Annotated in this window: 177 protein-coding genes, 5 tRNA genes and 4 pseudogenes (1 of these 186 cut by a window edge); 70 read left to right on the forward strand and 116 right to left on the reverse strand. The window is 72.0% G+C overall.

The genetic code is table 11. The features are described 5' to 3' along the window. A pseudogene (locus ACF08N_RS08970) lies at positions 1-434 on the reverse strand (2-isopropylmalate synthase); the annotation flags it as partial. A gap of 293 nt (positions 435-727) precedes the next feature. Between ACF08N_RS08970 and ACF08N_RS08975 the strand changes: the two are divergent. Both ACF08N_RS08975 and ACF08N_RS08980 read left to right on the forward strand, forming a co-directional pair. Further along, the gene (locus tag ACF08N_RS08975) at positions 728-1786 is read left to right on the forward strand and encodes a M4 family metallopeptidase (RefSeq protein ID WP_392323928.1); all 1059 of its coding nucleotides are present in this window, start codon (positions 728-730) and stop codon (positions 1784-1786) included. A gap of 78 nt (positions 1787-1864) precedes the next feature. Further along, complete coding sequence (locus tag ACF08N_RS08980; protein WP_392323929.1) at positions 1865-2131, forward strand: protealysin inhibitor emfourin; 267 nt, start codon at positions 1865-1867, stop codon at positions 2129-2131. Here the strand turns inward: ACF08N_RS08980 and ACF08N_RS08985 are convergent. Continuing rightward, positions 2115-2795 (reverse strand): TetR/AcrR family transcriptional regulator, encoded by a 681-nt coding sequence (locus ACF08N_RS08985; RefSeq protein WP_392323930.1) that lies wholly within the window; start codon positions 2793-2795, stop codon positions 2115-2117. The genes ACF08N_RS08980 and ACF08N_RS08985 overlap by 17 nt on opposite strands. Before the next feature lie 60 nt (positions 2796-2855). Here ACF08N_RS08985 and ACF08N_RS08990 point away from each other — a divergent pair, with 60 nt between their 5' ends. Beyond that, complete coding sequence (locus ACF08N_RS08990; protein WP_392323931.1) at positions 2856-3731, forward strand: SGNH/GDSL hydrolase family protein; 876 nt, start codon at positions 2856-2858, stop codon at positions 3729-3731. Here the strand turns inward: ACF08N_RS08990 and era are convergent. The 4 genes from era to ACF08N_RS09010 form a co-directional block, all read right to left on the reverse strand. Then, positions 3639-4580, reverse strand: coding sequence for a GTPase Era (gene era / locus ACF08N_RS08995; protein WP_392323932.1), 942 nt, complete (start codon positions 4578-4580; stop codon positions 3639-3641). The genes ACF08N_RS08990 and era overlap by 93 nt on opposite strands. A 116-nt stretch (positions 4581-4696) precedes the next feature. After that, the gene (locus ACF08N_RS09000; protein WP_392323933.1) at positions 4697-5050 is read right to left on the reverse strand and encodes a cytidine deaminase; all 354 of its coding nucleotides are present in this window, start codon (positions 5048-5050) and stop codon (positions 4697-4699) included. A gap of 64 nt (positions 5051-5114) precedes the next feature. Beyond that, on the reverse strand, positions 5115-5858 hold the full coding sequence (locus ACF08N_RS09005) for a hypothetical protein (RefSeq protein WP_392323934.1): 744 nt from the start codon (positions 5856-5858) through the stop codon (positions 5115-5117). A gap of 82 nt (positions 5859-5940) precedes the next feature. After that, complete coding sequence (locus ACF08N_RS09010) at positions 5941-6807, reverse strand: helix-turn-helix transcriptional regulator (protein ID WP_392324318.1); 867 nt, start codon at positions 6805-6807, stop codon at positions 5941-5943. 116 nt (positions 6808-6923) lie between these two features. Between ACF08N_RS09010 and ACF08N_RS09015 the strand changes: the two genes are divergently transcribed. Then, positions 6924-8336: an MFS transporter gene (locus ACF08N_RS09015; protein ID WP_392323935.1), complete on the forward strand. Its 1413-nt coding sequence runs from the start codon at positions 6924-6926 to the stop codon at positions 8334-8336. An 86-nt stretch (positions 8337-8422) separates the two neighbouring features. Here the strand turns inward: ACF08N_RS09015 and ACF08N_RS09020 are convergent, their stop codons facing one another. From ACF08N_RS09020 to ACF08N_RS09050, 7 genes and pseudogenes are all read right to left on the reverse strand, one after another. Further along, positions 8423-8776 (reverse strand): MmcQ/YjbR family DNA-binding protein, encoded by a 354-nt coding sequence (locus ACF08N_RS09020; protein WP_392323936.1) that lies wholly within the window; start codon positions 8774-8776, stop codon positions 8423-8425. Beyond that, on the reverse strand, positions 8773-10077 hold the full coding sequence (locus ACF08N_RS09025; RefSeq protein WP_392323937.1) for a hemolysin family protein: 1305 nt from the start codon (positions 10075-10077) through the stop codon (positions 8773-8775). Before ACF08N_RS09025 ends, ACF08N_RS09020 begins: the two co-directional genes overlap by 4 nt. Then, complete coding sequence (gene ybeY, locus ACF08N_RS09030) at positions 10074-10571, reverse strand: rRNA maturation RNase YbeY (protein ID WP_392323938.1); 498 nt, start codon at positions 10569-10571, stop codon at positions 10074-10076. The genes ACF08N_RS09025 and ybeY overlap by 4 nt, the downstream gene beginning before the upstream one ends. Positions 10572-10583: 12 nt before the next feature. Continuing rightward, on the reverse strand, positions 10584-11594 hold the full coding sequence (locus ACF08N_RS09035) for a PhoH family protein (RefSeq protein ID WP_392323939.1): 1011 nt from the start codon (positions 11592-11594) through the stop codon (positions 10584-10586). Positions 11595-11730: 136 nt separating this feature from the next. Next, complete coding sequence (locus ACF08N_RS09040) at positions 11731-12837, reverse strand: carbohydrate kinase family protein (protein ID WP_392323940.1); 1107 nt, start codon at positions 12835-12837, stop codon at positions 11731-11733. Between the two features lie 49 nt (positions 12838-12886). Next, a pseudogene (locus ACF08N_RS09045) lies at positions 12887-14158 on the reverse strand (glucarate dehydratase family protein); the annotation flags it as partial. Positions 14159-14272: 114 nt separating this feature from the next. Further along, entirely contained in the window at positions 14273-14923 is a 651-nt protein-coding gene (locus tag ACF08N_RS09050) for a TetR/AcrR family transcriptional regulator (RefSeq protein WP_392323941.1), read from the reverse strand. A 152-nt stretch (positions 14924-15075) separates the two neighbouring features. On the opposite strand from ACF08N_RS09050, the gene ACF08N_RS09055 reads away from it, so the two are divergent. After that, positions 15076-16344, forward strand: a complete 1269-nt coding sequence (locus tag ACF08N_RS09055) for a YncE family protein (protein ID WP_392323942.1) — start codon at positions 15076-15078, stop codon at positions 16342-16344. A gap of 9 nt (positions 16345-16353) precedes the next feature. Here ACF08N_RS09055 and ACF08N_RS09060 read toward each other — a convergent pair whose 3' ends face one another. The 9 genes from ACF08N_RS09060 to hrcA form a co-directional block, all read right to left on the reverse strand. Then, the gene (locus tag ACF08N_RS09060; protein WP_392323943.1) at positions 16354-17352 is read right to left on the reverse strand and encodes an adenosine deaminase; all 999 of its coding nucleotides are present in this window, start codon (positions 17350-17352) and stop codon (positions 16354-16356) included. Positions 17353-17377: 25 nt separating this feature from the next. Then, the gene (locus ACF08N_RS09065; protein WP_392323944.1) at positions 17378-18286 is read right to left on the reverse strand and encodes a ribonuclease Z; all 909 of its coding nucleotides are present in this window, start codon (positions 18284-18286) and stop codon (positions 17378-17380) included. Positions 18287-18295: 9 nt separating this feature from the next. Beyond that, positions 18296-18655 (reverse strand): histidine triad nucleotide-binding protein, encoded by a 360-nt coding sequence (locus tag ACF08N_RS09070; protein ID WP_392323945.1) that lies wholly within the window; start codon positions 18653-18655, stop codon positions 18296-18298. A gap of 361 nt (positions 18656-19016) precedes the next feature. Next, on the reverse strand, positions 19017-22244 hold the full coding sequence (locus ACF08N_RS09075) for a S41 family peptidase (RefSeq protein WP_392323946.1): 3228 nt from the start codon (positions 22242-22244) through the stop codon (positions 19017-19019). A gap of 45 nt (positions 22245-22289) precedes the next feature. Continuing rightward, positions 22290-22796, reverse strand: coding sequence for a hypothetical protein (locus tag ACF08N_RS09080; protein ID WP_392323947.1), 507 nt, complete (start codon positions 22794-22796; stop codon positions 22290-22292). Positions 22797-22939: 143 nt separating this feature from the next. Continuing rightward, complete coding sequence (locus tag ACF08N_RS09085; RefSeq protein WP_392323948.1) at positions 22940-23683, reverse strand: 16S rRNA (uracil(1498)-N(3))-methyltransferase; 744 nt, start codon at positions 23681-23683, stop codon at positions 22940-22942. Next, a complete protein-coding gene (locus ACF08N_RS09090; protein ID WP_392323949.1) occupies positions 23680-24753 on the reverse strand; it encodes a nitronate monooxygenase in 1074 nt (357 codons plus the stop codon). Before ACF08N_RS09090 ends, ACF08N_RS09085 begins: the two co-directional genes overlap by 4 nt. 288 nt (positions 24754-25041) lie before the next feature. Continuing rightward, entirely contained in the window at positions 25042-26178 is a 1137-nt protein-coding gene (gene dnaJ / locus ACF08N_RS09095) for a molecular chaperone DnaJ (RefSeq protein ID WP_392323950.1), read from the reverse strand. Further along, a complete protein-coding gene (hrcA, locus tag ACF08N_RS09100; RefSeq protein WP_392323951.1) occupies positions 26179-27195 on the reverse strand; it encodes a heat-inducible transcriptional repressor HrcA in 1017 nt (338 codons plus the stop codon). It abuts the gene before it with no gap. Between the two features lie 162 nt (positions 27196-27357). On the opposite strand from hrcA, the gene ACF08N_RS09105 reads away from it, so the two are divergent. After that, positions 27358-28080, forward strand: a complete 723-nt coding sequence (locus tag ACF08N_RS09105) for an MBL fold metallo-hydrolase (protein ID WP_392323952.1) — start codon at positions 27358-27360, stop codon at positions 28078-28080. A 26-nt stretch (positions 28081-28106) separates the two neighbouring features. Beyond that, complete coding sequence (locus ACF08N_RS09110; protein ID WP_392323953.1) at positions 28107-28916, forward strand: DUF3097 domain-containing protein; 810 nt, start codon at positions 28107-28109, stop codon at positions 28914-28916. A 299-nt stretch (positions 28917-29215) separates the two neighbouring features. Here the strand turns inward: ACF08N_RS09110 and hemW are convergent, their stop codons facing one another. The 4 genes from hemW to lepA all read right to left on the reverse strand — a co-directional run bounded on the left by hemW (position 29216) and on the right by lepA (position 36719). Continuing rightward, a complete protein-coding gene (hemW, locus tag ACF08N_RS09115; RefSeq protein WP_392323954.1) occupies positions 29216-30448 on the reverse strand; it encodes a radical SAM family heme chaperone HemW in 1233 nt (410 codons plus the stop codon). 27 nt (positions 30449-30475) lie between these two features. Continuing rightward, complete coding sequence (locus ACF08N_RS09120; RefSeq protein ID WP_392324319.1) at positions 30476-32479, reverse strand: SpoIIE family protein phosphatase; 2004 nt, start codon at positions 32477-32479, stop codon at positions 30476-30478. Between the two features lie 206 nt (positions 32480-32685). Then, positions 32686-34575 carry an AMP-dependent synthetase/ligase gene (locus tag ACF08N_RS09125; protein ID WP_392323955.1) on the reverse strand — a complete coding sequence of 630 codons (1890 nt, stop codon included), beginning with the start codon at positions 34573-34575 and terminating at the stop codon, positions 32686-32688. A gap of 278 nt (positions 34576-34853) precedes the next feature. Then, positions 34854-36719 (reverse strand): translation elongation factor 4, encoded by a 1866-nt coding sequence (gene lepA, locus ACF08N_RS09130; RefSeq protein WP_392323956.1) that lies wholly within the window; start codon positions 36717-36719, stop codon positions 34854-34856. Positions 36720-36957: 238 nt separating this feature from the next. Here lepA and rpsT point away from each other — a divergent pair, with 238 nt between their 5' ends. Next, the gene (rpsT, locus tag ACF08N_RS09135) at positions 36958-37224 is read left to right on the forward strand and encodes a 30S ribosomal protein S20 (RefSeq protein WP_392323957.1); all 267 of its coding nucleotides are present in this window, start codon (positions 36958-36960) and stop codon (positions 37222-37224) included. Between the two features lie 456 nt (positions 37225-37680). On the opposite strand, the gene holA is transcribed toward rpsT, so the two are convergent. Further along, positions 37681-38667, reverse strand: a complete 987-nt coding sequence (gene holA / locus ACF08N_RS09140; RefSeq protein ID WP_392323958.1) for a DNA polymerase III subunit delta — start codon at positions 38665-38667, stop codon at positions 37681-37683. A gap of 69 nt (positions 38668-38736) precedes the next feature. Between holA and ACF08N_RS09145 the strand changes: the two genes are divergently transcribed. Continuing rightward, positions 38737-38979 carry a hypothetical protein gene (locus ACF08N_RS09145; protein ID WP_392323959.1) on the forward strand — a complete coding sequence of 81 codons (243 nt, stop codon included), beginning with the start codon at positions 38737-38739 and terminating at the stop codon, positions 38977-38979. A gap of 37 nt (positions 38980-39016) precedes the next feature. On the opposite strand, the gene ACF08N_RS09150 is transcribed toward ACF08N_RS09145, so the two are convergent. The 6 genes from ACF08N_RS09150 to leuS all read right to left on the reverse strand — a co-directional run bounded on the left by ACF08N_RS09150 (position 39017) and on the right by leuS (position 49427). Next, a complete protein-coding gene (locus ACF08N_RS09150; protein ID WP_392323960.1) occupies positions 39017-39847 on the reverse strand; it encodes an arylamine N-acetyltransferase in 831 nt (276 codons plus the stop codon). Between the two features lie 275 nt (positions 39848-40122). Continuing rightward, positions 40123-42711 carry a ComEC/Rec2 family competence protein gene (locus tag ACF08N_RS09155; RefSeq protein WP_392323961.1) on the reverse strand — a complete coding sequence of 863 codons (2589 nt, stop codon included), beginning with the start codon at positions 42709-42711 and terminating at the stop codon, positions 40123-40125. Then, complete coding sequence (locus ACF08N_RS09160) at positions 42708-43370, reverse strand: helix-hairpin-helix domain-containing protein (RefSeq protein WP_392323962.1); 663 nt, start codon at positions 43368-43370, stop codon at positions 42708-42710. Before ACF08N_RS09160 ends, ACF08N_RS09155 begins: the two co-directional genes overlap by 4 nt. 1161 nt (positions 43371-44531) lie before the next feature. Further along, on the reverse strand, positions 44532-45377 hold the full coding sequence (locus ACF08N_RS09165; protein WP_392323963.1) for a DegV family protein: 846 nt from the start codon (positions 45375-45377) through the stop codon (positions 44532-44534). A gap of 271 nt (positions 45378-45648) precedes the next feature. Then, positions 45649-46440, reverse strand: a complete 792-nt coding sequence (locus ACF08N_RS09170) for a hypothetical protein (RefSeq protein ID WP_392323964.1) — start codon at positions 46438-46440, stop codon at positions 45649-45651. Between the two features lie 125 nt (positions 46441-46565). After that, positions 46566-49427 carry a leucine--tRNA ligase gene (leuS, locus tag ACF08N_RS09175; RefSeq protein ID WP_392323965.1) on the reverse strand — a complete coding sequence of 954 codons (2862 nt, stop codon included), beginning with the start codon at positions 49425-49427 and terminating at the stop codon, positions 46566-46568. 520 nt (positions 49428-49947) lie between these two features. On the opposite strand from leuS, the gene ACF08N_RS09180 reads away from it, so the two are divergent. Next, on the forward strand, positions 49948-51414 hold the full coding sequence (locus tag ACF08N_RS09180; protein WP_392323966.1) for a hypothetical protein: 1467 nt from the start codon (positions 49948-49950) through the stop codon (positions 51412-51414). Then, the gene (locus tag ACF08N_RS09185) at positions 51411-53000 is read left to right on the forward strand and encodes a ferredoxin (RefSeq protein ID WP_392323967.1); all 1590 of its coding nucleotides are present in this window, start codon (positions 51411-51413) and stop codon (positions 52998-53000) included. The genes ACF08N_RS09180 and ACF08N_RS09185 overlap by 4 nt, the downstream gene beginning before the upstream one ends. Positions 53001-53061: 61 nt before the next feature. On the opposite strand, the gene ACF08N_RS09190 is transcribed toward ACF08N_RS09185, so the two are convergent. From ACF08N_RS09190 to ACF08N_RS09200, 3 genes are all read right to left on the reverse strand, one after another. Continuing rightward, positions 53062-53134: transfer RNA gene (locus ACF08N_RS09190), tRNA-Ala, on the reverse strand. A gap of 142 nt (positions 53135-53276) precedes the next feature. Continuing rightward, entirely contained in the window at positions 53277-53450 is a 174-nt protein-coding gene (locus tag ACF08N_RS09195) for a hypothetical protein (RefSeq protein WP_018846673.1), read from the reverse strand. Between the two features lie 306 nt (positions 53451-53756). Next, positions 53757-55196 (reverse strand): MFS transporter, encoded by a 1440-nt coding sequence (locus tag ACF08N_RS09200; RefSeq protein WP_392323968.1) that lies wholly within the window; start codon positions 55194-55196, stop codon positions 53757-53759. Positions 55197-55290: 94 nt separating this feature from the next. Between ACF08N_RS09200 and ACF08N_RS09205 the strand changes: the two genes are divergently transcribed. Next, entirely contained in the window at positions 55291-56163 is an 873-nt protein-coding gene (locus ACF08N_RS09205; protein WP_392323969.1) for a helix-turn-helix transcriptional regulator, read from the forward strand. Between the two features lie 113 nt (positions 56164-56276). Here ACF08N_RS09205 and ACF08N_RS09210 read toward each other — a convergent pair. From ACF08N_RS09210 to ACF08N_RS09235, 6 genes are all read right to left on the reverse strand, one after another. Then, positions 56277-56349, reverse strand: a tRNA-Ala gene (locus ACF08N_RS09210). A gap of 172 nt (positions 56350-56521) precedes the next feature. Next, on the reverse strand, positions 56522-57199 hold the full coding sequence (locus tag ACF08N_RS09215) for a histidine phosphatase family protein (protein ID WP_392323970.1): 678 nt from the start codon (positions 57197-57199) through the stop codon (positions 56522-56524). A gap of 5 nt (positions 57200-57204) precedes the next feature. Beyond that, on the reverse strand, positions 57205-57639 hold the full coding sequence (gene rsfS, locus ACF08N_RS09220) for a ribosome silencing factor (protein WP_392323971.1): 435 nt from the start codon (positions 57637-57639) through the stop codon (positions 57205-57207). 118 nt (positions 57640-57757) lie between these two features. Further along, positions 57758-59527 (reverse strand): LCP family protein, encoded by a 1770-nt coding sequence (locus ACF08N_RS09225; protein WP_392323972.1) that lies wholly within the window; start codon positions 59525-59527, stop codon positions 57758-57760. Positions 59528-59546: 19 nt separating this feature from the next. After that, complete coding sequence (gene nadD, locus ACF08N_RS09230; protein ID WP_392323973.1) at positions 59547-60170, reverse strand: nicotinate-nucleotide adenylyltransferase; 624 nt, start codon at positions 60168-60170, stop codon at positions 59547-59549. A 38-nt stretch (positions 60171-60208) separates the two neighbouring features. After that, the gene (locus tag ACF08N_RS09235) at positions 60209-60373 is read right to left on the reverse strand and encodes a hypothetical protein (RefSeq protein ID WP_215184465.1); all 165 of its coding nucleotides are present in this window, start codon (positions 60371-60373) and stop codon (positions 60209-60211) included. A 215-nt stretch (positions 60374-60588) separates the two neighbouring features. Here ACF08N_RS09235 and ACF08N_RS09240 point away from each other — a divergent pair, with 215 nt between their 5' ends. Further along, positions 60589-61641 carry a M48 family metallopeptidase gene (locus tag ACF08N_RS09240; protein WP_392323974.1) on the forward strand — a complete coding sequence of 351 codons (1053 nt, stop codon included), beginning with the start codon at positions 60589-60591 and terminating at the stop codon, positions 61639-61641. Positions 61642-61954: 313 nt separating this feature from the next. Here the strand turns inward: ACF08N_RS09240 and ACF08N_RS09245 are convergent, their stop codons facing one another. The 5 genes from ACF08N_RS09245 to proB all read right to left on the reverse strand — a co-directional run bounded on the left by ACF08N_RS09245 (position 61955) and on the right by proB (position 67144). Beyond that, entirely contained in the window at positions 61955-63028 is a 1074-nt protein-coding gene (locus ACF08N_RS09245; protein ID WP_392323975.1) for a hypothetical protein, read from the reverse strand. 167 nt (positions 63029-63195) lie between these two features. Further along, complete coding sequence (locus ACF08N_RS09250; protein WP_392323976.1) at positions 63196-63816, reverse strand: hypothetical protein; 621 nt, start codon at positions 63814-63816, stop codon at positions 63196-63198. 90 nt (positions 63817-63906) lie between these two features. Next, positions 63907-65199 (reverse strand): glutamate-5-semialdehyde dehydrogenase, encoded by a 1293-nt coding sequence (locus ACF08N_RS09255; RefSeq protein WP_392323977.1) that lies wholly within the window; start codon positions 65197-65199, stop codon positions 63907-63909. A gap of 72 nt (positions 65200-65271) precedes the next feature. After that, a complete protein-coding gene (locus tag ACF08N_RS09260; RefSeq protein WP_392323978.1) occupies positions 65272-65877 on the reverse strand; it encodes a hypothetical protein in 606 nt (201 codons plus the stop codon). 139 nt (positions 65878-66016) lie between these two features. After that, positions 66017-67144 (reverse strand): glutamate 5-kinase, encoded by a 1128-nt coding sequence (proB, locus tag ACF08N_RS09265; protein ID WP_392323979.1) that lies wholly within the window; start codon positions 67142-67144, stop codon positions 66017-66019. A gap of 313 nt (positions 67145-67457) precedes the next feature. On the opposite strand from proB, the gene ACF08N_RS09270 reads away from it, so the two are divergent. Both ACF08N_RS09270 and rfbC read left to right on the forward strand, forming a co-directional pair. Next, a complete protein-coding gene (locus ACF08N_RS09270) occupies positions 67458-69515 on the forward strand; it encodes a glycosyltransferase family 2 protein (RefSeq protein ID WP_392323980.1) in 2058 nt (685 codons plus the stop codon). Positions 69516-69602: 87 nt separating this feature from the next. After that, positions 69603-70202: a dTDP-4-dehydrorhamnose 3,5-epimerase gene (gene rfbC / locus ACF08N_RS09275; RefSeq protein WP_392323981.1), complete on the forward strand. Its 600-nt coding sequence runs from the start codon at positions 69603-69605 to the stop codon at positions 70200-70202. Positions 70203-70291: 89 nt separating this feature from the next. Here rfbC and ACF08N_RS09280 read toward each other — a convergent pair whose 3' ends face one another. The 10 genes from ACF08N_RS09280 to ACF08N_RS09325 form a co-directional block, all read right to left on the reverse strand. Beyond that, positions 70292-71086, reverse strand: coding sequence for a class I SAM-dependent methyltransferase (locus ACF08N_RS09280; RefSeq protein ID WP_392323982.1), 795 nt, complete (start codon positions 71084-71086; stop codon positions 70292-70294). 77 nt (positions 71087-71163) lie between these two features. Further along, positions 71164-72030 (reverse strand): dTDP-4-dehydrorhamnose reductase, encoded by an 867-nt coding sequence (gene rfbD / locus ACF08N_RS09285; RefSeq protein ID WP_392324320.1) that lies wholly within the window; start codon positions 72028-72030, stop codon positions 71164-71166. Between the two features lie 29 nt (positions 72031-72059). Further along, positions 72060-73046 carry a dTDP-glucose 4,6-dehydratase gene (gene rfbB, locus ACF08N_RS09290; protein ID WP_392323983.1) on the reverse strand — a complete coding sequence of 329 codons (987 nt, stop codon included), beginning with the start codon at positions 73044-73046 and terminating at the stop codon, positions 72060-72062. Continuing rightward, positions 73043-74110 carry a glucose-1-phosphate thymidylyltransferase gene (locus tag ACF08N_RS09295; protein WP_392323984.1) on the reverse strand — a complete coding sequence of 356 codons (1068 nt, stop codon included), beginning with the start codon at positions 74108-74110 and terminating at the stop codon, positions 73043-73045. The genes rfbB and ACF08N_RS09295 overlap by 4 nt, the downstream gene beginning before the upstream one ends. A gap of 68 nt (positions 74111-74178) precedes the next feature. Next, positions 74179-75417, reverse strand: a complete 1239-nt coding sequence (locus ACF08N_RS09300; RefSeq protein ID WP_392323985.1) for a glycosyltransferase family 2 protein — start codon at positions 75415-75417, stop codon at positions 74179-74181. A 149-nt stretch (positions 75418-75566) separates the two neighbouring features. Continuing rightward, complete coding sequence (locus ACF08N_RS09305; RefSeq protein WP_392323986.1) at positions 75567-77618, reverse strand: hypothetical protein; 2052 nt, start codon at positions 77616-77618, stop codon at positions 75567-75569. Between the two features lie 151 nt (positions 77619-77769). Then, the gene (locus ACF08N_RS09310) at positions 77770-79257 is read right to left on the reverse strand and encodes an SDR family NAD(P)-dependent oxidoreductase (RefSeq protein WP_392323987.1); all 1488 of its coding nucleotides are present in this window, start codon (positions 79255-79257) and stop codon (positions 77770-77772) included. 230 nt (positions 79258-79487) lie between these two features. Further along, positions 79488-81503: a glycosyltransferase family 4 protein gene (locus ACF08N_RS09315; protein ID WP_392323988.1), complete on the reverse strand. Its 2016-nt coding sequence runs from the start codon at positions 81501-81503 to the stop codon at positions 79488-79490. 319 nt (positions 81504-81822) lie between these two features. After that, complete coding sequence (galE, locus tag ACF08N_RS09320; protein ID WP_392323989.1) at positions 81823-82803, reverse strand: UDP-glucose 4-epimerase GalE; 981 nt, start codon at positions 82801-82803, stop codon at positions 81823-81825. A 47-nt stretch (positions 82804-82850) separates the two neighbouring features. After that, entirely contained in the window at positions 82851-84965 is a 2115-nt protein-coding gene (locus ACF08N_RS09325) for a PIG-L family deacetylase (protein WP_392323990.1), read from the reverse strand. A gap of 240 nt (positions 84966-85205) precedes the next feature. Here ACF08N_RS09325 and ACF08N_RS09330 point away from each other — a divergent pair, with 240 nt between their 5' ends. Next, a complete protein-coding gene (locus ACF08N_RS09330) occupies positions 85206-86210 on the forward strand; it encodes a hypothetical protein (RefSeq protein WP_392323991.1) in 1005 nt (334 codons plus the stop codon). Beyond that, positions 86207-89017, forward strand: coding sequence for a stealth conserved region 3 domain-containing protein (locus tag ACF08N_RS09335; protein ID WP_392323992.1), 2811 nt, complete (start codon positions 86207-86209; stop codon positions 89015-89017). The genes ACF08N_RS09330 and ACF08N_RS09335 overlap by 4 nt, the downstream gene beginning before the upstream one ends. Before the next feature lie 82 nt (positions 89018-89099). Here ACF08N_RS09335 and ACF08N_RS09340 read toward each other — a convergent pair whose 3' ends face one another. The 18 genes from ACF08N_RS09340 to ACF08N_RS09425 all read right to left on the reverse strand — a co-directional run bounded on the left by ACF08N_RS09340 (position 89100) and on the right by ACF08N_RS09425 (position 115711). Further along, on the reverse strand, positions 89100-90839 hold the full coding sequence (locus ACF08N_RS09340) for a stealth family protein (RefSeq protein WP_392323993.1): 1740 nt from the start codon (positions 90837-90839) through the stop codon (positions 89100-89102). Positions 90840-91042: 203 nt separating this feature from the next. Beyond that, the gene (gene obgE / locus ACF08N_RS09345; protein WP_392323994.1) at positions 91043-92479 is read right to left on the reverse strand and encodes a GTPase ObgE; all 1437 of its coding nucleotides are present in this window, start codon (positions 92477-92479) and stop codon (positions 91043-91045) included. Between the two features lie 141 nt (positions 92480-92620). Continuing rightward, positions 92621-92875 (reverse strand): 50S ribosomal protein L27, encoded by a 255-nt coding sequence (gene rpmA / locus ACF08N_RS09350; protein WP_215184494.1) that lies wholly within the window; start codon positions 92873-92875, stop codon positions 92621-92623. 14 nt (positions 92876-92889) lie between these two features. Continuing rightward, positions 92890-93210 (reverse strand): 50S ribosomal protein L21, encoded by a 321-nt coding sequence (gene rplU / locus ACF08N_RS09355; RefSeq protein WP_114036861.1) that lies wholly within the window; start codon positions 93208-93210, stop codon positions 92890-92892. A 378-nt stretch (positions 93211-93588) separates the two neighbouring features. After that, the gene (locus ACF08N_RS09360) at positions 93589-97806 is read right to left on the reverse strand and encodes a ribonuclease E/G (RefSeq protein WP_392323995.1); all 4218 of its coding nucleotides are present in this window, start codon (positions 97804-97806) and stop codon (positions 93589-93591) included. Positions 97807-98039: 233 nt separating this feature from the next. Further along, positions 98040-98819 carry a TIGR03936 family radical SAM-associated protein gene (locus ACF08N_RS09365; protein ID WP_392323996.1) on the reverse strand — a complete coding sequence of 260 codons (780 nt, stop codon included), beginning with the start codon at positions 98817-98819 and terminating at the stop codon, positions 98040-98042. A gap of 124 nt (positions 98820-98943) precedes the next feature. Next, positions 98944-100137 carry a hypothetical protein gene (locus ACF08N_RS09370; protein ID WP_392323997.1) on the reverse strand — a complete coding sequence of 398 codons (1194 nt, stop codon included), beginning with the start codon at positions 100135-100137 and terminating at the stop codon, positions 98944-98946. Positions 100138-100260: 123 nt separating this feature from the next. After that, positions 100261-102186, reverse strand: coding sequence for a TIGR03960 family B12-binding radical SAM protein (locus ACF08N_RS09375; protein ID WP_392323998.1), 1926 nt, complete (start codon positions 102184-102186; stop codon positions 100261-100263). Between the two features lie 53 nt (positions 102187-102239). Then, positions 102240-103757: a CHAD domain-containing protein gene (locus ACF08N_RS09380; RefSeq protein ID WP_392323999.1), complete on the reverse strand. Its 1518-nt coding sequence runs from the start codon at positions 103755-103757 to the stop codon at positions 102240-102242. A 331-nt stretch (positions 103758-104088) separates the two neighbouring features. Next, on the reverse strand, positions 104089-105282 hold the full coding sequence (gene rodA, locus ACF08N_RS09385; RefSeq protein WP_392324000.1) for a rod shape-determining protein RodA: 1194 nt from the start codon (positions 105280-105282) through the stop codon (positions 104089-104091). A 1-nt stretch (position 105283) separates the two neighbouring features. Next, a complete protein-coding gene (gene mrdA, locus ACF08N_RS09390; protein WP_392324001.1) occupies positions 105284-107449 on the reverse strand; it encodes a penicillin-binding protein 2 in 2166 nt (721 codons plus the stop codon). A gap of 16 nt (positions 107450-107465) precedes the next feature. Next, positions 107466-108137 carry a rod shape-determining protein MreD gene (mreD, locus tag ACF08N_RS09395; RefSeq protein ID WP_392324002.1) on the reverse strand — a complete coding sequence of 224 codons (672 nt, stop codon included), beginning with the start codon at positions 108135-108137 and terminating at the stop codon, positions 107466-107468. Between the two features lie 18 nt (positions 108138-108155). Continuing rightward, complete coding sequence (gene mreC, locus ACF08N_RS09400) at positions 108156-109223, reverse strand: rod shape-determining protein MreC (RefSeq protein ID WP_392324003.1); 1068 nt, start codon at positions 109221-109223, stop codon at positions 108156-108158. 150 nt (positions 109224-109373) lie between these two features. Continuing rightward, the gene (locus ACF08N_RS09405; RefSeq protein WP_189883677.1) at positions 109374-110393 is read right to left on the reverse strand and encodes a rod shape-determining protein; all 1020 of its coding nucleotides are present in this window, start codon (positions 110391-110393) and stop codon (positions 109374-109376) included. A gap of 255 nt (positions 110394-110648) precedes the next feature. After that, a complete protein-coding gene (ndk, locus tag ACF08N_RS09410) occupies positions 110649-111062 on the reverse strand; it encodes a nucleoside-diphosphate kinase (RefSeq protein ID WP_392324004.1) in 414 nt (137 codons plus the stop codon). A 93-nt stretch (positions 111063-111155) separates the two neighbouring features. Next, a complete protein-coding gene (locus ACF08N_RS09415; RefSeq protein WP_392324005.1) occupies positions 111156-111509 on the reverse strand; it encodes a DUF4233 domain-containing protein in 354 nt (117 codons plus the stop codon). A gap of 6 nt (positions 111510-111515) precedes the next feature. After that, positions 111516-113006 carry a bifunctional folylpolyglutamate synthase/dihydrofolate synthase gene (locus ACF08N_RS09420; protein ID WP_392324006.1) on the reverse strand — a complete coding sequence of 497 codons (1491 nt, stop codon included), beginning with the start codon at positions 113004-113006 and terminating at the stop codon, positions 111516-111518. A gap of 83 nt (positions 113007-113089) precedes the next feature. Further along, positions 113090-115711 (reverse strand): valine--tRNA ligase, encoded by a 2622-nt coding sequence (locus ACF08N_RS09425; protein WP_392324007.1) that lies wholly within the window; start codon positions 115709-115711, stop codon positions 113090-113092. Positions 115712-115848: 137 nt separating this feature from the next. Here ACF08N_RS09425 and ACF08N_RS09430 point away from each other — a divergent pair, with 137 nt between their 5' ends. After that, entirely contained in the window at positions 115849-116826 is a 978-nt protein-coding gene (locus tag ACF08N_RS09430) for a hypothetical protein (protein ID WP_392324008.1), read from the forward strand. Positions 116827-117068: 242 nt separating this feature from the next. Then, positions 117069-117362, forward strand: coding sequence for a hypothetical protein (locus ACF08N_RS09435; protein WP_392324009.1), 294 nt, complete (start codon positions 117069-117071; stop codon positions 117360-117362). A gap of 140 nt (positions 117363-117502) precedes the next feature. On the opposite strand, the gene clpX is transcribed toward ACF08N_RS09435, so the two are convergent. From clpX to ACF08N_RS09460, 5 genes are all read right to left on the reverse strand, one after another. Next, positions 117503-118792, reverse strand: coding sequence for an ATP-dependent Clp protease ATP-binding subunit ClpX (gene clpX / locus ACF08N_RS09440; protein WP_177150824.1), 1290 nt, complete (start codon positions 118790-118792; stop codon positions 117503-117505). A 148-nt stretch (positions 118793-118940) separates the two neighbouring features. Further along, positions 118941-119615: an ATP-dependent Clp protease proteolytic subunit gene (locus ACF08N_RS09445; RefSeq protein WP_392324010.1), complete on the reverse strand. Its 675-nt coding sequence runs from the start codon at positions 119613-119615 to the stop codon at positions 118941-118943. 41 nt (positions 119616-119656) lie between these two features. Continuing rightward, a complete protein-coding gene (locus tag ACF08N_RS09450) occupies positions 119657-120262 on the reverse strand; it encodes an ATP-dependent Clp protease proteolytic subunit (protein WP_307717845.1) in 606 nt (201 codons plus the stop codon). 259 nt (positions 120263-120521) lie between these two features. Then, entirely contained in the window at positions 120522-121913 is a 1392-nt protein-coding gene (gene tig / locus ACF08N_RS09455; protein ID WP_392324011.1) for a trigger factor, read from the reverse strand. A gap of 147 nt (positions 121914-122060) precedes the next feature. Continuing rightward, positions 122061-122137, reverse strand: a tRNA-Pro gene (locus ACF08N_RS09460). Between the two features lie 153 nt (positions 122138-122290). Here ACF08N_RS09460 and ACF08N_RS09465 point away from each other — a divergent pair. Next, positions 122291-122361 (forward strand) — tRNA-Gly (locus tag ACF08N_RS09465). Positions 122362-122439: 78 nt separating this feature from the next. On the opposite strand, the gene ACF08N_RS09470 is transcribed toward ACF08N_RS09465, so the two are convergent. Further along, complete coding sequence (locus ACF08N_RS09470; protein WP_392324012.1) at positions 122440-122634, reverse strand: hypothetical protein; 195 nt, start codon at positions 122632-122634, stop codon at positions 122440-122442. 432 nt (positions 122635-123066) lie between these two features. Between ACF08N_RS09470 and ACF08N_RS09475 the strand changes: the two genes are divergently transcribed. Then, positions 123067-124242: an acyltransferase family protein gene (locus tag ACF08N_RS09475; RefSeq protein WP_392324013.1), complete on the forward strand. Its 1176-nt coding sequence runs from the start codon at positions 123067-123069 to the stop codon at positions 124240-124242. Positions 124243-124298: 56 nt separating this feature from the next. Here the strand turns inward: ACF08N_RS09475 and ACF08N_RS09480 are convergent, their stop codons facing one another. Next, positions 124299-124760, reverse strand: coding sequence for an HD domain-containing protein (locus tag ACF08N_RS09480; protein WP_392324014.1), 462 nt, complete (start codon positions 124758-124760; stop codon positions 124299-124301). Between the two features lie 154 nt (positions 124761-124914). After that, a complete protein-coding gene (locus ACF08N_RS09485) occupies positions 124915-126060 on the reverse strand; it encodes a PP2C family protein-serine/threonine phosphatase (RefSeq protein ID WP_392324015.1) in 1146 nt (381 codons plus the stop codon). 106 nt (positions 126061-126166) lie between these two features. Between ACF08N_RS09485 and ACF08N_RS09490 the strand changes: the two genes are divergently transcribed. Further along, positions 126167-127396 carry a GNAT family N-acetyltransferase gene (locus ACF08N_RS09490; protein WP_392324016.1) on the forward strand — a complete coding sequence of 410 codons (1230 nt, stop codon included), beginning with the start codon at positions 126167-126169 and terminating at the stop codon, positions 127394-127396. A gap of 40 nt (positions 127397-127436) precedes the next feature. Here the strand turns inward: ACF08N_RS09490 and ACF08N_RS09495 are convergent, their stop codons facing one another. Continuing rightward, complete coding sequence (locus ACF08N_RS09495) at positions 127437-128255, reverse strand: Fpg/Nei family DNA glycosylase (protein WP_392324017.1); 819 nt, start codon at positions 128253-128255, stop codon at positions 127437-127439. Beyond that, positions 128255-128749 carry a ribose-5-phosphate isomerase gene (locus tag ACF08N_RS09500; protein ID WP_392324018.1) on the reverse strand — a complete coding sequence of 165 codons (495 nt, stop codon included), beginning with the start codon at positions 128747-128749 and terminating at the stop codon, positions 128255-128257. The genes ACF08N_RS09495 and ACF08N_RS09500 overlap by 1 nt, the downstream gene beginning before the upstream one ends. 232 nt (positions 128750-128981) lie before the next feature. Between ACF08N_RS09500 and ACF08N_RS09505 the strand changes: the two genes are divergently transcribed. After that, positions 128982-130430, forward strand: coding sequence for an amino acid permease (locus ACF08N_RS09505; protein WP_392324019.1), 1449 nt, complete (start codon positions 128982-128984; stop codon positions 130428-130430). 77 nt (positions 130431-130507) lie between these two features. On the opposite strand, the gene ACF08N_RS09510 is transcribed toward ACF08N_RS09505, so the two are convergent. Next, positions 130508-131092 carry a biotin transporter BioY gene (locus tag ACF08N_RS09510; protein WP_392324020.1) on the reverse strand — a complete coding sequence of 195 codons (585 nt, stop codon included), beginning with the start codon at positions 131090-131092 and terminating at the stop codon, positions 130508-130510. Positions 131093-131354: 262 nt separating this feature from the next. Here ACF08N_RS09510 and ACF08N_RS09515 point away from each other — a divergent pair, with 262 nt between their 5' ends. Next, positions 131355-132740, forward strand: coding sequence for an amino acid permease (locus ACF08N_RS09515; RefSeq protein ID WP_392324021.1), 1386 nt, complete (start codon positions 131355-131357; stop codon positions 132738-132740). Positions 132741-132878: 138 nt separating this feature from the next. Then, positions 132879-134315, forward strand: coding sequence for an amino acid permease (locus tag ACF08N_RS09520; RefSeq protein WP_392324022.1), 1437 nt, complete (start codon positions 132879-132881; stop codon positions 134313-134315). Here the strand turns inward: ACF08N_RS09520 and ACF08N_RS09525 are convergent. Further along, entirely contained in the window at positions 134299-134910 is a 612-nt protein-coding gene (locus ACF08N_RS09525) for a histidine phosphatase family protein (protein ID WP_392324023.1), read from the reverse strand. The two genes, ACF08N_RS09520 and ACF08N_RS09525, sit on opposite strands and share 17 nt — an antisense overlap. Beyond that, a complete protein-coding gene (locus tag ACF08N_RS09530) occupies positions 134907-136280 on the reverse strand; it encodes an FGGY-family carbohydrate kinase (RefSeq protein WP_392324024.1) in 1374 nt (457 codons plus the stop codon). Before ACF08N_RS09530 ends, ACF08N_RS09525 begins: the two co-directional genes overlap by 4 nt. A 169-nt stretch (positions 136281-136449) precedes the next feature. On the opposite strand from ACF08N_RS09530, the gene ACF08N_RS09535 reads away from it, so the two are divergent. The 10 genes from ACF08N_RS09535 (at position 136450) to ACF08N_RS09580 (ending at position 147013) form a co-directional block, all read left to right on the forward strand. Then, positions 136450-137871 (forward strand): ABC transporter substrate-binding protein, encoded by a 1422-nt coding sequence (locus ACF08N_RS09535; protein ID WP_392324025.1) that lies wholly within the window; start codon positions 136450-136452, stop codon positions 137869-137871. A gap of 2 nt (positions 137872-137873) precedes the next feature. Then, entirely contained in the window at positions 137874-138830 is a 957-nt protein-coding gene (locus ACF08N_RS09540; protein WP_392324026.1) for a carbohydrate ABC transporter permease, read from the forward strand. Further along, positions 138827-139678 carry a carbohydrate ABC transporter permease gene (locus tag ACF08N_RS09545; protein WP_392324027.1) on the forward strand — a complete coding sequence of 284 codons (852 nt, stop codon included), beginning with the start codon at positions 138827-138829 and terminating at the stop codon, positions 139676-139678. The genes ACF08N_RS09540 and ACF08N_RS09545 overlap by 4 nt, the downstream gene beginning before the upstream one ends. After that, positions 139675-140778 carry an ABC transporter ATP-binding protein gene (locus ACF08N_RS09550; RefSeq protein WP_392324028.1) on the forward strand — a complete coding sequence of 368 codons (1104 nt, stop codon included), beginning with the start codon at positions 139675-139677 and terminating at the stop codon, positions 140776-140778. Before ACF08N_RS09545 ends, ACF08N_RS09550 begins: the two co-directional genes overlap by 4 nt. Next, on the forward strand, positions 140775-141566 hold the full coding sequence (locus tag ACF08N_RS09555) for a DeoR/GlpR family DNA-binding transcription regulator (protein WP_392324029.1): 792 nt from the start codon (positions 140775-140777) through the stop codon (positions 141564-141566). Before ACF08N_RS09550 ends, ACF08N_RS09555 begins: the two co-directional genes overlap by 4 nt. A 15-nt stretch (positions 141567-141581) precedes the next feature. Next, positions 141582-142658, forward strand: coding sequence for an ABC transporter ATP-binding protein (locus tag ACF08N_RS09560; protein WP_392324030.1), 1077 nt, complete (start codon positions 141582-141584; stop codon positions 142656-142658). Next, a complete protein-coding gene (locus ACF08N_RS09565; protein WP_392324031.1) occupies positions 142655-143668 on the forward strand; it encodes a 2-hydroxyacid dehydrogenase in 1014 nt (337 codons plus the stop codon). The genes ACF08N_RS09560 and ACF08N_RS09565 overlap by 4 nt, the downstream gene beginning before the upstream one ends. Before the next feature lie 31 nt (positions 143669-143699). Beyond that, positions 143700-145106: an FGGY family carbohydrate kinase gene (locus ACF08N_RS09570; protein WP_392324321.1), complete on the forward strand. Its 1407-nt coding sequence runs from the start codon at positions 143700-143702 to the stop codon at positions 145104-145106. A 107-nt stretch (positions 145107-145213) separates the two neighbouring features. After that, positions 145214-146284, forward strand: coding sequence for a glycerophosphodiester phosphodiesterase family protein (locus ACF08N_RS09575; protein ID WP_392324032.1), 1071 nt, complete (start codon positions 145214-145216; stop codon positions 146282-146284). 93 nt (positions 146285-146377) lie between these two features. Continuing rightward, a complete protein-coding gene (locus tag ACF08N_RS09580) occupies positions 146378-147013 on the forward strand; it encodes a superoxide dismutase (protein WP_392324033.1) in 636 nt (211 codons plus the stop codon). 203 nt (positions 147014-147216) lie between these two features. On the opposite strand, the gene ACF08N_RS09585 is transcribed toward ACF08N_RS09580, so the two are convergent. Then, the gene (locus ACF08N_RS09585; RefSeq protein ID WP_392324034.1) at positions 147217-147855 is read right to left on the reverse strand and encodes a DsbA family protein; all 639 of its coding nucleotides are present in this window, start codon (positions 147853-147855) and stop codon (positions 147217-147219) included. 137 nt (positions 147856-147992) lie between these two features. On the opposite strand from ACF08N_RS09585, the gene pepN (ACF08N_RS09590) reads away from it, so the two are divergent. Together pepN (ACF08N_RS09590) and ACF08N_RS09595 are read left to right on the forward strand one after the other, a co-directional pair. Beyond that, positions 147993-150554 carry an aminopeptidase N gene (gene pepN, locus ACF08N_RS09590; RefSeq protein WP_392324035.1) on the forward strand — a complete coding sequence of 854 codons (2562 nt, stop codon included), beginning with the start codon at positions 147993-147995 and terminating at the stop codon, positions 150552-150554. Between the two features lie 451 nt (positions 150555-151005). Next, positions 151006-152019 (forward strand): hypothetical protein, encoded by a 1014-nt coding sequence (locus tag ACF08N_RS09595; protein ID WP_392324036.1) that lies wholly within the window; start codon positions 151006-151008, stop codon positions 152017-152019. Here the strand turns inward: ACF08N_RS09595 and ACF08N_RS09600 are convergent. Both ACF08N_RS09600 and ACF08N_RS09605 read right to left on the reverse strand, forming a co-directional pair. Next, positions 151995-152465 (reverse strand): NUDIX hydrolase, encoded by a 471-nt coding sequence (locus ACF08N_RS09600; protein WP_392324037.1) that lies wholly within the window; start codon positions 152463-152465, stop codon positions 151995-151997. The two genes, ACF08N_RS09595 and ACF08N_RS09600, sit on opposite strands and share 25 nt — an antisense overlap. After that, positions 152416-152772, reverse strand: a pseudogene (locus ACF08N_RS09605) (pyridoxamine 5'-phosphate oxidase family protein); the annotation flags it as partial. The pseudogene ACF08N_RS09605 and the gene ACF08N_RS09600, both read right to left, overlap by 50 nt. On the opposite strand from ACF08N_RS09605, the pseudogene ACF08N_RS09610 reads away from it, so the two are divergent. The 10 genes and pseudogenes from ACF08N_RS09610 to ACF08N_RS09655 all read left to right on the forward strand — a co-directional run. Continuing rightward, positions 152764-152877: pseudogene (locus ACF08N_RS09610) on the forward strand (CGNR zinc finger domain-containing protein); the annotation flags it as partial. The pseudogenes ACF08N_RS09605 and ACF08N_RS09610 overlap by 9 nt on opposite strands. A gap of 170 nt (positions 152878-153047) precedes the next feature. Then, a complete protein-coding gene (locus ACF08N_RS09615) occupies positions 153048-156368 on the forward strand; it encodes a S8 family serine peptidase (RefSeq protein ID WP_392324038.1) in 3321 nt (1106 codons plus the stop codon). A 170-nt stretch (positions 156369-156538) separates the two neighbouring features. Then, positions 156539-157567, forward strand: a complete 1029-nt coding sequence (locus ACF08N_RS09620) for an aspartate-semialdehyde dehydrogenase (protein ID WP_392324039.1) — start codon at positions 156539-156541, stop codon at positions 157565-157567. 230 nt (positions 157568-157797) lie between these two features. Next, on the forward strand, positions 157798-160401 hold the full coding sequence (gene pepN / locus ACF08N_RS09625) for an aminopeptidase N (protein WP_392324040.1): 2604 nt from the start codon (positions 157798-157800) through the stop codon (positions 160399-160401). A 190-nt stretch (positions 160402-160591) separates the two neighbouring features. Further along, entirely contained in the window at positions 160592-162061 is a 1470-nt protein-coding gene (locus ACF08N_RS09630; RefSeq protein WP_392324041.1) for a sensor histidine kinase, read from the forward strand. Then, positions 162058-162474 (forward strand): roadblock/LC7 domain-containing protein, encoded by a 417-nt coding sequence (locus ACF08N_RS09635; protein ID WP_392324042.1) that lies wholly within the window; start codon positions 162058-162060, stop codon positions 162472-162474. Before ACF08N_RS09630 ends, ACF08N_RS09635 begins: the two co-directional genes overlap by 4 nt. Next, entirely contained in the window at positions 162471-162830 is a 360-nt protein-coding gene (locus tag ACF08N_RS09640) for a DUF742 domain-containing protein (RefSeq protein ID WP_392324043.1), read from the forward strand. The genes ACF08N_RS09635 and ACF08N_RS09640 overlap by 4 nt, the downstream gene beginning before the upstream one ends. Next, positions 162811-163431 (forward strand): ATP/GTP-binding protein, encoded by a 621-nt coding sequence (locus tag ACF08N_RS09645; RefSeq protein WP_392324044.1) that lies wholly within the window; start codon positions 162811-162813, stop codon positions 163429-163431. The genes ACF08N_RS09640 and ACF08N_RS09645 overlap by 20 nt, the downstream gene beginning before the upstream one ends. A 243-nt stretch (positions 163432-163674) precedes the next feature. Beyond that, positions 163675-164769: a selina-4(15),7(11)-diene synthase gene (locus tag ACF08N_RS09650; RefSeq protein ID WP_392324322.1), complete on the forward strand. Its 1095-nt coding sequence runs from the start codon at positions 163675-163677 to the stop codon at positions 164767-164769. A gap of 45 nt (positions 164770-164814) precedes the next feature. Further along, positions 164815-166173: a cytochrome P450 gene (locus tag ACF08N_RS09655; RefSeq protein ID WP_392324045.1), complete on the forward strand. Its 1359-nt coding sequence runs from the start codon at positions 164815-164817 to the stop codon at positions 166171-166173. A gap of 37 nt (positions 166174-166210) precedes the next feature. On the opposite strand, the gene ACF08N_RS09660 is transcribed toward ACF08N_RS09655, so the two are convergent. The 6 genes from ACF08N_RS09660 to ACF08N_RS09685 all read right to left on the reverse strand — a co-directional run bounded on the left by ACF08N_RS09660 (position 166211) and on the right by ACF08N_RS09685 (position 171754). After that, complete coding sequence (locus ACF08N_RS09660; protein ID WP_392324046.1) at positions 166211-167119, reverse strand: LysR family transcriptional regulator; 909 nt, start codon at positions 167117-167119, stop codon at positions 166211-166213. A gap of 28 nt (positions 167120-167147) precedes the next feature. Continuing rightward, entirely contained in the window at positions 167148-167780 is a 633-nt protein-coding gene (locus ACF08N_RS09665) for a dihydrofolate reductase family protein (RefSeq protein WP_392324047.1), read from the reverse strand. 54 nt (positions 167781-167834) lie between these two features. After that, complete coding sequence (locus tag ACF08N_RS09670) at positions 167835-168782, reverse strand: DMT family transporter (RefSeq protein ID WP_392324048.1); 948 nt, start codon at positions 168780-168782, stop codon at positions 167835-167837. A 179-nt stretch (positions 168783-168961) separates the two neighbouring features. After that, positions 168962-169192 (reverse strand): hypothetical protein, encoded by a 231-nt coding sequence (locus ACF08N_RS09675; RefSeq protein ID WP_392324049.1) that lies wholly within the window; start codon positions 169190-169192, stop codon positions 168962-168964. Positions 169193-169215: 23 nt separating this feature from the next. Next, positions 169216-171474 carry a 4-alpha-glucanotransferase gene (gene malQ / locus ACF08N_RS09680; RefSeq protein WP_392324050.1) on the reverse strand — a complete coding sequence of 753 codons (2259 nt, stop codon included), beginning with the start codon at positions 171472-171474 and terminating at the stop codon, positions 169216-169218. A gap of 10 nt (positions 171475-171484) precedes the next feature. Then, complete coding sequence (locus tag ACF08N_RS09685) at positions 171485-171754, reverse strand: hypothetical protein (RefSeq protein ID WP_392324051.1); 270 nt, start codon at positions 171752-171754, stop codon at positions 171485-171487. Positions 171755-172048: 294 nt separating this feature from the next. Here ACF08N_RS09685 and ACF08N_RS09690 point away from each other — a divergent pair, with 294 nt between their 5' ends. Beyond that, entirely contained in the window at positions 172049-174964 is a 2916-nt protein-coding gene (locus ACF08N_RS09690) for a beta-N-acetylglucosaminidase domain-containing protein (RefSeq protein WP_392324052.1), read from the forward strand. A gap of 126 nt (positions 174965-175090) precedes the next feature. Here ACF08N_RS09690 and ACF08N_RS09695 read toward each other — a convergent pair whose 3' ends face one another. Continuing rightward, a complete protein-coding gene (locus ACF08N_RS09695; protein WP_177150873.1) occupies positions 175091-175627 on the reverse strand; it encodes an HNH endonuclease in 537 nt (178 codons plus the stop codon). Between the two features lie 293 nt (positions 175628-175920). Between ACF08N_RS09695 and ACF08N_RS09700 the strand changes: the two genes are divergently transcribed. The 14 genes from ACF08N_RS09700 to ACF08N_RS09765 all read left to right on the forward strand — a co-directional run bounded on the left by ACF08N_RS09700 (position 175921) and on the right by ACF08N_RS09765 (position 195220). Beyond that, positions 175921-176994 (forward strand): mechanosensitive ion channel family protein, encoded by a 1074-nt coding sequence (locus tag ACF08N_RS09700; RefSeq protein WP_392324053.1) that lies wholly within the window; start codon positions 175921-175923, stop codon positions 176992-176994. 175 nt (positions 176995-177169) lie between these two features. Beyond that, positions 177170-178372: an ROK family protein gene (locus tag ACF08N_RS09705; protein ID WP_392324054.1), complete on the forward strand. Its 1203-nt coding sequence runs from the start codon at positions 177170-177172 to the stop codon at positions 178370-178372. Between the two features lie 70 nt (positions 178373-178442). Further along, the gene (locus ACF08N_RS09710; RefSeq protein ID WP_392324055.1) at positions 178443-179780 is read left to right on the forward strand and encodes an ABC transporter substrate-binding protein; all 1338 of its coding nucleotides are present in this window, start codon (positions 178443-178445) and stop codon (positions 179778-179780) included. Further along, positions 179780-180733: a carbohydrate ABC transporter permease gene (locus ACF08N_RS09715; protein ID WP_392324056.1), complete on the forward strand. Its 954-nt coding sequence runs from the start codon at positions 179780-179782 to the stop codon at positions 180731-180733. The genes ACF08N_RS09710 and ACF08N_RS09715 overlap by 1 nt, the downstream gene beginning before the upstream one ends. 3 nt (positions 180734-180736) lie before the next feature. After that, positions 180737-181648, forward strand: a complete 912-nt coding sequence (locus ACF08N_RS09720) for a carbohydrate ABC transporter permease (RefSeq protein WP_392324057.1) — start codon at positions 180737-180739, stop codon at positions 181646-181648. 3 nt (positions 181649-181651) lie between these two features. After that, positions 181652-182917 carry a 6-phospho-beta-glucosidase gene (locus ACF08N_RS09725; RefSeq protein ID WP_392324058.1) on the forward strand — a complete coding sequence of 422 codons (1266 nt, stop codon included), beginning with the start codon at positions 181652-181654 and terminating at the stop codon, positions 182915-182917. 101 nt (positions 182918-183018) lie between these two features. Beyond that, entirely contained in the window at positions 183019-183990 is a 972-nt protein-coding gene (locus tag ACF08N_RS09730; RefSeq protein WP_392324059.1) for an N-acetylglucosamine kinase, read from the forward strand. 320 nt (positions 183991-184310) lie between these two features. Then, entirely contained in the window at positions 184311-185705 is a 1395-nt protein-coding gene (locus ACF08N_RS09735) for a hypothetical protein (RefSeq protein ID WP_392324060.1), read from the forward strand. A gap of 11 nt (positions 185706-185716) precedes the next feature. Further along, positions 185717-186814, forward strand: coding sequence for a glutamate ABC transporter substrate-binding protein (locus ACF08N_RS09740; protein ID WP_392324061.1), 1098 nt, complete (start codon positions 185717-185719; stop codon positions 186812-186814). Between the two features lie 174 nt (positions 186815-186988). Beyond that, positions 186989-188326, forward strand: coding sequence for a hypothetical protein (locus ACF08N_RS09745; RefSeq protein ID WP_392324062.1), 1338 nt, complete (start codon positions 186989-186991; stop codon positions 188324-188326). After that, entirely contained in the window at positions 188323-190956 is a 2634-nt protein-coding gene (locus tag ACF08N_RS09750; protein ID WP_392324063.1) for a tetratricopeptide repeat protein, read from the forward strand. The genes ACF08N_RS09745 and ACF08N_RS09750 overlap by 4 nt, the downstream gene beginning before the upstream one ends. Before the next feature lie 3 nt (positions 190957-190959). Next, a complete protein-coding gene (locus tag ACF08N_RS09755; RefSeq protein ID WP_392324064.1) occupies positions 190960-192267 on the forward strand; it encodes a protein phosphatase 2C domain-containing protein in 1308 nt (435 codons plus the stop codon). 211 nt (positions 192268-192478) lie between these two features. Beyond that, entirely contained in the window at positions 192479-193843 is a 1365-nt protein-coding gene (locus tag ACF08N_RS09760) for a VWA domain-containing protein (protein ID WP_392324065.1), read from the forward strand. Between the two features lie 69 nt (positions 193844-193912). After that, a complete protein-coding gene (locus ACF08N_RS09765; RefSeq protein ID WP_392324066.1) occupies positions 193913-195220 on the forward strand; it encodes an FHA domain-containing protein in 1308 nt (435 codons plus the stop codon). 63 nt (positions 195221-195283) lie between these two features. Here the strand turns inward: ACF08N_RS09765 and ACF08N_RS09770 are convergent, their stop codons facing one another. Next, positions 195284-196267 (reverse strand): methyltransferase domain-containing protein, encoded by a 984-nt coding sequence (locus ACF08N_RS09770; protein WP_392324067.1) that lies wholly within the window; start codon positions 196265-196267, stop codon positions 195284-195286. A 225-nt stretch (positions 196268-196492) separates the two neighbouring features. On the opposite strand from ACF08N_RS09770, the gene ACF08N_RS09775 reads away from it, so the two are divergent. The 4 genes from ACF08N_RS09775 to ACF08N_RS09790 all read left to right on the forward strand — a co-directional run bounded on the left by ACF08N_RS09775 (position 196493) and on the right by ACF08N_RS09790 (position 204234). Continuing rightward, on the forward strand, positions 196493-196900 hold the full coding sequence (locus ACF08N_RS09775) for a globin (protein ID WP_392324068.1): 408 nt from the start codon (positions 196493-196495) through the stop codon (positions 196898-196900). Positions 196901-197124: 224 nt separating this feature from the next. Next, entirely contained in the window at positions 197125-200481 is a 3357-nt protein-coding gene (locus ACF08N_RS09780; protein WP_392324069.1) for an FtsX-like permease family protein, read from the forward strand. A gap of 1 nt (position 200482) precedes the next feature. Next, on the forward strand, positions 200483-203293 hold the full coding sequence (locus ACF08N_RS09785; protein ID WP_392324070.1) for an ABC transporter permease: 2811 nt from the start codon (positions 200483-200485) through the stop codon (positions 203291-203293). Further along, entirely contained in the window at positions 203290-204234 is a 945-nt protein-coding gene (locus ACF08N_RS09790; RefSeq protein ID WP_392324071.1) for an ABC transporter ATP-binding protein, read from the forward strand. Before ACF08N_RS09785 ends, ACF08N_RS09790 begins: the two co-directional genes overlap by 4 nt. Positions 204235-205011: 777 nt before the next feature. Here the strand turns inward: ACF08N_RS09790 and ACF08N_RS09795 are convergent. The 7 genes from ACF08N_RS09795 to ACF08N_RS09825 form a co-directional block, all read right to left on the reverse strand. Further along, positions 205012-205680: a hypothetical protein gene (locus tag ACF08N_RS09795; RefSeq protein ID WP_392324323.1), complete on the reverse strand. Its 669-nt coding sequence runs from the start codon at positions 205678-205680 to the stop codon at positions 205012-205014. A gap of 8 nt (positions 205681-205688) precedes the next feature. Further along, entirely contained in the window at positions 205689-206150 is a 462-nt protein-coding gene (locus tag ACF08N_RS09800) for an acyl-CoA thioesterase (protein ID WP_392324072.1), read from the reverse strand. An 8-nt stretch (positions 206151-206158) separates the two neighbouring features. Beyond that, positions 206159-207823, reverse strand: a complete 1665-nt coding sequence (gene ettA / locus ACF08N_RS09805; protein WP_392324073.1) for an energy-dependent translational throttle protein EttA — start codon at positions 207821-207823, stop codon at positions 206159-206161. A gap of 244 nt (positions 207824-208067) precedes the next feature. Beyond that, a complete protein-coding gene (locus tag ACF08N_RS09810; protein WP_392324074.1) occupies positions 208068-209480 on the reverse strand; it encodes a Cys-Gln thioester bond-forming surface protein in 1413 nt (470 codons plus the stop codon). 257 nt (positions 209481-209737) lie between these two features. After that, on the reverse strand, positions 209738-210193 hold the full coding sequence (locus ACF08N_RS09815) for a single-stranded DNA-binding protein (RefSeq protein ID WP_392324075.1): 456 nt from the start codon (positions 210191-210193) through the stop codon (positions 209738-209740). A 119-nt stretch (positions 210194-210312) separates the two neighbouring features. Beyond that, positions 210313-212235 carry a GTPase gene (locus ACF08N_RS09820; RefSeq protein ID WP_392324076.1) on the reverse strand — a complete coding sequence of 641 codons (1923 nt, stop codon included), beginning with the start codon at positions 212233-212235 and terminating at the stop codon, positions 210313-210315. Between the two features lie 6 nt (positions 212236-212241). Beyond that, positions 212242-213861 (reverse strand): dynamin family protein, encoded by a 1620-nt coding sequence (locus ACF08N_RS09825; RefSeq protein ID WP_392324077.1) that lies wholly within the window; start codon positions 213859-213861, stop codon positions 212242-212244. A gap of 312 nt (positions 213862-214173) precedes the next feature. Between ACF08N_RS09825 and ACF08N_RS09830 the strand changes: the two genes are divergently transcribed. Next, positions 214174-214246: transfer RNA gene (locus ACF08N_RS09830), tRNA-Arg, on the forward strand. 417 nt (positions 214247-214663) lie between these two features. After that, positions 214664-215944, forward strand: a complete 1281-nt coding sequence (locus ACF08N_RS09835; protein ID WP_392324078.1) for a Cmx/CmrA family chloramphenicol efflux MFS transporter — start codon at positions 214664-214666, stop codon at positions 215942-215944. Here the strand turns inward: ACF08N_RS09835 and ACF08N_RS09840 are convergent. The 4 genes from ACF08N_RS09840 to ACF08N_RS09855 form a co-directional block, all read right to left on the reverse strand. Further along, positions 215850-216380, reverse strand: coding sequence for a MarR family winged helix-turn-helix transcriptional regulator (locus ACF08N_RS09840; protein ID WP_392324079.1), 531 nt, complete (start codon positions 216378-216380; stop codon positions 215850-215852). The two genes, ACF08N_RS09835 and ACF08N_RS09840, sit on opposite strands and share 95 nt — an antisense overlap. Positions 216381-216603: 223 nt before the next feature. Next, complete coding sequence (locus ACF08N_RS09845) at positions 216604-218205, reverse strand: von Willebrand factor type A domain-containing protein (protein WP_392324080.1); 1602 nt, start codon at positions 218203-218205, stop codon at positions 216604-216606. Between the two features lie 197 nt (positions 218206-218402). Continuing rightward, the gene (locus tag ACF08N_RS09850; protein ID WP_392324081.1) at positions 218403-219278 is read right to left on the reverse strand and encodes an ABC transporter permease; all 876 of its coding nucleotides are present in this window, start codon (positions 219276-219278) and stop codon (positions 218403-218405) included. Then, positions 219275-222040 (reverse strand): alpha/beta fold hydrolase, encoded by a 2766-nt coding sequence (locus ACF08N_RS09855; protein ID WP_392324082.1) that lies wholly within the window; start codon positions 222038-222040, stop codon positions 219275-219277. Before ACF08N_RS09855 ends, ACF08N_RS09850 begins: the two co-directional genes overlap by 4 nt. Before the next feature lie 323 nt (positions 222041-222363). On the opposite strand from ACF08N_RS09855, the gene ACF08N_RS09860 reads away from it, so the two are divergent. Next, positions 222364-223545 (forward strand): S8 family peptidase, encoded by a 1182-nt coding sequence (locus ACF08N_RS09860; RefSeq protein ID WP_392324083.1) that lies wholly within the window; start codon positions 222364-222366, stop codon positions 223543-223545. A gap of 9 nt (positions 223546-223554) precedes the next feature. On the opposite strand, the gene ACF08N_RS09865 is transcribed toward ACF08N_RS09860, so the two are convergent. The 6 genes from ACF08N_RS09865 to iolC all read right to left on the reverse strand — a co-directional run bounded on the left by ACF08N_RS09865 (position 223555) and on the right by iolC (position 230537). Then, positions 223555-224166 (reverse strand): DUF4291 domain-containing protein, encoded by a 612-nt coding sequence (locus tag ACF08N_RS09865; RefSeq protein WP_392324084.1) that lies wholly within the window; start codon positions 224164-224166, stop codon positions 223555-223557. Between the two features lie 149 nt (positions 224167-224315). After that, positions 224316-225818, reverse strand: a complete 1503-nt coding sequence (gene mmsA, locus ACF08N_RS09870) for a CoA-acylating methylmalonate-semialdehyde dehydrogenase (protein WP_392324085.1) — start codon at positions 225816-225818, stop codon at positions 224316-224318. A gap of 14 nt (positions 225819-225832) precedes the next feature. Beyond that, positions 225833-227704, reverse strand: coding sequence for a 3D-(3,5/4)-trihydroxycyclohexane-1,2-dione acylhydrolase (decyclizing) (gene iolD, locus ACF08N_RS09875; protein ID WP_392324086.1), 1872 nt, complete (start codon positions 227702-227704; stop codon positions 225833-225835). After that, positions 227701-228615 (reverse strand): 5-deoxy-glucuronate isomerase, encoded by a 915-nt coding sequence (iolB, locus tag ACF08N_RS09880; RefSeq protein WP_392324087.1) that lies wholly within the window; start codon positions 228613-228615, stop codon positions 227701-227703. Before iolB ends, iolD begins: the two co-directional genes overlap by 4 nt. 15 nt (positions 228616-228630) lie before the next feature. Next, the gene (locus tag ACF08N_RS09885; protein WP_392324088.1) at positions 228631-229515 is read right to left on the reverse strand and encodes a deoxyribose-phosphate aldolase; all 885 of its coding nucleotides are present in this window, start codon (positions 229513-229515) and stop codon (positions 228631-228633) included. Beyond that, positions 229512-230537: a 5-dehydro-2-deoxygluconokinase gene (iolC, locus tag ACF08N_RS09890; protein ID WP_392324089.1), complete on the reverse strand. Its 1026-nt coding sequence runs from the start codon at positions 230535-230537 to the stop codon at positions 229512-229514. Before iolC ends, ACF08N_RS09885 begins: the two co-directional genes overlap by 4 nt. A gap of 125 nt (positions 230538-230662) precedes the next feature. Between iolC and ACF08N_RS09895 the strand changes: the two genes are divergently transcribed. Continuing rightward, positions 230663-230686 carry the start of a sugar phosphate isomerase/epimerase family protein gene (locus ACF08N_RS09895; protein ID WP_392324090.1) on the forward strand. It continues 888 nt past the right edge of the window, so the window shows 24 of its 912 coding nt (coding positions 1-24); the start codon lies at positions 230663-230665; the stop codon falls past the right edge of the window.

The raw sequence follows: 230686 nt of genomic DNA on the forward strand, positions 1-230686 counted from the left end.
GTGGCGCGGTGGGCGCCGACCAGGGACTCCACGGTCCGCTCGATCAGGTCCTCACGGGCCTGGGTCAGCACCGAGATGGTGACGTCGTCGGGGATAGCGCCCTCTTCGATGATGGAGCGCACGAAGGCGAAGTCCGTCTCGCCCGAGGAGGGGAAGCCGACCTCGATCTCCTTGTAGCCCATGCGTACCAGCAGGTCGAACATCTCGCGCTTGCGGGCGGGGCTCATGGGGTCGATCAGCGCCTGGTTGCCGTCGCGCAGATCGGTGGACAGCCAGCGCGGGGCCTTGGTGATCCGCTGCTCGGGCCAGGTGCGGTCGGGGATGTCGACGGCCTCGTAGCGGCCGTACTTGTGGATCGGCATCCCGGACGGCTTCTGCGTGTGCGTCGTGTTGGTGATCGGGGTGGGGCGGCCGATCCACTGCGACTGGGACATTGCGTAGGGCTCCTCGGGTCCAACGAAGGGACGGCCGACTGTGTCGAAGCAGCACCAGACTCCGCGGGGAGGGGGTCGGCCTACGACTACAGGCCCTCGCCGCGGCAGCTAAGAAGAAGCAGCCCGAAACGCATGATGCGTAGAAGACTAGCCGAGCCTCGACGGGAGCGTGCATTCCGTTTCAGTATGCGGGACGACTGATGAGTAACGGGCAAATGTGTCCTATCACTCCATTTCGCTAATCGGTGTCGCATCCCGTGACAGCCCTTTCACGCAGTGCCACATTGCCGGACATGGACATTCGCACCCCGGTCTTCTGCGGCATCGTGCCGCCGCACATCCTCGACAAGCTCGTCCGCTCGGGCGATCCCGCGCTGTCCGACCCCGCCCGCCGCACGCTCCAGGCGGACGCCGCCCAGCGCACCGGCCGGCGCCTGACCACCGTCCTCGGCCCGGCCGCCCGGCCCGCTCCGGGAACCGCCGACGGCCCCCGCCGCACGCTGTACGACGCGGAGAACGGCACCGCGCTGCCGGGCACCAGGGTCCGCGGCGAGGGCGACGAGCCGGTGACGGACTCCGCCGTCAACCGCGCCTACGCCGGTCTGGGCGCCACCTTCGAGCTGCTGCACACCGCCTACGGGCGCGACTCCGTCGACGGCGAGGGCCTGCCGCTGGACGCGACCGTCCACTACGACGAGAAGTACGGCAACGCCTTCTGGAACGGCGAGCAGATGGTGTTCGGCGACGGTGACGGCGAGATCTTCCTCGACTTCACCGTCGCCGTCGACGTCATCGCGCACGAGCTGGCCCACGGCCTCACCCAGTACACGGCGAACCTCAGCTACTTCGGCCAGCCGGGCGCCCTCAACGAGTCCGTGTCGGACGTGATCGGCTCGCTCGTCAAGCAGCACACCCTCGGGCAGACGGCCGACGAGGCGGACTGGCTGATCGGCGCCGGCCTGCTGGCTCCACGCGTCACCGGGACGGCGCTGCGCTCGCTGAAGGCGCCGGGAACCGCGTACGACGACGACGTGCTCGGCAAGGACCCCCAGCCGGCGAGGATGGCGGACTTCGTCCGCACCGGCCGGGACAACGGCGGTGTCCACATCAACTCGGGCATCCCCAACCACGCCTTCTACCTGCTCGCCACCCGCCTGGGCGGCCGGGCGTGGGAGCGGGCGGGGCAGATCTGGTTCGACGTGCTGACCGGCGGCGACCTGAGGGCGGACGCGGACTTCGCCAGTTTCGCCCGGTTGACGGCGGCGGCCGCCCGCGACCGGTTCGGCGAGGGCGCGGAGCTGGATGCGGTGCTGAAGGCCTGGTCGCAGGTCGGTGTCGAGACCGACAGCTGAGCCCGGCGGCGTCGTGCGCCCGGGCGGCCGCGGACCCTCCGCTGTCGCCCCGGCGCGATCCGTACTAGAACGGTTGCCATGCGTATCCAGGTAAGGCGTACGGGCGGGTTCGCGGGGATCGAGCGGCTCGCAGAGGTGGAGACCGACGGGCGCGCTGACGCGGGCGAGGTGCAGAGCCTGGCCGAGCGCGCGATGGCCGAGGGCCGGGAGACGCCCCCGGTCGGGGTGCCCGACGGGTTCACCTACCAGATCACGGTCGACGGGCGGACGGTGTACTGCGCGGATCCGCGGCTGTCCGAGGCACAGCGGGACCTGATCTCGCTGGTGCTCAAGGAAGGTTCGTGACGCCGGTCGCCCTCAGGCCCGCGGCCACCGAGCGGGCGGCGCGCTCCGGCTCGTCGCCCGCGGCGACGGCGAAGTCGACGAGCGCTCCGGTGAGGACGTCGTCGGGCGTGTAGCCGCCCATGATGTAGCCCGCTCGGGCGAGTTGGGCGATCCCGTGCATCTGCGCGAAGAGCTGGCGCACCAGCAGGTCGGCGTCGGCGTCCGCCCGGAAGCGGCCCTGGGCCGCGCTGCGGCGGATCGCGTCGCGCGGAAAGCGCAGGACGGACACGCCCATGCTGCGGTCGTCGTCGTCCAGCTCGAAACCAGCCAGGGTCGAGCCGCCGAACAGGACCGCGTAGACGTGCGGCTCGTCGCGCGCGAAGTCCTGGTAGCAGCGGCACAGCGCGGCGATCGCGGCGACCGGGTCCTCCCCCTGCGGCACGGCCAGCGCCCGGGTGCGGAAGCGCTCGAACCCCTCCCGCATCACCTCGCGGACCAGGTTCGGCATGGAGCCGAAGTGGGTGTAGACGGCCATGGTCGACGCGCCGACCGCCTTGACCAGGCGGCGGGCGCTGAGCGCGGCGGGTCCCTGCTCGGCCAGCACACGGGCGGCCTCGTCGAGGAGCCGGCGGCGGACGGAGTGGGCCGGGGAGGCGGGACCGGGGGCGGAATCTGCGGTTGACACGGCAGCAGGGTAACGCTGTTATGGGGGATAACAGCGTTATACCAAGGGGGTACGGGGATCATGCTGCTGACACAACGCGCGCTCAGGACCCATGTCCGCAGGCTGCCGGAGGCCGACGGCGACAGTGGCGTCACGGCGGGCGAGGGCCCATTGCTGCGCCTGTTGGTGCTGGGCGACTCCACGGCGGCCGGCGTGGGCGCGGCCGTCCAGCGCGAGGCGCTGGTGGGACAGCTCGCCGTGGCGGTGACCGCGCTGACGGGCCGGCCCGTCTCCTGGCGGGTCGCGGCCCGGGCGGGAGCGACCGTGCGCCGCATACGGACCCGGATGCCGAACAGGATCACGGAGCCGGCCGAGCGCTGGCAGCCGGACCTGGTGCTGATCGCGGGGACGAACGACGCCCTGCACGGCCGCCGGCCGCGCGCCTTCCGCCGGGACATGGACCGGCTGATCGGGGACGTCAGGCTCAGGCTCGGCCACGACGTGCCGGTCGTGCTCGCGGGGCTGCCGGAGACGGACCGGCTCGACGCGCTGCCACGCCGGCTGCGGGTGCCCCTCGCCTGGTACGTCGGCCTGCTCGACCGGCAGCTGAAGGTGCTGGCACGGCGGCTGCCCGCGGTCTTCCACATCCACTCGGGCGGTCCGCCGCGCAGCCCCGGCAACTGGTTCGCCACCGACCGCTTCCACCCGTCGGCCCAGGGCTACCGGGCCTGGGCGAGGACGCTGGCGGCGGGAGTGGCGACGCTGGTGGACCCGGTGCCGCGCCCGGACACGGAGCCGGCGCGCCCGACGGAGGACGCGGGGCGCCTCACGGGGGAGCCGGGTCGCCTTGCACGGGACCCGGGGTCAGAATCCGAGCTTGCGGAGCTGCTTCGGGTCGCGCTGCCAGTCCTTGGCGACCTTCACATGGAGGTCGAGAAAGACCGGCGTACCCAGTAGTGCCTCGATGTGCTTACGGGACTTGATGCCCACTTCCTTCAGGCGCTTGCCCTTCGGGCCGATGATGATGCCCTTCTGGCTGGGCCGCTCGATGTAGACGTTCGCGTGGATGTCCAGCAGCGGGCGGTCCGCCGGGCGGTCCTCGCGCGGCAGCATCTCCTCGACGACGACGGCGATCGAGTGCGGCAGCTCGTCCCGTACGCCCTCCAGCGCGGCCTCGCGGATCAGCTCCGCCACCATCACCTGCTCCGGCTCGTCGGTGAGGTCGCCCTCCGGGTAGAGCGCCGGGCTCTCGGGCAGCAGCGGGATCAGCAGATCGGCGACCAGCTGCACCTGCTTGTCTCCCACCGCGGAGACCGGCACGATCTCGGCCCACTCGATGCCGAGCTCCTTGCCGAGCCTGTCGATCGCGAGCAGCTGCTCGGCGAGCGTCTTGGAGTCGACGAGGTCGGTCTTGGTGACGACCGCGACCTTGGGGGTCTTCTTGATCCCGGCGAGCTCCTTGGCGATGAACCGGTCGCCGGGGCCGAGCTTCTCGTCGGCGGGCAGACAGAAGCCGATGACGTCGACCTCGGCCCAGGTGGTGCGCACCACGTCGTTGAGCCGCTCGCCGAGCAGGGTGCGCGGCTTGTGCAGTCCGGGGGTGTCCACCAGGATCAGCTGCGCCTCGGGGCGGTGCACGATGCCGCGCACCGTGTGCCGGGTCGTCTGCGGCCGGTTGGAGGTGATGGCCACCTTCTGGCCGACCAGAGCGTTCGTGAGAGTGGACTTGCCCGCGTTCGGGCGGCCGACGAAGCAGGCGAAGCCGGCCCGATGGGGGGCTTCGGAGGAGGGGGTACGAGCGCTCATGGCGCCCATTGTCCCTGATGCCGCGCGCTCCCGGGTACGCGCTCGCCGGTCCGGGACGCACGACGGCGCCACCCCGGACGGGGTGACGCCGTAGGAGCGGGCCGGGGCCGGGCCGTTCAGCCCGCCGTCACCGAGGACTTCAGCTCGCCGTCGGGGCCCGCCAGCAGCACGGGCGTCGCGGCACCGCCCAGGTCCCGTACGGCGGCGCGGTCCGCGTCGGACGCGGCGTCCGCCTCGGAGACGACGGCCGCCGCCTCCAGAGACTTCGCGCCCGACGCCACGGCCATGGCGACGGCGGTCTGCAGGGCGCTGAGGTTCAGCGAGTCCAGCGCCACGGTCCCGGCGACGTACGTCCGCCCGGTCTCGTCGCGCACGGCGGCACCCTCGGGCACACCGTTGCGGGCCCGGGCACTGCGGGCCAGCGTGATGATCTTGCGGTCCTCGGGGCCGAGGTCGGTGCTCTGCGTCATGCCCCTGAGCATAGATCGGCCGCCCGGAGGAGCTCCGGGCGGCCGGTCACGGGGCGTGCGCGGGTCAGCTGGTGGCGCCCTTGACGAGCTTGTCGCCGACGCGGGTGACGAGGTCGGCGAAGTTCTTCTGCGCCTCGGCACCGCCGTCGTTCTTGTACGCAACGCGGGTGGCACCCGTGCCCTGGTGCGCGATGAGCATGTTGGCCTTGACCTCGATGCCCGCCGCGAACTCCATGGTCATCGTGAAGGCGTGGGAGGCCTCCCCGGCCTTCGGGGCGTCGACCCGCGCGATCTTGACGGGGACCTTCGTGCCCGCCATGTCGAACGGGACGGTGGTGCAGGTGGCCAGGGCGGTGTCGATCGCCTTGACGTAGTCGGCGGCGCCGGTGCCGGGGAACGTGAAGACGTGCTGGCTCAGCTCGGTCTTTTCGCTCTTCTGCAGGAAGTCGACGTCGCCGCCCTTGGTCGCGCCCTTGATCTCGTCGCCGAATATGTCGGCGATCGGCTGGCACTCGGGCTTGTCGGCCTTGGGGGCCGGGTCGTCCCCAGCCGGAACCTTGTTGACGGTCCAGCCGGACGGCAGGTCGCCGAGCTCGAGAGTGGCGGCCTTCATCTGCGCGGCCGTCAGCGGCTCGGTGGACGCCTTCTCGTCCTCCGCGGGCTTCTCGCTCGCAGCGTCCTTGGCGCCGTCCTTCTCCGCGGAGGAACTCGGCTTCTTGTCGTCCTCGCTGCCGCAGGCGACGGCGGTGAGGCACAGAGCGGAAGCGGTCAGAACGGCGGCTGCGCCGCGGCGCATTCGGGTACGCATTGCGTCATCTCCCCTGGTGAAAACAGCTCGTGGGGAGCTTCCCCCCTCCCCGTGACGCACCGACAATACACAGAAGCGGAGGTCATCCCGCCACTGGATGGATGGCTCCACGGCGGCCTTCCGGGCTCGCCAGCCACTCCAGTTTCGCGGCCGTGTCGGCCTGCGCGTCGGGTACGGGCGTGTGCATCACGATCACGAGGTCGGGGCGGGCAGGGACACGGAGTTGCGTCGACTCCACCACCAGCCGGCCGACCAGCGGGTGCTCCATCGCCTTGCGGATCTGGCCGCCGGGGGCGATGTCGCGCCGCTCCCACAACTCGGTGAACTCGGGGCTGACCGCCTTCGCCTGCGCCAGCACCTCCTGGAAGCCCTCGTCGTCGGGGCGCTCCGAGCAGGCGGCGCGGAACTGGGCGACCAGCTGCGGCGCCACCTCCTCCCAGCCGCAGCTGCGAGCCCGGTAGACCGGGTCGGTGAAGAACGCGAGCAGGCAGTTCTGGACGACGCCGGGACGCATGCCGAGCACCGTCGCCGCCGCGTCGTTGTACAGCACGGTGTTCCAGTACACGTCCATGATGTGCGCGGGGTACGGCATCCACGCATCGATGAGCCGGCGCAGTCCGGCGCACATGTCCTTGTCGCCCGGATCCACCTCGGGCGGGGGCGGGTTGAGACCGGCCAGGACGTACAGGTGGCGGCGCTCGGTGCTGCTGAGCCGGAGCACCCGCCCCACCGAGTCGAGCACCTGCGGGGACACGGTGATGTCCCGCCCCTGCTCCAGCCACTGGTACCAGGAGGCGCCGACGCCCGCGAGGACCGCGACCTCCTCCCGGCGCAGCCCCGGGGTGCGGCGGCGGGCGCCGCCGTCCGGCAGACCGGCCTCGGCCGGGCTGATCCGCGCGCGCCTGCTCATCAGGAACTCGCGCAGCTCGGCCAGGCGGTGCGCCTTCATCGCATCCTGTTCGGCCGACGTGGCCACGTACTCCCCCTGTCCGCAAGCCTGGTGGTGCGACCAACAGCATAAGTTCCCGCTCCCCACGGGTGTTCCGGCCGCCCGAGGGTGGGGCCATGGCTACCGACACCTCCCTCCCCGCGGCCCGCGGCACCGCACCGCCGCCCGGACTCGACCGCCGTTCCCGGTTGATCCTCTTCGTACTGTGCGCCGCGCAGTTCATGGTCGCCCTGGACTTCTCCGTGCTGAACGTGGCGCTGCCCGACCTCGGCCGGGACCTCGGGCTGAGCCGGTCCGCCCTGCAGTGGGCGGTCACCGCCTTCGCGCTGCCGTCCGGCGGCTTCCTGCTGCTGTTCGGCCGGATCGCCGACCTGTACGGGCGGCGCAGGCTCTTCCTCGCGGGCCTCACCGTCTTCGGCGCCGCGTCGCTGCTCGCGACCTTCGCCTGGGACCCGGTGTCGTTCCTCGCCGGGCGGGCGTTGCAGGGCCTCGGCGCGGCCGTCATCGTGCCGACGGGCATGTCGCTGCTCACCACCACGTTCCCGGAGGGCCCCCTGCGCGACCGGGCGCTCGGGATCAGCGGCACGCTGCTGTCCCTGGGCTTCACCATCGGCATGGTGCTCGGCGGCGTCATGACCGACACGCTGGGCTGGCGCTCCACGATGGGGCTGCTCGCGCTGTTCACGCTGATCGTGCTGCCGCTCGCGCCGCGCCTGCTGCCGGAGTCGCAGGCGCCGGTGCGGCCCCGGCTCGACGTGCCCGGCGCGATGACGGTCACCGGCGGCCTGCTCGCCGTGATCTACGCCCTGTCCACGGCGGCGGACCGCGGTTTCGGGGGCACGGACGTCCTGGTGACGCTGGTCGCCGGCGTCGCGCTGCTGATCGTGTTCGGCGTCGTCGAGTCCCGCAGCGACGCGCCGCTGATGTCCCTGCCGATGCTGCGCCGCCGCACGGTCGCGTTCGGCAACCTGGGCGGGCTCGTCACCTTCTCGATGATGAGCACGGTGGTGTTCGTGCTCACTCTCTACCTCCAGGAGACGCTGGGGCTCTCCGCGTTCGGCACGGGCCTGGTCTTCGGTGTGCAGGGCGTGGTGTCGGTGTTCGCGGGCACGCTGGTGCCGAAGGTGATCGGCCGCATCGGAGCGCACCGGACGCTGGTGTTCTCGCTGCTGGGCCAGGGCGTGTTCGTCGCGACCCTGCTGGGTGTGGGCCCCGAGTCGGGCGCGCTGCTCGCCGGGGTCGGCGTCTCGCTGGCGAGCATGTGCCACCTGGGCGCGATCATCTCGTACGGCGTGACGGTGACGTCGGGGGTCCCGGACGGGGAACAGGGCCTGGCGACGGGCCTGGTGACGACGACCCAGCAGGTGGGCGTGACAGTGGGCATCCCACTGCTCGGCGTCCTCGCGACGACGGCGGGCCCGTCGCTGCTGGACGGCGTGCGGCTGGTGCTGGCGATCGACGCGGGCGTCGTGCTGGCGGCGGGCCTGCTGGTGGCCGCGGGCCTGAGGGCAGCGGCGCGCCGCGCGTGACTGCCTGCGGGGGCTGTTCCCCGTCCGGGGCAGCGCCCCCGGTTACGGGAAAGGGCGGGGAGGGGAAACAGTCCGCGCAGCGGCTCCTACGCCCGGTCCAGACGGAGGCGCTCCGCCTTCGGCAGGCCCGCCACCACCAGGTCGTACGAGTCCTCGATCAGCTCCCGGACCATCCGGTCCGGGAGCTCCCCCACCGTCACCGTGTTCCAGTGGCGCTTGTTCATGTGCCAGCCCGGCACGATCGCCGCGTGCTCCGCGCGCAGCTGGACCGCCAGCTCCGGCTCGCACTTGAGGTTCACCGTCAGCGGCTCGCCGTCCAGCGCGCTGAGGGCGAACATCTTGCCCAGCACCTTGAACACCGAGGTCTCGGGGCCGAACGGAAACTCCTCGACCGCCGCGTTGAAACCGAGGCAGAACGCCCGCAGTTCCTTCGGCTTCATCCCGCCGCCCCCTCTTGTGCCGGCTGCTCCACCGGCTCCGACAGCACAGTGACGATCTTGTTCCGGCGGCCCGCCGGGGACTCGGCCGTCAGCCGCAGGGCGCGCCCGTCCGGCAGGTCCACCACCGCCCGCGCGCCCGCGATCGGCACGCGGCCCAGTGCCTTGGCCAGCAGACCGCCGACCGTCTCCACGTCCTCGTCGTCGAGCTCGTCGGCCCCGAGGCCGTACAGCTCGCCGAGGTCGCCGATGTCGAGGCGCGCGGTGACCCGGAAGCGGCCGCCGCCGAGCTCCTCGACCGGCGGCAGCTCGCGGTCGTACTCGTCGGTGATCTCGCCGACGATCTCCTCCAGGATGTCCTCGATCGTGACGATGCCGGCCGTGCCGCCGTACTCGTCGATGACGACGGCGACGTGGTTGCGCTTCTGCTGCATCTCGCGCAGCAGGTCGCCCGCGTTCTTCGTGTCGGGGACGAACACCGCGGGCCGCATCGCCGTGGAGACCGGGTCGGCCTCCGCGTCGCGGTTGATGTGCGTCTTGCGGACCAGGTCCTTGAGGTAGACGACACCGACGATGTCGTCCTCGTTCTCCCCGGTGACAGGGATGCGGGAGAAACCGGAGCGCAGTGCCAGGGTCAGCGCCTGCCGCACGGTCTTGAACCGCTCGATGGACACGAGGTCGGTGCGCGGCACCATCACCTCACGGACCAGGGTGTCGCCGAGCTCGAAGACGGAGTGCACCATGCGGCGCTCGTCGTCCTCGATCAGCGACTCCCGCTCGGCGAGGTCGACCAGGGCCCGCAGCTCGGCCTCGGAGGCGAACGGGCCCTTGCGGAAGCCCTTTCCGGGGGTCAGCGCGTTGCCGATGAGGATCAGCAGCTGCGGGACGGGGCCCATGACGCGAGCCAGCGGCAGCAGGACGTACGCGGCGGCGGTCGCGGTGTTGAGCGGGTGCTGGCGGCCGATGGTGCGCGGGGAGACGCCGACGGCGACATAGCTGACGAGCACCATCACGGCGATGGCGACGAGCAGCGCCGACCAGGTCTCCTCGAACTCCTCCAGGCACACATAGGTGACGAGCACGCCCGCCGCCATCTCGCACGCGACCCGCACGAGCAGCGCGAGGTTGAGGTAGCGGGTGGGGTCGGCGGTGACCTGTTCCAGCTTGACGGCGCCGCGCCGCCCCGCCCGTAGGGCCTCGGCGGCGCGGAAGGCGGAGACCCGGGCGAGACCGGCCTCCGCGCAGGCGGCGAGCCAGGCGACGACCACCAGCGCGACGGCGCCCGCGAGCAGTTGGCCGGTCATGAGACGGTCGGCGCCGGGGACGGGCCGGTCAGGCCCTTCTCCGCCCGCCAGCCGTCGACGATCGCGGCCTGCAGCCCGAACATCTCCGCCTTCTCGTCCGGCTCCTCGTGGTCGTAACCGAGCAGGTGCAGCACTCCGTGGACGGTGAGGAGCTGGAGCTCCTCGTCCATGGAGTGCTGCGTCGGCGCGTCCTCGCCCTGCTTCCTGGCGACCTCGGGGCACAGCACGATGTCGCCGAGGAGCCCCTGCGGGGGCTCCTCCTCGTCCTTGGCCGGCGGACGCAGCTCGTCCATCGGGAAGGACATGACATCGGTCGGACCCGGCAGGTCCATCCACTGGATGTGCAGCTGCTCCATGGCTTCGGCGTCCACGACGATCACCGAGAGCTCGGAGAGCGGGTGGATACGCATCCGCGCCAGCGCGTAGCGGGCGACGTCGAGGATCGCCTGCTCGTCGACCTCGGTTCCGGACTCGTTGTTGACGTCGATCGACATGGTGCGGCTGTTCTACTTCCCGTTGCGGCTGTCGTACTGCTCGTACGCGTCGACGATACGGCCGACGAGCTTGTGCCGTACGACATCCTGCGAGGTGAGCAGTGAGAAGTGCACGTCGTCGACGCCGTCCAGGATGTCCCGGACCTGACGCAGACCGCTCTTGGTGCCGCCCGGCAGGTCGACCTGTGTCACGTCACCGGTGATCACGATCTTGGAGTCGAACCCGAGCCGCGTGAGGAACATCTTCATCTGCTCGGGGTTCGTGTTCTGCGCCTCGTCGAGGATGATGAACGCGTCGTTGAGCGTGCGGCCGCGCATGTACGCCAGCGGCGCGACCTCGATCGTGCCCGCGGCCATCAGGCGCGGGATCGAGTCGGGGTCGAGCATGTCGTGCAGCGCGTCGTAGAGCGGGCGCAGATACGGGTCGATCTTCTCGTACAGCGTGCCGGGCAGGAATCCGAGGCGCTCACCCGCCTCGACCGCGGGCCGGGTCAGGATGATGCGGTTGACCTGCTTGGACTGCAGCGCCTGCACGGCCTTGGCCATGGCGAGGTACGTCTTGCCGGTGCCCGCGGGGCCGATGCCGAACACGACCGTGTGCTTGTCGATCGCGTCGACGTACCGCTTCTGGTTGAGCGTCTTGGGGCGGATGGTGCGGCCACGGCTGGACAGGATGTTCTGGGTGAGAACTTCCGACGGGGTCTCGATGGCCTTGCCCCCGGTCTCCTCCTTGAGCATGGCGATGGAGCGTTCCACTGCGTCCTCCGTCATCGGTTGCCCGGTGCGGAGCACCAGCATCATCTCGTCGAACAGGCGCTGGATCAGCGCGACTTCCGTGGCGTCCCCGACCGCGCTGATCTCGTTGCCCCGGACATGGATGTCTGCCGCGGGGAAGGCATTCTCGATCACGCGCAGCAGCGCGTCACCAGAGCCGAGGACTGTCACCATCGGATGCTTCGCGGGGACGGTGAAGTGGGCTCGCGCCTGCCCCGGCGCGGTCTGGGCTGTGGGTGTCTGAGTCATGGGCCGGCTCTGTGGCCTGCACATACCTCCCGTTGCAGGGTTCTCGCTGCTCGACAACCTCTGGACCATCCAGGGTACGACCTGTCACTGACAGGACCGAAGGCTTTTCCCCGGGAAGCGCAGGCCCTCGGCGGGCTCAGCCGTTGCGTCCGAAGCCGATCGTCGGGACCGCCCGGCGCAGCGGCCACGGCCGGGTCGCGGCGGGGAGCAGGCCCTCCAGGAAGGCGTAGCGGCGCAGGGCCGCCGGGTCCTGGTCCGGGAGGCCCTGCACCGACTGCCACCAGGCCGCGATCTCGGACCAGCCCGGCGCGGAGAGCGACCCGCCGAACTCCTGCACCGACAGCGCCGCGGTCAGCCCGGCGAAGGCGAGGCGGTCGGCGAGCGGCCAGCCGGCGAGGGTGCCCGTGACGAAGCCCGCCACGAACACGTCGCCCGCGCCGGTCGGGTCCAGCGCCTCCACCTCGATGGCCGGGACCTGCGCACACTCGCCGGTTGCGCCGTCCACGGCGTACGCGCCCTCGGCACCGAGCGTGACGACCGCGAGCCGGACGCGTTCGGTCAGGGCGTGCGCGGCGGCGAGGGGGCACTCGGTGCGGGTGTAGCGCATCGCCTCCTCGGCGTTGGGCAGGAACGCCTCGCAGTGCTCCAGGTCGTCGAGGTCGGCCGGGTCCCAGCGGCCGCTCTCGTCCCAGCCGACGTCCGCGAAGATCCGGGTGCCCTTGCGGGCGGCCTGGGCGATCCACTCGGCGCCGCCCGGGGCCAGGGAGGCGATCGCGGCGCGCGCGGGCGGCGGGCACTCCGGGACGGGCTCGGGCGGCGGCGCCTCGTGCCCGTGGGACACCATGGTGCGCTCGCCCTCGTACGCCATGGAGACGGTGACGGGCGAGTGCCAGCCAGGGACGGTGCGGGAGAGCGTGAGGTCGATGCCCTCGCCCCGTTCGAGCGCGTCCCAGCAGTACTCGCCGTAGTGGTCGTCGCCGAAGGCCGCGGCCAGGGAGGTGCGCAGCCCGAGGCGGGCGAGCGCGGTGGCCATGTTGGCGACGCCGCCGGGGCTGGAGCCCATGCCGGTGGCCCAGGACTCGGTGCCGCGCACGGGCGCGGAGTCGAGGCCGGTGAAGATGATGTCGAGGAAGACGCTGCCGGTGAGGTAGACGTCGCACAGGGGATCCGCGGGCGTGCGCAGGGCCGCCAGGGGGTCCAGGCCGGCCGCCGTGGACAGGTGCTCTCCGTCGCGAATGGTCACCGTGCGCGCTCCGAGTACGTGGTGCGGGTATCAGGCAAGTCTGCCTTGACCAGTCCGGCTCGGCGGTCCGCATGGCGGCGGCGTCGTCGCGGTCGCGCATCGAGCCGTCGTCGTCCAGCCACCGCCGGTGCAGGCGGGCGAGACGGTCGCGGTCCAGCTCCACACCGAGGCCGGGCAGGTCGCTCACCGCGAGGCGGCCGTCCCGGAAGGCGAGGCGCTCGGTGATCACGTCCTCCGTCTGCCAGGGGTAGTGGCTGTCGCAGGCGTGGTCCAGGTTGGGGACGACGGCCGCGACGTGGGTCATCGCGGCGAGGCTGATGCCCAGGTGGGTGTTGGAGTGCATGGACAGGCCGATGCCGAAGGTGCGGCAGACGGCGGCCAGTTCACGGGTGGCGAGCAGTCCGCCCCAGTAGTGGTGGTCGGAGAGGACGACCTGCACCGCGCCCCGGAGGACGGCCTCGGGGATCTCGGCGAAGCGGGTGACGCACATGTTGGTGGCGAGCGGCAGGTCCGTGCCCGCGGCGACCTCGGCCATGCGCGCCGTCGAGCCGGTGGGGTCCTCCAGGTACTCCAGGACGCCGTCGAGCTCTCGGGCGACCTTCAGGGACGTCGCCACGGACCAGGCGCCGTTGGGGTCGAGCCGCAGCGGCCGGCCGGGGAAGGCGTCGGCGAGGGCCCGGATCGCGGCGACCTCCTGCTCGGGCGGGAAGACGCCGCCCTTGAGCTTGAAGGACGTGAAGCCGTGGTCGCGCACGAAGCGGCGCGCCTGGGCGACGATGCCGGCCGGATCGAGGGCGGCGCCCCAGTCGTCGGGCTCGCCGGCACCGCCCGGGTGTCCGGCCCAGCGGTAGAAGAGGTAGGCGCTGTAGTCGACTTCGTCGCGGACCTTGCCGCCGAGCAGGGCGTGCACGGGCAGTGCGAGCGTCTTGCCGAGGGCGTCGAGGCAGGCGACCTCGAAGGCGGAGACGACGGAGAGCCGGAGCTTGCCCGCGGTCTGGGCGCCGCGCAGTCCGCCGGCGTCGACGGCGTCCGCGCCGGTCGCCTCGGGCGAGTCCCCGCAGACGCGTGCGGCGAGGGCGGGCAGCGCGTTGACGTCGCAGACCCGGTGGCCGGCCAGGGCCGCGGCCAACGGCCGGGCCAGATCGAGGTACTTGGTGTCCCCGTAGGTCTCCCCGACCCCGGTCACGCCGTCCGCGGTGACGATCTCGACGATCAGCCGCGGGGTGTAGGGCTGGTGCACGCCCTGGGTGTTGAGCAGCGGCGGGTCGGCCACCAGGATCGGCGTGAGCCGCACCTCGGCGACGGTCAGATCCTGGCCCATGCTGTCTCCCCACAGAGATGGCGTACACGTATGAGAACCGAGATTAGATACGCGAACCATGACGGTCAATGGGGTCACTTCCCCGGCCCGCTGTCCAGATGAGTGAACGGCGCGTCAGAGCGGCGGCACGGGACGCAGGATGCCGAGCAGCATCCGCACCAGCTCGTCGACCAGTTCGTCGAGGGTCGCGTCCACCCAGCCGGCGGTCCAGTCGTGCAGCAGGCCGTTGACGCTGCCGATGAACGCCGCCGCCGCGATCCGGTAGTCACGCGGCTCGGCCTCGCCCCGCTGCACCGCCCGCGCTGCCTCGGCGCAGATGAAGTCCACCCAGCGGGCGCGCCGGGTCAGCCGCTGCCGCTCCATCGCCGGGCTCACCCCGACGATCTCGGTGAAGGTGATGCGGATGCGCCGCGGATCACCGGTCACGTTCGCCGCGTACGCACGGAAGACGGCCGTCGCCCGCTGCGCGAGCGGCAGGTCCTCCGCCTCGGCGAGCGCGGCCAGCGCCGCCTCCTCGGCCCAGTCGTTGACCTGGAGATGGAGCGCCGCCAGCACGTCCTCCAGCGTGCGGAACTCCTCGTAGAACTGCCGGGTCGACAGCCCCGCCGCCTCGCTCAGTGCCGCGACCGTCGTCGCCCGGTACCCGGGGCTGTCGCCGAACAGCCGCAGGCCCGCTTCGAGGAACCGCTGCCGCCGCTCGGCCTGCCGCTCCTCGGCCGACCTGCCCCCGTAACGGCCCTTCGCGGCCTTGATCCTGCCCGCCAATGGCCCTCCCTCGTCGACCCGGCCCATTTTGTCGTGTCCACAGTCTTGTGGAGTGTGCCCGGGGTCGTTACTTTCCAGTAGCCCAATCTGAACGCGCACGTATTCAGACTGCGCCCGGTGTCGGACCGGCCGCCTGCCCGGAAGGAACGACGATGTCTCTGTCCAGCACCAGGCGGGCCGCCGGCGCGATCGCCGCCGCCCTGGCCCTCGCGGCCGGCGCCGCCCTCCCGGCCCACGCGGAGAGCGCACAGAGCACGGCGGGCAGCGCCGCGCTGCGCGAGGTGATGTTCGTCGGCAACAACTGGGACGGCACTGCCGATGTCATCGAGGCCGAGGGCGACTTCGCGAGGATCGGCCGGGTGAATGTCGTCCCGGACAAGGAGGAGCGGCTGAGGGAGATCTACCTCAACCCCGTCAAGCTCGCCTTCTTCCTCGGCGTCCGGCAGGGTCCTGGTGAGGGGCACGACCAGTTCGTCGACGACATGTACGCGACGCCGGACGGCCGGGCCATGGTCGTCTCCCGGCCGAGCTTCGCCGACGTCGTCTCCATCGACCTCGCCACCGGGAAGCTCGACTGGCGTTTCCCGGTGTCCGGTTTCCGCGCCGACCACATGGCCGTCTCCCCCGACGGCACCCGCGTCGCGGTGTCCGCGTCGACGTCCAACACCGTGCACGTCCTCGACATCACCACCGGTGAACAGGTCGGCTCGTTCACGACCGGCGACAAGCCGCACGAGAACGTCTTCACCGACGGCGGCAAGTACCTGTGGAACATGTCGATCGGCGAGGTCACCACCGCGCTCGACGCACCCTGGCTGGACTGGACGAAGGGCGACCGCCGGATCACCGTCGTCGACGCGAGGACCTTCGAGCAGGTCAAGGTGATCGACATGCGTCAGCGCCTGGACGCCTTCGGCCGCGGGGACCTGTCCGACGCGATCCGTCCGGTCGCGTTCACGCCGGACGAGTCCCGGCTGTACTTCCAGGTGTCGTTCTTCAACGGCTTCGTCGAGTACGACGTCGCCGCCGACAAGGTCACCCGGGTGAAGGAGCTGCCGAAGAACCCGGCGACCAGTGAGGACCGCACCACCTGGGTCAACGACTCGCGCCACCACGGCATGTCGATGAGTCCCCGGGGCGACAAGCTCTGCGTCGCCGGGACGATGGACGACTACGCGACGATCGTCGACCGCGCCACGCTCCGGGAGAGCCCGCTGGTGACGGCCTCGAAGCCGTACTGGGCGACGGTGAGCGGCGACGGCAGGTCGTGCGTCATCTCGGAGAGCGGCGCCGACGCCGTGACCGCGATCGACTTCGCGACCGGCAGGAAGGTCGCGACCGTGGCCGTCGGCGACCACCCCCAGCGGGTCCGCGTCGCCCGTGTCCCGGCGGACTGGACGGGCCCGGCGGCAACCCGCTAGGGGGTGTCGTCAGCCGCGTCCGAAGTCGTAGGCGTCCACCTCGGCCAGGTACCGGGCCCGCAGCTCCTCCTCGTCGTCGAGGAACGACGCGAGGAAGGAGTTGCGGGCCAGCTCGCGCAGTTCCTCGTCATCGAGCGGCAACACCTCACGCACCGCACGGAAGTTGTCGCCCGCGTAGCCGCCGAAGTAGGCGGGGTCGTCGGAGTTGACCGTGCACATCAGACCGGCCGCCATCATCCGCGGCAGCGGATGGTCCGCGAGCGTGTCGACGGCCCGCAGCCGGACGTTCGACAGCGGGCACAGTGTCAGCGGCACCCGCTCACGCACCAGCCTCGCCACCAGGTCCGGGTCCTCCATGGAGCGCAGCCCGTGGTCGATCCGCTCGACGCCGAGGACGTCCAGCGCCTCGCGGACGTACGCCGCCGGTCCCTCCTCCCCCGCGTGCGCGACCCGGCGCAGCCCGAGGGCGGCCGCTGCCGCGTAGACCTCGCGGAACTTCGACGGCGGGTGCCCCACCTCCGCCGAGTCCAGACCGACCCCCGTGATCCGGTGCAGATACGGCTCCGCCTCCCGCAGCGTCGCCAGCGCGGACTCGGCCGATTCGTCCCGCAGGAAGCACATGATGAGGCGCGTGGAGACACCGTGCCGCTCCCGGGCGCCGTCCAGCGCCCGTCCCAGCCCCTCGATCACCGTGCCGATCGGGACACCGCGCGCGGTGTGCGCCTGCGGGTCGAAGAAGATCTCCGCGTGCCGTACGCCCTGCGCGGCGGCGCGCGCGAGATAGGCGTCCGCCAGCTCGGCGAAGTCGTCCTCGGTGCGCAGCACGGCCATCAGGCCGTAGTACAGGTCGAGGAACGACTGGAGGTCCTTGAAGTCGTAGGCGCTCCGCAGCTCCGCGGTGCCCGCGAAGGGGAGGTCGACGCCGTTGCGCGCGGCGAGGGCGAAGGCGAGCTCGGGCTCCAGGGTTCCTTCGATGTGAAGGTGCAGTTCGGCTTTGGGGAGGGGCATGACCCGATTCTAGGCCGAGGGCCCTTCAGGACCGCTTGGGGACGGGGATCCGCCACAGGTCCCGGGCAACGGTCACCTCGCCGTCGAACCCGGCGGCTCGGGCCTGGCGCTCGAAGGTGTCGGCGGCGTCCGTGTAGCGCTGCGAGAAGTGCGTGAGGACGAGGTGCCGCACGCCGGCCTCGTGGGCGACCCGACCGGCCTGACCCGCGGTCAGATGACCGTGCTCGGTGGCCAGCCGCACGTCCTCGTCGAGGAACGTGGACTCGATGACCAGCATGTCGCAGCCCTCGGCCAAGGCGTGAACGCCGTCGCAGAGCCGGGTGTCCATGACGAACGCGAACCGCTGCCCGCGGCGGACCTCGCTGACGTCGTCCAGCGTGACGCCGCCGAGCACCCCCTCGCGCTGGAGCCGGCCGACGTCCGGGCCCTTGATGCCGTGCGCGGCGAGCCGCTCGGGCAGTATCCGGCGGCCGTCCGGCTCGACGAGCCGGTAACCGTAGGACTCGACGGGGTGGGAGAGCCGGTACGCCTCCAGGCTGTACGCGCCGGCCTGCGCGAGGACGCCGTCGGCGGCGACGGGGGTCTCCACCAGCCGCACGGTCTCGCGGTAGGCCGTCGCGTACCGCAGCCGGTCGAAGAAACGCCGGCCGCTCGCGGGGTAGTGGGCGACGACCGGGTGCGGGACCTGGTCGAGGTTGATCCGCTGGATCACCCCGGCCAGGCCCAGCGAGTGGTCGCCGTGGAAGTGCGTGACGCAGATCCGGTTGATGTCGTGCGCGGACACGCCGGCGCGCAGCATCTGCCGCTGGGTGCCCTCGCCCGGGTCGAAGAGGATGCCCTCGCCGTCCCAGCGCAGCAGATAGCCGTTGTGGTTGCGGTGCCGGGTCGGGACCTGGCTGGCGGTGCCGAGCACCACCAGTTCACGTACGGACACTGCGTCGTCCTACCCGGGGGGCCACTCGAGACCGCGGCCGCCGAGCACGTGCGCGTGGGCGTGGAAGACGGTCTGTCCCGCGCCGGAGCCGGTGTTGAACACGACGCGGTAACCGGTCGCGTCGGCCTTCTCGTCGGCGGCGACCTCACCGGCCTCCCGCAGCACGTCGGCGGCGAGCTCCGGCGCGGCGGTGGCGAGGGCGGCGGCGTCGCGGTAGTGCGCCCGGGGGATGACCAGGACGTGGGTGGGCGCCTGCGGGTTTATGTCCCGGAAGGCGACGGTGGTCGCGGTCTCGCGCACGATGGTGGCGGGGACCTCCCCTGCGGCGATCTTGCAGAACAGGCAGTCCGCCTGCGGTTCTCCGGCCATGCGCGGGGCGCCTCCTCGCGGGTGGGATGTCACTGCTGACGGCATGCTATCGGCCACCCGGCCGCGGGCGCGCGGCGCCTCGGGGAGCCCTGGCCCGGCGCCCGAGGGGGGGCCGCTGCGCGGGCCGTTCCCCTACCCGCCCCTTCCCCGAAACCGGGGCTTCGCCCCAGACCCCGTACCGCGCTTCGCGCGGTGTCCTCAATCGCCGGACGGGCTGCAGATGCAGCCCCGCTGGGGGCACTCCCCCTACGCCTGGCGGCGTGGGAGGTACCCCCACCCACGGCCGCCAGGCCGTAGGGGGAGATTGAGGCGCGGGGGCCCCGGGGGCGGAGCCCCTGGTTCGCCACGCCCCCGCCCACGCTTACGGCAGCGCCGGCGGCGTCTTCGCCGGCGTCTCCCCCAGTGCCGACAGCGCGAGCCGGATCGCCTCGTCCAGTTGCGGATCCCTCCCCGCCGCATGGTCCTGAGGCGTCGTCACCACCTCCACGTCCGGGTCCACACCCCGGTTCTCCACGTCCCAGCCGTAACCCTCCAGCCAGAACGCGTACTTGGGCTGGGTGACCAGCGTGCCGTCGACCAGGGAGTAGCGGCTGTCGATGCCCACCACGCCGCCCCACGTCCGCGTGCCCACCACCGGACCGATGCCGAGCGCCTTGATCGCCGCGTTCACGATGTCGCCGTCCGAGCCGGAGAACTCGTTCGCCACGGCCACCACCGGTCCCCGCGGAGCGTCCAGCGGGTAGCTGAACGGCTGCATCCCGCGCGGCAGGTCCCAGCCCACGATGCGGCGGGCCAGCTTCTCGACCACGAGCTGCGACGTGTGGCCGCCGCGGTTCTCGCGTACGTCGACGACCAGGCCCTCGCGCGCCACCTCGACCCTCAGGTCGCGGTGGATCTGGGCCCAGCCGGGCGCCTGCATGTCCGGGACGTGGAGGTAGCCGAGGCGTCCGCCCGACTGCTCGTGGACGTACGCCCGGCGGTCCGCCACCCACGCGTGGTACCTCAGCGGCTCCTCGTCGTCGAGGGGGACCACGACGGCGTGGCGCGGGTCGCCGCCGCCCGCCGGCGACACGGTGAGTTCGACGGGCTTGCCCGCCGAGCCGACGAGCAGCGGCCCGGGGCCCCGGACGGGATCGACGGCCCGCCCGTCGACGGCGACGATCGCGTCGCCCGCGCGCAGCGCGACGCCCGGTGCCGCGAGCGGCGAGTGGGCGTTCGGGTCGGACGTCTCGGACGGCAGGATGCGGTCGATCCGCCAGGACCCGTCCTCCGCACGGGAGATGTCCGCGCCGAGCAGCCCCTGCCGCGTCGCACCGCTGCCGTATCCGCCGGACGGCATGACGTATGCGTGCGACGTGCCGAGCTCGCCGTGCACCTCCCACAGCAGGTCGACCAGGTCGTCGTGGGTGGCGACCCGGGCCAGCACCGGCCGGTACCGCTCCAGCACCCCGTCCCAGTCGACGCCTCCGAGGTCGGCGCGCCAGAACTGGTCGCGCATCAGCCGCCCGGCCTCGTCGTACATCTGGCGCCACTCGGCAGCCGGGTCGATGGTCCGGCGCACACGGCTGAGGTCGACGGTGATGTTGGTGTCGGAGTCCTCGTCGCGGGAGGCCCGCCGGCCGCTCGGGACGACCTTGAGCTTGTCGTCGGTGTGGAGCAGGACCCGCTTGCCGTCGCCGCTGACGCGGAAGTAGTCGGCGTCGCCGGAGAGTTCCTCGACGTGCTGCTGCGTCAGGTCGTAGCGCTCCAGCGCAGTCTTCGGTCCCGGGTCGTCGGGCGTGGCCCGGGCCGCGCCGAGGACTCCGCGCAGCGGGTGCCGCAGCCACAGCAGCCCGTCCTTCGCGGCACGCAGCGTCGAATAGCGCGCGGCCTCGACGGGGAACGGGACTATGCGGTCGGCGAGCCCGTCGAGGTCGATACGGGTGACGGGGGCGGCGCCCTCGTCCGCGGCGGAGTCGGAGGCACCGTCCCGGTCCGCGTCGAAGGCCCGACCGTGCCGCTGCGGCCCGAACGGCGAGGGCGTCGTCGCCGCGAGCGTGATCAGGTGCGGCCTGCAGCCGCCGATGAAGGCGAGGTCGAAGACGTGGGTGTCGTAGACGGGGTCGAAGGACCGCTCGGAGAGGAAGGCGAGGTGCTTGCCGTCGAGGGTGAAGGCGGGCTGGAAGTCCTTGAACCGCAGCGGCGTCGCCTCGGAGACCGTCAGATCACCGGTGTTGGCGAGTTTGATCTGGCGCAGCGGGCTGGGGCCCGGGTGCGACCAGGCGAGCCAGCCCGAGTCGGGTGAGAAGACGAGCCCCTGGGCGTCGCCGTGCTCGCTGCGGGCGACCTCGCGGACGTCACCGGACTCGCGCTCCACGAGGAGCACCCGGCCGTCGTGCGAGGCGACGGCCGCGCGGCTGCCGTCGGGGGCGACGGCAAGGCTCAGGACGCGGCCGAGCAGGCCGGCGGCGAGCCTGCGGGGCGTGGCGCCCGCCGCGGGCCCGGTGGCCGGCGCGAACTCGAGGGCGTCGTCCCCCTCGGCGTCGGTCACCCAGACGACGTGCTCCTCGCCGTCGACGCGGAACGTCCGCGGCAGTCTGGCCCGTACGCCGGGCTCCACGGCGAGCGCCCGCGCGGGCCCGCCGCGGTGGGTGACCCAGTGGATCCCGCCGCGGACCTCGACGGCGCTGCCGCGGCCGGTGTGGTCGGGGGCGGCGTCGCCGAGGTGGTGGTCGGCGTCGACGGGCCGGGTCCGCAGGTCGGTGCGCTGGCCGCCGAGCCTGATGTCGAGCCGGCGCGGCTCGGCGCCGTCCAGGTCGTCGAGGACCCACAGTTCGCCGGCGGAGGTGTAGGCGACCCGGGTGCCGTCGGTGGCGGCGTGGCGGGCGTAGAAGCCCTCGATGCCGGGGTTGCCCCCGGCGGAGCCAAGGGGGGTGTGCCGGCGCAGGTCGGAGCCGTCGGGCAGCGAGGAGTACAGCGCGCCGACGCCCTCGTGGTCGGACAGGAACGCGATCCTGCCGCCGACCCACAGCGGGTACTCGATGTTGCCGTCGATGCCCTCGTGGAGGCGTACGAAGCCTCCGTCACCGTCCGCGTCGATCCACAACTTGCCCGCGGTGCCGCCCCGGTAGCGCTTCCAGGCGGCGGCCTCGCGCCCCATCGTGGCCGACAGCAGCAGCGTCTGCGGACCGAAGGCGACATCGCCGACGGGGCCGTACGGCAGGGTCGTGGCGGGGCCGCCGTCGAGCGGCACGGCCTGCGCCCAGGTGCGGCGCAGCGACGCCTGCCCGTGGGTGGTGAGCGCGAGGACGTGGCCGTCGGGGGTCCAGCCGCGCACGGAGGTCTTGTAACTGCCCCAGTGGGTCAGGCGGTCCGACGGCCCGCCGTCGAGGGGTGCGACATGCACCTCGGGGGCGCCGTCGCGGTACGAGGTCCAGGCGATGCGCGTGCCGTCGGGCGAGATTCTCGGATGGTTCACAGGCACGTCGTCGGCGCTGACGCGCCACGCGCGGCCGCCGTCGAGCGGCGCCACCCAGACGTCGTCCTCGGCGGTGAAGGCGATCGACTCGCCGTGCAGATGGGGAAACCGGAGGTAGGCAGGGTGCGTCACACCGTCACCCTAGGCAGGCGGGGGCCCTGCGCGGGAGGCTTTGGATCACTTGGCCGGAACGGCGGTCACGGTGACGGTCTCGGTGACGGTGGGGCCCGGCCGGGGCGGCACGGTCGCGGTGGGCGCGGTCGTGCGGGGCGCGGTCGTGCGGGGCACGGCGGAGCAGTCGCCGAGCATGGTCGCCTGGAAGACGACCTTCCTGTCGATCCGGGCGGTCAGATCACCGCGTACGCAGCGTCCGGCGCGCTCGTCGGTCACCTTGCCCTTGATGGTGATGTTCTGGCCGGATTCGGTCTCCCCCTGGCAGTCGACGGCCGCGCTGCCCGGTGCCGCGGTGGCGCCGGACGGACTGGCGCCCCTGTTCACGGTGGCGGTGCAGCTGAGCCACGCCACGTCGAAGGTCAGCCGTTCCAGTGTGGCGGTCGCGGTCCGGTCGGTGGTGACGGCCACGGCGGCGGAGTCGAGCCCGCCGGCCGTCGGCTCGCAGGCGGCGAGACCCGCGACGGCGATCCCGCAGGCACCGGTGGCGGCCACGGTTCTGAGCACCTTCATGCGTGGCAGGGTGCCACCGGTGACGCCGCGGGAAAAGGACGGTTGTGGCCAGTGTGGCGCCCGTACGGCCGGTCCACGAGCCGGAAGCCGCCGGCCCTCGTCCGGCCCGCTCACGGGACCAGTGGCCCGTACGGCCGGCCCTGTCAGGACCAGCGGCCCGTGCGGCCCAACAGCAGGGCCGTCGCCGCCGTTCCGGCCGTCGACGTGCGCAGAACGCTGCGGCCCAGGCGGTACGGCTTCGCGCCCGCCTCGGCGAACGCCTCCAGCTCCTGCGGGGACACGCCCCCCTCCGGTCCGACGACCAGCACGATCGAGCCCTGCGCAGGGAGTTCGGCGGTGGCCAGCGGCTCCGCGCCCTCCTCGTGGAGCACGGCCGCGAAGTCCGCGGCCGCCAGAAGCGCCGCCACCTGCTTGGTCGTCGCCGCCTCCGCGACCTCCGGGAAACGCAGCCTGCGGGACTGCTTGCCCGCCTCCCTCGCCGTGGAACGCCATTTGGCCAGCGACTTGGCGCCGCGCTCGCCCTTCCACTGCGTGATGCAGCGGGCGGCCGCCCACGGCACGACCGCGTCGACGCCGGTCTCCGTCATCGTCTCCACGGCGAGTTCGCCGCGGTCGCCCTTGGGCAGCGCCTGGACGACGGTGATCCTCGGCACCGGTTCCGGTTCGGACGGGCACTCGCGCACCTCGATCGTCAGCCGGTCCTTGCCCTCGGTGGCCAGCACGGCGCCTGCCGCACCGCATCCCTGACCGTCCGTCAGGGTGATCTCCTCACCCGGCTGCAACCGCCGTACGGACACGGCGTGCCGCCCCTCGGGGCCGTCCAGGGTGACGACAGCGCCCGGCGCGATGCCTGCGAGCGACTCGACGACGAACACGGGCGCGGTCATCGGGCACCGCCCAGCGCCAACGCGGCCCGCGCGGAGTCCAGTTCGGCGGCGAGGACCTCCACCAGCCGCCCGGCGGGCAGTTCACGCGCCAGCCGGTGACCCTGCCCGGCCCACAGCGCCATGCCCTGCGGGTCCCCGGCCTTCGCCGCCGCCTTGCGCAGGCCGCTCGTCAGGTGGTGGATCTCGGGGTAGGCGGCGGGGGCGTACGGGCCGTGCTCGTGCATGAAACGGTTCACCAGCCCGCGCGCCGACCGCCCTGAGAAGGCGCGGGTCAACGCGGTGCGGACGAACAGGGGGTTGGTCATGGCCTGCTTGTGCAGCGGGTGGGCCCCGGACTCGGGACAGACCAGGAAGGCCGTGCCGAGCTGCGCGGCGCTCGCCCCCGCCGCCAGCACCGCGGCGATCTGCGCGCCCCTCATCAGGCCGCCGGCCGCGACGACCGGAAGCCGCACGGCCTCGCGGACGAGCGGGATCAACGAGAGCAGCCCGATCCCGGAGCCGTCGGCGGACGGGTCGTCGCGGTGCGTGCCCTGGTGCCCGCCCGCCTCGATGCCCTGGACGCACACGGCGTCGGCGCCCGCCCGCTGCGCGGCCTGCGCCTCCTCCGGCGTGGTGACGGTGACGACCGTGATCGTGCCGGCCGCGGACAGTGAGGCGAGCGCGTCGCGCGAGGGGCAGCCGAAGGTGAAGGAGACGACCGGGACGGGGTCCTCGATCAGGATCGCGAGCTTCGCCTCGTAGCCGTCGTCCCGCCCCGCGTCGGGGTCGCCCAGCGGGGTCTCGTACCAGGTCGCCTCACCGGCGAGCTGATGGCGGTAGACCTCGACGGCCGCCGGGTCGGCGGTGGCGGGCTGCGGCATGAACAGGTTGACGCCGAAGGGCCGCGCCGTGAGGCCGCGGATCTGTTTGATCTCGTGGTACATGCCGTCCGCCGTCTTGTACCCGGCGGCGAGGAATCCGAGCCCGCCCGCGTCCGACACGGCGGCGGCGAGCTCCGGGCAGGACGCACCGCCGGCCATGGGGGCCTGCACGATCGGATGACGGCAAAGATCGGTCAGCGCGGAGGACATGTAGGCATCGTGCCACGTCCCCGCGGCGGGGCCGAATCCCCCGTTCCGGGGGGTTGCGCTGCGCCTGCGGCGGGCGTTTCCCCTACCCGCCCCTTCCCGAAACCGGGGCAAGCCCCGGACCCCGTACCGCGCTTCGCACGGTGTCCTCAAACGCCGGACGGGCTGCAATGCAGCCCCGCCAGCGTTTGAGGCGGTACGGGGTTCGGGGGCGGAGCCCCCGGTTATGGGAAGGGGCGGGGTGGGGGAACACGCCCCGCGCAGCGGACCCCCGCCGCTAGCCCTCACGGGCTACCGCCCGTTGAACGCGTCCTTCAGGCGCGAGAACAGCCCCTGCTGCCCCGGCTGGAACTGACCCGTCGGCCGCTCCTCGCCGCGCAGCTTCGCCAGGTCCCGCAGCAGCCGCTCCTGCTCCGGGTCGAGCTTCGTCGGCGTCGTCACCTCGACGTGGACGATCAGGTCGCCCCGGCCGCCGCCTCGCAGGTGCGTGATGCCGCGCCCGTGCAGCGGGATCGACTGGCCGGACTGGGTACCGGGCCGGATGTCGACCTCCTCCATGCCGTCGAGCGTCTCCAGCGGGCACTTCGTGCCCAGCGCCGCCGCCGTCATGGGGATTGTCACCGTGCAGTGCAGGTCGTCGCCGCGCCGCTGGAAGACCGGGTGGGCGATCTCGTGGATCTCGACGTACAGGTCGCCGGCGGGGCCGCCGCCGGGGCCGACCTCGCCCTCGCCCGCGAGCTGGATACGCGTGCCGTTGTCGACACCGGCGGGGATCTTCACGGTCAGCGTGCGGCGCGAACGGATGCGGCCGTCGCCGGCGCACTCCGGGCACGGGGTCGGCACGACGGTGCCGAAGCCCTGGCACTGCGGGCACGGGCGGGACGTCATGACCTGGCCCAGGAAGGACCGCGTCACCTGCGAGACCTCGCCGCGGCCACGGCACATGTCACAGGTCTGCGCGGAGGTGCCGGGCGCCGCGCCCTCGCCGGAGCACGTCGTGCACACCACGGCCGTGTCGACCTGGATGTCCTTCGTCGTGCCGAAGGCCGCCTCGCTGAGCTCGACCTCCAGGCGGATCATCGCATCCTGGCCGCGCCGCGTCCGCGAACGGGGCCCGCGCTGCGACGCCGTGCCGAAGAAGGCGTCCATGATGTCGGAGAAGTTGCCGAAGCCGCCCGCACCGAAGCCGCCCGCGGCACCGGCGCCGGCCTGGGACAGCGGGTCGCCGCCGAGGTCGTAGACCTGCTTCTTCTGCGGGTCCGAGAGCACCTCGTACGCCGCGTTGATCTCCTTGAAGCGCTCCTGCGTCTTCGGGTCCGGATTCACATCCGGGTGGAGTTCGCGCGCGAGGCGGCGGAAGGCCTTCTTGATCTCGTCCTGCGATGCGTCGCGGCGCACGCCGAGTACGGCGTAGTAGTCCGTGGCCACTTACGACTCCGCCAGGATCTGTCCGACGTAACGTGCCACTGCGCGTACCGCTCCCATCGTTCCGGGGTAGTCCATGCGGGTCGGTCCGACCACGCCGAGTTTGGCGACTGCCTCGCCGCCCGAACCGTAGCCGACCGAGACGACGGACGTGGAGTTGAGTCCCTCGTGGGCATTCTCATGCCCGATCCGCACGGTCACGCCCGATTCCTTGGCCTCGCCGAGCAGCTTGAGCAGCACGACGTGCTCCTCCAGCGCCTCCAGCACCGGCCTGATCGTCAAGGGGAAGTCGTGTCCGAAGCGGGTGAGATTGGCGGTCCCGCCGATCATCAGCCGCTCCTCGGTCTCCTCGACCAGTGTCTCCAGAAGGGTCGCGAGCACCGTGGAGACCGTGCCGCGGTCCTCCGCCTCGAACGAGTCCGGCAGGTCCTGCACCAGCTGCGGCACGTCCGCGAAGCGGCGGCCGACGACGCGGCTGTTGAGCCGGGCCCGCAGGTCGGCCAGCGAGGTCTCGCCGAACGGCGCGGGGCAGTCGACCATCCGCTGCTCGACACGGCCGGTGTCCGTGATCAGCACGAGCATCAGCCGGGCGGGCGCGAGCGACAGCAGCTCCACGTGCCGGACCGTCGAGCGGGTCAGCGAGGGGTACTGGACGACGGCGACCTGCCGGGTCAGCTGTGCGAGCAGTCGGACGGTGCGGCCCACGACGTCGTCGAGGTCGACGGCTCCGTCCAGGAAGTTCTGGATGGCGCGGCGCTCGGGCGACGACAGCGGCTTGACGCCTGCCAGCTTGTCGACGAACAGCCGGTACCCCTTGTCCGTGGGGATACGGCCGGCGCTGGTGTGGGGCTGGGCGATGTAGCCCTCCTCCTCCAGCACGGCCATGTCGTTGCGGACGGTGGCCGGGGAGACGCCGAGCTTGTGGCGCTCGGTCAGCGCCTTGGAGCCGACGGGCTCCTCGGTGCCGACGTAGTCCTGGACGATGGCGCGCAGGACTTCGAGTCTGCGTTCGCTGAGCATCGCGCGCACCTCCAGCTGCCGGTCCTGGTGTGTCCTGGCACTCGATACGGCCGAGTGCCAGCTTCCCCCGGCCAGTGTACGGCGGCGGGGTACGCCCCTAGCAAGGGCGGCCGACCACGCTACCGCGAGACCTGTGCTGGTCGTTGCGGATAGCGTCGCCGTATGGACGTCGCTTGGGAAGACTTCGGGTGGGAACGGCTGGCGGACGGAGTCGGCCGGCGCAGGATGCCGGCCTGGGACGCGACCGTCGGCCTGGTGCTGGGCGAGGACCACGTCCTGCTGTACGACACGGGCGCGACGATCCGCGAGGGCGCCGAGATCCGGTCCCAGGCGCAGGCGCTGGCGGGCGGGCGCCGCGTGACGTACATCGCACTGAGTCACCCGCACTTCGATCATGTCCTGGGCACGGCGGCGTTCGCGGGTGCGGAGATCTACGGGGCGGTCGGCGTGGACGCCCTGCTGAAGAGGGAACGGGACGCGATCCGCGCCGACGCCGTACGGCACGGGGTGCCCGCTGCCTCGGCCGCGGAGGCAGCCGATCTGCTGGTGGTGCCGCACCACCTGGTGAGCGGGGAGTGCACGCTCGACCTGGGCGGCCGCCGGGTCCTGCTGGCCAACGTCGGCCCCGGCCACTCGGGCCACGACCTGGCGCTGTTCGTGCCCGGCGAGCCGGAGGTCGTCTTCTGCGGCGACCTGGTGGAGGAGTCGGGCGAACCGCAGGCGGGCCCGGACGCGATCGGTTCGCGCTGGCCGGCGGCGCTGGACCGCCTGCTCTCGCTCGGCGGCGAGGACGCGCTGTACGTGCCGGGCCACGGCGCGGCGGTGGACGCCGCGTTCGTGCGGACGCAGCGTGACGAGCTCGCGGCGCGCTTCGGCGTGTCGTAGACCGGCCGGTCGTATCGTCATCCGACATGCGCAGTTACAGCCCTGACCTGACCCCGCCCTGGAAGCGGCCGGCACCGGTCCCGGAGGTCCCCGCGGAGCCCGACCTGGTGGTGGAGGAGGTGGCGACCGGCTTCTGCGGTGCGGTGATCCGCTGCGAGGCGGGGACCGTGACGCTGGAGGACCGCTTCGGCAAGCACCGGGTCTTCCCGCTGGAGCCTCGCGGCTTCCTGCTGGAGGGCAAGGTGGTCACGCTGGTCCGCCCGTCCGCACCGCCCCCGGCCCGGCCCGCCCGCACCGCCTCGGGCTCGCTCGCGGTCCCCGGCGCACGCGCCCGGGTCGCCCGCGCCGGCCGCATCTACGTGGAGGGCCGCCACGACGCAGAGCTGGTGGAACGGGTGTGGGGGGACGACCTGCGCATCGAGGGCGTGGTCGTGGAGTACCTGGAGGGAATCGACGATCTCCCGTCGATCGTCGCCGAGTTCGCCCCCGGCCCGGACGCGCGGCTGGGCGTTCTGGTCGACCACCTGGTAGCCGGTTCCAAGGAGTCCCGCATCGCGGCCTCGGTGACGGACCCGCACGTGCTGGTCGTGGGCCATCCGTACATCGACGTGTGGGAGGCGGTGAAGCCGTCGTCGCTGGGCATCGCGGCGTGGCCGAGGATCCCGCACGGCCAGGACTGGAAGACGGGCGTGTGCCGGGCCCTGGGCTGGCCGGACAACACGGGAGCAGCCTGGCAGCACATCCTGTCGCGGGTCCGCTCCTACAAGGACCTGGAACCGGCGCTGCTGGGTCGGGTGGAGGAACTGATCGACTTCGTGACGGAGCCGGGGGCCTGAGCCGGAGGTTCTCCCCACCCCGCCCCTCCCCGAACCGGGGCAAGCCCCGGACCCCGTACCGCGCTCCGCGCGGTGTCCTCAAACGCCGGACAGGCTGGAAAATCCAGCCCCGCCGACCTTTCAGGCGCTGGGGGTCCCCCCACGCCCGCAGGGCGTAGGTGGGGGTACCTCCCACGGCCGCAGGGCGTAGGTGGGGGTACCTCCCACGGCCGCCAGGCCGTAGGGGGAGGGTCCGGGGGCGGAGCCCCCGGTTACGGGAAGGGGGCGGGGTGGGGAAACGGCCCCGCGCAGCGGCCCCCTCAGTCCACCAGGTCCCGCACCACCGCGTCCGCCAGCAGCCGCCCCCGCAGCGTCAGCGCCGCGCGGCCCTCCGCGTACGGGCCGGGCTGCAGGAGCCCCTCGTCGAGGGCCCGGCTCGCGGCGGCGAGGCCCGCCTCCCGCAGCAGCGCCAGAGGCACGCCCTCCCGCAGCCGCAGCTCCAGCAGGACCCGCTCCACCCGGCGGTCCTCGGACGTCAGCACCTCACGGCCCGCCCCCGGCGAGCGGCCCTCCGCCAGCGCCGCCGCGTACGCGCCGGGGTGCTTCACGTTCCACCAGCGCACGCCGCCCACGTGGCTGTGCGCCCCCGGACCCGCGCCCCACCAGTCCGCGCCGCGCCAGTACAGCTCATTGTGCAGGCAGCGGCCGGCCTCGGAGGTGGCCCAGTTGGAGACCTCGTACCACGCGTAGCCCGCGCCCGACAGCACGTCCTCCGCGATCAGGTAGCGGTCGGCGTGCACGTCGTCGTCGGTCATGGGGACCTCGCCGCGCCGGATGCGCCGGGCCAGCTGCGTGCCCTCCTCGACGATCAGCGCGTACGCCGACACATGGTCCGGTCCGGCGCCGACCGCCGCCTCCAGCGATGCCCGCCAGTCGTCGTCGCTCTCGCCCGGCGTGCCGTAGATCAGGTCCAGGTTGACGTGGTCGAAGCCCGCCGCCCGCGCCTCCGCGACGCATGCCTCCGGGCGGCCCGGCGTGTGGGTGCGGTCGAGCACCTTCAGCACGTGTTGTCGTGCGCTCTGCATGCCGAAGGAGATCCGGTTGAAGCCCCCGGCCCGCAGGGCCTCCAGATACTCGGGGCCGACCGACTCCGGGTTCGCCTCCGTGGTGATCTCCGCGTCGTCGGCGAGCCCGAACTCCTCCCGTACCGCGTCCAGCATCCGCACGAGGTCCCCTGCGGCGAGCAGGGTCGGTGTGCCGCCACCGACGAACACCGTCCGCACCGGCCGGGGGTCGTCGCCGAGGACCTTGCGGGCCAGGCGGATCTCGTCGGCCAGCGTGTCGGCGTAGTTGTCACGGGACGCCAGCACGCCGCCGGAGCCGCGCAGCTCGGTCGCCGTGTAGGTGTTGAAGTCGCAGTAGCCGCAGCGCGTCGCGCAGTACGGCACGTGGAGGTAGAAGGCGAGCGGCCGGTCACCCGCGCCGTCGAGGGCGGACGCGGGCAGCGAGCCGTCGTCGGGCACGGGCTCGCCGTCGGGCAGTACGGAAGGCATGCCCCCCATTGTCCGTCACCCGCGGCGTCATCCCGCCTGGAGGACCAGCAGCGCGAGATCGTCCCCGGGCGGCGTCTGCGCGAACGCGTGCACCGCGGCCCTGATCCGTTCCGCCACGCCCTTCGCCGACAGCCCCGCGCATCCGGCGAGGACCGCCGCGAGACCGTCCTCGTCGTCGAACATCCGCGGCCCGGAGCGCCGCTCGGTCACCCCGTCCGTGACGCACAGCAGCGTCTCGCCGGGGGCGAGGTCGAAGGTGCTGCTCTGGTACGCGACGTCGTCGACCACGCCGAGGAGCACCTGCGGCTCGGCGATGACGGTGACCGTGCCGTCGGGGCGCAGCAGCAGGGGCAGGGGGTGGCCGGCGCTCGCGAGGGTGCACCGGGCGCCGCCGCGGCCGTCCGGGGAGGGCACGACCTCGCCGTAGAGCAGGGACAGGAAGCGGGAGTGCTGCCCGTCCGGCAGGCCGGGGCCGTGGCCGCCGGTGACGAGCAGGGCGGCGGCCTCGGCGGCCTCCATGGCGTCGTCGAGGAGCAGGCCGTTGAGCCGGTCGAGCACCTGGCCGACCTGGTAGCCCTCGCGGGCGAGGAGCCGCAGCCAGGGGCGGGCGAGCCCGGTGACGACGGCGGCCTCGGGGCCGCTGCCCTGGACGTCGCCCAGCACGAAGCACCAGCGGCCGCTCGACCCGGCCGGGAAGACGTCGTAGAAGTCGCCGCCCGCGACGCCGTCCCCGCTCGGCTCGTACACCAGGCAGGTGTCGACGCCGGGGATCTGGCCGACCTTGCTGGGCAGCAGCCCGCGCTGGAGGACGCGGCTGATGGTGGCCTGCCGGGTGTACTCCCGGGCGGCGCTGATGGCGAGGGCGACCCGGCGGGTGAAGTCCTCGACGAGCGCGGTCACTTCGTCGGGCAGCCGGGCGGTGTCCTGCTGGGCGACGACGAGCACGCCGAGCCCGCGCCCGCCCGCGGCCAGCCGGTACGCGAGCGCCGCCCCGGTGTCCTCGGCACCGCCCCCGTCCGCGACCGGGTCGCCGTCCTGGCGCGTGCCCGGCCACGGGACGACGACGGGGCCGCCGAATCCGGGGTCGGGCGGCTTGGGCGCCTCCGTGCCGAGGGCCGCCCGCAGCTGCTCCACGGCGGACTCGTCGCGGTGCCAGACACCGGCGAGACGCGGCGCTGCCGCCGTGCGGCCCGCCTCGCGCCGGCCGTGCCAGCCCGTCTCGTCGTCGAGCCAGACGGCGCACCAGTCGGCGAGACGGGGCACGAGCAGCTGTCCGGCGAGGGCGGCGACCATGTTCTCGTCGAGCTGGCCGGCGAGCAGATCCGACGCCTCGGCCAGGAACGAGGCGGCTCCGCCGCGGGCGAGCCAGTCGTGGTCGTCCCGCCCGGGCGCGGGAGCCTCGGCGGCCGCGCCGTCGGCGGGCCGGGGACCGAGCAGCGGTACGGGTTCATCGCCCGGCCGCGGCCGGCTGCTGCGGCCGTCGAGCGGCAGCCGGGCCCATACGGTCTTGACCGCGGCGCGGTAGGTGATGCCCCAGCGTTCGGCGAGGGCGGCCACGAGGTGGAGGCCGCGCCCGTAGTCGGGGGTGCCGGACTGGTCGAAGCCGTGCGGATGGCTGTGGACCGGCCGGTCGGGGTGGTGGTCGGAGACCTCGATGATCAGGGCGGCGGGCTCGTCGGCGGCGTCGTCCGTATCGGGGGCGGGCTGTTCGTACCGGCACACGAGGTCGGCGGCCGTGCCCGCGTGGACGACGGCGTTGGTGACGAGCTCCCCGGCGACGAGCGCGGCGTCGTCCGCGAGCCGCTCGGGGCAGGGAGTGCCGGGCGGGCAGCCGCCGGCCGGGCCGTCGGCGCAGGAGCAGGCGTCGAGCAGCCCGCATCCGGTCCATTCGGCGACGGCCGCGCGGACGAGGCGCCGCGCGGTGCCGGGCGCCAGAAGGCTTCCGGGCAGGCTGACGCGCACCCCGGTGTCACCCGGGCCTGACCACCCGGCGGACATGGGTGCGGGCCGGTTGCCGGTGTCTCGCTGCAACGGAATGGACCCCACGTGCGGCTCCTGGTCGGTGCTGTGTGCGCCGCTCTGACACCGACAGGGTGACAGACCGAGCCCGCCCATAAGCACGGAGTCACCGAACTGGGTTGAGCCGTTTCGTGTATCCGCTGGTCGCGGACGGTGTTGCGAGGATCACGCCGCACGCCTGTGTCGCGGTCGTGCGGCGTATCCCCGCGTCGTCCGGGTCAGGACTCCCGTGACCCGGCGTACATGTCCTCGATCAGGTCCTTGTACTCCCGCTCGACGACCGGGCGCTTCAGCTTGAGGCTGGGTGTCAGCTCGCCGTGCTCGATGTCGAGGTCGCGCGGGAGCAGGCGGAACTTCTTGATGGTCTGCCAGCGCTGCAGGCCCTCGTTGAGCCGCCGCACGTAGCCCTCGATGAGCTGCTCGGCCTGCGGGGAGGCGACGACTTCTGCGTAGGACTTGCCGCCCAGCCCGTTCTCCGCCGCCCAGCCGAGGATGGTGGGCTCGTCGAGGGCGATCAGGGCGGTGCAGAAGTTCCGGTCCGCGCCGTGCACCAGGATGTTGGAGACGAACGGGCACACGGCCTTGAACTGGCCCTCGACCTCGGCCGGTGCGATGTACTTGCCGCCGGAGGTCTTGATCAGGTCCTTCTTGCGGTCGGTGATCCGCAGGTAGCCGTCCGCGGACAGCTCGCCGATGTCGCCGGTGTGGAACCAGCCGTCGGACTCCAGGACTTCGGCGGTCTTCTCGGGCAGCTTGTGGTAGCCCTCCATGATGCCGGGGCCGCGCAGCAGGATCTCGCCGTCGTCGGCGATGCGCACCTCGCAACCGGGCAGCGGCTTGCCGACCGTGCCCGTGCGGTACGCCTCGCCGGGGTTGACGAAGGATGCGGCGCTGGACTCGGTGAGGCCGTAGCCCTCCAGGATGTGGATGCCCGCGCCGGAGAAGAAGTAGCCGATGTCGGGGGCGAGGGCTGCGGAGCCGGAGACGGCGGCGCGCAGCCGGCCGCCGAACGCCTCGCGGAGCTTGGAGTAGACGAGCGCGTCGGCGACCTTGTGCTTGGCGCCGAGGCCGAAGGGCACCGAGGCGGTGCCGGTGCGGCGGAAGTTGTCCTGGGAGACCTTGGCGTACTCGCGGGCGACCCCGGCGGCCCACTGGAAGATCTTGTACTTGGCGCCGCCGCCCGCGCGGGCCTTGGCCGCGACTCCGTTGTAGACCTTCTCGAAGATGCGGGGCACGGCCGCCATGTAGGTCGGCTGGACGACCGGCAGGTTCTCGATGATCTTGTCGACGCGGCCGTCGACGGCCGTGACGTGCCCGACCTCGATCTGGCCCGAGGTCAGCACCTTGCCGAAGACGTGCGCGAGCGGCAGCCAGAGGTACTGGACGTCGTCCTTGGTGACCAGGCCGGTGGCCGCGATGGCCTTGGCCATGTACGACCAGTTGTCGTGCGGGAGGCGGACGCCCTTCGGGCGGCCGGTGGTGCCCGAGGTGTAGATGAGGGTGGCGAGCTGGTCGGCGGTGATGGCCGCGACCCGCTCCTTGACGGCCTCCGGGTGCTTCTCCAGGTACGCGGCCCCGCGCGTCTCCAGGTCGGCGAGGCTGAGGACCCAGCCCTCCGGATCGCCGGCGTCCGGCTCGACGCCGTCGGTGTCGATGACGACGACGTTTCGCAGCTCGGGCAGCTCGGCCCGGCGCTCACGGGCCTTCGCCAGCTGGGCGGCGTCCTCGGCGATGAGCACCCGGCTCTCGGAGTCGGCGAGGATGTACGCCGACTCCTCGGCGTTGGTCGACGGGTACACCGTGGTGGTGGCGCCGCCCGCACACATCACGCCGAGGTCGGCGAGGATCCACTCGACCCGGGTGGAGGAGGCGAGGGCGACCCGGTCCTCGGGCCTGACCCCGAGGTCGATCAGGCCGGCCGCGATGGCGTAGACCCGCTCGGCGGCCTGGCCCCAGCTCAGGGACTTCCAGTCGTCGGGCCCCGTTCCCGAGGCAGGGGGCACCGGGTAGCGGTAGGCCTCGCCGTTCGGCGTGGCCGCCACGCGCTCGGTGAAGAGGGTCGCCACCGATGGCGGTCGGTTCTCGATCTGGGTCTGGGTTTCGCTCACGACGTCCTCCGGGCCTGCGGCAACATGCACGACTGGCTGGTTGTTTAACTGGCGAGTAACCATCGAGCCGTGATCAGAGTAGAGGGCACATGGGCGGCGCGTAAGAGCCTGCGGGCTGCCGCTTCATAACGAACGGAGCGCAGGTCCGCTCTCCGGAGCAACAGGTCGATGCTCCCTACATGTAACGATTCGCACCTCTTCGAATGACCGAAAAGCGCCCGTCCTGAGCCGGACGGGCGCTTTTCGGTACGGGTACGAGCGGGGCAGAGCCGCCGCGACTACTTCTTGCTCTTGCCGCCCTCGTCGCTGGACAGCACCGCGATGAAGGCCTCCTGCGGGACCTCCACGGAGCCGACCATCTTCATGCGCTTCTTGCCTTCCTTCTGCTTCTCCAGCAGCTTCCGCTTACGGGAGATGTCACCGCCGTAGCACTTGGCGAGAACGTCCTTGCGGATGGCGCGGATGGTCTCGCGGGCGATGACGCGCGAGCCGATGGCCGCCTGGATCGGCACCTCGAACGCCTGCCGCGGAATGAGCTCGCGCAGCTTGGCGACCAGCCGCACACCGTAGGCGTAGGCCGCGTCCTTGTGGGTGATGGCGGAGAAGGCGTCGACCTTGTCGCCGTGCAGCAGGATGTCGACCTTGACCAGGCTGGAGGCCTGCTCGCCCGTGGGCTCGTAGTCGAGGGAGGCGTAACCGCGCGTCTTGGACTTCAGCTGGTCGAAGAAGTCGAAGACGATCTCGGCCAGGGGCAGGGTGTATCGGATCTCGACCCGGTCCTCGGAGAGGTAGTCCATGCCGAGCAGGGTGCCGCGGCGGGTCTGGCACAACTCCATGATCGAGCCGATGAACTCGCTGGGCGCGAGGATCGTGGCCCGCACGACCGGCTCGTGCACCTCGCTGATCTTGCCCTCGGGGAACTCGCTCGGGTTCGTCACCGTGTGCTCGGTGCCGTCCTCCATGGTCACGCGGTAGACCACGTTCGGAGCGGTGGCGATCAGGTCGAGACCGAACTCGCGCTCCAGCCGCTCCCGGATGACATCGAGGTGCAGCAGGCCGAGGAAGCCGACACGGAAGCCGAAGCCGAGGGCCGCGGAGGTCTCGGGCTCGTAGACCAGCGCCGCGTCGTTGAGCTGGAGCTTGTCGAGCGCGTCACGCAGCTCGGGGTAGTCCGAGCCGTCCAGCGGATACAGCCCGGAGAAGACCATGGGCTTGGGGTCCTTGTAGCCGCCGAGGGCCTCGGTGGCGCCCTTGTGCAGGGTCGTGATGGTGTCACCGACCTTGGACTGGCGGACGTCCTTCACACCGGTGATCAGGTAACCCACCTCGCCGACGCCGAGGCCGTCGGCGGGCAGCATCTCCGGGGAGTTGGTGCCGATCTCCAGCAGCTCGTGCGTCGCGCCGGTCGACATCATCCGGATGCGCTCGCGCTTGTTGAGCTGGCCGTCGATGACGCGGACGTACGTCACGACACCGCGGTACGAGTCGTAGACCGAGTCGAAGATCATCGCGCGGGCGGGGGCATCGGCGACACCGACCGGGGCCGGCACCTCGCGGACCACCCGGTCGAGCAGCGCCTCGACACCGAGACCGGTCTTGGCGGACACCCTGAGCACGTCGTCCGGGTCGCAGCCGACCAGGTTCGCCAGCTCCTCGGCGAACTTCTCCGGCTGCGCGGCCGGCAGGTCGATCTTGTTGAGGACCGGGACGATGGTGAGGTCGTTCTCCATCGCCAGGTAGAGGTTGGCGAGGGTCTGGGCCTCGATGCCCTGCGCGGCGTCGACCAGGAGGATCGTGCCCTCGCAGGCGGCCAGGGACCGGGAGACCTCGTAGGTGAAGTCGACGTGCCCAGGCGTGTCGATCATGTTGAGGATGTGGGTCCTGCCCTGGTCCTCGCCCTCGGTGGGCGCCCACGGCAGACGGACCGCCTGGGACTTGATCGTGATGCCGCGCTCGCGCTCGATGTCCATACGGTCGAGGTACTGAGCACGCATCTGCCGCTGCTCGACCACGCCGGTCAGCTGGAGCATCCGGTCGGCAAGCGTCGACTTGCCGTGGTCGATGTGCGCGATGATGCAGAAATTGCGGATCAGCGCCGGGTCGGTACGGCTCGGCTCGGGCACGTGGGTAGGAGTCGCGGGCACGCAGGGTCCTGATTCTTTGGCAGACGCCGGGTCGGTGAGCTCGGGTCCGTGTCGGATCGATACGTAGGCTCCATGGTCCCACGCGTGAGGGACTGTGCCCGGTTTGGGCCACCCGTGGGGCGACTGGTAGCCTGAGCAGCTGTGTCTCGTGCCCTCTCAGTTCGGGACACGAAGTGGAAGATCATCGAACTCCCCCTACGCCCCATGGGCGTGGGTGAACCCCAGAAAAGGGCTTTTCGTGGCGAACATCAAGTCCCAGATCAAGCGGAACAAGACGAACGAGAAGGCGCGCCTGCGCAACAAGGCCGTCAAGTCGTCGCTCAAGACCGCGATCCGCAAGGCCCGTGAGGCTGTCGCCGCCGGCGACGCCGAGAAGGCGACCGTGGCCGTCCGCGAGGCGTCCCGCAAGCTGGACAAGGCCGTCTCCAAGGGCGTCATCCACAAGAACGCCGCCGCCAACAAGAAGTCGGCGCTGGCTGCCAAGGTTGGCTCCCTCCAGGGCTGAGCATGTGACTGATCGCCGCTAGGGATCAAGCGGGCCCTCTCAACCGCTCCCGACCGGCACCCCTCGCGCCGCACGCGGCCTGCGTTCGCCACGCGGGTGCGGCGCACCAATCGTGAAGCCAAGGCCCCGCCCGGCCCTTCCCCAGGACCGGACGGGGCCTTTGCCATGCCCGGGGCGCGGGGGGTGGGGTGTGCTGGGGATGGGGTGGGTGGGCCAGCCCGGATGGGGGCGGGGCCCGGTGGTTGTTCGCCATGCCCGGGTTCAGGGGGCGGGGGTGCGGTGGGGTGGGCGGGGCCCGGTGGCGGGAGCACGCGGGCGGGGGGACTGCTCCGGAATGGGACCCGCCAGTGGTGCTGGGAGCACGCGGGCGGGGGGACTGCTCCGGGATGGGGCCCGCCAGTGGTGCTGGGACGCGCCGGCGGTACGGGCGGGGCCGTGGGGCACGGGCCCCGAGGGCTAGGCGCGGCGGAGGCGGGCCGCTCGGGCGATCGTGACGACCGCCTTCTCCAGGGCGTACTCCGCGTCGTCCCCGCCGCCCTTCACCCCCGCGTCCGCCTCGGCGATCGCCCGCAGGGCCATCGCGACGCCGTCCGGGGTCCAGCCGCGCATCTGCTGGCGGACCCTGTCGATCTTCCAGGGCGGCATGCCCAGCTCGCGCGCGAGGTCGGCCGGCCGGCCGCCCCGCGCGGAGGACAGCTTCCCGATCGCCCGCACGCCCTGCGCCAGCGCGCTCGTGATCAGCACGGGCGCGACACCGGTCGACAGCGACCAGCGCAGCGCCTCCAGTGCCTCTGCCGCCCGGCCCTCGACGGCCCGGTCGGCGACGTTGAAACTCGACGCCTCGGCGCGGCCGGTGTAGTAGCGCCCGACGATCGCCTCGTCGATCGTGCCCTCGACATCGGCGGTCAGCTGGGACACCGCGCTCGCCAGCTCCCGCAGGTCACTGCCGACGGCGTCGACCAGGGCCTGGCACGCCTCGGGCGTCGCGGACCGCCCCAGCGCCCGGAACTCCGAGCGCACGAAGGTGAGCCGCTCGGCCGGCTTGGTCGTCTTGGGGCAGGCGACCTCGCGCGCACCCGACTTCCGTGCCGCGTCGAGCAGTCCCTTGCCCTTCGCACCGCCTGGGTGCAGGAGCACGAGCGTGATCTCCTCCACGGGGGCGCCGAGGTACGCCTTGACGTCCTTGATCGTGTCCGCCGACAGATCCTGCGCGTTGCGCACGATCACGACCTTGCGCTCAGCGAACAGCGAGGGGCTCGTCAGCTCGGCGAGGGTGCCGGGCTGCAGCTGGTCGGCGGTGAGGTCGCGTACATCTGTGTCGGCGTCGGCGGCCCGCGCCGCGGCCACCACCTGCTGCACCGCGCGGTCGAGGAGCAGGTCCTCCTGGCCCACGGCGAGAGTGACGGGGGCGAGCGGGTCGTCGGTCGAATTCTTCCTGGCCATTGCGGTCAAGCATCCCACGGGCCACTGACACCCTGCGGCGCGTCCCGCGGCGTAGCGGAGAATGGGCCGGTGAGCGAACGACATGTACTGGTGCTGCCCGACCGCGATGCCGCCGAGGAAGCGGCCGAGGAGCTGGCCGAACGCTTCGGCGTCAGGGACGAACCGCAGCTGGTGCGGGACGCGCTGGCCGGCGAGGACGACGCCGAGGACGCCCAGTGGCTCGTCGTGGTGGAGGATCCCGAGGGGCGCCTGGACGCGAGCGCTCTCGACGAGTTCGCCGCCGCGTACGAGGGCTGGCTGGAGGCGCCGTAGTCCGCGTCCCGGTCGCAGCTGCGCCCGCGACGCCGCGTCAGCCGGTCGCCGGATCAGGCGGGAGCCGGTCGAGCACCAGCCCGAAGTGCTCCTCGTACGCGGCCAGTACCGCGGCGTCCCCGGAGAGCCTTCGCTCCTGCCGCTCACCGTGCTCGGTGACCACCAGCTTGCGTCCGCTCAGGGTGATCCGCCCTTCGGGGGTCAGCCGGGAGCAGACGAGGGAGCGAGTGAAGTGCGAGGCGGGCGATGTCCGGTGGTACCAGGCCCCCGCCTCGAAGTCGGTGAGGTCACGCGGCCGGGTGTCGATCCGGAACTGTCGCTTGCCGTCCCGCATCAGGTCGAGGTCCCCGTACTGCCCACCGGCCACGATCCGGAACACACCGGCCGGGTCCTTCTGGTCCTCCCTGTCGTCGAGCGCGAGCGGATGGTGGCTGTGGTCCCCGAAGCCGACGTCGGCCAGCCACGGCCCGGTGCCGTCCTCCGTCTCCACGCGCAGCGTGAGGTGGTCGTACGGAATGCCCAGCCGCCCGCCGTCCCCGAAGACCCTCGCCTGGTACAGCGTCACTGTGAAGCCGAGAGCCCGCAGCAACGCGGCGAACGCACCGTTCAGTTCGTAGCAGAAACCACCCCGCCGGGCGTCCACGATCTTGGCGACGAGCGGCTCGTCTTCCAGGACGATGTCCTCGCCTCGGTGAACCGACAGATTCTCGAACGGCACGGTGCGCAGATGCCTCAGCTGGAGCTCACGCAGTGCCGCCGCGTCGGCCCGCACCGGGCGACGGGCACCGATCCGGCGCAGGTACGCGTCGACCGTCTGCGGCGAGAGTACGTGCCGCGGCTGCTGCCGCTCCTGTCGTGGTGTTCCCATGCCAGGCAGTCTGGTCGTTCGCGCGCCTCCACGCCATGCACCGTTGGTCTGGGGTCCGGCGCGGCCAGTCCCCGGCCTTCCGGTGGAACGCATCGGTCCGGGGACCTATGTCCGCAGGAGGCCCGCGTGTCCCCCAAAGCCCCGGCGTGCCGGCCCAGGCCGAGGGCGGGCAGGGCCGGCGCGGACCGGTTCCCCGGCTAAGGCCCCGCAGGAGCAGCGCGGGCCTTCGGGGCCGTCCGAGGACCCCGCAGGACCGGCTGGGCCGGTTCCTCCGCCTAGGGCTGCGCAGGGCCCGCGCGGGTCGTGACCCGCAGCCGTGGTCCCGCTCCCGCCACCGCGATCGCGCCGTCCCGGTCCGTGCGCAGCACCATCGCCCCCTGAGCCCGCAGCAACCCGACGGTCCTCGGTGCCGGGTGGCCGTACGGGTTGTCGCGGCCGCAGCTGATGAGCGCCAGTCTCGGTCGGACCCCGGCGAGCAGTGCGGGGTGCTGGTACGCCGAGCCGTGATGAGCCACTTTGAGCACGTCCACCGGCGGCAGCCCGGGATGCGCCCGTCGCAGTGCCTGCTGGGCGGGCGGTTCGAGGTCGCCGAGGAGCAGGAGTGACAGACCTCCGGCCGCGCGGACCAGCAGGGCGACGCTGGCGTCGTTAGGTCCCTCCGGCCTCATGCCCGCCCGGGCGTCCGGCCACAGCACCTGCCAGTCGATGCCGCCGGTACGGCGACGCTCCCCCGGTGCCGCGCGCACGACCGGAATCCCGGCCGCCGCGGCGATGCGCCGCACGAACTCCGCCTGCCCGGCCGGTTCCTCGAGCGTGGTCGTCTGAATGACCCCGACGCTCCTTCCTCTGAGCGCGCCGGGCAGCCCGGCGACGTGGTCGGCATGGAAGTGGGTGATCAGGAGCAGCGGGATTCTCGTCACGCCGAGCTCCCGCAGGCAGCGGTCCGCCAGCTCCGGGTCGGGTCCGGCGTCCACGACCACGGCCGTTCCGCTCCCGGCCGCGAGGACGCCGGCGTCCCCCTGCCCCACGTCGCACATCACGTAGTCCCACTGCCCCGGCGGCCAGCCGCTGATGACCCCGGTGAGGGGCGGCGGGCGCAGCACGACGAGGAGCAGCAGGAGCGCGCACAACGCGCCGGCCAGCGGATGGCGTGGCAACCGCCGGACCAGGAGCACGACGACCACCGTGACCGCCGCCAGCAGCAGCCCGCCGGTCCAGCCGCCCGGCCACCCCGCGTCGGCGCCGGGCAGTGCCGCGCCGGTCCGCGCGACGGAGGCGATCCAGCCGGCCGGCCACCCCGCGCAGAGAGCAAGCACCTCCGCCACGGGTATGGCGACCGGTGCCGCCGCCAGAGCGGCGAAGCCGAGGATCGTGGCAGGCGCGACGGCGACTTCGGCAATGAGGTTGCAGGGGATCGCGACCAGGCTGACCCGTGCGGCGAAGACAGCCACCACGGGGCCGCACACGGCCTGTGCCGCGGCGGCCGCGGCCAGGGCCTCGGCAAGCCGCCGGGGCACGCGCCGCCGCTGGAGAGCCGCGCTCCACCCGGGCGCGACGGTGAGCAGCGCCCCCGTCGCGAGCACGGAGAGCAGAAAGCCGTAACTGCGCGCCAGCCATGGGTCGTACAGCACGAGCAGCAGCACGGCGGCGGCGAGTGCCGGGACCAGCGATCTCCGGCGGCCTGTCCCGATGGCGAGCAGGGTGACGAACCCGCAGGCAGCCGCCCGCAGCACGCTCGGCTCCGGCCGGCACACCACGACGAAGGCCAGGGTGAGCGCGCCGCCGAGCACGGCCGTGCCGCGCAGGGTGATGCCCAAGCGGGGTGCGAGGCCGCCCCGTTCGGCGAGCAGCGCCCTGCCCGGTGGACCGACCAGCAGGATGAGGACGATGGTGAGGTTGCTCCCCGACACGGCCAGCAGATGTGTCAGGTCCGTCGCCTCGAACGCCTCGTGAAGGTCTTCCGGCACGCGGGAGGTGTCGCCGACGACCAGGCCGGGCAGCAGCGCCCGGGCGTCCGGCGGAAGATCGTCGGTGGCTTCGCGCAGCCCGACGCGCAGGTCCCCCGCCATCCGCTGAAGGGCGGTCGGCGGTCCGGTGATGCGCGGTGGCCCGGAGCCTTCGGCGCGCAGCACGGCGGCGATGCGGTCATCCGGCCGGAGCGGCGGTGCGAGCCGGCCGGCGAGCCGCAGCCGGGTGGAGGGCAGCAGCCTTCGCCACTCCGCGACCGCGCCGCCGGCGGGCACCATCACCAGGACCGGCGTGCGCGTGCCGGTGGTGACGCCACCCGGCCCGGACACCCGCGTGGCCTCGGCGTGCAGCACGGTCGCTCCTGGTGCCACCCGGTTGCCGACGACCTTGGGGCGCACGGGTCTCGGGTCCGAGGTGACCGTCAACTCCACTGTCACGTGGGCATGCTGACGGGCGAGCCCGGGCAGTGGTCCCCTGCGCAGATCGGCGCTGTGCAGTCCCGCGGCGGCCGCCCCGGCGGCGGCGCACAGCAGCACGCCGACGACGGCGGTGGCATTGAGCCGCAAGCGCGATCCCTCCCCGTCGAGCCCCAGGCGCGAGCCGCCCGGGTCGAGCGCCAGGCGCGAGCCGCCTTCCCCGGAGCCGTACGACGACCAGCGCGCTCGGGCCCTCCGCCGCCGGTGTGCGACCAGCACGAGCGGGATCGTGCCGGCTGCCACGAGGCATGCGGCCACACCCGTCGCCGTCCACCGCCCCGGAGCGGCGACAGCGAGCGCCGCGGCTCCCCAGGCCGCCAGGGCGGGCGGGACGAGGCGGAGGTCGGCGGGTCCTTCCTGACGGGGGTCCGCCGCGCCCAGTCGGCTCCCCGATGCGGCGTGGACGGTCGCCCGAGTCATGGCCGCACCCTGTTCTGCAGGTCCCCGAAGCGCCGGTCGCCGATTCCATTGACCTCCCGCAGTTCGTCGACCGAGCGGAAGCCTCCGTTCCTGGTGCGGTGGTCGATGATGTGCTGGGCCAGGACCGGGCCGACGCCCGGCAGCGTCTCCAACTGCTCGACGGTGGCCGTGTTGAGGCTGATCGGTCCGGTGCCGGGCCCTGCGGCCCCCTGGACTGTCGCGCCGGACGGACCTGCCCCGGTGACGGACGGCGGCGCGCCGACCACCACCTGCTCGCCGTCCATCAACACCCGTGCCCGGTTGAGGCCCGTCAGGTCTGTCCCCGCCGTCACTCCCCCCGCCGCCTCCAACGCGTCGGCCACTCGTGACCCGGCGGGCAGACGCAGCACTCCCGGCTGCCGGACCTTGCCGCTCACGTCCACGACGATCCGGGCGGACTGCCGGGCGGCGGGCGGCAGCGCACCAGGCGTCGGCTCAGGTTCCGCCAGGGCGTCGGACGGCGGCGGCGCGGCGCCCTCCTGGACCACCTCGGGAGCCCGCACGGCCTGCGGCCGCCCTGCCCAGAAGTGCTGTCCGGCGAAGACCGCGGCGGCCACGAGGACGACGGCGAGTGCGGCGAGCGTCCTCGGTTCGAGCCCGCACCTGAGCTGCACCCACATGGGCAACCGCTCCCTCAGGGCGAGCCGCCGCCACTGCGCTGTGCGGGGCGGCCCCAGCGCTGGGCCGGCGACGTCGGCAATGTGTGCGGCCCGGCCTGCGTGCCCGCCCCCGTCCGCGGCGGCGTCCGCGCCCCGGCCGGGTCGTCCGCTGCCGCGGCCCGGAGCGCGCAGCTCCGCCGCGGCGGCCTGGGCCGCGCCGGAGCCCGGCCGATACGCCGGGGTGCCAGGGCTCTCGGACGGCTCATGCCTCGCCGGGGTGCGAGGACCGGCCTGGGTGTCAGCGACCGTCGGGACAGTACGCGCCCGTTCCGGCCCGGTGGCGGGCGGGACTCCCAGGAACAGTGCGTCGGCCCTGCGGCGGACGGCGTCGGCCGGTGCGGACGGCGCCCGGCCGCCCCGCAGACGTCCGGGTCGCAGACGACCGCGGTCAGCGGCAGCGGCCGCAGCCCCGGCCTGCGCGGCAACCCCTCGGGAGCCAAGTCCCCCGGCCGACCCGGAAGCTGCGACGGAACGGGCCCCCGCCCCCGTACGCACCCCGGCCAGCGGCCGCATGCCCCCACCCGCCCCCGCACCCGCACCCGCATCCGCACCCGCCATAGGACGATCCATGAGACGCGTCACCGCCGGAGGCGCTCCGGCAGCCGCCGCCGAACCCACCGCGGGCCCCGCCCCTCCAAGCCACCCGGGACCAGTCCCCGCCCCCTCCGGCAGCCCCGGACCAACGCCCGCCCCCGGTCGCGCCCCCGCAAGCCCACCGGCCGAGGGAGCGACCCCCGCCCCGCCCGGCGGACCCAAACCCGGCCCCCGGGCCACAGGTGGATCCACCCGTGGCCCCGCCCTGGTGACCGGACCGGGTCCGGAGGGTCGTGCGTCAGCGCGCCCTGTGGCGCGGTGGCGGCCCCTGGGGCCGAGGCGAAGGCGGCCATGGCGCCCGTGGTGCATGCGTCCGTCCGAGGCCGGGGCCCGGCCGGGTCCACTCGTTGCGGAACGTGATCGAAGAGTCATGCCACAGGACGGTAGGCACACGTGCCCGAATCCGCTGAGCAGGCTCAATTCCTGTGGACGGCATACCCGTTGTGGAAATCTCGGCCACTCTCACGAGTGACGGGCGGCTACAAATCACAGAGCAACCGCCGACAACTCCCTGACGGCGCCGCCCTCTCAGCGAGCCGAGACCACAACTCCCAGCAGACCCGGCCCGGTGTGCGCGCCGATCACCGCACCCACCTCGCTCACATGCAGGTCGGCCAGTCCGGGCACCCGGTCGCGCAGCCGGTCCGCGAGCGCCGCTGCCCGCTCGGGCGCCGAGAGGTGATGGACCGCGATGTCCACCGGAGCGGTACCGGCCCGCTCGGCGACGATCTCCTCCAGCCGGGCGATGGCCCGGGAGGCGGTCCGGACGCGCTCCAGCGGTTCGATCCGGCCGCCTGCGAGCTGGAGGAGCGGCTTCACCGCGAGCGCCGAGCCCAGCAGAGCCTGCGCGGCGCCGATCCGGCCGCCGCGGCGCAGATAGTCGAGGGTGTCGACATAGAAGTAGGCGGACGTGCCCTCGGCACGCTTCTCGGCCGCCGCGACGGCCTCGTCCAGGGAACCACCCGCCTCCGCCACCTCGGCGGCGGCGAGGGCGCAGAAGCCGAGCGCCATGGCCACCATGCCCGTGTCGACGACGCGCACCGGCACGGGAGCGTCCTTAGCCGCGAGCACCGCCGCGTCGTAGGTCCCGGACAACTCGGACGACAGGTGCAGCGACACGATCCCCGTCGCGCCGGACTCGGCGATCGCCCGGTACGTCCGCGTGAAGGTTTCGGGGCTGGGGCGGGACGTGGTCACCGGCCTGCGCTTCTGCAGCGCGAGGGCCAGCGAGCGTGCCGAGATCTCCGTGCCCTCCTCCAGCGCCTGATCACCGAGCACGACGGTCAGAGGCACCGCGGTGATGCTGTGCCGCTCCATCATCGGTGGCGGCAGGTAGGCCGTTGAATCGGTGACGATAGCGACATGGCGGGACATGAGCGGGAGGTTACCCGCAGGCGGTGCCGGGCGGCAGCCCGGCCCCGCACGGCACGCCTCCGAGGCACACGCCAGACACCGGAAGCACGCCTCCGAGGCACACGTCAGACACCTAAGACATGCCCCCCGAGCACGCATCACGCACTCAGGACACGCCTACAGGGCACACGTCTCGCATATCAAGACACGCGTCAGACGTCTCGAAGCGCCCAGGACAGCGGCCCGACGGCGCCGCCAACCGGCCGCCATCCAGCCAACCAACCGACGGTGGTCAGTTCGACGCCTCCGGGCGGCGGGCGGGCTTCTGCCACGGATAGGTGGTCTGCTGCCGCGGGTCCCGTGCCGTGATGGCTTGCGGCTGCCCCGGAGCCGACTGCTCCGATTCTGGGTCCGGCTCCGCCCAGGACCGGTCCGCCGACGCACCGGGGACGTCCGAACCGGGCACCGGTCCGGACCGCGACGTGGACCTCGTCCCGGACGCCGCCGGCGGCGCCGATGCCGTGCCCGGGTCCTCCGCGGCCCAGTGCCTCAGCGCACCGGCCTCCATGTCGATCTGCGCGCTCAGCGCGTCCAGGTCCTCGTCGGCGAACTTCTGTGCGCGGTCCCTCGCCGCCCAGCGAAGCGATTCCGCGGAGTGCGTGATCCGCTCCGTGCGCTCGCGCAGGCCCGGCAGGAGCGAGGCGACCGTCGCCCTGTCCGGCTCGCGCTCCAGCCGCTTGAGCTCCGCGTCCAGCTCCTGTCCGTGAGCGCTCAACCGCCGGAACAGGGCCAGCGACTCGGAGAGCGAGGCGTCCTCCGCCACGCCCGCGTGCAGGGCTTCCTGCGTCGCCCGCATCGATGTGCGCAGGGCCAGCCGCAGCTGTGCCAGCTCGCCGGTCACACCGACCTGTCCGTAGCTCTTCGCCCGCAAGGTGGTGTCCTCGACGGTGCGCCGGGCCTGGGTGACCGTGCGCTCGACCCCGCGCTTGGCGGCGCCCACGACTTTCACGGCGACATACACCCCCAATGCCACGAAGGCGAAGAAAAGCAACGCCAGGATCGTGATTACGGCTCCGGCATCCATGAACGCCCTCCGGCATCGGTTCTGGTTCTTCCCACGGTAAACGGAAAGGGCAGGTCGAGGGTTCCTGCGGAACCCTCGACCTGCCCTTAGGGGAAGTCCCTGTTGGAGAAACCCCCTATGTCCTGCTACGCGGGAACGATGTTGACCAGTTTCGGCGCCCGCACGATCACCTTGCGGATGCCTGCGCCGCCCAGCGCCGCCACGACAGCCTCGTCACCCAGCGCCAGCGCCTCCAGGTCCGCGTCCGTGATCGACGGGGACACCTCCAGCCGCGCCTTGACCTTGCCCTTGATCTGCACGACGCAGGTCACGGTCTCGTCCACGACGTACGCCGGGTCGGCGACCGGGAAGTCGGCGTGCACGACCGAGTCGGTGTGACCCAGCTTGCGCCACAGCTCCTCGGCGACGTGCGGGGCCAGCGGGGCGACCAGCAGCACCAGCCGCTCGGCGACCGAGCGCGCCAGCGGACCGGCCGTCTTGGTCAGGTGGTTGTTCAGCTCGGTGATCTTGGCGATCGCCGTGTTGAACCGCATCGCCGCCAGGTCCTGGCCGGCACCGTCGATCGCCTTGTGCAGGGCACGCAGCGTGTCCTCGTCGATGTCGGCGTCCTCGATGTCGACGACGGTGACCTCACCGGTCGATTCGTCGACAATGTTGCGCCACAGGCGCTGCAGCAGCCGGTACTGGCCGACGACGGCGCGGGTGTCCCACGGGCGAGAGACGTCCAGGGGGCCCATGGCCATCTCGTACAGCCGCAGGGTGTCCGCACCGTACTCGGCGCAGATCTCGTCGGGAGTGACCGCGTTCTTCAGGGACTTGCCCATCTTGCCCAGCTCGCGCTTGACGGGCTCGCCCTCGAAGAAGAACTTCCCGTCCCGCTCCTCGACCTCGGTGGCCGTCACCGGGAAGCCGCGGCTGTCGCGGTAGACGTACGCCTGGATCATGCCCTGGTTGTACAGCTTGTGGAACGGCTCGGCGGACGAGATGTGTCCCAGGTCGAACAGCACCTTGGACCAGAACCGGGCGTACAGCAGGTGCAGTACGGCGTGTTCGGCGCCGCCCACGTAGAGGTCGACACCGCCGTGCGGCTGCCCCTCGCGCGGGCCCATCCAGTACTGCTCGACCGCCGGGTCGACCAGCTTCTCGCTGTTGTGCGGGTCCAGGTAGCGCAGCTCGTACCAGCACGAACCCGCCCAGTTGGGCATGGTGTTGGTCTCGCGGCGGTACTTCTTCGGACCGTCGCCCAGGTCCAGCGTCACGTCGACCCAGTCCTCGTTGCGGGACAGGGGCGTCTCCGGCTGCGTGTCGGCGTCGTCCGGGTCGAAGGTGCGCGGCGAGTAGTCGTCGACCTCCGGCAGTTCCAGCGGCAGCATCGACTCGGGCAGCGCGTGGGCGACACCGTCCTCGTCGTAGACGATCGGGAAGGGCTCGCCCCAGTAGCGCTGGCGGCTGAACAGCCAGTCGCGCAGGCGGAAGTTGATGGTGCCCTCGCCGATGCCCTTGGCCACCAGCCATTCGATGATCCGGCTCTTGGCCTCGGCGACCGCCAGACCGTTCAGCGAGATCTCGTCGTTGGCGGAGTTGATCGCCGGCCCCTGGCCGGTGAACGCCTCGCCCTCCCAGCCTTCGGGCGGCTGGACGGTGCGGACGATCGGCAGCTCGAACGCCTCGGCGAACTCCCAGTCGCGCTCGTCCTGGCCGGGCACGGCCATGATCGCGCCGGTTCCGTAGCCCATCAGCACGTAGTCGGCGACGAACACGGGGATGCGGCTGCCCGTGACGGGGTTCAGCGCGTAGGCGCCGGTGAAGACACCGGTCTTGTCCTTGTGCTCGGTCTGGCGCTCGACGTCGCTCTTCGACTGGGCCTGCTTGCGGTACGCGGCGACGGCGTCGGCCGGGGTGGCGGCACCGCCCGTCCACGACTCCTTGGCGCCCTCGGGCCACTCGGCGGGCAGGATCGAGTCGATCAGGCCGTGCTCGGGGGCCAGCACCATGTAGGTCGCGCCGAACAGGGTGTCGGGGCGGGTGGTGAAGACGGTGATCTTCGCGTCCGCGTGGCCGTCGACGGAGAAGCCGACGCGGGCGCCCTCGGAACGTCCGATCCAGTTGCGCTGCTGCAGCTTGATGGCCTCGGGCCAGTCCAGCGCGTCCAGGTCGTCCAGCAGCCGGTCGGCGTAGGCGGTGATGCGCATGTTCCACTGGCGCAGCTTGGCCTTGAAGACGGGGAAGTTGCCCCGCTCGGAGCGGCCGTCGGCCGTCACCTCTTCGTTGGCCAGCACGGTGCCCAGGCCGGGGCACCAGTTGACGGGCGAGTCGGAGGCGTACGCCAGGCGGTACTCGCCCAGGACGTCCGCACGCTCCTTGGCGCTCAGCTCGCTCCACGCGCGCGTGCCGGGCACGGACCGCTCACCGCTCTCGAACTGGGCGACCAGTTCGTCGATCGGGCGGGCCTTCTTCGCCTCATCGTCGTACCAGGAGTTGAAGATCTGCAGGAAGATCCACTGGGTCCACTTGTAGTAGTCCGGGTCGATCGTGGCGAACGAGCGGCGCTTGTCGTGGCCCAGACCCAGCCGGCGCAGCTGGGCGGTCATGTTCTCGATGTTCGCCTCGGTCGACACCCGCGGGTGCGTGCCGGTCTGCACGGCGTACTGCTCCGCCGGCAGGCCGAAGGCGTCGAAACCCAGGGTGTGCAGGACGTTGTGCCCGGTCATGCGCTGGTGCCGGGCGAAGACGTCGGTGGCGATGTAGCCCAGCGGGTGACCGACGTGCAGACCCGCACCGGACGGGTACGGGAACATGTCCATGATGAACTTCTTGGGGCGGGCCGCCGCGGCCGGGTCGCCGGCCAGGTCACCGCTCGGGTTCGGCGCCTCGTAGGTGCCGTCGGCGTCCCAGAAGTCCTGCCAGCGTGCCTCGATGTCGGCCGCCATGGCAGCCGTATAACGATGCGGGGCTGCTGCCTCGGCAGCAGAAGTCATCTCGCTCATGATCCTTAAAAGCTCCATCGATCGTCTCTGCCAGCTGCCGCTGATTCATCCGGTGACGAAATGAAAAATCCCCTCGCACAGGAGGGGACGCCGCGCCGATTCCGACGGTGCTTTCATCCGTCGGGACTGATCAGCGCGGCTCGCTAAGCAGAAGGCGTACGGCACGCATGGCGTCAGGGTACCGCAGCGGGGGAAGTGGCCGCATTCGCCTTCCACGGCGCCCCGCGACGGGGCCGGTCGGCGGCTCGCGAGCGATCATGGATCCGCGTTACTCCGCGTATCGACCCTATACAGGGCAACCCCCGGGTCAGTTGCCGATGGTCACCCGCGAATAACGGTGAAACCTCGTACCGGGCGGTATGGGTCGACCTAGAGTGCGTCAACGGGACAGCTTTCCCGCACCATTCGGAGTCGCCCCATGAACCCTCGTCTCACACAGCGTTTGCCGTCGGGCCCCGGGTCCGGAATCGGCCGCCCCGTGCAAGGCGGCCTCTACGCGGCCGCGTTGATCCTCATTCCCGTGCTCGCCATCGGGGGCAGCGACAGCTTTCGCGCCGCGCTCGACTTCACCACCGGGGTCCTGTCCCTGGTGTCGCTGACGGCCTCCGTCGCATGGGGGCTGATCGCCACGGACCGGGTGCTCCTCTCCCCGCGCCACCGCCTGCTCGCCCAGGGCATCCACCGGACGACCGCGGTCGCCTCGCTCGGCTTCCTGCTGCTGCACGCCACCGTGAAGGTCTCGCTCGGGCACGTGGCCCTGATCGGCGCGCTGATCCCGTTCGGTCTCGGCGTCACGGGCACCTCCGCCCTCATCGGCTTCGGGTCGCTGGCCGGCTTCCTCATGGTGGTCGCCGCCACGACCGGGGCGCTCCGCAGCGCACTGGCGGGCAATGTCCGTGTCGCCGGCCGCTGGCGGCCGCTGCACATGCTGGCCTATCCGGCCTGGTGCTTCGCCCTCGTCCACGGACTCTACGCGGGTCGCCCGGCGGCGACCTGGGTCGTCACCCTGTACTGCCTGGCCCTGCTCGGGGTGGCGGCCGCGGTGTCGGTCCGGCTGCTGCCGCGGCCGGTGCAGCGGCGCGTCGCCGCGAGGATCATGTCCCTGACCGGTGCCGACGGCGGGCCCCCCGCCGTCGACGACCAGGCACAGCGGGATCCGGCCACGTCTCCGCTGCCCGGCGCGGGCGGACTGAACGGGACGGGCCGCTCGGCCGTATCCGCCGGCATGGACCGCATGGACCGTGTCGACAGGGCGAACGGCATTTCCTCGCAGCGCCCCTACGAGCAGGAGTTCCCGCCGCCGCTCGGACAGGCGCGCGCGCAGCCGCCCCGGCTGGCCGCACCCTCACCGCAGCTCTACGAGGCCCCTCCGCCGCCGGACGCCGAGCCGACGGTGGTCCCCGGCGGTTCCGGCGCCGGCCGCGGCCCCGGCATGGCCGCGGCCTACCGGGCCGTGTCCCTGGCGGCCGAGGCCGCTGCGCCGCTCGCCGAGCGGGTGCCGATGACGGAGGAGATACCCGTGGTGTCCGAGACGGGACCCCGTCCGGGCACCTGGCCCACCCCCTCGCCGCCCCCGCCCGCCCAGGCCGTGCGCCCGGAGCAGGCATCGCCGCTGTACGACACCCCGCCCCCGCCGCTGTTCGACACGGCCCCCTCCTACGACACCCCGCCCCCGCCGCTGTTCGACCCGGCGCCCTCCTACGACATCCCGCCCGTCTACGGCTCCACCACGCCGCCCTACGAACCCGCCTCCGCCCCCTACGGCGCCATGACGGCCCAGGACACCACCGGGGGCTACGGCTCCCCCGCCGCCTCCTACGGCGCCGCCGGCGCGAACGAGGCCGCGTCACCCTCCCCGTACGACGACCGCTCCGCGTACGGGACCGGCGGCCCCGGCGCGTACGACGAGACAGCGCCGATGCCAGGGCCCCTCTTCCAGCCGCCGGCCGGAGAGCCCTGGAACGCACCTGCAGGAGAACGACCGTGAACAGCCCGCTCCCCGACGTCCCCGAGGTCCGTGTCGTCGGCCTTCCCCAGCTCACGCAGGGTTTCGACCTGGTCGAACGTCTCGACCTGCAGATGCATCTGAAGGTCCACGGACCGCTGGAGCCGGTCAGCGGCGAACGGCTCGCCCAGTTGGCCGAGGAGATATCGCTGACCGGCCGCGGCGGCGCGGGCTTCCCCTTCGGCAGGAAACTGCGCGCCGTCGCCAAGTCGGCGATCCGACGCGGCGTACGGCCCGTCGTCGTCGTCAACGGCAGCGAGGGCGAACCGGCTTGCCGCAAGGACACGGTGCTGCTCAACCGCGCTCCGCACCTCATCCTCGACGGTGCGCTGCTGGCCGCCGAGGCGCTCGGCGCACGCACCTTGGTGGTCGCGGTCACCCGCAACTCCACGGAGGTATCGATGCGCGCCGCGCTCGCCGAACGCGGTCTGAGCGACCGCCGCGGTCAGCAGCTGCGCGCACGAGTCGTCCGCACGCCGGAGCGGATGGTCTCCGGGGAGGCGTCCTCCGTCATCCGCGCGGTCAACGGCGGCCCGGCACTGCCGCCCGGCCGCCGGGTGCGCGCCGCGGACTCGGGGGTCGGCGGCGCGCCGACGCTGCTGTCGAACGCGGAGACGTTCGCGCAGCTCGCCGTCGCCGCGCGCATCGGCTCACGCCGTTACGCGCACACCGGCCTGGACTCCGAGCCCGGCACGGTCATGCTGACGATCTCCGGGGCCGTCTCGCGCCCCATGGTCGTCGAGGTGCCCACGGGCGTCCCGCTGCGGTACGTGCTCCAGCTGGCCGGTGCGCCGCCACTGCCGCAGGGCGTGCTCACGGGCGGCTACCACGGCAACTGGATCGACTCGGTCGCCGTGCACGAGGCGGTCGTCTCCAAGGCGTCCCTGGCGTCCGTGGGGGGCGCCCTGGGCGCGGGGGCGATCCTGCCGATCGGCCCGGAGACGTGTGCGCTCGGCGAGTCGCTGCGGGTGGCCAACTGGCTCGCCGCGGAGACCGCGGGCCAGTGCGGACCGTGCAAGCTCGGCCTGCCGGCCGCGGCGGGCGGACTCGCCGACGTGATCAACGGCGGCGGTCCGGCGGCCCTGGAGGCGCTGCGGGAGGTGACGGGGGCGGTGAAGGGCCGCGGTGCGTGCAAGCACCCCGACGGTTCCGCGCGGTTCTTCGCCTCGACACTGTCCGCGTTCACCGACGATCTCGCCGCGCATGTGCTGGACGGCGGCTGCGGGCGCCCGGTGACCGGTGTGCTGCCCCTGCCGCTGCCCGGCTACGAGGAGGTGGAGGAGTCCATTCCCAGCGGCGAGAAGGTCTTCATCGACTGGACGCTCTGCCAGGGGCACGGGCTGTGCGCCGACATCATCCCGGAGCTGATCCGGATCAACTCCGACGGCTACCCCTCGGTGGCCGACGCGGTGGTCCCGATGCACATGCGCGGGCGCGCGCAGCGTGCCGTGCGCCGCTGCCCGGCGCTCGCGATGCGGATCGAGCAGGTGGCGGCCCCTGCGCCGGAGCCGTCGCGCCCCGCACTGCCGAGCAGCAATCGCAAGGCTCTTGGCAGCGGCCGGAGTTGACGGAAGGCGCAGAGGACAGAAAAGCGGGCCACCCGATCCGGGTGGCCCGCTTTCTCTTCTGTGGAGCTAAGGAGAATTGAACTCCTGACCTCCTGCATGCCATGCAGGCGCTCTACCAACTGAGCTATAGCCCCTTGCTGTGCACCACCGTCCGGGTTTCCCTCGCGGCGACGTAGAGAACATTAACGCCCCCGTCGGCGCATCTCCAAATCGTTTCCGCCCCGGACCGGCAAGGTCCGGAATGTCCGATTCAAGGGCGGGTGGCGGAGGGACGGCTCAGGCGGTTGCGAACGAGTAGAACCGCTTGAGGGTGCAGTGCTCGTCCAGCAGCCGTCCGTAGATCGGCTCCCCCTCCAGCTCCCGGTAGGTCTCGATGGGGTCGCCTTTTATGATCAGCGCCCGCGCGCACTCCTCGCACCAGTACTGGTACTCCGGATTGACCGGATCCATGTCCCTGACGATCGGCGTACCGCTGCCGCACCAGTCGCATTTCCGCCTGTGGGCACCCATCATTCAGCTCCAGCTGTGGCCGCAGGCCGTGCACACGTAGGAAACGCCTCCGTTGTCCCCGAGGACCTGGGCGACATGGGCGGAACCGCAGGAAGGACAGCTGAGGCGAGCACGTGCCTCCGCCGTGGCAAGCAGGTCATCGGCAGCCTCCTGGGCTTCCTCGCCGCTGGCGGACATCGTGCTCTCCCTCCCGTACCGCCGGTGTCCCCTCCGGCCGTCCGATTCTGCCATGGCCACGCAAGGAGGTCAGCGGCGTTTGCGAACGAGACCGGCCACGGCACCCAGTGCGCAGGCGGCCGCCAGCGCGAGCGTCGTCACCCACAGGGCGTCCGCGGACCCTTGGGGCCCCGGTGCGGTCAGCCGGCCGAGGAAGAGGGTGCCGAACGCCGCGACGCCGATGATCTGTCCCAGCTGGGTGACGGTGACCAACAGCCCGCTCGCGTCCGCGGCGTCCTCCTGCCGCACCGTCGCCAGCGCGCCGGTGAGAGTGGGGCTGTAGGCGGCCGCCATGCCGACTCCGCTGGCGACGCAGGCCGCGTACAGCAGCGGTCCGCCGTCCCCGCCGTCCCGCAGCAGCGCCCCCACGGCGGCGCCCGCGAGCCCGGTCACGACGAACCCGGCCGGAACCAGGGCCCGTTGCCATGCGGCCGGCCAGCGCCGCCAGGTCATCGCCACGGCGCCGAACACGACCGCGGACGGCGCGAACACCAGCCCGGCGCGCAGAGCGCTGTATCCCAGTCCGCCCTGGACGTGGAGCGTGACGGTGAACAGGAAGGCGGCGTTCACCGCCATGACGGCCGCGATCCTCAGCACCGCGAGGCCGATTCCCTGACTGCGCAGCAGCCGCGGCGAGATCAGGGGCGCGCCGCCCCGGCGGGCGAGCCGTGCCTCGTGCGCCAGAAGCCCTCCGAGGGTCACCGCCGACGCGACAAGCGACAGCCAGGTCCACAGCGGCCAGTCGTGCTCGTGTCCCACGACCAGCGGCACGGTGAACAGCGACACCGCCGCCGCGAGCAGCACCAGACCGGGCAGATCCAGGCCACCGGCGCGCGCCCCGCCCGCCTGCCTGTCCCGCGGCAGCACCCTGGCGCCCAGGAGCAGGAGGGCGAGCCCGATGGGCACGTTGACGAGGAAGACCGGCCGCCAGCTCGTGCCGAACAGGTCGGCGCTGACCAGGACGCCGCCCAGGACCTGGCCGGCGGCGGCGCCGCTCGCGAGGACGGCGGAGTAGGCCCCGAGCGCCCGTACCCGGCCCTCCGCGGTGAAGTTGCGCTGGATGAGGCTGAGCACTTGAGGGATCATCAGGGCCGCTCCGGCGCCCTGGAGGAAGCGGAAGGCGATCAACTGCCCGGTATCGGCGGCGAGTCCGCAGGCCAGCGAGAAGACGGTGAAGGCCGCCAGGCCGCCGAGGAACACGCGGCGGTGGCCGAGCATCGCGCCGAGGCGTGCGCCCGTGATGAGCAGGACGGCGTAGGAAATGGTGTACCCGGCGACGACGAGTTGCAGGTCGGCTCCGGAGGTGTGGAGTTCCGCGCGGATCGTGGGGGCCGCCGCGTTGACGATGAAGGTGTCGAGGAGCGCCATGAACTGGGCGGCGAGTACGGCAGCCAGGAGCAGCCGGGGGCCGCCGCTGTCAGTGGCGGGGTCTTTACTTGAGCGTGGGGTTCGCGGAACGGTCGTCGTCATGGCGGCGAGACTGCCGCGCGCCGGATACGGGTAACGAGAGCCCGTCGATGCTGGTACCGACAGCACCTGGCAACGGTAGACCGCGACATCGACGATGGGGGGCGTGACCACGATGACGACGGGGATCAGGGGCGGGGCGCACCAGCGGCGCCGGCCCGAACTGGCCGCGTTCCTGCGTTCCCGCCGGGCGCGGGTGACACCGGCCGACGTCGGTATGCCCCCGGGGCTCCGGCGGCGCACGCCGGGCCTGCGCCGTGAGGAGGTCGCGCAGCTCTCGGGCGTCGGCGTCACCTGGTACACGTGGCTGGAGCAGGGCCGCCCCATCAACGCCTCGGCGCAGGTGCTGGACGCCGTGGCCCGCACCCTGCGGCTCGACCAGCCCGAGCGCGAGCACCTCTACCACCTCGCGGAGGTCCCGTACGTGCCGGACCCCGCGGAGGAGGGGCAGAGCGTCGGACCGGAGATCCAGGGCATCATCGACGCGCTGGACCCCCACCCCGCAGTGGTCTACAACGCGCGTTACGACGTCCTGGCCACCAACCGGGCCTATCGCGTCCTCTTCGCGCTGCACGACCCCGGGGCCCTCGGCATGCGCAATGTGCTGTGGACGCTGTTCACGATGTCCGAGGCGTCCTGCCCGGTCGTCTTCCGGGACTCGGAGCTGCCGTTGATGGTGGCGCAGCTGCGCGGCGCGTACGGGCGTCATGTGGGCGAGCCGGCCTGGGAGTCGTTCATCCGCCGTCTGTCGGCGGCGAGCCCGTTGTTCGCGCGGCTGTGGGAGAGCGGTGACGTCATTCCGCCGGGCCCGCGGGTCAAGACCTTCCGTCACCGGGCGATCGGCGAGGTGCGGATGACGTCGGTGTCGCTGTCGATCAACGGGATGCCGGAGTGCCGGATCGTGGCCTACACGCCGGACGACGAGGAGAGCGGCGCGCGAATACGGACGCTGCGGGCGATGCGGGACTGACGCCGGGCCGACGGGGCCTGTCGCCGGGGCCCGTCCTCTCCGCGCGGACCACGGCACCGGCACCAGGGCCAACGCGAAGATCCCGCCCCCTGCCGGGGACGGGATCCTGATTGTGGAGCTAAGGAGAATTGAACTCCTGACCTCCTGCATGCCATGCAGGCGCTCTACCAACTGAGCTATAGCCCCGCGTGTTCTTCGCGCTCCGCGCTGCGAACAAGAAGAACTTTAGCCTGCGACCTGCCGGAAAGTGAAATCCGGGTCCGCGGGCCGCCCCGGCGGTGGTCGCCGGGGCGTGGCCGGTGCCGGGCCGGCAGCCTCTGCGCGGCAGGGCGGAGCCTGCCGGGAGGGCCGTGGGGTCTCAGGTGTCGTCGCCGAGCACCGGCTCGGGCAGCGTCCCGGCGTTGTGCTCCAGCAGACGCCAGCCGCGCGCGCCCTCGCCCAGCACGGACCAGCAGCAGTTCGACAGACCGCCGAGGCTCTCCCAGTGGTGGGCCTCCAGGCCCAGCAGCCGGCCGATGGTCGTACGGATCGTGCCGCCGTGGCTGACGACGACGAGAGTGCCCTCGTCGGGCAGCTTGTCCGCGTGGTGCAGGACCACGGGCGAGGCCCGGTCCGCGACCTCGGTCTCCAGCTCGCCGCCGCCGCGGCGCACGGGCTCGCCGCGCTTCCAGGCGGCGTACTGGTCGCCGTACTGCGTGACGATCTCCTCGTGGGTCAGGCCCTGCCAGACGCCCGCATACGTCTCGCGCAGCGCCGCGTCGTAGGAGATGTCGACGCCGGTGACAGCCGCCAGCTCGCCCGCGGTCGCCGCGGCCCGCTTGAGGTCGGAGGCCACGATCGCGTCGGGCTTCAGCGAGGCGAGCAGCCGGGCCGCGCGCCGCGCCTGGGCGACGCCGGTCTCGGTCAGCTCGATGTCCGTGGAGCCCTGGAAGCGGCGCTCCAGGTTCCACGCGGTCTGTCCATGGCGCCACAGGACCACACGGCGGCCCCGCTTCCTGCTGGTGCGGACGTCACCGGCCGCACCCCCGCCGCTCATGCCGTTCAGCTCAGCTCACCTTCCGCTTCCTTGCCGGCGAGCCGAGCGTGCTCCTCGGCCTTTCCGCGGGTCTTCTTGGCGTCCTCCGGCAGCGGAAGCTCGGGGCAGTCCTTCCACAGCCGCTCCAGGGCGTAGAAGACGCGCTCCTCGCTGTGCTGGACATGGACGACGATGTCGACGTAGTCGAGCAGGATCCAGCGGGCGTCACGGTCGCCCTCACGTCGCACCGGCTTGGCGCCGAGCTCCTTGTTCAGCCGCTCCTCGATCTCGTCGACGATCGACTTGACCTGGCGGTCGCTGGGGGCTGAGGCGAGCAGGAAGGCGTCGGTGATCGACAGCACGTCGCTGACGTCGTACGCGATGATGTCGTGCGCGAGCCGGTCGGCGGCCGCCTGGGCGGCGGTGTTGACGAGCTCGATGGAACGGTCCGTAGCGGTCACAAGCAGGCTTTCGTCGGCGGTCAGGAACCCTTCAAGGGTCTCACGGACGGCCGACAGACCTCACCGTCATTGTTCGGGACGCGTCAGTGCTGGGCCCGGCTGCGGCGCCGGGCCCGGCTCAGTCCTCCGTGCCGCCCTCGAAGTCGGAACCGAGGACCACCGACACATCGGCGTTCGCGGCAGCCCTGGCCTTCTTCACCACGTCCGCGGGCAGGCCGAGCGTCTTCGCGACCTCCACGGCCTTCGCCTTCGCCGCCTCGTCACCGTAGGTGACCTGTGAGGTGGCGGTCGTGTCCGCCCTGCCGCCGTCGATGACGGTGTAGCCGCCGTTGACGAGCGAGATCCGGGCCGCCTCGGTGGCCGTGTCGTCACCGCTGGCGTTCTTGATGCCGACCCGCACGGCCGCGCCCTGCTCCGGTGCGCTGACCGAGCCGCCGAGCACGTCCTTGACCACGCTGTCCGCCGCCCGCTCGGTGAGCGTGCCGTCCTGCTGCACGGGCAGCAGCGCGGTCTTGTAGTCACCGCCCTTGGCGTGCTCGGCGAGCTTGGCGAGGGAGCTGCCGAGATCCCGCTCGTTCAGCGACGGATCGAGGATCTGGGCGAGTGTCTCGACGACGACGGTCGCCGACTTCTCGTCGTCCGGCAGCTTCTTCAGCACGCCCTGCATGACCTGGCCGAAGCGCTGCAGCTGCTTCTCCTCGGCCTCACCGGGCCCGACGTACGTCGCGTAGGCGACGGCGGCAGGTCCGTCGAGCGTCTGGTTCTCGCCCTTCTTCACCAGCGGCTCGTCGCCCTTCTTCGCACCGGGCACCTCGGTGTCGGTGGTCAGGTCGATCGTGCCGACCAGTTCGACGAGGTTCTCCAGGTACGGGGTGTCCAGCCGCCAGGTGCCGGAGATCTTCGCGCCGAGCAGGGTCCCGATCGCCTCGCGGGTACCGGTGGACCCGTCGTCCTCGACGGACTTGCCGAGCGTGGTGGCGGTTCCGTCGTCGTTGGCGACGGAGAGTGAGTTCGGAAGGAGGACGGTCGTGCCCTGCCCGGTCGTGACGTTGTCGACGAGGAGCGCCGTAGAGGTCCGCTCGCTCTTCGTGTTGTGCAGGTGCACGACGATGACGTCGCGCTTCTGCGGGCCGGCCGCGGTGCCGCCGGTGCTCTCACTGCCGGACAGTCCGGGCAGCTTGCCCGCGTACCAGAGGTAGCCGACGCCGCCGACGAGGGCGAGCGCCAGCGCGACGACGAGCGCGACGATCCGGTTGCGGCCGCGGCGCTTGGCCTCCTCGCGGCGCTCGGAGCGGCTCTCGGTGAACTTGAGCCAGTCGATGACGTCCTCGGAGTCCTCGTCCGGCTCCTCGATGAACGAGAACTGCTCGGTGCGGTAATCGCGGTCGTCGCGGTGGTCGTCGCGGTCCGCGCCCCGCCGCGGTTCCGGCACGGCAGCCGGTGCGGGCGCGGCCTGGGCCTGCTGCCCGGTGGGGCCCTGCTGCCCGGCGGGAGCGGGCTGCTGGTGGGGGATGTTCCACTGCTGCGTGGTGTCGACCGCCGCCGGCTGGGTGCCCGTGTCGTAGCCGTACCCGTCGTAGCCGTATCCCTGCTGTCCGGGCTGCGCGCTGTACTGCTGCGTGCCGTACGGGTCGTACTGCCCGTAGTCGTCGCGCCGGCCCGCTGCGTCCGGGGACTGCTGGGCGTACGGGTCGTAGCCGTACCCCTGCCCTTCCCCAGGCCGGTCTCCGGCCTGCGGGGGCTGCGGCTGCTGAGGGTGCCGGGACTGCTGCTGTGCGTAGGGGTCGTACTGCTGGGGCTGCTGATAGACCGGCTGTCCGTACTCGTCGTAGCTCACGATCTGCGGCTGCTGGTGGTACGGGTCGTAAGGATTCTGCTGGTCGTTCACCGGTGCCCCTCTCCGTGGCTCACTCGCCGCGGTACAGCTGGCGCTTGTCGATGTAGCGCACCACACCGTCCGGCACCAGGTACCAGACCGGGTCGCCCTGGGCGACCCTCTCACGGCAGTCGGTCGACGAGATCGCGAGCGCGGGGACCTCCACCAGGGAGACCCCGCCCTCGGGCAGCCCGTCGTCGGTCAGATCGTGGCCCGGACGGGTCACACCGATGAAATGGGCGAGCGAGAACAGCTCTTCGGCGTTCCGCCAGCTGAGGATCTGGGAGAGCGCGTCGGCGCCCGTGATGAAGAAGAGATCCGCGTCGTCGTTGAGGGACCGCAGCTCACGCAGCGTGTCTATCGTGTACGTCGGCCCGCCCCGGTCGATGTCGATGCGACTCACCGAGAACTGGGGGTTGGACGCCGTGGCGATGACCGTCATCAAATAGCGGTCCTCGGCCGGTGACACGTTCTTGTGGGTCTTCTGCCACGGCTGTCCCGTCGGCACGAACACCACCTCGTCGAGGTGGAACAGGGCGGCCACCTCGCTGGCGGCCACCAGGTGCCCGTGGTGGATCGGGTCGAAGGTCCCGCCCATCACACCGAGCCGGCGCTTGCCGGTACCGGAACCCGTAGCCACGTTCTGCTCTCCCATGCGTGCAGAGCCTACTGGCACGGGCGGCCGGCCCGGACTCAGCGGTCGCGGTTGAAGCGGGTGGTGACCCACAGCAGCAGGAGCAGCACGAGCAGGGCGCCGCCGCCGGTGATGTACGGGTTGAGGCTTTCGTGGTTGCCACCGTGCTCTCCGCCTTGGGCGAGAGTGACCAGGTTGGCGGCGGCAGCGCTGGTGAGGCTCATCTTCAGCAGGACCTATCGATCGGGAGTCGGACCAGAGACTTCGCGCACATCGTATGCGGGCCGTTCGGGCACGCTCACGCCGACTCGGTCGTTGTGCTCTCCACAGCTCGGCAACTGTGGTTGTCCACAGCCCCCGCCGCGTCGCAACCCCAGCACCTAGTCTGGGGGTCCTCAAGGGGGACGAGCACGGCACGCATCACACCAGGGGGCACCACATGACCGAAAGCCAGGAGCACGCGCCGAGCAGGCGGCGCGAGCGCTTCCCGGAGATCTCCTCACGGGCTTACGAGCATCCCGCGGACCGCTCGGCGCTGGTGGCGCTGCGCAAGCTCACCGGGTTCGACACCGTTTTCAAGGCGCTCAGCGGCCTGCTGCCCGAGCGCAGTCTGCGGCTGCTGTTCCTGTCCGACTCGGTGCGGGTGAGCGACGCCCAGTTCGCGCACCTGCACAGCATGCTGAGGGACGCCTGCTACATCCTGGACCTGGAGAAGGTCCCCGCCATGTACGTGACGCAGGACCCGCGTCCCAATGCGATGTGCATCGGCCTGGACGAGCCGATCATCGTCGTCACCACGGGTCTGGTGGAGCTGCTGGACGAGGAGGAGATGCGCGCGGTCGTCGGCCACGAGGTGGGCCACGCGCTCTCCGGCCACTCGGTGTACCGGACGATCCTGCTCTTCCTCACCAGCCTGGCGCTGAAGGTGGCCTGGATCCCCCTCGGCAACATGGCGATCATGGCGATCGTCACGGCGCTGCGGGAGTGGTTCCGCAAGTCGGAGCTCTCGGCGGACCGCGCCGGGCTCCTGGTCGGCCAGGACCTCCAGGCGTCGATGCGCGGACTGATGAAGATCGCCGGTGGCAATCACCTGCACGAGATGAACGTGGACGCCTTCCTGGCGCAGGCCGAGGAGTACGAGGCCGGGGGCGACCTGCGGGACTCGGTCCTGAAGATCCTGAATGTGCTGCCCCGCTCCCACCCGTTCACCACCGTCCGGGCGGCCGAGCTGAAGAAGTGGGCGGAGAGCCGCGACTACCAGCGGATCATGGACGGCCACTACCCGCGGCGCACGGAGGACAAGGACACCTCGGTGAGCGACTCGTTCCGCGAATCGGCGTCGCACTACGCGGATTCGGTGAGGACGAGCAAGGATCCGCTGATGAAGCTGGTCGGCGACATAGCGGGCGGCGCGGGCGACCTGGGCAGCAAGCTGCGCGACAAGTTCACGGGAGGCACGGGCACGGGTACCGGCGGGACGCCGGACGCCTGACCACGGCGGGCGCCGGGCACGATCCGTGCCCGGCGGTGCGCCTCTCGCCGGGCGGGCCTGGATCCGCCCCGGCGGGGGCCGGCCGAGCCCGAGGCCACCTGCGCGGCGGGCCCTGCGGACCCCCGGCGCGGCCGCCTCCGAACCTGAGGCCACCTGCGGTCCCGCTGACCCCGGAGGGGCCGGCCGAGTCCGACGGCACCTGCGCGGCGGGGCCCTGCGGTCCCGCTCTGGCCCCGGCGGGGGCCGCCGAGCCCGAGGCCCGAGGCACAGCGCCTCACGAGCCCCAGGCCCAAGGCGCGGCGCGCCCCGCGCCTCACGGGGACGGCTGGGCCGCGGGGGAAAGAGATCCGCACAGGGAGACGACCGCCAGGCCCGGCGCGTACGGGTCGGTGACGGCCGGGCCGTCCGTGCCGGCCCGCTGGCCGGCCAGCAGCGGACGCAGCGTGGCCGTCGCGTCGGCCGCGCAGTCCTGAGGCCCGGCCTGGACCGAGCTGGCCAGCACCTCCAGCCGGTGGTGGCGCAGATCGTCGCGGTCGACACGGAAGCGCATCTCACGCCGCACGGTGAACAGCGACGCCTCGTCGCTCACGGGCCCCGCCGCGGCCGCGGGCCGCAGCGCGTAGACGAAGGTGTGGTCGGACGTGACCTCCAGCGCGTCGGAGCCCGCCTCCGTGACCAGCAGCGTGCCCTCCACGCGCACGGTGGGGTCCGCCAGCGCCACCTTCGCCGGGTCGAAGCGCACCAGCCAGCCCGTGGTGACGTGGCGGCCGTCGGCCGCCGGCGCGGCCACGCTCCGGTCGAACTGGGCCAATTGGTCGGGATGGAGCAGCGCACGCACCGGGCGCACCGCGCCTTTGGTGATCACGTCGGGGTCGAGGGACGACTCCACCAGGTAGTCCTTGGCCGTGGCCAGGGCGATCAGCACCTGACCCTCGCTGAAGTGGTCGGTGCGGCGGACCGCGGGCATGGTGATCCCGGCGGCCCCGCTGCGGTACTGGGCGGCGGGACTGTGCGCGAAGAGCTCGGCGGGCGTGCCGCCGGGCACCGGGCCGCCCGGTGCGAGGGGGACGAGCGTGATGCGGAGGTGTTCCGCCGGTCTGGCCGCGAGGGGCTGCTGGGGCTGGCGGATGCCCAGGTAGACGGCCGTGCCGAAGGCGACAACGACGACGAGGACGAGCAGCAGGAGCTGTTTCGACGGGTGACGCCCGCCGCCACCCGGGACGCTGCGCACGGCGGGGGCGTGCTCGCCCATGCGCTCCTCGGCGGAGAACTCCTGGACCCGGGCAGCCCGCACGAACGATTCGTCGAACACGACGGATCGGTACTCGTCCTCACCGCCTGGGAGCCCCTCGGGTGTCCCCTCCGGCGGGTCTCCGCGCCGAGCCATACTCTCAGGGTAGGTCTGACGCGGGCACGATAAACGCGCTGGTACACGACAAGTTCTGACGAGTTCTCACGCGCTCGTCCACATGGGCGCACGCCGCTGTCCGAGGGGCGGGGCGGCAGCCGTTCACCGGGCGAGCGCCTGGCGCTCAAGAGGCGCTCGCCCCCCGTTCAGGGGGTGCGTGGTTGCGCGGGGACCAGGGGGGCCGGGCGGTCGGCGGAGGCCGTGGGACCGCTCCCGCGGCCGCTGACCGTGGCGCCCGTCGGCGGGGCGTCCACACCCGTCCGGGCGGGCTGGGGCACCTGGTCCTGGCGGTTGTTGGAGGCTCCCCGGTAGACGGCGGTGAAGGCGAGGGCGACCATGCCGATGCCCATCACCAGGGCCAGGATCCAGGCCACCGGCCGGTGCCAGCGCGCGGTGCCGCGGTAGGGGCGCAAGGCGCCGCCGTGGCGTCCGTACGGGCTCGCGGTGTCGAGGTCGTCGTCCTCGTCCTCGTCCCGGTACTCGCGGCCGCGGCCATGGCCGTAGCCGTCCGGGCCGCGGAGCTCGTCGTAGAGATCGTCGTCGGAGGGGGCTCCGCGCGGGCCGGAGCGGGCGGCCTCGGCCTCCGCGCGCGCCTCGGCGGCGGCCAGTAGCCGCTCGACAGCGGTCGGTTCATGGATCTCGGCGGCCCGTACGAAGTCCTCGTCGAACACCACGGAGGCGAAGTCCTGGTCCGCGCCCCCGCGGTCGACAGAGTCCTCAGGGTCCCCGCCGTCCTGGAACGGCCTGCCCCCCACGTCGTCCGGCACGTTCTCAGAGTAGACCGGGCCGGGAGGTTTGGGCAGGGAGAGGACGAACTCTCCCCGCCCGGGTGACGCCCCGGGAGGCGCCGCTGACGGTCACCGGATGTGACCGTCGCCGGTGACGATGTACTTCGTGGAGGTCAGCTCGGGCAGGCCCATCGGCCCTCGCGCGTGCAGCTTCTGCGTGGAGATGCCGATCTCCGCGCCGAAACCGAACTGACCACCGTCGGTGAAACGGGTGGACGCGTTCACCGCGACCGTCGTCGAATCGACCAACTGGGTGAACTTGCGGGCCGCGGCCTGCGAGGTGGTGACGATCGCCTCGGTGTGGCCGGAGGACCAGAGCCGGATGTGGGCGACGGCCGCCTCCAGCGACTCCACGACGGCCGCCGCGATGTCGTAGGAGAGGTACTCGGTCTCCCAGTCCTCGGCGGTCGCCGGGACGATCGTGGCCTTGGTGGCGTCCGCGTACTCCACGACGCGCTCGTCGCCGTGCACCGTCACGCCCGCGTCCGCGAGCGCGTCCAGGGCGCGGGGCAGGAAGGCGGCGGCGACGTCCTTGTGGACGAGGAGGGTCTCGGCGGCGTTGCAGACGCTGGGGCGCTGCGCCTTCGAGTTGATCAGGATCTCGACCGCCGTGTCGATGTCGGTCTCGGCGTCGACGTAGACGTGGCAGTTGCCGGTGCCGGTCTCGATGACGGGGACCGTGGACTCCTCGACGACCGTCCGGATCAGGGAGGCGCCGCCGCGCGGGATGAGGACGTCGACCATGCCGCGGGCGCGCATCAGCTCCCGTACCGAGTCGCGGCTCTCGCCGGGCACCAGCTGCACGGCGTCGGCCGGCAGCCCGGAGCCGCCGACGGCGTCCCGGATGACCTTCACCAGGGCGGTGTTGGAGGAGTAGGCGGAGGAGGAGCCGCGCAGCAGCACGGCGTTGCCGGACTTCAGGCAGAGCGCGGCGGCGTCCACGGTCACATTGGGCCGGGCCTCGTAGATGATGCCGACGACACCGAGCGGGACGCGCACCTGGCGCAGGTCGATGCCGTTGGGCAGGGTCGAGCCGCGCACCACCTCGCCCACCGGGTCGGGCAGCGCCGCCACGTGCCGCACGTCCGCGGCGATGGCGCGCACCCGCTCCGGGTTCAGCGTGAGCCGGTCGACGATCGCCTCGCTGGTGCCCGCCTCGCGGGCCCGCGCGATGTCCTCCGCGTTGGCCTCGACGATCTCACTGGTGCGGACCTCCAGCGCGTCGGCGATCGCCAGCAGCGCGTCGTCCTTCGCCGACCGCGGCAGCGGCGCGAGGTCGGCGGCGGCGGCCCGGGCCCGGTAGGCGACCTGGGCGACCGGGGACATGTTGTCGTACGGCGATACCGAAGAGAGCGACGTCATACCCGCAGGGTAGTGCGCCCGCGGCGGCTGTCCGGAACGTATCCCGCACTGCGAGACAGAAGCCTCAGAACCTCAGAAGGGGTGCACGCCCACCGGGTATGCGGGTGGCGGACCATAGCCCTCGGCGATCCGCTGGTGGTAGGTCTGCCGGTCGATGACCTCCAGGCCGACGATCTCCCACGGCGGCAGCTTGGCGGTCGAGCGGTGCTCGCCCCACAGCCGCAGGGCCACGGCTGCCGCATCGTGCAGGTCGCGGGCCTCTTCCCAGTAGCGGATCTCCGCGTGGTCGTTGGCGTAGCGGCTGGTCAGCAGGAAGGGGTGGTCGTGGGCGAGCTGCTCCAGGCCGCGGCGGACTTCCTTGAGCGGGGCCTCCGGTCCGGAGACGCTGAGCGTGATGTGCCAGAGCTTGGACAGCGCCTGCTCGTCGGGACGGCCCGGTGCCTCGGCGACGCCTCGTACGCGGGTCGGGACGGCCGCGCCGCCGGACCCGCCGCCGGCCGACGTGCCCGCGGCTCTCGCGGAACCGTCGGCCCCGCCGAGCCCGTCACCGAATCCGTCGTCGAGTTCCGCGGCCCCTCCCACACTGGTCAGGGTTCGCTCCTCGCCCACTGCCCGACGGGCGGGGGAGACCGTCCTCCCCTTGCCTCGGGGCATGTCCCCAGGGCGCGCTCGTTTCACCGGCGGCCTCCTGTTGCTGCGTCGTCTCCGTACCCCGCCAACCCCCGCAACAAAGTGGACCAGCCCGCGGCGGGGTGTGGGGCGGTTTTGGTAAAGGTCTCTGCCAGATGGCGGGACTTTCCGCCCTTTCAGGGCCCGGTCAGGGCTCCAGAACGACGAGATCGTCCCTGTGTACGACTTCCCGTTCGTACGCGGGGCCCAGTTCCTTTGCCAGCTCGCGGGTCGAGCGGCCGAGCAGCTGCGGGATCTCCTTGGCGTCGAAGTTGACGAGGCCGCGGGCGACCGCGCGGCCCGCGGTGTCGCGCAGCTCGACCGGGTCACCGGCACTGAACTCGCCGTCCACCGCGGCGATCCCCGCCGGAAGCAGCGACTTCCTTCCCTTGACCACGGCCCGCACCGCGCCGTCGTCGAGGGTGAGCGAGCCCTGGGGGGTGGAGGCGTGCGCGAGCCACAGCAGACGGTCGGCGGAGCGGCGCCCGGTGGCGTGGAAGAAGGTGCCGGTGGCGCGTCCGGCGAGGGCGTCGGCCGCGCGCGTGGCGGAGGTGAGGACGACGGGCACGCCGGCGGCGGCCGCGATCCGGGCGGCCTCGACCTTGGTGACCATGCCGCCGGTGCCGACGCCCGCCTTGCCAGCGCTGCCGATCTGCACGTGGGCGATGTCCTCGGGGCCGCGCACCTCCTCGATGCGCGAGGTGCCGGGCCGTGCGGGGTCCCCGTCGTAGAGACCGTCGACGTCGGAGAGCAGGACCAGCAGGTCGGCCCGGACGAGATGGGCGACGAGGGCGGCGAGCCGGTCGTTGTCGCCGAAGCGGATCTCGTCGGTGGCGACCGTGTCGTTCTCGTTGACGACCGGGACGGCTCCCATGGCGAGCAGCTGGTCCAGGGTGCGGTAAGCGTTGCGGTAGTGGGCGCGGCGGCTGGTGTCGTCGCTGGTCAGGAGCACCTGACCGACGCGGACGCCGTACCGGGCGAAGGAGGCGGTGTAGCGGGCGACGAGCAGTCCCTGGCCGACGCTGGCGGCGGCCTGCTGACGGGCCAGGTCCTTGGGACGCCTGGTCAGGCCGAGCGGGGCGAGTCCCGCGGCGATGGCTCCGGAGGAGACGAGGACTATCTCCTTCTCGCCCCCGCTGCGGCTCCTGGCGAGGACGTCGACGAGGGCGTCCACCCGGTCGGCGTCGAGACCGCCCGCGGCGGTGGTCAACGACGACGAACCGACCTTGACGACGATCCTGCCTGCCTGGGTCACCTGCTGTCTTGCCACTGTCACACGCCGAATCTATGCCAGGGCACCTGCCGGGTGCGCGCGCATTCCGCCCGCTGGACAGCCGGGCCCCGCCCCGGCGCACCGACCGGATCCGGCCGCCCGGACCTCGCGGGACGCCCCGCACGCCAGGCCTCGCGCCACGCCGTGGGGCGCCGAAACGCCTTTCTGCTAGCACGCGTTGAGCCGGTTGCCCATGTGGAATCCGGACAACCGCTAAGGTGCTGGTGGGCGGTGGCGCGCGCCCGCATCGCCCTGCCTCCGGCCCCACCTTCGACTCGGGTTCCCACAAGAGACGGGGCACATAGTGTCGGTCAAAGTGAGTGTCGTCATCCCGGTGTACAACCCCGGAAAGTACATCGATCCGTGCATCGCGTCGCTGCTCGGGCAGACACTGCCCGCCGAGGAGTTCGAGGTCCTGTTCGTCGACGACGGTTCGACCGACGACACTCCCGCGCGCCTGGACGAGCTGGCCGCCGAGCACCCCCACTTCCGGGTGATCCACATCCCCAATTCCGGCTGGCCCGGCAAGCCGCGCAACATCGGTGTCGCGGAGGCGAAGGGCGAGTACGTCCAGTTCCTCGACCAGGACGACCACCTCGGCACCGACGCCCTGCGCCGGCTGTACGACATGGGCCACCGCAACGGCTCCGACATCGTCATGGGCAAGGTCGCCAGCAACTTCCGGGGCGTCCCGCACGGCGTGTTCCGCAACAACCGCGAGAAGTGCACCCTGCGCAACGCGCCGCTGTACGACAGCCTCACGCCGCACAAGATGTTCCGTACGCAGTTCCTGCGCGAGCACGGCATCGCCTATCCCGAGGGCAAGCGCCGCCTCGAGGACCAGCTGTACATGATGAAGGCGTACATCCCCGCGAAGGTCGTCTCCATCCTCGGCACGTACACCTGCTACCACTACTCGAAGCGCGACGACGGCAAGAACGCCGGATCGGCGAAGCTCGTGCCGGCCGGCTACTACGGCAATCTCCGCGAGGTCCTGGACGTGGTCATGGCGGGCACCGAGCCGGGCCCGCTGCGGGACCGGGTGCTGCGCCGCTTCTACCGGGTCGAGATGCTCGGCAGGCTCAGCGAGCCCGCCGTCCTCAACTACGACCAGGACTACCTGCGCGAGATGACCGAGGCGGTACGCCCCCTCGCGCTCGACTTCATGACCGATTCCGTGCACAACGGCCTCGGCCCGCTGCTGCGGCTGCGCTCGACCCTGCTGCGCAACGACGACGCGGAGGGGCTCGTACAGGTGGCCCGCTTCGCCTCCTCCATCAAGGGCGCGGCGCGGCTTGAGGACCTCGTCTGGGAGGACGACGGCCGCGTCGCGGTCGGCATCACCGCGCGCCTGGTGCACGGCGACGACCGCGAGCCGCTCACGCTGCTGCGAAAGGACGGCCGGCTGTACCTGCACCCCGACATCACCGGCCGTTTCCTGCCCGCCGGCGAGCTCGTCGACGTCACCGACGACCTCGGCGGCTTCACGGCCGAGCTCTCGCTGCGCGACCGCGAGACGGCGGTCGAGTGGCCGTGCCCCGCCATGTTCACGGCCGAGGTCGAGAACCGCGGCGACGGGAGCTGCGAGGTCGTGATGCGGGGCAGAGGCCGGCTGGCGTCCGAGGGCGGGAAGAAGGGCCGGGGCAGCCTCCCGCGCGGCTTCTGGGACGCCTGGGTGACCGTGCGCGGCCTGGGACTGGCCCGCCGGACGCGTCTGGGCGCCGACCGCGCCGGAAAGGTCGACGACCGCTGCCTGCCCGCGCTGCTGTCGTCCCCGCCCCGGTCGGTGATCCCCTACTTCACCGACCCACACGGCAATCTCACGCTCGACGTGGCGCGCCGCGGCAAGAAGGTGGCCCCCTATCTCGCGGGCCGCACGGTGCTGCGGATGCCGGGGGCGGGGATCGAGCTGCGGCTCGACCTGTTCACCACGGACGCCACGGGCGAGGGTACGGGTGTGGGCACCGGCGCGCCGGAGCTCGTGCTCACCAAGCCGTTGGACTCCGGGGAGACGCCCGACCCCGTGCACACCTTCCCCGGGGCACTGCGGTCCGAGCTTGGGCGGGCGCACCTGAGTGTGCCCCGGCGCGTCCCGGGAGCTCCGGAGGGCGACTGGCAGCTCTCGGTGCGGCTGGACGGGCCGAAGGGCCCGCCGCTGCCGCTGTGCGGGGTGACCGTGGACGGCGCCGGGCGGCTCCGGCCGGACGACGCCCTCCCGGTGCCCCACCCGATGCTGCTGCGGCAGCTGGCCGTCCGGCGCCGGCGGGCGGCGCTGCGGCGCACCGCCCGCGCTCTGGCCGGTCCGCTGGTGCGGCGGCTGCCGGCAGCGAGCCGCAGGAAGGTGCGCCGGCTGGCGGCCCGGGTGCTCGGCTGACGGACGCCGCCTCGAGGCGCCGCTTCGGAAAGCGGTGCACGAAGAAGTGGTGCACGACGAAGCGATCACGACACGAGGAGTGGACAGATGCGGCAGCTCTCCATCGGCGGAGCCTGGGTGCACGAGCCGAAGGTCTTCCCCGACAGCCGTGGGAGCTTCCACGAGTGGTTCAGAGCACCGGACTTCGCCGAGGCGACGGGACACCGGCTCCGCCTGGAGCAGGCCAACTGTTCGGTCTCCGCGCGGGGCACGCTGCGCGGCATCCACTTCGCCGATGTGCCGCCCAGTCAGGCCAAGTACGTGAAGTGCGTGCGCGGCGCGGTCGTCGACGTGATCGTGGACATCCGTGTCGGCTCCCCCACGTACCGCCGCTGGGAGGCCGTGCGCCTCGACGACGCCGACCACCACGCCGTCTATCTCGCCGAGGGTCTCGGCCACGCCTTCATGGCCCTGACGGACGACGCGACCGTGGTCTACCTCTGCTCCGAGGGGTACGCCCCCGAACGCGAGCACGGCATCCACCCGCTCGACCCGGACCTCGGGATCGAGTGGCCCGAGGGTGTCGCACCGCTGCTGTCCGACAAGGACGCCGCCGCGCCGACGCTCGCCGAGGCGGAGCGGCAGGGGCTGCTGCCGGCGTACGAGGCGTGCGAGGCGTACTACGCGCGCTTGCGCGCCGGCGGCTGAGCAGACGGAAGGCCCCGGGCCGGCCGTGCGGCCCGGCCTCCGGGGCCTTCGTGGCCCGGGGCATCCCCAGGCGAAGCTTCCGGGTGGTCTCAGCCGGTGATGTCCTCGATGGCGCGGCGCACCGGCGCGAAGGAGGCGCGTGACCTGCGCAGCGTGCGCGCCCGGATCAGGCCCGGCCAGAAGTCGGCGCCGAGCAGCGCCTCGGGCTGCACGGCGTTCTTTCGTACGAGCACCTCGTCCGGGACGTCCTGCGGGTCGGGGACGACGTGCTCCTCGATGATCTTGTCGTACGCGTCCTTGAGGACGGTGCTCTCCGGATTGGCGCCGAAGACGGCGGCGACGCCGGTGGGCGCGGTGTCCACCTCGACGACGACCAGGTCCGGGCGGTACTTCCGCAGCACCTGGACGACCTTGTAGACGTCGCCCGCCCAGAACTTGGTGTGCCGGTCGCGCGCGGCCTCGTCGACGCTCCTCGGGAGCATGTCGTCGAGAACGATCACGCTGGACCAGCGGGAATGCCGTTCGACGTTCATGAAATCGCGCAGCGCGTACTCGAAGAGATGCATTCCGTCGATGAACGACAGCTCAAGGCGGGGTTCGCCGCCGAGAACGTTCATCGGGTCCTTGCGGGCGAGTGCGCGAAACGGATTGCGGCCGTTGCGCAGATGGACCAAAGGGTCCTTGCGGGCGAAGAAGTCGTCACTCGTGGCTCTGACCAGGTGCACATCGCAGCTGATGCTCGTCACGACCCGGAATGCCGGGTCGATCGCTACGGAGGGAACCCGGGAAAGCGCCAGACTGCGGCCGTCGTTGACCCCGATCTCCAGATAGTTCCGGGGTTTGTAGATGCGGTGCAGCTGGCGCAGGAAGCCATGGCGGTCCACTGATGGAGCCCTTCGCTGGGAATCAAATGGATTGATTCCCAGCGAAGTTAGCGTGTACGCGCCCCGAACGTAAACATCTACCCGCCGGTAGCACCCATTCCGCGCTCTGCCGCGACAACTTCCGGGAACGCTTCTGCGAGCGCTTTGTGCCAGTCGCGAATGGGTTCGACACCACTGCGCACAAGCCCCTGATGTCCCAGCACGCTGTACGCGGGACGCGGGGCGGGCCGCACGAAGGAGGCACTGGTCGTGGGGCGCACGCGATCCGGGTCGGCGCCGAGCAACCGGAAGATCTCGCGGGTGAGTCCGTACCAGCTCGTCTCCCCCGCGCTGGTGCCGTGGTGGACTCCGGCGGGCACGGTGCCGGCGAGTGCGCCGTGCCCGAGCCGCACCAGCAGGTCCGCGAGGTCGGCGCTCCACGTCGGCTGGCCGCGCTGGTCGTCGACGACGTCCACGGTGTCCCGGGCGGCCTCCAGCCTGATCATCGTGCGCACGAAGTTGGGGCCGCCCGCGCCGTAGAGCCAAGCCGTGCGCACGACATGGCCGGTCTCGGGCAGCAGGTCCCGAACGGCCCGCTCCCCGGCCAGCTTGGTGCGCCCGTACGCGCTGCGCGGACCGGTGGGGGCGTCCTCGGCGTAGGGCTCGCGGGCGTCACCGGCGAAGACGTAGTCGGTGGAGACGTGCAGCAGGACGGCGCCGCTCTCCTTGCACGCCTCGGCGAGGACGCGGGGTCCGGTGCCGTTGACGGCGAGGGCCGCCGCTTCGTGCTCCTCGGCGCCGTCGACGTCCGTCCAGGCCGCGCAGTTGACCACCACGGCCGGCCGGTGCGCCTCCAGGGCGGCGCGGACCGCGTCGGGGCCGGTGATGTCGAGGTCGCGGCGGGCGAGCCCGGTGGCGGGCACACCCGCCGCCACCAGGCGGCCGAGGACGTCGCGGCCCAGCATGCCGCCGGAGCCGGTGACGAGCCAGGCACTCACAGGGCCGCACGCTCCTTCAGCGGCTCCCACCAGGCGCGGTTGTCGCGGTACCACCGCACGGTCTCGGCGAGCCCGGTGGCGAAGTCCTTGCGCGGCTCGTAGCCGAGCTCCTCGCGGATCTTCGTGCAGTCGACCGAGTAGCGGCGGTCGTGGCCCTTGCGGTCGGTGACGTACTCGACGCTGGCGTCCCAGTCGGCGTCGCAGGCGTCGAGCAGCAGGCGGGTGAGCTCCTTGTTGGACAGCTCGGTGCCGCCGCCGATGTTGTAGACCTCGCCGGGGCGGCCCTTGGTGCGGACGAGTTCGACGCCCTGGACATGGTCGTCGATGTGGAGCCAGTCCCGGACGTTGCCGCCGTCGCCGTAGAGCGGGACCTTCCGGCCGTCCAACAGGTTCGTGATGAACAGCGGGATGACCTTCTCGGGGAAGTGGTGGTGCCCGTAGTTGTTGGAGCAGCGGGTCACCCGGACGTCGAGGCCGTGCGTGCGGTGGTACGACAGGGCGATCAGGTCGCTGGACGCCTTGGCCGACGAGTAGGGCGAGTTGGGCTCGAGCGGGTGCGTCTCGGGCCAGGAGCCCTCGTCGATGGAGCCGTACACCTCGTCGGTGGAGATGTGCACGAACGTCCCGACGCCGGCCCGGTGGGCGGCGTCTACGAGGGTGTGCGTGCCCACGACGTTCGTACGGACGAACTCGGCGCCGCCGTCGATGGAGCGGTCCACGTGCGACTCGGCGGCGAAGTGCACGACCTGGTCGTGCTCGGCCATCAGCTTGGCGACGAGGCCGCCGTCGCAGATGTCGCCGTGCACGAAGTCGAAGCCGGGGCGGTCGCGCACCTCGTCGAGATTGGCCGGGTTGCCCGCGTAGGTGAGCTTGTCGAGGACCGTGACGGCCACGTCGCCGGGACCGTCGGGGCCGAGCAGCGTGCGGACGTAGTGGGAGCCGATGAATCCGGCGCCGCCGGTCACCAGGATCTTGGTCGTCATGAGGAGATCTGCACCTTGCTGTGGTCGCCGAGGACGAGTCGGTGGGACGAGGGGTTGCGGGGTGCGGGGGTGACCTCGACGTCCCGGCCGATCAGCGACGCCTCCACGCGCCGCACGCCGGTGATGGAGGCGCCGCGCAGGACGATGGAGTACTCGATCTCGCTGTCCTCGATCCGGCACCCTTCGGCGACGGAGGTGAACGGGCCGACGTACGAGCCGCTGATCACCGTGTCGCCGCCGATGACCGCGGGGCCGACGATGCGGCTGTTGGTGATCCGCGCGCCCTCCTCGACGCGGACCCGGCCGATGATCTCGCTGTCGTCGTCGACCAGGCCCTCCACCTGCGACTCCAGGGTCTCCAGCACCGAGCGGTTGACCTCCAGCATGTCGGTGACGTTGCCGGTGTCCTTCCAGTAGCCGGCGATCGTCGTGGACCGCACGTCCCGGTGCTGGTCGATCAGCCACTGGATGGCATGCGTGATCTCCAACTCGCCGCGCCAGGACGGCTCGATGGCCCGCACGGCCTCGTGCACGGCGGGGGTGAAGAGGTAGACGCCGACGAGCGCGAGATCGCTCTTGGGGTGCTGCGGCTTCTCCTCCAGGCCCACGACGCGGCCCTGCCCGTCGAGTTCGGCGACGCCGAAGGAGGTCGGGTCCTGGACCCTGGTGAGCAGGATCTGCGCGTCCGGGCGCTCGGTGCGGAACTCGTCGACGAGTCCGCTGATGCCGCCCACGATGAAGTTGTCACCGAGATACATCACAAAATCGTCTTCCCCCAGAAACTCACGGGAAATGACGACCGCGTGTGCGAGTCCGAGCGGCCGCTCCTGCGGAATGTAGGTGATCTTGACGCCGAACCGGGAACCGTCGCCGACCGCTTCCTCGATCTCCGGCGCCGTCTCCCCGACGATGACACCGACCTCGGTGATCCCGGCTTCCGCAATCGCCTCCAGACCGTAGAAGAGCACCGGCTTGTTGGCGACCGGCACCAATTGTTTGGCAGATGTGTGGGTAATGGGACGGAGTCGTGTACCGGCTCCTCCGGAGAGTACGAGTGCCTTCACTATCCCTGCCCTAAGAGTCGGAAGCGCGTTTCCCCCCGCCGGATGCCGCTCCGGCACTTCGATGTTACCTATGTCTCACCCTTTGCTTTCCTGCGTCGCAAAGCGCCTGCCCGGCGGGCGCGCAGCGCACTCCTGCGGATCCTGCCGAGAATCCGGCGCGGGAGGTTTCTGCGGACCGGCGGAAGGACACGCCGGTTGCCGGACCAGTCGGGCACGGTCACCTCGTAGAGGGACCGCGGGAGGCCACTGCGGCGGTCGCCGAAGTGCGGGTACGCGAGGTAGGTCCGGCCCGCGTACCGCCGGCGGACCACCTCCGGCGCCTTCTTGGCGGCGGTGAACTCCAGTACGTCCTTCAGCAGGTCGAGCCGCCCGCGGGCCACGCACTCCAGCACCAGCCGCTCGCCCACCTTCATCCGGCGGGCGACGCCCCGGGTCCAGTACGGCCCCGTCATCTCGGCCGCCAGCCGCAGCCGGTCGCGCTGCTCGGACTCGGACGCGCGCAGCAGGGCAGGGCCGAACTGCTGGAGCAACCCGACCGTGAAGGGCCGGAGCATCAGCAGGTCCCGCCCCCGGCCGGGCGGTTCGAGCCGGGCGATCAGCCGCGCCAGGGCGGTCAGCGCCTCGAATCGCGGCGGGTAACCGCCGCGCCGGGTCGCGTGCTTGCCGTCCTCCCGGCCGACCAGGTAGTAGCAGTCGTAGTCGGCGACGACGGACACCCCGTTGCCGCCGAGGTACGCCTCCATGGTGAACAGCGCGTCCTCGCCGGTCAGAAGACTCTCGTCGAAGGTGAGGCCCAGCCGGCACAGCAGCTCGCGGCGGAACAGCTTCTGCGCGCTGAGCGCGTAGATGATGCGCGAGGTGTAGACGTCCGCATGCTCCAGCGTCTTCTCGAACATCGACCGCGGCACGCCGCGCCCGCGGCCCGCCATCCGGCCCAGCACGACGTCCGTCCCGGCCCGGTCGGCCATGGCGACCATCCGCTCCAGTGCCTCGTCGCCGAAGAAGTCGTCGGCGTCGAGGAAGAAGACATAGCGGCCGCGGGCGAGGGAGAGGCCGAGGTTGCGCGGGCCGCTCGGGCCGCCGGAGTTGGGCTGCCTGATCACCGTGGTGGGGACCTTGGACCGGGCGGCGAACTCCTCCAGGTACTCCCCCGTGCCGTCGGTCGACCCGTCGTCGACGGCGACGAGCTCGATGCGGTCGGCACCCAGCGTCTGGGACTCCACCGACTCCAGGCAGCGGACGAGATAGGGCATGGCTTCGTACGCGCCGACGACAACCGTGACATCGGGCACGAGACAGTCACTCATACCTACAAGACAACCGGAAAATACCAAAAGATGCTTTGCGTGACTCACCGGGCAAAAAGGTGTATATCTCCGCGACTGGTGCCGGAAACGGAGAGCGGCCCGGTGGCGCCCCCTTCGGGGGTGCCACCGGGCCGCTCGCGAGGGTCGCGTCAGCCGACCGGCGTGTCGTCCAGGCCGGGCGACTGCTCCGACTCCGCCAGACGCTGCAGCACACCGGCGTTGCGGGCCTCGGCCTTGGCCGCCAGTGCCTGCACCGCCGCGTCGAACTGCTCGATGGATGTGGGCTCGTCCGGGCCGAGCAGGTACTCCTTCAGCTCGCGCCGCGCCGCGGCACGCGAGTCGGCGCCCCGGTCGGCGACGGCGGTGAGCAGCTCGTCGAGCTCGACCGCGCTGTTGGAGAGGATCACCGCGGCACGCACCGCGGTGTTCTGCCGCCGGAACTCGGCCTCTCCCACGCCCGCGGAGTCCGTGACCGCGTACGGCTTGCCGCTCGCGATGAAGTCCGAGACCACGCTGGAGATGTCCGAGACCATGCCGTCCGACTCGTTGAAACAGTCGTACAGACGCGGCTGGGGGCCGGTGATGACCTTGTGCTCCCACCAGCCGAAGGAGCGCCAGAAGGCGGTGTTCCACTCGTCCTTGAGCTTCGCGGTCTCCGCCTCGCGCACCGGGTCCGCCACGGAGTCGCGCGACTCCTCGGCCTCGTCCCGGCCGACGCGGGCCGAGCCCGACAGCTCGGCGAGCCGTGCCTCGACGCGCTGGAGCTCGGCACGGGCGGCGGCCTGCTCCGCGGCGTGCGACGCGGCCTCCTCCACCCACCGGGGCTCGTTCGCGCGGGCCGCGGCGGCCTGCTCGACCATCGCGGTGATCCGCTCGTGCACGGCCTTGGCCCTCGGGTCGCGGGTGCCGGTGAACGGGTGCGGCTTGTAGAGCACGCGGACCGGCTTCTCGGAGTTCAGCAGGCGCTTGACGATGTTCTCGCCGGCCAGCAGCAGGGAGGTGTTGCCGGGGTTGTCGTCCCAGCCCTCCCAGGTGGGGGCGTAGAGCACGGTCGGGACCGGGTTGAGCGGCTTGCCCGTCCACTGCTCGATGGGGGCGAGCTGCGGGCGGCCGACCTCGACGATGTCCTCGCTGAGCACACCGACGTCGGCCAGCGCGTAGCGGTCGCGGCCCGCCCGGCCCGCGGTCCACACCTCGTCGTACACCTTGCTGAACGGGTTGACGCTGGCGAGCTTGTCGCTGTCGCCGTGGCCGATGAAGACGTGCTTCATGGTCGGCACCCGCAGCAGGTGGATGTTCTTGCCGACGTTGGCCGCGTACAGCGCGACGCGCACCGACGACAGGTCCATGTTCATCAGATGCACACCGCCCGGCACGCAGAGCACGGGGAGCGAGGTGCTGCCGAGCTGCGGGACGAGGGCGCGCTCACGCAGGAGGACCAGCGGCCGGCCGCCGAGCTGCGCCATCGTCTCCAGCCACATGTTGACCTGGTACGCCGAGTCCTTGGAGCCGGAGAAGTACAGCATCACGGTCGGCCGGTACTCGCGCAGCCAGGCGTCGATGCCCTCCAGCACCTGCTCCGGCGAGGCCGGCAGCCTGGCGGGCCGGAGGTTGGGCAGCAGGACGGCGAGGTAGCCGACGGCGAGAGCCACCGTCAGACCCAGACCGGCGTACGCGAACGCCTGGGCGCCGGTCTCGATCGCGACGACCACCCCGACGAAGGAGAAGACGTCGAGGTGCAGCATCTTCTCGGCGGACCGGTTCAGCAGACCGCGTCTCGGGGCGTCGGGGATGCGCACGTGTGAGAGGTCGATGTTGCGCGTGACCACCGGAAGCCTCCGGCGCAGCCGGATCAGGGTGACCATCGCGCCGTGCGGCGCCTGGAGACCGTAGAAGCCGAGGAGGCAGGCGACCGTCACGTAGAAGACGGCGTCCTCCGCGTACCCCATGCGGGCCAGCAGCAGCACGAGCAGCAGCTGGCGCACGAGGAAGCGGATGGACAGGCCGGCACGGACCTTGGCCAGCCGGTTGACCAGATAACTGGACCGCTGGTGCAGGTACCGGTCAGCGAGGTAGGTCACGGCGACGGCGGCCGCGAAGAACCAGAGACTGGGAATTATCGCCGCGAGCATGACGCACGGGAATCCGAGCATCAGGAGAATCGCTGCGGCCAGCTCCGATGCGCTGCCGACGCGAGCCATGCGAATGGCTTTCGAGATCACGAAGAACCTGCTCCAGGGGGTGCCGACTGTTTGTCTTGCAAGAATTCTCTGCGAAGGATGTGTGACGGATCTGTTTCACAGAGTCGGGTCCCGGCGACGGCAGGCCCGAACGTCCGGACGTGTCGCAGTCTCATTCATCTTCGTGGCGATCGAGGACAGACGCCAGTGCCTGTTCGAATCCCGATGCCGCCTCGCAGGCGCCGCGCGTGGGGTCCTGCTGACGCACGTCGATGACGTGACCGGTCAGTTCGGACAGCAGCACGTCGAGCGAGGTGCGGGCCACCGCCTCGGACGACAGCAGCGAACCGGCCGGCTCGTCGCCGAACGCCTTGGTACGCATGGGGGTGGCTGTGCGCTCCGGGTTCACACAGTTCACGCGGATGCCGTCACCGGCCCACTCGTCGGCCAGGGCCTGGGTGAGGTTCACCATGGCGGCCTTGGTGGAGGAGTAGAGGCTGTACTCGGCGCGGCCGCGCGTGTAGCTGCTGGAGGTGTAGAGCAGCAGCTGGCCCTTGGTCTTCACCAGGTACTTGTGCGCGGCACGCGCGATCTGCACCGGCGCCAGGTAGTTGACGTTCAGCGCTTCGTCGATGGCCCTGTCGTCCGTCTCGGCGAGCTTGCCGATGCGCAGCACGCCCGCGGTGTTGATCACGTAGTCGACGCGGCCGGTCTCGGCGTGCGCCTTGGACAGCGCGTCCTCGACGTGCTCCGGGTTCTCGACGTGGGTGCCGGTGGTGGAGCGGCCGAGGGCGTAGACCTTCGCCCCGTACGACTCGGCGAGCACGGCGATGTCCGCGCCGATGCCGTACGAGCCGCCGAAGACGACGACGGTCCTGCCCTCCAGCAGCTCGCGGTAGGCCGCCTCGTCGGCCGGGGCGGGGACGGCCGTCGAGGCCAGCTGGAACAGCTTGTCGGCGATGAAGACGTCGACGGGCTGCGTGACCTTCATGTTGTACTCGTCGCCCGTGACGACGTAGATCGGCACGTCGGGGAGGTACTTGAGGACGACCGAACAGTCGTCGGTCGCCTGGAAGTTCGGGTCCTCGGCCGCGAGTTCGTACGCCCTGCGGATCGTCGAGAGCTTGAAGGCCTGCGGGGTCTGGCCGCGGCGCAGGCGGGAGCGGTCCGGGACGTCGGTGATGAACTCGCCGTCCTCGCCGTGGGTCCGGGTCACGATGATCGTGTCCGCGGACGGGATGGCGACATCGACGGCCTGGTAGCGGTCCAGCGCGTCGACGCAGTCCTTGACGACGCGCTCGGAGAGCAGCGGGCGGACGGCGTCGTGGAACAGGACGTTGCGGTCCTCCCCCTCGGCCAGGCCCTCGCCCAGAGCGGCGATCGCACGCTCGGTCGTCTCGCTGCGGGTGGCGCCGCCTTCGATGACACGGGTGACCTTGGTGAGGCCGGCCTTGGCGACGATCTTCTCCACATCGGCCACATATCCCGGCGCCATCATCACGATGACATCGTCGATGGAGTCGGCCTGCTCGAAAATCGACAGCGTGTGCTCGATAACCGCCTTACCCGCGATCTTCAGCAGCTGCTTGGGAATCGACAAACCCACCCGCTGGCCGGTGCCCCCCGCGAGCAGGACGGCGGTGGTTCGGAATGTGGCCATGTGCTGCACGGATAAGAGAACCAATCATGCGGAGGCTGGGGGGACAAAAACCGACTCTGACATTCCGGTTTACCGTCTCGCAAGGCGGCTGCTACCCCCCACACATTCGATTAAACCTGCTGTTCACCAGGGTGATGACGGGTGTTCGTGGTGACGAACCGTCCACCAACGAGTGACCGACGCCACACAATCGAGTGGGGTGAATCCTTGCAGAGTTGGACAAACTGCGCCTACATATCCACCACATTGAGAGCGAGGTCGTTGGAGAGCGTGTAATAGACGTGCACACGGACCCTCTTGCGCGGCCTGCCCAGGAGCCGCTTGACCACAGCACGGGTCCGACTCGTCTGCCGCTTGGTCATCACCGTGTGGGGATAGGCATAGACCCTTCGCTTTTCCATCACATCGTCGAGGAGGCGGCCGATCCGCGCCGGCGCGGCGCCGGGCGCGTAGCGGATGAAGAAGTCCCACAGGTCGTGAGCGGTCAACTGCGAGGCCGCCGGCACCGCCGAGGAGAAGCGGAAGCGGAAGCCGTCGCCGCCGACACGCTCGCCGGGGAAGAGGATCTCGTCCGCGGGAGTGCCCCGGCGGCGCAGCACCAGTGCCGGATCGCCGGATATCACGGCGGTGCCGAACATGCTGCCCTCCAACGCCACCTTCGCGCCGTCGACCCGCACCTCGGACACCTCGGCGTGCACCGGCCTGTGCCAGGCCCGCACCATCAGCGCGCCTCCCTTCGCCCTGTCCTCGTACGGGAGGAGATGACGCACACAAGTGCCGTGCCCCAGGCGCTCCTTCGCGCGCAGGGCACCGCGCTGGTCGACGACACGGGCGGTGACCCTGCCGCGGGAGCCCGCGGCCGACTCCACGAAGACGTTCCACACTCCCTCGGGGAGGTCCGCGCCGGCCGGAACCGTCGCCGACCCCACCGAGTCGACGGCGAACGCGCGCACATCCGCATGCGCTCCCGTGCGCGTGCACACCAGCCGGGCGCCGCGCTCGAGGCCTGTCGACAACGGCCCCGCCAACTGCACGCCGAGCGAACCGTCCGCGCCCACGGTGCAGTCGGCGACCTGCCCCGTCCCGGGGAGGCGGGCGCGCTGCGCCACATCGGCGGCGAGTTCGTCGAACAGGTCCTCGTACTGCTTGGTGACCACATCCGGGTCGAAGCGGCGCGCGTTGCGCAGGGCGGCGGCGGCCATGGCGGCGCGCAGTTCCTCGTCGTCGATGAGCCGCAGCAGCGCCCGGGCCACCGCCGTGACATCGCCGACCGGTACGAGCAGTCCGTCGACACCGTCCTCGACGATCTCCCGCGGACCGTAGTCGCAGTCGGTGCTCACCATCGGCACACCGCAGCGCATCGCTTCCACCAGCGTCATGCCGAACGACTCGTGACGGGACGTCGACACGGCGATGGCCGCCTTGGCCCACTCCGGCTCGATCGGTGAGTGAGGGCCCATCAGATGGATCTCGTTGTACAGACCCAGCGCGTTGATACGGTCCCGCAACGCGTCCTCCTGGTCACCGGATCCGTAGATGCGCAGCGTCCACCCGGGCCGTGCGGCGACGACGTGGGCGAACGCGTCGATCAGTACGTCGTACTGCTTCTCCGCCGACAGCCGACCGGCGGCGACGACCGTCGCGCCGGTGCCGTCGGACGGCGGCACGGGAGGCTCCGGCACGCTGTTCGGGATCGACAGCACCCGGGTCGTGGGCAGCGGCATCTTCTCCCGCCACACCGTGGCGTCGCCCTCCGAGACGGTCACGAACGCATCGATCGCATCCAGGTGGTCGTACATCTCCTCGCGCAGCGCCGACCGGTGATGGTGGTACGTCATGTGCTCCTGGCCGATGCGGACGGCGGTCGGCGGGGCGAACCGGGCGACGTAGGCGACGAGTCCGGGGCGGGTGCCGATGACGACGTCCGCGTCGGAGCCGGCGTAGTGCGCGCGGACGCGCTCGTCGACGAGCCGGTTGTACTCCCCGTAACGGGGCTCGGCCCGCGGGAAGGCGACGGCGGCCTCGGCGAACAGCGGCTCCTGACGGTCCGCGCTGCCCTTGCGGATGTCGACGAGCGGAACGACCGCGATGCGCGGGTCGAGGAGGAACGCGGGGTCGTCGCGGTGCCGGAAGACCGAGACGATCTCGACCTCATGGCGATCGGCCAGTTCCTCGGCCAGGTTCAGCGTCGTGCGGATGGTGCCGCCGATCCCGTAGACGGTGTGGATGAGGAAGGAGATCTTCATCGGCTCTCCGTTCGCTTCCGCTCCGGGACGAAGCGCGTCCCGCGGCTCGGGTGCCGACGAGCCGCGGCCCGAGGGACCATCCGAACCGGCCCTACGATATGACCGATACCTCCCGCATCGCCAGACTTCCGGCCATACGGGTGACGGACTGTCACTCCCGGAGGACATCGGGACGGGCCAGGGGATGGCCGCACCCGGGAAACACAGCGGCCCGGGCCCCACGGCCGCACGAGGCGACAGTCGGGCCCGGGCTCGGGCTCGGGTGAGCGGTTGAGCGAACGGACGGGCGGACGGGCGGACGGGCGAAACCGTCCGGGGCTCAGCGTCCGGGGGCGGGATGCCGCAGACGCCAGCCCTGCCACGCGGACTCGACCATCTGCCGGACGTCGTACCGGGCGCTCCAGCCGAGCTCCTTGCGGATCAGGTCGGCCGACGCCACCACCCTCGCCGGATCCCCGGGGCGGCGGGGCGCCATCTCTGCCGCCGTGTCCTGGTGACCACTGATCTCGCGGATGAGGTCCACCATCTCGGCGACGGACACGCCCTCACCACGGCCGATGTTCAGGACCAGTTCCGCGGAGGGGTCGTCGACCAGCCGGCGCGCGGCCGCCACATGTGCGGAGGCGATGTCCTCGACGTGGATGTAGTCGCGTACGCAGGTGCCGTCCGGGGTCGCGTAGTCGCCCCCGAAGATCAGCGGCGGCAGTCCCTGGTCCAGCCGCTCGAACACCATGGGCACGAGGTTGAAGACGCCGGGGTCGCCGAGCTCGGCGGACGCGGCACCGGCCACGTTGAAATAGCGCAGCGAGGCGGTGGACATGCCGTGCGCGCGGCCGGCCGCGCGCACCAGCCACTCGCCGGCGAGCTTGGTCTCCCCGTACGGGCTCATCGGGGCGCACTCGGTCCGCTCCGTCACCAGGTCGACGTCCGGCATGCCGTAGACCGCCGCCGATGAGGAGAACAGGAACCGGCGGACACCGGCATCAGCGGCGGCCTCCAGCAGGGTCTGGAGGCCCGTGACGTTCTCGCGGTAGTAGTGCAGGGGGCGCTCGACGGACTCGCCGACCTGCTTCTTCGCCGCCACGTGGACGATGCCCTCGACCGCGTGGTCCCGCAGCACCCGGTCGACCAGGGCCCGGTCCAGCACCGAACCGCGCTCCAGCGGCACACCGGCGGGCAGCCTGGCCGGGTCACCGGTGCTCAGGTCGTCGAGGACGACCACCTGCTCTCCGCCTTCGGTGAGGGCCTTCACCACGTGAGAACCGATGTAGCCCGCACCGCCTGTGATCATCCACGTCATCCGGTCATTCTAGAAGACCCCCGGAGGTCACTCGCCGCCCGCGGCCCTCAGGCGCTGCCCACGCTGTCCGGCAGCTCGGTGACGACAGGGCCGCCGTCCAGGCCGAGGGTGACCACCGCGGCCGGCCCACCGCCCGCCGCGCTCACGGGCGCGGGGTTTCCCGCGGTCACCGCGGCGTGCTGCCGGGCTCCTGTCGGGGCCACTGCGCCGTCGCGGCCGTCGTACACCAGTCCGCGGGTTCCGGTGGTGACGGCCATGAGGAGCTGATCCACCCCCGGCTTCCGGCCACCGACGAGACCGACGCGCCCGTAACCGGGTACGGACGTGTCCGCCACGGTCGTCCACCGGCCCGCCCGCCCGGCACCCAGGCGCTCGACCATGACCCGGTCACTGGCCACGCGCCGGTAGCCGATCAGCACGGAGCCGTCCGAGGCGGTGACGGCGTCCGGGACGTCCCCCGGCTCCGCCACGTAGCGCCGCGTCCCCTTGCGCAGCCCGGAGGTGGGCGTGCGCTGCATCCAGTGCTCCACCCACCCGGACGAGGCCGCGAACAGATGGATGAGCCCGTCGCCGTCTACGGTGGCGGCCAGCCCGTCCTGCACGTATCCGCCGGACAGCCGGCGCCAGCGCGACCAGCGGCCCTGCTCGTCGAGCACGCGGGTGCTCACGCCCTTGCTCCCGTTGCGCACGAAGAGATGGACCCGGCCGTCGGCGCCGGTCACCACGGTCGGCGTGCCGGCCAGCCGGGTGCGCCGGGGATCCGTCTCGGGGTTGCCGAGGCTGCGCCACGTGGGCTCGAAGTCACCCCCCGGCGTCAGCTGCCGGAGCATGACGATCTCGCGGACGTTGCGGGAGGTGCGCGCCTCCAGCCGGGAGAAGCGCAGGCCGAAGACGAGGTGGCGGCCGTCCGCCGTGGTCGTCACGGCTATCGCGGGCGCGAGCGCGCCGCCGCCCAGGTCCTCCGGCGCACCCAGGCGCCCGTCCGGTGTGCCGCTCCAGCGCGCGAGGCGGGTTCCGAGCACGCCGTACACCGTCATCCGGCCGTCGGCTCCGCTCACCACCCGGGGACCTGCGGCCGGATAACGCCGGTGGGTGCTCCGCACCCACCCGCGCTTCGACGCCAGGACCCGGTCGCCGCCGATCGCGTAGTCGCCGCAGCCGGACGCGTTGCCGCACTCCCAGGAGGGGTCGCCGCCGTACGCGTTGAGGTAGCGGGTCTTGAGGGCGACCGTCTCCCAGGGCAGGTTGTGCGGCCAGCGCTGGTTGTAGTAGCCCCGGTACGACTCGGTCTGGAAGGCCGGGACCTTCGCGCCGCGCTCGCTGGCCCGCGCCCATTCGGTGAGTGCGCGCCAGGTGAACAGCGCGGCGGCGGTGTGGTCCGGGTGGTCGGAGTAGCCGGGCTGATCGCTGCCCCGGGGGTGCTGCGGGCTGTGCACCTGGGCGTCGGGATCGGGGTCGAGCGTGCGTATCAGGGTGGGCCGGTAGCGCCGGAGCAGGGAGACGAGCGCGGCCACAAGGTCGTCACGGCCGTAGGTGAGGTGCGCACGGACCGGGGAATCGGGAGCGGGCTGGATCGGGAGCCGGACACCCGGAGTGGCCCACAGGTGCGTCATGTTGACGGCCCTGCCGCGGTGCTTGGCATGCATGCGGAGGTTGAGGAAGATCAGTTCCGCACGGCGCCCGCGGTGCTCGAGCCGGTTGAGTTCGGCCTCGTGTCCTCCCGGCAGCCGGATCGTCGTGCGCTCCCACTCGGTGAAGAGCGGGGCGCGGAGCATCTGCGCGTACGCCTGCCGCAACCCCTGCTGGCGCGAGGAGACATAGGCCGGGATGTCGGCCGCCGGCTCCGGTCCGCCCGGAATCACGTTCTTGCCGAAGGAACCGCCGTCCGTGACATAGACGGATATCACCGGTATCCCGCTCGCGAGTGTTTGGGCCACGTCGGGGTTCATGAAGAACAGGTCGTCGTCCGGATGGGCCACAATCTGCATCACCCGCGCGTGGCCGGGTCGCGTGAAGCCGTTCCGCGGTTCCACGCCCAGCTGCCGCACCGGCACATCGGAACCGCCCGCGCCGGTCGCCGCGTCCGGAGCGACAGAGGGAGTGGTAACGGTGCAGCCGCCCACCAGGACCGCTGTCGAGGCACCCGCCAGGGACGCCAGCACGGTGCGCCTGGACGGCGCAGGGCATTGAGATTCGGTCCGGCGACCCATGTCTCCCTCTTCACATCTGTGGCGATCAAGTGGGATCGCCACAGGTGAAGAGGAGAAATGCGGAATCAGGTTTCACACGATCGAGTGATCGTCATCACATAAGGGTCGAATTATGAGTCAACTTGCCGATGCAGCTCATTCTTGGCACCATGCGACGCTGACCATCAGCTCTGAGTGGAAGCCGGGATCGCCGTGAGTGACTCACTGCTGCCCTATGCGGTGGGCGCTGCCAAGCGTGCCCGTCGTGCCGCCGTGCGCATGCGCCGTCGCGTCGAGCAGCTGCACACAGTACCGGCGATCGGCGGCGGAATCCGGCCCCGGGCGCAGCTCCGGCCCGTGCACTTCTCCGTCTCCAGCGGACGGACCCTGAACTTCGCCGTCGCCGTCCCCGGCCGGGGCGTCACCTCCGCCGTCCTGGTGCTCTCGCACGGCACCGCCCGCGAACGAGTGCCGCTGGAGCTCGAGCCGCAGGCCGACGGCACTCTGCTCCTCACCGCGACCGTGCCGCTGCGCCACCGTGACGGGCCGGAGCCGGCGGGCCGCGGGCCCGTCCTGAGCACCGGCATCTGGAGGCTGGCCGTCCTGCTGACGGACAGCGAAGGGCAGACGCGGCACACGAAGATCACCGCGGCCGCCGCCCCCGAGGTCTCGGACGGGCCGACCCTGCCGTACTCGCCCTCACCCACGAGCGGCGCTGTCTTCCGCCCGGTCCGTTCGGTGGACGGATACGCGCTGTTGAAGGTCCGGCCGCCCCGCCCCCATGCCGAACTCACCTCGTTCGACCTGCGCTGGGACCGGATCACCGTGCACGGCCGGCTCATCGGCTGCACCCGCGGCACGGCCACCGCAACCGCAGAGGCCGTGGTGCGCCGCGGCAACCAGGCCGTCGTGACCGAGCCCGAGTGGGACGGCGACCGTTTCACCTTCGAGGTGCCGCTCGACAGGATGGGCAGCGGCCGCGGAACGGCCCGGACCTGGGACCTGTTCCTGCGGCTCGGCGGTTCCCGGCTCAAGATCGCCCGCCAGCTGACCGATGTCCGTCATCCCCGGCAGGTCTACCGCACCCCCTTCCGTATCGTCGCCCTCGACAACGGCTCTCTCCTGCGGGTGCACGCCCACGTCACGGCGGCCGGCGCGCTCGCCGTCAATTGCGCCGAAGTCATAGCAGCGCCCCGGAGCACAGAGGAAGTCGCATGAAGATCACGTTTCTGCTCACCTGGGGCGATGAGATGGGCGGCACGGAGATGGCCGCGTACACCCAGGCGATCCATCTCGCGCCCCGCCACGAGGTCGAGATCCTCAGCGTCTTCAAGACCCGTCAGGAACCGTTCTTCGCGGCGGCCCGGAAGGTCGAGCGGCGCTACCTCGTGGACCGGACCGGCGCGTACGAGCGGCCCGTACGCGACTCCGCCCTGGACGCCGAGGCCTGCCGCACACTGGCCTCCCTCCCCAGCGAGATCATCAAGCCGGCCTGGGAGAGCACGTTCAACCGGCTCTCCGACGTCGAGATGACCAGGGCACTCGGCTCTCTGGACACCGACGTCCTCGTCACGACGACGCCGGCGCTCATGGCTGCCGTCGCCGACCTCGCCCCGGCCCGCGTCGTCACCGTGCATCAGGAGCACCGCGCCTCCCAGCTCCGCGGCGTCTCCGGTGAGCCGCTCCTGGTGTACGCACCCCGCATCGACGCCCTCGTCTCCCTGACCGAGCGCACCAACGACTGGTTCGCCGACTCCCTCCAGGACGCGGCGCCCGAGCTGGTGGCCATCCCCAACGCGGTTCCCGACGGCTACCGGCCGCGTGCCGACCTGGAGAGCAGGACCATCGTCCTGGCCGCCCGGATGACGCCGGAGAAGCAGCTGGACCACGCGATCCACGCCTTCCACCGGGTCTCCGCCGACTTCCCCGACTGGACGCTGCGCATCTTCGGCGACGGTCCGCAGCAGGTGCGTCTGCGTCACCTGGTCGAGGGGCTCGGCCTGCACTCGCAGGTGGAACTCATGGGCCGCTCCGACCAGATGGAGCAGGAGTGGGCCAAGGCGTCGCTGTGCCTGCTGCCGTCGCGCAACGAGGCGTTCCCCCTGGTGCTGCTGGAGGTGTTCGCAGCGGGCGTGCCGGTGATCGCGTACGACATCGTCACCGGACCCGCCGAGATCATCCGGCACGACGTCGACGGACTGCTGGTGCCGCCGGGCGACATCGATTCCCTCGCCTCGGCCATGTCCCGCCTGATGAAGGACGACGACACACGGCACGCCTTCGGCAAGGCGGCGAGATCCGGCGTCAACGAGCGCTTCTCCGGCGAGCAGATCACCGCCCAGTGGGAGGAGCTGTTCGGTCGCCTCGTCGCCCGTCGTGACACTCCCGAGCGCCTCGCCGCCCGCGCCGACCGGACGGCCCTGCGCATCGCCAAGGGCGGCACCAAGAGCTTCAGCGTCGCGGCCCCCGTGTCCCTGCTGTCGAACTCCGCCGACGAGCAGAAGGCACGCGAGGTGATGATCCAGGCCCAGAACCGGTCCCTCATCCGGTCGGCCGGCCGCCTCGCGGAGCAGCGTGACGACATCGACGGCCCGACGATGGCGAACCTGAACCTGGAGATCACCGCCAAGGCGTTCGAGGACGCCGGTGTTCCCTTCGTCCTCGTCCGCAACGACGGCCTCGCGCACCTCGTCGCCGTACCGGTCGAGCAGCGCGCCCGCGCCCTCCAGGCTCTGGCGACCGGCCTGCAGGGCCAGCCCGTCTACGGCGAGCTGATCACCCCCCGCGGTGCCGCTCCCGGCGCCGTCCTGGCCGAACGGCTCGACGGCGTCGGCGAGATCGCCGGTGTCCGGGTCTTCAAGCCGGTGACGAGCGAGAGCCGCACGCTGCGCTACGGGCCGGCGTACGGATGCACCGTCGAGTTCTGGGAGGAGGACGAGGACGGCTGGCGGAACAGCCCGCGCGCCACCACGCTCCTCGGCCGCCGCCTGCCCTCGCTGGAGGCGACGGCCAAGCTCCAGGTCGGCGCACACGACTACCCGACGCTGGCCCAGTTCACCAAGCAGCTGATGTGGGACGTGGACTTCCCCATCGACGTCGTCTACACCTGGGTCGACGACACCGACCCGGAGTGGCGCAAGCGCCGCGACGGTGTCCGCCGCCGCCTGGACATGCCGGTCGACGACGCCGACAGCGGTGACGTCCGGTTCCGCAACCGGGACGAACTGCGCTACTCCCTGCGGTCGCTGGCGATGTTCGCGCCCTGGGTGCGCAATGTGTACCTCGTGACGGACGAGCAGACGCCGGAGTGGCTGGACACCGACCAGCCCGGCATCGAGGTGGTCAGCCACAAGGACATCTTCCCGGACCAGTCCTGGCTGCCCACGTTCAACTCCCACGCGATCGAGAGCCAGCTGCACCGTATCGACGGTCTGGCCGAGCACTTCCTCTACTTCAACGACGACGTGTTCATCGGCCGTCCGCTCTCGCCGGGTTCGTTCTTCCTGAGCAACGGCGTCGCGAAGCTGTTCCGTTCACCGACCTCCGTCCCGCCGAGCGAGCCGTCGCCGGACGACGAGGGCTACTTCGCGGCGGCCAAGAACAACCGGGCGCTGCTGGAGCAGGCGTTCGGCCGGGTGGCCACGCACGGCTTCCTGCACGCGCCGCACCCCCTGCGCCGCAGTGTGCTCACGGAGATCGCCGAACGCTTCCCCGAAGAGGTCTCGGCGACGGCCCGCAACCCGTTCCGTGCCAACACGGACCTGTCGATCACCTCGTCGCTGCACCACCACTACGGCTACCTCACGGGCCGTTCCGTGCCGTCGGCCATCTCGTGCAGCTACATCAACGTCGGCAACTACGAGCACCACTCGGTGCTCAGCAGGCTGCTGGCCTCCCGCAGCCATGACGTCTTCTGCATCGGGGAGTCCGCGGACGCCGAGGTCCCCGTCGACGAGCAGGACCGCGTGCTGCGAGCCTTCCTGAACGCCTACTTCCCCGTCCGTTCGCGCTTCGAGCGAGGCTGACGGCACACGGCGTATGAGAGAGGGGCCCTTCCCCGTCCGGCCGGACGGGGAAGGGCCCCTCTCTCTTGTCGCTCGGTGCGCGCTACCGCTTCTTCTCGAACGGGCTCGGCACCGGGAAGTACGCCTCAAGGAACGGCGTGATCAAGTCCTTCTGCTCGGTCACGTCCTGCTCCGTCGAGACCGTGTCATTGACGCAGAACACCGTCTTGTCGCGGTTGGCCAGCAGCCGGCCGAGCCTGGTGTCCGTCCACGGGTGGGTCAGGTCCAGGTAGGCGTAGGGCAGCTGGGAGGGCACCGCACGCTGTGTGTGGAACGCGTAGTAGTGGTGCAGCGACGACGAGATGGAGATGTCGTCGATGCTGCGGAACCGGCTCGCCTCGGTGCGCCGGTACTCGGTCTCGAACTCGGACTCGATCTCCGTGAGCACACTGCGGCGCAGCGGATGCGGCATGTGCTTCATCTTCTGCACGAGCACAGCGCCGTAACGCTCCTCGATCAGGCGCCGGTTGTTCTTGCCGGCCGCCGCCACGGGCGGATCGTCCACGGTCCTTTCACCGAGCGGCACCAGAGCCGGAGACGGGAAGAACTTGGTGAGACCGTTGGCGAGGAAGAAGTCCTGCGGCGTCACCTCGTTGCCGAGCATCACGTCGTCGTTGAAGTACAGGAAGTGTTCCGAGAGCCCCTCGATGTGGTGCAGCTGGCTCTCGATGGCGTGCGAGTTGAACGTGGGCAGCAGGCTCGGCGAGCGGAATATCTCCTTGTGGCTGACCACCTTCAGGCCGGGCACCTCGGTGTCCAGCCAGTCCGGCGTCTGGTCGTCCGTCACGAGATGGATGGTGCGCACCCACGGCGCGTACATGTGCAGGGAGCGCAGCGAGTAGCGGAGCTCGTCGCGGCTCAGGTAACGCGCGGCGTTGGCCGCCTCCGCGTGGTAGCCCTCACCGGAGAATTCGGCGCGGCGCCGCAGCCAGGCCGGGTCGGCACCGTCCACCCAGGTGTAGACCACGTCGATGGGGAAGGTGACCTCGCCACTGGGGACGAGTGCCAGCTCCGCCCGGGTCGGGACGCGCGGCGCGTCGGCGGACTCGCGGGGCGCGAAGCTGGTGAAGTACGCCTCCGGCACGGTGACGGTCTCGCCGCGGACCGGCAGCTTCTCGGCGAGCTTGCCCGGCCGCGGGGCCGTCAGCTCGCCGTCCTCCTCGCGCCAGAACTCGACGTCGCAGCCGTACTGGGTACCGAGCTTCAGCTGCCGGGTGGGATCGGTGCGGTACCAGGTGATCCGCACGATCTCCGCGTCACGCAGCCGGCGCCAGGTGGGGGCCTCGTAACCGGGCAGTGAGGACTGGGGCACCGGGCCGTTGCCGCGGACCACCGTGGCGTAGCCCGGCTCCTCCTGGCAGGCGGCGGCGAGCGCCTCCAGCGCGGCGGCACGGTCCTCGACGCGGACGGCGACGGCGGACGCGGTGTCCGAACGGCCCCGTACGCAGAAGTGCTCGATCCCGGCGCCGGACAGTGCCCGCAGGACGCCGTCGAGGTTGCTCCGGCGCGCCTGCAGCGGAGTCGTCCCCTCCGCCACCAGCGCCACCTTGAGCTCCTGGCCCACAGCGACCACCGCGCGGTCGGGTCCCGAGACGAGTGCCTCGTACCGCCTGGCGACCCGGCCGGCGCGGATCCGCTCGGCGACCGCGGTGCCGTTCGCGATACGCATCTTCAGACGGCGGCGCACATCAGCGTCGACCTGCGAGACGATTGCCCGCCGCACCCTCTCCGGCACAGCTCGGCGGTAGACCCCAAGAAGCCGGGGTGCCTCGGGATTTCGCACTGCGGGCGACTCCTTGAACGAAACGAAAAGAGCGTGTGAACACCCCCATTATGACGGGTGCTCCGCCCCCTCCGGGCCGCCGGTCACCCGCTCCGGTCACCAGGGAGAACGGGCTTGCGAGGACTCTGTGCGGCGTTCGGGCGGACCCGCACGGCCGGCCACAGGCCGGAACGGGCCGCTGCGGGCGGCCCGTTCCGAGAGTCTCAGAAGGGGTCGAAGCCCTCGAACTCCTTGAGCGCCTCGTCCCGCTCCGCCTCGCGGTCGCGGCGGCGCTGCGCCGCCGGGCGCGGGGCCTCGAAGCGGTGGTCCTCGCCGCGGCGGCCGAGCATCTCCGCGCCCGCCATCATCGTCGGCTCCCAGTCGAAGACGACCGCGTCGTCCTCGGGGCCGATCGCGACGCCGTCGCCCGCGCGGGCACCGGCCTTCATCAGCTCGTCCTCGACGCCCAGACGGCCCAGACGGTCGGCGAGGTAGCCCACGGCCTCGTCGTTGTTGAAGTCGGTCTGGCGCACCCAGCGCTCCGGCTTCTCGCCGCGCACGCGGAACAGGCCGTCCTCCTCCTGCGTCACCGTGAAGCCCGCGTCGTCGACCGCCTTCGGGCGGATGACGATCCGGGTCGCCTCCTCCACCGGCTTGGCGGCACGCGCCTGGGCCACGATCTCGGCCAGCGCGAACGACAGCTCCTTGAGGCCCTTGTGGGCCACCGCGGACACCTCGAAGACGCGGTGACCGCGAGCCTCCAGGTCCGGGCGGATCATGTCGGCCAGATCCTGGCCGTCGGGGATGTCGACCTTGTTGAGGACGACGATGCGCGGCCGGTCCTCCAGGCCGCCGTACTGCCGCAGCTCCTCCTCGATCATGTCGAGGTCGGAGACGGGGTCACGCTCGGACTCCAGCGTCGCGGTGTCCAGCACGTGCACCAGAACCGAGCAGCGCTCGACGTGGCGCAGGAACTCCAGGCCCAGGCCGCGGCCCTGGCTGGCGCCCGGGATCAGGCCGGGGACGTCCGCGATCGTGTAGACGGTCGAGCCGGCGGTCACGACGCCCAGGTTGGGGACGAGCGTGGTGAACGGGTAGTCCGCGATCTTCGGCTTGGCGGCGCTGAGCACCGAGATCAGCGAGGACTTGCCGGCGCTCGGGTACCCCACGAGCGCGACGTCGGCGACGGTCTTGAGCTCCAGCACGACATCGCCCGAGCGGCCGGGCTCGCCGAGCAGCGCGAAACCGGGGGCCTTGCGGCGCGCGGAGGCCAGTGCCGCGTTGCCGAGGCCGCCGCGGCCGCCCTCGGCGGCGACGTACGTGGTGCCCTGGCCCACCAGGTCGGCGAGCACATTGCCCCGCTTGTCGAGGACGACCGTGCCGTCCGGCACGGGCAGGACCAGGTCCTGACCGTCCTTGCCGGAGCGGTTGCCGCCCTCGCCGGGCTTGCCGTTGGTGGCCTTGCGGTGCGGGCTGTGGTGGTAGTCGAGCAGCGTGGTCACGGACTGGTCGACGACCAGGATGACGTCGCCGCCGCGACCGCCGTTGCCGCCGTCGGGCCCGCCGAGCGGCTTGAACTTCTCCCGGTGCACGGAGGCGCAGCCGTGGCCTCCGTTACCCGCGGCGACGTGCAGCTCGACGCGGTCCACGAAGGTGGTCATGGATTGCCTCCAGTGATGACGGGGTGCCGCCGGCGACGAGCGCCGGTGACGTACGTACGGAAATGTCTGTCTCTCAACACACGAAAGGCGGACCCGCTTCCCGGTCCGGGAAGTGAGGTCCGCCCCTCGCTGAAGAACCGGTCAGGCGACCGGAACGACGTTCACGACCTTGCGGCCACGGTGGGTACCGAACTCCACAGCGCCCGGCAGCAGCGCGAACAGGGTGTCGTCGCCGCCACGGCCCACGCCCGAGCCGGGGTGGAAGTGGGTGCCACGCTGGCGGACCAGGATCTCACCGGCGTTCACGACCTGACCGCCGAAGCGCTTCACGCCGAGCCGCTGAGCATTCGAGTCGCGACCGTTCCGGGTGGACGATGCGCCCTTCTTGTGTGCCATCTCTCCTCAGTCCCTTACTTCGCAGCCGTGGGGATGCCGGTGACCTTGATCGCCGTGTACTGCTGACGGTGACCCTGGCGGCGGCGGTAGCCGGTCTTGTTCTTGTAGCGAAGGATGTCGATCTTCGCGCCCTTGTGGTGGTCCACGACCTCGGCCGTGACCTTGATACCGGCCAGCACCCACGGGTCGCTGGTCACGGCGTCGCCGTCGACAACGAGCAGGGTCGAGAGCTCGACCGTGTCGCCAACCTTGGCGGTGGAAATCTTGTCAACCTCAACGATGTCGCCGACAGCAACCTTGTGCTGGCGACCACCGCTGCGCACGATGGCGTACACGCGGATCTCTCTCTCGCTCGGAACGAAACCCCTGATGCCAGCCGCTCACACGGGCACGGGGCCCGTGACGATCCGGATTGGACGAGCGGCCTCTCCCGGCGGGCCGGGAGGGAGGTGCTCAGAGGTGGGCGCATAAGGAAACACGCCGATGGACAAGGTTACGGATCTGTCGACGGCGGGTCAAACCGGCTGCCCTTCGGTCCCCCGCGCAACGTCCGGCACGCGGGAACACCGATGGTGCGTGCCGCGGCTGCGGCGGGCACCGGGCGGCCGAGGCCCTCACGGACCCCTGCGGCCCTCGGCGGCTGTCCGCCGCCCCGGCAGACGCGCGGACGCGACCCGGCCCGGCAGAACCGGGACGGGTCGCGTCAGCGGGGGCTAGTCCTCGGACGTGGTCGCGGAGACCGACGAGGACGACTGCTCGGCCGCCACCGTCTTCTTCGAGACCTTCTTCGCCGCCGTCTTCTTGGCCGTCGTCTTCTTCGCGGCCGTCTTCTTGGCCGCGGCCTTCTTCGCCGTGGCCTTCTTGGCCGTCTTACGGGCCGCCTTCTTGGCCACCGGAGCGGCCTCCGGCTCCGCCTGCTCCGCCTCGGGCTCGGCGGCCTTGGGCTCCGCGGGGACCACGACGACCGCGGCCTCCTCGGCGCCGGACGGCGAACCGGCCGGGGCGGTGACCTTGCGGGTCACCCGGCGGCGGGCGCGCGGCGGAGCCGCGACCGGCGCCTCCTCGGCGACCACGGCCGCAACCTCGGGCTCGGGCTCGGCCACGGGCGCGGGCTCGGGAGCCGGCTCGGGCTTCGCCACCGGCGCCACCGTCACCTCGGCCTGGGCCGGGGAGCCGGCCGGCGCCGACACCTTGCGCGTCGCCCGGCGCCGGCCACGGCCCGCGGGGGCGGGCTCGGCGGGAGCCTCCGGCGCGAACTCGGGCTCGGGCTCGGGCACCACCGCGGGCTCGGGCTCGGGCACAGCCACGACCGCCGGCTCCGCCGCCTTCGGCGCACCGGCCGGGGCCGACACCTTGCGGGTCGCCCGACGGCGGCCACGGCCGCGCGACACGGCGGCCTCGGCCTCCGCGATGCTGCTGTACAGCTCCTCGTCGGGCGCGAAGGCCGGCTCCTCGAGCGCCACCGGGGCGGCCGCCTCGGCGGCAACCTCCGCCTCCGTCTCGGGCTCCGGCTCCGCCGGCACGGCCTGCGGCTCGACGTGCTCGTGCTCCACTACGGCACCGCCGCGACCGCGCTTCTTGGCGCGCTTGCCGCCACCGCCACCGGCCGCGGACGGCTGCTCCATGTGCACGATCACGCCGCGTCCGTTGCAGTGGACACAGGTCTCCGAGAAGGACTCCAGCAGTCCCTGGCCGACCCGCTTGCGGGTCATCTGCACCAGACCCAGCGAGGTCACCTCGGCCACCTGGTGCTTGGTGCGGTCGCGGCCCAGGCACTCCAGGAGCCGGCGCATGACCAGGTCCCGGTTGGACTCCAGCACCATGTCGATGAAGTCGACGACGACGATGCCGCCCAGGTCGCGCAGCCGCAGCTGGCGCACGATCTCCTCGGCCGCCTCCAGGTTGTTCCTGGTGACGGTCTCCTCGAGGTTGCCGCCCTGACCGGTGAACTTGCCGGTGTTGACGTCGATCACGACCATGGCCTCGGTCTTGTCGATCACCAGCGAGCCGCCGCTCGGCAGCCAGACCTTGCGGTCCAGTGCCTTCATCAGCTGCTCGTCGATCCGGTTCGCGGCGAAGACGTCGACCTCGCTGGTCCACCGCTGGAGGCGGTCGGACAGGTCGGGCGCCACGTGCGAGACGTAGCCGTGGATCGTCTCCCACGCCTCGTCACCGCTGACGACGACCTTCGTGAAGTCCTCGTTGAAGATGTCGCGGACGACCCGGACGGTCATGTCCGGCTCGCCGTAGAGCAGCGTCGGGGCGTTGCCGCTCTTGGCCTTCTTCTGGATCTCCTCCCACTGCGCCTGCAGACGCTCGACGTCACGGCGCAGCTCGTCCTCGCTCGCGCCCTCGGCGGCGGTGCGCACGATGACGCCCGCGTCCTCGGGGACGATCTTCTTGAGGATCGTCTTGAGCCGGGCGCGCTCGGTGTCGGGCAGCTTGCGGCTGATGCCGGTCATCGAGCCCTCGGGCACGTAGACCAGGTAGCGGCCGGGCAGCGACACCTGGCTGGTGAGGCGGGCGCCCTTGTGACCGATCGGGTCCTTGGTCACCTGGACCAGCACCGACTGGCCGGACTTGAGGGCGGCCTCGATACGGCGCGGGCCGTTGGCCATGCCGAGCGCCTCGAAGTTCACCTCGCCCGCGTACAGCACGGCGTTGCGGCCCTTGCCGATGTCGACGAACGCGGCCTCCATGGACGGCAGGACGTTCTGCACCTTGCCCAGGTACACGTTGCCGACGTAGCTGGTGGCCTGCTCCTTGTTGACGTAGTGCTCGACGAGCACGTTGTCCTCGAGGACGCCGATCTGGGTGCGCTCGCCGCTCTGGCGGACGACCATCACGCGCTCGACGGCCTCACGGCGCGCCAGGAACTCCGCCTCGGTGATGATCGGCACCCGGCGGCGGCCCTGCTCGCGGCCCTCGCGGCGGCGCTGCTTCTTCGCCTCCAGACGGGTCGAGCCCTTGATGGACTGGACCTCGTCGCTCGGCTCCTCCTTCTTGCGGGGCTCACGGACCTTGACGACCGTACGGACGCCTTCCTCCTCAGCGGCCTCCGGCTCGGCGGCCGCGTCACCGCTGCGACGGCGACGGCGACGGCGGCGACGGCTGCTGCTGGTCCCGGCGGCGGACGGCGTGCCCGCCTCGGACTCGTCCTCGTCCTCCTCGTCCGCCTCCTCTGCGGCGGCCTCCGCCTCCTCGGCCGCCTCCTCCGCGGACTCCTCCGCGTCGGCGGCCTCACCACGGCGACGACGACGGCCCCCGCGGCGGCGACGGCGCGACGGCCGGTCCTCGTACTCGTCGGACTCCTCGCCCTGCTCGGCCTCCGCCTGCTCGGGCTCTGCCTCCTCCTCGGCCGGGACGGCCTCGGCGGCGGGCGCCTCCACGGGCTCGACCGGCTCGGCCGGCTCGCCGCGACGGCGGCGACGGCGTCGCCCGGCGGGCTGCTCGGGCGCGGGGGCCTCGACGACCGCCTCGGCGACCGCCTCGGTGACCTCCTCGTCCTCCTCCGGCTCCGGGACGCTCGCGGCCGCGGCAGCGGCAGCGGCGGCCGTCTCCGGCGTCTGGAACATCGGCTCGGTGAAGACCGGGGCCTGGAAGGTGGGCACGGCAGGACGGGCACGGCGGCCGCGCGCGGGCGCCTCCTCGGCGGGCGCGGCGGCCCGCGGCTGCGCGGTGAACTCGGGCGCCGCGGCACGGCGGCGCGTGCGGCCACGGGTGGCCGCCTTCTCGGCGGCCACAACCTCGGCCTCGCCGGCCGCGATCTGCTCGACGGCGCTCTCGGGCAGGCTCTCGCCGGCCTGCTCGTCCGCCTCGACGGCGGCCGGGGCGCCGGCGGGCGCGGTGGCCTTGCGGGCGGCACGGCGCGCACGCGGCGCGGGCGCCTCCGTCTCGGCCTGGGGCTCTTCGGCGGCCGTCGCCTTCGGCGCACCCGCAGGGGCGGACGCACGACGGCGGCGACGCGGCGCGGCGGCCTCTACAGCCTCGGGCTCCACGGTCTCGGGCTCGGCGGCCTCCGCCGAAGGGACGGCGGCAGCGGTGTCGGCGGCCTCGACGGCCTCGACGGCCTCCGGAGCGGTCGCCTTGCGCGTGGCACGGCGGCGGGTGCGCGGCGCGGGGGCCTCCGCCTCGGTGTCCGCGGCCGGGACAGCGGCCTGCGCCTCCTCGGTCTCCACGACCTGCGGCGCACCGGCCGGAGCCGTCGCCTTGCGGGTCGCACGGCGGCGGGTCCGCGGCGCGGCGGCCTCCGCCTCGGCGCTCTCGCCGACCACGGCGGAGACTCCCGCCACGGCGGGCACCACGGCCTGCGCGGCCTCCGCCTGCGTGGGCGCGGCCTCAGCGGCCTCAGCGGCCTCGGCGCCCTCAGTCGCTTCGACAGCCTTCGGCGCACCGGCCGGAGCAGACGCCCGGCGCCGCGTACGGCGCGAAGCGGCGGTCTCGTCGGCGACCACCGGCTCGGCGATCTCCTCGGTCTCGACCTCGGCCCCGGTCTCGGCCGGAACGGCCTCCGCCTGCACCGGGGCGGCTGCGGGCGCGGTGGTCTTACGGGCGGCACGCCGGCGCGTACGCGGCGCGGCCGGCTCCGCCGGCTCGGGCGAACCCGCAGGGGCGGTCGCCTTGCGCGTGGCACGGCGGCGGGTGCGGGGCGCGGCGGCCTCGGCGTCCGCGGTCGGGGCGGCAGCCTCGGCGGGCTCCGTGCCACCGGCGGCCGGGGCAGCGGCCTCGACGGCCTCCGCACCCGGGCCCGAGGTGGCCTCGGCCGGGACGGACTCGCTCAGCACGGCGTTGTCACCCGCGGCCACCGCGCTCGGCGGCCCTGCGGGACGCGACGCGGCGCGGCGCCTGCGGCGCGGCGGCAGCGTGTCGCTGGGAGTGGCGTGTTCTTGGTTGTTGTCTCCGGCGGTGCCGGATCCGATGGGCTCGAGCATGCGGGCGTTTCTCCCGTCGCGCTCCCGGGCGCCGCGCCTGGTCCGGTCCGGCCGCGGCCCGCGTGATGTGCGCGGTGCCGCCGTCCGGGGCGCGGGCGCCGCACGGGAGCTGATGTCTGGCTCGCCGGTTCCGTACGCGATGTACGCACGGCCTGGCGAAAGTCTCCTGTGTCAATGCGCGGCCCGGCTCAGGTGGCTCCCGAGTGTCCAGAGCCGCGCTACGACGACCGTCCTTACGCGGCGGGACCTTCCGGCGCCGTCGCAGGGGCTGTCCCGGCGGCCGTGGGTGGAGCGGCCGGGGCTGCCTCGCGGTCGGGCGCGAGCGGGTCGGTCACCGTGCCGGACTCCTCGTCGAAGAGCCCCTGCGCCAGCCTGGTCACCGCTGCGGGGACCGGCGGCGCCAGGTCGGCCACAGCTCGGAGACCGGACAGGACGTCGTCGGGTCGCACGGCAGGTGTCACGTGCCGAACAACCAGCCGCAGTATCGCACAGGGCCCCTCTCCGGGCCTATCAGGCTGGGGACGACCCGCCTGCAGGTCCGCGACGGCACCCCGTGCGTCGAAGGTCCGCATACCGTTCTTCGTCTTCCGCTGGACCTCTACGGTCTCGGCGGCGAGGAACGCGGCCACGGCACTTTCGGCGGCCTCCGGCTCGACACCGTCCAGCCGCAGCTCCCACACGGAGGCGGTGAGCCGGTCGGCGAGACCCGAGGTGCGGGCCTCGACGGCGTCGGTGATGTCGAGTCCGCCCGGCAGCGACTCGTCGAGCAGCTCACGCAGCTTGTCGGGGTCGCGGTACTCGGTGAGGGCGATCTCCAGGTACTCGGCCTCGCTGCCCGTGCCGGTGGGTGCGGCATTGGCGTACGACACCTTCGGGTGCGGCGTGAATCCCGCCGAGTACGCCATGGGCACCTCGGCGCGCCGCAGCGCGCGCTCGAAGGCGCGCTGGAAGTCACGGTGGCTGGTGAACCGGAGGCGGCCGCGCTTGGTGTAGCGCAGTCGGATGCGCTGCACCGCAGGTGCGGGCGGCGGGCCTTCGGGCTGTCGCTTGCCCAGTGGTTCTTCTCCTCGGTGCGGAGCGGGCGCGGGTGGCGCGCCGCCCTCGGACGTGCGGGGGGTTCCCTCGGGGCCGGCCGGCTCACCCCCGCTTGCGCAGGGAGATCTCGGTCTCGGCCGCCGCGCCGGGAACGGTCTGTGGTTGTTGCGTATCTTCCAGGTTACGCGCCCGGCGCGCCGGGCCCGCCACGGGCGTCGCGGGCTCCGCGTACACAGGTCCGCCGCCCAGTGCGCGCCATGCGGCGTCGCGGCGGGCCCGGCGCAGGGTCCGCCGAGCCGAGGCGAAGGCGTCGCGCACGGTCCGTCCGGCCTCGACGGCGGCCCGCTTGGCCGGGCGCAAGAGCGCGTCGCGCACCACGTGGCCGACGGGGGTGCACACGCTGCGGTAGAACCAGCGCGCCGGGCGGCCCACGAGATTCCATGCGAGCCACTTCAGCCCCCGGCCGACGGCGCGCGACACGTACCCGGCGAACTGCCACGCGAGCCGGAGGGCCGCGACGGTCTCCCGGCCGATCGGCGCGAGGACACAGCGGTACATCCAGGCCGCCGGAGCCACGACCAGGCGGGCGACGAGCCACACGATGCCGTGGCCGAGCGGGGTCAGCACGTGCCGGTAGAGCAACACCGCGGGCAGGACCAGCCCGTAACGGCAGACCCACACGAGCGGAACGACCAGCCCGTACGTGACCACCGGCACGATCACGTATCGCCACAGCGCCACCCACGGCCACACGAACAGTGCCCTGCCGAGCCACCCCAGCACGGCCGCGATGCCGTGCCCGAGCGGGGCCAGCACCTGCCGGTGTATCCACAGGAGCGGTGCGACCAGCAGGTTCGCCACCATCCACACGAGCGGCGCGACGACCAGGTTCGCCACGATCCACGCGATGGCGTGGCCGAGCGGGGTCAGCACGTACCGGTAGAGCCACACCGCGGGCACGACCAGCCCGTACGTCACCACCGGCGCGATCACGTACCGCCACAGCGCCACCCACGGCCACACGAACAGCGCCTTGCCGACCGGGATCAGCACGTGGCGCAGGAGGGCGCGGCCGAGCCGGGCGAGCGCGCGACCGGCCGGCCGCAGCAGCGTCCGGTGCAGCGTCCGCCCGCAGACGACGAGGACGTCCCAGACCATGCGCACGGGGACGACCAGGATCACGACGACGATCCGCAGCGGAATCCTGATGACCGCCGCCAGGCACCCGTCACCGGGCTCGTACTCCTTGACCGCGCCGTACTGCTGCGGGCCGCCCGCCGCCTGCGGCTTTTCCATGCTCATGTTCGTCAGGACGCACCAGGGGCCCGTCTGGATGCGTCCTGCCTGCGGAAACGGATGAGGGCCCGGCCACAGGTCTCCCTGCGGCCGGGCCCTCCCCCGAGTCGGGGTGAACGAGCGCTACTTGACGACGGTCAGCGGCAGCAGCTTCTTGCCCGTCGGACCGATCTGGATGTGCGTATCCATCTGCGGGCACACACCGCAGTCGAAGCACGGCGTCCAGCGGCAGTCCTCGACCTCGGTCTCGTCGAGCGAGTCCTGCCAGTCCTCCCAGAGCCAGTCCTTGTCGAGACCGGAGTCCAGGTGGTCCCAGGGCAGGACCTCCTCGTACGTCCGCTCACGGGTCGTGTACCAGTCGACGTCGACGCCGAAGTCCGGCAGCGTCTTCTCGGCGCAGGCCATCCAGCGGTCGTACGAGAAGTGCTCGCGCCAGCCGTCGAAACGGCCGCCGTCGTCGTAGACGGCGCGGATGACGGCGCCGATGCGGCGGTCACCGCGCGAGAGCAGGCCCTCGACGATGCCCGGCTTGCCGTCGTGGTAGCGGAAACCGATCGAGCGGCCGTACTTCTTGTCGCCGCGGATCTTGTCGCGCAGCTTCTCCAGCCGGGCGTCCGTCTCCTCGGCGGACAGCTGCGGCGCCCACTGGAAGGGGGTGTGCGGCTTGGGCACGAAGCCGCCGATCGACACCGTGCAGCGGATGTCGTTGGACTTCGAGACCTCGCGGCCCTTGGCGATGACGTTCGCCGCCATGTCGGCGATCTGGAGCACGTCGTCGTCGGTCTCGGTCGGCAGGCCGCACATGAAGTACAGCTTCACCTGACGCCAGCCGTTGCCGTACGCGGTGGCGACGGTCCGGATCAGGTCCTCCTCCGAGACCATCTTGTTGATGACCTTGCGCATGCGCTCGGAGCCGCCCTCGGGGGCGAAGGTGAGACCCGACCGACGGCCGTTGCGCGTCAGCTCGTTGGCCAGGTCCACGTTGAACGCGTCGACCCGGGTCGAGGGCAGCGACAGACCGATCTTGTCGTCCTCGTACCGGTCGGCGAGGCCCTTGGCGATGTCGCCGATCTCGCTGTGGTCCGCGGAGGACAGGGAGAGGAGGCCGACCTCCTCGAAGCCGGTCGCCTTGAGACCCTTGTCGACCATGTCGCCGATGCCGGTGATGCTTCGCTCCCGCACGGGGCGCGTGATCATGCCGGCCTGGCAGAAGCGGCAGCCGCGGGTGCAGCCACGGAAGATCTCGACGGACATCCGCTCGTGGACGGTCTCCGCGAGCGGGACCAGCGGCTGCTTGGGGTAGGGCCACTCGTCGAGGTCCATGACGGTGTGCTTGGACACCCGCCACGGCACACCCGACTTGTTCGGCACGACGCGGCCGATACGGCCGTCGGGCAAGTACTCGACGTCGTAGAACGCGGGGATGTAGACGCTGCCCGTCCTCGCGAGGCGGAACAGGACCTCCTCGCGGCCGCCGGGCCGGCCCTCCGCCTTCCAGGCGCGGATGATCTCGGTCATGTCGAGCACGGCCTGCTCGCCGTCACCGATGATCGCCGCGTCGATGAAGTCAGCGATCGGCTCGGGGTTGAACGCGGCGTGGCCGCCGGCGAGCACGATCGGGTCGTCGATCGTCCGGTCCTTCGACTCCAGCGGGATGCCCGCGAGGTCCAGGGCCGTGAGCATGTTGGTGTAGCCGAGCTCGGTGGAGAAGCTGAGCCCGAAGACGTCGAACGCCTTGACCGGGCGGTGGCTGTCCACGGTGAACTGCGGGACCTGGTGCTCGCGCATCAGCTCCTCGAGGTCCGGCCACACGCTGTAGGTGCGCTCGGCGAGGACGCCCTCACGTTCGTTCAGTACCTCGTAGAGGATCATGACGCCCTGATTGGGCAGTCCGACCTCGTACGCGTCGGGGTACATGAGCGCCCAGCGGACGTCGCAGGCGTCCCAGTCCTTGACGGTGGAGTTGAGTTCTCCGCCGACGTACTGGATCGGCTTCTGGACATGCGGGAGAAGCGCTTCCAGGCGTGGGAAGACCGACTCGACAGGCATCGTGGTGTCTCTCGTGAGCGGACAGGGGGTGACCATCAAGCGTACCCCGACGCTCAACCGGTCAGGGCCGCCCGCAGTCCGGGGGCCGTCGCCCGCTCCCACACCTCCGGCAGCTCGTCCTCGCGCTGCGCGGCTCGGGCCGACTCCTGCCCGTACAGCAGGCCCCAGGTGAAGGACGACTCGCCCGCCGCGTTCGCCGCGACCGCCAGCTCGCGCAGCGCCTCGCGGGCGACGACGCTGTCCTGGTGGTCGCCGAGGACCTTCTGCACGGCCTTCATCCGCTTGGCGAACCGCCGCGCCGGACGGCCGAGCGCCTGCGTCGCGGCCTCGGCCGCGTACCGGGCGCGCTTGGCGGCCTTGCGGGCGTCGTGCAGGGCCAGGTCCCTCTCCTGGCCGGCGGGCAGGGCGAGGGCGTGCTCGACGCGGCGGGAGAGGCGGTCGTACTCCTTCAGCACCGCGTCCGGCAGCGCGGCGTCGGCCGCCTTGCCGGCCGCCTTCAGCAGCGGAGGGCTCGCGAGCAGGGCATCGAGCGAGGAGAGAAGGGCGAGGTAACGCGCGCTGTCGAGGGCGGCGACCGCCGTGCCGCGGGCGTCGGCCTCACCGGCGGCCGACCATGCCTTCAGGCGCGCTTCGACCGGTCCGAGCAGCAGGGTGTCGGGCAGCGCGCCGACGCGGGAGCTCAGCCGCTCGGCGAGGACCTCATGGTCGCGTGCGACGCCGAGCTCCCCGGCGAGCCACTTGAGTTCGTCGATCACAGGCTGGGCGGCCTCGCGGTCGAGGATCTTCCGGTATGTGCGCAGGGCGCTGCGCAGCCGCCGGGTGGAGACGCGCATCTGGTGCACCGCGTCGGGCAGGTCCCGGCGGACGCCGGGGTCGTAGGCGACGAGGGCGTCGCTCTGTTCGCGCAGGTAGCGCAGGATGTGGTCGCCCGCGGTGCGGGGGGTGCGCGGCTCGGGGCGGGGTGCCGGGGCGGTGCCGGTCTCGGCGAGGGCCCTCGCCAGCTTGGACGGCGCGGTGGACCGGCTCAGTCCGGCCTTGCGGAGCTTCTTGTCGACGGCGTCGAGGAGCGCGGGGTCGCCGCCGTCCGCGAGTTCGACCTCGATCTCGTCCCAGCGGGCGGCACCGTCGCCGCCCGGCGGCCGTTCGGCGTGCACCTCGTCCCTGCTGAGCTCGGCGAGCAGGGCGCCGTCGGCGTCGAGCAGATGGCGCACGGCGCGGACGGAGCGCAGACGGACGACCGGGGCGAGGGCGGCCTCGCGGGTGTACACGCGCACGAGGGCGGCCAGTTCGCCGGGGACCTCGTCGGACAGGGGGGCGCTGATCTCGTCGCGGATGTCGGGGGCCACGGGCAGTTTGAGATGCCATCCGGCGTCGGCGCCGCCGGTCCTGCGGCGCAGGGTGACCGAGGCGGCCGCGAGCCTCAGGTCACCGGTGTCGTAGTAGACGGCGTCCAACTCGTCGACGCCCCGGTCCCGGACGCCGGCGACTCCGAGGACCCGTGTCAGGTCGGGCAGCCGGGTGTCGGGGCCGGCGTCGTACTTCCGCTCGATCTCGCGCTTGGTGTCCGCCATGCCCCGAATCTAGTCGCCCGCGAGCCGCGACGGCAGTGCGCCGTGGCGCCGGCGCTGCCCTGATGAGACGCCGGGGCTGACGCCCCCGCGCCCCCGGGTCGCCGGCTCGCGCCGCCGGCGGCCTGCCGGGGCGGCCGGGAGCGGGCCGGCAGCTCCGTCCCGGCCCTGGGCACCCGCGAGCCGCGGCGGCAGTGCCCCGCCGGCCGCTGCCGGGGGTGCCGGGACCGGCGAGGGAGCCCCGGCCTGACCCCGGCGCCCGCGCCCCGCGGCGGTACGCCACCGCAACGGCCCCGCCCCACTCGGGGCAGGCGCCCCTGCTGACGCCCTCCGGCTACGCGCTCACCGGGCGCTGGACGCGGATCGACTGGAGCAGGCCCACCGCGATCCAGACCGCGAACATCGACGTGCCGCCGTACGACACGAACGGCAGCGGCAGGCCCGCCACCGGCATGATGCCCATCGCCATGCCGATGTTCTCGAAGGACTGGAAGGCGAACCAGGCGATGATCCCGGCCGCGACGATCGTGCCGTACAGCTCCGTCGTCTCCCGCGCGATGCGGCACGCGCGCCACAGCACGACGCCGAGCAGCGCCAGGATCAGCCCCGCGCCGAGGAAGCCCAGTTCCTCACCGGCGACGGTGAAGATGAAGTCGGTCTGCTGCTCGGGCACGAACTGGCCCGTGGTCTGGTGGCCGTTGAACAGCCCGGCGCCGTACAGCCCGCCGGACCCGATGGCGATCCGCGCCTGGTTGGTGTTGTAGCCGACACCTGCGGGGTCGAGCTCCGGGTTCGCGAACGCGGCGAAGCGGTTGATCTGGTACTCGTCGAGCAGTCCGAGCGCGGCCACCAGGAGCGCGCCCGCGGCGCCCGCGCCGATGAGGCCGAGGATCCACCGGTTGGAGGCGCCCGAGGCGAGCAGGACGCCGAGCACGATCACGACCATCACCATCACCGAGCCGAGATCCGGCATCAGCATGGTGATCGCCATCGGCAGGATCGCGAGGCCGAGCGACTTGGCGACCGTGCGGTGGTCGGGATGGAGCTGGTCGCCCGCGTCCACGCGGGCGGCGAGCATCATCGCCATCCCCAGGATGATCGTGACCTTCACGAACTCGGACGGCTGGAGCGACAGGCCGCCGATGACGAGCCAGGCGTGGGCGCCGTTGATCGTGGCGCCGAGCGGGGTGAGCACCAGCAGCACGAGCACCACGGACAGTCCGTAGAGCACGGGCACCGCGCCGCGCAGCGTGCGGTGGCCCAGCCAGATCGTGCCGGCCATCAGCGCGAAGCCGATGCCGATGTTGAGGCTGTGCCGGACCAGGAAGTGGTACGGGTCCCCGTTGTTGAGCTCGGTGCGCCCCCGGGTCGCCGACCAGACCAGCAGCGTGCCGATGACCGACAGCGCGATCGCGGAGGACATCAGCGGCCAGTCGAGCCTGCGCGCGATCGAGTCGCGGGCGCTGAGCTTGGCCCACAGACCGTCGCGCTCGGGGCCGTAGCCGGAGACGGAGAAGCCGCCTGTCATGTCAGTCCCTCCGTACGGGCGAGCCCGCGAGCACTGGTCCGGGGTCCTTCGGCTTCGGGGGAACGTAGGGCCTGATCTCCGGGGCGTCGATCGAGCCGTCCGGGAGGACCTTGGGCAGGCCCTTCTGCGGCTGGGGAAGCAGGGCCCTCTTCAGGTCCTGGTTGCCCTCCTTGTCCAGGCCGTACATCGCGTCGTAGATGTTGCGCACCGCGGGGCCCGACGCGCCGGAGCCCGTACCGCCCTGGGAGATCGTCATGACGATCGTGTAGTCGTCGGTGTAGGTCGCGAACCACGAGGTGGTCTGCTTGCCGTAGACCTGGGCGGTGCCGGTCTTGGCCCGCATCGGGATCTTGTCCTGCGGCCAGCCGCCGAACCGCCAGGCGGCGGTGCCACCGGGCTCGACGACGGAGCGCAGACCCTTGTCGAGGTCGCTGATGGTCTCGGCGTCGACCGGCAGCTTGCCGTGGGGCTTTGGCGCGATCTCCTCGATCTTCTTGCCGTCGGGGCTGATGACGGCCTTGCCGAGGGTGGGGTTGTAGAGGGTGCCGCCGTTGCTGATGGCGGAGTAGGCCGTCGCCAACTGGATGGGGGTGATGAGAACGTCACCCTGGCCGATGGCGAAGTTGATGCTGTCGAAGGCCTTCAGCTGGTTGCCTTCGAGGCAGCTCTCATAGGCGATCTGCTCGACGTATGAGCCGCCCTTCTTACCCTGCTTGCACCAGGCGTCCTTGTTGGCTTCCCAGAAGCTCTTCTTCCACTGGCGGTCGGGGATGCGGCCGGTGACCTCGTTCGGCAGGTCGATGCCGGTCTCGGCGCCGAATCCGTAGTCGTGGGCTGTCCGGTAGAACCAGTCGTGGGCGTTCTTCTTGGGCTTGAGGCCGCCGTCGCGCTGCCACTCCTGGTGGCCGAGACGGTAGAAGACAGTGTTGCAGGAGAACTTGAGGGCGTCGCCGAGGGAGATCGGGCCGTGCCCCTTGGACTCGAAGTTCGCGAAGCTCCGGTTGCCCATGCTGTAGGAGCTGGTGCAGTTGTAGCGGCCGTCGAAGGGGTAGCCCGCCCGTACGGCCGCGCTCGCCGACACCACCTTGAAGACGGAGCCGGCGGGTGCCTGGCCCTGGATGGCCCGGTTGAGCAGCGGGTAGTTGGAGTTCTTGCCGGTGAGCCGGGCGTAGTCCTTGGCCGAGATGCCGCCGACCCAGGCGTTGGGGTCGTAGTCGGGTTGGGAGGCCATCGCGACGACGCGCCCGGTCTTGGACTCCATGACGACGACGGCGCCCGCGTCGGCCTCGTACTTGCGGCCGGTGACCTTGTCGGTCTCCTGCCGGACGGTTTTCATCGCCTGGTGGAGCTCGTGCTCGGCGACGGCCTGGACACGCGCGTCGATGCTGGTGACCACGTTGGAGCCGGGCACACCGGGGTCGGACTCGGTCTGGCCCATGACCCGGCCGAGCTTGTCGACCTCGTACGACGTGACGCCCGCCTTGCCGCGCAACTGCTTGTCGTAGGTGCGCTCCAGGCCCGAGCGGCCGACCTGGTCGGAGCGCAGATGCGGCGAGTCGGTGTCCTTGGCCTGCTGGATCTCCTCGTCGGTGACCGGCGAGAGGTAGCCGAGCACCTGCGAGGTGCGGGCCTTGCCCGGTGCGGGGTAGCGGCGTACAGCGGTGGGCTCGGCGGTGATGCCGGGGAAGTCCTCGGAGCTCTCCCGGATCCGCAGCGCCTGCTGGGTCGTGGCCTCGTCGGTGACCGGGATCGGCTGGTACGGGGAGCCGTTCCAGCACGGCTGCGGCGTCTGCGAGTCGCAGAGCCTGACCTTGTCCATGACGTCCTTCGGCTTCATGCCGAGCACGCCGGCGAGCCGGGTCAGGACCGCCTTCCCGTCGTCCTTCATCTTCATCAGCTCGGTGCGGGACGCGGAGACCACGAGGCGGGTCTCGTTGTCGGCGAGCGGGACGCCGCGGGCGTCGAGGATCGAGCCGCGTACGGCGGGTGAGACGACCCGCTGCACGTGGTTGCCGCTGGCCTCGTCGGCGTACTCGTCGCCGTTGCGGATCTGGAGGTACCAGAGCCGGCCGCCGAGGGTGAGCAGGAGGGAGAAGACGAGTACCTGGATGATGACGAGCCGGATCTGGACCCGGGGGGTCCGCCCGGTCTCCGGGATGTTGCTCACGTTGCTGCCCCCTCCGTCACAGTCGCTTCACTCCCTTGATGCGTCCGGCCCGGGCCGCCCGGGTCTTCGCCGCCCTGATCCGCAGTCCGCTGCGCTGGGCGCCGATCCGCAGGCCGGTGCCGGAGGTCAGCCAGCCGGAGGCGACGTCGGTGCCGTTGCTGCTCTGGCTCTCGGCGAGCGGATCGTTGTCGCTGCGTCTGGCGAGCCACATGATCAGCGGGACCGTGAAGGGCGCGAGGATCAGGTCGTATACGGCGGCCGTGAACAGCAGGCTGCCGAGGCCCACATGGCGGGCCGCGGTGTCGCCGACGAGGGCGCCCACTCCCGCGTACAGCAGGGTGGATCCGATCGCGGCGGCGACGACCACGACCATCGGGCCGGTGGCGGAGCGCAACTGCTGCCCGTTGTCGGGCCGGATGAGGCCGGCGAGGTAGCCGATGACGCACAGGACGAGCGCGTAGCGGCCGGCCGCGTGGTCGGCGGGCGGCGCGATGTCGGCGAGGAGGCCGGCGCCGAAGCCGACGAAGGCGCCCGCGACATGGCCGTAGACCATGGCGAGACCGAGGACGGTCAGCAGCATCAGGTCCGGGACCGCGCCGGGCAGCTGGAGGCGGGCGAGGACGGTGACCTGGATGACGAGGGCGACCACGACCAGGGTCGTGGAGAGCAGCATCCGGTTGAAGCGCATGGACGGATCAGCTCCTGTTTACTCGTCGTTCGGGACGTCGGCGGCGTTGTCGCCCGGTGGATCCTGTCCGGCGTCCTGCGCCTGGCCGCTGTCCTGCTGCCCGTCCTGCGTCTGCCCGTCCTGCGGGGCTTCCTGCGCTCCCCCGTCCTGCGCCTGGCCGTCGGCGTCCTCGGACGCACCGGGCGTGACGGTCACCGTGACGGTGGGTGTCGGCTTGGGCTTGGCGGGCTTCGGCGGCAGGACCATGTCCCGCGGGTCGCTGCTCGGTGCCTGGACGACGACGCCGACGATGTCGAGCCTGCTGAAGGCCGCGTACGGGCGGACGTAGACGTTCCGGGTGAGGTCGCCGCCCGACGGGTCGACGCGGAGGACCTCGCCGACCGGGACGCCCGGCACGAACGGCTTGTTGCCCTGCGAGCCGAAGGTGACCAGCCGGTCGCCCTTCTTCACCTTGGACTTGCCGTTGAGCAGCTGGACGAGGAGCGGCCGGTCGCCCTGGCCGGTCGCGAAGCCCAGCTCGCTGGTCTTCTCCATGCGCGTGCCGACGGTGAAGTCGGGGTCGTTGGCGAGCAGGACCGTGGAGGTGCCGGGTCCGACGGTGGTGACGCGGCCGACGAGTCCGTCGCTGTTGATGACGGTCATGTCACGCCGGATGCCGTCGTCGGCGCCGATGTCGATCGTGACGGTCCAGGAGAAGCCCTGGGCCGCTCCTATGGCGATGACCTCGGCGCCCTTGATCCCGTACTGTCCGGCCGCCGCGGTCCTGATCAGGCCGTCGAGCTCGCGCAGCCGGCTGCGGTTGCGGTCGTCGCTGCCGAGCCGCTGCTTGAGCTCGGCGTTCTCCCGCTCCAGTTCGCTGATGCGGTCGTGCCGTTCGCCGGAGTCGCGTACGGCGCCGATGGCGTTGCCGATCGGGTCGACGGCCGCCGCGACGCCGTTCTCGACAGGACCGAAGACCGTGGCCGCGGCCTGCCGGGCTCCGTCGACCGGTGACTCCTCGCCGCCGCGGATGTCCACCGTGATCAAGGCGAACGCGATGGCGATCAGCAGCACCAGGAGCAGCCGGCTCTCTCGTGTGTCCCTCACGTGCGGCGGCCGTGCCTTCCTCGTTGGAATGGTGGTGTCGGTGGAGCAACGATCCTTCCCCTGAGGCGGAGGCGGAAAGACCCCATGTGGGAGCCCGCGGGGCCCCCGAACGGCGGAGACGGACCCGGCCGTTGCCGGGCCGCCGTCCGGCTAACGACGCGGCTGGGCGTCCAGTACCTGCTGGAGCGCCTCGAACTCCTCGACACACTTGCCCGATCCGAGCGCCACCGAGTCCAGCGGGTCCTCGGCGATGTGGATCGGCATGCCCGTCTCGCGGCGCAGCCGCTCGTCGAGACCGCGCAGCAGTGCGCCACCGCCGGTGAGGACGATGCCGCGGTCCATGACGTCGCCGGACAGCTCCGGCGGGCACTTGTCGAGCGTCGTCTTGACGGCGTCGACGATCGCGTTGACCGGCTCCTCGATGGCCTTGCGGACCTCCGCGGCGGAGATGACCACGGTCTTGGGCAGACCGGAGACGAGGTCACGGCCGCGGATCTCGGTGTGCTCGTCCTTGTCCATCTCGTACGCGGAGCCGATGGTGATCTTGATGCTCTCGGCGGTCCGCTCACCGAGCAGGAGCGAGTACTCCTTCTTGATGTGCTGGATGATCGCGTTGTCCAGCTCGTCGCCGGCAACGCGGATGGACTGTGCCGTGACGATTCCGCCGAGCGAGATCACGGCCACCTCGGTGGTGCCGCCGCCGATGTCGACGACCATGTTGCCGGTGGCCTCGTGGACGGGGAGTCCGGAGCCGATGGCCGCGGCCATCGGCTCCTCGATGATGTGCACCTGACGGGCGCCCGCCTGCGTCGACGCCTCGATGACCGCACGGCGCTCGACACCCGTGATACCCGAGGGGACACAGACGACGACACGCGGACGGGCGAGGTACCGGCGCTTGTGGATCTTCAGGATGAAGTAGCGGAGCATCCGCTCGGTGATCTCGAAGTCGGCGATGACGCCGTCCTTCAGCGGCCGGACGGCAACGATGTTGCCGGGCGTCCGGCCGATCATCTTCTTCGCCTCGGCGCCGACCGCGAGAATGCCGCCCGTGTTGGTGTTGATCGCGACGACGGACGGCTCGTTGAGAACGATCCCCCGGCCTCTGACGTACACCAGCGTGTTGGCGGTCCCGAGGTCGACAGCCATGTCACGGCCGATGAACGACATGTTGTTCCCCATGAGGATGCGTCTGGCCTTCCCAAATAGAGCGTTGATGGCTTTTCAGGACGGCGAGGTGGGTGCTGCGGCGTGGAGGCTTACATCGTAGTGCCGCCTGCACCGACACCGCGCGCTGGTCCACCTCTGTATTTGGTGACGATGTGTCGAAGCGATGCGTTCCCGCAATGCCCCGGCCTATGCCAAGGGGCGACCGAAATTCCTTCGGTCGCCCCAGGTCATGAGCGCTGTTCGGCTGACGTGCTGTCAGGAGAGACCCGGGAAGAAAATCTTCAGCTCTCGAATGGCGGACTCCTCGGAGTCCGATGCGTGGATGAGGTTCTCCCGGACAATGGTGCCGAAGTCGCCACGAATGGAGCCCGGAGCCGCCGCGATCGGGTCGGTCGGTCCCGCCAGCTGGCGTACACCCTCGATGACGCGCTCACCCTCGACGACGAGGGCGACGATCGGGCCGGAGGCCATGAAGGCCACCAGCGGCTCGTAGAACGGCTTGCCCTTGTGCTCCCCGTAGTGCTGCTCCAGGGTCTCCTGGTCCAGCGTGCGCAGCTCCAGCGCGCTGATGGTCCAGCCCGCCTTGGCCTCGATGCGTCCGATGATCTCGCCGATCAGGCCGCGTCGTACGGCGTCGGGCTTGAGCAGGACGAGCGTGCGCTGACTCACGGTACGGGCTCCTTCAGGTGCGGATTCAGGGCCTGCCGCGTCCCAAGCGGGCGGCAGGCACTGATGAGGCTACAGGGCGAATGCCGCCCGCGATTACGCAGCGTCAGGCCCTGCGGAGGCCTGCGCCTCCCACCGGGCCTTCGCCTCGTCGATCCTGCGGCCGTAGAACACCGACGCCCACCACAGCCCGGCGAACAGCGCGCCCAGGAAGAACATGGCCGGCACGACGAAACCGCTCGCGACCAGCGCGATCTGGAGCGCCCAGCCGAGCTGGATCCCGCCGGGCCGGGTGATCATGCCGCACAGCAGCACCGAGAACAGCATCGCGATCCCGCAGACCGTCCACACCGCGGCCATCGAGGCGCCGTCCGACTTCATGGCGACGAGACCGGCGAAGCCGATCACGAAGAACTCACCGATCAGCGTGGATGCACAGAGCGTACGCATCGGATGTCAGCCCCTCCCGAGCAGCAGCCGGGCCTCGCCGACCGTGATCACGGAGCCGGTCACCAGCACACCCGCGCCGGCGAACTCCGCCTCCTCCTCCGCCAGGGTGATCGCCGCCTCCAGCGCGTCGTCCAGGCGCGGCTCGACGACCACCCGCTCGTCGCCGAAGACCTCCACGGCCATCGCCGCGAGCTCGTCCGCGTCCATGGCGCGATCGCTGGAGTTCTGCGTGACGACGATCTCGGCGAAGATCGGCTCGAACGCCTCCAGCAGGCCCCGCACGTCCTTGTCGCCGCTCGTGCCGACCACGCCGATGAGGCGGGAGAAGCCGAACGACTCGGTGATACCGGCGGCGGTCGCCTGCGCGCCCGCCGGGTTGTGCGCGGCGTCCAGCACGACGGTGGGGCTGCGGCGCACGACCTCCAGCCGGCCCGGCGAGGCGACCGAGGCGAACGCCTTGCGGATGGTGTCCACGTCCAGCGCGCGCGCCTGCTCGGCCCCCACACCGAAGAACGCCTCCACCGCGGCGAGCGCGACCGCCGCGTTGTGCGCCTGGTGGGCTCCGTAGAGCGGGAGGAAGATCTGCTCGTACTCGCCGCCGAGTCCGCGCAGCGTCAGGAGCTGGCCGCCGACCGCGATCTCACGGGAGACCACGCCGAACTCCATGCCCTCGCGGGCCACCGTCGCGTCGGCCTCCACGGCCTTCTTCAGCATCACCTGGGCGGCGTCCACCGGCTGCTGCGCCAGGATCACCGTCGCGCCCTGCTTGATGATCCCGGCCTTCTCGCCCGCGATCTCGGCGGGCGTGGAGCCGAGCCGGTCGGTGTGGTCCAGGCTGATCGGCGTGACCACGGCCACCGAGCCGTCGATCACGTTCGTCGCGTCCCAGCTGCCGCCCATGCCGACCTCGACGACGGCGACGTCCACCGGGGCATCGGCGAACGCCGCGTACGCCATACCGGTGAGCACCTCGAAGAAGGAGAGGCGGTACTCCTGGCTCGCGTCGACCATCTCCACGTACGGCTTGATGTCGCGGTACGTCTCGATGAAGCGCTCGGCCTCGATGGGCGCGCCGTCCAGGCTGATCCGCTCGGTGATCGACTGGACGTGGGGCGAGGTGTAACGCCCGGTGCGCAGGTCGAAGGCGCCGAGCAGCGCCTCGATCATGCGGGCCGTGGACGTCTTGCCGTTCGTCCCCGTGATGTGGATCGATGGGTACGCCCGCTGCGGCTCGCCCAGCACGTCCATCAGGGCGGAGATCCGGGCGACCGAGGGCTCCAGCTTGGTCTCGCCCCAGCGCGTCGCCAGGTCGGCCTCGACCTCGCGCAGCGCCTTGTCCACCTCCGGGTCCGCGGGCCGGGCGGGCACGGCATCACTCTGCGGCACCCCGGCCTGCGCGCGCAGGGTGCGGCTGCCGGCCTCGATCACCGCCAGGTCGGGGTCACGGTCGGTCTCGGCATCGACGATCTCGTCGAACGGGTCGGGGTGCTCACTCACGGGTCCAGTCTACGGAGCGGCACCGACAGGAACGGGCGAGGCCCCGGGGGGCGTCCCCGGGGCCTCGTGTGTCATAGCGCTGCTCAGCCCTGCGGCAGGTTCGCCAGCTGGGCCGTGATGCGGGCGATGTCGTCGTCCGCGGTGGCGAGGCGCCCCCGGATCTTGTCGACCACGTTGTCCGGCGCCTTGGCGAGGAACGCCTCGTTGCCGAGCTTGGCCGTGGCCTGGGCCTTCTCCTTCTCGGCCGCCGCCAGGTCCTTCGTCAGACGCTTGCGCTCGGCCTCGACGTCGATCGTGCCCGACAGGTCCAGCGCGACCGTGGCACCCGCGACCGGAAGGGACGCGGTGGCCTGGAAGCCCTCGCCCTCCGGCTGGAGCCGCAGCAGCTGCCGGATCGCGGCCTCGTGCGGCGCGAGCGCGGTGCCGTCCAGGGTGAGGCGGGCCGGGACCTTCTGGCCGGGCTGCAGCCCCTGGTCGCTGCGGAAGCGGCGGACCTCGGTGACGACCCGCTGGACGAGCTCGATCTCCCGCTCGGCGGCCTCGTCGCGGAAGCCGCTGTCACGCGGCCAGTCGGCGACGACGAGCGACTCCCCACCGGTCAGCGTCGTCCACAGTGTGTCCGTGACGAACGGGACGACCGGATGCAGCAGGCGCAGCATCACGTCCAGGACCTCGCCGAGGACACGGCCGGACACCCTGGCCTGCTCGCCGCCGCCGAAGAACGTGGTCTTCGACAGCTCGACGTACCAGTCGAAGACCTCGTCCCACGCGAAGTGGAACAGGGACTCGGAGAGCTTCGCGAACTGGAAGTCCTCGTAGTAGGCGTCGACTTCCTCGACCGTCTTGTTCAGCCGCGACAGGATCCACCGGTCGGTGGAGGACATCTGCTCGGGGGCGGGCAGCGGGCCCTCCACCGTGGCGCCGTTCATCAGCGCGAAGCGGGTCGCGTTCCAGATCTTGTTGGCGAAGTTGCGCGAGCCCTGGACCCAGTCCTCGCCGATCGGCACGTCGACGCCGGGGTTGGCACCGCGCGCGAGCGTGAAGCGCAGCGCGTCGGAGCCGTACTTGTCCATCCAGTCCAGCGGGTTGACCGCGTTGCCGAAGGACTTCGACATCTTCTTGCCGAACTGGTCGCGGACCATGCCGTGCAGGGCGATGGTGTGGAACGGCGGGGTGCCGTCCATCGCGTACAGGCCGAACATCATCATCCGGGCGACCCAGAAGAAGAGGATGTCGTAGCCGGTGACCAGGACGGAGTTCGGGTAGAACTTCGCGAGGCTCTCGGTCTGTTCCGGCCAGCCCAGCGTCGAGAAGGGCCACAGGCCGGAGGAGAACCAGGTGTCGAGGACGTCGGTGTCCTGGGTCCAGCCGTCGCCGCTCGGGGGCTGCTCGTCGGGGCCGACGCAGACCGTCTCGCCGTTCGGCCCGTACCAGACGGGGATGCGGTGACCCCACCACAACTGGCGCGAGATGCACCAGTCGTGGAGGTTGTCGACCCAGTCGAAGTAGCGCCTCTCCATCTCCTGCGGGTGGATCTTGACGCGGCCGTCGCGGACCGCGTCGCCGGCGGCCTTCGCGAGCGGGCCGACCTTGACCCACCACTGCATGGACAGGCGGGGCTCGATGGTGGTCTTGCAGCGCGAGCAGTGGCCGACGGAGTGGACGTACGGCCGCTTCTCGGCGACGATCCGGCCCTCCGCGCGCAGCGCGCCGACGATCGCCGACCGGGCCTCGAGCCGGTCCAGGCCCTGGAAGGGCCCATGCGCCGTGATGACGGCGTGCTCGTCCATGACGGAGATGCTCGGCAGGCCGTGCCGCTGGCCGATCTCGAAGTCGTTCGGGTCATGGGCGGGCGTCACCTTGACGGCGCCGGTGCCGAACTCGGGGTCGACGTGCTCGTCCGCGACGACCGGGATCGAACGGTCGGTCAGGGGCAGCTTGATCTGCTTGCCGACCAGGTGCTTGTAGCGCTCGTCGTCGGGGTGGACGGCCACGGCGGTGTCACCGAGCATCGTCTCGGCGCGCGTGGTCGCGACGACGATGGTGTCGTCGCCGTCGCCGTACTTCATGGAGACGAGCTCGCCGTCGTCGTCCTGGTACTCGACCTCGATGTCGGAGATCGCCGTCAGACAGCGCGGGCACCAGTTGATGATGCGCTCGGCGCGGTAGATCAGCTCGTCGTCGTAGAGCTTCTTGAAGATGGTCTGGACGGACTGGGACAGGCCCTCGTCCATGGTGAAGCGCTCACGCGACCAGGCGACGCCGTCGCCGAGGCGGCGCATCTGGCCGGAGATCTGGCCACCGGACTCGCTCTTCCACTGCCAGACGCGCTCGACGAACGCCTCACGGCCGAGGTCGTGACGGGACTTGCCCTCCTTGGCGAGCTCCCGCTCGACCACGTTCTGCGTGGCGATACCGGCGTGGTCCATGCCGGGCTGCCACAGGGTCTCGTAACCCTGCATGCGCTTGCGGCGGGTGAGGGCGTCGATGAGCGTGTGCTCGAAGGCGTGGCCCAGGTGGAGGCTGCCGGTGACGTTCGGCGGCGGGATGACGACCGTGAACGGCGGCTTCTCGCTCTTGGCGTCGGCCTCGAAGTAGCCGCGTTCTACCCAGCGCTCGTACAGCGTCCCCTCTACCTCGGCCGGCGCGTACTGGGTCGGCAGTTCGGGGGTGCTGGCTGGCTGATGCTGAGTGTTCTCGGTCACGGGGCCAGTTTAGGGGTGTCACTGGGCCGTCCTGAAACGCGATTGTTCCGTAACGGTGTGACCCCCGCCGCCCCGGGGGGTCGCCGCTTGCGCCAGGATGTTCGGAACACATAAACATCACGAGGGGAACACCCGTAATGAGCTACAACCAGCCGGGTCCGTACGGCGGCCAGCCGCAGCAGCCGGGCCCGTACGGCCAGCAGCCGCAGGCACCGCAGCCCGGTTACGGGTATCCGCAGCAGGCCCCGCAGGGCGTTCCGCCGCAGGGCTACGGCTACCCGCAGCAGCAGCCCGGCCAGCCGGGCCAGCCCGGCCAGTGGGGCCAGCCGCAGCAGCCGGGCCCGTACGGCCAGCAGCCCCAGTACGGCCAGCAGCCTCAGTACGGCGCGTACCCCCCGCCCCCGCCGGCACAGGGCGGCGGCGGCAAGAAGACGGGTCTGATCATCGGCGCGGTGGCGGTCGTGGCGGCGCTGGGTGTGGGTGCGTACTTCATCTTCGGCGGGAGCGGCGGCAACGGTGCGGTCGCGGACGACACGAAGGGTTACAAGGTCGCGCCTGCCGCGTCGATCGACGACTACAAGAAGCAGGGTGCCGACAAGTCGGCCCCGATGAACGACGAGCAGAAGAAGAAGGCTACCGCGATGGGGATCACCAACCCCAGCACGGTCGCGGCCGAGTACAAGTCCGGCGACAGCAGCGACCCGCTCAAGGCCAAGAACATGAGCCTCAACGGCATGTGGGGCGAGGTCGCGGACCCGGAGAAGGCGATCGACACCGGCTTCGCCAACTACAAGAACGACCAGGGCAACGACCTGGATCCCGACTTGGAGATCGAGCCTGTCGGCGAGCCGGTCGAGAAGACTCCGTCCGGGTTCGAGGGCGCTCTGATGAAGTGCCAGGAGATCAAGTTCATCAATTCCAAGGGTGACGGCACCCCGCAGAACGGTCCGAAGGAGTTCGTGATTCCGACCTGCATGTGGGCCGACTACAGCACCGTCGGTGTCGTCAACGCAATGGACCTGTCGGTGATGATGACCGGCGGCAAGGGCCAGTCGCTCGACGAGGTCGCCGAGCTCACCGCCAAGCACTACAAGGCGTCGCGCGCCAAGGTGTGAGCAGCACAGCATCGCCCTGCCGACGGGAGTTCTCCGTTCGGCAGGGCGAACGTGTCTCCCGGACAGAGCGCCTTGTATGAGCCAACCACCAGGCGGCCGAACCGATCAAGTGGTCCGCCACCGGCAGGGAAAGGGTATCCAGGTAGCCCTTTTTTCGGCCATGCCGTGCCTGTCGGGCACTTCGGTCACTGCTTGAATTTCCTCGCACACATGACCGAGTGCACGGAAACGGGAGAACCATCATGACGTTGAGGATCAAGCAGGCCGCGGTAGCGCTGGGGATCGTCGCAGCAGCGACGCTTGCACCGCTGGCCAGCCCCACCTCCGCAGCCGCTGCGGTGGGATACACCCGCTGCCTTCAGTCCCTGGCCGATGACGGATACATCGTCGGCCCCAAGGTGCAGGACGCGTGCAGCCACAAGGCCACCAAGTTGGGCTTCACCTGGGTTGCGAACCAGACCTGCGTGAACAAGCTCGTCGCCATACGCGTCGATGGGGTGGACGCCCTCAGCGCCTGCGAGCGCGCCCACTCGTGACATCCAGCCTGAAGGCGGGCCTCGCCGGCGCAGGCGCGCCTCATCGGAAGCCAGGGCGTCGGGGATGACAGCGAAGGGGCGCCCGGCCAGTTCCTCAACTGACCGGGCGCCCCTTCCTCGTTCACGCGCGCTTCGCGCGCCTACGCGCTCTTCTCGTGCCGCCCGTTCCCCTCGTCCTTCACGATGCGCGGCACCAGCGTGGGGTTCACGTTGTTGTGGACCACGTCCTCCGTGATCACCACGCGGGCCACGTCCTTGCGGGACGGGACCTCGTACATCACCGACATCAGGACCTCTTCCATGATGGCCCGCAGGCCACGCGCGCCCGTACCGCGCAGGATCGCCTGGTCGGCGATGGCCTCCAGGGCCGGGAGGTCGAAGTCCAGCTCCACGCCGTCGAGTTCGAACAGACGCTGGTACTGCTTCACCAGCGCGTTGCGCGGCTCGACCAGGATCTTGAGGAGAGCCTCGCGGTCGAGGTTGTGGACCGAGGTGATGACCGGGAGGCGGCCGATGAACTCCGGGATCATGCCGAACTTGACCAGGTCCTCCGGCATGACCTCCTGGAACTGGTCGCTCGCCTCGATCTCCCGCTTCGAGCGGATCGTGGCGCCGAAGCCGATGCCCTTCGCGCCCGCACGCGACTCGATGATCTTCTCCAGGCCGGCGAACGCGCCGCCCACGATGAAGAGCACGTTCGTCGTGTCGATCTGGATGAACTCCTGGTGGGGGTGCTTGCGGCCGCCCTGCGGCGGGACCGAGGCCGTCGTGCCCTCGAGGATCTTGAGCAGGGCCTGCTGGACACCCTCGCCCGAGACGTCCCGTGTGATCGACGGGTTTTCGCTCTTACGGGCGACCTTGTCGATCTCGTCGATGTAAATGATCCCGGTCTCGGCCTTCTTGACGTCGTAGTCGGCCGCCTGGATCAGCTTGAGCAGGATGTTCTCGACGTCCTCACCGACATAGCCGGCCTCCGTCAGCGCGGTGGCGTCGGCGATCGCGAACGGGACGTTCAGCATGCGGGCCAGCGTCTGGGCGAGCAGTGTCTTGCCGGACCCGGTGGGACCGAGCAGGAGGATGTTGGACTTGGCGAGCTCGATCGCGTCGTCCCGCCCCTGCGCGCCGCCGTTCTCGCCGGCCTGGACGCGCTTGTAGTGGTTGTACACCGCGACGGAGAGCGCCTTCTTGGCCGGCTCCTGGCCGACCACGTAGCTCTCCAGGAACTCGTAGATCTCGCGCGGCTTGGGAAGCTCCTCCCAGCGCACCTCGCTCGTCTCGGCGAGCTCCTCCTCGATGATCTCGTTGCAGAGGTCGATGCACTCGTCGCAGATGTACACCCCGGGGCCTGCGATGAGCTTCTTCACCTGCTTCTGGCTCTTTCCGCAGAACGAGCACTTGAGCAGGTCGCCGCCATCACCGATGCGTGCCACGAGGTGCTTCCCCTTCGCCTGGGAGCGGCTTGGTTCAGCCGGCTCCTGGTGCCTCATATCCGACGGTACCTTGCCTGGCCCCCCGTTCGGGCCCCCCTTGGTGCGGTTCACTTTGTCGTGTACCGCACCAAGGAGTGCGCCGGATCCGTCAGGCGGCCGCTGCGGCCGTGCTCTTACGGGTCGAGACGATCTGGTCGACGAGGCCGTACGCGAGCGCGTCCTCGGCGGTCAGGATCTTGTCGCGCTCGATGTCGTCGCGGACCTTCTCGATCGGCGTGGTGGAGTGCTTGGCCAGCATCTCCTCGAGCTGGACCCGCATGCGCAGGATCTCGTTCGCCGCGATCTCCAGGTCGGACAGCTGCTCCCGGCCCGTCTGCGAGGACGGCTGGTGGATCAGCACGCGCGCGTGCGGCAGGGCCATCCGCTTGCCGGGGGTACCGGCGGCCAGCAGCACGGCCGCGGCGGACGCCGCCTGGCCCATGCAGACTGTCTGGATGTCCGGCTTCACGAACTGCATCGTGTCGTAGATGGCGGTCAGCGCGGTGAAGGAGCCACCAGGGCTGTTGATGTAGATCGAGATGTCGCGGTCCGGGTCCATCGACTCCAGGCACAGCAGCTGCGCCATCACGTCGTTGGCGGAGGCGTCGTCGATCTGCACACCGAGGAAGATCACGCGCTCCTCGAAGAGCTTCGCGTACGGGTCGTACTCGCGCACGCCCTGCGAGGTGCGCTCGACGAAGCGCGGGACGACGTAGCGGTTGTCCGGCTGCGGGCCGGTGTAGAGGCCGCTGGCGGAGAAGTTGCTCATGTGGGTGTTCACCATCCTGGTGGCGTTCTGCGGGCTCGGGGTCGGGGCTCTGCGGCTCAGGCGCCGGTGCCGCCGCCGCCCGGGACGCCCGATGCGGCGGAGATGATCTCGTCGATGAGGCCGTAGTCCTTGGCCTCCTCCGAGGTGAACCAGCGGTCGCGGTCACCGTCGCGGATGATCGTCTCGACGGTCTGACCGGAGTGCTGGGCGGTGATCTCCGCCATGCGCTTCTTGGTGCGGAGCAGGTACTCGGCCTGGATCTTGATGTCCGAGGCGGTACCGCCGAGACCGGCCGAACCCTGGTGCATGAGGATGTCGGTGTTCGGCAGGGCGAAGCGCTTGCCGGGGGCGCCGCCCGTCAGCAGGAACTGGCCCATGGACGCCGCCATGCCCATACCGATGGTCACGACGTCGTTCGGGATGTACTGCATGGTGTCGTAGACCGCCATGCCGGCCGTCACCGAGCCACCGGGGCTGTTGATGTAGAGGTAGATGTCCTTGTCGGGGTCGGCGGCCAGGAGCAGCATCTGCGCCGTGATCTTGTTGGCGATGTCGTCGTCGACCTGCTGGCCGAGGAAGATGATGCGCTCGCCGAGCAGCCGGCTGTAGACCTGGTCGCCGAGGCCACCACCGATGGACGGCTCGCCGGCGGCATAAGGCATCAGATTCGTCACGTGTCCACCTGCTCGTCTCTGACGGCTTCGGCCGTCTCAGCGTCTTGGAACTGGGGGCGGGGACTGACCTGCCCTCGTATTCATGGACCCTAACGCGCAGGTCGGACATAGCCATCCCGGTTCCCGAACTGTTCGCTCGGAGCGCAAGGTAGTTGGGCCCCGGCGACCGTGCGGTCCCGGCCGTCTACGCCGACGGGCCCCGGCCGCCCTGCGGCGTCCGGAGCCCGTCCATGAGTGGGCGCGAGGCTCAGGCCTCGGACTTCTCGTCGCCCTCGGCGTCACCCTCGACGACGGCCTCGACCGTCTCCGTGGCGGCCTCGGTCTCGTCCTCGTCCTCCAGGTCGACGACCTCACCGTTGGTGTCGGTGACCGTGGCGGCCTCGACGACGACGGCCAGCGCCTTGCCGCGGGCGACCTCGCCGACGAGCATCGGCACCTGGCCGCCCTCGACGACGGCCTGGGCGAACTGGTCGGGGCTCATGCCGGAGGAGGCGGCACGCCGCATGAGGTGCTCGGTGAGCTCCTCCTGGTTGACGTTCAGCTTCTCCGTGTTGACCAGCTCGTCGAGGACGAACTGGGTCTTGATGCCCTTGACCGCCTGCTCCTTGGTCTCGGCGTCGAACTCCTCGGCGGTCTTGCCCTGGATCTCCAGGTACTTGTCGAGGGTCAGACCCATCTGACCGAGCTGGTGGTGCTCGAGGTTGTGCTTACGGGTGTTGATCTCGTCCTCGAGCAGCTTCTCGGGGACCGGGACCTCGACCAGCTCGAGCAGCTTCTCCAGGACGCGCTCCTGGGCCTGCGTGGCCTGGTCGTACTGCTTCATGTTCTCGAGGCGCTTGCGGCTGTCCGCCTTCAGCTCCTCGAGGGTGTCGAACTCGCTCGCCATCTGGGCGAAGTCGTCGTCCAGCTCGGGGAGCTCACGGGCGGCGACGGCGGTGACCTTGACGGTGACCTCGGCGTCCTTGCCCTCGGCGGAGCCGCCCTTCAGCTGCGAGGTGAAGGTGGCCTCGCCGCCGGCCTCCAGGCCGGTGACGGCCTCGTCGATGCCGTCGAGGAGCTCGCCGGAACCGATGGTGTACGAAACGCCGTTCGCGACACCGTCGGGCAGGACCTCGCCGTCGACCTTGGCCTCGAGGTCGATCGTGACGACGTCGCCCTCGGCGGCGGCGCGCTCGACCGGGTTGGTGGAGGCGAACCGCTCGCGCAGCTGCTCCACCGACTTCTCGACGTCCTCGTCGGTGACCTCGACGGCGTCGACGGTGACCTCGATGCCCGAGTAGTCCGGGATCTCGATGGTCGGGCGGACGTCCACCTCGGCGGTGAAGTTCAGCGTCTCGCCGTCCTTCAGCTCCGTGATGTCGACCTCGGGCTGGCCGAGCGGGTTGATCTCGGCCTCGTTGACCGCCTCGGTGTAGAACTTCGGGAGGGCGTCGTTGACGGCCTCCTCCAGCACCGCACCACGGCCGAACCGCTGGTCGATGACCCGGGCCGGGATCTTGCCCTTCCGGAAGCCCTTGACCGTGACCTGCTGGTTGATCTTCTTGTACGCCGCGTCGAGGCTGGCCTTGAGCTCCTCGAAGGGCACCTCGACAGTGAGCCGAACCCGAGTCGGGTTCAGGGTCTCCACGGCGCTCTTCACGGTTCGGTCTCCTTGGTGGCTGACTTCTTGGGGTTCGCTGACGCTGCGATTCAGCGGTTCAGCGCATCGGGCCCGGTACATCAGACACACGGGCACGCAGCTTGCATAGTAACGGCAAGCAGGAGGAGCCTCACAACGCGATCTTGCTGGTCGGGGTGGCCGGATTCGAACCGACGACCTTCCGCTCCCAAAGCGGACGCGCTACCAAGCTGCGCCACACCCCGTCGGTGCGAACCGTAGGGTACATGCCCCGGGGCCGTGGGCCGGTCCGTTTTACGGGCGCCAAGGGGGTGCACGGAATGGGGTGTGCACCCGGCGGCACTGACCCGCTACGATGCTCTTCGTGCCGCGCGGTCGTGACCTGCGGCGCGGTCCGTGCGGGCGTAGCTCAATGGTAGAGCCCTAGTCTTCCAAACTAGCTACGCGGGTTCGATTCCCGTCGCCCGCTCTGTGCACTTCGGGCCCTGCCCGGTGGATTTCCACCGGGCAGGGCCCGAAGTCGTTCGCGCGCCCGGCGGGCGGGCGCTCAGAAGCTGATCTGGTTGATCGTCTCCGCTATCGAGTTCATGAATCTGTTGATCGACGGGGCCATGCCCGTCGAGGCGAGAAAGAACCCGAACAGCACCGCCACGATGGCCGGCCCCGGCTTGATCGAGCCGCCGCGGATCAGTACCACGAGGACGACCGCCAACAGCAGCACCACAGACAGTGAAATGGCCACAACTGATCACACCCTCGGTCGGTCCGCCTTGCCGGCCCGGGGACGTGCGGCCCAGCACACCCCCGCCTGCACCATCGTGCCACCAACCTCCTTGCCCCTGCTGCCGGGTGACGAATCGTCGATGTCAAGATCACGCCCACCCGGCCGGTCCCTAGGCCCCGCGGCGCGGCGGCGCGCCGGGCCGGTGGGCCGGCGGAGTGAAATGCGAGAAGGAATACGACGTGATCGTTTCCATGCCCCCACATCTTGGTCACATGAAATTCGAAGGGCGTCGTCGAAGTAATTCATGTCACCCTCCGAGCGCTGCGATATGCCCCGTTTAAGGGGGATTAATTGGGGCATAGGGGGCGTTTGGTGGTGGTTTCAGTTTCGAATGGTCAGTCCACACCGGGTGTTTTACGAATGGGAATGCGCGCGGCTAGGGTGCCTTGAATGTTCCACGCTGCGCACGGATATCAGAGGGCTCCGCTCCCCGAGGCTCCGGAGTCAGGACCGACCCTTCCCACCCGGACAGCGACCGCTGCCGAACCCGTGGCCACCGGCCGGAAGTCCGCCCCCGGACCGGCACCGGAGCCCAAGCAGCCCGCCGGCCGCGACGCCTACTTCGACAACGCGAAGTACCTGGCGATCGTGCTGGTGGCCGTGGCGCACGCCTGGGAGCCGGTGATGGACGGCAGCCGGGCCGCCCGCGCGCTGTACATGATCGTCTACACGTTCCACATGCCGGCGTTCATCATCATCTCCGGCTACTTCTCGCGCAGCTACCGGGGCAAACCGCACCAGCTGCGCAGGCTGCTGACCGGCATCGCGCTGCCGTACGTCGTCTTCGAGGTGGCGTACTCCCTGTTCGCCCGGTACGCGAACGACGACCCGGGGCATCCCCTCAGCCTGCTCGACCCGTTCTATCTGACATGGTTCCTGGCCGCGCTGTTCGTCTGGCGGCTGACCACACCGCTGTGGCAGATCGTGCGCAAGCCGCTGCCGATCGCGCTCGCGATCGCCACGCTGGCGGCGCTCACCCCGAACATCGGGGCGGACCTCAACCTGCAGCGGGTGCTGCAGTTCCTGCCCTTCTTCGTGCTGGGCCTGTGCCTCAAGCCGGAGCACTTCCAGCTGGTGCGGCGGCGCGAGGTGCGGCTGCTGACGCTGCCGCTGCTCGCCGGCACGGCGCTGTTCGCGTACTGGGCCGCGCCGCGGATGCAGCTCAAGTGGTTCTACCGGTCCAGCAGCGTGCAGGAGCTCGGCGCCCCGTGGTGGTCGGGGATCGTGGTCTTCCTCGGCCTGTTCGCGTGCGCGCTGGTCCTGTCGGTCGCCTTCCTGGCCTGGGTGCCGGGCCGCAGGAACTGGATGACAGCCCTGGGCGCCGGGACCATCTGCGGCTATCTGCTGCACGGCTTCCTGGTCAAGGCCGGCGACTACTTCGGCGTCTTCGAGGAGAACGCCTGGCTGGGCGGCCCGCTCGGTCTGATCCTCGTCTCGCTGTTCGCGGCGGGCGCGGTCACGCTGCTGTGCACACCGCCGGTCCGGCGGGCCCTGCGGCCCGTCACCGAGCCCGAGATGACGTGGGCGTTCCGCAGGGACGCGGCGGAGCTCGGCGCCCGCCGCTGAGGTCGCGTCCCGCCGGGGCGGGCTAGGGGGCCCAGTGGATCAGGGCCGGACACCCCCTAGGCGTCGGCGCCCTCGATGCCCAGCAGCCGCCGCGTCTTCGCGTACTTCTCCGTCAGCCTGGCGCGCGTCGTCTCGTCGAGCAGGGCGAGGCGCGCCGGATCGGAGTTGTGCGCGAGGTCGGCCTCCTTGATCAGGAGTGCGCCCGGTGTGGCCAGGATGCGCCGCGTATAGGACGACAGGTCCTCGCCCTCTCCTTTGGTGAGCGCGAGGACCATGTCTTTCACGGACTGCGGCAGCGCCGCGCCGTTCAGCCACTCGCGGCTCAGGACCTCGTCCTCGACCGCGTCGTGCAGCCAGCCAGCGGCGATCTGTTCGTCGCTCCCGCCCCGGGCGCGTACGCCCTCCGCCACGGCGGCGATGTGCTCGACGTACGGGATCCCGGCCTTGTCGGCCTGGCCGGCGTGGGCCTCGCGGGCGATGGCCTCGATCTCGGCGAGGCTCAGGTTCTGCTGCGGCATGGCACGACTCTACGGCTCATCGCGCCACCGCACCCCGGTCGTCGTCACGTCGTTCGGGTAACTGAATATTGACCATTTCTTGACGATTCCTTGACCCGTGCCGGGATCCGGCTCGGGCGGCAGGGACACCGGCGGTACGGCAGCGGGACGGCGCTCACGGCTGACGGCACAGCAGGAGCAGCGCCCGGTCGTCGTTGACGTCCTTGGCCACCGCCTCGATCAGGTGCCAGGCCGCGCCCTCGAAACCGGGGGCGACATAGCGGTCGGCCTCGCCGGTCAGGCGGTCGATGCCCTCGCTGATGTCCCGGTCCGACGCCTCCACCAGGCCGTCGGTGAACAGCATCAGCACGTCGCCCGGGCGCAGGGTGCCCTTGACGGGGTCGAACTGCGCACCGTCGTAGACCCCGAGGAGCGGACCCTCTGCCGCCTTCTCCTCCCAGCGCCCGCTGCCCGCATGCAGTTGGAGCGCGGGCAGGTGGCCCGCGGACAGCAACTCGTAGTCGCCGGAGTCCAGGTCGAGCACCAGGTGGACGGAGGTGGCGAAGCCCTCGTCCCAGTCCTGGCGCAGGAGGTAGCCGTTGGCCGCGGGCAGGAAGCCGTGCGGCGGCAGCGAGCCGAGCAGTCCGCCGAACGCGCCGGACAGCAGCAGGGCCCTGGACGCGGCGTCCATGCCCTTGCCGGAGACGTCGGTGAGGACGACCTCCAGGGTGCGTCCGCCGTTCGTACGGGCCGCGACGACGAAGTCGCCGGAGAAGGACTGGCCGCCGGCCGGGCGCAGGGCCATCTCGCGGTGCCAGCCCTGCGGCAGCCGCGGCAGGGCGCTCTGGACCCGGATGCGTTCGCGGAGGTCGAAGAGCATGGTGCCGCCGCGGCGCCAGGGCACGCCGACCCGGGCCCGGAACTGGGCGATCAGCAGCCCGAAGAAGCCGCAGGCCGCCACGACCAGCACCGTGCCGGGGGTGACCCTGGCCGGGCCCTCGGTGTACGGGCCGAGCGCTATGGATTCCACGATCAGCGCGGCGGCCGCCACCGCGTACAGGCCGATCAGGCTGGCGGGCCGCAGCAGCAGGCCGCCCGCGACGATCGGCAGCACCAGGGCGACCGGGGAGAACCACACCGGGGAGGCGATCGTGCCCCAGGTGATGGCCGGGATCGTCAGCAGCAGGCCGGCGAGCGCGAGCCGGTCGGAGCCGCCGCCGCGGAAGTAGTCGACGGCGGACCGGCGCATGGCGGTACGGGCCCGGTACACGGCTTTCCGCTGCCGGGCCGTGAACGAGTCTGCTGCTGCGCCTCGGGCCATTGCGGTGGACCCTATCCACCCGCCCGCCTCGCGTGCAGGGGGACCCCGCGACAATGCGTTCGAAATCGGGTCGCGACGGGCCGTGCGCGGCTGGTAGGCATGGCATATGACGACTCAACTGCGGGTGTTACAGCGCTCCGAATGGGACCAGTGGTACGGGAAGCTGGAACGCGCCTTCGGCGGTGTGCCCGATTCCCCGCAGGAGCGCAGACTGTTCGAGTCACTGACGGAGACCGCCCGTTCGCTCGGCGCGTGGGACGGCGACGAGTGCGTCGGCACGGCCGGGGCGTTCACGTTCCGGGTCTCGGTGCCGGGCGGCACCATGGTGTCCGCGGCGGGCGTGACGATGGTGAGCGTGGCGGCGACGCACCGGCGGCGCGGCATCCTCACCTCGATGATGCGGCGTCAGCTCGACGACGTCCGGGCCCTGGGCGAGCCGCTCGCGGTGCTCACCGCGTCCGAGCCCGTCATCTACGGCCGCTTCGGCTACGGCACGGCCACCCACCAGTTGTCCGTGGAGGTCGACTCCTCGCGGGTGCGGATCGCCGTGCCGCCGGGCGCGGAGGACGTGCGGCTGCGGTTCGTGACCGTCGAGGAGGGCGCGGCCACCTGCGAGCGGGTGTACCTGCGCACGATCGGTTCACGGCCGGGCATGCTCGCCCGGACGCCGGGCTGGGAGGGCCTGCCGCTGCTCGATCCGCCGGGCGAGCGCGAGGGGGCGTCGCCGATGCAGTGCGTCCTCGCCGAGCGGGACGGCGAGGTCGTGGGGTACGTCCGCTTCCACAACAAGCCCGAATGGTTGCCGACGGGCCCGGAGGGAGCGGTCTCGGTGCGCCACATCGACGCGCTGGACCCGGCGGCGTACGCGGCGCTGTGGCGGTTCCTGTGCGAGATCGACCTGACCTCGACCGTGCAGGCCCGCAACCGGCCGGTGGACGACCCGCTGCTGCACCTGGTGTCGGACATCCGGCGGTGCAGCGTGCGGGTGCGGGACTCGCTGCATGTGCGGCTGGTGGACGTGGGCGCCGCGCTGGAGGCGCGCACGTACGTGGCACCGGTCGATGTGGTGCTCGATGTCGAGGACGCCTTCTGCCCCTGGAACAGCGGCCGTTGGCGGCTGACCGGCGACGCGAAGGGCGCGTCCTGCGAGCGGACCGAGGACGCCGCCGAACTCGCACTGTCCGTACGGGAGTTGGGCGCGGCATATCTGGGCGGCGTGTCGCTGTCGTCACTCGCGGGAGCGGGGCGGGTACGGGAGTTGCGGGAGGGCGCGCTGGCCGAGGCGTCGCTCGCGTTCGGCTCCGATGTCGCGCCGTGGCTGCCGCACGGGTTCTGAGGCGGGTGCGGGGTGCGTCGCCCGGACGCACCCCGCGGACCTAGCGGCTCTGGCAGGCGGGGCACCAGAAGAGGTTGCGGGCGGCGAGACCGGCGGTGCGGATCTCGCCGCCACAGATGTGGCACGGCAGGTTCGCCCGGCGGTAGACGTAGACCTCGCCGCCGTGGTCGTCGACGCGCGGCGGGCGGCCCATCGCCTCGGGGGTGTGCTCGGGACGGACCGTGTCGATGCGGTTGTTGCGCACGCCCTCGCGCATCAGCATCACCAGGTCGTCCCAGATCGCGTGCCATTCGCGCCGGGTCAGATCCTTGCCCGCGCGGTAGGGGTCGATGCCGTGGCGGAACAGGACCTCGGCGCGGTAGACGTTGCCGACGCCCGCGACGATCTTCTGGTCCATGAGCAGGGCGGCGATCGTCGTCCGGGAGCGGGATATCCGGGCCCAGGCCCGGTCCGGCCCGTCGTCCGGGCGCAGCGGATCGGGGCCGAGACGGTCGTGGATCGCCTGCTTCTCCCCGTCGGTGAGCAGCGCGCAGGCGGTGGGGCCGCGCAGATCGACGTACGCGTGCGGGTTCGCGAGGCGCAGGCGCACCGTGTCGGTGGGCGGTGGCGCCGGGGAGTCGGCTGTGTCCCCGAAGTGCACCTTGCCGAACAGGCCGAGGTGGATGTGGACCCAGCCGAGCGGACCGAAGCCGAGGAAGAGGTGCTTGCCGTGGGCCTCGGTGGTCTCCAGCACCTGGCCGTCCACGAGGGCGGCCGAGTCGGAGAACTTGCCCTGGGGGCTGGTGGCGCGCACGGACCGGCCGCCGAACCTCTCGAAGTGGTCGGCGGCCAGTCGGTGGATGGTGTGCCCTTCGGGCATCAGGCGGTCGGCTCCTGCGGGTGGTGCGCCGGGATCGGGGGAAGCTCGCCGGTGGTCTCGTACGCGGAGAGCATGTCGATGCGGCGGGTGTGACGCTCCTCACCCGAGTACGGGGTGTTCAGGAAGATCTCGACGAACTTCGTCGACTCCTCCAGGGAGTGCATGCGGCCGCCGATGGCGACGACGTTGGCGTTGTTGTGCTCGCGGCCGAGCGCGGCGGTCTGCTCGCTCCAGGCGAGGGCGGCACGGACGCCCTTGACCTTGTTGGCGGCGATCTGCTCGCCGTTGCCGGAGCCGCCGATCACGATGCCCAGGCTGTCCGGGTCGGCAGCGGTCCTCTCCGCGGCACGCAGGCAGAACGGCGGGTAGTCGTCCTGGGCGTCGTAGATGTGGGGACCGCAGTCCACGGGCTCGTGGCCGTGGGCCGTGAGCCACTCGACGAGGTGGTTCTTGAGTTCGAAGCCGGCATGGTCGGAACCGAGGTACACGCGCATGGTTCGAGTGTGGCATGCGGGGCAGGCGCACACGGGCCCGGGGCCCGGCTCGGCGCCGCTCGGCCGGGGCGGGCGGACGGGTGCCTGGCGGACCGGTGGACGGCGGACCGGGACGACGAAATCCGCAGTGACGAGTACAACGAAACGGAGTCAGCCCTTCCGTACCGGGGCGTACTGGGTTTCAATTCCCGGGTTCGTAATCCGAGCGGCACCAAGACATAAGGATTCGTCCATGACGTCGCAGACGACCCTCACAAAGGAAGGCGGCCAGTCCCACATCCCGGGGCAGCCGCCTTCCTCCGACGGTCTCAAGGCCGGTCTCAAGAACCGCCACCTTTCCATGATCGCCATTGGTGGCGTGATCGGAGCCGGCCTCTTCGTCGGCTCCAGCTCCGGTATCGCGGCCGCGGGGCCCGCCATCCTCGTGTCGTACGCGCTCGTCGGCCTGCTGGTCGTCTTCGTGATGCGGATGCTCGGCGAGATGGCCGCCGCCAAGCCGAACTCCGGTTCGTTCTCGGCGTACGCGGACCAGGCGCTCGGCCGCTGGGCCGGCTTCTCCATCGGCTGGCTGTACTGGTTCTTCTGGGTCGTCGTCCTCGCGGTCGAGGCCACGGCCGGCGCCGTGATCCTGGAGAGCTGGATACCGGCGGTGCCCCAGTGGGGCTGGGCGCTGATCGTCATGGTCGTGCTGACCGCCACGAACCTGGTCTCGGTCGGCAGCTACGGCGAGTTCGAGTTCTGGTTCGCCGGCATCAAGGTCGTCGCCATCGGCGCCTTCGTCGTCATCGGCCTGCTGGCCGTCTTCGGCGTGCTGCCCGGCTCCGACAACCCGGGCGCGGGCTTCGCGCACCTGACCGACGCCGGCGGCTTTCTGCCCAACGGCGCGGGCGCCATCCTCACCGGTGTGCTGATGGTGGTCTTCTCCTTCATGGGCAGCGAGATCGTCACGCTGGCCGCCGGCGAGTCGGAGGACCCCCGGCGCGCGGTCACCAAGGCCACCAACAGCGTCATCTGGCGGATCGCGGTCTTCTACCTGGGCTCGATCTTCGTCGTCCTGACGCTGCTGCCGTGGAACGACAAGTCGATCACCGAGAAGGGCTCGTACGTCGCCGCCCTGGACTCGATCGGCATTCCGGCCGCGGGCCAGATCATGAACGTCATCGTGCTGACGGCGGTGCTGTCCTGCCTCAACTCGGGCCTGTACACCGCCTCCCGCATGGCCTTCTCGCTGGGCGAGCGCGGTGACGCGCCGAAGGCCTTCGCCAAGGCCAACGCGAAGGGCGTGCCGACCGCCGCGATCCTCGGCTCCGTCGTCTTCGGCTTCGTCGCCGTCTTCTTCAACTACATGTGGAAGGACACGGTCTTCCTCTTCCTGCTGAACTCCTCGGGTGCCGTGGCCCTGTTCGTCTGGCTGGTCATCTGCTTCACGCAGCTGCGCATGCGCGGGATCCTGCTGCGCGAGGCGCCCGAGAAGGTGACCGTGAAGATGTGGCTCTTCCCGTACCTGACCTGGGCGACCGCCGCGATGATCGTGTTCGTCCTGGGCTACATGGTCTACGACGACGCCAACCGGCAGGTCGCGCTCCTGTCGGTGCTCGTGGCCGCGGTCGTCGTGACCATCGGTGTGGTGCTCGACCAGGTCCGCAAGCGCAAGGCGGCCGCGTCGGTCACCTCCGGCTGACACGCCACAACGCCGCAGCCCCGGTCCGGCGACCGGGGCTGCGGCGTTCGTACGTGCGGACCATGCCGCGGCGGGACTCAGCCGCGGCGGCCGATCAGCTTCCAGGTGGTCGGCAGCGCGCCCATCGCCAGGGCCGCCTTGAGCGCGTCGCCGATCAGGAACGGCACCAGGCCCGCGGCGACCGCCTGGCCGAGCGACATGCCGGTGGCCAGCGCCAGGTACGGGACGCCGACCGCGTAGATGATCAGCGAGCCGACGGCCATCGCGCCCGCCGTGCGCAGGACGGTCCGGTCGGCGCCGCGGCGCGCGAGGCCGCCGACGACGGTCGCGGCCAGCAGCATGCCGAGGATGTAGCCGAAGGACGGCATCGTGTAGCCGGAGGTGCCCTGGGCGAACCACGGGACGCCGGCCATACCGGCCACCGCGTACAGGCCGAGGGCGAGGAAGCCGCGGCGGGCGCCGAGAGCCGTGCCGACGAGCAGGGCGGCGAAGGTCTGTCCGGACACCGGGACGGGGGAGCCGGGAACCGGGACGGAGATCTGGGCCGCGATGCCGGTGAGCGCGGCGCCGCCGGCGACCAGGGCGATGTCGCGGACACGGGACGCCGGCAGCAGGTCGGCCAGAACGGTTCCGGGTCGGACAGGGGCGACAGCAGTGCTCATCGGGGCTCCACGGAAGTGCGGGCGGCAGGGGACACGGTGACGGTAGCCCAGGGCATCCGCCCGATCACGAGCAGCCGCCCACAAAGCGGCGGTCGACGCGTTGGTGGAGTGTGGACAAAGGAAGGCGACCATGCGTACCGCGGCGTGATGCTGGTCACTGAGGTCCGGGGCGCGCAGGGCCGTTTTGCGCCACGGACCGGTGCTCGGGGAGACTGTGGACTCCCCATAACTCGTTCCGAGTGAGACGAGAGTCCTCCCCGCTATGCACGACGCGTCGCCCACGCCCCTGGCCGCCGAGGCCGAACCCCTCGAACACGGGCTCAAGCAGCGTCATCTGACGATGCTCGGGCTGGGCGGGGTGATCGGCGCGGGTCTCTTCGTGGGGTCGGGCGCGGGCATCGCCGTCGCCGGGCCCGGCATCGTCCTGTCGTATCTGATCGCGGGCGCGCTCGCGACGCTGGTGATGCGGATGCTCGGCGAGATGTCCTCCGCGATGCCCGCCTCCGGCTCGTTCTCGGTGCACGCGGAGCGGGCGCTCGGCCGCTGGGCCGGGTTCAGCGTGGGCTGGCTGTACTGGTTCCTGCTCGTGGTGGTGCTGGCCGCGGAGGCGACGGCCGCCGCCTCCATCGCGCACGGCTGGCTGCCCGCCGTGCCCCAGTGGGGCTGGGTGCTGGTCTTCATGCTGGTGTTCACCGCCGCCAATCTCGCCGCGGTGAAGAACTTCGGCGAGTTCGAGTTCTGGTTCGCCGCGCTCAAGGTCGGCGCGCTCGTCCTGTTCCTGCTGCTCGGCACCCTCGCGATCCTCGGCCTGCTGCCGGACACCGAGCCGGTCGGCCTGAGCCATCTCACCGGCGACGGCGGCCTCCTGCCGAACGGCTGGTCCGGCGTGATCTCCGGCGTGCTGGCCGTCGTGTTCGCCTTCGGCGGTCTGGAGGTCGTGACCATCGCGGCCGCGGAGACCGCCGACCCGGCCCGCGCGGTGGGGCGGGCCGTGCGCAGCGCCGTGGTGCGCATCCTCTTCTTCTACGTCGGCTCGATGCTGGTGATCGTGACCGTCCTGCCGTGGACCGCGCAGAAGGCGGGGCTGAGCCCCTACGTCACCGTGCTGGACTCGATCGGCGTACCGAGCGCCGGGCGGATCATGGAGATCGTCGTCTTCGTCGCGCTGCTGTCCGCGCTCAACGCCAACCTGTACGGCGCCTCCCGCATGGTCTTCTCGCTCGCCGAGCGCGGTGAGGCGCCCCAGGGGCTGCTGAAGGTGACGGGCTCGGGGGTGCCGCGCCGGGCGGTGCTGGCGTCGGTCGCGTTCGGCTTCGTGTCCGTGCTGCTCAATCTGAAGTGGCCGGACTCCGTGTTCCTCTACATGCTCAACGCGGTCGGCGCGGTGCTGCTGTTCGTCTGGGGTCTGATCGCCGTCTCCCAGCTGCGGCTGCGCCGCCGTATCGAGGCGGAGACGCCGGAGCGGCTCACGCTGCGGATGTGGGCGTTCCCCTGGCTCACCTGGGCGGCGCTGGCGGCCATGGCCGCGGTCCTGGTGCTGATGCTCAACGACGACGCGGCCCGTCCCCAGGTGCTGTGGTCGGGCGGGGCGACCGCGGCGGTGCTGCTGGTGGCGGCCGTCCGCGAGGTCCGCGCGCGGCGGGGATGACCACCGGGACACGCCGTGGCGAGGTGTGGACTTTGCGTGAAGATCGTGACCGTATAGCGGACAACCGTTCCCTGTGAGCGGCGCGCGCGCCCAGACTGTCGGCTGCTCCCCCGTCTCTGCTCATGAACAGGGCCGCCCATGTCCCGGACCTCCGCGCCCGCGCCCGTCGACCAGCAGGCCGACGTCACCCTCGCCCACGGCCTCAAACAACGCCATCTGTCGATGATCGCCCTCGGAGGTGTCATCGGCGCCGGCCTGTTCGTCGGCTCGGGCGCGGGCATCGCCGCGGCCGGCCCGTCCATCGTCGTCGCCTACGCACTCTCCGGCCTGCTCGTCATGCTGGTGATGCGCATGCTCGGCGAGATGTCGGCGGCGAACCCGGCCTCCGGCTCCTTCTCCGTGCACGCCGAGCGCGCCATCGGCCCCTGGGCCGGCTTCACCGCGGGCTGGGCCTTCTGGTTCCTGCTCTGTGTGGCCGTGGGCCTGGAGGCGATCGGCGCCGCCAAGATCATGACGGGCTGGATGCCGGACACCCCGGAGTGGGCGTGGGTCGCCCTGTTCATGCTGGTGTTCTGCGGCACGAACCTGGCCGCCGTGAAGAACTTCGGTGAGTTCGAGTTCTGGTTCGCGGCGCTCAAGGTCGGCGCGATCGTCCTCTTCCTCGGCATCGGCGTGCTGGCCATCGTCGGTGTCCTGCCCGGCACCGAGGCACCCGGCGCCGGCAACCTCACCGGTGACGGCGGCTTCATGCCGAACGGCTCCGAGGGGCTGGTCGTCGGTCTGCTCGCCTCCGTCTTCGCCTACGGCGGCCTGGAGACGGTGACCATCGCCGCCGCCGAGTCCGAGCACCCCGTGCAGGGCGTCGCCAAGGCCGTGCGCACGGCGATGTGGCGCATCGCGGTCTTCTACATCGGCTCCATGGCGGTCATCGTGACCCTCGTGCCGTGGAACGACCCGAAGGTCGTCGAGGTCGGTCCGTACGTCGCGACGCTGAACCACCTCGGCATCCCCGCGGCCGGACAGATCATGAACGTGGTCGTGCTGGTCGCGCTGCTGTCGGCGATGAACGCCAACATCTACGGCGCCTCCCGCATGGCCTGCTCGCTGGTGGCGCGCGGCGAGGGCCCGAAGGCGCTCGGCCGGCTCTTCGGCGGCGTGCCGCGTATCGCGGTGCTCGTCTCCTCGGTCTTCGGCTTCCTGTGCGTGCTGCTGAGCTACTGGCGGCCGGACGACGTCTTCATGTGGCTGCTCAACACCATCGGCGCGATCATCCTCGTCGTCTGGATCTTCATCGCCGTCTCCCAGCTGATCCTGCGCCGCCGTACCGAGCGCGAGGCGCCCGAGAAGCTGGTCGTGAAGATGTGGCTGTTCCCGGCCCTGACCTGGGTCGCCCTGCTGGGGATGGCGGCGGTCTTCGTGCTGATGCTGCGCCAGGAGGAGACCCGGCTGCAGCTGCTCGGGACCGGCGTCCTGACCCTGCTGCTCGCCGCGGCCGGCTTCACGCTCCAGAAGGTGCGCGCGTCGCGTGCCGCGGCGGGCGAATCCGGGACCGCCGGGGTCAGCACGGCAGATTGAGGCTGATCAGCGCGGCCCGCTTGGCGTCCGCGGCCAGCCGCAGTTCGCTGACCGCCGCGTTCCGCAGCTGCGGGAAGACCCTGCGGTAGTCGGCGAGCGGGATGCCGAGGAGCTCGCAGAGCACCAGCCGCAGCAGGGTGTTGTGGGCGACCACGAGCACCCGCTCCCCCTCGTGCGCGCCGGCGATCCGGCGCAGCGCTTCGGACCCCCGGGCCGCCACGGCCCGGGGGTCCTCCGCGTCCGGGAACGGATGGGCCACCGGGTCGGCGCGGAAGGCGTCCGCGCCGGCCGGGTCCTCGGCCGCGAACTCGGCGAGCGTGCGGCCCTCGACGGCGCCGAAATCGCATTCGCGAAGGTCGTGTTCGGTCCGCGGTACGAGCCCGAGGGCCCGGCACGCCGGCTCCGCGGTCTCGATCGCCCGGGAGACGGTGGAGGTCCGGACCGCGTCGACGGGATGCACCTTCGCCCAGGAACCGAGCGCCTCCGCCTGGCGGCGGCCTTCGTCGGTGAGGGCGACGTCGCTGACACCCGCGTAGCGGTTCTCCGCGTGCCAGACGGTCTCCCCGTGGCGGGCGAGCAGCAGGGTGGCGGTCATCGGGTCTCCTCCGTACGGGCGCGTGCGTGCGCGGCGACCGGCTCCGGGAGCCAGCCGCGCCGCTCCAGTTCACCCACCATCGTCAGGTACGGCCCGGTGAAGCGTTCGCTGCGGCGCGGCCGCACCGTCCCGCGCAGGCGCACCATGCGCGCGGCGGCCCCGCTGAGGCTGGCCGCGCCGCCCGCCCCGTACGCCGCGAGGACGGCCATGCCGAGGGCCGGTTCCGCGGCGCGCGGGATGCGGACCTCGCGGCCGAGGATGTCGGCGCGCAGCTGGTTCCAGTGGTCGCTGCGGACCGCGCCGCCGGTGAAGGTGAGCGGTCCGTGCAGGGGGGCGCCGAGCTGGTCGAGGTAGTCCAGGCACAGCCGTTCGGCGAGGCCCACGCCCTGCAGGAGGGCGGCCCAGTGCTCGGCGTCGGAGGCCGGGGTGCCGAGGAGGAGGCCCGTGGCGTCGGGGGCGAGGAAGGGGAAGCGTTCGCCGCGGGACGCGAGGGGGTAGGCGATCGCCCCGGCCGGGTCGAAGGCCACGGCCCGGCGGTCGAGGACGGAGGGGTCCGCGTCCGGGAACGCGGCGCGCAGGGCCCCGCCGCCGACTCCGGAGGCGCCCCCGGGCAGCCAGCTGCCGTCCGCCGAGAGGTGGTTGTAGACCACTCCGGCGGGGTCGTGGAGCGGTTCCACGGCGACACCCTTGAGGACGAGAGTGGTGCCGAGGACCGAGTTCCAGGAGCCGGTGGTCAGCGAGCCGGACGCGATCTGCGCGGCACAGCCGTCGGTCATGCCGGCCACGATCAGGGTGCCTTCGGGGATGCCGGTCTCCTCCTGCGCCGTCCGGCACACCTGGCCGAGTCCGCTGCCAGGCAGCACCACGTCCGGCAACACGCCGTCCGGCAGCCCTTGTTCGCCGAAGGTGCCGCGCTCGGGGTCGTAGCCGGTCTTGAGCGCGTGGCTGGAGTCCGTGGGCAGCGGGTGCCCCGCCAGCCGGGAGACGATCAGGTCGGCCTGGTGCATCACGCGTGCGCCGCCCCGGGCGCCGTACGTCTCCAGCAGCCACAGCGCCCGGCCGGGGCCGCGCCCCGGCGCGCGGCCGTCGTCGTACATCAGCGCCGGGGTCAGCGGGGTACCCGACGCGTCGGCGAGCAGCACGGTCCCGGAGGTGGAGCAGACGGCCAGCGCGCGGGGGCCCGGCCGGCCGCGCAGCGCCTGGCGGACGGCGGCGCACACGGCGGTCCACCAGTCCTCGGGCGACTGCTCGTGGCGCACTCCGTCGCGTCTGCCGGTCAGCGGGGCCGAGCCGCTGCCGATGACGTCCCCGTCGTCGGTGGCGAGCACCGCGCGGGCGCCCTGTGTGCCGAGGTCGATTCCCATCCACATACCGGCTCCTTCTGTGAACTTCTCACTGTGCACCGAGAATTTCCGTTGCGCGAGGGATTGACGCCCAACTGGCCCTGTTCCAAGCTCTGTTAACCAGTCGGCTGAACGTGTGAGAACCGGGGCCCCCAGGGGCCGGGGGCGTGCCCCCAAGGACACAGCGGAGGTCGGGATGGACATGCGCGGACACGACCGGCGGCGGTTCCTCGCCCTGACGGCGGCGGCGTCCGCGGCCCCGCTGCTCACCGCCTGCGGCTCGGGCTTCGGCGACGGCGCGAAGGAGGACGGGGGCTCGGCGGCCGACGACGTGACCGGGTCCTTCGACTGGAAGCGGGCGGACGGCAGGACCGTCAAGGCGCTGCTGAACAAGCACCCGTACACGGACGCACTGATCGCGGACCTGAAGTCGTTCACCGCGAAGACAGGCATCAAGGTCGAGTACGACGTCTTCCCCGAGGACAACTACTTCGACAAGCTCACCGTCGACCTGTCCAGCGGCCGCGCCTCCTACGACGTGTTCATGCTCGGCGCCTACATGGTGTGGCAGTACGGCCCGCCGGGCTGGCTGGAGGACCTCGGCCCCTGGATGCGCAACGCGGCCGCCACCGGCGCCGAATGGGACCAGGCCGACTTCTTCCCCAACCTGCTCCAGGCCGGCCAGTGGTCGCTGAAGGCCGGTGCCCCGCTCGGCCAGGGCGGGCAGTACGCCCTGCCGTGGGGCTGGGAGACCAACGTCGTCGCCTACAACACCGAGGTGTTCGGCAGGCTCGGCCTGAAGCCCGCCGAGTCCTTCGACGAACTGCGCGAACTGGCCGGGACCATCAAGCGCAAGGCGCCGGGCGCCGGCTTCGACGGCATGTACGGGGTCGCGGTGCGCGGCTCGCGCAGCTGGGCCACCATCCACCCCGGCTTCATGACGATGTACGCCCGCAACGGGCTCAAGGACTTCACGGTCGAGGGCGACACGGTGAAGCCCGCGATGAACTCCCCCGAGGCGATCGCCTTCACTCGCGACTGGGCCGACATGGTGAAGAAGGGCGGCCCGCCGTCCTGGACCTCTTACACCTGGTACCAGTGCTCCAGCGATCTCGGGGCGAAGAAGGCGGGGATGCTCTTCGACGCCGACACGGCCGCGTACTTCCAGGCGGTCGAGGGCGCGTCGCCCGCCTCCGGGAAGATCGCCTTCCACCCCGGCCCCAAGGGCCCCGGCGGCTCGCTGGCCACCAACATGTGGATCTGGTCGCTCGGGATGAACGCCAAGTCGAAGAACAAGCTCCCCGCCTGGCTGTTCCTCCAGTGGGCCACCGGCAAGGAGCACCTGCTCAGGAGCGCGGTGCGGCACCACCACATCGACCCGGTGCGGCAGTCGGTCAGCCAGGACGCCGCCTACAAGGACAAGATGAAGGCGATCCCCGGCTTCATCGACACCTTCGAGGCGGTCGTCGGCCAGACGAAGATCCAGTTCACCCCGCAGGAGCAGTTCTTCGACGCCACGACGAGCTGGGCCGCGGCCCTCCAGGAGATCTACGGCGGCAAGAACGCCTCGTCCGTCCTCAACGGCCTCGCGGGCGACCTGGCGTCCAAGGTGGGCTGAGCTTGTCCTCGCAGACGGAGACCGGCCGCGGGGCGGCCTCGCGCGAGGAGGTGGAGCGGGCGGCGCCCGGCGTACCGGCATGGCGCCGCTCGCTGCGTCCCTATCTGCTGATCGTGCCCGCCCTCCTGCTGACCGGAGGCATCCTCTACCCCTTCGGACTGGGCCTCTACTACACGGTGTTCGACTTCGCCGCGAGCAAGCCCGTGCCGGATGTGGTGGGCCTGGAGAACTACCGGCGGATCTTCTCCCAGCCCGCTTTCTGGGACTCCGCGCGGGTCACCCTGCTGTACGCGGTGGGCGCCGCGGCCGTCGAGACGGCCCTAGGGGTCGGCGTCGCCCTGCTGCTGCACCGCTCCACCCTGGTGGGCCGGGTGCTGGAGAAGATCCTGATCCTGCCGCTGATGATCGCGCCGGTGATCGCGGCGATCATGTGGAAGCTGATGCTCCAGCCGTCCGTGGGCGTCGTCAACCATCTGCTGAAGCCGTTCGGGCTCGGCGGGGTGCAGTGGACGGACACGCCCACCGGCGCCCTGCTCACCTCCATCGCCGTGGACGCCTGGGTGTACACCCCGTTCGTGGCCATCCTGGCCCTGGCGGGACTGCGCTCGCTGCCGAGGTCGCCGTTCGAGGCGGCCGCCGTGGACGGGGCGAACTGGTGGTTCACCTTCCGCAGACTGACCCTGCCGATGCTGTGGCCGTACGTCCTGGTCGCGGTGATCTTCCGGTTCATGGACTCGCTGAAGGTCTTCGACATCATCTACGCGCTCACCGAGGGCGGCCCCGGCGACTCGACCGTGGTGCTGCAGATCCGCGCCTACCTGGAGGCCATCCGCTTCCAGCGCTACTCGTTCGGCATCAGCTACACGATCGTGCTGTGGGCCGTGGTCTACCTGGCCGCCATGGTGCTCGTGCGCTACCTCGGCCGTGTCAACGACCGCGCCGCGGAGGTGCCCCGATGACCGCAAAACCCGGGACCGTGAAACGCCGCGTGATCGCCGTCGCCGCGGACGGCGCGCTCGTCCTCTACTTCGTCTTCGCGCTGTTCCCGGTCGCCTGGATGCTGATCCTGTCGCTGAAGCCGGCCGAGCAGCTGTTCAGCACGTACTTCTCCTTCACGCCGACGCTCGACTCGTACCGCACCGTGCTGGGCGCGGGCGACGACCAGGGCGTGCCGTTCGTGCGGTTCTTCCTCAACAGCCTGGTCGTGTCGCTGGGCGCGGTGCTGCTGTCGCTGGCGATCGGGCTGCCCGCCGCGTACGCCGCCGCACGCCGGCACTTCAAGGGCTCCGAGAACCTGATGTTCACGCTGCTGTCGTTCCGGTTCGCGCCCGAACTGACCGTGATCATCCCGCTGTTCGTGCTCTACCAGCAGCTCGGGCTCTTCGACACGTACCTCGGCATGGTGTGGGTGCTCCAGCTCGTCACCCTGCCGCTGATCGTGTGGATCATGCGCTCGTACTTCTCCGACCTGTCGCCGGAGCTGGAGCAGGCGGCGCTGCTCGACGGCTACACGCGCAAGCAGGCGTTCTTCAAAGTCGCGCTGCCGCTGGTGAAGCCGGGCGTCGCGGCCGTGTCGCTGCTCGCGTTCATCTTCGCCTGGAACAACTTCGTCTTCCCGCTCATCCTCACCTCCTCGAACGCGCAGACCGTGACGGTGGGCGCGCTGTCGTTCCTCGGCGGCGACCGGCCCAAGTACAACCTGACGGCGGCCGCCGCCCTCGTCTCCGTCGTCCCTCCGCTCCTGCTGGCCCTCACGATCCAGCGGTATCTGGTGCGCGGACTGTCCTTCGGCGCGGTGAAGTCATGACGGCCGCGATCGCGCTGAGGGGCGTCACCAAGACGTACGGGCGCACCACCGCGCTCGACGGGATCGAACTGGAGGTGGCCGAGGGCGAGTTCTTCTGTCTGCTCGGGCCGTCGGGAGCGGGCAAGACGACCACCCTCAAGACCATCGCGGGCCTGGAGGAGCCCACCGCGGGCACGGTCGAACTCGGCGGCGTGGACATGACGGGCGTGGAGCCCTACGACCGGGGCGTCGCCATGTGTTTCGAGTCGTACGCCCTCTATCCACACCGCTCGGCATATGACAATCTCGCCTCCCCGCTCCGCTCGCCGCGCCACCGTCTCCCCGCGGATCAGGCGCGCGAGCGGATCGGGGAGATCGCCGGCCTGCTCGGCATCGGCGCCCTGCTGGACCGGCCCGTGGGCGAGCTGTCCAACGGGCAGCGCCAGCGCGTGGCGCTCGGGCGGGTGCTGGTGCGGCCGGCGCGGGCGTTCCTGCTCGACGAGCCGCTGTCCCACCTGGACGCCAAGCTGCGCCAGGCGATGCGCGCCGAGCTCAAGGCCATCGGCGCTGTCCGCCGCACGACCACCCTGTACGTCACGCACGACTCGGTGGAGGCGCTCGCGCTGGGCGACCGGATCGGGGTGATCCGGGACGGGCGGATCGTGCAGACGGGCACCCGCGAGGAGATCTGGCACCGGCCGTACGACACCTTCACGGCCCTCTCGTTCGGGCGGCCGCGGATCAACCTGCTGCCGGGGACCGCGGGCGAGGACGGGACGTTCCGCCTGCTGGAGGGCGACTGCGAGGGCGCTCCCCGGGTGGCCGCCGCGCCCGGCACGCCCCTCCAGCTGGGCGTACGGCCGCGGGACCTCGCCCTCGGCGGCGGGGCGGGCTGCGTGCTGACCGGAAGCGTCTACGTCACCGAGCCCCTGGGGCGCTCCGTCGAGGTGACCGTCCGCGTCGGCAGCCGGCACGTCTCGCTCGTCGTGCCGCGCGCCGAGGCCGCACGACTGCGTCCCGACGATCCTGTCCGGCTGACCGCCCGGCCTGAGACCCTGCTGCTGTTCGAGGCCGACGGGCCGCAGGGACCAGGACGAAGGATCGAAGGACACACCTCATGAGCACACCGGCGCAGCGCGGCCCCGCACTCCGTCAGGCGGCGATAGCCGAGTACGTCCTCGCCCGGGGCGAAGGGACGGCGGCCGAGCTCGCCGAGCGGTTCGACGTCAGTCTGATGACCATCCACCGCGATCTCGACGAGCTGGAGAGACAGGGCATCGTGCGCAAGTTCCGCGGCGGTGTGACCGCCCAGCCCTCCGGGGTGTTCGAGTCGAACGTCGCCTACCGGCTCAAGACCATGCGCCGGGAGAAGGCGGCCGTGGCGGCCCGCGCGCTGACCCTCGTCGAGCCGGGCATGGCCGTCATGCTCGACGACTCCACCTCCACACTGGAGATCGCCCGCCGGCTCTCCCCGATCACCCCGCTGACGGTCGTCACCAACTTCCTGGAGGCCCTGACCCTGCTGTCGGCGGAGCGCGGCATCCACCTGATGGCGCTCGGCGGCGACTACGACCCGCTGCACTCCTCGTTCCTCGGGGTCTCGTGCGTGGAGGCCGTCCAGTCGCTGCAGGTCGACATCTGCTTCACCTCGACGTCCGCCGTCTCCGGGGGCTTCGCCTACCACCAGGAGCAGCACATCGTGTCCGTGAAGCGGGCGATGCTCGACTCGGCGGCGCGCAACGTCCTGCTGCTCGACCACTCCAAGCTGGGCCGGGTGGCACTGCACCGCCTGGCCCCGCTCTCCCGCTTCGACCTGGTGCTCGTCGACGACGGCGCCCCGGCCGAGGCGCTGCGCGAACTGGACGAGCACAAGGTCCCCTACCAGATCTGTGAGGTGGGCGATGACTGAGCGGGAGGTGGGCGGGTGACCGAACTGGCCCTGCACGAACTGCGCAAGACGTACACCGCCCGCGGGCGGCCCGCCGTGGAGGCGGTGCGCGGGATCGATCTGCGGCTGGAGTCCGGCGAACTGCTCGGGCTGCTCGGCCCGTCCGGCTGCGGGAAGTCCACGACCCTGCGGATGATCGCCGGCCTCGAACAGGTGACGGGCGGCGACATCCTCGTCGACGGCACCTCCGTGGTGGGACTGCCCGCCCAGCGCCGCAACATCGGCGTCGCCTTCGAGAACTACGCGCTCTACCCGCCGCTCACGGTCGCCGGGAACCTCGCCTTCGGACTGGCCGCCCGGCGCGGCGCCGGCCGGGCCGAGATCGCGCGGCGGGTCGGCGCGATGGCCGAGCGGATCGGGATCTCCGGCCTGCTCGACGCCCGTCCCGCCGCCCTCTCCAGCGGCCAGAAGCAGCGGGTCGCGCTCGCCCGGGCCCTCATCCGCGAGCCCGACGTCCTGCTGCTGGACGAACCCCTGTCCCACCTGGACGCGGGCCAGCGCGACACGACGCGCCGTGAGCTCAAACGGATCCAGCGGGATCTCGGGCACACGACGATCCTGGTCACACACGACCAGGAGGAGGCGCTGTCGTTGGCCGACCGGATCGCGGTGATGAAGGACGGGGTGATCCAGCAGCTCGGCACCCCGCACGAGATCTACGACGCGCCCGCGAACCTCTTCGTCGCCGACTTCGTCGGGGAGCCCGCGATGAACCTGCTCCCGGGCACCGTCGAGACCGGCGGCCTGCTGCGGCTGTCGCCCACCGTGCGCGTGCCCCTGCCGAGGCCCCTCCCCGCGGGCCGCCGGGTGGTCCTCGGCGTGCGCCCCGAGGACCTGCGGCTGACGGACGTCGGCGTACGGGCCACCGTCAGCGCCCACGAACCGCTCCTGGAGGCGGGGATCGCCACCCTCGCCCTGGAGGGCGTGGACCGTCCACTGGTCGTGCAGACCGCACCCGATGTGCGCCCGGAACGCGGCGCGGCCGTCCATGTCGCCGCCGACGCCGAGCTCACGCATGTCTTCGACGCCGATACGGGAGACGCCCTGCGATGAAGATCCTTGCCGCCGGTGACCTGTTCGTCCGCAACGCCCTCATCGAGGCGGCGCTGCGCCACGACCTCGCCGGCCACCCCTTCGACCTGACCGAACTGGCCCTGCCCTGGCCGCTGGAACCCTTCGGCAAGGTGAGCGAGGTCGACGAGGCGAGCGACGCCGAGGACGCCCTGATCGAGGTGCTCGACGGCGTCGAGGTCTGCGTGACGCAGATGGCGCCCTTCACCGAGCGGGTGCTCGCCGCGGCGCCCTCGCTGCGCCTGATCGCCGTCTGCCGCGGCGGGCCGGTGAACGTGAACGCCGAGGCGGCCCGCGCCCGCGGGGTGCGCGTCTGCTTCGCGCCGGGCCGCAACGCGGCGGCCACGGCCGAGTTCACCATCGGGCTGATGCTCTCCGCGCTGCGCCGCATCCCCGAGGCGCACGACTCCCTCGCCCGCCAGGGCCGCTGGGACGCCTCCTACTACACGTACGAGCGGTGCGGGCCCGAGCTGGAGGACACCCCCGTCGGTCTCGTCGGATACGGCGCGGTCGGCAGCCGGGTCGCCCGGGTGCTCAGCGCGTTCGGCGCCGAGGTGGAGGTGTACGACCCGTATGTGCGCGGCGACGTGCACGGCATGCGCGCGTCCTCGCTGGAGGCGCTGCTCACCCGCTCCCGCGTCGTGACCCTGCACGCCCGGCTCACCCCCGAGACCCGGCGGATGATCGGCGCCCGGGAGCTGGCGCTGATGCCGGAGGGTTCGGTCCTGGTGAACGCGGCACGCGGCGGCCTCCTCGACACCGAGGCGCTGTGCGACGCGCTGGACAGCGGCCACCTGGCCGCGGCCGCGCTGGACACCTACGAGCAGGAGCCGCCCGCGCCCGGCTCGCGTCTGCTGAACACCCCGCATCTGGTGCTCACTCCGCATCTGGGAGGAGCGAGCCGGGCCGTGGCGCACAAGGCGGCGGCGATCGCGGCGGCGGAGGTGGCGCGCTACGTCCGCGGTGAACCGCTCGCGCACGCACTGACCTGACACCCGAGCCGAGGAGGCTGCGGCAATGGCGATGTTCGTCGGCATCGATGTGGGCACGTCCGTGGTGAAGGCCGCCGCCTTCGACGCGAGCGGGACGGCGCTGGCCGTCGAGTCCCGCCCCGTGGCCCTGGACATCCGCGGCGGCCGGGTCGAACAGGACATGGACGAGGTGTACGACGCGGTCGTCGGCGTCCTCGGGGCGCTGTCCGCCGGGGGCGAGCCGGTCGCCCTGGTCGGCCTCACCGGGCAGGGCGACGGGGTGTGGCTGGTCGACGAGAGCGGCCGGCCCGTGCGGCCCGCCATCTCCTGGATGGACGGCCGCGCGCACGAACTGGTCGGCGAATGGCTCGCGTCGGGCGTCTTCGAGTCGGTGTTCCGGCGCACCGGCAGCGCCATGTTCCCCGGCTGCCCCGGCCCCGTACTGGCCTGGCTGGAGCAGCACGAGCCGCAGTCCCTGGACGCGGCGTCCGCCGCCCTCTACTGCAAGGACATGGTCTTCCAGCGGCTGACCGGGGTGCGGGCGACCGACGTGTCCGACGCGTCGATGCCCTTCCTCGACCCGCACACCCGCAGGTACGCGGCGGACGTGCTCGACACGCTCGGGCTGTCCCACCGCACCGGCCTGCTCCCCCCGGTCGCCGACCCCCTCGCCATCGGCACGCTGCCCTCCGGAGCGCCCATCGCCAACGGCCCGTTCGATCTGGCGGCCTGCGCCCTCGGCGCGGGCGTCACCGCGCCCGGCGACGGTCTGCTGATCGTCGGCACCTGCCTGGCGTCGCTGGTCGCCACCCGCGACGTCGATCTCGCCGGTGAGCCGGCCGGCCTGTACATCTCGACCGACCGGCCCGGCGACTTCCTGCGCGCCATGCCGGCGATGGTGGGCACGGCCGCGCTCGACTGGGTGCTCGCCACGACCGGCGTCCGCCACAGCGAGGTCGACGCCCTGCTGGCCGCGACCCCGCCCGGCGCGCACGGGGTGCGGGTGCTGCCCTACTTCGCGCCGTCCGGGGAACGCGCGCCCTTCGTCGAGCCCCGGCTGCGCGCCGAACTGTCCGGCGTGAGCCTGGAGTCGACGAAGGGCGACCTGATCCGCGCCACCTGCGAGGGCATCGCCTTCGCCGCGCGCCACTGCCTGGACGCCGCCGGGCTGACCGGCACCCTCGCCCTCTGCGGCGGCGGTACCCGCTCCCCCGCCTGGATGCGCCTGTTCGCGGACGTCCTCGGGCGCGAACTGCGCATCGTGGAGGGCGAGGTGGGCGCCAGGGGCGCGGTCCTGGCGTCCGCCGCGCGGCACGGCGTGGAGCTGGACGCGGCGTCCTGGACGGCCCCGACGGCCGTGGTCGCGCCGGACCCGGGACGGGCCGCGTACTACGCCACCGCGTACGAGGAGCACCTGGACCGGCTGACGGCCGCCCGGGCCCGCGCGCGCCGGACCTGAGCGGCCATCAGGCAGCCATCAGGCCGCCTCCCCGGCGCAACCTCCTGTGACCAGCGTGTGCACAGCGCCCCCCACGTGCCCGAGCAGTCCTCTTCAGGGAGACCCGTATGTCCGCTACTCCAGGACGCCGTTCGCTGCTGTTCGCCGCCGGGGCGGCCGCCGCCGTCACCGCACTGCCCGCCGCGCCCGCCGCCGCGGAACCGGCGACGCGGCCGAGGGGCCCGCTCGTCATCGGCCACCGCGGCTCCGCCGGCTGGCGGCCCGAGCACACCGCCTCCTCGTACACCGCGGCCGTCCAGGCCGGGGCCGACTGGATCGAGCCCGACCTCGTACCGACCAGGGACCATGTGCTCGTCGTGCGGCACGAGAACGAGATCTCCGGGACGACGGACGTCGCACGGAGGCCCGAGTTCGCGTCCCGCCGCACCACGAAGACCGTCGACGGGCGGGCGGTGACCGGCTGGTTCACCGAGGACTTCACGCTCGCCGAGCTCAAGACGCTCCGGGCGGTCGAGCGGCTGCCACTGGTGCGCAACCGCAACACCGTCTTCGACGGCCGCGACAGCGTCATGACGTTCCAGGAGGTCGTGGACCTCGCCCGCGCCCTGTCCAAGGAGCACGGCCGCACGATCGCCGTGTTCCCGGAGACCAAGCACCCGAGCTACTTCCGCTCCGTCGGGCTCCCGCTGGAGGAGGAGCTGGTGCGGCTGGTGCGCCGCAACCGGCTGGACGGGCGCGAGTGCGTCATCCAGTCCTTCGAGCCGTCCAGCCTGCTGCGCGTGGCGGAGGCGGGGCTGCGCGTCCCGCTGTGGCAGGCGCTCGGCACCAGGGGCGGCCCGTACGGGCACGACACGACGTACGCGCAGATGATGACGCCCGAGGGGCTGCGCGAGATCGCCTCGTACGCGGACTGGATCGGCCCGGACAAGGCGTCCGTCGTCGCGCCGTCGACGCTGCTGAAGGACGCGCACGCGGCCGGGCTGCGGGTCGGCGCGTACACCTTCCGCGCGGAGAACCAGTTCCTGCCCGCCGAACTGCGCCGCGGGACGGACCCGAACGGCTTCGGTGACGCGTTCGCCGAGTACGCCCTGCACTACGGGCTCGGCGTCGACGCCGTCGTCACCGACTTCCCCGACCTCGCGGTGCTCGCGCGCGAGGAGTTCGTCGCGGGGTCCTAGGACCAGGGGCCGATCACGCTCCGGCCCTCCTGCTGCTAGCGTGCAGTTGCATAAGATGTGCAATAAGCAGTTGGCAGTCGGAGGGACCGGACCATGGCCACTTACACGCTTCCTGAACTTCCGTACGACTACGCGGCGCTCGAACCGGTCATCAACCCGCAGATCATCGAGCTGCACCACGACAAGCACCACGCGGCCTACGTGAAGGGCGCGAACGACACCCTGGAGCAGCTGGCGGAGGCGCGCGACAAGGAGGCCTGGGGCGCGATCAACGGTCTGGAGAAGAACCTCGCGTTCCACCTCTCCGGCCACATCCTGCACAGCATCTACTGGCACAACATGACCGGCGACGGCGGCGGCGAGCCGCTGGAGAAGGACGGCGTCGGCGAACTCGCCGACGCGATCGCCGAGTCCTTCGGCTCCTTCGCGAAGTTCAAGTCCCAGATGACGAAGGCGTCCGCGACCACCCAGGGGTCCGGCTGGGGCGTGCTGGCGTACGAGCCGGTCAGCGGCCGGCTGATCGTCGAGCAGGTCTACGACCACCAGGGCAACGTCGGCCAGGGAACCGTGCCGATCCTCGTCTTCGACGCCTGGGAGCACGCCTTCTACCTGCAGTACAAGAACCAGAAGGTCGACTTCATCGACGCCATGTGGCAGGTGGTGAACTGGCAGGACGTGGCGAAGCGCTACGAGCAGGCCAAGGAGCGCACCCCGCTGATCGCGCCCTGACCCCGGCGACGAGACGTCCTGCTCGTGATCGTCTTCTCACCCTTCACCGGGCAGGCGGAAAAAAGGACGGCCCCCCGCGAGGACGTGACTCGTGGGGGGCCGTCTTCGTCGTTCAGGGCATGCTCCTCGCCGGCGCGGAGATGGCCCGATCGGACCCTGAGTGCGGGTGCGATGGATGTCCTGCTCCCCGCCCATGCGGGGATTCACTCAAAGCTGGGCCCCGCCGTGCGGGTGCGCTTGATCTCGTAGAAGCCCGGTATCGACGCGACCATCAGCGTGCCGTCCCACAGACGGGCGGCCTCCTCACCCTTGGGGGCGGGGGTGACGACCGGGCCGAAGAAGGCGATCTGCTCGCCGTCGGAGCCGGGTACCGCGATGACCGGCGTGCCGACGTCCTGGCCCACCTTGTCGATGCCCTCCTTGTGGGAGGCGCGCAGCTCGGCGTCGTAGGTGTCCTTGTCGGCGTAGTCGGCGAGAGAGACCGGCAGGCCGACCTCCTCCAGGGCATCGACGACCGCCTCGCGGACGGGCCCGCGGCCCTCGTTGTGGAAGCGGGTGCCGAGCGCGGTGTACAGCTTGCCGAGCACCTCCTCGCCGTGCTCCTGCGCGGCGGCGACGACGACCCGCACCGGGCCCCACGCCCGGGTGGCGAGCATCTCCCGGTACTCCTCCGGGAGCTCGTCCAGCTTGTTCTCGTTCAGCACGGCGAGACTCATCACGTGCCAGCGGACCTCGACTTCGCGGACCTTCTCGACCTCCAGCATCCAGCGGGAGGTCATCCAGGCCCAGGGGCACAGGGGATCGAACCAGAAGTCGACTGGCGTCTTGCCGTTGTCGGACATGTCACTCCTCGTGAAGGGCGGCACCCTGCCTGCCTCGCCTGGGCAACACGACCCGCCCGCGAGGGATTCCCCCGTACCGGCTGCCAGGGGCACATGGGAGGATCGCTCCTGTTCGAACGAGACACGAAGGAGTGCCCGTGCCCGGTGAGAATCTGTCCCGCGACGAGGCCCGCACCCGGGCCGGGCTGCTGACCGTCGACGGGTACGAAGTCGCCCTCGACGTACGCTCTGCGGTCGGGGACGCCGAGGAGGGGTCTGGGCCGCGCACTTTCCGTTCGGTGACCACGATCCGCTTCCGCGCCGCGGAGCCGGGGGCGCCGACCTTCGTTGACCTGATCGCGCCGTCCGTGAGCAGCATCACACTCAACGGCCGGGAGCTCGACCCCGCCGCCGCCTTCGACGGGTCGCGGATCGCGCTCGACGCCGTGGCCGCCGAGAACGTCCTCGTCGTGGACGCGCAGTGCGCCTACAGCCGCACCGGCGAGGGGCTGCACCGCTTCGTCGACCCGGAGGACGGCGAGGTCTACCTCTACACGCAGTACGAGCCGGCCGACGCGCGCCGCGTCTTCGCGAACTTCGAGCAGCCCGACCTCAAGGCACCGTTCCGTTTCGAGGTGACCGCGCCCGAGGGCTGGACCGTGTGGAGCAACCGGGAGGGCGCCCGCGCGGAGGACGGGGTGTGGCGCTTCGCCGAGACGCGGCCGATCTCCACGTACATCACGGCGGTCGTCGCCGGCCCGTACCACTACGAGACGGACCTGTACGAGCGAGAGCTTCCGGACGGGACGGTGCTGCGGATCCCGCTGGGCGCGATGTGCCGCAAGGGCCTCGCCAGGTACTTCGACGCCGACGACATCTTCCTGATCACCAAGCAGGGCCTGGACTTCTTCCACGACCACTTCGACCACCCGTACCCGTTCGGGAAGTACGACCAGGCGTTCGTGCCCGAGTACAACATCGGCGCGATGGAGAACCCGGGCTGTGTGACCTTCCGTGAGGAGTTCGTCTTCCGCGGCAAGGTGACGCAGGCGGCGTACGAGCGCCGGGCGACCATCGTTCTGCACGAGATGGCGCACATGTGGTTCGGCGACCTGGTCACCATGCAGTGGTGGGACGACCTGTGGCTCAAGGAGTCGTTCGCGGACTTCATGGGCTCGTTCTCGATGGTGGAGGCCACCCGGTTCACCAGCGGCTGGGTCACCTTCGCCAACAACCGCAAGGCCGGGGCGTACCGCGACGACCAGCTGCCGACCACGCACCCGATCACGGCCGACATCCGTGACCTGGAGGACGCCAAGCTCAACTTCGACGGCATCACGTACGCCAAGGGCGCGTCGGTGCTCAAGCAGCTGGTGGCGTACGTGGGGCGGGACGCGTTCCTGGAGGGCGCGCGGCGCTACTTCAAGCGCCACGCCTACGGGAACACCCGCCTCGGCGACCTCCTGTCCGTGCTGGAGGAGACCTCCGGGCGGGACCTCAAGCAGTGGTCGCGCTCCTGGCTGGAGACGTCCGGGGTCAACTCGCTCACGCCCGAGGCCGTGTACGGCGAGGACGGCAGGCTCGCCGAGCTGACCGTGGTCCAGGACGGCGACAGACTCCGTCCGCACCGGGTGATGGTCGGCCTGTACCGGGTCGAGGGCACCAAGCTCGTCCGGTACGCGAGCGCCGACGTGGACGTCGTCGGGGCGCGCACCGTGGTGTCCGAGCTCGCCGGTGCGGAGCGGGCACAGCTCGTGCTGGTCAACGACGAGGACCTGACCTACTGCAAGGTCCGATTCGACGAGGACTCGCTGACGACGCTGCGGGCCCACCTGGGCGACATCGACGACCCCCTGGCGCGGGCGCTCGCCTGGTCGGCGCTGTGGAACATGACGCGTGACGCGCTGATGCCGGCGCGGGACTTCGTGGACCTGGTGCTGCGGTTCGCGGGGCGCGAGTCGGACATCGGTGTGCTGCAGATGCTGCACGCGTGGACGCGTACCGCGCTGGTGCACTACGCGGCGCCCGCATGGCGCGAGGAGGGCGGCCGGCTGCTCGCCGAGGGAGCGCTCGGGGAGCTGCGGCGCGCGGAGCCGGGCACGGAGCACCAGCTGACGTGGGCGCGGTTCTTCGCCTCGGTGGCGACACGGGACACGGACTTCCGGCTGCTGTCCGGTCTGCTGGACGGCACGGAGAAGATCGAGGGCCTGGACGTGGACCAGGAGCTGCGCTGGGCGTTCCTGGAGCCGCTGGCCGCGCACGGCAGGGCGGACGAGTCCGCGATCGCGGCGGAGCTGGCACGCGACGACACGGCGTCGGGCAAGCGGCACCAGGTGCGGTGCCTGGCGGCGCGGCCGTCCGCGGCGGTGAAGGCCCAGGCGTGGGCGGCGGTGGTCGAGTCGGACGCGCTGTCCAACGCGCTGGTGGAGGCGACGATCGCGGGCTTCGTCCAGCCGTCGCAGCGGGAGCTGCTGGCGCCGTACGCGCCGAAGTACTTCGAGGCGATCGAGCGCCTGTGGTCGGAGCGGTCGATCCAGATCGGGATGGACGTGGTGCGGGGCCTGTACCCGTCGCTCCAGGACGCGCCCCTGACGCTGTCGGCGACGGACGACTGGCTCGCCTCGCACGAGCCGGCGGCACCGGCGCTGCGCCGCCTGGTCCTGGAGTCCCGCGACGACCTGGCGAGGGGCTTGCGGGCGCAGGAGCGGGACGGGTCGTGAGGCCGGGGGTTCTTTTCCCCACCCCGCCCTCCCCCTACGGCCTGGCGGCCGTGGGCGGTGCCCCCAGACGGGCTCCTTCGGAGCCCCGCCGGCGTGAGGCGGCGGGGGCCTCCCGGGGGCAGCGCTGATGCCGCGGTGCCCCGGCGGGGCCCTGGGCCACCGGAACTGCGCCCGGCCGGGCGACGCAGGCTTCGGTCTCCGCCCGGACCCGTACCGCCCGCGGGCGGTGAGCCCCGAGCACCCCACGGCCGGGCGGCCCCCGTGCCGCGAGCGCCGGGACCGGAGCCCCGCCGGCGATTGAGGCGGCGGGGGACCGCCCGGGGGGCAGCGCGCCCGGGGAAAGCGATCATCGGCACTCGAACGCGCGTACTTTAGTGCGGCCTTGTCCCGAAATGCCGACGACCGTGTAACAGCGGTTATCCCCCCGCTCACCCCCGGGCATCCCCTCCGCATGGAACAGTGCGACACTCCCCTCCCCCTCCACCCCCACCACCTCCCCCAACTCGTCGTCTCGGGCGCCGAGTTGCGCGCACGGGGGGTGACGCCCGCGCGGGCCGCGCAGCAGTGCCGGGCCGGCGGGCCCTGGCAGGTGCTGCTGCCCGGGGTCTATCTCCTGCGGTCCGGGCCCGCGACCGGCGAGGAGCTGCTGCGTGCGGCGCTCCTGTACGCCGGGCGGCCCGTGGTCCCCGCCCAGCGGCAGAACGCGGCGACGCCGTACGGCGAGGCGATGGTCACCGGACTCGCCGCCCTCGCGCTGCACGGGTTCTCCGGCGCTCCCCCGCTGACCGCGCTCGACGTGATCGACGTGATCGTGCCCCGTACACGGCGGCTGCGGTCCACCGGGTGCGTCCGGCTGGTGCGTTCGCACGTGCTGCCGTGCGCCGAGGAGGTCGCCGGTGTGCCGGTCGCCCCGGCGGCGCGCGCCCTCGCCGACGCCGTCGCCCGTCTGACCGACGACCCGCAGCGGGTCCGGCTGCTGCTGACGGAGGCCGTCCGCCACGGGTTCTGCGAACCGGCCGCCGTGGTCCGGGAGTTGAACGACGCCCGGCTGCTGAACCGGCCCCATGTCATGGACGCCGTCGACTCGCTGCTCGCCGAGGGCAGGGCCCTGGCCGAGGGCCGGCTGTACGAGCTGGTGCGCGCGAACAGCCTGCCCGAGCCGCTGTGGAACGTGGATCTGCGGCTGCCCGGCGGCCCCCACCTCGGCGGGATCGACGCGTACTGGCCCGACCAGGCCGTCGCCGTCGAACTGGACACGCGGGCTCCCCGGCACGACGAGGACGCCCTGTGGTCGGAGTACGCCCACAAGCGGGACATCCTCGAACGCCTGGGCATCACCGTCGTGCACATCACGCCCCGCAAGCTGCGGGACGCGCCCGAGCAGCAGGCGGTCGTGGTGCGTACGGCCCTGATGGCCGCGGCCGACCGGGAGCCCGCGGCCTATGTGGTGGTGCTGCCGCGCTGAGGGCGAAGGTGACCGAGCGCCGGCCGGGAGCGCCAGAGTTCGAGTCCGATGTCGACCAGGGCGACCCGGTCGAGTCCCGGCACCCTGTCCAGGGCGTGCCATGCGGCCAGATCGGTCGACCCATTCGTCTCGGACCGCAGTTCACCACCCGTGACGCGGCCCTCGTAGACGATCCTCAGGCCCTGGAAGTCCGCGAACATGCCGAGTTTGCGCGGGTAGCGGCGGCGCATCGAGTCGATGCCGAGCAGCGCGGTCATCTCTGCCGCGTAGCCGGTCTCCTCCTCGACCTCACGGACGACGGTGTCCAGGGGGTCCTCACCGTGGTCCATGCCCCCGCCGGGCAGCGTCCACTTCCTGGTGCCGTCGCCGGCCACCCAGCGGGCGAGCAGGATCTGTTCATCCCGTATGCACACCGCGTATGCCGCGACCCTCAACTCCCTGTTCATCCGGTGAGGCTATCGGCGGTCCGGTACGGACGGGCGGGTTCGCCGGGGAGAACTCGGGGTCGGACCAGCGCAGCGGCGAGGCCGCCTCGGCGTACAGGACGCCGGACAGCGTGAAGTGGACGGTGCGGCCGCCGTCGGGTGTGTGCTCGGTGCGGGCCGTGCCGGTGAGCTGGAGCGTGGTGCCGGTGCTCCAGTCGAGCAGCAGCAGCCCGGCCCGCGGGTCGCGCTCCAGATTGCCCAGGGTCAGGAACATCGCGTTGCCTGGATAGTCCTGCCAGCTCAGCTCGGTGGGCGAGGCGTCCTGCACTTCTTCGACACGTCACGCAACGGCACCCGCCGCTGGTGCTCCATGGCCCTGTGCGGCAATCGGGCGAAGGCATCGCGCCACTACGCGCGCACCCGCGACCACTGAACGACGGGCGACATCGCCCGATTTGACCGCCGTGGCGCATCTGACGCACTGGCGGGTCCCCGCCACGGCCCCTTGATACCTCGATCAAGTCTCCACAAACCCCTGTCATTTACGAAAGGCTGAGCGGTCATCCGGTACCGAATTCCGGACCCTCTCTTCCACGAACAGGGATGCAGATGACCCCCCAGTCCCAGAGCTCTCCAGCAGAGCGCTCCGTACCCGGCCACAGACGCGCGGCCCGGGTGGCGGCGGCCGCCTCGCTCGTGGCCGCGCTGGCCGCCGCCGGCGTCGCCCCGGCCATCGCCTCGGCGCCCGCCGACGACCCCTCGGCCACCCGGGGCCTCAAGGCCGCGGCGTCCCCCTCGGACAAGCTCGGCACGGCCGACGCCGAACTGCTCGCCGAGGCCGAGGCCGACGGCCGCAAGACCGTGACCGTCATGGTCGCCACCGCCCCCGGCGCGACCGAGCAGGTCGCCCGGCAGCTCGACGCCGTCGACGGCGCCACCGTCGGCCGGACGTTCGACCGGCTCGGCTACGTGCGCGCGACGCTGCCCACCGCGAAGGCCGAGGAAGCCTTGGAGGCGGCGGCCGAGCTCTCCAGCGTCCACGGCATCGACCTCAAGCACGAGATCGCGCTGGACGACCCGACGCCGGCCGGCGACCGGGCCAAGGGTGCGACGACCGCGACCGAGGGCACGTACCCGGCTCCCGGCAAGGACACGCCCGCCGAGAACCCGTACAACCCGTCCTTCGAGACGGGCGCGGTCGAGTTCGTCGAGGACAACCCCGAGGCCGACGGCCGCGGGGTCACCATCGGCATCCTGGACTCGGGAGTCGACCTCGGGCACCCCGCGCTGCAGAAGACCACCACCGGCGAGCGCAAGATCGTCGACTGGGTCACCGCGACCGACCCGGTGGCCGACGGCGACGGCACCTGGCTGCGGATGAACACCGCCGTCAGCGGCCCGACCTTCACCGCGGGCGGCCGGACCTGGTCCGCCCCGGCCGGGGCGTACAGCTTCCAGACCTTCGCCGAATCCGCCACCCGGGGCGGCGACATGGCCGGAGACCTGAACCGCGACGGTGACACCACCGACACCTGGGGCGTGCTGTACGACGCGGGCACCCGCACGGCGCGGGTGGACCTGAACAGCGACGGCGACTTCACCAACGACACCGTGATGAAGCCGTACAAGAACGGTTTCCAGGTCGGCTACTTCGGCACGGACAACCCGGCGACCGACGTCGTGGAGCGCATCCCGTTCGTGATCGAGGTCCGCAAGGACGTCGTCTACAACGCCGCGGGCGCCAAGGCCGACTACGTCAGCATCGGTGTGATCGAGGGCTCGCACGGCACCCACGTCGCCGGCATCACCGCCGCCAACGGCCTGTTCGGCGGCGAGATGAACGGCGCCGCCCCCGGCGCCAAGCTCGTCTCCTCGCGCGCGTGCACCTGGTCCGGCGGCTGCACCAACGTCGCCCTGACCGAGGGCATGGCCGACCTGGTCATCAACCGCGGCGTGGACATCGTCAACATGTCCATCGGCGGCCTGCCGGCGCTCAACGACGGCAACAACGCCCGCGCCGAGCTCTACACCCGCCTGATCGACACCTACGGCGTGCAGCTGGTCGTCTCGGCCGGCAACAGCGGCCCCGGCGTCAACACCATCGGTGACCCGTCGCTGGCCGACAAGGTCATCAGCGTCGGTGCCACCATCTCCCGGCAGACCTGGGCCGCCAACTACGGCTCGGTCGTGGAGAAGAAGTACGCGATGCTGCCCTTCTCCTCCCGCGGTCCGCGCGAGGACGGCGGCTTCACGCCGACCCTGAGCGCGCCCGGCGCCGCCATCAACACCACGCAGACCTGGTCGCCCGGCGGCCCGGTCGCCGAGGCCGGCTACCAGCTCCCGCCCGGCTACTCGATGCTCCAGGGCACCTCGATGGCCTCCCCGCAGGCCGCGGGCGCCGCGGCGCTGCTGATCTCGGCGGCCAAGCAGAACGACATCGAGCTGACCCCGGCCAAGCTGCGCACCGCCCTCGTCAGCACGGCGGACCACATCCGCGGCACGCAGGCGCACGAGGAGGGCGCCGGCCTGATCAACATCGTGGACGCCTGGGACGCCATCGAGGACGGCGCGACCGCCCACGAGTACAGCGTCAAGGCGCCGGTCGACACCGCGATCGACCAGTTCCTGAAGACCCCGGGCTTCGGCACCGGTCTGTACGACCGCGAGGGCGGACTGAAGACCGGCCAGAAGAAGACGTACGACATCACGCTCACCCGCACCACGGGCCCGGACCGCCCGGTGTGGCACGAGCTGCACTTCGAGAACAACGACGGCACGTTCCGGATCGTGGGCGACGACGAGGTCGCGCTCCCGCTGAACCAGCCGGTCACCGTCAAGGTCTCCGCCAGGCCCGGCTCCGCCGGCGTGCACAGCGCGATCCTGGAGGTGGACGACAGCCGTACCGAGGGCATCGACAAGCAGGTCCTCACCACGGTGGTCGCCTCGCACGAGCTGGCGCAGCCCTCGTACACGTTCTCCGCGTCCGGCTCGGTGCAGCGCAACAGCCACACGTCGTACTTCGTCACCGTCCCGAAGGGCGCGAAGAGCCTGGAGATCGCGCTCGGCGGTCTCGCGGCGGGCAGCCAGACCCGGTTCGTGTCGATCCACCCGTACGGCGTGCCGTCGGACCCGACGTCGACGGTGAACTGCTACCCGAACTACACCAACCCGGCGAACACCTGCCGCCCCGACCTGCGGTCGTACGCCAACCCGCAGCCGGGTGTGTGGGAGGTCGAGGTCGAGTCGCGCCGTACGTCGCCGCTGCTCGACAACCCCTACCGGCTGGACGTCTCCGTGCTCGGCGTCTCCTTCGACCCGGCAGTCCAGAACCTGGCCGAGGCGAAGATCGGCGCCCCGGCCGCGGTGCAGTGGAACGTGACCAACGGCTTCGCCGCCATCGACGGCAAGCTGGCCGGCGGCTCGCTCGGCTCCTCGAAGGTCACGAAGCCCACGATCGCCCACCACGAGACGCAGACGACCACGGTCGTCATCGGCGAGGGCGTCGAGCGCTTCGACGTCGCCATCGGCAACGTCTCCGACAAGGCCGCCGACCTCGACCTCACGGTCAAGAAGGGCAACGTCACGGTCGGCTCGTCCGCGGACGGCGACTCGGAGGAGGCGGTCAGCCTGGTGAAGCCGGCGGCCGGTACGTACACGATCGAGGTCGACGGCTACTCGGTCCCGGCCGGGACCACGACGTACGACTACCGCGACGTCTACTTCGCGCCCTCGCTCGGGCAGGTCACGGTCGGCGCGGAGCCGGTCCGGCTGGCCAACGGCGCGACCGCGCAGGTCACCGCCCAGGTCCTGGTGAACAGCGCGGCTCCCGAGGGACGGCAGTTCTTCGGCGAGGTGCGGCTGCTGAACGCCCGCGGCACGGCCGCGGGCACCGGCAGTGTCGTGATCGGGAAGGTCACGCCATAACGATGTAATACGGTGGGAGGGCGGGCGTCCGACGGGCGCCCGCCCTTCCGTATGTGTGTGATGCGTCCCGTTCCGCGGACAATCGATTGGACAAGGCGGGCGGGGACATACGCATCATGGAGCGGCACCCCATGCCGCGAGAAGGTGCACAAACGTACGGAGGAGTCCTCGTGAAGGTCGGAATCGTCGGAGCCACCGGGCAGGTCGGCACGGTCATGCGCAAGATCCTTGCCGAGCGGAAGTTCCCGGTCGACGAGCTCAGGCTGTTCGCCTCCGCCCGGTCCGCGGGCTCCACCATCGAGTGGGAAGGCAGCGGGATCACGGTCGAGGACGCCTCCACGGCGGACTACACCGGCCTGGACATCGTGCTGTTCTCGGCGGGTGGCGGCACCTCCAGGGCGCTCGCCGAGAAGGTCGCCTCGCAGGGCCCGGTCGTGATCGACAACTCCTCGGCCTGGCGCCGTGACCCCGAGGTCCCGCTCGTCGTCTCCGAGGTGAACCCGCACGCGGTCAAGGACCGCCCCAAGGGGATCATCGCCAACCCGAACTGCACGACGATGGCCGCGATGCCGGTCCTCAAGCCGCTGCACCAGGAGGCCGGCCTCGTCGCGATGGTCGCCACGACCTACCAGGCCGTGTCCGGGTCCGGGCTCGCCGGTGTCGCGGAGCTGCGCACCCAGGCGTGCGCGGTCGCCGAGCAGGCCGACCAGCTCGCCTACGACGGTGAGGCCGTGGCCTTCCCCGAGCCCGGTGTCTACAAGCGCCCCATCGCCTACAACGTGCTGCCGCTGGCCGGCAACCTCGTCGACGACGGCTCCCACGAGACCGACGAGGAGCAGAAGCTCCGCAACGAGTCCCGCAAGATCCTCGAGATCCCGGAGCTCAAGGTGTCCGGCACCTGCGTCCGCGTGCCGGTCTTCTCGGGCCACTCGCTCCAGGTGAACGCCCGCTTCGAGCGTCCGATCAGCGTGGAGCGCGCGTACGAGCTGCTGAAGGACGCGCCGGGCGTCGAGCTCTCCGAGATCCCGACCCCGCTCCAGGCCGCCGGCAAGGACGCCTCCTACGTGGGCCGCATCCGCGCCGACGAGACCGTCGAGCACGGCCTGGCGCTCTTCCTGTCGAACGACAACCTGCGCAAGGGCGCGGCGCTGAACGCGGTGCAGATCGCGGAGCTGGTCGCGGACGAGCTGCGCGGCTGAAGCCCCTGATCAGGCTCCGGGGGGCGATCACCGAAAGGTGATCGCCCCCTTTCGCCTGTCACGGGCGGGCTGCCGCCGTGAGATATCTGGTCGAGTGCGGGCAGCCCGGCCGCGACATCCGGACAGCATGCGCGGCGGCGCCCGTCACCGGGGGCCGATTCTCCCGGGCGGAGCGGGGTCGGCGCGTGGAAGGATGGCCGCAAAACATCGCAGACCGAGGAGATGACCGGGTGCCTGGCACAAACCTGACCCGTGAAGAGGCGCAGCAGCGTGCGCGCCTGCTCACCGTTGACTCGTACGAGATCGACCTCGATCTCTCCGGGGCGCAGGAGGCCGGGACCTACCGGTCCGAGACCACCGTGCGCTTCGCGTCCGCCGAGGACGGTGCGGAGACCTTCATCGACCTGGTCGCCCCCGCCGTGCACGAGGTCGTGCTGAACGGGAAGTCGCTGGACGTCGCCGCCGTGTTCCGGGACTCGCGGATCGCGCTGAAGCACCTGCGGGCGGGCGACAACGAGCTGAAGGTCGTCGCGGACTGCTCGTACACGAACACCGGCGAGGGCCTGCACAAGTTCGTCGACCCGGTCGACGACCAGGTGTACCTCTACACCCAGTTCGAGGTGCCGGACGCGCGCCGGGTCTTCGCCAGCTTCGAGCAGCCGGACCTCAAGGCGACCTTCCGCTTCACGGTGAAGGCCCCCGAGGGCTGGACCGTGATCTCGAACTCGCCACGGCAACATTCGGAGGGGGCGGAGCCGCAGGACAACATCTGGCGCTTCGAGCCGACGCCGCGCATCTCGACGTACATCACGGCCCTGATCGCCGGCCCGTACCACAGCGTGCACAGCTCGTACGAGAAGGACGGCCAGTCCGTCCCGCTCGGCATCTACTGCCGCCCCTCGCTGGCGGAGTTCCTGGACGCGGACGCGATCTTCGAGGTCACGCGGCAGGGCTTCGACTGGTTCCAGGAGAAGTTCGACTACGCCTATCCGTTCGCCAAGTACGACCAGCTCTTCGTGCCGGAGTTCAACGCGGGCGCGATGGAGAACGCGGGCGCGGTGACGATCCGCGACCAGTACGTCTTCCGTTCGAAGGTCACGGACGCGGCGTACGAGGTGCGGGCGGAGACGATCCTGCACGAGCTCGCCCACATGTGGTTCGGCGACCTCGTCACCATGGAGTGGTGGAACGACCTGTGGCTGAACGAGTCGTTCGCCACCTACACCTCGATCGCGTGCCAGGCGTACGCGCCGGGCTCGAAGTGGCCGCACTCGTGGACCACGTTCGCGAACTCGATGAAGACCTGGGCGTACCGGCAGGACCAGCTGCCGTCGACGCACCCGATCATGGCCGAGATCCGCGACCTCGATGACGTTCTCGTGAACTTCGACGGCATCACGTACGCCAAGGGTGCATCGGTTCTCAAACAGCTCGTGGCCTACGTCGGCATGGACGAGTTCTTCCGCGGCGTGCAGGCGTACTTCAAGACGCACGCCTACGGAAACACGCGCCTGTCGGACCTGCTCGGCGCCCTGGAGGAGACCAGCGGCCGGGATCTGAAGACCTGGTCGAAGGCGTGGCTGGAGACGGCCGGCATCAACATCCTGCGTCCGCAGATCACCACCGACGACGCCGGTGTGGTCACCGCCTTCGCGGTCCGGCAGGAGGCCCCGGCGCTTCCGGCCGGCGCCAAGGGCGAGCCGCTCCTGCGTCCGCACCGCATCGCGATCGGCCTCTACGACCTGGACGAGTCCGGCAAGCTGGTGCGCACCGACCGCGTCGAGCTGGACGTCGACGGTGACCTGACCGACGTGCCGGCGCTGGTGGGCCGGGCCCGTCCCGCCGTCGTCCTGCTCAACGACGACGACCTGTCGTACGCGAAGGTCCGTCTCGACGAGGAGTCCCTGCGCAACGTCACCCAGCATCTGGGCGACTTCACGGAGTCCCTGCCGCGCGCACTGTGCTGGGCCTCGGCCTGGGACATGACCCGCGACGGCGAGCTCGCCACCCGCGACTACCTCGCGCTGGTCCTGTCCGGGATCGGCAAGGAGTCCGACATCGGCGTGGTCCAGTCGCTGCACCGCCAGGTCAAGCTGGCCGTCGACCTGTACGCGGCCCCGCAGTGGCGCGAGACGGGTCTGGCCCGGTGGACGGACGCGACGCTGGCGCACCTGCGGGCGGCCGCACCGGGCAGCGACCACCAGCTGGCCTGGGCGCGGGCGTTCGCCGCGACCGCGCGCACGCCGCAGCAGCTGGACCTGCTCCAGGCGCTGCTGGACGGCACCGAGACGATCGAGGGCCTGGCCGTCGACACCGAGCTGCGCTGGGCGTTCGTGGAGCGGCTGGCGGCGACGGGCGTGTTCGACGAGGACGAGATCGCCGGCGAGTACGAGCGGGACAGGACGGCGGCCGGCGATCGGCACGCGGCCACCGCGCGGGCCGCGCGTCCGACGCCGGAGGCCAAGGCGGCGGCGTGGGCGTCGGTCGTGGAGTCCGCTGCGTCTGATTCGAAGACAGCGCTGCCGAACGCCGTGCAGGAGGCCGTGATCAGCGGCTTCGTCCAGACCGACCAGCGCGATCTGCTCGCCCCGTACACGCAGAAGTACTTCGAGGCGGTCAAGGGCGTGTGGGAGTCCCGCAGCCACGAGATGGCGCAGCAGGTCGCCGTCGGTCTGTACCCCTCGCTCCAGGTCTCGCAGGAGACGCTGGACGCGACCGACTCCTGGCTGAAGGAGGCGGAGCCCAATGCGGCGCTGCGCAGGCTCGTCTCGGAGTCGCGTGCGGGCATCGAGCGTGCGCTGAGGGCGCAGGCGGCCGACGCGGCCGCGGAGTGACACAAGGGGAATAAAAACCTCCGGATATGGCGGCGCGCCGGGGCACGAGCGGCCCGGCGCGCCGCCTTGTCTTTTCGGCCGTCGACAATGCGCCAGACCGGAACCCCACCGTCAACGCCCTTGCGCCGACCGGGATATGCTCCCGCCCGTCGTTTCATATGATCTTTCCCGTTCGACTCTGAGGATGCTGATGGTTCGACAGGGAACGTCGACCGGAGGTCCGCGGCCGAGGGCGAGCCTCGTCTGGCAGCTGCCCGTCGCCGTGGCCACCGCGGCCGCGATCGTGGCCGTGTTCCTGGTCTCCGCGTCGGCTCGCACCCCCGTACTGATCGTCTCCGCCGTGGCCGTCGCCATGGTCGCCGTCGCCTGCGCCGCGGTGACGCGCCGGGGCAGACTCGTGGCCGAACTGCGCGAGCGGATCGCGGCCCAGGACGCGCTGCTCGCCCGCCAGGGGGCGGAGACCAGCCGCCTGGCCGGTGAACTGCTGCCCCAGGTGGTCGACGCCCTGCGCAAGGGCGGCTTCACCGAGGACGTGCTCGCCGCCGTCGACGCACCGGCCGAACACCGCGCGGTGCTCCGCTCCGTCGTCGACGCGGTCAGCGCCGAGGAGGACCTGCGCGAGTCCGCACAGCGCGCCTTCGTGAACATCGCCCGACGCGTCCAGGCCATCGTCCACCAGCAGGCCCAGGAACTGCGCGAGATGGAGGACCGGCACGGCGGGACCCCGGAGGTCTTCGGCGACCTGCTCCGCATCGACCACGGCACCGCGCTGATCGGCCGGCTCGCCGACTCCATCGCCGTCCTCGGCGGCGCCCGCCCGGGCCGCCAGTGGAGCAAGGCCGTCCCGCTCTACAGCGTGATGCGCGGCGCCATGTCAAGGATCATCGACTACCAGCGCGTGGAACTGCACTCGGTCTCCGAGGTCGCCGTCGTCGGCACCGCCGTCGAACCGCTGATCCACGCCCTGTCCGAGCTGCTGGACAACGCCACCCGCTACTCGCCGCCGCAGACCAAGGTCCATCTGACCGCCGTGGACGTGCAGTCGGGCATCGCCATCGAGATCGAGGACGGCGGCGTCAGCATGAGCGAGGAGGCGCGCAGGCGCGCCGAGCGGATGCTGCGCCAGGCGCAGCAGGGCATCGATGTCAACGACCTGGGCGAGAGCCCGCGCCTGGGCCTCGCCGTGGTCGGCCGGCTCTCGCAGGCGTACGGCTTCCAGGTGTCGCTGCGCTCCTCCGCGTACGGCGGCGTGCGCGCCGTCCTCGTCGTCCCCAAGGACCTGATCACCACGTCCGCGTCGGCGACCGGTCTGGCGCACGGCATCGGCGCCGCCTCCGGTCCCCGCCCCACCGGCTCCGACACCCACGAGCGGCTGCCGCGGCCGGTCACGGGCCCCACGGCGCCGCTGCCCGCCGAGGACACACCGCAGGTGACCGAGCGAACCGCGAACGGCCTGCCCCAGCGGCGCCGCAAGAACCGCGTCACCGCGCCCGCCGTCCCCGCGGCCGGGGCGGCCCCGGCTCCGGCGGCTCCCGCGACCCAGCCGGACTCCGCACCGGACGCCGCACCGGCGGTGCAGCCCGGCATGTGGCTCGCCGCCTTCCAGAGCGGCCTGTCCGGCGACACCCCCCAGACGAACAACGGAATCGAGCAGCCATGATTCAGCGGCAGTCCCACCAGACCAACATGGACTGGATGCTCAAGGACCTGGCAGAGGGCGTACCGCAGACCAGGAACGTCGTCGTGCTGTCCGCCGACGGACTGCGCATGGCCCAGTACGGCGCGGACACCGACACGGCCGACCGGCTGGCCGCCGCCTGCGCCGGACTGCAGAGCCTCGCGGCCGCGGTCGCCTCCGAACTCCCGCACGGCGACGGCCAGATGCGGCTCGTCGTCATCGAGATGAACGGCGGCTTCTTCTACCTGATGGCCGCCGGTGCGGGCGCCTACCTCGCGGTGCTCGCCGACGAGGGCGTGGACGCCGGACTGATGGGCCAGCGCATGCGGGACCTCGTGCTGCGGATCGGAGAGCACCTGAGCACACCGCCGCGGCACGAAGGGCAGACCGCGTGAGCGACGCGGACGAGGACTGGGAGCCGAGCAGTCCCGAGCGGCTGTACGTCATCACCGGCGGCCGCAGCGGGTCCTCGGCGCCCACCGGATTAGACCTGGTCACCCTGATCGTGGCCAGGTCGGGCCCCAGGCCCGGGATGCAGCCGGAACACGCGGCCATCATCCGGATCTGCCAGGCGCCGCTCTCGGTGGCCGAGATATCCGCCTATCTGGGCCTGCCGGTGAGTGTGGTCACCGTGCTGCTCAGCGACCTGTTGGCCGAGGACAAGGTGCTGGCCCGCGCACCCGTCCGGGCCGCCCACCTCCCCGACCGCGCTTTGATTGAGGCAGTGATCGATGGACTTCAGAAGCTCTGAGCAGGCTCTCGGCCCGCGGAGCGAGGACGTGCTGCCGACGACCGCCACGGCCGCCGTCAAAGTGGTCATCGTGGGCGGCTTCGGTGTCGGCAAGACGACCCTGGTCGGCTCGGTCAGCGAGATCAGGCCGCTCACGACCGAGGAGACGATGACCCAGGCCGGGGTCGGTGTGGACGACACCCACGGCGTGGAGCGCAAGACGTCGACGACGGTCGCCATGGACTTCGGCCGTATCAGCATCAACAAGGAGCTGGTGCTGTACCTGTTCGGCACCCCCGGCCAGGAGCGCTTCTGGTTCCTGTGGCGCGGGCTGTTCGAGGGCGCGCTCGGCGCGGTGGTGCTGGTCGACACCCGCCGGCTGGAGGTCAGCTTCGACGTCATCGGGCGGCTGGAGGAGCGCGGCGTTCCGTTCGTCGTCGCGGTCAACTCCTTCCCCGACGCGCCCGGTTACCCGGTGGAGGAGCTGCGCACCGCGCTGGACCTGCCGGAGTCGGTGCCGATCGTGCTGTGCGACGCGCGGCAGCGCGCGTCCAGCCGCGACGTCCTGATGGCGCTGATGCGCTACCTGCAGTCCCTGGCCCAGGCGCAGGCGGCGTCGTGACCGGCCGCCGGCGCGGGCACCCCGCGCCGGGAACCGGTGGCATGTGGCCGGGAGCCGGTGGCGGGAATCATGTCTTCGTTCCGGCCATCGATGGGCCGTTGCGCACCGGTCTGCCGGGGATTCGCCCTATTGGATCGGCCAAACCGGCTGAGTACGATGCGGCTAGATGATCACTCTGAGGTGCAAGTTGCGCGTGTGACAACGGTGTTGACGTGCCGCACCCGCATCGAGAGGCAGGCCGCAGTGGAGTCCGAGCTGACCGTTCCCCCGATCTTCTCGCCCATTCCACCGGCGATCCACCCGCGCCACGCGGACATAGACGTCCAGACCGCGGCCTGGGCCGAGACGTACCGCATCGGCTCCGAGGCGCTGCGCGCCAAGCTGGTGGTGCAGGACATCGGCACGTTCTCGGCGCGGATCCTGCCCGAAGGCCGTGAGGAGGTCGTCTCGCTCCTCGCCGACTTCGTCCTGTGGCTCTTCGGCGTGGACGACGGCCACTGCGAGGAGGGCGAACTGGGCCACCGGCCCGGCGATCTGGCCGGCCTGCTGCACCGGCTGATCCGCGTGGCACAGAACCCCGAGGCGCCGATGATGCAGGACGACCCGCTGGCCGCGGGCCTGCGGGACCTGCGGATGCGCGTCGACCGGTACGGCACGGCGGGCCAGACGGCCCGCTGGGTGGACGCCCTGCGGGAGTACTTCTTCTCCGTCGTGTGGGAGGCCGCGCACCGCCGCGCCGGCACCGTGCCCGACCTCAACGACTACACCCTGATGCGGCTGTACGACGGCGCGACCTCGGTCGTGCTGCCGATGCTGGAGATGGGCTACGGGTACGAGCTCCAGCCGCACGAGCGCGACCGCACCGCGGTGCGCGCCGCGGCCGAGATGGCGTCGTTCGTCATCACCTGGGACAACGACATCTTCTCCCACCACAAGGAGCGCAAGACCCACGGCTACTACCTCAACGCCCTGCGCGTACTGGAGCGGCAGGGCATGAGCACCCAGCAGGCCCTGGAGACGGCGATAGCCCAGCGGGACCGGGTGATGTGCCTGTACATGCGCCTGTCCCGGCAGCTGTCCGAGCAGGGCAGCCCACAGCTGCGGCAGTACCTGCGCAGCCTGTCCAGCTTCATCCGCGGGGCCCAGGACTGGGGCATCAGTTCCGTGCGCTACACCACCCCGGACGACCCGGCGAACCTGCCGCCGGTCTTCAGCGACACCCCGACCGACGACCGCAACGAGCCGCTGGACATACCCGCCATCGCCTGGTGGTGGGACCTCGTGCCCGGCGCCCCGTCCCCCTTCGTGCGCGGCCGGCAGGCCGCCCGCACCGCCTAGAGCCGGCGTACAGACGTACCGCCGTACCGAGGAAAGGATTCTCCGGTGTCAGTCGGAGTTCAGCCGGCCGACCTGCGGTCGGTCCCCGTCGCACCCGGTGCGGTGCCGCTGCTCGGCCACGCGCTCCAGCTGTGGCGCCGGCCGCTCGACTTCCTCAAGTCCCTGCGCGAGAGCGGCGAGCTGGTCCGCGTGAACCTCGGGACCATGCCGATGTACGTCGCCACATCGGCGGAGCTGATCCACGAGGTCACCGTGCGCCAGGCCCGCAGCTTCGAGAAGGGACGCTTCTTCGACCGGCTGCGGCCCCTCGCGGGCGACGGTCTGGCGACGGCGGGCGGCGAGGTGCACCGGCGCCACCGCCGGCTGATCCAGCCGATGTTCCACCCGCAGCGCATCACGGTGTACGCGCAGGCGATGAGCGCCAATGCCACGGCGCTCGCGGACTCCTGGACGGCGGGCCAGGAGATCGAGATGGAGCAGGCGATGGCCCAGTACGCCATCGAGACGCTCGCCACCACGCTGTTCTCGACGGACATCGGGCAGCCCGCGGTCGTCGCCATCCGCGAGAACCTGCCGGTCGTGCTGAAGAACCTGCTGATACGGGCGGCCTCGCCCAAGTTCCTGGACCGGTTCCCGATCAAGCCCAACCGGGAGTTCGACGCGGCGGCCGCGACCCTGCGCTCGGTCATCGACCAGGTGGTCGCCGAGACCCGCCGCACCGGCGACACCGGGCACAACGACCTGCTGTCGGTGCTGCTGGAGGCCCGGGACTCGGAGACCGGCGACGCGCTGTCCGACACCGAGGTCAGGGACGAGCTGAGCACCATCCTCTTCGCCGGGGCGGAGACCACGGCGTCCACGCTCTCCTGGACCTTCTACGAGCTCTCCCAGCACCCCGAGGTCGAGGCGCAGTTGGTGGCCGAGATCAAGGAAGTGGTGGGCGACCGCCCCGTGGCCGTCGAGGACGTGCCCAGGCTGGAGGCGGTCCGCCGCGTGCTCGACGAGGTGATCCGGCTGCACGGCGTCACCATGCTCATGCGCCGGGCCACGGCCCCGGTGGAACTCGGCGGGTACACCCTGCCCGAGGGCACGGAGGTGGGCTTCAGCCTCTACGCGATGCACCGGGACCCCGACCTCTACGAGGACCCGGACCGTTTCGACCCCGACCGCTGGCTGCCCGAGCGCCGTACGTCCATCGCACGCCAGTCGTACATCCCGTTCGGCGCGGGCAACCGCAAGTGCATCGGCGACGCGTTCGTGTGGACGGAGGCGACGATCGCGCTGGCGACGGTGCTCGCCCGCTGGCAGCTGCGCCCGTCGCCGAGCCACGTGCCGAGGGAAGTGGCATCGGCGGTGGCGCACCCGGACCGCATGCCGATGACGGTGACGCCCCGGGACGCGTGAGGGCCCCGCGCCCGTGGCCGGGGGCGGGCCGGGCGCTTCAGCCGGTCCGTGACACCGCCCGCAGGGCCGACAGCACGCGTGCGATGCCCGGGGACGTCTCCGAGCCGCGCCGTACCGCCGCCAGGACGTGACGGCGCGGCTGGTCCCGCTCCAGTACGCGCATCACCACGCTGCCCCGGCGCTCCGCCGCCATGCGCGGGACCAGCGCGACGCCCATCCCCGCCTCGACCATCGCGAGGATCGCGGTCCAGCCCGCCGCGCTGTGCGCCTGCTCGGGCACGAAACCGGCGCTCTCGCAGGCCACGAGCGTGATCTCGGACCAGGGGCCGCTGCCGCCGAAGATCCAGGGCTCGCCCGACAGGTCGGCCAGCCGCAGCCCGTCCCGCTCCACGAGCGGATGGTCCCCCGGCAGCGCCACGTCCAGCGGATCGGTGAGCAGGGGCACGAGGGCGAACCGGGGATCGCGGGCCGTCGGCGCCTGTGCGGCCAGCGAGAGGGCCAGGTCCACGCGGCCCGAGGACAGCAGCTCGTACGCCTCGGCCGCCTCCGCCTCCCTGACCCGTACCTCAAGGCCGGGATGTGCGGCCCGCAGCCGTCGAACGGCGGGCACGACCAGCGCGGGCACGGCCGTCGAGAACGCCCCGACCCGCACCGTGCCCGTCTCACCCCGCAGATACCCGGCCAGCTCGGCGTCCGCGCGCTCCAACTGGGCGAACACCGCCTCCGCGTGACGCAGCACCAGGTGGGCGGCGTCCGTGAGCCGGACCCGGCGGCCGTGCGCCTCGAGGATCGGGACGCCGAGCTGCGCGGCCAGGTTCGACAGCTGCTGCGAGACGGCCGAGGGCGTCATCATCAGCGCCTCGGCCGTCGCCGTCACGGTCCCGCGCTCGCTGAGCGTGCGCAGGATCCGCAGCTTCCTGATGTCCCATTCCGTCGTGCCGCTCATGCCCGCACGCTATCCGGAGCCGGGGCGGCTACCGCTTCCTGGTGTAGCGGCTGAAGATCAGGCCGTTGTCGAACACCCGGCTGTCGACCAGCTCGAAGCCGGTGACACCGAATTCGGCCGAGATCATGGGGATGCCCGAGCCGAGCAGGATCGGGTAGGTCTTCACATGCAGTTCGTCGATCTCGTCGCGCAGCTGCCCGGCGAGGTCGGCGCCGCCGGCGAGGTAGATGCCGAGACCGTCCTCGGCCTTGAGCGCGCGCACCGTGGCGACCACGTCGCCGGTGACGATCTCCACGGCCGGATCCGGGGACTGCCCGAGGGAGCGGGAGACCACGTACTGCCGCATGTGGGCGTACGGGCTGGTGATGTCGGCCTCCAGGGCCGGGTCGTACGTCTTGCGCCCCATGATCACGGTGTCGAAGTGCACATTCCGCGCGTCCGCGATCCCGAGCACCGGCCGGATGTGGGCGGGGATGGTCTCCGGATACTCCTTGGCGGCGTAGGCGGTGAACTCCTCACTGATCGGGTAGTCGTCGGCCCTCCCGTCGGGGGCCGCGATGAACCCGTCGATGGAGACGGCGATGTAGTACGCGAGCTTGCGCAAACCGAACCTCTTCGTCCTGGGCGGCATGGGCGGGCCGGAGGCTTCCCCTCTGACCACGACAGCCATAGTGGTCTGCCCGTAGTGGTTTGGTCAACCCCCTTTTTCCGGAGGTCACTTCGATGCCTCATCGCCCCGCGCCGCCGCGAGCATCACGCCCCCGAGGATCAGCCCCATGCAGACGAGCTGTGCCGGGCCCATCGACTCGCCCAGCACGGCGTACGAGAGCAGGGCCACGCACACGGGCTGGAGGTAGTAGACGGCGCCCGCGCGGGCCGCCCCGATCAGGGCGACGGCCCGGTTCCAGGCGAAGAAGGCCACCGCCGAGGAGAAGACCCCCACGTACACCAGCGGCCCCACGGTCCCCGCCGTCGGCTCGAAGCCACCCTGGACGGCGAGGCTGACGGCGAAGACCGGGGCGAGCAGCAGGGCTCCCAGCACGAAGGTGACGAAGAGGAGGACGAGTCCGTCGATCCCGGCGGGCCGCCGTCGCAGCAGCGCACTGTACGAGGCGAAGCTGAGCGCCGCGGCGAACATCCACAGGTCCCCGGCGGAGAAGTCCACCGACAGGGACCCGTCGCCGACGAGCAGCAGCACACCCCCGCAGGCGACGAGCATCCCCGTGGCACGGCGCACGCCGAGCCGGGCCCCGCCGAGCCTCTCGTACAGCGCCATCAGCACCGGCGACGCGGCCATGATCATGCCCATGTTGCCGGCGGACGTGGTGAGTCCGGCCTGGTTGACGAGGGTGTTGTAAACGGTGACGCCGAGCAGGGAGGCGGCGAGCAGGAAGCGCAGATGGCGCCGGATCAGGGCGCGTTGCCGCCAGGCGGCCCGCACCGCGAAGGGGGCCACCACGACGACGGCCACGATCCAGCGCCAGAAGGCGGCCTGTACGGGCGGCACCGTGTCGTGCAGGGCCCGTGAGGTGACGAAGCTCCCGGACCAGACGACGGTCGCCACCGCCGCGAGCAGCAGCCCCGGCCCCACTCCCCGCCTCCGGCGCTGCGCGGTGGTCGTCCTGATGCCGGTGCGGACGGGGTCCGGGGCTGTCACGGTCATCCTGTGCCTTCCTGTCGGGTGGGTGGTGCGTCCACCGTCACCCGGGAAGACCTCTTAGGTCCATCGAATACTTACGACGATTCTTTTAAGCAGATCCGAACGATCGGCCCGACGGCATGACAAAGGCGCCCCGGTCGCATCAGCGTCCGGGGCGCCTCGAAGAGCGGTTCGGCGTGGAGTCAGCTCTGCTTCCTGGACTTGTCGAGCACCATCACCAGGCCGGCGATCACCACGAACAGGGCGATCGGCGCCACGACATACAGGCCGAGGGTCTCGACCACGCTCAGGCCGGGACCCGGGTCGTCGCCGTCGTCCGGGGTGAGCGCAAGCGCGGGGGACGACATCAGCAGCATCATCAGCGTCGTACCGGCTGCGACGGCGCCGGCGCGCAAGGCGTTCTTCTTGTCCACGGGGCCAACGTAGCGAACGCCTGTCAGGGCCGCGCGCCCGGGGGTGCCGTACGGGACCCGGAGCCCGTGCCCGGGAGTGCCGTACGGGCATCGAAGCCCGTGCCCGCACCTGCGGGGCGCGTCCCCCGGCCGGTGCCCGCGGGGGCGAAGACCGTCATGAGCCGGTGCAGGCGGGGCGAGGCGGCGAGGTCCTCCAGGGACATCGGCCGGCCCTCGCCGTCCGCGACGGGCAGCCGCCAGTTCGGATACTCGTCCCACGTGCCCGGCAGGTTCTGCGGGCGGAGGTCGCCGACCGCGTCCGGCAGCCACACCCCGACCATGCGGGCCGGCGTGCGCAGCAGGAAGCGGTAGACCGCCCGGATCCCGCCCTCCTCGTCGCCCGCGCCCTCGGGCAGCAGGCCGAGGCTCTCCAGCAGGCCGAGCCACTCCTGCACATCGGCCGCGTCCTCGGTGCGCTCCTCCTCCAGGCCCCGGGTCAGCAGCCCGAGCCGGTGGCGCAGCTCCACGTGGCCGCCGCCGAGCCGTGCCGCGGTGGACGGCAGGTCGTGGGTGGTGGCGGTGGCGACGCATCCCTCCCGCCACCGCTCCGGCGGCAGCGGCCGCGCGTCGCCCGCCCAGTCCCGCTCGAACCAGAGCACGGAGGTGCCCAGCACACCCCGGTCCGCGAGCGCCTCGCGCACACCGGGCTCGACCGTCCCGAGGTCCTCTCCCACGACGACGGCGCCCGCGCGGTGCGCCTCCAGGACGAGCACCGCGAGCATCGCCTCGGCGTCGTAGCGGACGTACGTGCCCTCGGTGGGCGGGGCGCCCTGCGGCACCCACCACAGCCGGAACAGGCCCATCACATGGTCGATGCGCAGCGCTCCCGCATTGCGCAGGATGCCGCGCAGCAGGCCCCGGTACGGGGCGAACCCGGACGCGGCGAGCGCGTCGGGGCGCCAGGGCGGCAGGCCCCAGTCCTGGCCGCGGGCGTTGAACGCGTCGGGCGGGGCGCCGACCGACATCCCGGCGGCGAAGACGTCCTGCTGCGCCCATGTGTCGGCGCCGCCGGGGTGCACCCCGACGGCCAGGTCGTGCACGATGCCGACGCCCATGCCCGCCTCGCGCGCCGCCCGGCCCGCGGCGGCCAGCTGGGCGTCGGTGAGCCAGACGAGGCGGCAGTGGAAGTCGACCCGGTCCATCAGCTCGCTCCTCGCCCGCGCGGTCTCGGGCGATCGCGGGTCGCGCAGTGCGGCGGGCCAGGTGTGCCACTCGGGGCCGTGGACCTCCGCGAGGGCGCACCAGGTGGCGTGGTCCTCCAGGGCCCGCCCCTGCTCTGCGAGGAAGTCGCAGTAGGCGGCGCGGCGGCCGGGGCCGAGCGGGACGGTGTGCAGGATCTCCAGGGCCTCGCGCTTGAGCTCCCACACGGCGTCCCGGTCGATCAGCGCGCCCTTGGAGAGGACGGATTCCCGCAGCTCGGTGCCCTTCTCCCGCAGCTCCTCCAGCCGCGCGCGCTGCGCCGGGTCCGCGCGCGCGTACTCCGGGACGTCCTCCACGCGCAGATGGACGGGGTCGGGGAAGCGGCGCGACGAGGGGCGGTACGGGGAGGGGTCGGCGGGGGCGCCCGGCACCGCCGCGTGGAGGGGATTGACCTGGACGAAGGACGCGCCCAGCGCGCGGCCGGACCAGGTGGCGAGCTCGGCGAGGTCTCCGAGGTCGCCCATGCCCCAGGACCGGGCGGACAGCAGGGAGTACAGCTGCACCAGGAAGCCGTACGAGCGGCCCTCAGGGCGCGGCACCTCGCCGGGCGCGACGACGAGGGTCGCGGCGGCGGTACGGCCGTCGGGGGCCTCGGCGCTCAGCCGGTGCACCCCGTGGGGCAGCGCGGCCCAGCCGGCGCCCGTCCCGGCGCCCTCGTCCGGCGCGCCGTGCGGTGCCCGGCGCGCGGCGGGAGCGCTTCCTTGTGCCGCCGCTCGCGCGCCCGGCGGCACAAGGCGCGCCTCGCGCCCTTCCTCCGTCGTCACGCGCAGCACGGTGCCCGCGGGCAGGCCGCCGAGGGCGGCGGGGAGCCGGGGGCCGCGGGACTCCTGCCAGACGACGACCGTCGGCGGCAGCAGCCGCCCCTTCGCGGCACGGTCCGCACGGTCCAGGGCGGCGCGGACCGCCTGCGGCGTGGACGCGTCGATGCCGAGCGCGGCGAGGACGGCGACGACTGTGGCGTCGGGGACCGCCACGGTGACGCCCTCGGAGGGCTCGAAGGTGGTGGCGACTCCGTGCAGCGCGGCGAGCCGGGCAAGGCCCATGCGGACTCCTTCAGACCCCTGGTGACTCCGCTCCGCCCGCCGTGCCGTAGGCGGTCGGCTCGCTGGTCAGGGGCGCGATGTCGGCGAGCGGGGGCTCGCTGGTGAGAGGGGCGGCGTGAGCGAGCGGCGGCTCGCTCGTGAGGGGCACGTCGTGGGCGAGCGGGGGTTCGCCGGTGAGCTGGGCCTCGTGGGCGAGCGGGCAGCCTGCCGAGGCATGCGCCGGCTGCGCCGGGACCTGTTTGGACAGGGCGGAGAGCAGCAGGTGTGCGGATGCGGCCACGGTAATCACTCCAAGCGGGCGTGAACGGGCGTGAACGGGTCACAGCAGCCCTACCCCGTGGGCACGACCGCAGACGTACACGATCGGCCAACGTGTTCCGCGTCACATGGTGTTGCCCGTCCGGCGGTCGGCCTCGGCGACGCGCCGAGCCGGTCCGGAGGTCGCCGAACTCACCCGGTCGTCCAGCACACCCGGCAAAAGGCGCACAACGGCCGCGCGCATTGACACTCTCACGGTGCGGGTGGTGGGCTCGAAACCGACCGGAACGACAGGGGAGAGCGAGGGGAGACCGGCGTGCGGCTCGGGGGCGGAAGACGTACAGCGGCGGCCGTCGCCGTCGCCGTCATCGGTGGTCTGCTGGGCGGTGCACCGGGGGCCGTGGCGGCCCCCGCGGACCCCGGCACCCCGGCGGGCTCCGCGCAGGACCCCGAGGGCGCCGCGCCGGCGCCTTCCGTGTGGCCGCGCCCGCAGTCGCTGCGCGCCACGGGCGGGGCCGTCGTGCTCGGCGACGAGGTGACGCTCGTCACGGACCCGGCCGCCGACCCGTACGCCGTCGGGCTGCTGAAGGACCTGCTGCGCGACGCAGGGGTGCGGACCGTGCACACGCAACTGCCCGGCCGCGGGGCGGTGCTGCGCGTCGGCGGCGCCGGCGCGGACGACGCGCTGCGCGCCCTGCGCGCGGCGGAGCGCGCCGACCTGCCGGCGGGCGGCTACCGCCTGGCGGTGGGCCGCGCCCAGGGACGCGACACGGTCGCGCTCGACGGCGTGGGCGGCGACGGCCTGTTCCACGGCGTGCAGACGCTGCGCCAGCTCCTGGAGGACGGCCGCGTCAGGGGCGTCGTCGTACGCGACTGGCCCGGGACGGCAGAGCGGGGCATGACGGAGGGCTTCTACGGCCAGCCCTGGTCGCACGAGCAGCGGCTCGCGCAGCTCGACTTCATGGGACGCACCAAGCAGAACCGCTATCTGTACGCCCCCGGTGACGACCCCTACCGGCAGGCGCTGTGGCGGGAGCCGTATCCCGCGGCGCAGCGCGCCGAGTTCCGCGAACTGGCCGAGCGCGCGCGGCGCAACCATGTCACCCTCGCCTGGGCCGTCGCCCCCGCGCAGTCCATGTGCCTCGCGGACGACGGGGACGTACGGGCGCTGACGCGCAAGATCGACGCGATGTGGGCGCTGGGGGTGCGCGCCTTCCAGCTGCAGTTCCAGGACGTCAGCTACAGCGAGTGGCACTGCGAGAAGGACGCGGAGCGGTACGGCTCCGGTCCTGAAGCGGCCGCGAAGGCCCAGGCACGGGTCGCGAACGCCGTCTCCCGGCACCTGGCCGACCGCCACCCGGGCGCCGAGGCGCTGTCGGTGATGCCGACCGAGTTCTACCAGGAGGGCGCGACGGACTACCGCTCGGCGCTCGCGCGGGAGCTCGACGGGGGCGTGCGCGTGGCCTGGACGGGTGTCGGCGTCGTGCCGCGCACGATCACCGGGGGTGAACTGGCGGGCGCACGTGCGGCGTTCGGCCACCACCCGCTGGTCACGATGGACAACTACCCGGTCAACGACTACGCGCAGGACCGGATATTCCTCGGCCCGTACACCGGCCGGGAGCCCGCGGTCGCGACCGGCTCGGCGGCCCTGCTGGCCAACGCGATGGAGCAGGCGTCCGCCTCCCGCATCCCCCTGTTCACCGCGGCCGACTACGCCTGGAACCCGAAGGGCTACCGCCCCGAGCAGTCCTGGCAGGCCGCGCTGGACGACCTCGCGGGCGGCGACGCGCGGACGCGGGAGGCGCTGGCGGCCCTGGCTGGGAACGACTCCTCGTCGATCCTCGGCCCCGACAGCGAGTCGGCGTACCTGCGGCCGCTGATGGACGCGTTCTGGCGCTCCCGCGGCACGACGGACGCTCGGGCACGGGATCGGGCGGCGACTTCGCTGCGTTCCGCGTTCACGGTGATGCGTCTGACGCCCGAGCGGCTGGAGCACACGGCGGACGGGCACCTCGCGCGGGAAGTGCGGCCGTGGCTGGACCAGTTGACCCGCTACGGACGGGCGGGTGAGCTGGCGGTCGACATGCTCCTGGCCCAGGCGCGCGGGGACGGGCAGGCGGCCTGGCAGGCGTCGCTCGATCTGGAGGCGCAGCGGAAGGCACTGCGGGCGGGCCGGGCCACCGTCGGCAAGGGCGTGCTCGGCCCGTTCCTCGACCGCGCGGTGAAGGAGTCGCAGGTGTGGACGGGCGCCGACCGCGCCCGGGCCGGCGAGGACACCGTCTGGCTGGAGCGGCCGCGTCCGGTGGCGGCGGTGACGACGATGACCGAGCCGACCGCCTCCTCGCGCGGACGCCTGGAAGCGCACGTGCCCGGCGAGGGCTGGCGTGTCCTGGCGCCGCTGTCGGCCGGGGGCTGGACACAGACGGACGCCAAGGGCCTGAAGGTGGACGCGCTGAGGGTGTCGCCGGACGGCGACGAGCGGGTGCCGGTCCGTTCGGTGGTGCCGTGGTTCGCCGACGAGCCCGCGGCGGGGCTCGACCTGGTCCGGACGCAGACCAGCGCCGAGATCGGCGGTGCTCCGCAGCGTGCCGGGGTGCGGCTGACGGCGCAGCGGCCCGGCGAGGTGCGCGGCGCCCTCACCGTGAAGGCGCCGGCGGGCATCGAGGTGAAGGTGCCCAAGGAGACGACGGTGCCGCGCGGGCTGCGGACCACGGTGCCGGTCGAGGTCACCGTCCCCGAGGACACACCGGCGGGCGAGTACCGGGTGCCGCTGTCCTTCGCGGGGCAGGAGAGCACGCTGACCGTGCGCGCCTTCCCGAGGACGGGCACCACGGATCTCGCGCGCACGGCGGGTGTCCGGGCCTCCTCGTCCGGCGACGAGACCGCCGACTTCCCGGCCGCCGCGGCGGTCGACGGCGACCCGCGGAGCCGCTGGTCCTCGACGCCGGGCCCGACGGCCTGGTGGCAGCTGGAGCTGCCGCGGCAGGAACGGGTGGGCCTGGTGGTGCTGCACTGGCAGGAGGCGTACGCGACGCGGTACCGCATACAGGTCTCGTCGGACGGCCGGGTCTGGCGCACTGCGGCGACGGTCACGGACGGCAGGGGCGGTCGGGAGTCGGTGCGCATGGACGCCCGGGACACCCGCTTCGTCCGTGTCCAGGGCGACGAGCGGGTGACCGAGTTCGGGTACTCGCTGTTCTCGGTGGAGGCGTACGCGGTCGCGGAGTGACGGTCGCCGCACGGCGCGCGAGCGCACGGCGCCGGAGCACGCGCTGCGGGAGCATGCAGCGCCGGAGCATGCAGCGCCCTCCCCGATCGCGCGGGGAGGGCGGGTACAAAAAATGGCCTGCGATCGTCAGGCTGAGATGCCGTCGATCCGGGCCATCGCGTCGTCCGCGCCGTACGGCTGCAGGTAGGGCAGCCAGCGCGGGTCCCTATGTCCGGTCCCGATGATGCGCCAGGCCAGCCCGCTCGGCGGCGCGGGCTGGTGGCGCAGGCGCCATCCCAGTTCGCGCAGGTGCCGGTCGGCCTTGACATGGTTGCAGCGGCGGCAGGCCGCCACCACGTTGTCCCAGGCGTGCTGTCCCCCGCGACTGCGCGGAACGACATGGTCGACGCTGGTTGCGACGCCACCGCAGTACATACAGCGCCCGCCGTCGCGGGCGAAGAGCGCTTTGCGGGTGAGAGGAACGGGCCCCCGGTAAGGGACCCGCACGAACCGTTTGAGCCGCACCACGCTGGGGGCGGCGACGACACGGGTCGCGCTGTGCATGAAGGCGCCGGATTCCTCGAGGCAGGTTGCCTTGTTCTCCAGGACGAGGACGAGCGCGCGGCGGAGCGGTACGACGCCGAGGGGCTCGTACGACGCGTTGAGGACCAGGACGTGCGGCACGGTGGATGCCTCCTTGTACGCCGGCGGCGCGTGGCTCGCGCCGGGACGATCTGCCTTCAGTTTGTCCTCATGGCCGGTCCCGGCGCCACCACGTGCGCGTAACGGGCTGGAGGTGTTTTCCGCCACAGGCCTCGGGACGTTCCTCCCGTTTTCTTCCCCCGGGTGAGCCTTGTCTCTCCCATCGCCGAGCGCACGGTTGCGGCGTCCGTGCCCCGTTAGGGTGGTTGGGGGCTGCGCGGCGGATCTCCGCCGGACAGCCCCTGGTCTCACCGCACGCCTGGAGGTTCTGCCCCGTGACCGCGTTCTGGTCCGCCGCCCGCGCGGACACCGATCCGCCGCCCGCACCCGTCACGCTCGACGAGGCCGCAAAGCAGGCCGGCGACGCAGCCGGCTGGGTCGAGGACAACTGGTCGACCTGGCTGAACACCGGCCTGCGCATCGCCCTGATCCTGATCGTGGCCCTGGTGCTGCGCATGCTCGTGCGCCGGGCCCTGACCAAGCTGATAGAGCGGATGAACCGCTCCGCGCAGGCGGTGGAGGGGACGGCGCTCGGCGGTCTGCTGGTCAACGCGGAGCGGCGCCGGCAGCGCTCGGAGGCCATCGGCTCGGTGCTCCGCTCGATCGCGTCGTTCGTCATCCTCGGCACCGCGGGTCTGATGATCCTCGGGGCGTTCAAGATCGACCTCGCGCCGCTGCTCGCCTCCGCCGGTGTCGCCGGCGTGGCGATCGGTTTCGGCGCGCGCAACCTCGTCACCGACTTCCTCTCGGGCGTCTTCATGATCATGGAGGACCAGTACGGCGTCGGTGACTCGGTCGACGCCGGCGTCGCCTCCGGCGAGGTGATCGAGGTGGGCCTGCGGGTCACGAAGCTGCGCGGCGACAACGGCGAGATCTGGTACGTCCGCAACGGCGAGATCAAGCGGATCGGCAACCTCAGCCAGGGCTGGGCGACCGCCACCGTCGACGTCACCGTCCGCTCGTCCGAGGACCTGGACCGCGTCAAGGCCGTGATCGGCGAGGTGGCGGACGACCTGGCCAAGGCCGAGCCGTGGAACGAGCAGCTGTGGGGCCCGGTCGAGGTGCTGGGTCTGACCGAGGTGCTGCTGGACTCGATGACCTTCCGCGTCTCGGCGAAGACCATGCCGGGCAAGGCGCTCGGCGTGGAGCGCGAGCTGCGCTGGCGGATCAAGCGGGCCTTCGACGCCGCGGGCATCCGGATCGTCGGCGGTCTGCCGCAGCAGGCGGAGGAGTCGGCGGTCGACCCGGCCGCCGGTATGGCGGCGCCGTCCGCCTACGCGTCGGCGACATCGCCCCAGTCGGTGGCCGCGTCCCCGATCCCGCCGCCGGCCACCAACCTGTCGAAGTAGCGGCCCGGCCGGGCCTCTGCCCCGGCCCGCCCCCGCGCACAGCGCCCCCTCGGTAACGCTTTGGTTGCCCAGGGGGCGTTTGCCATTGACGACGCGCTGACGTGCGGCCTACTTTTCCTCCTACAGGATAGGAAAGTTTCCTAACAGTCCAGGTCGAAAGGCAGGTGCAACCGTCGTGGCCGGAACCACCCCCGGAACCCCGCGCGTGCTGCGCGCCATGAACGACCGTGCCGCACTCGATCTGCTGCTGGAGCACGGCCCCCTCTCCCGTACCCGGATCGGCAAGCTGACCGGCCTGTCCAAGCCCACCGCCTCCCAGCTGCTGGCCCGGCTGGAGGCCGCGGGCCTCGTCGTCGCCACCGGCACCACCGAGGGGCGGCCGGGCCCGAGCGCCCAGCTGTACGCGGTCAATGCCCGCGCCGCCTACGCCGCCGGGCTCGACGTCACCCCGCAGCGCATCCGCGCCGCGGTCGCCGACATCACCGGCGCCACCGTCGGCGAGTTCGAGCTCCCCACCCCCGGGCGCCGCGCGGAGAGCGTCGTACGGCAGGTCACCGACGCGCTCGACGGTGCCGTCAAGGCCGCTGGGGTCACCCGCGCCGACGTCCACCGCATGGTCGTCGGCACGCCCGGCGCCTTCGACCCCTCGACGGGCCGCCTGCGCTACGCCTCCCACCTGCCCGGCTGGCACTCCCCCACCCTGCTGGACGAACTCGCCGCGGCACTGCCGATGCCCGTCGAGTACGAGAACGACGTCAACCTCGTCGCCGTCGCCGAACAGCGCGCAGGTGCCGCCCACGGCCACGAGAACTTCGTGCTGCTGTGGAACGAGGAGGGCCTGGGCGCCGCGCTCGTCATCGGCGGCCGGCTGCACCGCGGCTTCACCGGGGGCGCGGGCGAGGTCGGATTCCTGCCCGTGCCCGGGACCCCGCTGGTCCGCCAGGTGACCAAGGCGAACAGCGGCGGCTTCCAGGAGCTGGCCGGCGCCCAGGCGCTGCCCCGGCTCGCCCGGGAACTCGGCATCGAGGGCGTCGGCAGCGGCCCGCACGCGGAGGTCGCCACCGCGCTGGTCGCCCGGGCCGCGGAAGCGGACTCGGGGCCGTACCGGCAGCTGCTGGACGCCTACGCGACCGGGCTCGCGACCGGTCTGGCCTCCATGGTCGCCGTGCTCGACCCGGAACTCGTCGTCCTGTCCGGCGAGGTGATCGCCGCGGGTGGCGAGCCGCTGCGCGAGCGCGTCCAGGCCGAGCTCACCGAACTGGCGGCCTCCCGGCCCCGGCTGGTGCTCGGCTCGGTGCGCCGCAGCCCGGTGCTGCGGGGCGCGCTGGAGAGCGCCCTGGCCACGACCCGCGACGAGGTCTTCGACACCTCCCGCTGAACTCCTGTTCTGCCGCTCCTCCCCTTCTCCCCTTCCCCCGACTCCGTCCACGTCACAGGGAGACACCGCCATGCCCAGAAACCGCCGGACCACGACCGCCGCGCTCGCGGCGACGGCCGCGATATCGCTCCTCGCCACGGCCTGTACCGGCTCGGCCGGCAACGGCGCCGCCGACGACCCGAACGCGAAGACCACGCTGACCTTCTGGCACGGCTGGTCCGCGCCGAGCGAGGTCGCGGCGATCGAGGCCAACATCAGAGCCTTCGAGGACAAGCACCCGGGCATCACGGTCAAGGTCGTCAAGGGCATCACCGACGACAAGCTCAACCAGGGCCTGCGCGCGGGCGGTTCCAGCGCCCCGGACGTCGTCTCGTCCTTCACCACCGACAACGTCGGGCGGTTCTGCTCCTCCAAGGCGCTCACCGACCTGAAGCCGTTCCTCGACAAGTCGGGGATCGACCCGCGGAAGACCTTCCTGCCGCAGATGGTCAAGTACACCGAGCACGAAGGCACCCGCTGCACCGTGCCGCTGCTGGGTGACGCGTACGGCCTGTACTACAACAAGACGGCCTTCGAGGAGGCCGGCATCAAGGCCCCGCCCAGGACGCTGTCCGAGTTCGACACGGCGGTCAAGAAGCTCACCGAGCCCAAGGGCGACGGCTTCGAACGCCTCGGCTTCATGCCCCTGTACCTCGGCTACGAGACCACCGTCGAGCACTACGGCGGCCAGTTCGGCATCCGGTACCTCGACGAGGACGGGAAGTCGAACACGGCGAAGGACCCGGCCGTGAGGGCGATGTTCGCCTGGCAGAAGAAGCTCGTGGACGACCTCGGGGGCTTCGCGAAACTCAACCGGTTCCGCACGTCGCTCGGGGACGAGTGGGGCCCCAAGCACCCCTTCCACACCGGCCAGGTCGCCATGCAGCTCGACGGCGAGTGGCGCGGCAAGATGGCCTCCGACGCCAAGCTGCCGTTCGAGATCGGCGCGGCGCCCTTCCCCGTCCCGGACGACCAGGTGGCCGACTACGGCAAGGGCTACCTGTCCGGCACGATCCTCGGCATCGCGAGCAACAGCCCGAAGAAGAACGCCGCGTGGGAGCTCGTGAAGTACCTGTCCACCGACACGGACGCGGTCGTCTCCTTCGCCAACGCCATCCACAACGTGCCCTCCACCGTCGCCGCCCTGAAGTCGCCGAAGCTGAGCAAGGACCCGCTGTACCGCACGTTCGTCGACATCGCGCAGCACCCCAAGAGCTCGCACGCGCCCTCGTCCGTCAACGGCGGCGCCTTCCTGCTCACCCTCCAGGACCATGCCCTGCGGTACGAGAAGGGTGCGGAGAAGAACCTGGACACCCTGCTGAGGAAGAACGACATCCAGGTCGACAAGGACAACGAGCAGGCCCGCTGATGACGACGGCCCACCTCGCACCGGGACTGAGGTCCAAGCGGCGCCGCTCCGCGCTGCGCACCCTCGGCTTCCTGTCCCCCTGGCTCGTCGGGTTCGGCGTGTTCTTCGCCTACCCGCTGGTGGCGACCGTCTACTTCTCCTTCATGGAGTACGACGGGTTCTCCCCGCCCTCCTTCGTCGGCCCGAAGAACTGGGTGTATGTCTTCCGGGACAACCCCTTCTTCTGGCCCGCCCTGGCCAACACCCTGTGGCTGGTCCTGGTGATGGTGACGCTGCGCGTCGCCTTCGGGCTCGGCATCGGCCTGCTGATCACCCGGATCAGGACGGGCGCCGGCGTCTTCCGCACGCTGTTCTACCTGCCGTATCTGGCCCCTCCGGTCGCGGCGACGATGTCGTTCGTCTTCCTGCTCAACCCCGGCACGGGACCGGCCAACACCGTCCTCGGCGCGCTCGGGCTCGGGCAGCCGGAGTGGTTCAACAGCCCCGCCTGGTCGAAGCCCTCGCTCACGCTGCTCGCGCTGTGGGGCATCGGTGACCTGATGGTCATCTTCATGGCGTCGCTGCTGGACGTGCCCAAGGAGCAGTACGAGGCGGCCGAGCTCGACGGCGCGAGCGCCTGGCAGCGCTTCCGGTTCGTGACCCTGCCCAACATCTCGCCGATCGTGCTCTTCGCGGTGATCACCGGAGTGATCGCGACGATGCAGTACTACACCGAGCCCCTGGTGGCCGCGAAGGTCGCCAGCGGGGTGATCGGCGGCTCGGGGCAGCACTTCGAGCCCGGCTATCCCGACAAGTCCACGCTCACCGTCCCGCAGGTCGTCTACAACCTGGGCTTCCAGCGTTTCGACACCGGAGCGGCGTGCGTGGTCGCGCTGGTGCTGTTCGCACTGGCCATGGTGTTCACGGCGTTCCTGATGCGCCGGCGCAGCGGCTTCATGTCGCCGGAGGACTGAGCGATGACCCAGACGACAACTCCCGTGCGGGCCGTGGCCCCGCCGGCGGCCGTGACCCCGGCCGGCACCGCGGCCCGGCGCGCGGCGCGCCGCCGGGCGGCTCTGGAATGGGTCGCGGTCCACGCGCTCGGCATCGCCGCCGCGCTGTTCTTCGTGCTGCCGTTCTTCTTCGTGTTCCTGACCGCGGTGATGAGCGACGACCAGGCACTGACCCGCGACCTGTGGCCGCGCGACTGGGAGTGGGGCAACTTCGCCACCGTGTGGAACACCCCGGGGTTCTTGACCTGGTGGCGCAACACCCTGATGTACGCGGGGCTCGGCACGGTGCTGGCCGTGGCGAGCAGCCTCCCCGTGGCGTACGCGCTCGCCAAGTTCCGCTTCCGCGGGCGCAACGTGATGATGATGCTGGTGATCACGGCGATGATGCTGCCGCCGCAGGTGATCATCGTGCCGATGTACCTGTTCTGGGCGAAGCAGCTGGACCTCGCGGGCACGCTGTGGCCGCTGATCGTCCCGTTCGCCTTCGGCAACGCGTTCACGATCTTCCTGCTGAGGCAGTTCCTGCTGACGATCCCCCGCGAGTACACCGAGGCGGCCAGGATCGACGGCTGCGGCGAGTTCCGCGCGATGGTCCGCGTGGTGCTGCCCATGGCCAGGCCCGCGATCGCCGCGGCCGCGCTGTTCCACTTCCTCTACTGCTGGAACGACTACTTCGGACCGCAGATCTACGCCTCCGAGAACCCGGCCGCCTGGACCCTGAGCTACGGCCTGGAGTCCTTCAAGGGCGCCCACCAGACGGACTGGAACCTGACCATGGCGGCCACGGTGCTGATCATGGCGCCGGTGATCGTGGTCTTCTTCTTCGCACAAAAGGCCTTCATCGAGGGCGTCACCCTGACCGGAGTGAAGGGCTAACCCATGAAACTCGCTGTTGTGGGGGGCGGTTCCACCTACACCCCCGAGCTGATCGACGGGTTCGCGCGGATGCGCGACACCCTGCCGATCTCCGAACTGGTGCTGATCGACCCGGCCGCGGACCGGCTGGAGCTCGTCGGCGGCCTGGCCCGCCGGATCTTCGCCAAGCAGGGCCACGACGGCCGGATCGTCACCACCTCCGACCTGGACGCGGGCGTCGCCGGCGCCGACGCGGTCCTGCTCCAGCTGCGCGTCGGCGGGCAGGCCGCCCGCGAACAGGACGAGACCTGGCCCCTGGAGTGCGGCTGCGTCGGGCAGGAGACCACGGGCGCGGGCGGCCTCGCCAAGGCGCTGCGCACCGTTCCGGTGGTGCTCGACATCGCCGAACGCGTCCGGCGCGCCAGCCCCGGCGCCTGGATCATCGACTTCACCAACCCGGTCGGCATCGTGACGCGGGCGCTGCTCCAGGCCGGTCACCGGGCCGTGGGCCTGTGCAACGTCGCCATCGGCCTCCAGCGCAAGTTCGCGCGGCTCCTCGACGTGGCCCCGGCCGACGTGCACCTCGACCATGTGGGGCTCAACCACCTCACCTGGGAGACCGGTGTGCGCCTCGGCGGTCCGGACGGCACCGACATGCTGCCCAAGCTGCTCGCCGAGCACGGCGACGCCATCGCCGACGACCTGCGGCTGCCGCGCCCCCTGCTGGACCGGCTCGGCGTCGTCCCCTCGTACTACCTGCGCTACTTCTACGCGCACGACGAGGTGGTGCGGGAGCTGCGGACCAAGCCGTCGCGGGCCGCGGAGGTCGCGGAGATGGAGCGCCGGCTGCTGGAGATGTACGGCGACCCGGCACTCGACGAGAAGCCGGACCTGCTCGCCAAGCGGGGCGGCGCGTTCTACTCCGAGGCCGCCGTCGACCTCGCCGCGTCGCTGCTGGGCGGCGGGGGCAGCCCGGTGCAGGTCGTGAACACCTGGAACAAGGGCACGCTGCCGTTCCTGCCGGACGACGCGGTCGTCGAGGTGCAGGCCCGCGTCGGCACCGACGGCGCCGCACCGCTGGCCGTACCGGAACTGGACCCGCTGTACGCGGGGCTGATCGCCGATGTGACCGCGTACGAGGACCTGGCGCTGGAGGCCGCGCTGCGCGGCGGCCGCGACCGGGTCTTCAAGGCCCTGCTCGCCCACCCGCTGATCGGCCAGTACGCGTACGCGGAGAAGCTCACCGACCAGCTGATCGCGCACAACCGGGAGCACCTGGCGTGGGCGTGAGAGACCTTCCCGGCGGCCCCGGTCCCGCCGGCCCGCCGGGGGCCGCGTCCACCGACGCTGCGGAGGGCCCGGACGGGGGGAGCCCTCGTGGGCCCCGCCGCGTGGTCCTCGCCATCGACGCGGGCAACAGCAAGACCGACGTGGCCTGCGTCGGCTCCGACGGAACCGTCCTGGCATCGGCCAGGGGGGCCGGGTTCCAGCCGCCGAGGGTCGGCGTCGCCGCGGCGGTCGACGCGCTCGCGTCGACGGTCGGCGAGGCGCTCGCCGCCGCGCGGGCGGCCGGCACGCCGGTCGATGTCGCCGAGCACGTCTCGGCCTGCCTCGCCAACGCCGATCTGCCGGTGGAGGAGGCGGAGTTGACCGCTGCCCTGCACGCGCGCGGGTGGGGACGCACGACCCAGGTGCTCAACGACACCTTCGCCGTCCTGCGCGCCGGGGTCGACGAGCCGCGGGGCGTCGCGGTGGTGTGCGGCGCGGGCATCAACTGCGTGGGGATGCTGCCGGACGGCCGCACCGCGCGCTTCCCGGCCATCGGGAAGATCTCCGGCGACTGGGGCGGCGGCGCGGGACTCGCCGACGAGGCGCTGTGGTTCGCGGCGCGCGCCGAGGACGGGCGGGGCGAGCCGACGGCACTGGCCCGGGCGCTTCCCGCGCACTTCGGCCTCGACTCGATGTACGCGCTGATCGAGGCGCTGCACCTGGGCCGCATCGCGGCCGTGCGCAAGCACGAGCTGACGCCGGTGCTGTTCGCCGCCGGCGCGGACGGCGACCCGGTGGCGCGCTCTCTGGTGCGCCGGCTCGCGGGGGAGGTGGTCGCCATGGCGACGGTGGCGCTGGAGCGGCTGGACCTCCTCGACGAGGAGGCACCACTGGTGCTGGGCGGCAGCGTGCTGGCGGCCCGGCACCCCCAACTCGACGCGGACATCGCCGAACTGCTGGCCGTCAACGCACCCAAGGCCGTGGTGCGCGTGGTGACGGCGGCGCCGGTGCTGGGAGCGGCGCTGCTCGGGCTCGACCACATCGCGGCACCGGCCGAGGCACGGCGGACGCTGCGGGCGCACTACGGGGGTTGAGGCCCTCCGTCGTCATCGTGCGCCGTCCGTTCCCGGCCCGGGGGCGGGCGGCGCGGGGCGTCTTCGGCCACGGAACGGCTACGGCGGTCTCGCGTTCACCCGTTCGGGGGGAACCGGCCGGGGCCGGGAAGCGTATTCACTGGGGGGACAGGGGTGGGGGACGGGCCTGGCACGACGCCGACGGGGGCCCGGGACGCGAAGAGTCGAACAAGATCCAGTCAATTGTGGTGTGAAGCAGTCCCCTGCGGCCATACTGCTGGCCGGGAGTTGTCCCAGGACCCGCCGGGGGGCGGGCCGTCGGCGACCGAGGGGGAGGTCACGTGACACACCCGCCGAATGTGCGCACCGCGCCCCAGCCGGCCGCTGCGCCCGCGCCCGCACGGCCGCCGACCGGACCGCCGGCGTACGGCGGCGGCGCCTGGGCCGAAGGAAAGCGTCGGCTGCGTGCCGCGGCGACGACCGAGCCGGGACGGCTGCAGATCATCGGGGCCGTTCTCGCGGGGCTGGTGGTGCTGTTCGGCGCCGTGACGGCATTCGAGGTCGCCGACCGGGCCGCTGCCGCCGACGACGTGGTGAGCAGGAGCCAGCCGCTCAGCGCGGACGCCGCCTCGATCTACCGCTCGCTGGCCGACGCGGACACGGCGGCGTCGAGCGGATTCCTCGCGGGCGCCGAGGAGCCCCGCGACGTCCACGAGAGATACGAGAAGGACATCGCGCTCGCGTCGCGCCTGCTCGTCAAGGCGGCGACGAACACCAGCAGTTCGAGCGAGTCGGGCCGCCAGATCGCCGAGCTCAACGAGCAGCTCCCGCGGTACACGGGCCTGATAGAGACCGCCCGCGCCAACAACCGGCTCGGCAGGCCGCTCGGCGGCGCGTATCTGCGGTTCGCGAACGAGCTGATGACCAAGCAGCTCCTGCCCGCCGCCCAGCGGCTGTACGACGCGGAGACGGCACGTCTGGAGCAGGACGACGAGGACGCCCGCTTCTGGCCGGTGCTCTCCCTCGCGGCCGGGATCGCCGCTCTCGCCGTGCTGGTGTGGGCACAGCGGCGCAACTACCGCCGCACCAACCGGGTCTTCAACCACGGGCTCCTCGCGGCCACCGCCGCCGCCACGGTGATGCTGCTGTGGCTCGCGGTCGGACACACGGTGACCCGCGCCCAGCTGAACGACGCCAAGACGCACGGACAGCAGTCCCTCAAGGTCCTCGGCGACGCCCGTATCAACTCCCTGAAGGCCCGGGCCAACGAGAACCTGACGCTGGTCGCCCGCGGCGCGGTGCTCACCGACGACGGCAAGAGCGACAAGTACGAGACGGAGTACGCGGGCGGCATGGCACGGCTCGGCGAGCAGTTGGAGCGGGCGCTGCGGCTGGCCGACGACGGCGCGGGGCGCGGGCCGGTCGAGGACGCCGTGCGGAGCGTGTCCGAGTGGCAGACCCGCCACAAGGACGTGGCCGCCACCGACAGGTCGGGCGACTACGAGGGCGCGCTGCGCAAGGTCATCGGCGGCGAGGGCTCCACGGACGAGTCCTTCGACCGGGTGGACAAGGCGCTGGAGAAGGCGCTCGCGCACGAGCAGCAGGAGTTCACCGAGGCCGCGAAGGACGGGCGCGGGGCGCTCTCCGGGCTGCCGGCCGGGGCCGCGCTGCTGGCTCTGCTCGGGGCCGTGGCCGCGATCCTCGGCATCAATCGCAGGCTTTCGGAGTACCGGTGAGAGGAGGAGGGATGACGGACACCAGGGCGGGTTCGCGTCCGCTGCGCTCGCGGCGCCGGGGCGGCCTGCGCGGCTGGGGCGGTGTCGCGGGGATGGCCGCCGCGTGCGCGCTGACCGCGGCCGTCACACTGCTGCCGCTGGCCCATGGCGGCGCGGATGCCCTCAGCCCGCACCCCGCCGGACAGGAGGTGGCGGTTCCCGGCAAGGCGGACGACTGCGCGGACCCGGAGGCGTCGCTGCGTCCGTCCACGGCCGGCGGCCCGAACATCGACGCGATCAGGAGCCGGGGCAAGCTGATCGTCGGTGTCGACCAGAACAGCTACCGCTGGGGCTACCGCAACCCGGGCGGCGAGCAGAAGGACGCGGACGCCCCGGCGGGCGGCTCCACGGGCTCCGGCAGGCCGGCCGGCGGCGTCCTGGAGGGTTTCGACATCGACCTCGCCCGCGCCATCGCCGAGGACATCGTCGGCAGCAGGGACGCCGTCATCTTCCGTGCGATACCGACCAACCAGCGCATCGCCGCGCTCGACAGCGGCGCGGTGGACATCGTCGTGCGCACCATGACGATCAACTGCAGCCGGATCCGGCAGGTCGCGTTCTCCACGGCGTACTTCCAGGCGGGCCAGCAGGTCCTCGCGCCGAAGAGTTCGCCGATCACCGGGTACGACACGTCGCTGGCGGGCAAGCGGGTGTGCTCGGCGGAGGGCTCGACGGCGTACGAGGCGCTGGAGAAGAACAGCTTCGGCGCCACGTTCAAGGACGAGCACGACGGGCAGCCAGGCGACGAGGACCTGTACACCGTGCCGAACCAGCTGGACTGCCTGGTCAGGCTCCAGCTGGGCCTGGTCGACGCGATCGTCACGGACAACGCCCTCGCGGCGGGCCAGGCGGCCCAGGACCCGGCCGTCGAGCTGAAGGGCGACAAGCCGTTCACCACCGAGTACTACGGCGTGGCCACCAAATTGGGCAAGGACGACCTCGTGCGCCGGGTGAACCAGGTGCTCGTCGACTACCGCAAGGGACCCTGGATGCAGGCGTACACGAAGTGGCTGGCCGACGATCTGCCCGGGATCACCGCGCCGCCGGAGCCGAAGTACCGGGCAGAGTAGCCCGTTTGGCGGGCGCCGGCCGGCCGGCCCGGTCGGCCTCCCGCCGGGCGGTGGCGGGCCGGCCAGTGGCAGGGCCGGGCAGTGGCGGGGCCGGGGCAGGACAGCACGAGCAGCAGGACGGGCAGGGTCCGGGACACGTCCCGGCCGGCCCGGACACGAACGGAGAGGTGATCGATGGGCGTCGCGGGACCCTTCCCCGGCTCGGCGGGGACGCCGCACGGGCCGGTGATGGACCGGGACGAGGTGGACCGTGCGCTGGCACGCCTCGGCGCGGAGCACGAGGCGGTCGAGACCTCGCTCCTCGCCCTGCAGGACCACGCCGGGCGACGGCTCCTCGAAGGGGCCGAGCTGACCGGCGTCACCAAGGAGCGCTGGGCCGCCGCCGATCAGTCGATCACGCTGCTGTGGAACTGCTTCGACGCGTACACCGCCGCGCTGACGGACATCCGTGAACTGCGCGCCCGTCGCCGCTGGTCCAGCCGCGAAGACCTGGCCGAGCTCACCGAGCGGCTGCGCGGACGCAGTGTGACCGTCGCCGGCCATGCCGTGCCGTCGGCGCCGTCGCTCACCGGCCCCGCGAGGCTCTCCGAGCAGTTCACGCTCGAGGAGCTGGTCGCCCGGATGAACGAGCTGTACGCGTCCGCACTCGACATGGTCGTCGCGGCGGACGCCGTGTGGTCGGCACTGCCCGCGCGGATAGACCTGCTCTCCGCCGAGCTCCAGCGCACCCGTTCGCTCGCCCACTCCGTGGGCGTACGGCCCGGGGAGCACCCCTCCGGTGACGATCTGGAGGACATCACCCACGAGCTGTCCGCGCTGCGGGCCCAGGTCGTGTCCGATCCGCTCGCCTTCTGGCGCCCCGCGCCCGGCAGTTCGGCGCCGGGCGGCGGCCGCCCGGACACCGACCGCTACGACCGCGCGGCACGCGCCCTGGAGGAGGTGCGCCGGGACATCGAGGCCGTGCTCCAGGTCCGGCAGGACTCGGAGGAGCGGCTGATGAGGCTGCGCGACGTGCTCTCGCGGGCCGACCGGACCCTGACGGAGGCCCGTTCGGCACGGGGCGAGGTGCTGGCGAAGATCGCCGCGTCCGAGGTGCCCGCGGTCAGCGGGCCGCCCACGGCGCTCCAGGAGCGGCTGGCCACGGCCGCGGAGTACCGGCGCCACTCCCAGTGGCACCGGCTGTCGCCACTGCTGGAGTCGCTGGAGCGCGAGGCCGAGGACGAACTGCACCGCGCCAGGGAGTCGTTGACGGCAGTGACCGCGCCGCTGGCCGTGCGCGCCGAGCTGCGCGGCCGGCTCGACGCCTACAAGGCCAAGGTCGCCCGGCACGGCATGGCCGAGGACCCGCTGCTGATCGAGCGGTACGACGCGGCCCGGCGGATGCTGTGGAGCGCGCCGTGCGATCTGCGGGCCGCCGAGCAGGCGGTGCTGCGCTACCAGCAGGCGGCCGCCGAGGTGCTGGTGCCGAGACAGGGCGGAGCGGAGCCCGAGGACCGCAGGGGGGATGCATGAGCGACAGGAACTGCCAGCGGCCGGGCTGCGAGGGCTCGTACGAGGACATGGGCGGCGGTGAGATGTACTGCGACACCTGCGGTCTCGCGCCCGTCGTCTCGCCCACGGGCATGGTCGGCTCACAGCCCACCGGCATCGCCGGCGGCGGCCGGGACTCGTCGTCGGCGCGCAGCGGTTCGCGTTCCTCGCGGGCGTCGTCGCGTTCGTCGTCCTCGCGCCGTTCGGTGTCGGGCAGGCTGTCGCGGTCGCTGACCGGGAGCAGCACGTCGTCGCGTTCGGTCTCGGTGCGCAGCTCGGGCTCGTCCTCGGCCGCGTCGGGGCGCGGCAGGCTGGGCGCGGGCCTGGTCGCCGTCCCGGAGGTGCCGCGGCCCGACCCGCGTACGGCGGTGATGGAGCGTCCGGAGGTGCCCGAGCGGAAGCGGTTCTGCTCGCGTTCGGACTGCGGCGCGCCGGTGGGCCGCGCGCGCGGTGACCGCGCCGGGCGCACGGAGGGCTTCTGCACCAAGTGCGGCCATCCGTACTCCTTCGTGCCCAAGCTCAAGGGCGGCGACATCGTGCACGGCCAGTACGAGGTCGTGGGCTGCCTGGCGCACGGCGGTCTGGGCTGGGTGTACCTGGCCGTGGACCGCGCGGTGTCCGACCGCTGGGTGGTGCTCAAGGGCCTGTTGGACACGGGCGACCAGGACGCGATGGCGGCGGCGATCTCGGAGCGCCGCTTCCTCGCCGAGATCGAGCACTCCAACATCGTCCGCATCTACAACTTCGTCGAGCACCTCGACCAGCGCACCGGCTCCCTGGACGGGTACATCGTCATGGAGTACGTGGGCGGCAAGTCGCTGAAGGAGATCGCCAACGAGCGCCGCGGGCCGGACGGCCGGCGCGATCCGCTGCCGGTCGAGCAGGCGTGCGCGTACGGCATCGAGGCGCTGGAGGCGCTCGGCCATTTGCACAGCAGGAACCTGCTCTACTGCGACTTCAAGGTCGACAACGCCATCCAGCAGCAGGATCAGCTCAAGCTGATCGACATGGGCGCGGTCCGCAGGATGGACGACGACGAGTCCGCCATCTACGGGACCGTCGGCTACCAGGCCCCCGAGGTCGCGGAGGTCGGTCCCTCGGTGGCCTCCGACCTGTACACGGTCGCGCGCACGCTCGCGGTGCTGACCTTCGACTTCCAGGGCTACACGAACGTGTTCGTGGACTCCCTGCCCGATCCGGAGCACATCCAGGTCTTCCGCACGTACGAGTCGTTCTACCGGCTGCTGGTGCGTGCCACCGATCCGGACCCGGGGCGCCGGTTCGCCTCGGCGCAGGAGATGGCCGAGCAGCTGACGGGGGTGCTGCGGGAGGTCGTCGCGGTGCAGACGGGCCGGCCGCGCCCGGCGCTGTCGACGCTGTTCGGTCCCGAACTGCGCGTTCGGGACACGGAGTTGTTCGCCGAGCTCGACGAGGACGTGTCCGTGCTGGGCGCCCGTCCCGCCGCGGGCGCCCGCCGCGCGAAGGCCACGGCGAACGGGAGCGCGCGGGGGGCCGCCGCGGTGCCGCCCGGAGCGCCGCCGACGGCGTCGCCGGCCGGCGCGCCCGTGCCACCGTCCCTCACGGCCCCCTCCCCGGTGCCGGCGCAGCGCACCCCTGACGGTGCGCCCGCGCCTCCCCCGCTCGCCCCGCACCTGGCCGCGCTCGACACCCGGGGAGCGGCGCTGGCCCTGCCGGTCCCCCGGGTCGACCCGAACGACCCGAACGCGGGCTTCCTCGCCGGCCTGATGGCCTCGGCCCCGGCCGAGCTGATCGCCGCGCTGCGCGCGGCGGCCACGAGTTCGCCGGAGACCCTTCTGCGCGAGTTGCGCGCCCGGCTGGAGATGGGCGATCTCCCGTCGGCGGCCGGGACGCTCACCACGCTGGAGGGCTCGCAGCCTGACGACTGGCGCGTCGTCTGGTACCGGGGCGTCACATCGCTGGTCACGGGCGACCACGCGGCGGCCGCGCTGTCGTTCGACGCGGTCTACGACGCGTTCCCGGGCGAGAGCGCGCCCAAGCTGGCGCTCGGCCTGTGCGCCGAGGTCCTCGGCCAGCTCGACAACGCCGCGGAGTACTACCGCCTCGTGTGGGCGACCGACCCGAGCTTCGTCAGCGCCGCGTTCGGGCTCGCGCGCGTGCAGATCGCCGCGGGCGACCGTGCCGGAGCCGTACGGACGCTGGAATCGGTGCCGGAGGTGTCCATCCACTACACGGCGGCGCGCGTGGCCGCCGTGCGGGCCAGACTGCGCCGGCGCGCCGCGCACGAACCGCTGCTGGGCGACCTGTCGGCGGCCGCCGCGCAGGTGGACGCCCTGGGGAGCTTCGGTCTGGACCCGGTGCGACGCGAGAAGCTGGCCACCGAGGTGCTCGGGACGGCGCTCGACTGGGTACTCTCCGGAAGTCCCGGAGCCCTGCCGTCCGTTCCGACCGCACCCCCCGCGCCGAGCACGAGCACACCGACCGTGCTGCTCGGCAGCGAACTGGACGAGCGCGGCCTGCGCTTCGGCCTGGAACGCTCCTACCGGGTCCTGGCCCGGCTCGCCCAGCGCGGTGAGGAGCGGATAGAGCTGGTGGAGCGGGCGAACCGCTACCGCCCCCGGACGTGGGTGTGATTGATGGCGCAGATGCACCAGCCGGCCGACGACACGGCCTGCCCCAGCTGCGAGGAGCCGGTGGAGCCCGGCGACCGGTTCTGCGGAGTGTGCGGGTACGACCTGTCGGCCGTTCCCGCGTCCCCGCCGGACCGCCCCACCCTGGCCATCGGATCACCCGTGGAGTGGCCCGCCGCCACCGGCACCGACACCTCGGGCATGTCCCCGCCCACCCAGCAGGCCGGGGACCTGCCCGGCACCGACTCCGACGGCGGTGAGCTCCCGGGCCCCGGCGTCCGCTACGACACCCCGCCCTCGGGCGACTTCGAGCTGGCCGCGCCGGAGCCCGCCGGGGCGGCACCGGCCGACCCGCGTGCCGCCGGGCTCCCGGCGGCACCACCGGGGCCGGCGGGCGGCAAGCTGTGTGTGGCCTGCCGGGCGGGCCACGTCGATCCCGACGGCTACTGCGAGAACTGCGGTCACGCCCAGCCGCGCGAGCGCGACCACATGGAGCAGGAGCTCGAGTCGGTCGCCGCCGTCAGCGACCGGGGCCTGCGCCACCACCGCAACGAGGACTCGTTCGCGGTCTCCGCCACCTCCCTGCCGGACGGTTCGCCCGCCGTCGTGGCCGTCGTCTGCGACGGCGTCTCGTCGGCGACCCGCCCGGACGAGGCGTCGGCGGCGGCGGCCCGCGCGGCCAACGAGCAGCTGCTCTCCTCGCTGCCGCGCGGCACCCACCCGCAGCAGGCCATGCACGAGGCGATCGTCGCCGCCGCCACGGCGGTCAACTCCCTTGCGGAGGAGACCGGGAGCGAGGCAGCCGACCAGGGCGGCCGGCAGAACGCCCCGGCGTGCACCATCGTCAGCGCCGTGGCCGCGGGCGGACTGCTGGTCGTCGGCTGGGTCGGAGACAGCCGCGCCTACTGGGTGCCCGACGACCGCAGCGGCCCGCCCGCGCGGCTCACCGAGGACGACTCGTGGGCGGCGCAGATGGTCGCCGCCGGTCTGATGAACGAGGCCGAGGCGTACGCGGACGAGCGCGCGCACGCGATCACCGGGTGGCTGGGCGCCGACGCGTACGAACTGGAGCCGCACACCGCGTCGTTCAAGCCGGACCGCCCCGGCGTGGTCGTGGTCTGCACGGACGGCCTGTGGAACTACGCCGAGGGCGCCGACGAGATGGCGCGCGCCGTGCCCGCGGACGCGGCCGAACGACCGCTGCACAGCGCCCAGGTGCTGGTCGGCCACGCCCTCGACGGAGGCGGCCACGACAACGTCACGGTGGCGGTGCTGCCGTTCGCTGTCCCGGCCGGGGGGCCGGACCCGGCCTGAGCCCTGCCCAGCCGGCCGGGCGCCTGCCCGACCGCGACCGCCCGCCCGACGACCGCCCGCTGACCACGCCGCGCCCGCCCGTCGGATCGCGCCGCGCCCGCCACCTGTGGGCCGGCCGTCCCGCCGCCGCTGCCCGACCTGTCCGACCTGCTCGACTTGTCCGACCTGTCCCGACTCTCTGCCCCGGTGGAGCCCTGAGGAGCCGATACAGATGGCCGTTTTCTCCAAGTCCCAGGTGCCGCAGTTCTCGGTCGACGTCTATCAGAACGAATACCTTCCGGAGGGCGGCCGCGAGGTCAACGCGATCGTCACCGTGACCTCGACCGGTGGCGGCACCACCGGCGGCGTGACCCTGCCCGGGGCGACGCCGGCACCCTCGTCCGTACCGGGCCGAGCGGCGCCGGACGGTGCCGGAGTCGTGATCATGGTCGACTGCTCCGGCTCCATGGACTACCCGCCGACGAAGATGCGCAACGCCCGTGACGCCACGGCCGCCGCCATCGACACGCTGCGCGACGGTGTCGCCTTCGCCGTGGTCGCCGGCACCCACAAGGCGGAGGAGGTCTTTCCGGGCGGCGGGCGGCTCGCCGTCGCCAATGCGGCGACCCGCGCCCAGGCGAAGGACGCGCTGCGCCGCCTGAGCGCGGGCGGCGGCACCGCGATCGGCACCTGGCTGGGCCTCGCGGACCGGCTGCTCGCCTCCTCGGACCTGCGGATCCGGCACGGCATCCTGCTCACCGACGGGCGCAACGAGCACGAGTCGCCGGAGGACCTGCGCGCCGCTCTGGACGCCTGCGCGGGCCGCTTCACCTGCGACGCCCGCGGTGTCGGCACCGACTGGGAGGTCAAGGAGGTCACCGGCATCGCCTCCGCGCTGCTCGGCACGGCCGACATCGTGGCCGATCCCAGCGGCCTGGCCGCCGACTTCACGCGGATGATGGAGGACGCGATGGGCAAGGGGGTCGCGGACGTCGCGCTGCGGCTGTGGACGCCCGTCGGCGTGGAGATCGCGTTCGTCAAGCAGGTCGCGCCGACGGTGGAGGACCTGACAGGGCGGCGTACCGAGGCCGGGCCCCGCGCCGGTGACTACCCGACCGGCTCCTGGGGCGACGAGTCGCGCGACTACCACGTGTGCGTGAAGGTGCCCGAGGCCGGGATCGGCCGGGAGATGCTGGCGGCACGCGTCTCGCTGATCGTTCCGGCCGCGGACGGCGGCGCTCCCGAGGTGCTGTCCCAGGGGCTCGTACGGGCGGTGTGGACGGACGACATGGTGGCGTCGACCGCGATCAATCCGCAGGTCGCGCACTACACCGGCCAGGCCGAACTGGCCCAGGTCATCCAGCAGGGGCTGGACGCCCGCAAGGCGGGCGACATCGACGGCGCGACCGCGAAACTGGGGCGCGCCGTACAGCTGGCGGCACATTCCGGAAACAAGGACACTGCGAAACTGCTTTCGAAGGTGGTGGACGTCGTCGACGCGGCGACGGGTACTGTGCGACTGAAGGCGAAGGTCGCGGAGGCGGACGAGATGACTCTCGAGACGCGCTCCACGAAGACGGTTCGCGTGAAGAAATAGACACGAGCAGTACGCACGAGCAGACGTGATCGGCCCGCGGGCCGGAGAAGGAGAGGGGGACGCGCCGACATGCCGACCTGCCCGAACGGACACCAGTCGGGTTCCGACGACTGGTGCGAGGTCTGTGGCCACCGCATGGCCGGCCCTGGCGCTCCCACGGGAGCCGCGCCGCCACCGCCTCCCCCGCCCCCCTCCTACGGCTACCCGGGCCCGGGCGGCGATCCGAACGCCACCGCCCAGGCCGAGCTGTGCCCGCAGTGCCGTACGCCCCGCGAGGCCATGGCCCCGTTCTGCGAGGAGTGCCGGTACAACTTCCTCACGAACACGGCAACCTCCTACACGCCGCTGGCGCCGCCGCAGCAGCCCGGTCTGAATCTTCCGCCGGGCTTCCAGTCGCAGCCGGGACCGCCCGCGCCGCCCGGCCCGCCGCCGCATCAGGGACCACTCCCGCACCAGGGGCCGCCGCCTCATCAGGGACCGCCCCCGCACCAGGGGCCGCCGCCTCATCAGGGACCGCCCCCGCACCAGGGGCCGCCGCCTCATCAGGGACCGCCCCCGTACCAAGGGCCGCCGCATCAGGGGCCGCCGCCACCGCCCCAGCAGCGTGACCCGTTCGAGTACCAGGGCTCCCGGCCCTCGCAGATGAACCGGCCCGCCGAGCCGCTGGGCCATGAGCCGTCCGGTGCGCAGCAGCCTCCGCAGGCGTTCCAGCAGGGCGGTCCGCCGCCTCCGCCGCCCGCGTTCCCGCAGCCCGGTCCCCCGGCGCCGCCCGCGCCACCGCAGCCCCAGCACACGGGCGGTGGCGACGACTGGATGCTGTCGCCGCCGTCGCGCACACAGTCACCCCCGCCGCCAGGACCCCAGGGCCCGCAGCCGCCCCAAGGTCCGCAGTCGCCCCAGGCGCCCCAGGGCCCGCAGGGTCCGGGGCCGTTCCAGCAGCAGGGCGGCCAGTTCCCGGGCGGGTCGGCACCCGCGGGCTGGACGGCCGTGATCGGGCCGGACCGCGAGTACTTCATGGCGATGATGCAGCGCAGCGGCCCGGAGGCCACGGGGCTCAACCTGCCCGCATACTCCCCCGAGCAGCGCCTGCCGCTCACCGGCACGCAGATGACGATCGGCCGCCGCAGGCACTCCACGGGCGAGTCGCCCGACATCGACCTGTCCGTGCCGCCGGAGGACCCCGGCGTCTCGCACCAGCACGCGGTGCTGGTGCAGCAGCCGGACGGCTCCTGGGCGGTCGTCGACCAGAACTCGACGAACGGCACGACGCTCAACGGAGCCGAGGACCCCATCCAGCCCTATGTCCCGGTCCCGCTGAACGACGGCGACCGGGTCCACGTCGGCGCCTGGACGACGATCACGGTCCGCCGCGACTGATCGCTCCGCCGCCCCGGACCGCCCGCCGGTCCGGGGCCACGCGTCCGCCGCTCTCTCCTGTCGTCAGACCGACGGGCCGAGCGGCCAGATGTAGGGGCCCTCGGGGTCGTCCAGCCAGGCCCACTGGTGGGCGGCCGTGACGGTGATCCCGAAGCGGTTGCGCTCGGGGCGGCGTTCGCGCTCCCACAGGGACATGGCCTCGCGCGGGTCCAGACTGCCGGCGGTCAGACTCAGCAGGAAGCGGAACAGGTCGTTCTCGATCGTGCGCCGGGGCAGTCCGCCCGCTCGCGACTCAGGCGGCGCCAGCCCGCCGCGCAGCGGTACGAAGAACGCCGACGTCCCTAGGAAGCGCCCCTCCGCGCTGCGCCCCTCCGGCCCTTCGCGCACCCGCAGCGCGATCACCCCGGTCGAGAGCGGAGCGACGATCCGGGCGCCCGGATTGCACTGCGGCAGCCACTCGTGGGGCACCGACGGCAGCGTGCAGGTCGCGATCACGCAGTCGAAGGGCGCGCGTTCCGGGCAGCCGCGCGCTCCGTCGCCGGTGACCACGGTGGGCCGGTAGCCGGCCGCGGCCAGATGGGAGCGGGCGGCTTCGGTGATCTCGGGGTCCAGGTCGACGGTGGTGACCGCCTCGTCGCCGAGGCGGTGCGCGAGCAGGGCCGCGTTGTAGCCGGTGCCCGCGCCGATCTCCAGGGCCCTGTCCCCGTCCCGTACGGCGAGGGCTTCGAGCATCTCGGCCATGAGGGAGGGCTGGCTGGAGGAGGAGACCAGTTCGCCGTCCCGGACCCGGGTGGCGAGCGGCTCGTCCGCGTAGGCCCCGCGCAGCCAGCGGGCCTGCTGCTCGGGATCGGGGTCCTCGCACCACAGACGCTCGTACGTGCCCGTCCGGCCGATGAAGTAGTACGGCACGAACAGGTGCCGCGGCACCTCCTCGAACGCCGCCCGCCAGGCGGGGTCGGTCAGCTCGCCCCCGGCCACGATCCGGCGCACGAGAGCGGAGCGCGCCTCGGCGCCCGGCTCGGCGAATCGGTCCGCGTGTGCACCCATGCCTCCACTCTCCTGCGCCCGCGGCGGCGAGGCGAGCGCCCCGCCGGTCACGGCGCGGGCGCGTCCCCCGGCCGTGCGGCCCGGAAGGACGGGACCTAGGGCCTCCGTCCTCGGCCGGTCCGTCTGAGACCATGGACGGGTGCTGCTTTCACCGGGGAACGGGCCCCGGACCCCCGGCCGGCACCCCTCGGGGCTTGCCAGAGACATATTGCGAGGCTCATCCAGGTGAACGAGATTCCGCGCGGGACGCTTCAGGAGCAGACCTTCTACGAGCAGGTCGGCGGCGAGGAGACCTTTCGACGCCTCGTCCACCGGTTCTACCAGGGTGTGGCCGAGGACCCGCTGCTGCGGCCGATGTACCCGGAGGAGGACCTCGGTCCGGCCGAGGAGCGGCTCGTACTCTTCCTGATGCAGTACTGGGGCGGCCCGCGCACCTACAGCGACAACCGCGGCCATCCCCGGCTGCGGATGCGGCACGCGCCGTTCACCGTCGACCGGGCCGCGCACGACGCCTGGCTGCGGCACATGCGGGCGGCGGTCGACGAGCTCGGCCTGTCCGAGGAGCACGAGCAGCAGCTCTGGAGCTACCTCGCCTACGCCGCCGCCTCCATGGTCAACACCCCGGACCAGTAGCGGCGAGGCGGTACGGGAACCCGTACGGCGCGCATCGGTAAGGGGACCGCGCGGCGCGGAATGCGGGAGGGGGACCCGCGCGGGCGCGGAATGCGGTCGTCCGTCGCCGGATAACGGTCACGATCAGGTCAAGGTCGTGCGGCAAGCGGTTTCCACCGGCCCGTGTCCTCTGAAAGCATCCCGCCAAGGGTGGCTTCGGGGGAATGCGGCTGGGTGGGGGACGAGTGACGGGGTTCGTACTGCTGCGCGTCAGAGCGCACCGTCTGCTTCTCGCCGCGGCCCTGCTCGCCGTCGTGCTGACGACCTGTGTGCTCGCCGCACTCGCCGGCTTCTCCGGCTCGGTCGGCGACGCAGCGCTGCGCCACACACTCGGCGGCCGCGAGGCCGCGAACGCCTCGCTCGTCGTCACCGCCCGGGTCCCCGCCGAGCGGCACGCCTCCGCCCATGAGGCCGTCGTCCGCGGCGCGCGGGCATCGTTCGACGGGCTGCCGGTGACAGTACGGAAGCTGGAGCGGTCGGGCCCGTACGCGCTGCCGCGCTCGCTCCAGGCCCCCGAGGCCCGCAAGGGCGAACCGGATCTCACCCACTTCGCCGCCCTGGACGCCACCCGCGTCCGAACGGTGGCCGGTGCGCTGCCCGGCCCCGCCGGTGACGGCCCTGTCCCGGTGGCGCTGCCCGAGACGGCCGCGAAGCTGCTGGGTCTGAAACCGGGCGCGCAGCTCACCCTCACCGACCGGCTCACCGAGAAGCCGCTGATGATCAGGGTCACCGGCGTGTACCGGGCCACCGACCCGGCCGATCCGTACTGGCAACTGGACGCGCTCGGCGGTCGCGGCGTGCGCACCGTCGTCTTCACCACCTACGGGCCGCTGCTCGCCGACCCCTCGGCGCTCGCCTCCGGCCGCACCAGCGCCGGCGAGACGGCGTGGCTGGCCACCGCCGACTTCCGCACCGTCACCACCGACCGGATCGGCGCCCTCCGCTCGGCCGCCACGAGCGGACCCGGGGACCTCGCCGACGACCCGGCGTTCGGGGCCGCGCCGACCGTGCGGACGGCGCTGCCGAGGGTGCTGGCGCAGAGCGAGCGGGCGCTGCTGGTGGCGCGTTCCACCCTGCTGATCGTCGCCGTGCAGCTGGTGGTGCTCGCCGCGTACACCCTGCTTCTGGTGGCCCGGCTGCTGAGCAGCGAACGGGCGGGCGAGACCGGCCTGTTGCGCGCGCGGGGCGCGTCCCGGGGCCGGATCACGGCGCTCGCCGCGGTCGAGGCGGCGCTGCTGGCGCTGCCCGCCGCCGTCTGCGCTCCGCTGCTCGCAGGCCCGCTGACCCGGCTGCTGGCCGAGCACTCGGCGCTGACCCGTGCCGGGCTCCGCCTCGGCGAGGCGCCGACCGCACAGGTCTGGCTGGTGGCCGGGGCGGTCGCGGTGTGCTGTGCCGCGGCGGTGGTGGCGCCCGCGCTCGCCGCGACGGGTGACGCGCCACGCCGCGGCCGCGCACGCGCCCTGCCCGCGCCGGTCAGGGCCGGAGCCGATGTGGCACTGCTCGCCGTCGCGGTGGTGGCGTACTGGCAGCTCGACCGCCGGACGGGCGCCGCCGGTGGCGGCGCGCTCAGCGGTGATCGTGAGGGCGGCCTCGGCGTCGACCCGCTGCTGGTGGCGGCGCCCGCCCTCGCCCTCCTCGCGGGCACGGTGCTGACGCTGCGTCTGCTGCCGCCGGTGGCGAGGCTCGCCGAGCGCCGGGCGGCCGGCGGCCGGGGGCTGTCCGTTGCGCTGGCGGGCTGGCAGTTCAGTCGCAGGCCGTTGCGCGGCGCGGGCCCTGTCCTGCTGCTGGTGCTGGCGGTCGCGATGGGCATGCTGGCGGTCGGGCAGAGCGCGTCGTGGGACCGGTCGCAGCGCGACCAGGCCGACTTCCGGGCGGGCGCGTCGGTCCGTGTGACGGACGACGGGACGGGCGGGCCGGGGGACGCCGGGCTGTACGGATCGCTGCCCGGCGTGCGTGCGGCGGCCCCGGCCCACCGCACGGCGCTCCCGCTGTCCGGCGACCGCACGGCCATCGTGCTCGCGCTGGACACGGCAGGCGCGGACGAACACCTGCTGATGCGCGGCGACTTGGCGGACCAGGACCCGGCCGCGCCGCTGTCCGCCCTCGCCCCGGCGAGGAGTTCCAGGGCGGGCCTGCTCCTGCCCGAGGGCACCCGCCGCGTCACCCTGGACCTGCGTCTCACGAACGAGGACGCGCCGTCCGGGACGTCGCCGGGCGGCCTCGCGCTCAGGGCCGTCGCCGTCTTCGAGGACCGTCACGGGACCGCCTACCGGATGCCCGCGGGCGAACTGCCGGTCGACGGCCGCGTCCACCGGGTGGTCCTGGACCTGGACGGGACCGCCTCCGGCGGCCGGGCCGCCCCCGCCGGGCCGCTCGCGCTGACCGGTCTGCGGCTGCTCGACGCGCCGGTGCCCACGGCGGCCGAGCGGCACCGCCTCAGCGTCGAACGGGTCCTCGCGGCAGGCACCACGGGAGGCTTCCGCACCGTCGAGGTGCCCGAGGGGCTGCGCTGGGCCGGCACGTACACCGAGACGTGGGACGGCGAGGCGCGGAAGCCGGTGCCGGCGCGTGCCGACGGGACGGGGGCGAAGCCGCTGAGCGTCGCGTACGGGACCGGCCCGGCGCCGGTGAGCGAGGACCGGTGGGCTCCCGAGCCCACGTTCGCCGTCCAGGTCGCCGCCGTGCGTCCGGCGGCGCCGCGGCGGATCCCCGCGGTGGCGACGGACGCCTTCCTCGACGCGTCGGGCGCGCGACGCGGCGACAGCGTGGACGTCACCCTGGGCGGTGAGGAGCTGCGGGTGACGATCGTCCGCACGGTGCGGCAGTTGCCGACGACCGGGCCCGCCGCCGTGGCGGCCGCCGGCGCGGACCCGTCCGGGCAGAGCGGTGGACAGGCCGCCGACGGCGGCGGGTTGCTGCTCGATCTGCGCACGGTCAACGAAGCGCTGGCCCGGACGTCGGGCACGTCGCTGCGGCCCACCGAATGGTGGCTGAGCACCGCCCCCGGCACGGCCGCCGCGGCCGCCGCCGAGCTGCGGGCCCGCCCCGACGCGGAGCCGGGACAGGTGCTGGTGCGCGACGAGACCGCCGGCGAACTGCTGGGCGACCCGCTCGGGGCCGGGCCGCGCTCGGCGCTGCTCGCGGTCGCCGTGGTGGCCGCGGCACTGGCCGCGGTCGGTTTCGCGGTGAGCGCGGCGGGGTCGCTGCGTGAGCGGTCGGCGGAGTTCGCCGTGCTCCGCGCGCTCGGCACACCGCGCCGCCGGCTCGCCCGGCTGGTGGCCGCCGAGCAGTCCGTGCTGATCGGCATCGCGCTGCTGGTGGGGGTGGCCCTCGGCACGGTGCTGACCCGGGCCGTGGTGCCCCTGCTGGTCCTGACCGCGCAGGCCACGCAGCCCGTTCCGCAGGTCCTGGTGGAACTGCCCGCGGACCGCGTGGGTCTGCTGCTGGCCTCCGTCGCCGCGCTGCCGCTCGTGACCGTCGCCGTCATCGCCCTGCGCCGCGCCGACCCCGCGGTGACGCTGCGCCACCAGGGGGACAACTGACATGACCGCGAACCCCGCCGGCCGGCGGCCCGGGACACAGCCGAAGGAGGCACCCTCCGTGGGCCCGCACCGCCGCTTCGTCGCCCCCTGGGTCAGGACCCGGCTGCGCACGGCGCCCGGGGCCGCCCTGGCCTTCGGCGTCCTCGTACTGCTCACGTCGTTCCTGGCCGCCGCGTTCCCCCGGGCCGTGGACGCGTACGAGAACCGCGGGCTGCGCCATGACATCACCGGCGCCGCGCCGTCCCGGAGCGGGCTGGAACTGACCACGCCCCCGCCGCCCATCCAACTGCCCGACACCGCGCGGGAGGCGTCGCTGCTGCCCGCGCGGCTCGGTCCCGTCCACCGCCGGGTGCTCGGACTGCTGCCCGAGCCGGTGCGCGCCGATCCCGGCCAGTCGGCGTACGGAGTGCGGACCACGAAGACCCTGATCGCGCACGACCGCTGGCTGCCGCGACCCGACACCAAGTACCCCGAGTTCCTGCTGGCCGCCCAGAGCGGCCTCGCCGAGCACGCCACCGTGCGCGAGGGCCGGCTGCCGGGCGCCGCGGGGAGGGTGACCGCCGGGACGAAGGAGGTCGAGGCGGCCGTCACCGCACAGACGGCGAAGACGCTGAACATCAGGACCGGTTCGGTGGTGCATCTCGGCGACACGGCCGGGACGATCCTCTCGGTCCGGGTGACCGGCATCGTCGACCCCCGCGAGCCCGAGGGCGGTTACTGGTCCTACGAACCGCTCCTGCGCACCCCGGGGCTCGACTCCACCCCGACCGCCCTGCCGCTGATCTTCTGGAAGGGCGCGCTCCTGATCGCCCCGGAGGCGGCGCCCGCGCTGCTCGGCACCCCCGGCGAGCCGCAGCCCTACTGGCGGATCGCCCCGGAGACCGCGCATCTCACCGCGGCGGGCGTGCCCGGGCTGACGAGCCGTATCGCCTCCCTGGAGGACGGCCCCGACCTGCTGAGGCTCAAGGAGGCCGTCGACGAGAACGCCGCCCTGACGACGGACCTGGACGGCATCCTCGCCTCCTACGGCGCCATGCGGTCCGCGATCGCGCCGGTCGTGGCCGTCGCCGCGATCGGGGTCGCTGCCGTCGCCACGGTCGTGGTGCTCATGACCGGCGGCCTGTTCGCGGCCCGCCGCCGCAGCGAGATCGCCCTGCTGCGCTCGCGCGGCGGATCGCTGCGGGGCATCGGCGGCCGGCTGCTCGCCGAGACCGCCGTCGTCGCCGTGCCCGCCGCGGCCGCCGGACTGCTGGCCGCGGTCCTCGCCGTCGACGACGCGCGCCTGCCGTACGCGGCGCTGGGCGCCGGGGCCGTCGCCCTGGTCGCCTGCGCCGCCCTGCCGCTGCGCGCGACGGCCCAGCACCGCGTACCGCGCGCGCACCAAGGGCGCGACGACCTGGTGCTGTCGCGGCCCTCGGCGCGCCGCACGGTCGCCGAAGTGACCCTGCTCGTCCTGGCGGTGGGTGCGGTCGTCGCGCTGCGCCGCCGCGGCACCTCCGACGCGGGCGATCACCTGGTCAGCGCCGCGCCGGTCCTGGTGGCCCTGATCGCCGCGCTCGTCCTCGTACGGCTGTACCCACTGCCGCTGCGCTGGGCCGCGCGCCCCGCCGCACGGCTGCGCGGTGCGATCGGGTTCCTGTCGCTGGCCCGCGCGGGACGTTCGTCGGCGATCGGCGCGCTCCCGCTGCTCGCGCTGCTGGTGGCGCTGACGACGGCGGGCTTCGGCGGTTCGGTGCTCGCGGGTGTCGACGACGCGCGGGCGCGGGCGGCGCTGCTGGCCACCGGCGCGGACGCCCGGATCTCCGGGGACGCCGACGCTGTGGCCCTGCCGGCCGGCGCGGAGCGCGCCGTGCGCGAGGTGTCCGGCGTACGGACGGTGACCGCCGTGCAGATCGAGCACGCGCTGAACCTGCCGGCCGGAGACGACGCCCTGACGACCCCGCCGGCGGCGTCGCTGGTCGGCGTGGAGCCGAAGGGGTACGCGGCGCTGTCCGACGGGCTGGACCTGGGCGCCTTCCCAGCGGACACGCTGCGGTCACCTGGGAAAGGCGTGCTGCGGGCCGTCGCCTCCCCGGGCGTCGCCGAGTGGCTGGGCAAGGGACCGCGCCGGATCCGGTCGCTGGCGGGCGAGTTCACGGTGGAGATCGCGGCCGTACGGGAGCGCACGCCGGCCGTCACGTCCGCGGAGTTCCTGGTCGTGGACGGCTCCCGGCTGACCCAGCGCGCGCCCACCGCCCTGCTCGCCACCGGCGACACGGTGGACGGACGGGCCCTGCGAGCCGCCGTACACGGCCTCGACAAGGACCTCACCGTGCGGCTGCGCGCCGAGGCACGGGCGACGTTCACGGACTCGCCCCTGCAGTCGGGGGCGGAACGCATCTACGCGGCCGCCATCGGCGCGGGCGCGGGCTACGCCGTCCTCGCGCTGCTGCTGTCGCTGCTCCAGTCGGCGCCGGAACGCACCACGCTGCTCGCCAGGCTGCGCACCATGGGCCTGACCACCCGGCAGGGGCGCCAGCTGCTGGGTCTCGAAGCACTCCCCTCGGCGCTGCTCGCCGCGTCCGGAGGCGTACTCGTCGGCCTGGCCACCATCCGGCTGCTCGCCCCCGGCGTGGACCTGGTCCGCCTGGCGCTGGCCGCCGCACCGGGCGTCGCGCCGGTCGACGGCGTCTCTCTGCGGGCCGACGCCTGGTCGCTGGCGCTGCCCGCGGTCGGGGTGGTCCTGCTGACCGCGGCGGTCGCCGGGGTGCAGGCCTGGTGGACGGGGCGCCGAGGATCCGTCAACGAACTCAGGGCAGGAGACATGCGATGACCGACACCACCCTGGAGGAACTCGAACGCCGGGTCACGGCACGGCGCGAACGGCCCTCGTACGGGCACGACGCGCTGATCACCTGCGACCGGCTGGTCCGCGTGTTCTCCACGGACGGCGTCGAGGTGCAGGCCCTTCAGGGGCTCGATCTGCTCGTCAAGGAGGGCGAGTTGATGGCCCTGGTCGGCGCGTCGGGAAGCGGCAAGTCGACCCTGATGAACATCCTCGCCGGCCTCGACGTGCCCACGGCGGGCGCGGCGCGGGTCGCGGGCCGCGACCTGCTCACGATGGACGCCGGAGCCCGGCTGCGCTACCGCCGGGAGGTGGTGGGCTTCGTGTGGCAGCAGACCGCCCGGAACCTGCTGCCGTACCTGACGGCGGCGCAGAACGTGGCGCTGCCGATGCAATTGCGGGGCCGGAGCCGGCGCAAGGCGGAGCGCGTTCATGACCTGCTCACGATGCTCGGCGTCGCCGACTGCGCGGACCGCCGCCCGCGGCAGCTGTCCGGCGGCCAGCAGCAGCGCGTCGCGATCGCGGTCGCGCTCGCGAACTCCCCCTCGGTGCTGCTCGCGGACGAGCCCACGGGCGAGCTGGACTCGGCGACCGGCGAACAGGTCTTCGCCGCCTTCCGCCGCGCGAACGAGGAGCTGGGCACGACGATCGTGATCGTCACCCACGACCAGGCGGTCGCCTCCGAGGTCCGCCGCACGGTCGCCATCCGCGACGGCCGCACCTCATCCGAGGTCCTGCGCCGCACGGAGATCGACGCGACGACGGGCCAGGAATCGGTGGTGGCCCGCGAGTACGCGATGCTGGACCGCGCGGGCCGCCTCCAGCTCCCCACCGAATACACGACGGCCCTCGGCATGGCGGACCGGGTGGCCCTGGAACTGGAACCAGACCACATCACCATCTGGCCGGACACCCCGCCCTCTGCGTGACCGCCTCGGCCCGCGAAGCGGGCAGAGGCGGGGGAACGGGGGCGAAGCCCTGCCGGGGCGGCGCGGCACCCTTTCCCGGACGGAACCCGCGCCCGCCAAGCGGGCCGGGCAGGGGCACTCCCGCGCTGCGGAGCCGGAATCAGCGAACCCGGCGGGGCCGGCGCACGCGCCGCGCAGCGGGCGCAGCCAGGGGCACGGGGCCGAGCCACCAGGCCCCCTCAGAGTTTCCGGGAGGCGTCCCCCACACGCCGGGCCGGCGCACGCCCCGCGCAGCGGGCGCAACCGGGGGTCACGGGGGCGGAGCCCCCGGGTCTCGTCAGAGTTTCGGGGAGGGGCGGGGTGGGGGCATTCCCCCCACACGCACCGGCACGCCCACGCGCCGCGAGCGGACGCAACCGGAGGTGACGGGGCGGAGCCCCCGGGTCTCGTCAGAGTTTCCCCACACGCCGGGCCGGCGCACGCGCCGCGCAGCGGACGCAGCCGGGGGAACGGGCCCGAGCCACCAGGCCCCGTCAGAGTTTCCGGGAGGCGTCGGGGTGAGGGCATCCCCACGCGCCGGGACGGCGCACGCGCCGCGCAGCGGGCGCAGCCAGGGGCACGGGGCCGAGCCACCAGGCCCCCTCAGAGTTTCCGGGAGGCGTCCCCCACACGCCGGGCCGGCGCACGCCCCGCGCAGCGGGCGCAACCGGGGGTCACGGGGGCGGAGCCCCCGGGTCTCGTCAGAGTTTCGGGGAGGGGCGGGGTGGGGGAACTCCACGCCGCCGGGGCCCGGCGTCGTCAGGACGTCGGGCGCACCGGTGTCACACTCAACCCGCCCAGCCCATTCGTGCGCACCGCCACCGACCCGTACGGCGTCCGCAGCCTCAGCCACGTCCCCGACGACAGCAGCGCCACCGGCACTCCCGGGCGCAGGAAGCCCAGGGCCTGGGCCGCGTGCACGGCGCGCAGCGGCAAGCCCGTGCCGCCCACCGTGCGCGACCAGATCTCGCGGCCGATGCGGTCCCGCTCGGCGCGCGTGCGCCGCTGCGCCGGCAGTGCCTCGTCCCGCGTGCGGAACTCCGCGACGGCCGCCGCCACCGCACCCCGCATCGCCTGCACGTCCGGCAGCCCGGCCAGCTCGCGCCAGCCGCCGCGGGGCGGCAGCACCCCGGCCCACGGCGGCCCCGTCACCGCACCCGGCACCCTGAACTCCGCGCCGCCCAGCGACTCCAGCAGCTCCCCGGCCGACACGGTGACGTCCAGCTCGACGGGTTCGGCGAGCCTCGCCGTACGGATCGCGAGCACCTCGAAGGAGGGCGGACGTCCGAAGACGGCCAGCGCACCACTGCCAGCCTGCAGCCTGACCGCGGCGGCGCGGTCGTAGTGGATCAGCCGGGCGAGGAAGGCGGCGAGATCGTCCGCCTCCCTCGCGTCGGCGAGATGCAGGCTATGCACGGGTACGGACATGGGCACGGTCATGCGACGAGGGCGTCCTCGGGCTTGTCGTCGGGGCCCGCGGCCTCGTCGTCGAGATACTTCCGGAGGAACGACTTCTCCTCCGCGCTGATCCGGCGCGGCCTGCCCTCGGCCAGGTTGTAGGGGACGACGACCGTCGAGGCCCGCACGTACACCTGCTCGGGGTCGTCCGCCTCCTTCACCTCGTAGGCGATGGTCAGCGACGCCGCGGCGATCCGGGTCACCCACGACTCGATGACCACCGGCTCATGCCGGTGGACCAGCGGCCGCACGTAGTCGATCTCGTGGCGGGCGACCACCGATCCGCCGGAGAAGGACGGCGAACCGTCCCCCGGCGCCAGCCGGAACATGAAGTCGATCCGCGCCTCTTCCAGATACCGCAGGAAGACGACGTTGTTGACGTGCCCGAAGGCGTCCATGTCCGACCAGCGCAGGGGACAGCGGTAGATGTGGCGAGCCATACGCTGCCTCAGCCCCGGGTGAGCTTCTTGTAGGTGGCACGGTGCGGACGAGCCGCGTCCGGGCCGAGACGCTCGATCTTGTTCTTCTCGTACGACTCGAAGTTGCCCTCGAACCAGAACCACTTGGAGTCGCCCTCGTACGCCAGGATGTGCGTGGCGACGCGGTCGAGGAACCAGCGGTCGTGGGAGACGACCACGGCCGCACCGGGGAACTCCAGCAGCGCGTTCTCGAGGGAGGACAGCGTCTCCACGTCGAGGTCGTTGGTCGGCTCGTCGAGGAGCAGCAGGTTGCCGCCCTGCTTGAGGGTGAGCGCCAGGTTCAGGCGGTTGCGCTCACCGCCGGAGAGGACTCCGGCCGGCTTCTGCTGGTCCGGGCCCTTGAAGCCGAAGGCGCTCACGTAGGCGCGGGACGGCATCTCGACCTGGCCGACGTTGATGTAGTCCAGCTCGTCGGAGACGACGGCCCACAGCGTCTTCTTGGCGTCGATGTTGGCACGGCTCTGGTCGACGTACGAGATCTTGACGGTCTCGCCGACCTTGATCTCGCCCGAGTCCGGCTTCTCCAGGCCCTGGATCATCTTGAACAGCGTCGTCTTGCCGGCGCCGTTCGGGCCGATGACGCCGACGATGCCGTTGCGCGGCAGCGTGAAGGACAGGTCGTCGATGAGGACCTTGTCGCCGAACGCCTTGGAGAGGTTGTTCACCTCGACCACGACGGAGCCCAGACGCGGGCCCGGCGGGATCTGGATCTCCTCGAAGTCCAGCTTCCGCATCTTGTCGGCCTCGGCGGCCATCTCCTCGTAACGCGCGAGGCGGGCCTTGGACTTGGCCTGCCGCCCCTTCGCGTTCGAGCGGACCCACTCCAGCTCTTCCTTGAGGCGCTTCTGGCGCTTGGCGTCCTTCTGACCCTCGACCTTGAGGCGGGATGCCTTGTTCTCCAGGTACGTGGAGTAGTTGCCCTCGTACGGGTGGGCGCGGCCGCGGTCGAGCTCGAGGATCCACTCCGCGACGTTGTCGAGGAAGTAGCGGTCGTGGGTGATGGCGACGACGGTGCCGGCGTACTTGGCGAGGTGCGCCTCCAGCCACTGGACCGACTCGGCGTCGAGGTGGTTGGTGGGCTCGTCGAGGAGCAGCAGGTCGGGGGCCTCGAGGAGCAGCTTGCACAGGGCGACGCGGCGCTTCTCACCACCGGAGAGGTTGGTGACGGGCCAGTCGGCGGGCGGGCAGCCGAGGGCGTCCATGGCCTGCTCGAGCTGGGCGTCGAGGTCCCAGGCGTTGGCGTGGTCCAGCTCCTCCTGGAGCTTGCCCATCTCCTCCATCAGCTCGTCCGTGTACTCGGTCGCCATCTGCTCGGCGATCTCGTTGAAGCGGTCGAGCTTGCCCTTGACCTCGGCGACGCCCTGCTGGACGTTCTCCAGGACGGTCTTGGACTCGTCGAGCGGCGGCTCCTGGAGGAGGATGCCGACGGAGTAGCCGGGCGAGAGGAAGGCGTCACCGTTGGACGGCTGCTCCAGACCGGCCATGATCTTCAGCACGGTGGACTTACCGGCGCCGTTGGGGCCGACCACACCGATCTTCGCACCGGGCAGGAAGCTCAGCGTCACGTCATCGAGGATGACCTTGTCGCCGTGCGCCTTGCGCGTCTTGCGCATCGTGTAGATGTACTCAGCCAAGAGAAACCGTCCGGCAAGCAGTGGGTGGGCAGATACACCCATCTTGCCGTACGCCGCCCCCCGGACGGAAACCGCGGCCCGCGCCACGTGAGACGGCCCAGCACACGGCGCACAGGGGACCCGGCATGCGACGCGCGAGGAACCCGGCGCGCGACGGGCCCGGCACACGACGTGAGAGGGGCCCGGCACGTCACCCGTGCCGGGCCCCTCTGTCAGCGCTGTGTCACATCACGCGGTCGTTCGCTCACTCGCCGGCGGCCGACGTCTTCCTGCGGAGGAACAACACCGCGCCGCCGCCGATCAGCACCAGCACGATCGCGATGCCCGCGATCATCGGCGTGGCGCTGGAGCCGCCGGTCTCGGCGAGGTCGCCCTCGGGGCCCTCGGCGCCCGCGGACGTGCCGCCGGCCGACGCCGGGCTGGGCTGGGACGAGGGGGTCTCGGTGCCCGGCTGCGGCGTGCCCTGGGTCTTGCAGTCCAGGACGCCCTTGAAGTTCTTCTTGAAGCCACCGGGGCCGGTGATCGTGAAGTCGTACGCCTGGTCCTCGGCGACCGGCACGGTCACCGTCCGGGACTCACCGGCCGGGATGGTGTGCTTGATGCCGGCGAGCTCGAAGGTGAACGGGGAGTCGCCCTTGTTGCCGGCGGTGATGTCGACGCCGCCCTTGGCGCAGTTCTTCTCCGCGGTGACGGACGGGATCGGACCCGTCTTCGCCCACGTCGCGGTGGCGGTCGCGGAGACCGTGGACTGGCTGGAGCCGGCCAGGATCTGGGTCTGGCTCTTGCTCGCGCTGGCGAACGCGCGGCCCACCGGGACCGACATGGTCGCCTGGGCGCTCAGCGAGGCCGTCCCGTCGGCGGCGCCGGCCGGAACGTCGAAGTACAGCTTGCTGCCGTTGGCCGCGGAGGTGACCGGCTTGCCCGCCTCGTCCGTGATCTTGATGCCGCTGGCGGCGGCGTCGGCGGGCGGCGTCACCGTCACCTGACCGGCGTCGGTACGCACCGTCACCGGGCCGATGCGGCTGCCGGCCTTGCCGGAGACCGCGTTCGGCTCGAGGCTCAGCGACGCCTTGGGCTCGGCGACATCCTTGGCGGACGTCTCCAGCCAGTCGGCCAGCTTCTCCGCCTGCGGGTCGAGCGCCTCGACGTCGGCGCCGTCCGAGAAACGCCAGATGGCGACCTGGGTGCCGGCCGCCGCGGTCTCGGCGGTCAGCGACCCGGCGTCGGCACCCTTGGCCAGGGCCGCCAGGTCGTCGACCTGGGGGTAGGAGTGCTCGAGGATCCAGCGGATCTTGCCCGCGTTCTTGTTGGATCCCAGCGACGTCTGGTCCCAGGGAGTCTCCAGGTACTTGGCCTGGGACTGGGTCGGGTTGTGGATGTCGATGCAGTACGTCTTGAGCTGACCGCCGCCCTCGACCGTCATCTCGAAGAGCCCGGCGGGGATCTCCTGATCCTTGCCGCCGTTGTGCAGCACGGCCTTGTCGAACGTCTTCAGCCCGTCCAGCGTGGCGACGGCGCCGCCCTGGTGCTGAGTGCCGTCGTCGGCGGCGGCCATGCCCGCGCCGGCGAGGGTGCCTGTGGCGATCAGGCCCGATACGAGGGCCGCCGCGGCAAGACGCGCGGCGCGCCGCCTGCGTACAGCAGACGCAGAGAACACAGCAAACACAGCAGAATTCCCCTCTGGGCGAGACCTTCGCGTGTGACGCGTGGGGGAAGTGTCTCGCCAGCTAACTCAAGTGCCCCGTGAGTACCCGGGAATCCTATGGACGGCGCGCACCCCGGTCCCCCGCCATGTCATCAGATAACCATTCCGACTCGTAATCGTTATCACCGTCGGTCAGTTCACCCCCTGATCACCCCTTTTACCGGCCGCGATCCGCGGAGCGGCATCGCCGCACGACGCCCAACTGCCCCTCAGGGGACGGCAACCGGCTCCCGCGCCTGCCGAACCACCACCGTCTCCTCGGACTCGCCCGGCCCCTCGTCGCGCCGGGCCGCCGGAACCGGCTCACCCCTCGTCACCCGCCGGAACGCCGCCGTCCCGCGCGTCAGGTCGTGCCCCGCCGCCGTCGCGTCGATGTCCACGAACGTCCGGCGCCTGCCCTCGCCGTCCTCCTCACGCACCTTCAACCTGCCGTGCACCACGAGCGGTTCACCGACGGACACCGAGCCGGCCAGATTCGCCGCCAGTGACCGCCAGGCGAAGACCGTGTAGAAGCTCGTCGGCCCGTCCGCCCAGTTGCCGTTCTGCCGGTCCCACCGCCGCGAGGGCACCGCGAAGCGAAATCGCGCCATCCCTCCGGTGGCCGTTTCCCGGTACTCCACATTCGTGGCCACATTCCCCACCACCGTCACCATGGTGTCGTTCATGACGGTCACCTCTCCGTCCGGTTGCCTTGCCCGATCGCTGTCTTCCGGGCTCCATGCTGGACCGGACGGAGAAGCCCCGCAGACGCCTGTGGACGGACGTCCCGTTGTGGACAACTCCGTCACCCGATCCGGGTACGCACCCTTCCGCGTCCCGTGACCGGCCCCGCCCCCGGCCGAGTCGTCCCCGACACCGTCGCGTACTGCTCCCGCACCTCCCGGTAGCGCATGAGCTCCGCCGAGATCGGGTCGAGCACCTTGGCCCTGCCGCACCCCGCGGCCGCCTCCTGCAACCTGCGTCTGACGTCCTGTCCGTACCGCCGCGCGGGCCCCTTGGCCACCGCCGCGCACGCCCACTCCACCAGCGGGCCGCCCACGATCCCCGCGAGCATCACCAGCACCGGCGGAAGGAGGCCCGGCTCCAGCACGCCGAAGATCTGGCCCACCAGCCACAGCCCGCCGTAGATCTGAAGCAGCGTCATCGACGCCTGGGCCAGCACGGCGGCCGGCCACCACGCAGGGCGCTGCGGCCGTCCGCTCGTCGCCGCGGCCTCGCGCGCCGCCAGCTCGTCCAGCGCCTCGGGCAGGCCCTGGGAGCCCCGTACCGCCGCCTCCCGCACCGCCTGTCCCCAGGGGGCGGGCAGCCCGCGCGACGCCTCGGAGGCGACTGTGCGGACCGCCTGCTCGACCCGCTGGCGCGCGGTCAGTTCCTTCTCCACCGGAGCGGTGGGCTGGACCAGGGCGGCCCCCGGCATGCGCTTGCGCTCGTACCAGCGCCACAGCCGCAGCCAGGGCGTCCCGCACGCCCGCCCCGCGTTCCTGCGCCACTCGCGCTCGGCCGCCTCACCGGCCGCCGTCGCGCCGACCGCGTCCGCGAGCCGTGCCGAGAAGTCCTCTCGGGCACGCTCGTCCAGACCCGTGCGCCCCTCGGCGACGTACACCGGGCGCAGCTTCGCCGCCGCCGCGTCCACGTCCGCGGACAGCCGCAGCGCCGCTGCCTGCTGTCCCTGCACGAACGCGCCGATGATCTCCCGCAGTTCGCCCACGCCCTCGCCGGTCAGCGCGGACAGCGCGAGGACGGTGGCGCCCGGTTCGCCGTGCTCGCCCAGCGCCATGCCGTCCTCGTCGAGGAGGCGACGCAGATCGTCGAGCACCTGGTCGGCGGCCTCGCCGGGCAGCCGGTCGATCTGGTTGAGCACCACGAACGTGACCTCGGCATGGCCGGCGAGCGGCCTCAGGTACCGCTCGTGCAGGGCCGCGTCTGCGTACTTCTCGGGGTCGACGACCCAGATGACGGCGTCGACGAGCGCGAGCACCCGGTCGACCTGCTCCCGGTGGTACACCAGGGCCGAGTCGTGGTCGGGCAGGTCGATCAGCACCAGCCCCTGCAACTGCTCGTCGCCGTCGCCGCCGGCGAGCGGCCTGCGGCGCAGCCGTCCGGGGATGGCGAGCCGGTCCAGCAGGCCCGCGGCGCCGTCCGACCAGGTGCAGGCGATGGGCGCCGACGTGGTCGGCCTGCGCAGCCCGGTCTCCGCGATGCGCACCCCGGCGAGCGCGTTGAACAGGGTCGACTTGCCGCTGCCCGTCGCCCCCGCGACGGCGACGACCGTATGGCGGGAGGAGAGCCGCTGGCGGGCGGCGGCCTCGTCGAGGACCCGGCCGGCCTCCGCGAGGGTGCGGCCGTCCAGGCGGGTCTGGGAGAGTCCCAGCAGTTCACGCAGCGCGTTCAGGCGGTTGCGCAGCGGTCCGACGTAGGAGCCGCCGATCGGCAGGTGGTCGTCCCGGTCCCGCGCCAGGGCACCGTGGTGACCGGCCTCGTCCTCGTCGGTCTCCGCGGCGTCGTCCGCGGACCGCGTCTCGGCGCGACGCGCGATCAGCCCGTCGTCCCAGCGGTCACCGGCCCGGTCAGCGTCGGCGGCCCCGTTCAGGCTCCCGTTCACGGCGCCGTCCACGGTCCCGTGCACAGCACCGTTCAGGGCCGCGTTCACAGCCCCGGCGACGGTCTCGTTCCCCGTCTCGTTGTGGTCGTCGGTGACGGCGGTCACCCGCGCTCACCTCTCCTTCTGCAGTAGGGACAGCGCGGCGATCAGCTCGGCCTGCGGCTCGGGGGTCACTTCGAGTGCGTCCAGGGGCGCCAGCCGGCGGTCCCGTTCGCTGTGCAGCACGCCGTCGATGTACGCCGAGACCAGCTCGCCGCCCTTGTCGCGCAGCCGCAGCGCCCCCTGGGCGCCCATCCGTTCGGCCAGCCGCTCCCCCGCCCCCCGCGCGCGGCGGCCGCCGAGCAGCGCGGTGGCGAGGAGCGCGGCGACGGTCTCGGCGTCGGGGGCGGTGTTGCGTTCCATCCCCCGCACCTCCTCCTCGGCGATCTCCTCAAGGACCCGCCGCCATCGGCGTACGGCCATCCCGATCCGCTCGCCCGACTCCAGGTCGACCCGGTGGTGCGGGGAGACGGCCTCCGCGGCGGGCTCGCGTCGCCAGGCGCTCTGCACCTGCTCGTCGGCGGCAGCCACGGCACATTGCAGGAGCGCGGACAGGCTGGCGACGAGGGCGTCGAGCAGTTCGGCCGCCGTGCTGTCGCGGGGGTAGCCGCGCCAGCGGGTGCGGGCGTCACCGGCGAGGACGGCACCGGCGCGCAGTTGCCCGCGTACGCGCTCGCGCTGTTTCTCGTACGCCTCCTCCACGGCGCCCGTGAGCCGTACGGCGGCCGCGTACTGGGCCGCGACCGCGCTCGCCAGCTCCGGCATCCGCGCGTCCAGGGACGCGATCACGCCGCCCGCGGTGCGCCCGAGCGCCTGCTGGCGCGCCGCCGGGTCCTGCGCCCGGTGGGCCAGCCAGGACAGCAGGGGCGCGACGGCGGTCGTGGGCAGCAGCCCGTTGCCGACGGCCGCGGACTCGGGCAGCTCGGGGATCGTGAACCGCGGCACATGGCCGAGTCCGGCCTTCGTCAGCAGCGCCGCGTACTGCCGCGACACCTCGTCGACGACCTGGTGCGGCACCCGGTCGAGGACGGTGATCAGCGTGGCGTCGTACTCCTTGGCCGTACGCAGCAGGTGCCACGGCACGGCGTCCGCGTAGCGCGAGGCGGTGGTCACCATGACCCATACGTCGGCCGCGCAGATCAACTCGGCGGCCAGCACGCGGTTCTCCACGACGAGCGAGTCGATGTCGGGCGCGTCCAGGAGCGCGAGGCCGCGCGGCAGGGTGGAGGCGGTCTCGATCCGCAGCGACCTCTCCGCCACGGCCTGGGCCCCGGCCCTGCGGTGCCGCCCGCCCGCGTCCCGCTCGGCCTCCTCGTCGGCGGGCGGCATCCACAGGCGGGTGAGGTGCGGGAGCACCCGCATGCCGGCGAACCAGTGGTGGTCGTCGGGGTGACAGACGAGCACGGGGGTCCGCGTGGTCGGCCGCAGCACGCCGGCCTCGCTGACCTTCCTGCCCACAAGGGAGTTGACGAGGGTGGACTTTCCGGCGCCGGTGGATCCGCCGATCACGGCGAGCAGGGGGGCGTCGGGGTCCTTGAGGCGGGGCACGAGATAGTCGTCGAGCTGCGCGAGCAGCTCGACACGCGTCTGCCGGGCGCGAGGCGCGCCGAGAAGGGGGAGCGGCAGACGCACGGCGGCGACACGGTCGCGCAGGGCGGAAAGTGCGTCGATCAGCTGAGGCCGTGCATCCAAGGTCACCACATGCGAAGAATGCCCAATTTGATCGGCTTTTTGAAGCGTATGGGCATCTCTGCGCGCCGATCGGACAGACGGGACACATGGGAAGAGTGGGACGCAGGCATAACGAGTGCACAACACCCGCGACGCACAGACGTCAAAAGCGATGCACGAATCGCACCTGCCTGCGATTATCGGTTCGCTTCACCGAACCTCCACATCGTGTCACGCAGGTGAGGCAACCGGGCCAAGGTGATCGGAGCCCTATCCTTGTCCCCGGCAGGTCGGACGACCCGAGTGGGGCTCCAGACCGCAAGGCCATTTCCGGCCCCCGTAGCTCAGTGGATAGAGCAGGCGCCTTCTAAGCGCTTGGCCGCAGGTTCGAGTCCTGCCGGGGGCGCTCTGCCCGCACCACCTTTGAGGCCCTCCTCCCGGGAGGGCCTTTTTGCTGGTCGGGGGCAATCTAGCGGGCGGGGCGTAGAGGGGGCGTAAGCGCCGGGCACGCCGTCGGTGGCGCGGCGTCGTCGATGCCGCCGAGGGCGTAGACACAGCTCTGCGTCGGGGACTTCGGATATTCGCTCGACAGCGTCCGCGGTGGTTCCTACGGTGAGTGGCCATGTCCAGTCCTGAGGCGTCAAGACTCTAGCCACCGGTCGTCCGGTGGCTCCGCCGCGTACCCGTCGGGCACGTCGTTCGCCGCCGGATCACCACGCAACGGGCTGTGTTCTGCCCGGCTCGTGAGTCCCTTCGAGACTCCGGCCGGGTCCCTACGCGTGCAGGCCCCCTCACCTCTGTGACGGGGCCCTGGAGTCTTGTCATGCCACTTGCTCTGTACCTGCTCGGACTGGCCGTCTTCGCCCAGGGGACGTCCGAGTTCATGCTGTCCGGCCTCGTGCCGGAGATCGCCGCCGACCTGGGGGTGTCCGTCCCGGCGGCGGGGGCGCTGACGTCGGCGTTCGCCGTCGGAATGATCGTCGGTGCACCGCTGACGGCCGTCCTCGGGCTGCGCTGGCCGCGGCGCCGGGCGCTGCTGTTCTTCCTCGTGACGTTCCTGCTCGTCCACGTGCTCGGCGCGGTCACCGGCAGCTTCGAGGTGCTGCTGGCCGCCCGGGTCATCGGCGCTCTGGCCAACGCGGGCTTCCTGGCCGTGGCGCTGGCGACCGCGACCTCCATGGTCGACACCGGCGCCAAGGGCCGTGCCACCTCCGTCCTCCTCGGAGGTGTCACCCTCGCGTGCGTCGCCGGTGTGCCCGCCGGGGCGCTGCTCGGCCAACTGTGGGGGTGGCGCTCGGCGTTCTGGGCCGTTGCCCTTGTCTCCGTACCGGCCGTCGTGGCGGTCGCCCGCTCGGTGCCGGCCGGCCCGGAAAGCGCCGGCGCGCCGAGCGTGCGCGGCGAGCTGCGGGCCCTGCGCGGCCCCCGGCCGGCCGTGCCCCTGGCCGTTGGGGCGCTGGTGAACGGTGCCACCTTCTGCACCTTCACCTATCTCGCCCCGCTCGTCACCGATGTCGCCGGGCTGGGGCCGGCATGGGTGCCCGCCGTGCTGGCGCTCTTCGGCATCGGCTCGTTCGCCGGTGTGACCGTCGCGGGACGGCTGGCGGACACCCGGCCGCTCCAGGTCCTGCTGCCCGGCGGGACTGCTCTGCTCGCCGGCTGGGCCGTCCTCGCGTTCACCGCCGGTAGCCCGGTGGCGCTGCTCGTCCTCGTCCTTGTCCAGGGGGCGTTGTCGTTCGCCGTCGGCTCGACGGTGATCGCGCGGGTGCTGTACGCCGCGGCCGACGCTCCCACGCTGGGCGGCGCCTGCGCGACGGCGGCCTTCAACGTGGGCGCCGCGCTCGGACCCTGGCTCGGCGGGGCCGCGATCGGGGCCGGATTCGGCTACCGCTCGCCCCTGTGGGTGAGCGCCCTGCTGGTGGCCGCGGCGTTCGTCGTCGCGCTCGCCGCCGCGGGCACGGCCCACGCGGTGCGCCGCGGCGACCGAGGCGAGGGGCGGCCCGTGGCCGGCCTCAGCGGGAGCCGCCCTGTGTCAGGTCCGACCAGCCCAGCGGATACAGATCGGCGTCCCGGTCCCCGACGGCAGGTTCCGCGCCCGCCTCGGTGAACGCCGTCAGCGCTCCGACGAGTGCGGCCCGCTGCGCCGGGTCGAGCCGGGCCACGATCGCGGCGATCTCCTCGCGGCGGCGGCCGGTGACGTCCTCGACGATGCGCCGGCCCTCGCCCGTCAGTCTCAGCACCGTCTCCCGGCGGTTGTGGGGATTGACCTGCCGGTCCGCGAGACCGGCGGCGATCAGCCGGTCCATCATCCGCAGCGCGGTCGACGGGTTCACCCCGAGCCGCTCGGCCAGGACGACCAGCTTCGCGGGCCCCTCCGTGGACAGCACGACCAGGAGACGGAACTGGGGCAGGGTCACCCGGTCCTCGACGGCGGCGAGCGACCGGGCGGAGACGGCGACGAGGAGCCTCGATGCGGTGAGCACCGCACGGGTCACGGCGTCGACGTCGTCCATGTCCCCTGCGGGTCCCACTGGCTGGTTCATGTGATCTTTCTACCGCGCCGTGCCGGTGCCGGGACCACCGGTCCGGAGACGGCGCGGAGGGGCCGGCTGCGCCTGGAAGGGCCCGCGGCAGGGCGCGGCCGGGCAGCGCGGCGGACGCTGCGCGCGCCGGACCGCGCGGGGCGGCGGGCCCCGGCGGACGCGCCGCGTCCCGCCACCACGGCCCCGCCGCGCCGCCCCGCCGCCGCGCCCGATCACACCCGCCTCAGTCCCTCAGCCGCTGTGCCCGGCGGATCGCGTCCGCCAGTTCCCGTACCGCCCCGTCCTCCGTTGCGTCCGCCAGCGCCCGCGCCTGGTCACGGAGTTCCGCCAGGCCCGGGGAGCCCGGCACCGAACCGCCGCGCAGTTCGTCGGCGAAGTACGCGGCCACCGCCGTCACCTGGAGGCGCTTGGGCGCCGCGCCCCACAGCGCCCCGTCGATAGCGCCGGTCTCCACCGAGCCGGACCGCTCGTGGGGCGCGCGCGTCGCGGGGTCGAGCCAGCGGACGGTGGCCGTGGCGACATGGCCGCTCGCCCCCTCCCGGAGCCGTACGGCGTACAACGCGGTCACCGTGTGGCCGGGGCCGACCTCGCCGCCGTCGACGCGGTCGTTGCGGAAGTCCTCGTCCGCGACGGCCCGGTTCTCGTAGCCGATGAGCCGGAACTGCTTGACGGTCTGCGGGTCGAAGGCGACCTGTGCCTTGGCGTCACGCGCGCGCAGCTCCACGTGCGCGGGCAGCTGGTCGACGAAGACCCTCCTGGCCTCCTCCTCGTCGGAGACGTACGTGGTGTGGCCGTCGCCCTTGTCGGCGAGGCGTTCCATCAGCGCGTCGCCGAAGTCGCTGCCGACACCGACACCGAAGAGGGTGATGCCGTGCTCGCGGCGGGCGTCGTCGATGCGGTCGAGGATCGCGTCGGCCCCCGTCCGACCGGTGTTGGCGAGCGCGTCGGAGAGCAGCACGACGCGGTTGGTCGCGCCCTTCCTGCGGCCTTCGACGGCCACGTCGTAGCCGGTGGTGACCCCGGCCTCGACATTGGTCGAGTCGGTGGGCTCCAGGGAGTCGACGATGTCGTGGACACGGTCGCGGTTGCCGTCCAGGCGGGTCATGGGAAGCCGGGTCCTCGCCTCGTCGCTGAAGGTGACGACGGCGATCGAGTCGTCGTCGCGCAACTGGTCGGTGAGGGTGCCGAGGGACTTCTTGACGAGGTCGAGGCGGCCGGGCTCGGCCATCGAGCCGGAGATGTCGATGACGAACGTGAGCGCGGCGGGCGGTCGTTCGCTCGTGCGCGCGGGTGCCGCCGTGGACAGCCCCACCCGCACCAGCGACCAGTTCTCGCCGCCGCCGTCCCCGTGCACCTCCCCCTCCCCGGCCTGCGGCCGTGCGCCGTCGACGGTGACGGAGAAGCCGTTGCCCTCGGGGCGTTCGTAGTCCTGGCGGAAGCTGTTGACGAACTCCTCGGGCCGGACCTCGTGCGCCTCGGGCAGCCGCCCCTCCTTCAGGGTGCGGCGGGCGTAGCCGTAGGAGGCGGTGTCGACGTCGAGGGCGAACGTGGACAGGTAGTCGGCGGGCGGCGCGGACTCGCGGACCCTGTCGCCCTCGCCTTCGGCGGCCCCTTCGCCCGGCGCGCCCCGGCCGCCGTCGGGGACGGCCGGAGCCGGCAGCGCGCCGTTCGGCTTGCGGCTGTCGGCCTGGTCGGTGGTGATGTTCTCCGAGCCCGAGCAGGCCGACGTCAGCAGCATGCCGCCGGCCAGCACGGCGGTCACCACCGCCCTGGCCGCCCGTCCGCCCCTTCGTCTGCGGCCCGTCATTCCCGTACGGAACGTCATCCGGCTCTCCCCCTCGCATCGAACGGCACTTGTGAATGTGACGTCCGAGACGGCCGGAAAGAGCAGACGAAGGGGTTGCGGAAGGATCTCAATGCGGCAACGGCCCGCGGGGCAGCGGGAGTCGGCGTCCCCTGCTCCTGCGAGAGCACGCAGACGCGCTGCGCCTACGCCATGCCAAGGCATGCCAGGACACACGCCTACGACACGATGTCCTTGCGGGAGAAGTTACGGAAGGCGAGCGCGAACAGCACCAGCGCGTACGTGACCGACACGGACGCCCCCTTCACCATGCCGGTCCACTCCAGCTGCGGCTGGAGCGCGTCGATCCAGGCGAACTGCCAGTGGGCGGGCAGCACTTCGCGCCAGCCGCCCAGTGCCGTCACGGCGTCGAGCACATTGCCGATGATGGTCAGCCCGACCGCGCCGCCGACCGCGCCGAGCGGTGCGTCGGTCTTGGTGGACAGCCAGAACGCCAACCCCGCCGTGACCAGTTGGGAGACGAAGACGAACGCGACCACGAGGCCCAGGCGCCCCACCGACTCCGCGGCTCCGAGCGACCCGCCCGTGGGCAGCTCCAGCGGCCCCCAGCCGTAGGCGACCGTCCCCGCCACGAGGGCCACCAGCGGCAGCAGCACCATCGCCGCCGCGCTGAAGCCGAGCGCGACGGCGAGCTTGGACCACAGCAGCCGGGTGCGGGGCACGGGCGCGGCGAGCAGATAGCGCAGCGACGACCAGCTCGCCTCCGAGGCGACGGTGTCGCCGTGGAACAGCGCCACGGGCACCACCAGCAGGAAGCCCGCCGAGACGAACAGGCAGGTGGCGGCGAAGTTGGCGCCGGACGCCGTCGCCGTGTCCATCAGGGTGATGCGGCCGTTGTCGCGGCCGTCCGGGGTGCCGCCGATGGCGAACGCCGCGATCAGGATGAACGGCAGCGCGGCCAGGATCCCGGCCATCACCAGGGTCCGGCGCCGCCGCAGCTGCCGGACCGCCTCCACCCGCAGCGGCAGGGTGTGTCCGGCCCGGTACCCGGGGGCCGACCCGACGGGCACGGCTTCTTGCACGGGCACGCTCATGCCGAGCCTCCGATCAGGGTGAGGAACGCGTCCTCCAGGCGGCGGTGCGGTCCGACGCCCGTCAACGGCACGTCGAGCCGGACCAGTTCGGTGATCATCGCGGTGGCGCTCGCGCCGTCCAGCCGTACCAGCAGGCCCTCGTCCGTGCGGACGGCCGAGCCGATGCCCGGCAGCGCGGCGATCTTCTCGACGACGGGTTCGGGGACCTCGCCCGCCGTGGTGACGAGGAGGGTGTCGCTCTCGCCGGTGATCTCGGCGACCGGCCCGGCCTGCACGAGCCGGCCGCGGTCCATGACGACGAGGTGGGTGCAGGACTGCTCGACCTCCGACAGGAGGTGGCTGGAGACGATGACGGTCCGGCCCCCGGCCGCGTAGCGGATCATCACGTCCCGCATCTCGCGGATCTGCGGCGGGTCGAGCCCGTTGGTCGGTTCGTCGAGGATCAGCAGGTCCGGCAGGCCGAGCATGGCCTGCGCGATGGCGAGACGCTGCCGCATGCCCTGCGAGTAGGTGCGGACGGCGCGGGCCAGCGCGTCGCCGAGGCCGGCGATCTCCAGTGCCTCCTCGATGTGCGCGTCGGCGGCCGGGCGGCCGGTCGCCCGCCAGTACAGCTCCAGGTTGTCGCGGCCCGACAGGTGGGGCAGGAAGCCGGCGCCCTCGACGAACGCGCCGACCCGGGAGAGCACGGGCGCCCCGGGCCTGATGGCGTGCCCGAAGACCCGGATCTCGCCGTCGTCGGGACGGATGAGGCCCATCAGCATGCGCAGCGTGGTCGTCTTGCCCGCGCCGTTGGGTCCGAGGAGTCCGAGCACCTGCCCCTTCTCGACGCGGAAGGACAGGTCCCGTACGGCGTACCGGTCGGCGGACTTCGCGTAGCGCTTGGTCAGTCCGGTGATCTCCAGCGGCACGTCGGCGCGCTGCGGGTCGGGCGCGGGTGCGACGGCCCGGCGGCGGGCGGTCAGCAGCAGGACGGCCGCGACGAGTGCTCCGGCGGCCGGCAGGGCCCACACCCACCAGGGCATGCCGGTGGCCTCGGTCCGCACGGCGGGGGCGGTGGGCACGGTGAGCGTCGCTCCGGCGAGGGAGACGGTGTACGTGGCCGGTTCGGCCGGGGAGGCGTAGCCGAGGTCGGTCGCGGACAGGACGAGGCGCAGCCGGTGTCCGGCGTCGACCTCGTGGTCCACGGCGGGCAGCGTGAGCGTGATCTTCCGTGCCGTCGTGGCGTCCTCGACCCGGACAGGGGCAACGAGCTGAGCGGGCAGCACCTGCTGCCGGCCGTCGGGGCCGACGTCGTACACCTTTCCGAAGAGCACGGCGTCGCCCCGGTCCGAGGCCACCTCGACGGTGACGGACGGGGAGCCGGTGATCCGGGTGGCGCGGTCCATCGGTGCGGAGGTGAAGCTCGCGAACTGGCCGGGGAAGTCGAGGGACAGGCCGACGCCCAGGGACGACAGCGCTCCGGCGCCGCCGCCGAGGCCGGGGACGGCGGAGATGGCGGGCGGGTTGGCGCCCGCCGGGTTGGCGAGGCGCTGTTCCCGGCCGGTGAGCGTGAACTCGCGGGCACCGCTCGCGAGACCCGGGTAGCGGTCGGCGGTCGCGCCGCGCAGCAGGGCCTGCCCGTCGGTCGAGTCGACGCCTCCGGTGCGGCTGACGCGGAAGGCGGGCCCGGTGTCCGCGCCGTTGTCGTCCTTGAGGTACCGGTCGAACCAGGCGCCGATCCGCCCTTCGACCCGGCTCGTCTCGCGGTCTCCGCCGTCGTGCCCGCCGGCGATCCAGTCGACCGCGACGGGTGCGCCGTTGCCGCCGATGGCCCGGGCCATGGCGTCGGCATGGGAGAGGGGGAAGAGGGAGTCGGCCTGGCCCTGGACGATGAGCGCGGGCACCGCGATGCGGTCCGCCACCGCGGAGGGGCTGCGTTCCTCGAGGAGCGCCCGGGCCTCGGCGTCGGGCTTGCCGGCGACGGCGACGCGTTCGTACATCGCGCACAGCCGCGGCTCGAAGCGGCCACAGCCCGCCGGGTTGGCGGGGGCGGCGGCCGTGCGGCCGCCGCGGGCGTCGGCGGCGCCCGCCTCGTCCGCGGGTGCCTCACCGGCGGGCGGCGGGGCCACACCCTGGTCGGGGGCGGGCGCGGACCCGGTGGAGAAGAAGATGCCGGCCCAGAGCTTCTTGAACACGCCGTCGGGGAAGAGGGCGTCGGCGAGGTTCCAGTACGTGATCTGGGGTGCGATGGCGTCGACGCGCCGGTCGTGCCCGGCGCCCAGCAGCGAGATCGCGCCGCCGTACGAGGAGCCGGTCATGCCGACGCGCGGGTCGCCGTCCTTGTCGAGCAGCACCTCGGGCCGCCGCGCAAGCCAGTCGATCAGCCGGGAGACGTCCTTGACCTCGGTCCGCGGGTCGTTGAGGCCGATGCGTCCGGTGGACGTCCCGAAACCGCGCGCCGACCAGGTCAGGACGGCGTACCCGTCCTTGGCCAGCTTCTCCGCCTGTGCGCGGACGTCCTCCTTGCTGCCTCCGAAGCCGTGCCCGATGAGCACGGCGGGCCTGCGCCCGTCGTCGCCCGCGGTGAAGTACGAGGTGTCGATCTGCGCACCGGGCATGTCCAGCACCCGGTCCTCGCGGTGCACGGCGGGCGGGCCGTCGTCGGCGACGGCGGTCCAGGTGCCCGCGCCCGCGAGGACGGCGAAGGCCGCGACACCGGCGAGCCATCGGCCGCGTGGTCCGGTCCTGAGCCGGCCGAGGGACCGGGGAAGTCGGATCTGCATGGGAAAACCCTAAGCGGACACGCTGTGCGAACTCGGCTGCCGCCAGGCGGAACTCCTTCACCTTCCCGGGGAGTACGCCGAGGCGGCGTGTACACCAGACGCGGTATGAGCACCGGACATTCCGGGCACGCGGCCGGGGCACACAAGATCCACACTTACTGACTCGTAGTCAGATCCCTTTGTTCAAGCGGGCACGATCCACCTCCCGCCCCCTTGTGTCGCAGGTCACATCCCACGACTCTGGCGGACAGAACCGCACGTCCTGGCACCATGCACGCCCGTACTTGTCCGTAACCGGTCAACGAAAGGTACAGGTGCACGAGATGGGACCCACTGCCCGTCGCGCGACGGCGCTGATATCAGCAGTCGCCGCCGCGACCGGTCTCCAGTTCGCCATATCCCCCACCGCGCAGAGCGTGACCCTCGGCGATCTTCGTCTCGCCCCCACTGCAACCGCCGTACAGAACAGCTGGATCGTCGTCCTGAAGGACGGCAGCACGCATGCCGCCGATCTCGGTGTCACCCCCAAGCACACCTACCGCAGCGTCCTGACGGGCTTCTCCGCATCCATGTCCGCGGAGAAGGCCAAGGCCCTCGCGGCCGACCCGCGTGTGGCGTACGTCGAGCAGAACTCGATCGTCCGCCTCAACGAGACCCAGCCGAACGCGACCTGGGGAATCGACCGCATCGACCAGCGCAACCTGCCGCTGTCGAAGTCGTACACGTACAACGCGACCGCGTCGAACGTGAACGCGTACATCATCGACACCGGAATCCGCACGTCCCACAGCGAGTTCGGCGGACGCGCGCGCGTCGGCACGGACACGGTGGGCGGCGGCCAGAACGGGCAGGACTGCCAGGGCCACGGCACGCACGTGGCGGGCACGGTCGGCGGCAAGACCTACGGTGTCGCCAAGAACGTCAACCTGATCGCCGTACGCGTCCTGGACTGCCAGGGCTCCGGCACCACCGCCGGTGTCATCGCGGGCGTCGACTGGGTGACCGCCAACGCCCAGAAGCCGGCCGTGGCCAACATGAGCCTCGGCGGCTCGGCGAACACCTCGCTCGACAACGCGGTGAAGAAGTCGATCGCCTCCGGCGTCAGCTACTCGATCGCCGCGGGCAACGGCCTTCCCATCGTGGGCCTGCCGGCCAACGCCTGCAACTACTCGCCCGCACGCGTCCCCGAGGCGATCACGGTCGGCGCGACGGACAACGCGGACCGCCGGGCGTCGTTCTCCAACTACGGCACGTGCCTTGACCTGTTCGCGCCCGGCGTGGACATCACGTCGGCGTGGAAGGACAACGACACCGCCACCAGCACCATCTCGGGCACGTCGATGGCGGCCCCGCACACCGCGGGCGCGGCGGCCCTCTACCTGTCCACCCACCCCACGGCGACCCCGGCCCAGGTCAGGGACGCCCTGGTGAACAACGCGACCAGCGGCAAGGTCCAGAACCCCCTCACGGGCTCCCCGAACAAGCTGCTGTACTCGCTGTTCTAGGCACCATCTCTAGGCGGCGTCCGGGCGGAGAAGATGCCCGAGGAGCTCCGGCCCGGCCGGGTACGGCCGCTCCTCGGGCAGCAGCCGCGCGGCACCGTCCCTGTCCCCCTCGCGCACGCGTCCTCGGATCTCGCGCGCGAGGGGGGTCACATCCGTGATGGCCACGGTCCACTCGTCCGCGTACCGTCCGGCCGCCTCACCGGCGAGACCCAGCTGGAGCGAACGGTACGGCAGCGGGTTCAGCGCGAGATCCCGCTCCGGGTCCCACTGCACCCGGGCCGGCGCCCGCCGCAGCGCCTGCTGCCAGGCGTCCCTGCTCCCGTGCACACCCTCCCGGTAGTGGGAGAGGCACGCGTTCCGCAGCGCCCACTCGAATCCGTCCCGCCGGATCTCCACGGCCAGCACCGTCTCCTGGTCGGCCTTGGTCCCCCATCCGCAGCGGTACATCATCCACAGGAACGACGGCTTGATCCAGGTCATCCGATCCCGCTTCCAACTGACCGGAAAGCGGCCGTCGCGCGCTGCCGGGCCGCCGATGCCGGGGGCGTACGCCTGGTAGACCGTGACAGTCTCCTCGGTGTGCAGGGCACGGATGCGGTACGTGGGCTCACTGTTGTCCATGCGCCCAGAGTGCGGGTCAAAGACCTTGTGCGGCCACCGGTTTCACCTCCGGCATCGCCGCCCTGACGACCAAGACCCATGGAGACCGCGCCGCGCAGGCGGCCGGCTCCCCACCCGGGGTGGGGGCCGGCCGCCTTTCGTCGCGTGCGTCAGTGGTTGCGCGGGAAGCCCAGGTCCACGCCCGCCGGGGCGTCCGCCGGGTCCGGCCAGCGGGTCGTGACGACCTTGCCGCGGGTGTAGAAGTGCACGCCGTCGTTGCCGTAGATGTGGTGGTCGCCGAAGAGCGAGTCCTTCCAGCCGCCGAAGGAGTGGTAGCCCACCGGGACCGGGATCGGCACGTTCACGCCGACCATGCCGGCCTCGATCTCCAGCTGGAAGCGGCGGGCCGCGCCGCCGTCGCGGGTGAAGATCGCGGTGCCGTTGCCGAACGGCGAGGCGTTGATCAGCGCCACGCCCTCCTCGTACGTCTCGGCGCGCAGCACACACAGCACCGGGCCGAAGATCTCGTCGCGGTACGCGTCCGAGTCGGTGGAGACCTTGTCGAGCAGGGACAGGCCGATCCAGTGGCCGTCCTCGAAACCGTCGACCGTGTATCCCGTGCCGTCGAGCACGACCTCCGCGCCCTGGGCGGCGGCGCCCGTGACGTAGGAGGCGACCTTGTCCCGGTGGGCCCTGGTGATCAGCGGGCCCATCTCGGACGTGGGGTCGTTGCCCGGACCGATCTTGATCTTCTCGGCGCGCTGGCGGATCTTCTCGACCAGCTCGTCGCCGACCGCGCCGACCGCGACCACCGCGGAGATCGCCATGCAGCGCTCGCCCGCCGAACCGTAGGCGGCCGACACCGCGGCGTCCGCCGCCGCGTCCAGGTCGGCGTCGGGCAGGACCAGCATGTGGTTCTTCGCGCCGCCGAGAGCCTGGACGCGCTTGCCGTTGGCGGACGCGGTGGTGTGGATGTAGCGGGCGATCGGGGTGGAGCCGACGAAGGACACCGCGGCCACGTCCGGGTGCGCCAGCAGCGCGTCGACCGCGACCTTGTCGCCGTGGACGACGTTCAGCACGCCGTCGGGCAGGCCGGCCTCGGCGGCCAGCTCCGCGAGCAGGTTCGCGGCGGACGGGTCCTTCTCGCTGGGCTTGAGGACGAAGGTGTTTCCGCAGGCGATCGCCAGCGGGAACATCCACATCGGCACCATCGCCGGGAAGTTGAACGGCGTGATGCCGGCGACGACGCCGAGCGGCTGGCGGATGGCGGCGACGTCGACCCGGCTGGAGACCTGGGTGGACAGCTCGCCCTTGAGCTGGACCGTGATCCCGCAGGCCAGCTCGACGATCTCCAGACCGCGGGCCACCTCGCCCAGCGCGTCCGAGTGCACCTTGCCGTGCTCGGCGGTGATCAGGGCGGCGATGTCGTCGCGGTGGGCGTCGAGCAGGGCCCGGTACCGGAACAGGACCGCGGTGCGCTGCGCCAGCGAGGACGTGCCCCACGTCGCGTACGCCTCCCGGGCCGCGGAGACGGCCGCGTCGACCTCCTCCACGGAGGCCAGGGCGACCTTGGTGGTGACCTCGCCGGTCGCCGGGTCGGTCACCGGGCCCCAGTTGCCGGACGCACCCTCGACGGTCTTGCCACCGATCCAGTGGTTGACGGACTTCGTCATGGCGAAAAACTCCTTCAGAGATGGCGGCGTCGGGATGCGACTTGCCGGTCGTACTCCTCCCGGGCCTTGACCGCCGACGAGCGGGTCGCGGTCTCGGCCACCGGAACATCCCACCACGCCTGCGCCTCGGGCGCGCCCGACACAATGTCTGCCGTTCCGGTCTCCACGTAGACACATGTGGGGCCGTCCGCCGCCCGCGCCTCGGCCAGCGCTTCGCGCAGGTCACGCACGGTCCTGGCACGGATCACCCGCATTCCCAGGGACTGCGCGTTCGCCGCCAGGTCGACGGGCAGCGGCGGTCCGCTGTACGTGCGGCCCGGGCCGGTGCGCTGCCGGTAGTCCGTGCCGAAACGCTCGGCGCCGACCGCCTCGGACAGGCCGCCGATGGACGCGTACCCGTGGTTCTGCAGGATCACCATCCGGATCGGGACGCCCTCCTGCACGGCGGTGACGATCTCGGTGGGGTTCATCAGATACGTGCCGTCGCCGACGAGGGCCCAGACCGGGCGTCCCGGTGCGGCCATGGCCACGCCGATCGCGGCCGGGATCTCGTAGCCCATGCAGGAGTAGCCGTATTCGACGTGGTACTGGTCGGCGGAGCGGGTGCGCCACAGTTTGTGCAGGTCGCCCGGGAGAGAGCCGGCGGCGTTGATCAGGATGTCGTCCTCGGTCACGAGGGCGTCCAGGGCGCCGAGCACCTGGGGCTGGGTGGGGGCCGCGTCCTCGTCACCGGCTTCGTACGCGGCATCGACGCGGCGCTCCCAGCGCTCCTTGCCCCGCGCGTACTCCGTCTCGTAGGCGGCGTCCACGCGGTGGCCCGCGAGGGCGGCGGTCAGCTCGCCGAGGGCGGCGCGGGCGTCGGCGACGAGTGCGAGGCCCGACATCTTGTGGGCGTCGAAGGCGGCGACGGAGATGTTGACGAAGCGGACCCGCGGATCGGCGAAGAGGGTCGAGGACGCGGTGGTGAAGTCGGTCCAGCGGGTCCCGACGCCGATCACCAGGTCCGCGGTGCGGGCCAGGTCGTCGGCGGTGGCGGTGCCCGTGTGGCCGATGCCGCCGATGTCGCAGGGATGGTCGTGGGGCAGCGATCCCTTGCCTGCCTGGGTGGAGGCGACGGGGATGCCGGTCGCGTCGGCGAGCGCCCGCAGCGCCTCCTCCGCCTCGCTGTGGTGCACGCCGCCGCCCGCGACGATCAGCGGCCTGCGGGCCCGGCGCACCGCCTGCGCGGCCTCGGCGAGCGCGTCCGTGTCGGCACGGGGGCGGCGCACGTGCCACACCCGGTCGGCGAAGAACTCCTCCGGCCAGTCGTACGCCTCCGCCTGCACGTCCTGCGGCAGCGCGAGCGTGACCGCGCCGGTCTGTGCGGGATCGCTGAGGACGCGCATCGCCTGGAGCGCGGCCGGGACCAGGGCCTCGGGGCGGGTGATCCGGTCGAACCAGCGGGAGACGGGGCGCAGGCAGTCGTTGACCGACACGTCGCCCGCGTACGGCACTTCGAGCTGCTGGAGCACGGGGTCGGCGGGGCGGGTGGCGAAGACGTCGCCGGGCAGCAGCAGCACCGGCAGGTGGTTGACGGTGGCGAGCGCGGCACCGGTGACCAGGTTGGTGGCGCCGGGGCCGATGGACGTGGTGACCGCGTGCGCCGACAGCCTGCGGGACTGGCGGGCGTAGCCGACGGCCGCGTGCACCATGGCCTGCTCGTTGCGGCCCTGGACGAAGGGCATGTCCGCGGATGGCTCGACGAGGGCCTGGCCGATGCCCGCCACATTGCCGTGCCCGAAGATGCCCCAGGTGGCGGCGATCAGCCGCTGCCGGCGGCCGTCGCGCTCGGTGTACTGGTGGGCAAGGAAGCGCACCAGGGCCTGGGCCGTGGTCAGCCGCGTCATCGGTAACCCTCCGCGTGGTCGGGGTGGAAGCGGATCAGCCATTCCCTTTCGGTGCCCGGCCCCGCCATCACATTCAGGTAGTACATGACGTGGCCCGGCTCGGCGACGGACGGCCCGTGCCAGCCGTCGGGGACGAGGACGGCGTCGCCGCTGCGGACCTCGGCGAGCACATCGGCGCCGCCCGGGCGCGAGGGCGACACGCGCTGGAAGCCGATGCCGTTGCCCTCGATCTCGAAGTAGTAGATCTCCTCCAGCTCGCTCTCCTCGCTGGGGACGCGCTCGTCGTGCTTGTGCGGCGGGTAGGAGGACCAGTTGCCGCCGGGGGTGAGGACCTCCACGGCGATCAGCCGGTCGCAGGCGAAGGCGCCGGCCGCCGCGAAGTTGCGCACCTCGCGGGCCTGGTTCCCGCTGCCGCGGGCCTCGACGGGTACCTCCGGCGCGGGGCCGTAGCGAGCGGGGAGTCGGCGCTCGCACCTCGCTCCTGCCAGGGCGAAGCGGCCTCCCGCGCCGGAGGCGATCTGGGCATGGGCGTCCCTCGGCACGTACGCGAAGTCGCTCACTCCGCCGAACACACCGTCCCGCCCGTGCAGTTCAAAGATCTCGCCTTGCGTCTGCACCGTGCAACCACCGCTGAGGGGAAGCACGATCCATTCGCTGTCGCCGGCGGTGAGCAGATGCGCACCGCCCGGCTCCAGCTCCAGCACGCGCAGCTGCGAGTAACCCCATCCGGCCTGTTCAGGCGTGATGCTCAGGGCGTACGGACCGGAGGCGGCGCTGCCCGCGGGGACGTGCAGGCCGGGCAGCTCGGCGGCCGGCGGCTCGCCGCCGCGCGGCGTGCCGTTGCGCGGTGCGGCACCGGTGCGCGGTCCGCCCTCGGGGGGTGTGCCCTGGTGCGGTTCGTCGTGGCTCATGCCTTCTCCGTACCCCTACAGCAGGCCGACGGCCGTATCGACCGCGCCCGCGACGTCGCCGTCGACCGGATAGAGCAATGCACGTCCGACCACCAGCCCCTGGACCGTGGGCAGTTGCAGTGCGGTGCGCCACTTCTCGTACGCGCTGTCCTGGTCCTTCCCCGTGTCCCCTCCGAGCAGCACCGCGGGAAGGGTGGAGGTCTCCATCACGGATCGCATGTCGTCGGGGTCCTCGGTCACGGGCACCTTGAGCCAGGTGTACGCGGAGGTGCCGGCCAGCCCGGAGGCTATGGCGATGGACCGGGTCACGGCCTCGGCACCGAGATCGTTGCGCAACCGGCCGTCGATCCGGTGACAGATGAACGGCTCCACGAAGACGGGAAGCTGACGCTCCGCCATCTCGTCGACCGCGCGGGCTGCCGCGGCCAGGGTGTCGAGCGAGGCCGGGTCGTCGTAGTCGATGCGCAGCAGCAGCTTGCCCGCGTCGAAGCCGAGCCGGTCCAGATCGCGGGCGCGGTACCCGGTGAACCGGTCGTCGAGCTCGAACGACGCGCCCGCGAGCCCGCCGCGGTTCATGGACCCCATGACGACCTTGTCGTCGAGCGCGCCGAGGAGCAGCAGGTCGTCGAGGATGTCGGCGGTGGCGAGGACGCCGTCGACTCCGGGGCGCGACAGGGCGAGGCAGAGCCGCTCCAGGAGATCGAGCCGGTTGGCCATGGCGAGCGGGCGGTCGCCGACGGCGAAGGTGCCGCGGGCGGGATGGTCGGCCGCGACGATCATCAGCCGTCCGCTGTCGCCGACGAGGCCCGTGCGTCTGCGCCGCCGGGCGGCGGCCTCGGCGACGGCCTCGGGGTGCCGGGTCCGGATTCCGACGAGCTCCCCGATCTCGACGCGGCTCACGACGCTTCCCGCGACCGGTCGGGGCGGCTCGGGTCCGGGCGGCTCGGGTCCGGGCGGCTCGGGTCCGGGGGGACGGGGCCGCCCGCGAGGACCTGGGCGACCTCCTCCTCGTACGGCATGGCCGTCGAGCAGGCGAGACGCGCGGCGACCACCGCTCCCGCCGCGTTGGCGAAGCGCATCACGCGCTCCAGCTCCCACCCCGCGAGCAGCCCGTGGCACAGGGCCCCGCCGAACGCGTCCCCCGCCCCCAGTCCGTTCACCACGTCCACCGGCACGGGCGGGACCTCGGCGCGCCTGCCGTCCCGGTGCACGGCGAGGACACCCTTGGGGCCCTGCTTGACCACGGCGAGCTCGACGCCGGCGGCCAGCAGTGCCTCGGCGGCCGCGTCCGGCTCGCGCTCGCCGGTCGCGACCGCGCACTCCTCCAGGTTGCCGACGGCGACGGTCGCGAGGGCGAGCGCCTTCGCGTAGTGCGGTCCGGCCGACTGCGGGTCCGCCCAGAACATCGGCCTCCAGTCGAGGTCGAACACGGTGGTGCCGGACTTCGCCCGGTGCGCGAGCGCGGCCAGCGTCGCCGTACGGCTGGGCTCGGCGCACAGTCCCGTGCCGGTCATCCAGAAGATCCGCGCCGCCCGGATCGGCTCCGTCTCCAGCTCGCTCTCCCGGATCTCCAGATCGGGCGCCTTGGGCTGCCGGTAGAAGTAGAGGGGGAAGTCGTCCGGCGGGAAGATCTCGCAGAAGGTAACAGGCGTCGGACAGTCGGCGACCGGCGTCACCCACCGGTCGTCGACGCCGAACTCCCGCAGCGCCCCGTGCAGATACTCGCCGAAGGGGTCCTGACCGGTCCGGGTGATCACGGCCGTCCGCCGGCCGAGCCTGGCCGCCGCCACCGCGACGTTCGTCGCCGAGCCGCCGAGGAACTTCCCGAATGTGTCGACCTGCGCCAACGGGACTCCGGTACGCAGGGGATAGAGGTCCACCCCGATCCGGCCCATCGTGATCACGTCGTACGGCAGAGGCATGCGCGTCCCTTCGGTCAGGGGGTGCCCCCAGGTCTAGCCCTCCCTCGCGAACCCTGTCAATATTTTGTCCGGACATTCGGACCAAGCCTTGACACCTTTCTCCGGCGGCCGGAAAGCTGACCGGCATGACCTCCTCCGTCCCCGCCCTG

This window comes from Streptomyces sp. NPDC015127, from assembly GCF_043080095.1.
Taxonomy (GTDB): Bacteria; Actinomycetota; Actinomycetes; order Streptomycetales; family Streptomycetaceae; genus Streptomyces.

Excerpts from the sequence above, each read along its gene's own strand:
- ACF08N_RS08975 (WP_392323928.1), top strand. The coding sequence starts at position 728 with ATGGACATTCGCACCCCGGTCTTCTGCGGCATCGTGCCGCCGCACATC.
- ACF08N_RS08980 (WP_392323929.1), top strand. The coding sequence starts at position 1,865 with ATGCGTATCCAGGTAAGGCGTACGGGCGGGTTCGCGGGGATCGAGCGG.
- ACF08N_RS08990 (WP_392323931.1), top strand. The coding sequence starts at position 2,856 with ATGCTGCTGACACAACGCGCGCTCAGGACCCATGTCCGCAGGCTGCCG.
- era (WP_392323932.1), bottom strand. The coding sequence starts at position 4,580 with ATGAGCGCTCGTACCCCCTCCTCCGAAGCCCCCCATCGGGCCGGCTTC.
- ACF08N_RS09000 (WP_392323933.1), bottom strand. The coding sequence starts at position 5,050 with ATGACGCAGAGCACCGACCTCGGCCCCGAGGACCGCAAGATCATCACG.
- ACF08N_RS09005 (WP_392323934.1), bottom strand. The coding sequence starts at position 5,858 with ATGCGTACCCGAATGCGCCGCGGCGCAGCCGCCGTTCTGACCGCTTCC.
- ACF08N_RS09010 (WP_392324318.1), bottom strand. The coding sequence starts at position 6,807 with ATGAAGGCGCACCGCCTGGCCGAGCTGCGCGAGTTCCTGATGAGCAGG.
- ACF08N_RS09015 (WP_392323935.1), top strand. The coding sequence starts at position 6,924 with ATGGCTACCGACACCTCCCTCCCCGCGGCCCGCGGCACCGCACCGCCG.
- ACF08N_RS09020 (WP_392323936.1), bottom strand. The coding sequence starts at position 8,776 with ATGAAGCCGAAGGAACTGCGGGCGTTCTGCCTCGGTTTCAACGCGGCG.
- ACF08N_RS09025 (WP_392323937.1), bottom strand. The coding sequence starts at position 10,077 with ATGACCGGCCAACTGCTCGCGGGCGCCGTCGCGCTGGTGGTCGTCGCC.
- ybeY (WP_392323938.1), bottom strand. The coding sequence starts at position 10,571 with ATGTCGATCGACGTCAACAACGAGTCCGGAACCGAGGTCGACGAGCAG.
- ACF08N_RS09035 (WP_392323939.1), bottom strand. The coding sequence starts at position 11,594 with ATGACTCAGACACCCACAGCCCAGACCGCGCCGGGGCAGGCGCGAGCC.
- ACF08N_RS09055 (WP_392323942.1), top strand. The coding sequence starts at position 15,076 with ATGTCTCTGTCCAGCACCAGGCGGGCCGCCGGCGCGATCGCCGCCGCC.
- ACF08N_RS09060 (WP_392323943.1), bottom strand. The coding sequence starts at position 17,352 with ATGCCCCTCCCCAAAGCCGAACTGCACCTTCACATCGAAGGAACCCTG.
- ACF08N_RS09070 (WP_392323945.1), bottom strand. The coding sequence starts at position 18,655 with ATGGCCGGAGAACCGCAGGCGGACTGCCTGTTCTGCAAGATCGCCGCA.
- ACF08N_RS09080 (WP_392323947.1), bottom strand. The coding sequence starts at position 22,796 with ATGAAGGTGCTCAGAACCGTGGCCGCCACCGGTGCCTGCGGGATCGCC.
- ACF08N_RS09085 (WP_392323948.1), bottom strand. The coding sequence starts at position 23,683 with ATGACCGCGCCCGTGTTCGTCGTCGAGTCGCTCGCAGGCATCGCGCCG.
- ACF08N_RS09090 (WP_392323949.1), bottom strand. The coding sequence starts at position 24,753 with ATGTCCTCCGCGCTGACCGATCTTTGCCGTCATCCGATCGTGCAGGCC.
- hrcA (WP_392323951.1), bottom strand. The coding sequence starts at position 27,195 with ATGCTCAGCGAACGCAGACTCGAAGTCCTGCGCGCCATCGTCCAGGAC.
- ACF08N_RS09105 (WP_392323952.1), top strand. The coding sequence starts at position 27,358 with ATGGACGTCGCTTGGGAAGACTTCGGGTGGGAACGGCTGGCGGACGGA.
- ACF08N_RS09110 (WP_392323953.1), top strand. The coding sequence starts at position 28,107 with ATGCGCAGTTACAGCCCTGACCTGACCCCGCCCTGGAAGCGGCCGGCA.
- hemW (WP_392323954.1), bottom strand. The coding sequence starts at position 30,448 with ATGCCTTCCGTACTGCCCGACGGCGAGCCCGTGCCCGACGACGGCTCG.
- holA (WP_392323958.1), bottom strand. The coding sequence starts at position 38,667 with ATGGCCAGGAAGAATTCGACCGACGACCCGCTCGCCCCCGTCACTCTC.
- ACF08N_RS09150 (WP_392323960.1), bottom strand. The coding sequence starts at position 39,847 with ATGGGAACACCACGACAGGAGCGGCAGCAGCCGCGGCACGTACTCTCG.
- ACF08N_RS09155 (WP_392323961.1), bottom strand. The coding sequence starts at position 42,711 with ATGACTCGGGCGACCGTCCACGCCGCATCGGGGAGCCGACTGGGCGCG.
- ACF08N_RS09160 (WP_392323962.1), bottom strand. The coding sequence starts at position 43,370 with ATGTGGGTGCAGCTCAGGTGCGGGCTCGAACCGAGGACGCTCGCCGCA.
- ACF08N_RS09165 (WP_392323963.1), bottom strand. The coding sequence starts at position 45,377 with ATGTCCCGCCATGTCGCTATCGTCACCGATTCAACGGCCTACCTGCCG.
- ACF08N_RS09170 (WP_392323964.1), bottom strand. The coding sequence starts at position 46,440 with ATGGATGCCGGAGCCGTAATCACGATCCTGGCGTTGCTTTTCTTCGCC.
- leuS (WP_392323965.1), bottom strand. The coding sequence starts at position 49,427 with ATGAGCGAGATGACTTCTGCTGCCGAGGCAGCAGCCCCGCATCGTTAT.
- ACF08N_RS09195 (WP_018846673.1), bottom strand. The coding sequence starts at position 53,450 with ATGGATCCGGTCAATCCGGAGTACCAGTACTGGTGCGAGGAGTGCGCG.
- ACF08N_RS09200 (WP_392323968.1), bottom strand. The coding sequence starts at position 55,196 with ATGACGACGACCGTTCCGCGAACCCCACGCTCAAGTAAAGACCCCGCC.
- ACF08N_RS09205 (WP_392323969.1), top strand. The coding sequence starts at position 55,291 with ATGGGGGGCGTGACCACGATGACGACGGGGATCAGGGGCGGGGCGCAC.
- ACF08N_RS09215 (WP_392323970.1), bottom strand. The coding sequence starts at position 57,199 with ATGAGCGGCGGGGGTGCGGCCGGTGACGTCCGCACCAGCAGGAAGCGG.
- nadD (WP_392323973.1), bottom strand. The coding sequence starts at position 60,170 with ATGGGAGAGCAGAACGTGGCTACGGGTTCCGGTACCGGCAAGCGCCGG.
- ACF08N_RS09235 (WP_215184465.1), bottom strand. The coding sequence starts at position 60,373 with ATGAGCCTCACCAGCGCTGCCGCCGCCAACCTGGTCACTCTCGCCCAA.
- ACF08N_RS09240 (WP_392323974.1), top strand. The coding sequence starts at position 60,589 with ATGACCGAAAGCCAGGAGCACGCGCCGAGCAGGCGGCGCGAGCGCTTC.
- ACF08N_RS09245 (WP_392323975.1), bottom strand. The coding sequence starts at position 63,028 with ATGGCTCGGCGCGGAGACCCGCCGGAGGGGACACCCGAGGGGCTCCCA.
- ACF08N_RS09255 (WP_392323977.1), bottom strand. The coding sequence starts at position 65,199 with ATGACGTCGCTCTCTTCGGTATCGCCGTACGACAACATGTCCCCGGTC.
- rfbC (WP_392323981.1), top strand. The coding sequence starts at position 69,603 with ATGCGGCAGCTCTCCATCGGCGGAGCCTGGGTGCACGAGCCGAAGGTC.
- rfbD (WP_392324320.1), bottom strand. The coding sequence starts at position 72,030 with ATGCTGGGCCGCGACGTCCTCGGCCGCCTGGTGGCGGCGGGTGTGCCC.
- rfbB (WP_392323983.1), bottom strand. The coding sequence starts at position 73,046 with ATGACGACCAAGATCCTGGTGACCGGCGGCGCCGGATTCATCGGCTCC.
- ACF08N_RS09300 (WP_392323985.1), bottom strand. The coding sequence starts at position 75,417 with ATGAGTGACTGTCTCGTGCCCGATGTCACGGTTGTCGTCGGCGCGTAC.
- ACF08N_RS09305 (WP_392323986.1), bottom strand. The coding sequence starts at position 77,618 with ATGGCTCGCGTCGGCAGCGCATCGGAGCTGGCCGCAGCGATTCTCCTG.
- ACF08N_RS09310 (WP_392323987.1), bottom strand. The coding sequence starts at position 79,257 with ATGGCCACATTCCGAACCACCGCCGTCCTGCTCGCGGGGGGCACCGGC.
- ACF08N_RS09315 (WP_392323988.1), bottom strand. The coding sequence starts at position 81,503 with ATGAAGATCTCCTTCCTCATCCACACCGTCTACGGGATCGGCGGCACC.
- galE (WP_392323989.1), bottom strand. The coding sequence starts at position 82,803 with ATGACGTGGATGATCACAGGCGGTGCGGGCTACATCGGTTCTCACGTG.
- ACF08N_RS09335 (WP_392323992.1), top strand. The coding sequence starts at position 86,207 with ATGAAGATCACGTTTCTGCTCACCTGGGGCGATGAGATGGGCGGCACG.
- obgE (WP_392323994.1), bottom strand. The coding sequence starts at position 92,479 with ATGACCACCTTCGTGGACCGCGTCGAGCTGCACGTCGCCGCGGGTAAC.
- rpmA (WP_215184494.1), bottom strand. The coding sequence starts at position 92,875 with ATGGCACACAAGAAGGGCGCATCGTCCACCCGGAACGGTCGCGACTCG.
- ACF08N_RS09360 (WP_392323995.1), bottom strand. The coding sequence starts at position 97,806 with ATGCTCGAGCCCATCGGATCCGGCACCGCCGGAGACAACAACCAAGAA.
- ACF08N_RS09370 (WP_392323997.1), bottom strand. The coding sequence starts at position 100,137 with ATGGAAAAGCCGCAGGCGGCGGGCGGCCCGCAGCAGTACGGCGCGGTC.
- ACF08N_RS09375 (WP_392323998.1), bottom strand. The coding sequence starts at position 102,186 with ATGCCTGTCGAGTCGGTCTTCCCACGCCTGGAAGCGCTTCTCCCGCAT.
- ACF08N_RS09380 (WP_392323999.1), bottom strand. The coding sequence starts at position 103,757 with ATGGCGGACACCAAGCGCGAGATCGAGCGGAAGTACGACGCCGGCCCC.
- rodA (WP_392324000.1), bottom strand. The coding sequence starts at position 105,282 with ATGACAGGCGGCTTCTCCGTCTCCGGCTACGGCCCCGAGCGCGACGGT.
- mreD (WP_392324002.1), bottom strand. The coding sequence starts at position 108,137 with ATGCGCTTCAACCGGATGCTGCTCTCCACGACCCTGGTCGTGGTCGCC.
- ACF08N_RS09405 (WP_189883677.1), bottom strand. The coding sequence starts at position 110,393 with ATGTCGTTCATCGGCCGTGACATGGCTGTCGACCTCGGGACCGCCAAC.
- ACF08N_RS09415 (WP_392324005.1), bottom strand. The coding sequence starts at position 111,509 with ATGCGTACGCTCTGTGCATCCACGCTGATCGGTGAGTTCTTCGTGATC.
- ACF08N_RS09430 (WP_392324008.1), top strand. The coding sequence starts at position 115,849 with ATGAGCTACAACCAGCCGGGTCCGTACGGCGGCCAGCCGCAGCAGCCG.
- ACF08N_RS09435 (WP_392324009.1), top strand. The coding sequence starts at position 117,069 with ATGACGTTGAGGATCAAGCAGGCCGCGGTAGCGCTGGGGATCGTCGCA.
- ACF08N_RS09445 (WP_392324010.1), bottom strand. The coding sequence starts at position 119,615 with ATGGTGAACACCCACATGAGCAACTTCTCCGCCAGCGGCCTCTACACC.
- ACF08N_RS09450 (WP_307717845.1), bottom strand. The coding sequence starts at position 120,262 with ATGCCTTATGCCGCCGGCGAGCCGTCCATCGGTGGTGGCCTCGGCGAC.
- ACF08N_RS09475 (WP_392324013.1), top strand. The coding sequence starts at position 123,067 with ATGTTCCACGCTGCGCACGGATATCAGAGGGCTCCGCTCCCCGAGGCT.
- ACF08N_RS09480 (WP_392324014.1), bottom strand. The coding sequence starts at position 124,760 with ATGCCGCAGCAGAACCTGAGCCTCGCCGAGATCGAGGCCATCGCCCGC.
- ACF08N_RS09485 (WP_392324015.1), bottom strand. The coding sequence starts at position 126,060 with ATGGCCCGAGGCGCAGCAGCAGACTCGTTCACGGCCCGGCAGCGGAAA.
- ACF08N_RS09490 (WP_392324016.1), top strand. The coding sequence starts at position 126,167 with ATGACGACTCAACTGCGGGTGTTACAGCGCTCCGAATGGGACCAGTGG.
- ACF08N_RS09495 (WP_392324017.1), bottom strand. The coding sequence starts at position 128,255 with ATGCCCGAAGGGCACACCATCCACCGACTGGCCGCCGACCACTTCGAG.
- ACF08N_RS09500 (WP_392324018.1), bottom strand. The coding sequence starts at position 128,749 with ATGCGCGTGTACCTCGGTTCCGACCATGCCGGCTTCGAACTCAAGAAC.
- ACF08N_RS09505 (WP_392324019.1), top strand. The coding sequence starts at position 128,982 with ATGACGTCGCAGACGACCCTCACAAAGGAAGGCGGCCAGTCCCACATC.
- ACF08N_RS09510 (WP_392324020.1), bottom strand. The coding sequence starts at position 131,092 with ATGAGCACTGCTGTCGCCCCTGTCCGACCCGGAACCGTTCTGGCCGAC.
- ACF08N_RS09515 (WP_392324021.1), top strand. The coding sequence starts at position 131,355 with ATGCACGACGCGTCGCCCACGCCCCTGGCCGCCGAGGCCGAACCCCTC.
- ACF08N_RS09520 (WP_392324022.1), top strand. The coding sequence starts at position 132,879 with ATGTCCCGGACCTCCGCGCCCGCGCCCGTCGACCAGCAGGCCGACGTC.
- ACF08N_RS09525 (WP_392324023.1), bottom strand. The coding sequence starts at position 134,910 with ATGACCGCCACCCTGCTGCTCGCCCGCCACGGGGAGACCGTCTGGCAC.
- ACF08N_RS09530 (WP_392324024.1), bottom strand. The coding sequence starts at position 136,280 with ATGTGGATGGGAATCGACCTCGGCACACAGGGCGCCCGCGCGGTGCTC.
- ACF08N_RS09535 (WP_392324025.1), top strand. The coding sequence starts at position 136,450 with ATGGACATGCGCGGACACGACCGGCGGCGGTTCCTCGCCCTGACGGCG.
- ACF08N_RS09545 (WP_392324027.1), top strand. The coding sequence starts at position 138,827 with ATGACCGCAAAACCCGGGACCGTGAAACGCCGCGTGATCGCCGTCGCC.
- ACF08N_RS09550 (WP_392324028.1), top strand. The coding sequence starts at position 139,675 with ATGACGGCCGCGATCGCGCTGAGGGGCGTCACCAAGACGTACGGGCGC.
- ACF08N_RS09555 (WP_392324029.1), top strand. The coding sequence starts at position 140,775 with ATGAGCACACCGGCGCAGCGCGGCCCCGCACTCCGTCAGGCGGCGATA.
- ACF08N_RS09565 (WP_392324031.1), top strand. The coding sequence starts at position 142,655 with ATGAAGATCCTTGCCGCCGGTGACCTGTTCGTCCGCAACGCCCTCATC.
- ACF08N_RS09570 (WP_392324321.1), top strand. The coding sequence starts at position 143,700 with ATGTTCGTCGGCATCGATGTGGGCACGTCCGTGGTGAAGGCCGCCGCC.
- ACF08N_RS09575 (WP_392324032.1), top strand. The coding sequence starts at position 145,214 with ATGTCCGCTACTCCAGGACGCCGTTCGCTGCTGTTCGCCGCCGGGGCG.
- ACF08N_RS09580 (WP_392324033.1), top strand. The coding sequence starts at position 146,378 with ATGGCCACTTACACGCTTCCTGAACTTCCGTACGACTACGCGGCGCTC.
- ACF08N_RS09585 (WP_392324034.1), bottom strand. The coding sequence starts at position 147,855 with ATGTCCGACAACGGCAAGACGCCAGTCGACTTCTGGTTCGATCCCCTG.
- ACF08N_RS09595 (WP_392324036.1), top strand. The coding sequence starts at position 151,006 with ATGGAACAGTGCGACACTCCCCTCCCCCTCCACCCCCACCACCTCCCC.
- ACF08N_RS09600 (WP_392324037.1), bottom strand. The coding sequence starts at position 152,465 with ATGAACAGGGAGTTGAGGGTCGCGGCATACGCGGTGTGCATACGGGAT.
- ACF08N_RS09615 (WP_392324038.1), top strand. The coding sequence starts at position 153,048 with ATGCAGATGACCCCCCAGTCCCAGAGCTCTCCAGCAGAGCGCTCCGTA.
- ACF08N_RS09630 (WP_392324041.1), top strand. The coding sequence starts at position 160,592 with ATGGTTCGACAGGGAACGTCGACCGGAGGTCCGCGGCCGAGGGCGAGC.
- ACF08N_RS09635 (WP_392324042.1), top strand. The coding sequence starts at position 162,058 with ATGATTCAGCGGCAGTCCCACCAGACCAACATGGACTGGATGCTCAAG.
- ACF08N_RS09645 (WP_392324044.1), top strand. The coding sequence starts at position 162,811 with ATGGACTTCAGAAGCTCTGAGCAGGCTCTCGGCCCGCGGAGCGAGGAC.
- ACF08N_RS09660 (WP_392324046.1), bottom strand. The coding sequence starts at position 167,119 with ATGAGCGGCACGACGGAATGGGACATCAGGAAGCTGCGGATCCTGCGC.
- ACF08N_RS09670 (WP_392324048.1), bottom strand. The coding sequence starts at position 168,782 with ATGACCGTGACAGCCCCGGACCCCGTCCGCACCGGCATCAGGACGACC.
- malQ (WP_392324050.1), bottom strand. The coding sequence starts at position 171,474 with ATGGGCCTTGCCCGGCTCGCCGCGCTGCACGGAGTCGCCACCACCTTC.
- ACF08N_RS09710 (WP_392324055.1), top strand. The coding sequence starts at position 178,443 with ATGCCCAGAAACCGCCGGACCACGACCGCCGCGCTCGCGGCGACGGCC.
- ACF08N_RS09715 (WP_392324056.1), top strand. The coding sequence starts at position 179,780 with ATGACGACGGCCCACCTCGCACCGGGACTGAGGTCCAAGCGGCGCCGC.
- ACF08N_RS09720 (WP_392324057.1), top strand. The coding sequence starts at position 180,737 with ATGACCCAGACGACAACTCCCGTGCGGGCCGTGGCCCCGCCGGCGGCC.
- ACF08N_RS09725 (WP_392324058.1), top strand. The coding sequence starts at position 181,652 with ATGAAACTCGCTGTTGTGGGGGGCGGTTCCACCTACACCCCCGAGCTG.
- ACF08N_RS09740 (WP_392324061.1), top strand. The coding sequence starts at position 185,717 with ATGACGGACACCAGGGCGGGTTCGCGTCCGCTGCGCTCGCGGCGCCGG.
- ACF08N_RS09745 (WP_392324062.1), top strand. The coding sequence starts at position 186,989 with ATGGGCGTCGCGGGACCCTTCCCCGGCTCGGCGGGGACGCCGCACGGG.
- ACF08N_RS09750 (WP_392324063.1), top strand. The coding sequence starts at position 188,323 with ATGAGCGACAGGAACTGCCAGCGGCCGGGCTGCGAGGGCTCGTACGAG.
- ACF08N_RS09755 (WP_392324064.1), top strand. The coding sequence starts at position 190,960 with ATGGCGCAGATGCACCAGCCGGCCGACGACACGGCCTGCCCCAGCTGC.
- ACF08N_RS09760 (WP_392324065.1), top strand. The coding sequence starts at position 192,479 with ATGGCCGTTTTCTCCAAGTCCCAGGTGCCGCAGTTCTCGGTCGACGTC.
- ACF08N_RS09765 (WP_392324066.1), top strand. The coding sequence starts at position 193,913 with ATGCCGACCTGCCCGAACGGACACCAGTCGGGTTCCGACGACTGGTGC.
- ACF08N_RS09770 (WP_392324067.1), bottom strand. The coding sequence starts at position 196,267 with ATGGGTGCACACGCGGACCGATTCGCCGAGCCGGGCGCCGAGGCGCGC.
- ACF08N_RS09785 (WP_392324070.1), top strand. The coding sequence starts at position 200,483 with ATGACCGCGAACCCCGCCGGCCGGCGGCCCGGGACACAGCCGAAGGAG.
- ACF08N_RS09790 (WP_392324071.1), top strand. The coding sequence starts at position 203,290 with ATGACCGACACCACCCTGGAGGAACTCGAACGCCGGGTCACGGCACGG.
- ACF08N_RS09795 (WP_392324323.1), bottom strand. The coding sequence starts at position 205,680 with ATGTCCGTACCCGTGCATAGCCTGCATCTCGCCGACGCGAGGGAGGCG.
- ACF08N_RS09800 (WP_392324072.1), bottom strand. The coding sequence starts at position 206,150 with ATGGCTCGCCACATCTACCGCTGTCCCCTGCGCTGGTCGGACATGGAC.
- ACF08N_RS09815 (WP_392324075.1), bottom strand. The coding sequence starts at position 210,193 with ATGAACGACACCATGGTGACGGTGGTGGGGAATGTGGCCACGAATGTG.
- ACF08N_RS09835 (WP_392324078.1), top strand. The coding sequence starts at position 214,664 with ATGCCACTTGCTCTGTACCTGCTCGGACTGGCCGTCTTCGCCCAGGGG.
- ACF08N_RS09840 (WP_392324079.1), bottom strand. The coding sequence starts at position 216,380 with ATGAACCAGCCAGTGGGACCCGCAGGGGACATGGACGACGTCGACGCC.
- ACF08N_RS09845 (WP_392324080.1), bottom strand. The coding sequence starts at position 218,205 with ATGACGTTCCGTACGGGAATGACGGGCCGCAGACGAAGGGGCGGACGG.
- ACF08N_RS09850 (WP_392324081.1), bottom strand. The coding sequence starts at position 219,278 with ATGAGCGTGCCCGTGCAAGAAGCCGTGCCCGTCGGGTCGGCCCCCGGG.
- ACF08N_RS09855 (WP_392324082.1), bottom strand. The coding sequence starts at position 222,040 with ATGCAGATCCGACTTCCCCGGTCCCTCGGCCGGCTCAGGACCGGACCA.
- ACF08N_RS09860 (WP_392324083.1), top strand. The coding sequence starts at position 222,364 with ATGGGACCCACTGCCCGTCGCGCGACGGCGCTGATATCAGCAGTCGCC.
- ACF08N_RS09865 (WP_392324084.1), bottom strand. The coding sequence starts at position 224,166 with ATGGACAACAGTGAGCCCACGTACCGCATCCGTGCCCTGCACACCGAG.
- mmsA (WP_392324085.1), bottom strand. The coding sequence starts at position 225,818 with ATGACGAAGTCCGTCAACCACTGGATCGGTGGCAAGACCGTCGAGGGT.
- iolD (WP_392324086.1), bottom strand. The coding sequence starts at position 227,704 with ATGACGCGGCTGACCACGGCCCAGGCCCTGGTGCGCTTCCTTGCCCAC.
- iolB (WP_392324087.1), bottom strand. The coding sequence starts at position 228,615 with ATGAGCCACGACGAACCGCACCAGGGCACACCCCCCGAGGGCGGACCG.
- iolC (WP_392324089.1), bottom strand. The coding sequence starts at position 230,537 with ATGCCTCTGCCGTACGACGTGATCACGATGGGCCGGATCGGGGTGGAC.